This window comes from Methylobacter sp. sgz302048 (assembly GCF_052162025.1).
GTDB lineage: Bacteria > Pseudomonadota > Gammaproteobacteria > Methylococcales > Methylomonadaceae > Methylobacter.
The window spans coordinates 1,192,454-1,423,139 of sequence record NZ_CP197401.1 but is presented as its reverse complement, the minus strand read 5'-3'; the positions used below and the strand labels follow the sequence as shown (position 1 = coordinate 1,423,139).

Below are 230,686 nucleotides of genomic sequence, written 5' to 3'. Positions count from 1 at the left end.
GTTGCATTAACGGAAAATCGGATTCCTATATGCTCGCGGGACGGGGATCCCGTCCCGCGAGGCAATTAAAATTTTATCCCCCGGCTCAAACACGCCCTGACTGCTTTGGCTACCGGTTAAATTTAATTGCAACCCGTCACTGAACAGGAACAAGGTGCCCAACGAGAAGACCGATCAAAGAGGTATGTGCTGCACTATTTTGTTGAAAGATTCGGATGACTGGCACATCTCCAGGCTCGAAATAGAATGTTACCGGTAAAGAAATATTCGTTCCCGGGCCTGTTCTAATGAGGAAAAGCGTTTCGTCTGCACCTTCCAAAACGGGCGAACTCGTCGCATCCAACTGGGCAGAAACATAAGTAATGACTAACCGTTGCCCGGCAGGCACTGCAGGGAAAGTCAATCGGCACTGTGGCGCACAGGTTGATGAATCTCCGATACTCGCCTGGTGCTGGTACGGACGCACACCGACACCCGTTACATCCCGAACCTGCACGGGGTTCGTCACTCCATTGGTAATAATTGCCTCCGTAGGCGCAGCCAGAGCGCTTTCCCATGTCAGCCCAAGAATATAGAACACGACGGCACTTAACACGACACGCGCATTTTTTGAACATACCGGTAAAATTTTCATAGGGGAAAACTCCTGATAATCAACCGCCTATGCCGGATTTCCGCTTAAAAATGCGGTAGACTGGTTTTATCAACCCAGCCTGCCTATGCTTTAAGTCATTACAACGCTGAGTTTTATAAACTTGCTAATTTCCTTCAAGAACTTACACATCTCTTCAAGCAATTGTTCTTTCGAGCTGGCGGCGCTTTGTTGAACCCATCTCAACCTGACTAAATATACCCCCAACTAATTATTTTTCGCCAAGTTAAGTTCTATTACCTTCGCAACCATTATTCATTTTTTATGCTTGATTTCTATTCGTACCATTACTGTCTAACTTAGCAGGTATTGGCCCGGTTATTCGAAATTTCCAAGAAGCCCAGTAGAAAAGGTACGCGATGCGTACCCTTATATCTCGATTTTACCCAATTAGGGATAAAATCCCCGGCTGATCACCGGGCGGGAAGCGGAGAAGCCGGGCGTACCCTGAGGCTTCGAGCCTGCTGCGTAGATTTCGCTCTCCGTTTCCCTCATCCGCCTCATAAGTTCGTACGGTATGCGTAGGCTCCCGTTTCGCCGGGAGAGCCTGTATGATCCAAGGCTGAACCAGGCGTATGCCTTAAAATTGATCTTATTGATTTTATATAGTTTTTTGGAGTGTTTAAAGATGTCCCAAGTGACGGTTGGTGTGGATATTGCCAAGCATAAATTCGATGTTGCCCGCCTGGAGAACGGCAAATACAAGCATAAAAAATTCGACAACACGCCGGAAGGTTTTGCCGCTTTGATCGTCTGGCTGACGACGTTCGGCGGCGTCAAGCCCTCGGTTTGCATGGAAGCGACTGGCGCCTACAGCATCCCTCTGGCCGAATGCCTGGCCCAATCAGGCTATCCGGTGGCTGTCGTCAATCCTGCCAGAATCAAGGGATTCGCCAAGAGCGAATTGAGCCGAATCAAGACCGACAAGGCTGACGCCAAGCTGATCGCCCGGTATGCCCAGGAAAAGAAACCGCCTTTGTGGACGCCGCCACCTGCCAATATCCGCGAACTGCAAGCCTTATTACGCCGGATCGAAGACCTGCTGGAAATGCAGCAAATGGAGAAAAACAGACTGGATACGGCTGACCCCACGATTGCCGAATCCATCAGAGCCGTCTTGGCACATCTGGAGCAGGCGCTTAAAACCACACGCGAACGCGTTCAACGTCTTATCGATCAAGACCCTGATCTCAGGCACCGGCGCGCTTTGCTGGAAACGATTCCTGGCATCGGCGAAGCCTCCTCTGCCCACCTCATGGTCGCTTTGAGCGATCACTACGGCTTCACCACCGCCAAGCAAGCTGTCGCCTTTGCTGGACTCAATCCCGCCTTGAACGAATCCGGCAAGTGGAAAGGCAAAACCCGCATTTCCAAGATGGGTGATCCGATGTTGCGCGCGAAGCTATACATGCCCGCCGTGGTCGCGGGAAGACACAATCCCGTCATCCGCCTTTTCCGCGAACGCTTGGCTGCACGCGGCAAGAATGGCATGGCCATCGCCTGTGCTTCAATGCGCAAACTCGTCCATATCGCCTTTGCCATCCTGAAATCGAATAAACCTTTCGACCCCAATTTTGCGCTTGCATAATGGGCAACAAGACGGTATCTACAAACTGGCAAGTTTTGGCTCAACTGTCATTCGCGATAGATCGAATTTCCCCGGAAACGCGACGAATATTTTTTGACGGCAACTATGGCATCGTTTATTTACTCGCCGTCCTGATCAATAGCCAGCCGATAACCAACGCCAACCTCAGTCAGCAAGTAGCGGGGCCTGGCCGGATTGATTTCCAGCTTGTGGCGCAGTTGGCCCATGTAAATCCGAAGATAATGCTGATCATTGATATGCTCACTGCCCCATACTTCCTTGAGCAGTTCATGATGCTTGACGACCAGCCCGGCATGACGGATCAGGATGCTTAATAGCCGAAATTCGATCGGGGTAACGCGCACTTCATTGCCGGAAATGAAGACTTTGCGATTCACCAGATCGACTTTCAATTCGCCGGTTTCAAAGACCTCGCTGCTGACGGTCCGTTTGGCCCGGCGCAGCAGGGCCTGTAAACGCGCATGCAGTTCACCGGTGCCGAACGGTTTGGTCAGATAGTCGTCCGCGCCGGCATCCAGCGCCAGAATCTTGTTTTGCTCCTGGCTGCGGGCCGACAATATCAGCACCGGCAAATCAGACACTTGCCGCAGCTTTTTCATGACCGAAATGCCATCCATGTCAGGCAGGCCCAAATCCAGAATCATCAAATCGGGATTGTCGCTATGGACCAGAGCCAGCCCGGTCTTGCCATTATCGGCTTCAAGGATGCGCCAGCCTCTATGCATGAGGCTGCTTTTTAGAAAGCGCCGGGTTTGCGGATCGTCTTCGATCAACAAAATCAATGGAGGAATTTCGCTCATGCTGTAGCGCTCTCGGCCTTATCCCAGTTTAACGACGGCGGTTCGCGCATCGGCAAATCGATCATGAATGCCGCGCCCTTGCCAGCCAGATTGGTCGCCTTTATGGCACCGCCATGGGCTTCGACGATGGCCCGGCATAATGCCAACCCCAATCCGACGCCGCTGGTCTGGGTTTCAGTCTCATGCCGGTAGAATTTATCGAACAATTTTTCCTCCATGCCTTTCGGTATGCCGTCGCCGTAATCGGATACAGTCAGCCGCACCGTGGCCGGCAACAGCTCGGCGCTTATATCGATAGGACTGCCCGGCGGTGTGTATTTGATGGCGTTTTCGATCAAATTGACCAGTACCTGTTCCAGCAATACGGCATCTATCCACACCAGCGGCAGGCTGCCAGGCAACTGTGTACGTACCGGCCTGCCCTGCAAGTTTTTATCCAGGCGGGTCAATGCGCCGCCGACAATCTCTTCAACCGCGTTCCAATCCTGATGCAGAATGATTTCGCCGCTGCTCAACCTCGCCATATTGAGAATCTTGCTGGTCAGATCCGACATGCGCTGAGCTTCCTCCAGAATGACCTTGCCCAAATCCTGCTTTTCTTCCTCCGAACACTCGCTGCCGCTTTCTATCAGTGTGCTTGCGGCGCCGCTGATGCGGGTCAAAGGCGTACGCAAGTCATGCGATATGGCGCTTAGCAATGCATTGCGTAAGGATTCGGTTTCAGCTTGCAATGTGGCGTCTTTGGCCTGCGCTGCCAAATACAACCGTTCCAGGGTCTGGGTAATCAGGCTGCAGAATGTGTCGAAAAATGCGCTGAGCTGCGGGTCGGAATCGATCGAGCTTGCCTTAAAACTTATGGCCAGAACCGCCAATACGGTTTGTGATCGCATTAATGGGTAATAAAACGGGGCGCAGCCATTACGCCGCTGCTGAACCTTAGCGAGCTTAAATGCCCGCTGCGCATCAGCCAAATCGGTAGCGCGCAACGAAAAAGGAAGCGGTTCGGCCTCAGGATAAACCAGACGGCCTTGTTCATCAGCAAACAACAATACGGACATTGCGCCGAATTGATCGTGAATATGCTGCACGGCAACGACGGCAACATTTTCCTGATTGCCGGTTTCCGCTAACGCCTGGCTTAACCGGTACAAGGCTTTGGTGCGACTCTCCCGCTGCCGGGCCAGTTCGGCTTGCAGGCGTGCTTTATCCTGCAAATTGCTGGTCAGGTTGGCGACGACTATCATCACCCCCAAGCCGACGATGTTCTCAAGGTCGGAGATCGCGAGCGAAAAAATCGGCCTGGCAAAATAAAAAGCGAATAAAGGCGCACTTAACAGCGAAGCCAAAATAGACGCGCCACGGCCGAAATGGTTTGCCACGAGAAACACGCCCAGTAGATAGATCATCAGAATGCTGGCTTCACCCAGAACATTCTGCAATGGCCAGTTAATCAGCGTACAGACAAACGGCGCAGCCATGCCCCAAGCATAACCTCGCAATTCACCGCCGCGCGGCAGTTTGCCGAGAAATGTCAGACGTTTTTTTAGAGTTGGCGGATTTTGCATGGCTTTACGGCTCAAAACTTAAAGGCATTTCATTTAAGATCGCTCGGATGAACAATGCCTTTTTCTTTAAAGTTCAATACGAATGCCCAATTCGATGACTAGCCCGACTGGAATTTTAAAAAACTCTATCGCGCTGGATGAGTTATGAAATAAAAAGCTGAACAAAGGCCGGCGCCATCGCGGCATTGGGCTTTTACGCCGGAAAGAAACCCGCTCGCTGCCGATGAAAAACGAAGTCTGTTCGGGATCGATGGCCAAGCCGTGCTGCCTGCATAATTCCAGAGCGCGGCGCACGTCGGGCGTTTGCTGAAAGCCGAAGTAAAGCTTTACGCGATGGTAATTATGGTTTTGCCCGAAGGTCCGGATTTTGACGCGATGCGCTTCGTCCACATAAGGCTCTTCCTTGGTCACGACCGTCAGCACCATGACTTGCTCGTGCAAGACATGATTGTGCTCAAGGTTATGCGCCATCACCTGCGGCACGCCATGCAGGTTCTTGGCCAGATACATGGCCGAGCCCGGCACCGTCACCAGGGACTTATCCAATATTTTTTCTTCCAGTTCCTCGAACAGTACCCGTTTTTCATCCAGATAAGCCGCCAACAGTTCGCGGCCCTTGATCCAGGTGGTCATGGTCAGAAACAGCACCGTACCGATGAGCAGCGGCAACCAGCCGCCAGTCGGAATTTTCAGACTGTTCGATGACAGAAACAGAAAATCAATAGTGAGGAAAACCGACAAAAAAGTGATGCTGGTGATTTTGTTCCACTTCCAGAGTTCCTTGATGACGATGAATGCCAGCACGGTGTCGACGATCATGGTGCCTGTCACGGCAATGCCATAGGCCGAAGCCAGCGCCGACGAGGACTGAAAGCTCAGCACCAGCACAAATACTGAAACCATCAGCAGCCAGTTGACCACCGAGATATAGACCTGCCCCATCTCCTCGCCTGAGGTATGCAGTATCTGCATGCGCGGACAATAACCCAACTGTATGGCCTGCCGCGTCACGGAAAAGGCGCCGGAAATGACCGCTTGCGAAGCGATGACGGTAGCCAGTGTCGCCAGCAGCAACAACGGGTAGAGCGCCCAAGTCGGGGCGAGCAGATAGAATGGGTTCTGTATCGCTTCGGGATGCTTGAGCAGCAGCGCGCCCTGGCCAAAATAATTGAGCAGCAGGGCCGGAAATACAAAGCTGAACCAGGCATAGCGTATCGGTTTCAGGCCGAAATGCCCCATATCGGCATACAGCGCTTCGGCGCCCGTAATGGTCAATACGATGGCGCCCATGATCAGAAAGCCGTGCCACCCCAGTTCGATCAGCAAATGCACGGCAAAATAAGGATTAATCGCAACCAGCACGCTGGGTGCGTGAGTAATATTGATAACGCCCAGGACAGCCAGTGTCCCGAACCAGAAACACATGATCGGCGCAAACAGTTTGCCAACATGGCCTGTACCTTTGGCCTGCAACACAAACAATCCGCCCAGCACGGCAATGGTAATCGGCACCACATGATGAGCTAACGGCGGGGCGACAATGCCCAAGCCTTCAACCGCGCTGAGTACGGAAATGGCCGGCGTGATCATGCTGTCTCCGTAGAATAACGCCGCACCGAGCAGGCCGATGGTGACGATAAAGCGCATCCTGCCCGGCTTATCCCGGGAACCGTGCAACGCCAGCGCCATCAGCGCCATAATGCCGCCCTCGCCTTTGTTGTCGGCGCGCATGATGAAGATCGCGTATTTGGTCGTAACCACCAGCGTCAACGACCAGAAAACCAGCGACAGCACACCGAGCACATGGGTGTGATCGATCGGCACGCCGCCGTGGAAAACTTCCTTGAGCGCATATAAAGGACTCGTGCCAATGTCGCCGAACACCACGCCTATTGCACTCAATGCCAAGCCGGCCAGTTGTTGCTTGGAATGACTTGGCTGAGTAGACACAGTTGCGTGTTGAATAGACATGGCTAAGCGTTCCAAATTTCAAGTCAGGATTAAAAGGAACCGGCGTTAACCAGAAAATGCACGCCGATGGCCGCAAAGTAACCTAGTAAAATCGCCGGAAGCCATTTCATATGGCTGCTGAAAGTATATTGGCCTTTGGCTTGTCCCAGCAAGCCTATTCCCGGCGCCGAGCCGATTGCCAGCAGACTGCCGCCGACACCCAGCGTCAAGGTCAACAGCAGCCATTGTCCTTGAGGAATATCAGGCTGCATAGTAATCACCGCAAACATCAGCGTGCCGTTATCGACAAATGCCGAAGACAGGCCGATCAAGATATTCGCCAGCGTGGGACTCAACTGACCGTACAGCATATGCGAAATGGCGTCCAGATAGCCAATATAGCCCAGGCCGCCGATGCCCATCATCGCGCCATAGAAAAACAGCAGCGTATCCCATTCCAGACGGCCGACTTTTTCGAACACGTCGAGCTTCTTGGCGCGGGCATCGGCAATCTCGAGATCACTGACATCGGCGCCCGAAAATAAATCGTACTCTAATTGCCTTAAGCCCCGCGAATTTGAGGTTTTGTGCAGATAGAAAAAGAAAAATTGCAGCAATGACAAACCGGCCATCATGCCTGCCGCCGCCGGCAAACGGAGTTTCATATCAAAAGAGACAGCCAGGGCGATAGTGACCCCAAACAGAAAAATGATGCGCTTTGCGCCGCGCGGCAAAACCACCCTCTCGGTCTCGACAGCCGGCTTGTCTTTGGGCAACGCAAAATGCATTGCCAAAGCCGGAACTAAAAAATTCACCAGGCAAGGCACGAACAGCTTAAAAAACTGAAGAAATCCCAATATGCCGTGTTGCCAGACGAACAAAGTCGATATACCGCCCAGAGGACTGAAAGAACCGCCGGCATTGGTGGCTATTACAATATTGATGCAGGCTAACGAAACAAACTTCGGACTGTCTCTACCGACGGCGACCACTACAGCTCCCATCAACAACCCTGCCGTCAAGCCATTGACGACGCTGGAGATAAAAAACACCATGAAGCCGGTAATCCAGAACAGTCGCCGATAACTCCAGTGTTTGCTGACCAACCAGAATTTTATCGCTTCGAATATCCGCATGTCTTCCATAGCATTCAAGTATGTCATGGAGACCATGATAAACAGCAGCAATTCCATGTAAGTCTGCAAATTGCCCCTAAAGGCCGCGATGGCAAGCTGGTTTTGACCTTGCTGTTGATAGACTGTCACGATGACAGCCCAAATCAGCGCCGAAGCCAGCAACATCGGCTTGGATTTGCGCAGTTCGGTGACATCTTCGAGCATGGCTGCGATATAGGCGACGACCATCACAGCCAATGAAAAATAGCCTGCCCAGTGATGAGTCAGATCAAGCTGCTGCACCGCCGGCGTTACCGCTTCGTCTTCGGCATATCCCAAGCCCGGCACTAGCAATCCAACCGTTCCAAGCAGATAAAACAAATACCGCACTTCACTCTCCTGTGCCGATCAGGCCAAGAAACCGATCGACAAGCCTTGATTATTAACAGATACCAAACGGCAGTCAGAAACTGCAGTTCACAAGGCCGGGCATTGTAATGAGCCGAGTGTAAAAAATGCGTAAAGAACCCAAATTCTTTCGTAGGAAGTGCTGATCTGCAATTGCAGTTTAGATGAAGTGACAGGGAATCTTCGGCCAGCGCGGAATCTAGTCAACTTTCAATCTGAAACCGCTGAGAAGCGAGGAGTAGGCTGGGTTGGCGCTTTAGCGGAAACCCAGCATGGGCGGCGTTGAATGCTGGGTTTGGCAGCCAACATGCGGCGCAATACGCTCACGCTATTGCGCCCTACGAATGCATCTTACCGCATTGACCTTCGACACGCCGGCGACTTCGCGGCCATCCCATTTCACCCGGAACTTGAAGTTCTTGTAGGGATCGAAGCGGTTCGGGTTGACGGTGAATTGCGGCATGAGTTGCCCCCTTTCGCCTTTGGCAGGCAAGAAGGCGGCAGCGGAGGCCAGGATTCAATTGGACAGCGCTACCGAGCGGGAGCAGGCGTTCCTGCATGCCTGGGCATGCAGGAACGCCTGCTCATTCACTCCGCGTCGGCAACCGCGTCTAGAACAGCGTGACGTACGCCACGGTGACTGGGCCGGTGGTGCCGGCCGGCCGGCGCATGTTGACCTGTATGTAATAGAAGAACCGGCGGTGATCGAAGGTCAGCGTCCCGTTGGTCGGGAGAACATTCTTTTGGTGGTCCCTGTACCCCTGCGGAGAGATGACTGGAGGGACGAAAGCATTGCTATCTGCCTCGGCAATCGTCGAGGGAGCGGAGTCCACGCCCTCACTAATCCCGTTGAAAACATATCTCTTTTGCCTCAGCGCGGTCACGACTTGCGAACCCGCACCGGGGACCCCGTCATCCTTGTACCTGACCGTCATCTTGGTGATCCGGCTGAGCGTGTTCGGGATGGCGCAGGTCAGGATGATCTCGCCGAAACCCCCGTCGCGGAACGACGCGTCGCCGCCCGAATTGAACAGGACCGACCGGGCGGACGTCTGGCCCGTCGGAACGCAGGCCACCATGTTCACGCCATAGAAATTGTCGAGTCCGGCCGCCGACAAAGTGGTCGGCAGAGCAAGCACAGCCGTGAGTGCGAATATGGTCTTGAGGCGCATCGCGCATACTCCCTTTTGCTGAGGGGATGAGCGATGCGTGGAGTTCTGCCACGCGCGGCCGCAAAATAGCGGTCGCGGCGACGACATGCTTTTGAACTCGGGATCCGTGTAGGTTTTGCTCGGGTCTGTTTCCGGAAAACATTCCGGCCACAACTCACCCCCGACTCTCCGAAATAGAAAACATATACCGACGAGCGTAGTACAGATGGTAGACTTCATTGTGTAACCCCTCTTTCAGTAATTAGGTTGTTGCATTTAGCTGCTTTTCATTGCCGCAACCTATCAGCAATGCAGCCTAACGTCAGAGCTCAACCTCGCGAGGTGCGAGTGTCGGTTAAAGTGCCTTGTTGGGCTTCGTTGCTTAAGCGTTCCGCAATTTCCCCAAAGGCACTTGCCAATACCTTCCCCCAGCGTTCGCCGAACTCCTCCAGAGATGCACCCGTATATCTCACCCTAAGCCCCAGGCTAAAATTGGGCAAATCGACCAATTCAACCCCTTTCTCCGCCCGAGCCGCATTCAGTTTCATAACCACTTTCAGGAACGAATCGTAAACAGCCGCCACTTCCTTGTTGAGGGTGTCGTCGTTTCCAAGAATGTCGCGAGTTATTGGATCATCTGATACGAACGACAGTTCACAGTAGTTCGAAGGGTTTACAAGCTTGTTGCCTAGTGCACTGCCAACGCTAAGAATATGGGCTACCTAAAACTGTCTAATAGGCTTCTTTCCCAAACCGGAGACGAGACATGCCCAAGAAATACATTGTCCGCCTGAGCGATACGGAACGTCATCATCTTCAAAAGGTGATCAAAAAACTTCAAGGCAGCTCACAAAAAGTCCGGCGTGCGCAGATTCTGTTCAAGGCCGATGCGAATGGCCCGGGTTGGACAGACCAGCGGATTGCGGAGGCCTACGCATGCCGGATCAACACGGTCGAAAAGATCCGCCAGCGCTTTGTCGAAGAGGGCTTTGAACGGGCGTTGGAAGGCCGAAAACGCGAGTATCCGCCGACCCCGAGGTTATTGGACGGGGCACAGGAAGCGCGCATTATCGCCACGCGCTTGGGATCGCCGCCGGCAGGCTATGCGCGCTGGAGCCTGCGGCTGTTGGCCGGGCGCGTCGTGGAACTGGGGATTGTAGACGCCATCAGCCATGAGACCGTCCGCAAGCTGATTAAAAAAACGGCATGACGCAGCGGGCGATTGCCTATGGGGTGATTCCGCCCGAGCAGGACGCCGAATTTGTGGCTGCAATGGAAGAGGTGCTGGACGTGTATGCGCGACCGTATGAGGCCGCGCATCCGGTCCTTTGCATGGACGAACAACCGATACAGTTGATCAAAGAGACCCGTACGCCACGACCGGGGACGCTGACGCAGCCGCCACGGGTCGATTACGAATACGAGCGTGCCGGCACCGCCAGCTTGTTCCTGTTTACCGAGCCGTTAGTCGGATGGCGCGAGGTGACGGCCCGCCCTCAGCGCACCAAAGCAGATTGGGCCAAAGAAGTGGCCCGCTTGCTGGAAGGGCGTTATGCCCAGTGTCCCGTGGTGACGCTGGTGAGCGACAATCTCAACACCCATACCAAAGGAGCCTTTTATGAGGTCTTCGAACCCGAACGTGCCCGCAACCTCGTACGGCGGATCAAGTTTTGCCAGACGCCCAAGCATGGCAGTTGGTTGAATATCGCTGAAAATGAGTTGAGTACCCTGACCCGACAGTGCCTGGCGCATCGAAGGTTCGGTGACATGGAAACCTTACGGACTGAAATTAGCGCCTGGTCGAGCTCTGTTAATAGCAAACAACGCGGTGTCGATTGGCAGATGAAAGTGGACGATGCACGAACGAAACTGAAATCCATTTACCCTAAAATTAAGCTGTGACAATGCACTAGCCTTGAACCATAACCGCTTTCCCCCGCGACTTCGGCTGCTGTCTGATACTTCTCGTGTATCCGATCTATTGCCTCTTGATAAGCCTGAAAGCGGTTACCGAAAAGTTCCTTATGGAGCTTTTCCTCTAAGAAGCTGTTTGGAAATTTCGTTTTTCTGATTTAGGGTAATGAAATTTTGCTATCAGTAGATATATTCATGAATAAAAAAGCGGAAGCAGCGTTATCCAAGTAACCTGAGCGATGGCGCATGGCGCTACCTGAACAAAAGCCAGGGACTGTGGCAAATACTGAGATAAAGATAAAGGAAAAAGTGGCTCAAAATTGTTGGCCAATTCTGGCTCAGTTTAGTTGTCCATTAACAGGAGGCCGCGGGTAGTGAGTCTGCGGCAGGTGATCAATGCCATTCTCTATGTTTTAAAGACCGGTTGCCAATGGCGGCAACTGCCGCGCGAGTTTCCAGTCTGGACGGCCGTTTATTACTATTTTAGCCGTTGGTCCTGCAATGGCACTTGGAAGCGTTTGCATCACCTGTTGCGTGCAAGACTGCGGGAGAAAGGCGGACGCCATAAACACCCGACGGCCGGTTGTCTGGACAGCCAAAGCGTCAAGTGTACAGCGGTTTCCGGAGTACGAGGTGAGTCTAGTCGACCTCAATCTGAAACCGCTGAGAAGCGAGGAGTAGGCTGGGTTGGAGCTTTAGCGGAAACCCGGCATGGGCGGCGTTGAATGCTGGGTTTGGCAGCCAACATGCGGCGCAATACGCTCACGCTATTGCGCCCTACGAATGCACCTTACCGCGTTAAGTTCAGCAGAATTCTCGGATCTCATCTTGTTCCACTTCTTGAATCTTGTAGATTGGATCAAAGCCTTCTCCGGGATAGTTCTTGCAAAGCTCGGCAAAATGCCTACTAGCGAGAAATATCGCTAGTAATCGATGCAGATCAACAATCGTGTTTCCTGTGTTTGGGAAGTGTCCTTCGTTTTGCTCCTGGAAAGGTATGAATTCAGGCATAATGAAGGTTTCTAACGTGGAATAGAGAGGCGCGCGCCCGATAGACGGAGCGTCCCCTCGAACGAAAGGTTAGGACTTTGCATAGGTATCGGCATGGCGTTCAATTTGTTCTTGCAAATTATCTCGCGCCGCAAGATGTGCGTTTCGCGCCTCAATGTAAGTCGGCTTATCGAAAACTTGCATTCCAAGAGGGCGCTTGTCGTCTGGGTTATGCAATGAAGCGGCAGCCAAACAAAGAGATGAATACGATTCAATATACTGTCCAGTTGACTCTCGAAGTTTTGGGAAGTAGATCATGGCGAGCAGATGAGCATGATTCCCTGGTGCTTGATGCGTTAAAGCGAGGATATCTTCGGTACTCTCCGCCGTCATTAAAGCATGGGGCAGTTTCAGCGACTCCAAAAAATGCGCTCCAAGTTCCTCGTACTTTGTGCGTAAGAGCACTTCGCGCTTGTGCTGCCGTTCTAGCCGCGCCTGTAGCATGGCTACGAGTTGCGAAACTAAGACGCCAAGCAGCGCGAGTAGTGCGCCTACGATTAAATCTGGGAGAGGCTGCATTGCAGAGTCCTAACGTAAAGCTAACCAGCCCGCCGCTGGAAGCTTCGGAAGCAGAACCGCCCCGCTTCGGCGGGTCTGGTTGAGCGGTATGTTAGGGGTGATTCTGGCTTGGCTGTGCATTGCTACCTTCTGGTTATGGGTTTGTGGCTGTAGGTTTCGGCTCGACATCAGCGACTGGGAGTTTAATATTTTTGTATTGTTGCACAGTGTTGCTTGGGGCTACCTGTCGCGTGGGTGGGGATTCCTTTAGCCAAGCGCCAAGGAAAACGCCAACCAAGCCGATGCAGGCACCGAGAATAATATTACCGCGATTGATTTTTGCTTGGTCTTTTGCGATGTGTTTTTTAATTTCTCGTTCAAAGACGATGAACTTTGGGGAATCTTTTTTAGAAGAAGCCAGCTCAATAGCAAGTTCAACGAATGACATTTTGCTTAATTCATAATCATGAGGAATATTATGAACAACCTTGTTTACACCAGTTTTAAAAGCATCATCGGAAGATTGTTTTTCTGTTTGCATATAGACCCTAACGTGATATACACGACATCGACTGTCTTATAAAAAATCTGATTTGTCGTATATTTCTCATAGACTCGTTTAATTAATTGTTTTGATTGGCCAAAGTGTACCTCAACAGGACACAGCGGGTAAACAAACGCGACACTTCTACTTCCCAAATAAATTTGCTAAAAATCTTCTGTAACATGGCAACGTCTGATCAATCTGGCCGACTATGCTTATTTGGATTTTCAGCCTGTTTTAATTGAAGGCAGTCAGCCTATTTAGCTCATCCCATGTTAGAGGGCAAAAAGACACCAACGATATCAAGCAGCCCCATCCTGATTAACCAGACTTTCCAGCTCCCTGTTCAAAGCAATATACGGCAATAAACTGGCCGGCAAGGTCATGTCAATTTCCTTGTAAATGCGCCGGTAGCGGTTGACTTTTTGCCTTTCGCGGAACTGCTCGAAATAAGCGGCGCAGGTTTCGGCATTTTTGAGCGCCATCGTCTTGACCAGCTTGCCGACTGTCCGCTGCATGCCTTCCTCCAGGTCATTGGCGACCCTTCTTTCCCAATGGTCATGGCGCGGCATGGCTGCCAGGCGGTCATAGATGGTGTAAAGCCCCAGATAAGCGGTGGTGTCGTTGAACAGTTTCAGGATAGCGATAAAATCCTTCGCGGTTTCGGCAGACAGCGCCACGATCAGCGGGAAATTCTCAAGGCTGTTGATAAATAGGATCCTGCGGGCCAGCGCATCGGGTATGCCCTGCTGCCGGTAGACGTCAAAGCGCGTCTGAAACAGCGCGGTTCCGATGAGGCCGGCTTGGTCAAAGTACATTTCGTAAGCCGTCAGATAGAGGCGATAGCGGCGGATGGTCTGCTCGTCCGGACGGATTTTCCGGCCATGAATCAAGGCCCAGCGGCAGAAGCCGGCCAGGATGCTTTCCAGTTCAAGCAACAGCGAGTATTGCCTGTCGGCGGCCAGCTGATTGTCCAGCGCGTAAACAGCCTGCCTGAAGGCATCGCCGTCCAGCACCTGGTCAAAGGCCAGGTAGCAGGTGACGTTATCCATGGTGTTGACGTTTTGCCTGTCGATGTCGAGGCTCAGAAAGCTGCAGCCGGCCTGATTGATGATCTTGTTGCTGACATAGGTGGCCCTGATTTCGCCGGACAGCGCATGGCTGGGCAGATAATCACTGTAGCGCTCATTGACCTGTTCCGGAAAATAGGCCTGCAGATAACATTCGCTGCAGGCCTCTTCGAGTAAAGAGACCTGCTCTTGTATCTGTTGCGTCAGCTGCATCTTGGCGGCCGCCATCAATACGGCCAGCTCCGGCCGGGTCAGGGTTTGCCCCGGCCGAGCCAGCACCTGCTTGGTCTGGGGAAACGATTCGACTACCCGGTCGAAAACGCCGGCGGCTTCCAGGCGCTCGGCCAGATGCAGGAAAACCTCCGGGTTGTCGGCGCAGCGCCGGACATCGAGTGACAGGCAAAGGCTCTGGGCATAATTATCGGCCAGCACCAGCTGGCAGACTTCATCGGTCATGCTGACGAACAACTGTTGGTAATCACTGATGACGTTCTTTTTTTGCAGGCCGGTCAGCAGGATCTTCAGATTGACTTCATGGTCGGAGGTGTCGACGCCGGCCGAATTGTCGACCGCATCGGTGTTGATGCGGCCGCCCTTCAGGCCGTATTCGATGCGCGCCTTCTGCGTGAAGCCCAGATTGGCGCCCTCGCCGACCACGCGCGCACCGAGCTCGGCCGCATTGACGCGCACGTTGTCATTGCTGCGGTCGCCGACCTCTTCGTGCTTTTCTACGGCCGCTTTCACGTAGGTGCCGATGCCGCCCAGCCACAACAGCTCGACCGGCGCGGTCAGCAGATAGCGGATCAGCGATTCGCCGTCCAGGATTTGGTAGCGCACGCCCAGCCATTTTCTGAGCTCGGCCGAAATCGGGATGTCCTTGGCCGATCGCAGATAGACGCCGCCGCCTTCGGAAATGAGGCTGCGGTCGTAATCGTCCCAGCTCGATCCGGGCAGTTCAAACAGGCGCTTGCGCTCGTTGAACGGCGCATCGCCCGGCATCGGATCGGGATCGATAAAGATATGCTGGCCGCTGAAGGCCGCCAGCAGGCGGATGCACGGCGACAGCAGCATGCCGTTGCCGAACACGTCGCCATCCATGCTGCCGATACCGACCACCGTAAACGGCTCTTGCTGGATATCCTTGCCCAGCTCGCGAAAATGGCGTTTTACGCACTCCCAGGCGCCGCGGGCGGTAATGCCCAACGCTTTGTGGTTGTAGCCCCTGGAGCCGCCGCTCGCGAACGCATCGCCCAGCCAGAACCGGTAGTCTTCCGAAATCCCGTTGGCGATATCCGAAAACCCGGCCGTGCCCTTGTCGGCGGCCACGACCAGATACGGGTCGACATCATCGTAAGTCACCAGGCCTTCGGGCTTGACGACCTGATCGCCGTCATAGTTGTCGGTCAAGTCGAGCAGCCCCTTTATCAACGTGACATAGGCTTTTTTGCCGGCCGTTTTCAGATCGGGAAGCACGCCGTTTTTCTTGATGACGAAGCCGCCTTTCGCGCCGGTCGGGATGATCAGCGCGTTTTTGCTGATCTGGGTCTGCATGAGTCCGAGAATCTCGGTCCTGAAATCGTCGGGGCGGTCGGACCAGCGTATGCCGCCGCGCGAAATCCGGCCGGCGCGCAGATGGATGCCTTCCATGTCGAACGCATGCACGTAAATCTCATGCTGCGGCCTGGGAGGCTGCATATCGATGACGCCGAGGCTGTTGATCTTGAAGGCGACAAAATACTCGGACTGGCTGCGGCGCCGATGAAAATTGCAGCGCATGGTGGCATCGATCAGATTGAACAGCGTGCGCAAAATCCGGTCGTCATTGATGTCGGACACTGAGGCAAAGCTTTCGAGCAGTTGCAGGCGCAGCGGGAATAATATCTGGTCTTCCCTGACCATGAGATCCTGCCAGGCCGGGTCCGGCCTGAAGCGGGCTTCAAAATATTTGAACAGAAAATGCGCGACGGCCGGATTGTTCAACAAAGCGCGATGCAGACTGGCCAGTGTGGTGTTATGGCCCAGTTGCAAGTAATAATTGCGGTAAGCCCTGAGCACGTCGATGTCCTGCCAGTTCATGCCGGTCATGACCAGCAGGCTGTTGAGCGCGTCATTTTCGGCCTTGCCGTCCAGCATGGACTGGATCATTTCCAGCATGCGGCATTTCAGGCTGTTGAAACTGGCGCACTGGCTTTTGGCCGCCTTGACAGTGAAGCTTTTGATAAACAGCGCAGTGCCGTCGAGCGTGAGGCAAAACTGCATCTGGTCGATGACTCTCAGGCCCATGTTTTCCAGCATCGGAATGTATTCATCGAGGAAACGCTCCTGCCGGCTGAAAAAATGCAGCCGGTAATGCTCGATGTCCCGATAAGGGCTCAGCAGGTTGACGCGCTGGGCGCCTGATGCCAGCACCTGCTTCAAGTGCACGATATCCTTGATCGCGTAACGCGGCGACACCCGGGTTTTATATTCCACCGAGAACAATGACGGGTATTTCTGCCACAACCGGACGTTAATGTCCCGGCCGAAAGCCCTCTCCGCCAGTTGCATGAACGATACGGACCAGGGCCGGGCCAGCCGGTTCAGCTGGCTGTCCAGCCTGTCGACATTGATCGTGGTCAGTTCCCGTTCAGGGATCAGCGCCAGTTGCAGGCCGATGTAACTGCCGCCCGGGATAACTTTGCGGCTGTTTTCCACGCGACAGGCCAGCTCCCGGCACAGCAAATCGAACAGAACCGCCTCTATGCCGTCCCTGTAAAGCGCGATCGGCACGATGATCAGGGCTGATAGCCTGTTCGGGCTGGCGCTGGCCAGTATCAGCAACTTGATGACTTCGGGCCGGTAAAGATAGCGTTTCAGCGACTGCGCGATCAGGTGCAGCTGAATGTCATCGGACAGAAACACTTCGACTTTTGGAAACAGATTGAAGATTTCCTTGAGCTGAAAATATTCATGGCTGTTGCAGTAGACTTTGATGGCATGCAGCGTACGGTCTATTTTTTCACTCAGCGCCGGAATCGTATTGAGGGTTTCGTTCATCTCCACTTCATCGAACAGACCGAAGAACGCGTGCTCTATCCACGCGCCATCCGCCCCGGTCTGCCTGAAGCCCAGATAGACCAACGGACGCGCCTGGGCAATCGGGCTGATGACCGGAATGGCTTCAACGATGACTTCGGTTTGCCGGGCCAGTATGTTTTTCAGGCTGCATGGGAAATCCGCATCATAACAGGTATAAGGCGCAATATCGGTTAACGCGTCCTCTGCCAGACTGATCATTTGCTGCACCGGCAAATCGGAGGAAAACCGCTGCCAGGCGACAAAAACGAATGCGTCATCCTTAAGCCAGTCGATAAAGGCGGCGTATTTTTCCAGCGCGGCGATTTGCTTCAGCCCGTTCAGTTTGCCGTGCATCTCGGCGCGGCTGCGGTCGACCTTTAATGCGGCGGCAATGACCCGGGCAATGCCTTGCAGCAGCAACGCATCATATGTTTCGTCGACGAACCCCAGACGGATCACAATCAGCAGTTCGGTACCGCCCGATAGCGCGTCGTTTTCCAGATAAACCACATGCCCGTCGCGGCGCCTGACGCTTAGAACCGGGTGCGCCAGCAATTCGATAGCGATGTCCAGCTTGGTCTGCAAAGCCATGATCGAATCCACGATATGCGGGACATTCTGGCAATTGACCAGCAATAACCGGTTGTCGCCTTCGTCCAGCGGGACAATTTTCATCGCGGCGGCTTCGGGCTTTGTTTCGATAAAGTCCAGTATCTGATCGATCAGCCCGGCCAGCAGCGGAGCCGGAAAAGCAATCAAATAACTGTCGGGGAACAGCAGATAATCGGCCAGTTTTCTTAAAAACCGGCGCCTTTGGTGGTCTTGGTGGGAGTCAAGAAGGCACTGAACGGCCACCAATTGCTGGCGTTGCCGCGTCCCTTTGACGGCATGTTCATCACTGATCAGCAAGATATCCAACGGCACTCCCTCATTTCAGGTATTTGACAATCTCCAGCACATTGTAGTCTTCTTGCCGCGTATACGTCACCGAATCCATCAGGGTCTTGATAAAAAAAAGGCCCATGCCGCTTTCCTTGGGATTTTCAAAGTCCGGTACCGGCACGGCTTCGAGATCGAACCCCTGGCCGTGATCGTAAACCTTGATTTTGACGGCATCCTCCTGAATTTGAATCGTTATTCTGACCGTCTCTTCGGGGTTGTTGTAATTGGCGTGCTTGATGGCGTTGATGGTCGCTTCGGTCAGCACCAGGTTTAAATGATAGGCCAATGCCTCGCGATCGCCGGCAAAATTTTCCAGGTATTTGCCTAAGCCTTCTCCGACACTGCCAATCAAATCCAGATATTTCGTCTGTGTCGGAATGACGACATCAACCTGGATGTCCGAACTGTACATACACCCCTCTACGATTCACTTTCAAATGCCTCATCCAAATCAGCATAAATTTCAAAAACCCGGTTCAAGCGGGTCAGTTCAAACATCGACAGCACCTGCGGCTGCAAGTTGGACAAGGCCAGCTTGCCTGACCTGGCCGCCGTGTTTTTATAGCCGGACAGCAAGGCGCCTAAACCTGAGCTGTCGATAAAGCGCACGCGCTCCAGCTGAACGATGATATTCGTCTCGCCCTGCTCGATCATACCCAGAATATATTCCTTCAATTCCCCGGAGTTGTGGGCATCTATCCTTTCAACTTGAATGAACAGCACGTTATAGCCATCTAGTTTTTCCTGATTCAATTTCATCTTGTTTTTCTTCTGTTCCAGTTCAATCAGCTGGTCTGCCGGCTCGCAAGCCCGGCACCCTATAAAAATGTCATCTCTTTTTGCATGTTATCAGGATAATTAATTCATGTCGTCATCCAACAAATTTTTGAGATATCCCTTGTTTCATTAGTCTAAAATTCAGCAAAAAGTTCACGATTTTATGGGCGGAACCCGTATGGCAGACACATCGACAACAACCTTGCGCACGGCGATCAGCCAGGCTTATCTGGCCGATGAGAAGGACATCATCGCGGCGCTGACGGCAAGCCTGAATACGTACGATGCGTCTGCCGTCGGCGCATCTGCCGAAGCGCTGGTGAACGCGGTCAGAGCCCGAAAGCGGCACACCGCGATTGAAGCGTTCCTGCACGAATACCAGCTCAACTCCCAGGAAGGCATTGTCTTGATGAGCATTGCCGAAGCCCTGCTCCGCATTCCCGACCGCCGGACGCAGGACCAGTTTTTGCAGGAAAAGCTGACTGTCGCCGACTGGCAGCGCCACGTCCAGCAAAGCGACTCCTTCTGGGTCAATCTGTCGACGCGCGCCTTGGTGTTTACGCGGCAATTCGAAGAACTGACGGCGCTATCGGAACAGCACTGGTTTCCGGTCTTCGAGCAACTGCTGTCCCGAATGGGCGCGCCGCTCATCCGCAACGCCCTGAATCAGGCCATGCAGCATATGGCCCTGCAATTTGTCATCGCCGAAACGATCGAGCAGGCCATCGCCCATAGCGAACAGCAGCTAACCTACCGTTATTCATTCGATATGCTGGGCGAGGCCGCGTTGACGGCGTCCGATGCCGAGCGTTATTTCCAGTCCTACGCCAGGGCCATCACTGCACTGGCCGGGCATGCCGGCAACGACGACATTTATGCCAATCCGGGCATTTCGGTCAAATTATCGGCGCTGTGCCCGCGCTATGAGCCATTGCAACGGGCGCGCGCCGTTAGCGAACTGACGGACAGGCTGCTGCATCTGGCCAATCATGCGCGCGCGGCCAACATTTCCCTGACCGTCGATGCGGAAGAATCCGAGCGCCTGGACATGTCCCTGACGATCTTTGCCGCCGTGCTGGCGCAACTGGACGGCTGGCCGGGCCTCGGGCTGGCTGTGCAGGCCTACCAGAAACGCGCCCTGCCGGTCATCCGCTGGCTGACTGCGCTGGCAGAATCCCGGCATTGCAGGATTCCGTTGCGGTTGGTGAAAGGTGCCTATTGGGACAGCGAAATCAAGCGGGCCCAGGAAAACGGCCTCAGCGATTATCCGGTGTTCACGCACAAATCGGCGACCGACGTCTCCTATCTGGCCTGCGCGCAGTTCATCCTGTCGCGGCCCGATGCGTTTTATCCGCAATTTGCCAGCCATAACGCGCACACGCTTGCCGCCATCCATCAGATGGGCAAGCAGCATCCGGGCTATGAATTCCAGCGCCTGCACGGCATGGGCGAAGCGCTTTATGACGAAATCATCGAACATCAGGGCTGGCAGGTTCCCTGCCGCGTCTACGCGCCGGTCGGGCATTATCACGAACTGCTGCCTTATCTGGTCCGGCGCCTGCTGGAGAACGGCGCCAACACGTCCTTCGTCAATCAGATCGACCATCCCGACATCAGCGTGGCGGAACTGACCGGCGATCCGGTGGCAACGGCAGAGGCGGCAGGACTGAAATCGCCGATAGTCCTGCCGCGCGATATTTATGGCGAAAAGCGGCTTAATTCGAGCGGCGTCAATCTGGCCGATCCCGAGGTGTTGAATCAATTGCAGCAGGATCTGAACGCCCTGGCCGACCGGCACTGGACGGCCGCGCCGCTGATCGACGGCCAGCTCTGCTCGGGCGAGGAACAGGTCATCGTCAATCCGTGGGACAACCGGCTGACGGTCGGCACGGTCAGTCATGCCGGACAGGACACTATTGAACGCGCCTTGGCAAGCGCCGCCAGTGCTTTTGAAGACTGGCGGCATTGCTCTGTCGAGGCGCGCGCGGCCTGCCTGAAGCGGGCCGCAGACCTTTTCGAACAGCATCGCCTGGAGCTGGTCTCGCTATGTGTTCGCGAAGGCGGCCGCACGATCAGGGACGCCCTGTCCGAAGTCAGGGAAGCGGTCGATTTCTGCCGTTATTATGCGCAATCCGCGCTTGAATTATTCAGCGAGCCCATCCGACTGCCCGGCCCGGTCGGCGAAGACAACCGGCTGTATCATTATGGCCGCGGCGTCTATGTCTGCATCAGCCCGTGGAATTTTCCGATCGCGATCTTTACCGGCCAAGTGGCTGCCGCGCTCGCGGCCGGCAATGCCGTCATCGCCAAGCCGGCCAGCCAGACCTCGTTGACGGCCATGCACTGCGTGCGCTTGCTGCACAGGGCCGGCATACCCGAATCCGTGCTGCAATTCGTACCGGCAGACGGCCGTACGACCGGCCAGTATGTCCTGCCTAATCCGCAGGTGGCCGGCATCGCCTTCACGGGCTCGACGGCCACGGCTAGGTTTATCAACAGGCAATTGGCCGAGCACCATCAGGCCATCGTGCCGATCATTGCCGAAACCGGCGGCCAAAATGCCCTGATCGCCGACAGTTCGGCCCTGCCGGAGCAACTGGTGCAGGATGCCTTGCTGTCTGCATTCAATAGCGCCGGCCAGCGCTGTTCGGCCTTGCGCGTGCTGTTTGTGCAGGAGGAAATCGCCGATAAAACCATCGCCATGCTGACCGGTGCCATACAGGAGTTATCAATCGGCGATCCCGGCCTGACCTCGACCGACATCGGCCCCGTGATCGATCATGCCGCGCTGGGGCCGCTGACGGCGCATCTTGAAATAATGAAGCAGCAGGCCAGGCTGTTCTATCAACTGCCGTTGGATGATGCCTTGCAGCATGGCAGCTTTATCGCGCCGACCCTGATCGAGATCGACTCGCTGTCGCAACTGACCCAGGAAGTCTTCGGGCCGATCCTGCACCTGGTCCGTTACCGCGCAGCCGATCTCGACCAGGTCATTGCCGCCGTCAACGCCACCGGCTACGGCCTGACGCTGGGCATACACAGCCGTATTGCAGCGACGGCCGAAAAAATCCGGCAAGGCGCCAAAGTCGGCAATGTTTATGTCAACCGCAATATGATCGGCGCGGTTGTCGGCGTGCAACCTTTCGGCGGCATGCGGCTTTCAGGCACCGGACCTAAGGCCGGCGGCCCCGATTATCTGCGCCGCTTCGTTGTCGAACAGACCGTGACGACCAATACCGCCGCAGTCGGCGGCAATGCGGCGTTACTGACTCAGGATTTGCGGTAGGCTGAGTTGGAGCTTCAGCGTAAACCCGGCATCAGACTTCGAAATGCTGGGTTTACCAAGCCAGCCTACCCAACTCAGGGTTTGCGTTAGGATTTACCAGCTCGATCTGCCATGCTACAGGCAAAGCCGCCCCGCAAGTTAATGAATCGCAAAAATATGCTTTGTGTTTCAAATGAGAATTGTTATCATTTGTAAAAATACTACTTTACCGGAGATTCCCATGTACGTATGTGTTTGCAAAGCAGTCACAGATTCCCAGATTAAAAACGCGATTAATAATGGCGTTAGCACGCGCAAACAGATATTCGATTGCCTTGGCGTCGGCAGAAATTGCGGGAAGTGCAATAAACAGATCAAGGAACTGCTTGACGGAAACCGCCGGCAGCCATCTATAATGCAGGAAGCATCAAATGAACCCATTCTTAACGCGTATTAGCAAACAAGAGGTGTAGCATGCAAGGAGACAGCCAGGTTATCGAGTATCTCAATAGGGCGCTGACTAATGAGCTGACCGCCATTAACCAGTATTTTTTACATGCCCGCATGTACAAAAACTGGGGTTTTCAAAGGCTGAACGAGAAGGTCTATCACGAGTCCATCGATGAAATGAAGCACGCCGATCGCTTGATCGAACGCATCCTGTTTCTGGAAGGCCTGCCCAACCTGCAAAGCCTCGACAAGATATTGATCGGCGAAAATCCCCAGGAAATGCTCGAATGCGATTTAAAACTGGAACACAACGCCATCCCGCTGCTCCGGGAAGCGATCGCCTACTGCGAAAGCGTTAAGGACTATATTTCCAGGGAAATCCTCGAACACATCCTCGAAAGCGAGGAAGAACATGTCGACTGGCTGGAGACCCAGCTTGAACTGATCGGCAAGGTCGGGCTGCAGAATTACCTGCAATCGCAAATGTAAAACGGCTCGCCAATGCGCTCCCGATCATCTAATACTGAAGCGTTCTTATACCGCAAGCCCTGGCCGCATCACGTATCTATTTTTTACTCCGGATTTAAGTACGAAGGCGACTGAAGTCGCCTCCACAAACTATTCCGTTTACGAGAGCAAAAATGACCGCACAAATAGGCCAGCCAGCGCCGCTGTTATCGGTTTCCGACTGGGTTCAGGGCGGGCCGGTCAATTTCGATCAGATGACAGGCCGGGTCGTGCTGGTGGAAGTGTTTCAGGTCAACTGTCCGGGCTGTTTTTTATATGCCTTGCCGCAAGCAATCTATCTGCATGAGCGTTATACGGGTCAGGGATTGTCGGTTTTAGGCGTAGCGACGGCGTTTGAGGATTTCGATAAAAACAATCTGAACAATCTGGTCAGGCTGGCCGAAACAGGCCAGGTTGTCGGCGAGACGCTGCTCGCATTGAGCCAGCGCGGCGAACTGATCGACGGATGCCTGCCCTATCGCATCCCTTTTCCGCTGGCCATGGATCGCCTGAACAAGCGCGAAGACAACATGAGCGATGAAGACATCCTGTCTTTCATCAGGGCGCGCGTGCCCGACTTTGACCAGCAATCGGAAGCGCATCAACAGCAAATCGAAAAACAGGTAAAGCGCTATTTTCAATCCCTGACTTACCGGGCAGAAACCTTCGAGCGTTTCGACCTGAAAGGCACGCCTTCGCATATTCTGGTCGACAAACGCGGCGTTTTAAGGGATTGCGCCTTTGGCGCCTGTCCGGAACTGGAAGCGCGCATAAAGGATTTGCTGCAGGAATAATCCCGTCAATCCGGACAATGCCGGCACGTAACCTTGACCCGATTGCGCCCACCTGATTTAGCGCGGTAAAGCGCATGGTCGGCGCGAATCAGAACTGCGTCGGCCTGGGCATCTGCCGCTTCCATAGCCGCAATGCCGATGCTTACCGTCGTGGAGATGGACTGGCCGTCGATCTTCAGTGGCATGTCCGCAATTTTCTGACGCAAACGATCGGCAAAAACAACGGCCGCCGCCAAGTCTGTCCCGGACAGGTAGATAGAAAACTCCTCGCCGCCCAGCCGGCCTATCGTATCGATCCTGCGCAATTCGTGACGCATGAGCGTTGCAATATGCTTGAGTATCTCATCGCCGACCGCGTGGCCGTAAGTATCATTGATGTGCTTGAAATGATCGATGTCCAGCATAAGCACGGATACATGATGGTGTTCGAGGCGCTGCAGGCGCGCCAGCTCCTCGGCCAGCCGGGCCATAAAATGACGGCGGTTGAATAGGCCGGTCAGCGCGTCGGTCGTAGCCATTTCCCAGAGTTCGGCTTCCAGGCGCTTGCGCTCACTGATGTCGAGTTTGACGCCGACAAAATGATTGATAGCGCCATTCTCGTCTCTGACCGGAGCGATCGAGAATTCCTCATAATAAAGGCTTCCATCCTTGCGTCTGTTGATCAGTTCGCCATGCCAGGTGCCGCCTTTCAGAATGGTCTGCCATAAATTCTGATAGAACTCCTCGTCCTGCAGACCCGATTTCACCAGCTCCGTCGGCCGGAAACCGATCGCTTCTTCCTTTGCATAACCCGTCAACGTCTCGAAGGCCGGGTTGACCCATTCGATCCTGGCCTGGGTATCGGTAATGACGACGCCGTGATTAACGGCTTCGAGCGCAGCGACCAACAAGCGGTCGCGTGCCTCGACCAGCTTGCGTTCGGTAATGTCCTGATGAGATACGACAACATAGCGGCTATCGGTTTGAAAGCGCGTCACGCGCGCGACGAACCAGTGCTGTTCATTTTTCGAGTGACAGGCATATTCCATGACGAAAGTATCCTGTTCACCCTCGATGACAGACCGGATGCCGGCCGCCATTGACGCAGCCTGCTCCGAACCGGGACCGACAGCGTTATCGCAGACTGTCAGGTAATTGGTTCCTGACATGGAATCGCTATGTCCGGGGAAGTTTTTCTCGTAGAAATTGCGCCAGGACTGATTGACGATGACTATTTTGCCGTTCCGATCAATCACACAGATATGCGCGCTCAGCGCGTCTATCGTCGAAATGGCGAACTGCTCCGAATCGTGCAGGCGATGTTCCAGCCGGGCCCGGCTGATGGCATAACGGATGGCGCGGATCAGGCCTTCAGTGTCGAAGCTGCCTTTGACCAGATAATCCTGAGCGCCGTAATCGAGAGTACGCAACGCGAAATCCGTATCGTCATGGCCGGTCAGTACAATGATGGGCAGCGGGCCCGCCGCCTGCCGGCAGGCGTGCACGGTTTCAAGCCCGCTGGAATCGGGCAATGACAGATCCAGCAGCAAAACATCGTAAGGCAGACTCTCATGGAGCTGTGCCCGTGCCTCGGCAAGCGTAGCGACCCAGGTGATATAAAAATTCACGGACCGGGCCGCGAGCAAGGTCGAACGAATCAGATGGGCATCGCCCGGTTCATCCTCGACCAGCAATACGCGACAGAGTGTCGTATCGATCATATTTAACTCTTCCTGGGCAAGCGCGTCAGGGTAAACCAGTAGCTATCGATCTGGCGGATAGCGTCGATGAACTGTTCCATATCCACCGGCTTGGTGATGTAGCTGGCTGCGCCCAATTGGTAGGACGCCAGCACATCGCGCTCGGCATCCGAAGTCGTCAATACCACGATCGGAATGCTCGCCAGCGCCTCATCGGACTTGACGGCCGACAGCAACTCGCGGCCATTCATGCGCGGCATATTGAGATCGAGCAGAATCAGGTCAGGGCGCGGCGCCGTGCGGTAAGCGTCCCCCTCGCGGTGCAGAAAGGCCAGAGCCTCAACGCCGTCATTTACATGGTGCAGATTGCAGAAGACTTTGTTCTGCTTCAGCGCCGCACGCACCAGATTGGCGTCGGCCGGCTCGTCTTCGATCAGCAGGATATCGAAAGGTTGGGCATTTTCAAGCATCATTTTTTATTTTTCCATCCGGCAATTCGAACACGACCATGGCGCCGCCCTGTGGCGCGTTTTCTATCCAAATGCTGCCATTGCGGCTCTCGACGATGCGCCGGGCAATCGATAAGCCGATGCCCGAACCTTCCGTACTGCCGGGTTTCAGGCGTTCGAAAATTTCGAAAACGCGCCGGCGGTACTCGACAGGAATGCCGGCGCCATTGTCGCTGATACGGTAACGGCTCAGCGCGCCGTCGCGCTCACCGCTGATGTAAACCTGTGGCCGGCTGCCGGCATCAACAGGCCTACCGTAGCGCAATGCGTTATCCAGTATCTCCGTGAACAAATCCATCAGGCGCGGGCGGTCGAGCATGGCCTGCGGCAGATTTCCGGCCATGACGATGGCCTCCAGATCCGTCCATCGCGAAGACAGGCGCTGTTTGACAGCTGTCAGCGCCGCGTTCGCATCCTCTAACCGCAGAATGCCGTGCGGCTCGCCGGCCGCCAGGTAAAGCTGAATATCGCGCACCAGTCCGCGCAAATGGTCGGCATCTCTCTCGAGCGTATCGAGAGAGATGCCGATCTCCTGATCTTCATGCAGTTCTGTCAGACGCTGCCGGAGACGTTGTGTATAGATTGTGAAACGGCGCACCGGTTCCATCAAATGGTGCGCCGAAATCTCGGCAAAGCGGGTCAGTTCGGCATTGGCGCGCCGCAAGGCTTCTTCGGTCAATTTATGCTCGGTAATGTCCAAGCCCGAGCCGATATAACCGATAAAATTGTGGCTATCATCAAAGCGTGGTATGCCGACATCGGCAATCCATCGGTATTCGCCGTCATGGCGCTTTATACGATATTCCATCCGGAACGGCTCACGGCGGTCAAAATGGCTGACATAACAGTCGATACAGCGTTGCAGATCGTCCGCGTGCACCACCTGCACCCAGCCGTCGCCTATCTCCTGCTCCATGCTCCGGCCGGTGAAATCCAGCCAGCCTTTGTTGAACCAGAAGCAGCGCTTATCCTTGCCTGCCATCCATATCAGCACGGGCGCCGAGTCGGCCATGAGACGAAAGCGCATTTCGCTTTCCTTGAGCTCGCGCGTCATGCCTTCCGCTAAGGCGAGCGCACGCGCCTGACCCGTCGCCAACAGCCAGGCCAGCAGCGACAGCAACAGGCTCAGCGCGATGCCGACAATGGCGATGAGTTTCGGTTTGCCCCTGCTCATACGCGCTTCGAACGCCGGCTGGGAGTGTATCGCCAGCGTCCAGGGATGGTTCGCGATCCGGATGTGCCTGACGGTTTTGAAGCGCGGGGGCTGCGTATGAATATTGCCGGATATGTTGTGGCTATCGAACATTTTTGCCTGCCCGAACACAGCCTCGCCATCATAAATTTCGAGATCAAGTTCGGCGGCGCGCTCACCGCCGATGCCGATCATCAGATCATCCATGCGAAACGGTGCGTACACCCAGCCGACGATATTGGCGCGGCGTTCTGCCGGTGTGTCATGCGGCAAACCGTTCCTGTAGACCGGCAGATACATCAGAAATCCGGCCTGCACCTGCTCATCGGTTTCCTGTACCAGCTTCACCTTGCCTGAAACGCTGGTTCCGCCCAGATCCCGCGCCTGCCTCATGGCCGCCCGCCGCACGGGCTCGGCATACATGTCATAGCCGAAGGCGCGCAGATTGCGGCCGCTGAAAGGTTCCAACTGGACAATGGATGTATAGACTTCGCGCTCACCCTCAGGATGGATCGTATAATCGGCAAAGCCTTGCCGGCGCATGGCGTTGATATGCTCGTCCCTGTCCGCTTTGGGCACGATGAGCGAATAACCGAGCCCCTGGATGCCCGGATAACGCTGTTCAAGCTGCAGCATCGCAACGTAGTTTCGGAATTCGTCGCGCTCGACATTGACGGACGCTGCGAATAACCCGCGCGCGCCGCGCAACACCTGTTCATAAGTGGCCATACGCTGTTCAATGTGTTCCACGGTTTCGCGCACGCGGAAATCGAAATCGGTTTTCAGGTTTTGCTCGGCCTGTTGCCGGGCGTTATGCCAGACCGCATAGGTTGTGCCCAGAGAAACACTCAGCACAAGAAAAAACAGCAACTGCGAACCTATCCCGCCATGCAGGAAATGAGCATTTCCAATAGCCGGTCTCATGAGCGAGCCTCTTCTTCGGGCGGCTTTATGGGCAGTTCGAAAATAAACGTGCTGCCCTGTCCCTCGCCCGCCGATTCCGCCCGGATGCGGCCGCCGTGATGCTCGACTATGCGGCGGCACAACGCCAGCCCCATGCCTGTCCCTTCAAAACGGGCCCGCGACTGCAATCGGCTGAAAAAATGAAACAGACGGTCAATCTGCTGCGGATCGATGCCTATGCCGTTATCGCGCACACTGACGCGCCAGCTGTTCGCCGATACAGCCGATTCCACTTCAATGCGCGGCGACTGCCCGGCCTCATGATACTTGACGGCATTGCCGATCAGGTTCTGGAACAGCCGGGTCATTTCGTCGCGGCTGGCAAAGATGCGCGGCCACTGGCCACCGATATTGAGCTCGGCGCCGGCCTCTTCGATGGCGGGAGCCAGGAAGCCAAGCGCCTCATCCAACGCCTCTTTGCTCGACATCCAGCGTTTGGATTCGGTCTTGCGGCCCACGCGCGAGTAATCGAGCAACGATACGATCATCTCATCCATGCGCCTGGCGCCGTCCAGCGCAAAATTCAGGTTTTCCCTGTCCTCATCGTCCAGCTTGCCGCTCAATCCCCTTTCCAGCAGTTGCAGATGGCCGACCACAGTGCGCAGCGGCTGGCGCATATCGTGCGAGACACTGTAGGCGAACTGTTCGAGATCGACATTCGATTGCAGCAGCGCAGCTTCGGCGGCTATGCGTTTGGTGATGTCCTGATTGACGATGATCGCCCCCATGATCTCGCCATGATAATCCCGAAGCGGAATGGCCGAGTTCAGGATTGTTTTGCGCGTACCATCAAAGCATTGGATATCGACGACCTCATCAAGTGACGTCTCGCCGTTTCTGATGGCGCGGGCAGCCGCCCATTCCTGCGCTTCGATGAGCTTGCCGGTATCATGCCACCAGCCGGTGTATTCGTCGTAGTGTTCCGGCCCGATATACCGGGCGCCGCCCCATATGCGTCGTCCCGTTTCGTTGGCCGTCTGGATTGTGCCTTTGGTGTCGGTCACCCAAACACCTACCGGCAACGAATCCAGGACAGTGCGCAACAGAGCCTCTTTCTGTCTCAGTACCTCCTCCGAACGCTTGCGATCGGTAATGTCTTCGACGATGGACCAGATATAATCCTTGCCGTCTGCGCCCTTTATCAGCACGCCGTTAAGGCACAAGGGCACCAGACTGCCGTCCTTGCGCCGGTATTCCTTTTCATAGGGGCCGTAGCGTCCGGTTTGCGCCAGTGATTCCAGTTGCCGTGCCTCGTCAGCGGCGTATTTTTCCGGCGTCAGCGTCCAGTAATCCAGGGCTCTGAGTTCCTGCTCCGAATAGCCGCAGATCGTCAAAAAAGCGCGATTGAACTCAACAAAATGCCCTTGCATATCGGTCAGGGCGATGCCCAATGGCGCCAATTCATAAAGTCCCCGCAGCTTTTCCTCGCTGGCCCGCAAGGCGGCCTGGGCCTGATGCGCAGCCGTGACGTCACGGTTGCTGGCGCGATGCCCCATCGATTGCCCGCCGTCGCCGGTAATGGCCCGACAGTAATGGGTGATCCAGCGGATTTCGCCGTCGCGCCTGACGATGCGAAAATCGACCGACTCCCTGACTCCGCGGGCTATATCGTGAAAGTGCCGCGTCATGATCGGGCGATCCTCGGGATAAATAATGCGCATGAGCAGGTCGGGGTCGGCGATGAATTCGGCTTGCGTATAACCTGTGGCCCGCTCGCAGGCAGGCGACATGTAAATGATTTCCTGGTCCGCCCCCTGCCAGTATTCCCAGTCGAACATACAATCGGCCACTGTGCGGTATTTGGCTTCCTGTTTCGACAGCGCCTCGATCGCCTCCTGCTGACGCTTCCAGCTCCGATAAGCCAGCCCCATCGAAACCAGCGCCATCAGCATCAACAGCGCCCCCAGTCCGGCTTGTGCCCGGCTTTGCTGATAGCTTTGGTAAATTAACATTGCCGCCAGGGCAAAGGCGAGCAGATCGGCCAGCAGAACGCCCAAAACCAATCGCTCCGGACTGGCAGGCGCCGGCGACATTTTCAAACTCACGCCGTCTCCGCACTATGCAGGCGGGCCCGCCAGGATTCGACCGGCTCAGGTCTGCCATACAGATACCCCTGATGAATGATTGGGCCGCGCGCGTTCAGAAAATCGGCCTGCACCTGAGTTTCAACCCCTTCCGCGACGACTCGCAGGTTCAGATGCTGCGCCACCGACAGAATGACTTCCACCAATGCGGCATCGCTGGGATCGACAGTCGCCTCCTGGATAAAGCTCTTGTCTATTTTAAGTTCATGGATAGGCAGGCGCTTCAGGTAAGCCAGACTGGAATAGCCGGTACCGAAATCATCCATGGAAAAATGCACGCCCAATCCGGTCAATTCCGTCATTTTGGCCACGACATCATTCATGTCGGCGATCATGAGCCCTTCGGTCACTTCCAGTATCAGGTGCGCCGGACTCACGCCATTGACGGCTAACAGGTGCTTGATATTTTCGGCAAAATCGGCCTGCCGAAAATGGCGCGGGCTGATGTTGACCGATATGGACAAGGCAGCGCCCTCGTTTTCCAGATCCGCCAATAACCGGCAGACTGCGGCCAGCACCCAACGGTCCAGGGCGGTAATAAGGCCGGTCGCCTCGGCCAATGGAATGAATTGATCGGGCGGGATCAGACCTCGTTCCGGATGCTGCCAGCGAACCAGCGCTTCTGCGCCGACCTGCCTGCCTGCGGCATTGACCTGCGGCTGCAGATAAAGCCGCAATTGATTGCTGCCGATGGCGGCACGCAACTCGCCTTCCAGCCGGAAGCGTTCCTTGATGCCCTCGCCCATCGCCGTCTCGAAAAACACGGTGTTGCCGCCGCCTTTTGCCTTGGCTTTCGCCATTGCCATGTCGGCCTGGCGCAACACATCCGTGGCGGTTTCCTGCAGCGGCTCGGACAGTAAAGCGATACCGATGCTGACGTCAAAATGCACGGCTTCGCCTTCCAGTTCGATGCTTTCGTGCAGTACGGCCCGCAGCGTTTCGCTCAGGGCAAGCGCTTCGCGGCCGGCGGCTTCAAGACAGGCGGAAAGCTCCGGCAACAGTATCGCGAATTCATCGGAATCCAGCCGCGCCAGCAACTGGCCCGGCTTCAATATCCGGCTCAGGCGTTCAGCCACTTTTTTGAGCAAGGCATCGCCGACGGCAAACCCGCGCGCCTCATTGATATTTTTAAAGCGGTCGATGTTGATCAGCAGCACCTCGGCAAAGCCGCCCTCGCGCCGCACATGAGCCAACAGTTGTTCCAGCTGCTTCAGGAACAGCGCGCGGTTGGCCAGCCCCGTCAGGGTATCATTCCAGGCCAGAAGCTCGACGGTTTCCTGGGCGTAACGGATTTCGCTCAGATCGGCAAATACGGCCATATAATTTGTAACGCTGCCCGCCTCATCCCGGACAACGCTCAGCGTCACCCATTCCGGAAAAATTTGGCCGTTTTTGCGCTTGTTCCAGATCTCGCCGACCCACTCGCCGCTCTGATGCAAAGATTGCCATAGGCTCTGATAGAAGAACGCGTCGTGTCGGCCGGAAGCGAGTATACGGGGATTTTTTCCGGCTATTTCCTGCTCGGTATAGCCGGTAATGCGCATAAAAGCCGGATTGACCGCCACGATATTGGCATCGGCATCCGTGACCATGATGGCCTCGCCTGTGGTTTCGAACACGCGCACGGCAAGGCGCTGGCGCGCCTCGACCTGTTTATGCGCAGTAATGTCGCGGCCGAATACGACCAGTCCCTTGCGGCGGCCGTCTTCATGAAAAAGCGGCACTTTAGTGATATGGAATATCAGTGATGATCCATCCGGGCGCGGAATGGTTTCTTCCGAATGCCTGATGCCGCGAGCCTGCCAGACCGCCTCGTCACTGGCTTCGCATTCTATGAACGCTTCACGGTAGAATTTCTGGTATAAAGCCAGCTCCGAACTTTTCCTGCCGCGATAGTGAATATTGTCGAGCTGGAAAAGCCGAAGCGTGAAGTCATTCGCCTCCAGCCAGCGCCCTTCGCCATCCTTGAAACAGACGATGTCCGGCAATGCATTGGTCAGGGTCTGCAAATGCATGCCGGTCTCGGCCAGACGCTGCTCCAGGCGCCGGCGACTGATGGCGTAACGAATGGCCCGTACAAGACTATCGGTATCGAAACAGCCTTTGACCAGATAGTCCTGGGCTCCCAGCGTCAATGTCTGCAGGGCAAAATCGGTATCGTCGCGGCCGGTCAGCACGATCAACGGCAGCCTATCCGCCGCCTGCCGGCCGGCATGTACCGTATCGAGGCCGCTGGAATCGGGCAACGACAGATCCAGCAGCAAAACATCGTGAGGCGGGCTGTCATGTAACTGTGCCCGTGCCTCGGCAAGCGTCGTGACCCAGGTGATATCGAAATTCACGGACCGGGCCATGCACAGGATGGAACGGATCAAATGGGCATCGCCCGGCTCATCCTCTACCAGCAAGATGCGGCAGGATTCAATTTCATCCCTGGCAGGTTCTTTTTTGCCAGATAGTGAAATGGCGTCTGCAGAGGCATAAACGGTAGAATCTTTTACAATCAATTTAACTTCCTTACAGCGTATAACAGCACGCTTTATCGTCGAATAACCATAACTATACGTTAATATAGTTAATCAGAAAACAAGGAAGAAGCTGAGCGTTATCCGCTTTAAGGCGGTCATTCTCAACTTCGGCCGTTTGCAGAACAGAAAGCGGAATAGTGAATCCGGCATTTATCCCTTGATCGGCACAACCGACTTCTGACGTTGTATTGCCCCACTTTATTAAGGGATAATAGGTTAATTGTCATCTCGCCCTTACTTCTCATCTGCTCAATAAAAATCATGAAAAAATCTAGCCTTATTATGCTCGTCGCATTGACGGTGGTACTGAACGGATTGTTCGGCTGGCTCAACAACCGGCCGGTCGACGTCGGTCCCGATGTACCGGACGGCAAACTGACCAGTCTGTCCTTTGCGCCGTACCGTTACGGGCAAAGCCCCATAGAAAAAATACTACCGACGCCCGAGCAAATCGAGGAAGACATCAGCCTGTTGGCCGACAAGACCCATTCGATACGCACCTATACGAGCCTGGAAGGCTTCGAGATAGTGCCGGCTCTGGCGCGCAAGTACGGGTTGAGCATGATTCAGGGCGCCTGGCTGACCTATGAACAGCCTTTCGACCCCGCCCAGTTCAGCCCCGAAGAAGTGCAGAAAATGAACGAAGCCAAGGAACATAACCACCTGGAAATCCAGGAACTGATCCGCTCGGCAAACGCCAATCCGGACGTCGTCAAGCGCGTTATGGTCGGGAATGAAGTGTTGCTGCGCGGCGAGATGGCACCGGAAAAGCTGATCGAATACATCCGCGAAGTCAAAAAAGCCGTCAAACAGCCTGTTTCCTATGCCGATGTCTGGTCCTTTTATATGAAATACCCCGAAATCGGCAAGGAAGTCGATTTCATTACCATCCATATTCTGCCCTATTGGGAAGACGAGCCGCTGGAAGTCAATGACGCCATCGCGCATATCGAGAAAACTTACAAGCAGGTTTATGACCAAGTGCAGGCGCTGTACCCTGGCAAACCGATCCTGATCGGCGAATCCGGCTGGCCCAGCAATGGCCGCCAGCGCGGCTGGGCCATACCGAGCGTCGCGAACGAGGCGAAATTCATTCGCGGCCTGATCCAGGTATCCAAGAAAAACGGCTTCGACCTGAACATCGTCGAAGCCTTCAACCAGCCCTGGAAAAGTGCGCTGGAAGGCGTCGTGGGCGCGAATTGGGGGCTGTTATCCGCCGATCGGACGCCGGTCTTCCCATTGACCGGCAAAGTGGTTGAAGATCCGAACTGGGTAAACAAGCTGATGGTATCGACCGTGATCCTGCTGCTGGCCGTCGCCTATTACTTCAAGCCCTTGTCGCAGCTGCCGCTGCCGCGTTTGGCTCTGTTTCTGGCTTTTGCGCAACTGCTGGCGTCACTGCTGGTCATGCATGCCGATGAATTATGGGCCGCCAGCTTCAACCCGCTGCAAAGCGCCGGCACTGTCGCGATCGTTATCATCAACACGCTGTTGGCCGTTTGCCTGGTGCAGCGCGCCATGGCCGTGCTGAACAATGGATCAGCCAATGAAAAACTTGGCGCCTGGCTGCAGGGTGTCTATCTGATCCTGATCGCGCTGGCTGTCTATAAAACCTATACGCTGGCGCTGGACGGGCGCTATATCAGCTTCCCTTATGACATGACCTCTATCGCCGTGACCGGCATGCTGGGCCTGATCGCCATGCGTTATCTTGATGAGAGGACGTTGTCTGCAGGAATGCTGGACTTCGACAGACTGATCGGCTACAGCCAGGCCAGTCCGAAACGCAACAGGATTATCGCCTATGTCCTCGTTGTCATGGGTCTGGCGCTGATTGCCGGCGAGACACGCGCTTTCCTGATCAGTCGCGACTTTATCGAGGCCCATCCCGACCTGGCCGAACGCTTCAAACTGGCTTTCATTTATACAGTCACCAACAGCCAATTGCTGGTCTGGCTGGCCAGCCTGGGCGCGCTGGCGTTACCGCTTTGGGCCGGCGGCTATGAAAGCGCTGAAACCGCCTTGCTGACGCCACAGAGCGTTGAGGCTGCAGAGCAGGAATAACAGCTTGTGAATGTGGGGGCGACTTTAGTCGCCTTCATGCGCATCGTTTAAGGCATGGAACCACGAAGAAAATCCAGGCAAGAATTCCGCGCTGTTCGTGGCTTATTATTGACTGAAGTTACGCATAGGCGATTTCATCCCGTTTGCCGCGCCGAGCACCGCAGTTTTTTAGCGGCGGTAGGCTGGGTTGCTAAACCCAGCATTTCGGCCGTCCATGCCGGGTTTCCGCTAAAGCTCCAACCCAGCCTACACAGGCTGTTAAAAGAAAATAACTCGCCTTCGGGTGCGATAAATCGGGATAGCCGATCTGAATTCAACTTACTGCATAACATCAGTTAATGATATGTTGAGTGTCGCCTCACCGGCACAGAATATTCTTAACGCATCTCCAGCATGATTTTCTTGATTTTGCCGAGCACTTCCTGCTGCTGCGCTGAAGAAAGCTTTTTGAAATCCTGCTCGAATTCGGCCCAGCTATAGGCCGCCCCATCCTCGGTTTTATCCGGTACGCCAATGCCGCAATCGGCGAACACCTGCTGAATCGGCTGGCCCGCACCTTCCAGCGTAATCGCCGCCGTCAGAACCTGCTTGATCATCGTATTGACGCGAATAAAAATGGATTGCCCGGACAGAATGTCGTCGATAATTTCCCTGGCATGCTCATCCGTGTAGCCGCGGCGCTTGGAATCCGCAAACGTTTTCATCGAAATCGTGACCGGCGGTTTTTTGTCAACTTGATACTCGACATCAAAAGACCGGCCTTGTGACGCAATCAGGCTATTGGAATCGACCACAAATTGCAGCTTGTTTTCCTTACAGGCAACCTCGAGCCTGATCAGTTCATACTGGGCACTGCTCGGCAACGGCGATCTGGCATAACTGTAAGACTGGTTGGTCAAGCGGTCCCGATCCTGCTGGTAGCTCCAACCGCCGGCAGCCAATACATTGATGGGTAAAGCAATCAGAAGCGCCAATATGATCCTGGAGGTGGATTTGCCGAAAAAAATGCGGTGCTTCATTTCGAGTCCTGAAATTTGGAAAGCTATTAACTTAATAAGATTGAAGTCGAAAGTCACGACTAAATTAAATAAATCTTAAAGCCGCTGGATTTCTGATTCTGCCGCGCTAGCATAGGAAGATACGCTTACGGTAACTAAACAACCACCCGCTTGAGCAGGTGGTTGTTTAGTTTGAACAGTTGTCTTTGCCGTAGATGCGGGTAAGCATATCATTGTGTTTGTATGCCCCACTTTGCTTGAAGATAGTCGTGGCGAGTATCGAAGATGCGTTTCAATTTATCGCCGATTAACAGGACATGCAACAATTCGCCCAGCCCTCTGTAAGGCATGGCGTAAAACACAATATCTTCCAATATGACGCCATCAGAGCATTCGCTTAATTTCACCTCATGGCTCCAGAATTTGAATGGGCCAATGCGCTGCTGGTAAATGAAACGCAGCGGTTTCTGGCAATGGCTGACTTCCGACAACCAAGCCATTCGTATAGCCCCTGCCGCTTTCATTCGATAGCTGATCATCAAGCCGGCATAAATTTCGTCGGGCACTGGCGAAATAATGTCGACATGAAAAAAGTCGGGGGTGATGTCATTGAGATAATGCGGCGAAGAAAAGAAGCCCCAGGCCTGCTGACGGCTCATGCTTAGCCTTTGCTTCCGGTAGAGCTGATAAATTTTCATGATGTCGGGTTTGGTCTATTTGAGGATCGCTTTAACGCTTCGATCGTCAGTATCTATCAAACAGATAACTGCCGCTTTGCCAGCCTGATTTCTTTTGGCTCTATCGCAAAATTTGCCAAGGAAAGCAGCGTCAAAGGTCGGTCCCGTACGAGTTGTCAATCAGGCAGCGCCATTTACCGTCTGAGGACTTTTTGAATATGTAGGTAGGGCGTCTGGACATGGAGACCTTGGATTCCGTGAACCGCTCTGCCAAAAGTTCAAGCTTGCAGATGACCAGTGCGACGCCGCCGCCCTCGATGACTTGAAAGTCGCTCTGACGCACCAAAAGGCTGTCGTTGAAGTATGCAAATATGGCCCGGAATGCTTCAGCGATTTGAGCTTTGCCATGTGCATATCTTCCAGGCTCGACGACCAGCGTAGCATCTTCTTCGTAGAAGTCCATCAATGCGTCAATATCGCGCTGATCAATCGCTTTGTCCGCTCTCCGAATCGCTTCAATTACTTCGTGTTCTACCATTGCCTTCGCTCCTTATTGAGACTTGTTTGACGAACTTGTTAGCGTGCACTCACAGATTGCGGGCTTTCTCCCATAACAGATCCTGTCCCACTTGCTTATACCAGTGTTCGAATTGAGAACGGTAGTGTTCAAAGGGCTCAGACAGCTTTGGACGGGGATCTTCGCTCAGGGCGTATGCCATGCCCTCGGTAAACCATTCAGGCGCTCGCCACATCTTGATCATGCCCAGTTTTTCATTTTGAAGGTGATGAATCATTTCATGGCGCACATAGTAAGGTTTCCAGGCGCGAGGGCTGATAACGATGCCAAAAGTCCCTATAGTAGCGGCAGAACGTTTTCCTAACCCGAAGGCTTGAAAACAGTTCTCGGAGCTGCAGAAAATGACCCTCGGCTTTTTTTCGATTGCACCGACCGACGAGCCGACAAAATGCAAAGCCTCATCGTATAGATGGGCCGCTTCCTGATGGCGTGACATGTCGTCTATGCACAAGGTGTCATTGGCGCAGTACAATCCCGTCAGTTCAGGCGCCGCAACCCGAACGGGCTTAAAGAATGCCCAGGCAACGATAGGGAGGCAAAGCATGCTGGTAAACAATAAACATTTAAACATATGAATCTCTCAAGATGCACATCGTTTGAGTTAAGCCGCGAAGCTGTGCCGCGGCTTGCATGAATTGTCATGCATTTTTCACCTCGATAAACCATTTTGGCTGCATGCCATCAAAATCCGTTCGAATGTTTGATGGCAGATAGCTGGCGGAGTCTAGAACAATGGCAAGGCCCCCTGCTCTTTTAAACACGACCCAATGCCAGAAATTTTTACCGTTTTCCTGATGATGCTTGATGGATAGCAGCGCCAGATCAGGCAAAGTGTCCCATGATTCAAAAGGCAATTCATCGGCGGAGGTTTCAATACCTGCTGCGGAAAGCATGCGCCTTACATATTGGGCATCAGACCAGAGAGATTTATCTGAGGCATAGATCCCCATTGCGTTAGCTATTTCTTTCATCTCTGCGTAAGTCTTGCCCAAGATATTGGCTACCGATGCGATTCCGCAACCGGTTTTTTCTTCCTGTATCACTGGAATCACGGCTTGTGACGCCCCATGCATAACAAGTAATTAGACGATTTCAGCCTATCTCCCCGCTCTTCTGCCAGCGCTCGAACCATTCGGTCAATTCGCGCGTATCGCCCAGGCTGCGGAGCTGGCGGTCGATGGCGTCCTGATTGCCCCACACCGTCTCGGCCCAGGCGCCGTCGGCTACGCGCGATTCGATGTCCTTGCAGTAGAGCCCTTTGTCGCGCTGGACGTAGAATCCGTATGTGCGGCAAGCCACCGGCCGATGGGCATAGACCCGGCAGGCCCCCGCAGCCTGATCCAACAGCGGGCAGACAATGGGCCGCGATGACTGTCCGGCCAACGCGGCAATGCCCTGACCGATTTCCCGAAGCTGCTCCGGGGGCAACGCGGCCAGTTCTTCCCGCAACAGCTCCCACTCAGCCTCAGTGAGTCTCGGTATTTCGGCGAGCCGCCGGCAACAGCTGTCGCAGCCCAGGCCGCATAGCCAATCGGGATTGGCGCTCCGGATGGCTTGTACGCGTGCTTCAATATCGGCATGAAGTTGGGCGAGTGTTTTCATCTTGGTAATCTGACCTTGTTATTTCTAATGGTGCTTTGAAAAAGCCTTTACGGGAGTTGAATAATTGTGGAGCACTGAATGTGTCTAGGCATTTCAGCCTGACGGCGGACTGGCCCGCCGGCTATGTGATTTTTTCTGCTTCAACCTCAATCAACACCATGGCTACATGCGCTTTACCATCTGCTCCCAGCGGCACTTTATCCAGATAACTCGAAGCAACCGCTTCGATAAAGGCCTCCCTCTTTTCTTTGGGAATGCGTTCCGTGTAGGGTAACCATGTTGTTCGAATCCACCCTTCCAGCCCTGATTTTCCGTCATGCGTCATATCTTTAGGAATGAGTTCGACACGATTTATGGAAAATCCGGATTCTTTCAACAGCACTTGAGTTTCATCGATGCCAACAAAGTTATAGGGAAATTCAAACTCAGTAAAGTACTGCGCCCATTGCTTTGAAGCTTTAACGTCGCTAATAGCTGAAATTATACCTTCAGCATCGCCTTGTCCTCCCATGCGCAGGAGGATTTTTCCTCCAGCCCTGAGGCTCTTATATAAGCCTTGAATAACAGGCTTATGATCCTTGACCCAATGCAGCACTGCGTTTGAAAAAACCACGTCAAAACAGCCTTCAAATGATAAGTCGCCAGCGTCCATCGCCTGAAACGAAAGATTGGAATAGCTGTCTTGCGGGTATTTTTCCTTTGCCAGATCTATCATCTGACTCGAGTTATCAATGCCGACAACCGATCCATCACCGACTGATCGAGCGATTTCCGCCGTTACTTTGCCGTCACCGCAGCCTAAATCGAGAACGTCTTCCCTTCCCTTTAAGCTCAGATTTGCAATAAGCTCTCTTGCCCATTCTTGCTGAGCTTGTGAATTTCTCTCATAATCTTTAGCATTCCAATTGTATGTATTCATATTTTCCTTTTCACATAACGTTTGACTTGAGCAGTCTGCTTCAGTATTGAGTCTCCAGACAGGGAGCAATGGCGTGAACATTCGCTTGATTCGAACGCTTGCAGCAAAGCTCATAATAGCGCGCAAAGCCTGGCAAGACAAAGGCGAAGCGAACATTGCCAATGGATTCGACGCGGAAAATCGAGGTCTGGGGCACATGAACGGCCAGTTCGACGGATAGCCGTGTAACCCCTGTGCACGGAGGCAAGAGTGGACATCAGCGAAAGCATCGAAATACTATATCCCGAAAAAACGATATTCATTTCTTCTCTGTGATTTAAACAATGCAAGCCACAAAAAAACAAGAAAATCCGGAAAAAAGCAAACGCTTTGAGACACCATGGCATCTTCTTGAGCCATGGCAGGCGGCGGCGTGGCTAAAGGTCGACCCTGAAAAAGGCTTGGATCACGAAGAATCGCAGCGCCGGCTGGACGCTTTCGGGCCGAACATGATCATGGAGCAGCGCCGGCGCGGTCCGATGCGCATGTTTATCGGGCAGTTCACCGATTTTATGATTATCGTGCTGATCTTGGCCGGCATCGTGTCCGGCTTGATCGGAGAATCGAGCGATACGATCGCGATCGCCGTCATCGTGGTGTTGAATGGGGTTATCGGCTTCATACAGGAATTCCGCGCCGAACGGGCCGTGGCGGCGCTCAAGCGGCTCGCCAGCCCGACGGCGCAAGTGCTGCGCGGCGGCAGTATTCAGACCGTGGCGGCACGGGATCTGGTTCCGGGCGATTTGGTGCTGCTGGAAGCGGGCAACGTCGTACCCGCTGACCTCAAGCTACTGGACGTTGCGCGGCTCAAGGTGGAAGAAGCGGCATTGACCGGCGAATCTCTGCCGGTAGAGAAAAGCCGCGCCGTATTGCGAGAGTTGGAGTCGCCACTCGGTGACCGCCGCAATATGGCTTACAAAGGCACCATCGCGACCTATGGCCGTGGCCTGGGCATGATCGTCGCAACCGGAATGGAAACAGAACTGGGCAAAATCGCGAGGCTTCTGAGTCAGGATAAGGAAAGCAAAACACCGCTGCAGCAACGCTTGGCCGTATTCGGCAAGCGCCTGGCATTGTTGGTGCTGACCATCTGCGCGATCATTTTCGCCGTGGGCCTGTTGCGTGGCGAGCCGCCGGTGCTGATGTTTCTGACTGCCGTCAGTTTGGCCGTGGCCGCCATTCCAGAGGCCTTGCCTGCCGTGTCTACCGTATCTCTGGCCCTGGGCGCCCGAAGGATGGTACAGAAAAACGCGCTGATCCGGCGCCTGCCTGCGGTGGAAACGCTGGGCTCGGTTACCTTCATCTGCTCGGACAAGACCGGCACCCTGACCCAAAACCGCATGCAAGCCGAAGCCTTTTACGTGGAAGAAAGCATGCGGGAAGGCATCGCTCAGGATTTTCCGCCGCCCTTGCTCCACGCCCTGGCTCTGAACAACGACGCCCGCCGCGACGAGCAAGGCATCGTGGTGGGCGATCCTACCGAAACGGCCTTGTATGAAGCCGCCGTCCGCGCAGGCTATGACGGCGCTGAGCTGGTCAAAACGATGCCGCGGCTGGACGAGGTCCCCTTTGACTCCGAACGCAAACTGATGTCCACCCTGCACCAGGATGACAGCGGCTTTGTCGTTTATACCAAAGGCGCCCCGGAAAATCTGCTGCCTCTCTGCGTCGAACAATGGCATGCCAGCGGCCCGCAGCCTTTGGCTGTGGAAAACGTCATGGCAACGGCGGAACAAATGGCCGCGCAGGGGCTCAGGGTCCTTGCACTGGCGTGGAAGCGGCTGGCCGAAAGACCTTCCCCTCAGAGCGGCGATGCGCTGGAAAGCGGACTGTGCTTTCTGGGCCTGGTGGGCTTGATGGACCCGCCGCGTCCGGAAGCGAAGCAGGCGGTGGATTTATGCCGCAGCGCGGGCATCGTGCCGGTCATGATTACCGGCGACCATCCCGCCACTGCGAAAGCCATTGCCCTTCGGCTCGGCATTGCGGATGAAAACTCCGAGGTACTGACCGGGCAGGACCTGGCCAATATGAGCCTCGAAGAATTCGAGCAGCGGGTAAACTCTGTGCGCGTCTACGCGCGCGTGGCGCCGGAACAAAAGATCAAAATCGTGCAGGCGCTTCAGGATAAGGGCGAATTCGTCGCGATGACCGGCGACGGCGTCAACGACGCCCCGGCGCTCGGCATTGCCAATATCGGGGTATCGATGGGTAAGATCGGCACCGATGTGGCGCGGGAAGCTTCGCACATGGTGCTGCTGGACGACAATTTCGCGACCATCGTAACAGCGGTGCGCGAGGGACGGCGCATTTTCGACAATATCCGCAAATTCATCAAATATGCCTTAACCGGCAATTCGGCGGAAATCTGGACACTGTTCCTGGCGCCTTTTATCGGTCTGCCGATCCCTTTGCTGCCGATTCACATCCTCTGGATCAACCTGGTGACGGACGGATTGCCGGGATTGGCCCTGGCAGTAGAACCGGAGGAACGGGGCATTATGCAACGCCCGCCGCGCCCACCCCAGCAAAGTATTTTCGCCGAAGGGATGTGGCAACACATTCTGTGGGTCGGTCTGTTGATGGCCGGCGTGTCCCTGTTTGCCCAAGGCTGGGCCTACGTAACCGATTCCCCGCGCTGGCAGAGCATGGTCTTCACGGTGCTGACGCTGTCGCAGATGGGCCATGTGCTGGCGATTCGCTCGGATCGGGTCTCGCTGTTTCGGCAAGGGCTGTTTTCCAACCTGCCTCTCCTTGGCGCAGTAATACTGACTTTCGGCTTGCAAATGGCAGTGTTGTATGTACCCGTCTTGCAGCCGATATTCAAAACCCAGGCCTTGAGCCTGAATGAATTACTGTTCTGCCTGGGGCTGTCGTCGGTGGTATTCGTGACCGTAGAAATCGAAAAATGGGTACGCCGCCGGCGGACCTAGCCTTGACAGCTCAGACATACCGGGAAAAGCCGATGCATACGGCATCGGCGAGCAAACCAGAGGCGATGCTCACGCCCCATTACATCGGCCGGGCAACGGAAGCCTCTGGGATATCGGTGTTCACCATTACGCTGCACACTATTCCCGAAGGCGCCGCAACGCCCATGCCCATGCCCTTGCATCGCATGGGCTGGTCTTGAACAGTAAGAACCTTCGAGCCTGACGCCCATCCTCTCTCCGACCGAAAACCGGCCCGGTCGCCTGGCCACTGACACATGCGCTCGCATCAGCGCTGAATGCATGAACTTTATTTTCCCTTTCCTGCTCGAAAAATGGTCGGTAAATGCTTCGGGATTCTTCGATAAACCGGAGATCGCTCAAACCTCTTGGGAGAAAACGATCATGGGTAACAAGACTGCGAACGCCGCGAAAGACATTGTTTTGATTACCGGCATCAGTGGCTTCCTCGGCCAGGCACTGAGCAAGGCGCTGGCGCAACATTACTGCATTGTCGGTCTGGATAGGGGCGCCGATCCATCGAAGCTTCCGGACTTGATCGATCTGGACCTGACCTCTGACAGCGCCGTTGAAAAAGCCCTGGATGACGTGCGCCAGCACTACGGCGCGCACATCGCATCGGTTGTGCATCTAGCCGGCTATTACGATTTCACCGGCGAGCCGCACCCGTTGTACGAGAGCGTCAACGTCAAGGGAACCCGGCGCCTGCTGCGGGCATTGCATGGCTTTGACGTCGAGCAATTCATTTATGCCAGCACGATGCTCGTGCATGCGCCCACCGAGCCCGGCATACCTATTACGGAAGACTCGCCGCTACAGCCAAAATGGGCTTATCCGCAGTCGAAACTGGAAACCGAGGAAGTTGTTATCAACGAGCACGGCGCTATCCCTTATGTGTTGGTCCGCATTGCCGGCGTCTATACCGATAACGTATTGCCGCCAACGCTCGCGAATCAGATACAGCGGATCTATGAGCGCCAGTTCACGAGCCGGTTTTTTGCAGGTGACATCTCGCACGGCCAGTCGTTCATTCACATTGAGGACCTGATCGAGGCTATCGTGCGTATGGTCCGGCAACGCAGGCAACTGCCCGCTGAACTCAAACTGCTCGTAGGCGAGCCGCTGACAATGGGCTACGAGGCGCTGCAAAACGAAATCGGCTATCTGATTCACGGGGAAATATGGCCGACCGAAACGCTGCCGAAAATGCTGGCCAAGGTCGGCGCCGGGCTGCAGGCGCAGATGGAAATCGCGATACCGGATTCGATCGACAAAGGCGAAAAGCCTTTCATCAAGCCGTTCATGGTAGACCTGGCCGACGATCATTATGAACTGGATATCTCCAGGGCCAGAAACCTGTTAAATTGGGAGCCCCGGCATTCATTGCGCGATACGCTGCCGGCGATTGTGGCTGCGCTCAAGGCCGATCCGTTGAGCTGGTACAAACGCAACAAACTGACTGCGCCGGAATGGGTCGAGACCATGACCGCCGAGCCCGAACCGGCCGAACACCTGCTGCATGAATATAATCGGTCTTGGCGCAACGCGCACCGCGAAAACCTTTGGGCGCATTTTCTGAACATGGCTTTGGGCACCTGGCTCATGAGCAGCCCACCTATCCTGGGTTACCGGGACGCTACCATGGCCGTCAACGACCTGGCCGCCGGCGCGCTGGTGCTGGTGTTCGGAGCGCTGTCGCTGTCGCGGCGCATGGCCTGGGCGCGCATCGCCAACGCGGCCGTAGGACTGTGGCTGCTGTTCGCGCCGCTGGTGTTCTGGACGCCGAGCGCTTCGGCTTATCTGAACGATACGCTGGTAGGCTCTCTCGTGATCGGCTTTTCAATGCTGGTTCGCCCCATGCCGGGCATCGGCCTCATTGCCAGCCTGAAAGGCCCCGACATTCCGCCCGGCTGGGATTACAACCCGTCGTCATGGATGCAGCGCGTGCCGATCATTCTCCTGGCCTTTATCGGGCTCTACATCTCGCGCTATCTGGCCGCCTACCAATTGGGCCATATACCGGACGCCTGGGACCCTTATTTCGGCGATGGCACCGAGCGCGTCATCACGTCCGAGGTCTCCAAAGCCTGGCCCATACCCGACGCGGGGCTAGGCGCGGTAACCTATCTGCTGGAGATACTGACCGGCATCATCGGCGGGCGCGACCGCTGGCGCACGATGCCCTGGCTGGTCATTCTGTTCGGCGTCATGATCGTGCCGCTGGGCGCCGTCAGCATTTTCTTCATCATCATCCAGCCCATTCTGATCGGCACCTGGTGCACGCTGTGCCTGATAGCGGCCGCGGCCATGCTGATCCAGATTCCCTATTCCGTCGATGAACTGATCGCCACAGGCCAGTTTCTGGCCGAGCGCCGCCGCAAGGGCAAATCGGTCATTCTGGCGTTCCTGCGCGGCGATACGATGGAAGGCGGCCGCAAGACCGAACCCGATAGTTTCGAAGGCTCGCCCTGGACGATCATCAAGGACATGGCCGGCGGCGGCGTCAATCTGCCCTGGTCGCTGGTGCTGAGCACGGCCATCGGCATCTGGCTGATGTGCACGCGGCTGATTTTCGGAACGCAAGGCGAACAAGCCAACAGCGACCATCTGATCGGCGCTCTCGTCGTGACAATTTCCATCACGGCGTTGGCCGAATCGGCACGCCCGGTACGCTTTGTCAATGTGCTGCTGGCCTTCGCCCTGATGGCTACGCCGTTGATGCTGGAGGGCGGCAGCACCCTTGCCGACTGGTCAGGGGTTGCGGCAGCGCTGTTGTTGATAGCGGCGAGCGTGCCGCGCGGCAAGATCGAGAACAGGTATGGCAGTTGGAGCCGGTATTTGGTTTAGCGGTTGGATTTTTAAAGGCGTAGGGTATGCACTGCATACCTTCTGGTGGTCGAAGTGAGCGGCGCGGCAGGCTGGGTCGCTAAACCCAGCCTTTCGAAGCCGCCTATGCCGGGTTTCCGCTAAAGCTGCAACCCGGCCTACACGTGCTATTCAAAATAATCCCAAGGATACTCGGGCTGTAAAATAGGCCGGAAACCTGCCGGCGCCGCGAAAGGCGCGGAAATAAACTCATAAACGCCGACCAGTTCGCGAGCCACAAACATGCCCAATCCCTTTGCCAAGCCGATGGGTACGCCAACGGCGCCTTGGGTCCGCGTTTCCTGCACAATATTGCCCGGTATCTCAAGAAAACCGCAGGTCATGCCCGCCAGACCCCGGCCGAATTTCTGCGAGGATGATTGTGCATGCGCTTCAGGCAATGACAACATAGTCAGCGCTGTAAATATCACCATCAGATAAACGCGTAACTTTTTCATATATCTACCTTCCTTCGTGTTTGTTGTATTCTTGTTGTGTGGAAAGGATATCTTACTGTATAGATTAGACATTAAAAATTGAAGTCGTTCCGTTTAACCATCAATCCACGCTCGACCCACCAAGCCTCAAAGAATCCCATCAGCACATAGCTGGCCAGCGCCACAGCCAGAGATATCAAGTAAGGCGTGCCGATATTCATGAAGTGGTGGCCGATTATCCACGTCGACATGCCGGCCAGCAGCGTGACGGCGGCGCTCAAACTGCCGCCGAAGCGCGTGAACAGGCCGAAAACGACGACGATGAAAATGCCGGCGCTGCCGAACGCCGACGCCTCTTCCACCAGCGTATAAACACGCTCGGCATGCAGCGCCAGCACAAAGGCGATAATGCCGCACACCATGACCAGAATCCGCGCGGCTTTGACCTTGTCCTGATCGCTGATCGTCTTGACGGCAGGCACGATCAGATTATGGGACACCAGGGCCGAGGCCGCCAACAAGGCGCTGTCGACCGTCGACAGAATAGCCGAGATCAGCGCGCCGGCGAAAACGATGTATAAAAACGTATTGAGATGCTCGCGGGCCAGGTGCGGCAGTATCTGCTCAGGCTGCGCCAATCCCGGCACCAGTTGAAAGCCGAGCAGACCGATGAAAACCGGAATCAGCCCTACTGCCAGGTACAACAGGCCGCCATGGATGCAGGCTTTTTGCGCCACTTCGGGCGAGCGGCTGGCCAGCACGCGCGCCACAAGCTCCTGCGACAAAACCGATCCGCAGATCGGAATGGCCCACTGCTCGATTTTATCAACCCATGCGTTCTCCCCCGCACCGAACAGGCTAAGCCGCTCCGGCTGAATATGCGCTATGGATGCCTCGAGCCCGCCGCCGGCCTTCAGCACAAAAAACAACAGCAGCAATAAACCGATAATCAACGCGATGCCCTGCACGGCGTCGGTCACGACGTCGGCCAATAGCCCCCCGTACATGGTATAGATGACCACAACCAGCGCCGCGGCGGCAATCGCCCATTCCACTTCAAATCCCGACGCGGACGACAACACCTGCCCAAAAGCTCTAATCTGCGCCGCTGCCCACATAACCGAAGTCGGCGCGATCAGCAACACGGCCAGACTTTGGATTTTAGCCGAATAGCGCTGCTCGAAAAGATCGGCCAGCGTGGTCAGGTTGCGCCGCCACAAATGCACGGCGAACACCATGCCCATCAGCACCAGACAGACGGTATAGCCGAACGGATCGACGGTCGCGCCCGACAGACCGCTTTCGTAGACTGAGCCGGCCGCGCCTATGCAGGTTTCGGCGCCGAACCAGGTCGCAAATACGCTCAGGCTGGCCATGCCCGGACCGAGGCTGCGTCCGGCCAGCAGATAATCGCTTTCGCTGACGATGCGGCGCGAAAAATACACGCCTATCAACAATTGCAGCAGGATATAGGCAATAATCCCGTAGATGACTGTAGGCATTTTCTTTAAATGGGCTCAAAAAAGGCGCCATTTTAACGTACCTTGCTGAAACGCGAGAGGTGGAATTTTGTGAGGAATGAAAACGCGAGGACAGAGGTCACGAAGATCAAGCCAAGGATAATAATGGATGTTACACATGGACGTTTTTATCCCGGCCGCGCCGAGCACCACATTTTTTAACAGCGGCAGGCTGGGTTGATAAACCCAGCATTTCGGAGTCGTCCATGCCGGGTTTCCGCTAAAGCTCCAACCAAGCGGGACAGGGTTTGTAACCCTGTCCCTAACGTTTCTGCAATAGCTGGGCTTAGAGGTTCCGCTTAGCAATGCTGAAAGTTTTGGGCGAGGCAACATGCCCCGCCCAGCCTACAGTTGGATTGATAAACCCAGCATTTTTGGGCCGCCCATGCCGGGTTTCCGCTAAAGCTCCAACCCAGCCTACACGTGCTATATTTCAGAGTGGCTCAGCTTCAATAAGGCCTCGGTCTGCCGCTCTATGGTCCTGCTGACAGCCGGCTCCAGCCGATCCAGCCAACGCCGGGGAATGGCATCAATCCCATAATGGGCACCGGCCAGCATGCCGGCCAGTGCGCCCGTGGTATCGGCGTCTTCGCCCCGGTTGACCGTATCGGTCAGACACGCTTCGAAAGAATCGGTATGAAAAAAATGGTAAAGCACGGTTTGCACTGTCGCGACGATATATCCGCCGGCACGGCCCGGATAGGGATCGAATTGGAATTCGGGGTGCGCTTTTATCAAGGCGGCCGCCTGCTGCCGGCAGGGTTCGATGCCTTCGCCGGCAACCAACGCTTGCAGCATCCGCCCCAGGCACAATGCAGCCGCATCGGACAACGGATGATGATGCGTCAGGTGGCATTGCTCCAGGGTTTGCCGCTCGAAGGCCGGTGCGTTCCCCAACGTTGCAATTGCGACCGGCAAATTGCGCATGCAGGCGCCGTTTCCTGCTTCGGCTTCGTTAACCGGGCCTGCCAGCGCTCCGGTTTTAATATAGCGCCGGATGCCTCGGCGGCAGGTGTTGCCGATATCGACCGGCTGCGACCGTAGCCAGGCCGCGAATGAATCGGCCACGCGCGTCAGATCCCAGCCGCCGCAGTCAATCATGGCCTGCGCCAGCGCGATCGACATTTCAGTGTCGTCGGTAATCTGGCCGGGCCTTAATTTTAACCAGCCGCCGCCGGTAATGTCGCGGTGCAGGCCGTATTCGGTACGAATTTGTTCGGGCGTCATAAATTCTACGGTAGCGCCTAACGCGTCGCCGCAGGCAAAGCCCAGATAAGCGCCAAGAGCGCGGTCTTTTAGCGTCAAGTTCATTTTGTATATTCCCATTGTTAGGGGTCCCGCACTCTGCGTGAGAACGATAGATTTCGTGAAATATTCAAGCTAATAAGATATTTGCACCTGATAACTGCCGCCTATCACGAGATATTCGGACTCTCCTCGCAAGGTGTGCCGGGGCAGCAGATCATTGAAAAACAACAACTTCACCTTCGGCACTTTCGCTTCGATAATATAGTCGCCGAATTCACTGGCCTGGCTGTACCGATCGGTAAATGAAACGATGTTATTCAAGCGCAGGATCATCCGGTGGCCGTCGTTTTTTTCCTGCACGCAATCTGTAAGTTTGTTGACGCCCCGGTACAGCGTCAAATGGCTGCCAGCCGGCGTGTTGAAGCGCATCGCGACCCATTGGCAAAATTCGTAAAGCAGGTCGAGCTGCAGATAGATGCAGTTGTTGTGATAGCGGCTGTTCATTTTGTCCTGGATGTACTCCATCCAGGCCCTGGTCGTAAAACCGCTGATCGGCGCCTTGTGATAAGTCGGCAACAAACCGAAGCGGCTTTCCACCCAGCCTTTCAATACGGCGCTTTGCGCATTGTTGGAATCGAAGCCCCAATCCTGCAGCAGGCTCAGATAACTGCTGCGAAACCGCCGCCGGCCTTGTGCATCGACCTTAAGCCGCTGCTCGTCCTCAAAGCCGAAAACCAGGCTCATGTAATCCTGAAACAGAGCGCCTGCCTGCGCCACGGTCTGTGCCTCCGCCAGTTTATCGAACAGGCCGGCATTGGTTTCGCGGGTGCCGTGTATGTGCAATTCGCAAGGGTGTTCGTTAAAATCGGTGCTGGCCAGAAAAGCTGTCGAAATGCCCAGCAGATTGGTGCTGTGGCCGGTCAATGCGATATTGCGGCCGCATTGCGGTATTGCGTCATTCAAAATCAACCACCTGCTCTCCTTTATTTCTTATTGATCCAATGGTACAGGCAAAACACCCTAGGAAAAACAAAAACCGTTAATGATAAATTGACGAATTTGCTTTATATTGCGACGCAGCTTAGCCGCTAAAAGCGATATTCAGGCCAAAGATGCCCGTCAGATACAGACTTGAATTTGCAAGCAATACCTTGATTTTCAGGAAAAAATCATCATGCTGACCCTCTATCAATTCCCTATCTCCCATTACTGCGAAAAAGTGCGCTGGGCGCTCGATTACAAGAGGCTGGACTACCGGACCGTCAATCTCCTGCCCGGCCTGCACATGGCCAAGGCCACGAAGCTGAGCGGTACATCATCACTCCCTGTTCTGGTCCATGACGGCAAGATAATCAAGAATTCCAGCGATATTGTCGATTATCTGGATGCGCATTTTCCCGAATCGCCGCTGACGCCTGACAATCAGGCATTAAGGCAGGAAGCCATGGAATGGGAGAAATTTGCCGATGAACAGATAGGCATTATGGTCAGGGCAGTCTGTTATCATGTCTTGCTGGACCATCCGGACATGCTGATCCCGATATTTACCAACGGCGGCCCCTGGTATGGGCGCTTTGTCATGCCCTTCATATACCCGAAACTGAGCAGCGCCATGCGCAACAAGATGAAGCTCAATCAAAGCACTTCGCAGACAGCGCTTGAACAGCTCGATCGAGCGATCGACAAACTCGATGCGCACCTGCAGAACCGGAAATTCCTGGTCGGCGATTGCTTCACGCGGGCTGATCTGGCTGTCGCTTCATTGCTGGCGCCTTTGTGCAAAGCGGAAAAATACGGCGTCGATTGGCCGCAACCATTCCCCGAGCCGCTGGAGAAGATCAGCGAGAGCTATTCCGGGAAAACGGCCTGGGTCAAGCGCTTATATGCAGACTATCGGTGATTGGCAAGTGTCATGCCTCAACGGTCAATTTGAGGTAGAATTGCATCTTTCCAAGGCTATCTTGTCCATCGCTGCATCAACAATAAACTTATGAACAACTCCATCATCTATGCGCTTGATTTTGACGGCGTGATCTGCGACAGCGCGGTCGAAACCGCGATAACAGGCTGGAAATGCGCCGGCCAGATCTGGGATGACATGCCCGGCCCTGTACCGCCGCAATCCTTGATCGACCAGTTTCGCCGGGTACGGCCGATCATCGAAACCGGCTATGAAGCAATACTGGCCATGCGCCTTTTGCATCTGGGCGAAACGACGGATGCAATCTACAGCGATTACGCCGGCAAAACCCAGGCGCTGATGCAAGATGCGCAAGTGACTGTCGATGACCTGAAAAAACTGTTCGGCGAAACACGCGACGCCTGGATAGACTCGGCGCTGGCCGAGTGGGTCGACATGAATCCGCTATTCTCCGGCATCGGCGACAAACTGCGGCGGCTGGGGCAGCAGGGCCTCTGGTATATCATCACGACCAAGCAGGAGCGCTTCGTCAGACAGATACTGAAAGCCAATCAAGTTGATCTGCCCGACGCGCATATTTTCGGTCTCGACCGCAATATGAGCAAACAGGAGGTTTTGAAAGGATTACTGGAAAAACATCCGCAGCAACCGATTCATTTTGTCGAGGACAGGCTGCCAACCCTGTTGAATGTGCAAAAAAACGATGAACTGGCCAGCGTCAAACTCATCTTCGCCTTGTGGGGCTACAACACCGATGAAGACAAGACGGTGGCCGCGCAAAATCCGTTTGACAGCCGGTTGCTGGAAGATTTTCTGATATAGTCCAATGACTATGCCGCAGCCTATCGGGTCCGGCATTAATTGACAGACATTTAATTCAACCGCATTTTTTTATAAAACTGTGTTATTTAAACTGCCCTGCCAGAGCAAATTCCGCAACAGTATATTATTAAAATATTAATTTATAATAATTTCAAATACTTAAAAAATGGCACAGATTCTGCTGTATAGCCGGTAACCAAACGGCTGTTTGGCAGTATTGACTCCATTTATGAGGTATTGAATGAAAACCAGAATAATGACCGGCTGCGCATTGACTTTAATGCTGGCCCAGCCAGCAGCATGGGCCGCCGATATCAATTGCGCCGATCCCTCCGCCGCCCGTGCCGGAAACATCCCTATGTGCAACGGCATCCCGGCCACCTGCGTCGGCACTGGTGAGAGCGATCACATCGCCGGCACGAGCGCCGGCGGTGTGATCTATGCCGGCAACGGCAGCGATGAAGTCTACGCAGGCGACGGCAACGATATCGTCTGCGGCGGCAACGGCGACGACACGTTGCACGCGCATCCGGGCGACGACACGCTGTCCGGCGACCGCGGCGATGATTTCCTCGGCGCGGGTCCTGGCAACGACACGGCATCGGGCGGTCAGGGCGATGACTTTCTCGGCGGGGGTCCCGGCTCCGACAGCCTGAACGGCGGCACCGGCACAGATTCCTGCATGACTGGCCCGGCCAGGGATGCCGATACCGTAATCAACTGCGAATAATTCCGCATCATGGCCTTCGGCGCAAGCCGAAGGCCATCTTCTCCGCCACGCCCTATACGCGTATTGTCGTCCCGCCGTTAATGTGCTTTCGGCAGCGGCTAAACTCAAGCCTTCCCAATGCTTGCGCCCGTCTTGCAACCATTATTCAGAAAATTCGATGTCGTTTTCGTTGCACCATTCCCGAACGGCTGCCGTTTTCGATTCATCTTCATAACGATGCCACTCGTCCAGCAGCCCTTCCCGATCGGCCCAATCCTTAAACCTTGCATAGGCGCCACGCCGCCTGAACATGGCATATACGTCGTCACTTGCGGACGGGCGGTATTCATCAATGAAGGCATGGACCAGCCTCACGCCAAGTCCCAGATCATGTTTGTGCGGGAGCGGGAGGTATTCGGTCGAATCATCAACATCATCCGGACAATTCTCCAGCTCTTCCTCAAAATCAGGGGAACGGATAAATATTTCTCCACTGTTCAGCGACAAAAACGCCTCGCTTTCGAGAGCCGGATCAGCGCTGATGAATTCAATGGCGTTGATGATATCGGAAAGTTTTGCAGCCACGGCTATTCCTCATTTGTATTGACGTAAAACTGGCCGGTTATCCTATCACGCCCGAATTTCGCCTGATAGCCATGAAGATCCTGCTTTCGGATGAAAAAATTACAGGATATAGAATTTGCCGGGCGCTACAGCCTGGGGAATGTCCTTTTCGAGCAGCAGTTGCCTTAGATTGATTTCCACCGTCCGTGCGATGGCGGTAACCGCTATGTCGGTCGGACGGTTGGAAAACGGGTCCTGCAAGTGTCTTGCCGATTTTTCAATAAGGAAAAAAGTGGACGCGATCACCACAAGCAGGGGTATTTCATAAATGCCGACGCTCTCTACCAGAGCGATAGAGAGCGAAATCAAAAAAATATAAATGAAAAAGTGCAAATACTTCCTGTAAGTGGCGGGAAACACCGTGTTCGCGATTCTTTCCGCCTTTCCCATTGAATCGCAAAGCCGGCTGATCGTGCCTTGCACCTGTATTTGCTGAAAATCGTTGAGCACATCGAGCTTATGCAGTTCTCTCAAATCGGCCATGTGGCGCAAAAGCAGGTAAAGCGGCTTGTTGCTTTGTTCTTCGAGCGCTTTCAGTTCATGAGCGGCAACCAGGCTGTCCAGATTCGCCATAGGGTCCTGCTTTCTCAATGACTGGCCCAGACTATAGCACCAGCCGATCTGCCGGTATGCCATTTGTCTCACAAGCGAACCGACCTTCTGTTCCTCCAGCTTTTCAGCGACTATGAAGCCGAGCAGTTGCAGCATCAGCGTACGTGAATCATTTACGATCGCCCCCCAGACTTTGCGCGCCTCCCACCAGCGGTCGTACGACTGGTTGAGCTTGAAGGCCAGCAGCAGGGCGATACTCGTGCCCAGGACCGTAACTAGGGACAAAGGGATGACGGGCAAATGCCTGACGAAAACGATTTTCAGCGTGTGAAACACGCCGGATATGACCAGCACCACTAACAGATCATATTTAATCTTGTCGAATAAATAACTTAGCGGAATCCTGGTTTCTAGCAGCATATCATCGGTCCGGATGCGTTGTGATGGCCTTATTTTTCCATAAATCGCCGACGCGGCCTACTTTTCTCTAACGCCGAAGGAAAAAGGCGAGTCGGATCACAAGCAGCGGAAGATGCTGCGCCACGCTGTACGATTTATCCGGCGGCACGAACTGTTTTTTTCAAATGCCGTCCCTGATTTGGATTGATGCAGGTTTCCGGTTGCAGTTGCCGCTATTTGCCGGTTTGATGATAAATTACCAGCAGAGCCAATGGTGTAGCGCCGGTACGCGATAAAGTGCCGTCTGAATTTTTGCTTAAAGTGATGGGCACTGTCGTGGTATCGCCGGTTTCAAAACAGGTAATCGTGTAATCCTCCACTTGTAAGGATTGCTCTGCGGGACTTCCCTCATGCCTTAAGCAATCCCTCGTCCGCCATTGCACGTGGCGAAGTATGTATCGTGAACGAGCAACTTGACTGAGCCCTCGCCATTGCCGGTAATGGAAAGGACTAGATGAGACCTGTCCTGGGGGTCGACCGCCTCCCACAGGCCAACGAAACCGTTGCCGTTTCCCGACGCTGAACCGGCGGCACCTTCCTAACCAGCCCGATTGGTCATGGAGGCTGTGAGCATGAGCAAAGTCACTGTCATGATGAATAGGTTTTTCATGGACTGTTCTTCTGATTGAGACTGATGATTGACCGGCGCTGACAGCGCCGAATGCGCTCAAGAACAGAAACAACCCTGTAGGTCACAAACAGTTAAAAAACAACTTTCCATCTGAAAAATGCTGGCATTTTTTTGAGGCGATTGCTATTGGTATGACGACTTAGAGCGGTTATTGTATAGATATAAACATCCTATAAACTAACCTTGTGTTAAACGAGATGAGCCATTTTCATCATGCCCAAACCTTATCCAGAAGATATACATAGCCGGGTAGAAGCCGTTGCCGCAGGCAACACCGTGCGGGTCGTGGCTTTGCAATACAAGGTCAGCCTGGCCTTTGTCTGCCGAATGCACGCTTTGTGGCTTGAAACCGGAGCCGTTCAAGGCAAGCCTTTTGGCGGCTACAGACGCTCGCGGCTGGAACCGTATGAAGCCGCCATCAAGGCCCAACTGGCGAACAGCCCGTCGATGACCTTGAAGAAACTGCAGAACTGGCTGGAAGACGAACACAGCCTAAGTGTTTCGATCTCGGCGATCGATAAGTTTATCCGGCACAAATTGGGCTATCGCTATAAAAAAAACGCTGGTCACCAGTGAACAGCAACGCGAGGATGTCGTTATGGCCCGATAGCAATGGCAAGCCTGGCAGCAAACCTGCGATCTTTCCCGACTGGTGTTTCTGGATGAAACGGGGATAACTACGAACATGACGCGCCGCTATGAACGAGCCTTGGGCGGTGCCCTGTGTTGGGGTGCGGCACCGGCGGGTCATTGGCAAACCCTGACCTTTATTGCCGGCTTGCGCATCGATGAACTCACGGCCCCGTGGTGCCTGGACCAGACCAAGACAGGCGAAGCCTTCAAGGAATATCTGCGTTCGCAACTGGGACGACCTTGAAGCCCGGCGATAGCGTTATCTGTGACAGCCTGTCGGCGCATAAGGTGGCGAAAGTCCAGGCCATAGTTGCAGCGCACGGTGCGACGATCAAATACCTGTCACCCTACAGTCCTGATCTGAATCCGATCGAGCAGGTCTTTGCCAAGCTGAAGGCGCTCCTGCGCAAGGCGGCGGAACGTACTTACGATAAGCTCTGGCAACTCATAGGTAAACTATTGGGTAAGTTTCAGGCTGATGAGTGCCTCAATCTCTTCAGGCATTCAGGCTATGTTTCTACGTAATAGATAAATACTCTAAATCAAATCCAGCAATTTCTACTGCCAAATGAACACAAGATTTTTGAATTTTTTTATTAATCGTTTATCAAAGTGATCATTAATCCTTTATGCAAAAGACTGTTGATTTTCTCTGTACACCTATCGAATCTCTGCGCATGAGTTGTTCATAGTGGTACATGCGCGCTAAACGACGAGCGCAAATGGCTGAAATTTGGGAATTGATCTGTCATCATACTTACACGGGAATTCCCGGGGTAGTCCTCGATCTATCTCCCACCGGTGCAAGTCACGGCAAAGCGTCTAATATTCCGGACTCCGCTTTCCTCGTAGATGGTGCAACAGCATCTTCAGGGGCAGTGAACATCGCTAATGCTCAAGGAGCGATCGACATTCCGACCGATGCGCCAGCTTGGAGATCGATTGTCGGAATTCGCGGCGAAGTAACTCTATTGTTAGATATCGATAGCGAGGCTTTCCTGATCGACAGCAATTCTTTCAATCTCTTCGTACGCTCGGGCTCACTGAACGGATGGTTCCGTAGCACGCCCAACCAATATGCACAGGTCAATTCCCATTGGGATGCCGTTACAACACCCTATTCGGTACCAACCGGACGCTGGCTCACGCTCGGCTTTATGCACGATGGCTTGGGCACGATGGAGCTCTATGCCGATGGCGATCTGGTCGCGAGGCGCACTGGGACCTATCATCCTGTCAATCCGCCCGGGCCTCCTGGCGTCTGCATCGGCAATTCGCTTTCAGGCGGCACGCCTGCCGCCGGGCGGATTGACGAAGTCAAGATCTGGCGGCGCAATCCGCGCTTTATGATGGAAGAATTCTTCGAGCGGCCAATGGACGACCAGACTGCCGACTGCTGGAGACGCTTTACCTCTGAGGTTGAGGATGCGTTGCGTCGGCATCCGGAATGCCAAGTGCCTTTGACTGAACTTATCCAGGAAACCGTTACCGGCGTCCTGCATAGTGCCGCCAACCGTGGTTCGGAGACCTGGAAGAGGCTTCAGACCGCGGCGCAGCAGTACCGCGAACTATGGCACAGCGGTGATATCGATGGCGATGCGATGGTGTCGGTTTTCGTCAAGCTTTTTGGTTGGCTTGAGGCAGTCGGCATTAATCCCTCCACTGATCCCAACGTGCTCCGCATTACTCGGTCGGATTGCTTGCGTATCATTCTTGCCGAAGTCAAGCCGCCCGATTGTGACCGACAAATGATTGCGATGTACCGAAAGATTGCCGACGCGCTCGGACTTTACGATGACGCAAGCCTCAACACACACGGAGCAAATCCATGATGCGTTACCTCCTGGCCCAGGGAAACAGAGCCGCTAATCGCACGCTATACTCAACAGCCTCGATAAGCCCTGGTGCAGACCGGCTGGTACTCGCTTTTGTGATGAACAGCAGCTTGATAGGACAGACAGCGGAAACTCCCACTGTGCAGGGCAACGGTCTTACATGGACTCTCGTCGGTAATGTGCTCATTACAGCAGAGCCACGCCGAGGGGTGAGCGTATTCAGGGCCATGGGCGCAACACCGGCATCTGGACCTGTCACGTTCGATTTCAGCGGCGCTCAGCAGCTGGGGTGCGCATGGACTATTGTCGAATACGATGACATTGACGGCGAAAATGCTGTAGCCACTACCAACCGCCTCGCCATCGCTGGCGCCACGGACATTTCGCTGGTTTTTCCCGGCACAGCGCCGAACCCCAACCTTAACACGCTTATCGGCGCAGTTATCATAGGCGGGGCTGGAAAATCAGTAGAACCAGGCCCTCCCGCGATCGAAATCAGCGACCAAGTACTCTCTGTCTTTTCCGGAAGCTTACAAGTGCAGGATCAAGCCGGCGGCAGTGGCACACTGAGTTGGAAATGGACCGGTGCTGCAAACGCGGCCGCCATCGGGCTCGAAATCAAGGCCAAGTCGGCAAGTGTGCCGCACTCGCTTGCCGAAACACTGGCGCGGCAGTTCGAGCCCGTGCTGTTTTTTCACGAGGCCGAACGTTTTTTTCCATCGGACGCAAAGCGTTATCTTGAAGCGACAGCATTATGGAAATCCGAGCAGCCTGCGGATCACAAGGATTCCTGGGGTGGTAAGGGCGCAGCATTTCCCCGACAGCCGCTCATTCCGAAGGGCAAAATTGCTGCACTATCCGGCGAACCTGGCGTCTTCATCGCTGATCACCAGGTGCTTAGCAGATCCGGGGAGTTCTTTCTCGAGCTTGCAAGCTGGACCGATGCGACGGGTACGGAGCAGCCCAAGGTGGACTCATCCAGTAAGAATACGTATCCGAATCTCGCCGGCATCGCGGCGCGGTACGCTGATGGCACGGGGGATCCGAAACTCAACGAGAGCAAGTTCTGGTACCACGCGCACCTGATCGAAAATGCCGCATTGCGCGAGTTGCTCGCGACCGACCGCCGCCCGCCCGATCTCGTGAAAGTCCTCGACACACTGAAAGATGCGGCGCTCCTTTGTTACTATTTCTTTTTCCCTGCCCACGAAGAATCGCTCGAACCCGGCTGCACGAACGTCGAGGCCACAGAGTACGGATCATTTGGTGGGGAATGGGGCTGCTATGCCGTATTGCTGGAACGCGATGGGACAAACTTGCCTTACCGGCCGAGCTTTGTTGGTCGGACGACGCGTTGGCAAGAAACTGCAATGCCACAAACCGCCGATAATAATGATCCGGCGCGGCGCGTCGTCATGAATGTGAATCGATTTGCGGACGTCGTGCTCGAAGGCAATCCGCCTAATCACTCGCATGCCAGGCTGTTCGTAGCCAAAGGCACCCATAGCTTGTATCTCACACCGGGCCCACACAACACGGCTTACCCAAGCGATGTTAATGTTAACTTCTGCGGGACAGGAGTCGACCCGCTCTCGCCAGAAAGTTCGCCAGAAAGTTATAATTCCCCCGAAAGCGCGCTCGCAGATCTTTTAATTGCGATCTTGAAACTGGCCAATGCGGGGGCGCTTTTCGGTCCGCTCGGGTTGCCAGTCGGCATTATTGCCACTGCACTGGAAAAACCGGATGTAATACCACACCAGCCTTTTGGGGCGGCCCCTGACAACACTGGCCGTCCGGACGAAACCGGACAGCTCGGTGACTCCGGACTCGTCATTAAACCGCCATCGGTCGCCATTGCCGGCGCACCAAATGTCCAAGATTGGCGCTCGCAACAAAACCTGGAACTCGACGGACGGCGCTACGATTTCCTTGTTGATCATCAAACGCAGCATTGGTGGCCATTCCAGTTAGGCTCGTCTGATACGGCTCCTCCGCGTGCCTTCGCCCTTGGGGGCCGATGGGGACCTCTTGTTGAAATTGACCCGTCCGGCCGCAGAGCAGGCATGACCTTTCCGCCATTCCACAGGATGTTCTTTCTCGCTTTTGCCCAAGCAAAGGCGGCAGGCAAGATATAAAACGCCACACGTTCATGCACATCGGTCCCACGCTGCTCGTGGAATTTATACGCACCTCAAACTGAGTTGATTAAATCCAAGGAAAATGAGTCAGCTGAGTAAGCTGATCAGTATTCGGAATCAGCCAAGCGGTTGCAACCGCCTCATCAAGTGCCTCGATGTTGGCATAGACGCGGTTGCTCAAGTGCCACTGCCGCAGTTCCCCCAAAGCTGTTCAGTCGAGTTCAATTCGGGCGAGTAGGCTGGAAAGTGCAGTAAGGTCAGATTGCCCGCCAGCTGAAAATTGGTGAGACAAAGTGTCTATCGAATCGTTGCGGCCAACAAAAAGAATGGTGCATAGGACTACTGATCGGCGTGAGGTCAGTAGCCCTATGCCCATAGTCGATACAAGCCAATCAAATGGTGCAATCGTCGTCTGAAAAGGACATTAGGATTTGGCATTGAATTATGGCCTTGTTTTAAATTCGGTGGGAACGATGCCTTCATAGCGATTTGAACTCGCCCAGCAGTCGCTATGAAGGCATCGCTCCCACGGATACGGCCATTGGCCGGAAAAAGGGTTAACCAGGGATATCGGAGTAATTTTAGCTGAATCCTTAATGAGCCGCTTCCAGCTCCGGTTTCACACTTGCTGCACGCTCAACCGGTCCCTTCAACGAAAACCCGGCTCTTCCCCCCGCCCTGCCTTTCAACCACAACCTTGGCGCCTATTCTTTCGACCAGTATCGGCACATGCGAGATGACGCCGACTTTCCGGCCCAGGGCTTGCAGCGTGTCCAGGCTGGCGATGGCGACGTCGAGAGTTTCGGGGTCCAGGCTGCCGAAGCCTTCGTCGATGAACAGCGATTCGACCTGGGTCTTGTTCGAGGACAACGAGGCCAGGCCCAGCGCCAACGCCAGCGAGACCAGGAAGCTTTCGCCGCCGGACAGGCTGTGTACGCTACGCACGTCGTCAGCCATGTCGCGGTCTATAATCTGCAGTTCCAGTTCGCTGCCCGGCACGCGCTGCAGCCGGTAGCGCCTGGCGAAGTCTTCCAGATGACGGTTGCTGTGCGCCAGCAGGGCTTCCAGAGTCAGGCTCTGGGCGAAGCTGCGGAATTTGGCGCCGGATTTCGAGCCGATCAGTTCGTTCAGGCTTTCCCACTGCTGCCAGCGCGCCTGCTGCTTGTCCAGCTCCGCTTTCAGCTGGCTGCCAGCGCTGGTTTTCTTGTCGTCCTCGCGCAGCAGTATCAGTTTTTCTTCCTTCTGCGAATGCAATAGTTGCCGCTGTTGCCGCAATTCCTGGGCGATCTGCCTGGCGAGCTCCTCGGTCTCCAGCGGCGCATGGATCTCGTGCCGCTGTCTCTCGTCCGCTTTGTCTTTCAACAGCGCGGCCGATTCGTGTAGCGCCTTTTCCAGTGCCGCTCGGCTGGCTTTCTGCTCATTAAGCCAGGACTCGTCCTTTTCGAGCAGTTGTTTCAGGCCGTCCAGATCGATGCCCTGCCTTGCCAACGCCTGGTTCAGCGCGGCCTGAGCCTTTTCCAGATTGCCGGCGCGCCGTTCGGTCTCAGTCTGCCAGTGCCTCTGGTTTTGCCGCTGCGTTGCCAGATCGGTTTCGGCCTGAACGGCGTCATGGCCGGCCTGCTCGCAAGCGGTTCTGGCTGCCTGCACCTTGCGGTTCAGCATCTGCTCGTAGCTGTCGACCGTCTCGCCATTGGCATCCGGGAGCAAGGCATTACGCTCTTCCGACAGTTTCTGTTTTTCTTCTGTCTTCAGTGCGATCTCGGCCTGCTTGGCCTGGCAGAGTTGCCGGCTCTGCTGCAGCGTCTGGGCAGCGAGTTCTTCTTCGCGATCGGTATCAGCCAGGGCCCGAGCGACTGTCTGTACATCCTGCTCCGCCTGCTGCCATTGACCGATCTGGGCAGCCAGACTTTGCCTGAACCGGTCGGCATCGCGCATCAGCTCGGACTGCCAGCCGTCGATCCGGGCGAACGGCGTCTGCAACAACCCGGTCAGTGCGCTCAGTTGCGTTTCCGTTTCCTGAAGCTGGCCCGAAAAATGGTTCAGATTGGCTTTGCCTTCGGCCAGCCGGCTATCGAGCGCTGCCTGCCGTTCCATCAAGCTTTCCAGCTTCTGCTTGCTGGCGTCGAACAGAGCCTGAACCGTTTTGATCTGCTTTTGCAGTGCTATGGCTTGTTTTTCCTGCTGCTTGACCTGCTCCCACTCGGCCGTTAAATGTTCGGCCTGCTGTTCCAGCAGCGGTAAAAGCCCGGCATCGGCAAGGGCCAGTCCGGTTCTGTCAGGCAGGGACAAAGCGCGCCACTCGTTATGGCAGTCCGCCAGTTTCTCCTGGGCCTGAGCCATTTGCTGTGCCAGCGCTAGCTTTTGTTCCTGTTTCTGGTCGATCAATTTTTGCAGCCCGGCGACCGATTCGATCAGTGCCACTTTTTCGCTTTCCAGTTCCCTGACTCTGGCCTGCTGCGCGTTCTCCAGCGGCGTATCGACACGGTCATGATTGCGCCAGGGATGCTCGAGCGCTCCGCAGACGGGACAGGGTTGGCCGGGCTGGAGCAGATCGCGGAATTCCTGGGCGTTTTTATGCGTGATGGCCTGGATCAAGGCCAGAGATTTTCTGGCCTCTTCGAGCGCGATAACGTTGGCTGACTGTTGCCGGGCTGCCGTTTGCAGTTGCTCGGCCGCATCGGTCAACGTCTGCTCGATGGCGGTCAGTTTATCACTGTCCTGCGCCAGCGCCTGCTGCAACGCCAGCGCTTCATGAGCCAGTTTCAGGCCAACATTGACTTGTCCGCGTTTGATTTCCAGCTCGTCTTTGGTCCGGTTCAGGTCCTCAAGCGAATATTGGCCGGCCTGCTGTTTCAGCGGCTCCAGTGTTGTCTGTTGCTTGTCCTGTTCCTGCCGATTTTCGATGATGGCTTTTTTGATTTCGGCCATCAGGCGTTCGTCGCCATCAGCCGTGTCTTTGCAGGCTTTGAGTTTGAACTTGATCTCCGCCTTGCGTGCCGTCAGCATCTGATAGCGTTCCAGCTCGCCCTGCCAGCGGTTCCATTCGGCCGCGACGGGTTTCAGCGCCTGATTTTCCTCCAGCCAGTTGTTGAGCTGCTGCAGCTGGCCGTTTCTTTCGGCTTGTTGCGCCAGCAAGCTCTGGTGGTGCGCTTGCGCGTTTGCCAATTGCTCCTGCTGCCGGTCCTGTTCGGCACTCAAGGCATTGATATCGGCCTGCATGATCCCGATGCGCGTATCCAGTTCACGGGCTTTGAGCAATAACGGTTGGGCATCCTGCCGTTTTTTCTCGGCGGCCAGTAAGGCCTCGGAGGCAGCCGCTACCTGTCTTTTGGCCGCATTCAGCCTGAGTTCTGCGGCTTCCTGCAATTCGCCGCCGATTTTCAGTTTTTGCTGCGCGTCCAGGACTTCGGCCATTGCCGCTTCATAGTTCGCCAGCAGGGGTTTAAGCGGCTGCGCGGCTTCGACTTTTTCGATCAGCAGGCGTTCGGATTCGGCGTCATTCCAGGCTTGCCGGCTGCTTTCGAAGGCAATGCCGGCCGCCTGCTCGGCCGCTTTCAGGCTGTTCAGCGCCGTATACCAGTCGAGGATTTGCTGATTGGCATTGATCGCTTTTTCCAGATCATCCAATAACGCGATGCATTGGTCGCGTTCCTGTTCCAGCGCTTGACGGTCCGGCTCGGCCAGCGGCATCTGGCCCTGCAGCTGTTCTTCGATGCGCTTGAGCGCCTCTTTTTCCTGCTTGGCACGTTCGAAGGCTTCGATCGACAGTATGGAATAGATATCGGTGCCGGTGATGCGCTCGAGCAGATTGGAGCGGTCGTCCTTTCTGGCTTTCAGGAAGGCGGCGAAATCGCCCTGCGCCAGCAGGACCGAGCGCCGGAATTGGTCGAAATTGAGGTCGATCTTTTCGCTGATCGCTTCCAGCGTGCTCTTTTTGCCCTGCCCTATGTGCTGGCCGCTGGCGATATGGATCAGCGTGATATCCTGCGCCTGCAGCCGGCCGGTCACCTTGCCGCGCGCCTTGCTGACTTCCCAGCGCGCCCGGTAGGCTTGTTTGTCCTTGCCGATGAAATCGACTTCGGCAAACCCCGAGGCCGTACCGCGCCGCAGGATCGAGCGCACGTCATTGCTGGTCACGCGCAGGGTTTCATCCTCGTCCCTGTGTCCGACTGCAAAGCCATGCCCGTCGGGCAGGCGCGGTATCTTGTCGTACAGCGCCAGGCACAAGGCGTCCAGTATCGTGCTCTTGCCGGCGCCGGTCTGACCGGTGATGGCGAACAGGCCGGCCTGCGCGAGCGGGCCGTCGTCCAGTGAAATCTCGAACGCGTCGGCCAGGCTGGCCAGGTTTTTGCCGCGGATCGCCAGAATACGCATCAGTCGCCTCCCTGCACGCTTTCGACCAGTTCGCTGAACAGCGCCGTCAAGGCTTCCGGCGCGTCCTGGCCGTAGCGGTTCTGGTAGCAGCGCTGGAAAACGTCCAGCGGTTGCAGTTCTTCCAGCCGCTGCTCGATGTCGATATCGGCCAGACTTTGCTGACTGCCGCGGTAGGCCGTCGATATTTTCAGCAGGCGCAGCGGCAGTCCGGCGATGGCTTCCTCGATCTGCTGGCGCAGGCCCGGTTCCGGCTTGTCGAGCCGGATTCTCAGTTCCACGAACGGGGTTCGTTCAATAGGCAGGTTGCGGTCGAGATCCAGGCTTTTCAGTTGCGCGATCACGTCGGACAGCACCGCAAAATCTTTGCCGTCGGGAATCCGTATCATCCCGACGCTGCGCGGAATTTGAACGGCAGCCGTTTCCACTTGGCCATCCTCGATATCGACCTGCAGCACCTGATGCCGATAGCCGGCCTCATCAAATGACAGCGGGATCGGCGAACCACTGTAGCGGATATGCTCGTGGGGGCCGACTTTTTGCGCCAGATGCAGATGGCCCAGGGCCACGTAGGCGATGTCGCCGGGGAAAATATCGGCCGGCAGCGCATGCTGGTTGCCGCCCAGGATCTTGCGCTCGCTCAGTTCAGACACGCAGCCGTTCACCATGTAGCAATGGCCGGTCAGGATCAGACGTTCGCCGTTACCGGCCTTTTGCTGAAGGGCTTCGAATAATTGCCCATACAGGTCTTTAACACCGGCAATCAAGGGATCTTCAGCCTCGCCATCGCCGGGCAGATCCGCGTTGCGCAAAAACGGCATGGCGCCGCACCAGACTTTGACAGCGCCCTGGGCATCGGTCAGCGGCACAATCAGGCGCTCCCAATCGATTTTGCCATCAGATTTGCGCGCCAGGCCGCCGACGACATGCACGCCCAGCGCTTTCAGTATCGGGGACGGCGCATCGAGCCGGCTGGCCGAGTCGTGATTGCCGCCGATCAGCACGATATCCAGATGGGGCTGCTGCGTTCTGGCCTTGACCAAAAACTCATAAAGCTGCGCCTGGGCTGCGGCCGAAGGATTGGCCGTATCGAAGATGTCGCCGGCGATAATCAGCGCATCGGCCTGCCTGTCCTGCAGGGTCTGCAGCAGCCAGGTCAGGAACTGCTGGTGTTCGAAATGGCGCGAAACGCCATGCAGATGATGGCCGAGATGCCAGTCCGCCGTATGGAAAATTCTTAGCATGTCTGTCCTTGATGTTGCCGGCTCAATAGGTTTTCATGAGACCGTCCAGCGTCAGGCCGCAACTGGGCACGAACGCCTGCATGAAAAATATGACTTCGGGCTGATCGGATTCTGCGATGGTTTTGGCCAGCTGCTCGGCGGCCATCTCGAATTCCGCATTGCCGGCTTTCAGCTCGGCCTGACATTTGAGATAGGCCGAGATCTTGTCGGCGGCCTTGATGATGCGCACATGCTCCTCCGGCATTTGGTCATGATGAATCAACGCCTGAAAGTCGGCCTGCAATTCTGCCGGCAGCAGGTTCAGCAGTTCCTTCTCGGCCTGTCTTTCAATCTGCTTGTAGGCCGCGCTGATTTCCTCGGAATGGTATTTGATCGGCGTCGGCAGATCGCCCGTGATCACTTCGGTGATATCGTGATACAAAGCCGCGGCAGCGATGGCATTGGCATCGACATTACCGCCGTAATAGCGGTTTTTGATCAGGGCCAGCGTATGCGCGATGACAGAAACTTCCCAGCTGTGCTCCATGACGTTCTCGTCATGGGCGTTGCGCTTGAGCCCCCAGCGCTTGATCCAGCGCAGCCTTGACAAGTAGGCGTAAAAACTGCTCGTTATCGTTGTTTCTTTCTTCGTTTTCATACGGATAGCCATAGCAATCGGTTTTTGCCGCACATGATACTGAATATGAGCCTTTTTTGCTGCATTGTCATCGCGGCGGCGCGATTCGATAGTTGTTATAATGCCGCCCAGCTCTCAACTATTTGAAAAACATCATGCTTATTCAGTGGTATCCCGGCCATATGCACAAGGCCAGCAAAGAGATCAAGCACATCCTGCCGCAGGTTGACCTGATCATTGAAATTCTGGACGCGCGCATTCCGTTCAGCAGCGAGAACCCGATGCTGAAAGCGCTGCGGGGCGACAAGCCCTGCATCAAGGTGCTCAGCAAAAGCGATCTTGCCGACCCGGACATGACTCAGGAATGGCAGACCTATCTGGAGCAGGAAAAAGGCGTCAAGACTCTGGCATTGACCATCGAGCAGCCCGAGAGAATGCGCCAGATCGCCGACCTGTGCCACAAGATGCTGCCCGGCAAGGACAGCGGCGGCCGGCTGATACAGGCCCTGATCGTAGGCATACCGAATGTCGGCAAGTCCACGCTGATCAACATACTGGCCGGCAGGATCATCGCCAAGACCGGCAATGAACCGGCCATCACCAAAACCCAGCAGCGCATCGATATCGGCAACGGCATCGTCCTGTGGGACACGCCCGGCGTGCTCTGGCCCAATGTCGAGAACCGGAACAGCGGCTATCGGCTGGCGACCACGGGCGCGATCAAGGATACGGCCATCAACCATGAGCATATCGCCTTTTTCGCGGCCGAGTATCTGTTAAAGCATTATCCCGATTTGCTGAAGGCCCGTTTTCAGATCGAGCAACTGCCGGACGGCGAACAGGAACTTATGGAGACTATCGGCAGAAATCGCGGCTGCCTGCGTGCGGGCGGACGCGTAGACATGGATAAGGTCGCCAAGCTGCTATTGTCCGAACTGCGCGCCGGCACGATCGGCCGCATCAGCCTGGAAACGCCGGCCATGATGGAACAGGAACTGGCCGAACTGGCTGTCATCCGCGAACAGAAAGCGGCAAAGAAACTGGCCAGGAAGCAGAAGTGGAAGGATTCGAAGTAAGCTGTGCCTCGATGATTTATCAATGAACCGAGGAGCGCCCTTGTAAGCGACGCTCCAGCCAACGTCCTCGCAGCCCCTGCCGCGCCGTCCGGGCATTTTAGCCCGCATAGGCATGGGTGACCTTAAAAGCGCCAGTGCCCGGCGCGACAAATGTATAACAACCATTAATAAAATTCCGACAAGCCAGACGCCAGGCGAATAACCCGCAGAGCCATGATAACCGCATGGCCTTCCAGTCCGAATGTTAGACCACCAATAAATTGATTTTTGATGACTATTTTATGGTTATTAAAGGTTTGGATATGGTAGATATACGAAAACTTTATAATCTTGTTAGGCGTTGCAAGTGGTCGGCAGCACTCCTGGCGCGGGACGGACGATAAAGGAGCACCCTATGCACATCAAGACCTGGCACGCAGTCCTTTTTCTGGCCTTAATGAGCTGCGCCCTGGTGATCGTGGAACTGCCCCAGGCCACCTGGCTGACTTCGGCCGCGTTCAGCCTGGCCTTCGGGGGTGCGGCGGTGGCGTTGATGGGCGCCGCGGCCCTGTTGGGTGGTCGCTGGAAAAGCGTCGAATCACTGTTCGGCGGACTCGACCGCGTTTATCTGACGCACAAATGGCTGGGCATCTGGGCGCTAGTTTTTGCGTCGTTTCATTTCGTGTTCAAGGCCAATCTGGAAGCCTGGCAGACCGCCTCGATCCTCTCGCTGCCCCCCTACTACACCCGCCTGGTGCGGCAGCTGAGCTTCATCGCTCTGATGCTGATCGTCATGCTGGCATTGAACCGGAAGATTCCTTACAGCGTCTGGCGCTGGTGGCACAAGCTGTCCGGGCCGCTATTCCTAATCGTCATCCTGCACTGGCTGAGCTTCAAATCGCCCATCGCCATCGACAGTCCGGCCGGCATATGGCTGGCCGCGCTATCGGCGCTGGGCGTTGCCGCCGCCGGCTACAAGCTGCTGCTCTATCCGTTTCTGGCTAACCACGCCGAGTACCGCATCGTCGAGGCGAACGCCGGCGCCAACGCGCTGCACCTGGAGCTTGCGCCGGTGAAGCGAGCTCTTTCGTTCGAGCCAGGACAGTTCGGCTTCATCAGGATGAAGGAAGACGGCCTGCGCGAACCGCACCCCTTTACAATCGCAAGCCGCAGCGAGCCGGACGGTCATGTGCATTTCGTGATCCGCGCCCTCGGCGACTATACCCACAGGCTGGTAAAGGAAGCGCGCGCAGATATGTATGCGGACATCTACGCGCCGTACGGGCGTTTCAGGCGTCCGCCGGCCGCGAAACGTGAAGTCTGGATCGGGGGCGGCGTCGGCATCTCGCCGTTCATTGCCTGGCTGACGGATGAATCGGCGAAAAATTTAGACAAGGTCACCCTGTTCTATTTCTTCACGCCGGGGCGCGAGTTTCCCAGCGCCGAGGTGCTGGACGATCTGGCCCGGCAGTACGGCGCGGAATTCATACCCATATCGACCGGTCCGTCTAGCCCGGAATTCGTCAAACGGTTTGGCGAAATCGCCCGAAATGCGGGTCCCGTGGCGGTGGATATCAGCTTTTGCGGCCCCAAAGGCCTTTTGAAGCGCATCCAGGCGCTGATGCGCGAAAACAAAATACCGGACGCGAACCTCCGGTATGAGTACTTTGAATTCCGATGACAGGCCGCACCCCAGATCAACCCGGCATATTCAAAGCTATCAGCCGTGCCCTGCTTCGCCTGGCGTATGGCGCTGCCGCGGCGCTGTCCGGCGGCTGCACGGGGGTCCAGTCCGCTTTTTCGGCTTTCGGCATCGAGGCGGAATCAACCCGCGCCTTCACCTGGGGGATGACCGCCGCCGCCACCGTGATCACGATCGGCGTGTTGTGGCTCGCGTGGCATGCCGCGCGCGCACCGGCCGGCCGGCTCGACCATCAGGGCGGAATGCGTGTGATCCTCTGGCTGGGCGCTATCGGCCCGACTGTGCTCCTTACGGCGCTGCTGGTGTCCTCGCTGACGAAAATGCGGACCCTGCCGACGGGTGCCGATGATCTCAAAATCGCCGTCGACGGTGAACAGTTCTGGTGGCGCGTGCGCTATCTGCCGGCCGGCGGCCAACCCGTGGAAACGGCCAACGAAATCCGGGTGCCCGTGGGACGCACCGTAGCCTTCGCCCTGTCGAGTCCGGACGTTATCCACAGTTTCTGGATACCGGGTCTGGCCGGCAAGGTGGACATGATTCCGGGCCGCACCAACGATCTGGTTGTGCGCGCCACCCAGGCAGGCGTCTATCGCGGCGCCTGCGCGGAATTTTGCGGGCTGAGCCATGCCCGCATGGCGTTCGACGTGGTGGCGATGGAGCCTGCTGATTTCGACCGCTGGCTGGCCGACGCGGCACGTCCGGCGGCCGGTATCGACAGTCCGGGCCGGCACTTGTTCGAGGAATACGGCTGCGGCGGCTGCCATACCATCCGCGGCCATGCCGAAGACAGCACGATCGGGCCCGATCTCACTCACGTCGGCTCACGCCGCTCACTGGGCGCCGGTACGTTGCCGATGACCCGCGACGCCTTCAGCCGCTTCATCCGCGACCCGGCCTCAGTGAAACCCGGCGCCCTGATGCCGAGCTTCAAGGACATGCCCGGCAAGGACGCGGAAGCGATTTCCAATTATCTTGCGGAGCTTCGTTAAATGCCTGTCGCAGCGAACACTCAACCCGATCAGAACGACCCGGCCGTCCGCGCCGCGCAGGAAGAGCGGCTGCGCGCCGTCTGGAGCCCTCCCAAGGGCTTGTTCCTGCGCTGGACCGATACCAACAACAATGCGGTCGGCATCTGGTACACCCTCACCGCCTTCGGGATGCTGCTGTTCGCGGGCGTGCTGGCGCTGATCATGCGTGCCCAGCTCGCCGTGCCCGAAAACAATCTCGTTTCCGCGTCGACGTTCAATCAGCTGTTCACGCTGCACGGCTCGATGATGATGTTCCTGTTCGCTGTGCCGATGTTCGAAGCGGTCTCGGTGCTGATCCTGCCGCAGCTGCTGGGCGCGCGCGATCTGCCTTTTCCGCGCCTGTCCGCTTTCGGCTACTGGAGCTTCCTGATCGGCGGCGTATTCGTGGCCGGCTCGATTTTCTTCGACGCGGCCCCGGACGGCGGTTGGTTCATGTACCCGCCGCTGTCCACCGAGCCTTCGACTGCGGGCATCGGCGCGGACATCTGGATGCTGGGCCTGTCCTTCATCGAGGTGTCGTCGATCGCCGCCGCGGTCGAGCTGATCGTGGGCGTGCTGAAATGCCGGCCGCCGGGCATGCGGCTGAACCTGATGCCGCTCTATGCCTGGTACATTCTCGTGGTGGCGGTGATGATCCTGTTCGCCTTCCCACCGCTGATCGCCGGCGACATCCTGTTCGAAATGGAGCGCCTGCTCGACTGGCCTTTCTTCGATGCGAAGCGCGGCGGCGATCCGTTGCTCTGGCAGCATTTGTTCTGGATTTTCGGCCATCCGGAGGTCTATATCATCTTCCTGCCCTCGATCGCGATTTTCGCGATGGTGATCCCGACCTTCGCGCAGCGCCATCTGCTCGGCTATCCCTGGATCGTGCTGGCGGCGGTCGGCACCGGTTTCCTGAGCTTCGGCCTGTGGGTGCACCACATGTTCGCCACCGGCATGCCGAACATCAGCCTCGGCTTCTTCTCGGCCGCGTCGGAGGCCGTGGCGATTCCGACCGCTGTGCAAATCTTCGTGTTCATCGCCACTATATGGGCGGGCCGCGTCGTCTGGTCGACGCCGATGCTCTACGGAGCGGGCTCGCTGGCGATCTTCGTGATCGGCGGGCTGACCGGCGTGATGGTGGCGGCAGCGCCGTTCGACTGGCAGGCGCACGACACCTATTTCATCGTCGCCCACCTCCACTACGTTCTGATCGGCGGCTCGGTGCTGCCGCTGTTCGCCGGTCTGTATTATTACTGGCCATTGGTGACCGCCAAGAAACTGTCCGACCGGCTCGGCCGCATCGCCTTCTGGATGATGTTCGTCGGCTTCAATCTCGGCTTCTTTCCGATGCACATTTCCGGGCTGATGGGCATGCCGCGCCGGGTCTACACTTATTCGGAGGCACTCGGCGTCGGTACGCTCAACCTCCTGTCCACGCTCGGCGCCTTTCTGTTCGCGGCGGGCGTTGCCGTGGTGGTGGTCGATCTTTGCCTCTCGCCCCGGCGGCCGCGCGTCCCGCGCAACCCCTGGAATGCGGGCACGCTCGAATGGCTGGAGTTTTCGCAGCAGGAAAACTGGGGCGTTCGCTCGGTGCCGCTGATCGAGAGCCGCTATCCGCTCTGGGACCAGCCCGGTTTTCTCAGGCAGGTCGATGAGGGCCGCTACTTCCTGCCCGATGCGGAGGAAGGCTACCGCGAGCTAATGATCACCTCGGTTCTCGATGGGCGCCCGCTCCAGGTCGCGCGGATCGGCGGGCCCACGCCCATTCCCATGCTGGCCGCGATCGCGCTCGGCGGCGTCTTCATCCTGACCACCTATCACTTCTATTGGAGCGCGCTGGCGAGCGGGCTGGCCGCCCTGGCCGTGATCCTGTGGTGGCTTTGGACGGGAACCGGGCTTATCCCCGAAAAGGCCGAAAAGCACGCCGGCCTCGGCGTCGTGCTGCCGCTCTATGCGTCCGGCCCCGCTTCATCGGGCTGGTGGGCCATGTTCATTACCATGGTCGGCGATGCGACGGCCTTCGCCGGCCTGATTTTCGGCTATTTCTTCTTCTGGACGGTGCATGCCGATTTCCCGCCTGAACCGCTGCCCGGCCAGGCCGGGCCCGGGGCGTATTGGCCGATGGTTGCGCTTGCCTTGATTCTGGCCGGGTGGGTGCTAACCATCGCCGCGCGCGAAACCAATGCACGCGGCCGGGTCGGGCTTGCCCGCGCCGCACTGGCCGTAGCGGCCGCAGCGACCGGCACCGGCGGACTGGCGGGGCTGGCCGGACCATGGCGCGCCGGACTCGATCCCGCGCTGCATGTCTATCCGGCGATCGTCTGGGTGCTGGTCATCTGGATCGCGGTCCATGCGGCGTTTGGCGTCGTCATGCAACTTTTCGCGCTGACTCGCAGTCTCGCGGGACGTATGACCCCGGTTTATGACGGCGATGTGCGCAATATCACCGTCTACGGGCATTTCCTGGCGTTGAGCGCGCTCATCACGTTTCTGGTGATCGGTTTTTTCCCGAGGTTGGCATGATTCGCAAACTCCACAAACTCGCGCAACGATTGAAATCGTCTTTATGGATGCTGGTCGTACCGCCCACGGTCTGGGCGCTGCATTTTCTGTTCTCCTACGTTTACGCCGCCGTCCGCTGCGCCAAGAGCGGATCGGCCGAGGTCATCGTCGACATCCGCACCGGCATCGCCGCCGCGACCGTTGTGGCGCTGCTGCTGGTCGTGGCTTTTGGCTATATCGCCTGGGCCCAGTCGCGAATTCAGGGCGATCTGCCGCCGTATCAAGACAGCACCGACGAGGACCGGTTGCGTTTCCTCGCCGTATCGACGCTGCTGCTGGCGGGCTTAAGCTTTGTCGCCATCCTGTTCACGGCCCTGTCGGCTTTCGTCTTTGAGGATTGCAGATGAAACGCCCGGCTTTCGTCGCCGGCGTTGCCGTGCTTGCGGCGGCTTGGGCCACCGCCGCGTCGGGCCATGGCATGACCGCGCATATGGCGGCGCACATGGCGGCCGTGGCGGTCGCGGCCCCGCTCATGGCGTTGGGGCTAGCCGGTACGCGGGCCGATCCTGCTTCGCGCTGGCCGCTGGTTGTCGCGCCTTTGCCGATGTCGCTGCTCGAACTGCTTGTCGTCTGGGGCTGGCATTGGCCGGCCGCGCGCGCCTTTGCCGCGGGCGGCGCGATCGGTCTGGCGCTGGAACAGACGATGTTTCTGGCCGCCGGCCTGCTGCTGTGGAGTGCCTGCCTGGAAACGCGCGCCGCCGGCATTGTCGCGCTGCTGCTGACCACGATGCACATGACGCTGCTGGGGACGCTCATTACCCTGGCCCCGCGCACGCTGTTCGGCACGGCCGGCTTTACCGGCTTCGGCGTCACGCTGTCCCTGGTCGCCGATCAGCAGCTGGGCGGCGTCATCATGCTGCTGGTAGGCGGCGGCAGCTATCTGGCCGGCGGACTGGCGCTGCTTTTCGGTCTGCTGCGGAGCAATCGCCCGGCGGGGGCGCGGCAATGGTCCTGAAGATTACCTGGAAGCGGGCGTTTGCCGCGGCGGCGGCGCTGTTCATGCTCGCCCTGGCGATCGCCTGGTCGGGCGTTCTCAACATCGGCGCCTCGACTGGCCATTGGGCGATCACCGACTGGTTTCTCCACTGGTCGATGCGCAACACGGTTCGCACCTATGCCGCGCTGACGGTGGACGAACCCGCGGCCGATGCCGGCGGCCTGACCTCCGCCGCCGGCCACTACGCCGCCAATTGCGCCTTCTGTCACGGCGCGCCGGGCGAACAGCCGGCCCGCGTCATGAAGGGCGCGACACCGGCGGCGCCCGATTTGGCCGCGACCGCTCATTCCTGGACTGACCGGCAGCTTTTCTGGATCGTGAAGCATGGCGTGAAATTTACTGCCATGCCCGCCTGGCCCGCGCTGGACCGGGATGACGAAATCCGCCGCATGACCGCCTTCGTGCGGCGGCTGCCGGGCATGACGCCGGCCGAATATCGCACGCTCGCCTATGGACCCGACGGGCGCGTCGCCGGTGGCAAGCCGATACGGTTGGAAGATGCATTGCCCGACTGCGAGCGCTGCCATGCCGACGACGGGCGCGGCCAGCCCGACATTCCGATATTAGCCGGACAACAACCGGCCTACCTGTCGGCTGCGCTCCGCGCCTACGCGGCGGGCAGGCGATCCAGCGGCGTGATGGGAGCGGCCGCCGCCCGGCTGGACCTCGATCTCATGCAGGCGCTGGCGAAGCATTACGCCGGGCTTCCTGGAGGGCTGGCCAAAGCCAGGACTGCCGCTGCCGCCGACCCGACGGCGGATGACCGGCTGGCCGAACGCATCTTCGCAAACGGTTTGAGGGAAGCCAATCTGCCGCCCTGCTCCAGATGCCACGCACCGGGCAAACGCCCGGACTATCCGACGCTGGCCGGCCAGAAGCCGGAGTATCTCGCCGCCCGGCTCCGCCGATGGCGCGGGGACGGAACCATCGTCGATGCGCGCAAGCCGAATTTGCTCATGCCGGTGATCGCGCGCCGCATTCCCGAACGCATGATCGAACCCCTGGCTCGCTTTTTCGCGCGGCAGAGCGCCGTGCCCAATTCCGCAGCAACAGAACGATGAACACGTCATGGGAGTTATTATGAATTGGCAGACACAACCACCACGCAACAGCGACGCGGCACCCGACGACCGAAACCGGCCTGAAGACGGCCAGCCGGAGAAACCGAAGGGCATTGGACAAATGAACATTCCGCCGCGCAAGACCTGGATGACATTCCTGGCCATCCTGCTCATCAACTACCTGCTGATGAGGATTATCTTTCCGGAAGCCGGCGAGTCCGTCACCATCCCTTATACCACCTTCAAGGAAGAGGTCGCGAGGGGCAACGTCAAGGCGATTTACAGCCACGGGACGAGCATCGAAGGCCGCTTTGTTGCGCCGGTTACCTGGCCGCCGGAAGGCGAAGACGGGACGGCCTCCGGCTCAGGGCGCCCTCGACAACCCGAGCCCGGAACGGCGGACACCTTCACGACCGAACTGCCCGCGTTCGTGGACCCCGGACTGGAGGCGTTCCTGATCGACCGCAAGGTCGAGATCAGCGCGGTGCCTATCCGGGAGGGCGGCTTCTGGGCCACGCTCCTGTTCGGCTTCGGCCCTGCGCTGCTGATCATCCTGTTTTATGTATGGCTCTACCGTCGAGCCTCGCAGCAGGGTGGCATGGGCGGCATGGGCGGGCTCATGGGCATCGGCAGGAGCAAGGCGCGCCTCTACGACCAGACGGCGGGCACAAAAGTCACCTTCGACGATGTGGCCGGCATCGACGAAGCCGAGAACGAGCTGGTCGAGATCGTGGATTTCCTGAAGTCCCCGGATAAATACACCCGTCTGGGCGGGAGCGCGCCGAAAGGCGTGCTGCTGGTCGGCGCGCCGGGAACCGGCAAGACCCTGCTGGCGAAGGCCGTCGCCGGGGAAGCCGGCGTGCCGTTCTTCTCGATGAGCGCCGCCGAGTTCGTGGAGATGATCGTCGGCGTGGGCGCGGCGCGCGTGCGGGATCTGTTCAAACAGGCGCGCGAACATGCGCCGGCGATCATCTTCATCGACGAGATCGACGCCATAGGCCGCGCGCGGGGACAGGTGGCAATCGGCGGCGCCAGCGAACACGAGCAGACGCTGCAGCAGATCCTCACCGAGATGGACGGTTTCTCAGGCCGCGAGGGCATCATCGTGCTGTCCGCGACCAACCAGCCCGAGGTACTGGACCGGGCGCTGCTCAGGCCCGGCCGCTTCGACCGGCGCGTGGTGGTGAACCTGCCGGACAAGACCGGCCGCGAGGCGATTTTGAAGGTCCACACCCGCCAGGTGCCGCTCGCCGGCGACGTCAGCCTGAGCGAGCTGGCCGCGACGACGCCCGGCCTCTCGGGCGCCGACCTGAAAAACCTGGTCAACGAGGCGGCACTGCTGGCGGCGCGCCGCGAGCGGAACGAGGTTTTTCAGCAGGACTTCCTGGACGCGCTGGAAAAGATCGTGCTCGGCCCCGAGCGCCCGCTGCTCCTGAGCCGCGCGGACAAGGAGCGCATCGCCTATCACGAGAGCGGACACGCCATCCTCGGCCTGGTCGTGCCCGACGCCGATCCGGTGCACCGGGTCTCGATCGTGCCGCGCGGGCAGGCGCTCGGAGTGACCTACCAGCGTCCCCAGGCGGACCGTTACAACTATCCCGAAGCTTACCTGCGCGCAAAAATTGTCGGCATGCTGGGCGGGCGCGCGGCCGAGGAAATCGTGTACGGCACCCGGACCACCGGCGCCGAGAACGACATCGAGCAGGCCACCCAGATGGCCCGCAACATGGTCACGCGCTGGGGCATGAGCGACGAGCTCGGGATGGTGCAGCTCGCGCCCCGCGAAAATCCCTACCTGAGCCCCCTCGGCGGATACGGCGGCGCCAGGCCTTTCAGCGATGAGACCGCCCGCGTCATCGACGCCGAGGTGCAAAAAATCATCGACGAGAGCCACGCGCAAGCGACAAGTCTCTTGAAGGCGCATCGTCGGGAACTCGACGCGCTGGTCGAAGCCCTGCTCGCGCGTGAGACACTTAATGAGCAGGAAATCCTGGAAGTCACCGGACTGCCTCCAGCGCCCTCCGTGGAAAACCGGCCCTTACCGGTTGCCGATGAAAACAAATGAGTGCCCGCCTTTTCCGGAGCCTGGGGCCGCGCCGACAACGCAGTTTTGCAGGAGCGCGATGGGCCGGCACGATGCGCTATACGCGGCCGCTGCGGCCAAAAAGCGCTAGAGCGAAACTATTGCGCTGGTTGGGTTTCTTGGACAGGCACGAGAAGGCCGAAAAAGGTTGTGTGCGAATAAATTTGCACCTACAAAGTGCGCGTACCAGGAATGAAGACGACGCGCTGCGGTTCGCGAATGCGACCGATTACGGGCTCTCAAGCGCTGTTTACTGCGGCGACCTAGAGCGTGGCGTGCGCTTTGCGCAAGCGGTCGAGGCCGGCATGACCTGCGCCAACGACACGTCGTTGGGCGACGAGGCTCATGCGGCGTTTGGCGGCGAAAAAACTCCGGCATCGGACGGTTTGGCAGCGAGTGGATTATCGATGAATTCACTTCCACGCACTGGATTTCGGTGCAGCATACGCCGCGTGCCTATCCGTTCTGAGTGCTGGCGAAGGACAACCTGTGTCTTTCCGTTAACCTTCCACTATCCATAAGGAGCACGACATGCCCTCATCGATGACCCGTCAAGGCGTGCAGCGGACTTTCAAAGCCTGCGCCGTTCTTTCTCTCGCTTTGCTCTCGGCTTCTGCCTTCGCCAAAGACGGCGGCACCTGGGAAAGCGGGGAAGATGTCTACGCCAAGGTCTGCGGTTATTGTCATGACGTCGGGGTCGGCCCGGCAATCAAGGGCCGACACTTGACGCCCGGGTATATCAGCGCCTGGGTCCGCCATGGCTGGGGGGCGATGCCGTCCTTTTCGGCCGCTTTTATTGATGATAAGGCTTTGCAGGACGTCGCCGATTATCTGTCCAAGTCCGCAGCGCCGCAGAAATGAGGAGTCTGCCATGAATGTCTCGCGCCGCTTCATTCTCAAAGGTATCGCCCTGGGCGGTCTCGCCGGCATGACCCTGGGGCGCTGGAGCCTGTCCCTGGCCAATAACGCGGTCAGTGCCCAGGCCCAATCGACACTCCCCCTCCTGGTGCTGGTCAGCGGCGAAGCCGAACAGTCGGCTTTCCTTCTGGGCATCGCCGCGGCATTGCCGGATAAACGCCCTTGGATGCAACGCACGGATCTCGGCATGGGCTTCGTGCAGGATTTCACCCGGCTGCTGCGCTCCGGACGGCCGATCCGGATCATCGGCCTGGTCGATGACGCCAGTGCCACGCTGATCGTCGAGCTGGCGCGCGCCTCGGACGCCCGTTTACCGTGGCTGGGGTATCATTCGGCCAGTCCTGGACAATCCCGTCATCGCCTGCTAGGCGACCAGGCGTCTTCAGAACTGGCGGCCCGGCTCGACTCGCGGCAGTGGACCGCGATCCTCGGTCTCGCCCTTGCCTCGCGGGGTTCCGCGCCAACGGGTCTGGCACCGCCGGCCGATGCCGCGCAGTCACCTTTGACCGGGCATTTCGTTTCTTTCGCGATCGAGACTTGAAGGAGTCCCCCCCATGACCGAACCAAACCAGGCCATACTCCCGCGCGGAGTTGTGCAGCAAGAGTTTCAAAAAGCCATCGAGAAGTTCCGTAAACTGCTCGGTGCCGGGAACGTCCTGGACCAGGACGAGCAGCTCGTGCCCTACATGAAGATCATGATGCCGGTGGAGGAAGCCAAGCATGCGCCTTCCGCCGCGCTGATCGCCACTAACGTGGAACAGGTGCAGGGCGTCGTGGCGATCTGCAACGAGCACAAGATCCCAGTGTGGACTGTGTCCACCGGCCACAACCTGGGCTACGGCTCGTCCGCGCCCCACCACCGGGGGCAGGTGATATTGGATCTGAAGAAGATGAACAAGATCATCGATGTCGATCCGGAGCTGTGCACTGCCCTGGTCGAGCCGGGCGTGACCTACCAGCAACTGGTCGATTACATCAAGGAAAAAGGCTACAAGCTGTGGGTCGACCCGCCGGCGCCGTCGGCCATCGTAGGTCCTGTCGGCAATACCCTGGACCGCGGCGTAGGCTACACGCCCTATGCCGAGCACTTCCTGTTCCAGTGCGGCATGGAAGTGGTGCTGGCCAATGGCAAAGTGCTGCGCACGGCCATGGGTGGCGTCAAGGGCTCCAATACCTGGCAGGTGTTCAAATGGGGCTACGGCCCGTATCTGGACGGCATCTTCACGCAGTCCAATTTCGGCATCGTGACCAAGATGGGCCTCTGGCTGATGCCGCAGCCGGATGTCTTCAAGCCGTTCGCGGTCAAGTATCAGAAGGACGAGGACATAGCGGACCTGGTGGAGCTGTTCCGCCCGTTGAGCATCAACGGCATCATTCCCAACGGCGTGGTGTTCGTCGGCACGCTCTACGAGGCCAGCGCCATTGTGCGCCGCTCCGACTACACCACGGACAAAGGTGCGACCTCAAAAGAGATCATCCAACGCATCCGCGACGAGCGCAAGATCGGGGCCTGGACCGTCTATGGCGCCCTGTACGGCACGCAGGCGCATGTCGACATCAACTGGAAGATCGTCACCGAACTGGTTCAGGAATCCGGCAAGGGCGAGATCGTCACCGAGGAGCAGGCCGGCAGCGACCCGGCGTTCAAGTATCGGGCGGACCTCATGCGCGGCAACATGACCCTGACCGAATTCGGTCTGTACAACTGGCGTGGCGGCGGCGGTTCCATGTGGTTTGCGCCGGTGAGCCAGGCCAGGGGCTCGGAGACGCTCAAGCAGGTCGAGCTGGCGACCCAAATCCTCAACAAGCACGGTCTGGATTATGTCGGGGAATTCATCGTCACCCAGCGCGCCATGCACCATATCATCGATGTGCTGTTCAATCGTACCGATGAGGAGGAGATGAAGCGCGCCCACGACTGCTTCGCCGAACTGCTGGACGAGTTCGAAAAAAACGGCTACGGCGTCTATCGGGTAAACACCGCGTTCATGAACCGCGTCGCCGACAGCTATGGTCCGGTGCAGCGCGAGATCAACAAGACCCTCAAGCGCGCGCTCGATCCGAACAATATCCTGGCGCCGGGCAAATCGGGTATCGACCTGGACACGTAAGCGGAAAATCATGATGACGGTTCTGTCGCATTAGCCGAAAAAATGTGGATTTCTGGTCCAGTAAGCAGCTTCGAGCCAAGTAGGCTGCGTTTCAGGTAGGCATCCAAGCCCTCTTGTTTTTTGGCCGTTGCCAGTTGCAGCATTAAATCGGCTGCGATGATGAATCGAACCTTGACGCCACGCCTAACAGCTTAGGCAGACTAATCGCCAAGTTGTTCTAAAAATTCAGCCAAGACAGCCTGTTGAGCGGCGGCATGATCAGCAATGGCTATCGATTACGGCGGAATTTATTCAGCGAAGTCATCGGCGCCTTTACGCCTTCAATGGCGCATTTGAATTCACAATTTCAATCAGGCGTCGATGAGTAGCTCCAGCTGATTAAACTAACCACTATTTTATAGCCAGCATATCGTCCAGCGCTTTTTTAGCCAGCTTGGCGATATTGGCCGGCACGGAGATCTGGTTGACGACATGGCCGGCCGCCAGATTTTCCAGCACCCAGGCCAGATGCTGAGGATCGGTTCTGAACATGGTCGAACACATGCACAGCATGGGCGACATGAAATGCACGTTTTTGCCCTGCGCTTTGCATTCCTCGCTCAGGCGATTGACCAGGTTCAATTCCGTTCCGACCAGCCAGCGGGTGTTCGGCTCGGCTTCACGCACAGTCTTGAGAATGTATTCCGTAGAACCGATGTAATCGGATTTCTGGCAGACTTCAAAACAGGCTTCGGGATGCGAAATCACCTTCGTTTCAGGATAACGCTTCAGGAAATTATCGATATGTTCCGGCTGAAATGCCTGGTGCACGGAGCAATAACCGTTCCACAGGATCATTTTGGCATTGCGGATCTGCTCGACTGTCAGCCCGCCCATCGGCTTGGTGAAATCCCAGACGACCATTTCCTCCAGCGGAATGCCCATCCGGTAGCCGGTGTTGCGGCCTAAATGCTGGTCCGGGAAAAACAGGATTTTCTCCCGGCGCGCAAAGCTCCATTCCAGAATTTTCTGCGCGTTCGAAGAGGTGCAAACAATGCCGCCATGCTCGCCGCAGAAGGCTTTCAGATCGGCTGCCGAGTTAATGTAAGTTACGGGTGTAACCTGAGATTCCACATCCAGCACTTCCGCCAGCTCGTTCCAACATTTCTGCACCTTGATCAGGTTAGCCATATCGGCCATGGAACAGCCCGCCGCCATATCCGGCAAAATGGCGATCTGTTCGGGCCTGGACAGGATATCGGCAACTTCGGCCATGAAATGCACGCCGCAGAATACGATGTATTCGGCATCAGACTGGGCTGCTTCCCTGGACAGCTTCAATGAGTCGCCGGTCAGATCGGCATGTTTGAAGACTTCATCGCGCTGATAATGGTGGCCGAGAATAACACAGCGTTTGCCTAACTTTTCCTTGGCCGCGACAATGCGCGCATCGCATTCCTCGTCGCTGAGCAATGCGTAATCTTGAATCGGTAATGCAGTATCGGTCATTTGAAGACAACCCTTAACAGAGAATAACTTGGTAATTCACCACGGACACGAGGGAACGAAGTGCTTAACTTTATAAGACACTTCGTTCTGGGTATAAGTTTTGTCTCCGCCGCATTATTTTGGGCGGAGGCAAAATAGTGGACAAGGCGGTTAAGACGCCTTGGCGGCAGTTGGTTTCAACAAGCGGATGCCCAGCTCGCGCAGCTGCGTATCATCGACGGGAGCCGGTGCGTTGACTAATGGACAGGCCGCTGACTGCGTTTTAGGGAAGGCAATCACGTCGCGGATCGAATGCGAGCCGGTCATCAGCATGACCAGACGATCCAGCCCGAACGCCAGTCCGCCATGCGGCGGCGCGCCGTATTTCAAAGCATCGAGCAGGAAGCCGAATTTTTCTCTGGCTTCGTTATCGTCGATACCTAATATTTTAAATACGGTCTGCTGCATGGCCGGGCGGTTGATACGGATCGAACCGCCGCCGACTTCGGTGCCGTTCAATACCAGGTCATAAGCGCGCGACAGCGCCGTGCCGGGATTGGCCAGCAATTCTTCAGCCGCGCAGCTTGGCGCCGTGAACGGATGGTGAATCGCGGCCCAGCGCTGGTTCTTGTCGTCCCATTCGAACATCGGGAAATCGACCACCCAGACCGGTTTCCACTCGCCTTCCAGCATGTTCAGGTCGTGGCCAAGCTTGACGCGCAACGCGCCCATCGCTTCGTTGACGACGCTGGCCTTGTCGGCGCCGAAGAAAATCAGGTCGCCGGTTTGCGCGCCGGTTTTGGTCAGCACTTTTTCCCAGACTTCGGCCGGCGCGAATTTGACGATCGGCGACTGCAAGCCGTCAATGCCGCCATTGCGGTCGTTAACTTTAATATAAGCCAGACCTTTGGCACCGTAGATGCCGACGAATTTGGTCAGGTCTTCGATGTCCTTGCGGCTCAAGTCGCCGCCGTTAGGCAGGCGCATGGCCACGACGCGGCCTTTCGGATCGTTGGCCGGGCCCGAGAAGACTTTGAAATCGACATCTTTCATTTCTTCAGCGATGTCGACCAGTTCCAGCGGAATACGCAAATCAGGGCGGTCCACGCCGAACCGGGACATGGCTTCCTGATAAGTCATGCGCGGGAAAGTCGCATCGAGTTGCACGCCGCTAACCTTGGCGAACAGCTGACGGATCATCTCTTCCATGATTTCCATGATCTCGTTTTCGTCCATGAAAGAGGTCTCGATATCGAGCTGGGTAAATTCAGGTTGCCTGTCTGCACGCAGGTCCTCGTCGCGGAAGCAGCGCACGACCTGATAATAGCGGTCCATGCCGGAAACCATCAGTATCTGCTTGTAAAGCTGCGGCGACTGAGGCAAGGCAAAAAAGGCGTTTTCATGCGTACGGCTGGGCACGATGTAATCGCGCGCACCTTCGGGCGTGGCTTTGGTCAGGTAAGGCGTTTCGATCTCGAAGAACTCGTGGTCATCGAGGAAATTGCGCAACGTGCGCGTGACATCGCGGCGCACGCGCATTTTTTCCTGCATGGACGTGCGGCGCAGATCGATGTAGCGGTAGCGCAGACGCATTTCCTCGTTGACTTCGATGTCGCTCTCGATCGGGAAAGGCGGCGTTTCGGATTCGTTCAGCACTTCCACGCCGGTAGCCAGCACCTCTATTTCACCGGTGCTCATGTTCGGATTAATCGTGCCCTCGGGACGATCGCGCACGATCCCGTTGACTTTTAAAACATATTCGCTGCGTACACTTTCGGCGACCGCGAAAGTTTCGGGAGAATCAGGATCAAATACGACTTGCACCAGACCGGCGCGGTCTCTCAGATCGATAAAAATAACCCCGCCATGGTCCCGGCGGCGGTGAACCCAGCCGCATAATTCAACCGTTTCGGCTAAATGTTTTTTGTTTAATTCTCCACATTTGTGGGTACGCATAAGTTTTCTCTGTTAATCCAAAAAATTTGTCGATATTACGTGCTTAGACTGGCAGATGCAAGCCGGTTTCTAATGACTGGTCTTGCAGCCTCCGCCGCAGCAACTGGCGACACTGGGCGCGCTGGCGCTGGAACTGCCGCTCTCGCCTGCTACGTTTTTCTTGTTGCCGCTTTTAAAATCGGTTTCATACCAGCCGCCGCCTTTCAGTCGGAATCCGGCCGCTGAAATCTTTTTCATGAGCTCCGGTTGACTGCAGGCCGGGCAGTTGATTAATGGCGCGTCGCTGAGTTTTTGCAAAGCTTCATGTTCATGACCGCACGCTTGACATTGATATTCGTAAATTGGCATTAGCCCCTCCGATAACAAAAAATAATACCCAAAATAGGGGACAGTCTTAGTTTTTCAAGGTCCTTCCTATAAAATAATTGCCTATTTTACAGAAAGATGACATCCAGAATGAAAAAATTAACCATCACACAACCCGACGATTGGCATTTGCATGTCAGAACCGGCGCGATTTTAAAAACTGTCATGCCGCATACCGCACGGCGATTCGCCCGCGCCATCATCATGCCCAATCTGAAACCGCCCGTGATGACCGTGGTGCAGGCCCTGGCCTATCGGGAGGAAATCCTGCAGGCTGTACCGGCGGACCTGGATTTTACGCCGCTGATGACGCTATACCTGACTGGCGCGACGACGGCGGATGAAATCAGGAAGGCCGCCGAATGCGAACACGTCCAGGCGTTCAAACTGTATCCGGCCGGTGCCACGACGCACTCCGATGCCGGCATCAGCGATATCAAAGCCGCCTACCCGCTGCTGGAAGCCATGGAAAAACACGATGTGCCTTTGCTGATCCATGGCGAAGTCACCGATGAGGCTTGCGATATCTTTGACCGGGAGCGGGTGTTCGTCGATACTGCTCTGGCCGACATCGTCAAAAACTTCCCGGAACTGCGCGTTGTGGTCGAGCATGTGACAACGGCGGAAGCCGTGCAATTTGTACAATCGACCGGCGCGCGCATTGGCGCCACCATTACGCCGCAACACCTGATGTTCAACCGCAACGCCCTTCTGGCCGGCGGCATACGGCCGCATCATTACTGCCTGCCCATCATCAAACGCGAACACCATCGCCAGGCTTTGGTCGCCGCCGCCACCAGCGGCAATCCGAAATTTTTCCTGGGCACGGACAGCGCCCCGCATCTGACTTCGTTGAAGGAAGCCGCTTGCGGCTGCGCGGGCTGTTACAGCGCCCATGCCGCGCTGGAACTGTACGCGGAAGTCTTCGAGCGGGCCGATGCGCTGGACAAGCTGGAAGGTTTTGCGAGCTTTCATGGCGCCGATTTCTACCGTTTGCCGAGAAATTCAGGCACGATCACCCTGAGAAAAACCACCTGGAAAGTGCCGGCCGCTTACGGCGATGATTCGGTATCGATCACGCCGCTGAAAGCCGATGAAGAACTGACTTGGCAGATAGCACAGTAAACTCATTCAGACCGCAAACAGGCGGGATCTGTCGTCTGTTTGCGGTCTGAGCGCAGGTTAATGAAGGATCAATCGGCTATGGATTATTTTCGTCCAGTTCCAGTTCATCCTTCTCCTCCTCCGGCACATTGCCGTCGTGGACCAAATAATTGCGCCGCTGCAAATAGGCGTTTTTGAAAAACTCATACCTGTCCAAAGCCGCTTCATCCGCTGCTTTTTCAGTCCCCAAATTGTCTGCGCGAAAATCAGTCCAATTCGCCGCGAACAATGAGCCGCTGATAATGCCGCTATCAAGATAGCTGATGGGATTCATGGCCGTATCGCCGATCAGGCCGCCTATGCCGCGCGGAGAACTGGGCCCTAAGAGGGGCAAGACCAGATAAGGCCCTGTCGGCAAGCCCCAAACACCCAGCGTCTGGTCAAAATCCTCTTCGTGTTTGGGCAGATCAATCATCTCCGCAACATCGATGAATCCGCCGATACCGGCCACCGTATTGACAATAAAGCGCGATCCATCCATGCCGGCCTGCGATAACTTGAACTGTAAAAGATCATTTATTGTGACGCCAATATCATTAATATTACTAAAGAAATTAGTCACGCCGCGATCGGCGAATGACGGCATAATCCACTGATAGCCATTGGCAATAGGCTTTCCTACATACTCATCAAGGTTATCATTGAACAACTGCACATCCCTGTTCCAGTTTTCCAGCGGATCTCTGGTATCTCGTGTACTGGTTGCGCATCCCGCCATCATGCCCAATAATATAAAGTTTGCCAATCGTGTTATTGATCTGTTCTTGTGCATGGCTTTGCCTTTAATTTAGCTATTATTTTTATTCTGACTTAAATTTCGCGTAACATAGCATAAACGGCTTCAGCTATCGATATTCGCCATTATGTTACTTAATTCTTCCCATACCCCTGATTCCGCTCAAATTTAATGGATATACCCAAAATTCCTTTAGACAAACGCTTTAGAGGCTATCTGCCTGTCATTGTCGACATAGAGACAGCCGGTTTTAACCCTAAAAAGCATGCATTGCTGGAAATCGCCGCCGTAATTGTCGAACTTAACAGCCAGCACGATCTGGAAATCACTGAGCGCTACTCGACGCATGTGATTCCGTTCAAAAACGCCGAGTTCGATGAATCCGCCCTCAAATTCAATGGCATTGACCCGCATCACCCTTTCCGTATGGCTATTGATGAGAAAGAGGCGCTTGACATGCTGTTCAAGCCCATCAAGGAGGCGGTAAAGCGCAACAATTGCACACGGGCGATTTTGGTAGGCCATAATCCGGCTTTCGACATCAATTTCCTGAATGCGGCCATCCATCGCACGCAAATAAAAAGAAGCCCGTTTCATCCGTTCAGTACATTTGACACGGCTACGTTGGGAGGATTGGCGTATCAGCAAACCGTGCTGGCAAAAATTGCCAAATCAGCCGGCCTGGAATGGGATAATGAAAAAGCGCATTCTGCGCTATACGATGCGGAGAAGACGGCCGAGTTATTCTGCAAGATAGTCAACCGCTGGAAACGGCTCGAATCACTCGCCCTCTAGGACAAAGACTATCATACCCGCGTCCCGGGTATGATAGTCTCTACAAATCATTCTGTAATGGCGCCGACTGCTGCTAGCATTTTGCTCAACTCGCCCTTGTTGTACAGATCAATCATGATGTCGCAGCCGCCTACGAGTTCGCCGCCGATGTAAAGCTGCGGATAGGTCGGCCAGTTTGAATATTCCTTCAGCGCCTCGCGAATCTCAAGATCTTCGAAGATATTGACGTACATGTATTTCGCATGACAGGCATCCAGCACCTGAACAGCCTGGCCGGAAAAGCCGCATTGTGGAAAATCAGGCGTGCCTTTCATGTATAAAACAACCGGATTATTTTCAATCTGGTCTTTGATTCTTTCAATTACGTTCATAGTAGCAGTTACTCACTCGACAAATAAAACTGACTGATTTTATCAACAATTATGGCGTTAAAAAAGCAAATCTTGCAAGCCTGCGCTTGCCTGAGAGCTGTTTGAAAACTATAATCGAACATTTTTCCAGCGGGCGACCGACTTTCCACTATTTTTGTTTATAGGCAGAATCAATGACTAGCCATATTATGCCAACTTATGGACGCTTACCCGTGACTTTTGAACGCGGCGCCGGCGCATGGTTGTGGGACACTAACAATAAACGTTATCTGGATGCCTTATCCGGCGTAGCCGTATGCAATCTGGGCCATGCGCACCCGGCAGTGCACAGGGCTATCTGCAAGCAAAGCGAAACCTTGCTGCATACGTCAAACGTATATGTTATCGCTGCCCAGGAGCGCCTGGCCGATAAATTGATCGCAAAAAGCGGCATGGATAACGTTTTTTTCTGCAATTCCGGCGCTGAAGCCAACGAAGCCGCCATCAAACTGGCTCGCCTATATGGACATCAACAAAATATAGAAAACCCGGCCATCATCGTCATGGAAAAAAGCTTTCACGGCCGCACGCTCGCCACATTGAGCGCCACCGGCAACGCGAAAGTACAGCAAGGCTTTGCGCCACTGGTCGAGGGTTTTGTGCGCGTACCTTATAACGACATCAACGCCATCGAACAAGCGATTAAACAAAATGCCGATATCGTTGCCGTATTGGTTGAGCCCGTTCAAGGTGAAGGCGGCGTCAACGTTCCCGCTGCCGATTACCTTAACCAAATTCGCAATCTGTGCGATCAGCACGGACTGCTGATGATGCTGGATGAAATCCAGACCGGCATAGGCCGCACCGGAAAATTTCTTGCCTATCAGCATAATGAAATCTTGCCTGACGTTTGCACACTGGCCAAAGCATTGGGCAATGGCGTACCGATCGGTGCCTGCCTTGCTCATGGCAAAGCGGCTCAATTGTTTACCACAGGCGCCCACGGTTCGACATTCGGCGGCAATCCTCTGGCCTGCAGCGCAGCATTAGCCGTGTTGGAAACACTGGAGAATGAAGACCTGATCGGACAAGCCGAACAAAAAGGCGCCGCTATCAGCGCCGGATTCAGCAAGCAATTGGCTGATAACCCGCATGTTGTCGACGTTCGCCATAAAGGCCTCATGATCGGCATCGAACTCGACGCGCCTTGCGCAGACCTTGTCAAATCAGCCTTGGAGCAAGGTTTACTGATCAATGTCACCAGCGAGAAAACCATCCGCCTGCTGCCGCCATTGATCATTGATGACCAGCAAATCAATCAACTCGTAGAAACTTTATCCGCTCTCATTCAAGCGCACACAAAACCATGCCTATGAAACCCAGACACTTCATCAGCCTGTTAGACTTATCAAGCGACGAATTTCGCGGCTTGATCAGCAGAGCCATAGCGCTGAAAAATCACCGAGATCCTGATTATCAGCCTTTAAAAGGCCAAGTTCTGGCGATGATCTTTGAAAAATCATCGACGCGTACCCGTATTTCATTTGAAGCCGGCATGATCCATTTTGGCGGCAGCGCATTGTTTCTGTCGCCTAGGGACACCCAATTGGGACGCGGAGAACCGCTGCAGGACAGCGCCAAAGTTATTTCCAGCATGGTCGATTGCATCATGCTCAGAACCAACAAGCATGAAACGGTAACTACATTCGCCGAGCATTCGCGGGTACCCGTGATCAACGGATTAACCGATTTGCAGCACCCGTGCCAATTACTGGCAGACATACAGACTTATTTTGAGCATCGCGGCGACATTCAGGGCAAAACCGTCGCCTGGATCGGTGATGGCAATAATATGTGCCATTCCTATATCGACGCCGCAACCGTATTGGATTTTAAATTGAACATTGCCTGCCCGTCCGGTTATGAACCCGTAAAATCCATTGTTGACGCGGCGGGCGAACGCGTCCGTTTTTTCTCCACGCCGCTGGAAGCAGCCAAAGGCGCGGATTTGCTCGTCACTGACGTCTGGGCCAGCATGGGGCAGGAGGAAGAACAAAAACAACGTGAAATAGCCTTTCAAGATTATCAGATCAACGCAGACATTATGAAAGCAGCAAATCATGATGCCCTGTTTATGCATTGTCTGCCGGCACACCGCGGTGAAGAAGTCTCTGCCGATGTTATCGACGGTCCGCAGAGCGTTATCTTCGATGAGGCCGAAAATCGCCTGCACGCACAGAAAGCGCTGCTGGAATTTCTAATGTGCCGTAAATAACGCTAAAATTCATTTTTTCAGACGATCAAGAACAGAGATTCAAGTGAAAAAAATATTAAGTTCGTTTTTTATTTTAATGCTGGCTTTCGGTTCAGCGCAGGCCGATACTGTCTATGTAACCGACAATCTGGATCTGGCATTTAGAAGCGAAGAAAACACGCGTGGTAAAGTTATAAAAATGCTCCATCCGGGCACGTCTCTGACAGTGCTCAGTCAAAACAAGGAAACCGGTTTCATCTATGCACGCCTTGATGACGGCACAGAAGGCTATATTCTGGCCCGCCATACCAAAAAGGAACCCCCCAGCCGTTCTCAACTGGATGCCGCCAATAAAAAACTGGCGTCATTGGAAAAAGAAAACACGACACTTAAAACTGAATTTGAATCGCTGAAAAGTTCATTGACACCGGGAACAACTCTCGAACAGTCTCTCGCAACGGAACGCGACCATTTGGCCAGAGAACTCAGCGAGCTGAAGCAAACCGCTTCCAACGCCGTGGAGTTAAAAAATCAACGCGATGAACTTCAAGAGCGCGTGGTCAATGTTGAACGGGAACTGGAACAGCTTAAACTGGAAAACAAGGCGCTGGCGGACAGCAGCAAACAAGACTGGTTTTTATACGGCGGCATTCTGTCCCTGGTCGGCGTCATCTTGGGATTCATCCTGCCCAAATTGGGCTGGCGCCGCAGAAGCAGCAGTTGGGATACTTACTGAGATCGGGCAGCCCCTAGCCTTTCGTGTCCGACATTTTAAACCCATAACTTTCGGGAATTGCTTACATGGCTAATTCAGGTGACAAAAAAGTCCGCCCCTACTCTTCTTCTCAAGGTGTTGACGGCATGGAGCGTGCACATCAACAGACTGGCCGAAGATGCCACTTGCGGCGCACTGGCGAAATATGCCAAATCAGTCAGTTCAGCTTCCCTGGGCGCCGTTACCGATAATCTGAATTAACTCCAATCCCAATGCTGGGTGTTCCGACACCCAGGCTTCCCGCTCTTTCAAAAATTCTATAAGTGCTATTATGGAATCGCATCACTCATTTGTCAGCTGGTTCAGAAACTCATCACCTTATATACATGCGCATCGCAACAAGACGTTTGTGATTTCGTTCGGCGGCGAGGCAGTTCTTGATGATGACTTCGCCAATCATGTTCACGATTTTGCGTTAATGAACAGTCTTGGCATACGCCTGGTGCTGGTCCATGGCATACGCCCGCAGGTAGATCAACGTCTTAATAACACCACTCCGCCGCCCCGTTTTCATAACCATTTACGCATTACCGATGATCTGGCTCTTCAGTGCGTAAAAGAGGCGGCCGGACTGGTGCGCGTGGAAATTGAAGCCCTCCTGTCGATGGGCCTTGCCAATTCGCCGATGGCGGGCGCTAAAATCAAGGTGGCTTCCGGCAATTTCGTTACCGCCAAACCGATAGGCGTCATCGACGGCATCGATTACTGCCATACGGGCGAAGTCCGGCGCATCGACAGCGCGGCAATTCATCAGCAATTGGACCAGAACAATGTCGTGCTGATTTCGCCTATCGGCTATTCACCCAGCGGAGAAATTTTCAATTTGTCCGCCGAGCAAGTCGCGACGGCCGTCTCGATTGCGTTAAAAGCCGAAAAGCTCATTCTATTGACCGAGCAAAGCTGCTGCCATCCAGATAGCGGTGCGCAAATTCAGCAAATGACCACCGCTGAAGCCAGCGCTTTTCTGGAGCAGCATCCTGACCTTGCCGACACGGTCAGCCTGCCTCTGAAAGCGGCTATCCAGAGCTGCCAATCAGGCATCGACCGAGTGCATCTGATCAACCGCAACCATAACGGCGCCCTGCTGCTTGAACTTTTTACCCGGGACGGCATCGGTACTTTGATCAGTTCCATGCCGTTCGAAGAATTGCGCCCCGCCTCTCTGAACGACATAGGCGGCATACTGGAACTGATTAAGCCGCTGGAACAACAAGGTAAATTGACCAAGCGTTCCAGGGAAAAAATCGAGATGGAAATCGCCGATTACATCGTGATTGAAAGAGACGGTTTGATCATAGGCTGCACCGCACTGCATCCGAATGAGCAGGAAAAGTCCGGCGTCATTGCCTGCATGGCTGTTCATGCGGATTATCAAGGCTCCGCCAGAGGTAATCGCATGCTGGAATATGCCTACCACAGAGCGAGCGGACTGGGCTTGAAAAAATTATTCGTGCTGTCGACACAAACCATGCACTGGTTTATCGAACGGGGTTTCTCGCCGTCGGATATCAACAGCCTTCCCGACCCGCTCAAGGCGTTATACAATCCGCAGAGAAATTCCAAGATTCTCTGTAAAAACATTGAATAGGATTTTGCCATGACTCATGCCCCTGATTGCCTGTCGATACTGCAAATATCTGATTCGCACATTCTGCCTAATCCCGGCGAGACACTCTTGGGGATCGATACGGACTATTATTTCCGGGCTGTTCTTGAGCAGGCTTTTGCATCGGAGCACCGGTTTGATTTGATTCTGTTCACGGGCGACCTGGCCCAGCACCCCGGCCGGTCAAACTATCAGCACATCCTGAACACGCTTGAAGCATATAAAACGCCTTGCGTCTGCCTGCCCGGCAATCACGATGATTATGAGTTGATGCAAGAAATACTGAACACGGAGCTAGTCAATTGCCGCAAGCAGGTCTTTCTAGGCAATTGGCAAATCGTCAGTCTGAACAGTCAGGTGCCTGGCACGCCCGACGGCTACTTGTCAAACCAGGAACTGACATTTCTTGAACAATGCCTTGACGCCCATCCGGGTCGCTATGCATTGATTGCCATGCATCATCATTGCCTGTCCATCAACAGTCCCTGGATGGATACCATGATGATAGGAAACGCGCAGGCGCTATTTGCGATAATCGACAAGCATCCGAATGTCAAAGCCGTCACGTTCGGCCATATCCATCAAGCTATAGAGCTTGAAGCAGACTCCATTCGCGCATGGGGGTCGCCCTCTACCTGCTTCCAGTTTCAGCCTGCAAGCACACAGCTCGTGGTCGCCGATACGCCACCGGGTTACCGGTTGATCCAACTGTCTGCTGACGGCCGGCTCGAATCAGAGGTTCATCATTTACCCGAGCCGTTAACCGGGCTGCAAACAGATGCACAGGGCTATTGATGGTTAGTCCCGTTGTATCTTTTTTCTTTCGATAAATACCCTTCCGCGTTAACCGGCACGGAATCGACAGTCAGCAGCGCGCCCAGTTCGGTCATCGCCTTCTGATACACTTTGCGTTTGAAATAGACAACATCCTTCAGCGGTTCCCAATAATCCACCCAGCGCCAGCCATCAAATTCCGGCTTGGCGCAGCGGTCGAAGCGCACATTGGATTCCTGCGTTATCAGCCGCAAGATAAACCAGATCTGCTTTTGCCCGATACAGACTGGCAGTGAATTCTTGCGTATATAACGCTCAGGCAATTGATACCTCAGCCAGTAACGGGTACGCCCAAGCACCTGTACATGTTGTTCCTGTAGCCCCGTTTCTTCCCACAATTCTCGATACATCGCTGTTTCAGGATCTTCATTCTGATGAATTCCGCCTTGCGGGAACTGCCATGAGTTCACGCCCATCCGTTTTGCCCAAAACACGCGACCCTCGTCATTGCAAAGGATGATGCCGACATTGGGCCGATATCCTTTAGAGTCGATCATGTTTAAAAACCTATGTCTTGTCCTTTCCTATGTTTAATCTTGCGTGTGGTAGAATTGCAAACTATAGGTCAGGTAATAAATTAATTGCCTCCATTGTTCCATAAAAAATGTACAGACGCCATAGGGCAATATTTTTTTAATTATTTCAGACAGGTTTACCCGTGAGTTTAGCGATTTTCGATTTAGATAATACTTTGATTGCCGATGACAGTGATTATTTGTGGGGGCAGTTTCTTGTCGAACAAGGCATTGTCGATAAAGATCAATACGCAAGCGCTAACGCTAAATTCTATGATGATTATAAACAAGGCACGCTGGATATAAGGGCATTCCTGTGCTTTTCTCTGCGGCCTTTGGCCGACAATCATCCCGAACAGCTTTACCGGTGGCGGGCGCAGTTTATCGAAGAAATCATCAGACCCTTGTTGTTGAAATCCGCACAAGAGCTGATCGCCAAGCACAGGGACCGGGGCGATACCTTGCTGGTCATTACCGCTACTAACCGTTTCGTTACCGAACCGATAGTCAAACTGTATGGCATTGATAACTTGCTGGCGACTACACCGTCATTCACAGAGGGCCGATATACTGGAGATTTTGATGGCATTCCCTGTTTCCAGGAAGGCAAAGTGAAGCTGCTGGAAGCGTGGTTAAAAAACTCGACGGAAACCATGCAGGACAGCTGGTTCTACAGCGATTCACACAACGATCTGCCATTGCTTAAGCTGGTCGATAATCCCGTCGCGGTCGACCCGGATGAAAAGCTGCGCCAGTTCGCGGCAGCGGCCAAATGGCCGATCATTAGCCTAAGAAACGATCAATGCCCGACGCATCACTTCCATAAATAGCCTGACTGAATAGGCCAAGGTGTCAGCTGATAGCACTTAAGAAGTTATCCCGCAATGCGCCTTGGTTCTTCCCGGCCTAAAGCGCATACAATCTGACGAAGTTGAAAGCGGGCTGAGCCCAAAGCATTTAACCGCAGATTTCCTAATCAAACACATCCAGGTAGCGAGCCCCACTATCTGGACTTACATATTTCACTCTTCTGCTACCGGCCATTTTAAAAGTGTGGTGGCGATTAAAATCGCCCCACAGGCTTGCGTAAGTCCTGACTGTTAGTCAGAAATCACGGATAGAAAAGTATCCGTTAACTGTCGGAATCTCATTCCCAGATCAGTAGCATGTATAACGTTTGAGCCTGCTTTCTGCTGCTTGCTGGCACTCTCACGGCACCAGTTCGGCAATCCGTATTGTTGATGCTGACAATACCCAACGCTTGTGATAACTTTAAAGTCAACTCATAAATTTTGTTAGAGTCATAAAAAATGACATTATCGCAGATAATGAGTTATTCAACTGCTGAAACTGTTGAACTTTCATCATATTTAACAATCAGAGCCCCATACTCATCAAATATTAGATAAGAGGGAAAATATGAACTTCACGTCAATAAAGGATTTTAAAATATTTATCATCATGCTCGTTGTTTTAGCCTTGCCGGCTACATTAACGATGTTGACTGTCAAAAAAGCTCAAGAAGTCATTGCTCCTGTTGCCGGCATTTCTCCATTGGGATATACCTGGAGCTTACTGCTTTTCATTGTCCCGGCATTAACGATCATCACTTGGCTTCATGTCAGCCACAACGAAAAATTAATCCGTAAGTCTTTCTGGCTGGCCTTAATCATGCTTGTACCTCTGGGCTTTATCCTGGATATTTTTTTTGGTCTTAGCTTTTTTACTTTTGCAAACCATGAAGCCACACTTCAGGTATATCTGCCTGGCTTTGACTTCGATCGGATGATGTGGCGCCTGGCATTGCCGATCGAGGAATTTGTTTTTTACCTCTCCGGATTTGTCACGGTTCTACTGGTTTATATCTGGTGCGATGAATACTGGCTTGCCGCTTACAATGTGCCTGATTATTCTGCGGAGACTAAAGAGATAGAAAAAATCGTATTTTTTCATCCGAAATCCCTTGCTTGGGGGCTGATATTGATCCTCTGCGGCTTTATTTATAAGAATTTTTTTACTCATCACTATCAAGGCGGATTTCCGGGCTATTTTACCTTTCTTACAGTCGCCAGCTTTATCCCTTCCGCAGCTTTCTTTAAGACGACTTACCGATTTATCAATTGGCGCGCTTTCAGTTCTACATTCTTTTTTATTTTATTGATCAGCCTGATATGGGAAGCGACTCTCGCCTCGCCATATCAATGGTGGGGATACAACCATGATCAAATGCTGGGCTTAACAGTCAGTGCCTGGGCCTCGCTACCCGTTGAAGCCGTATTGGTATGGATGGCCGTTACATTTACGACGGTCATTGTCTATGAAGCTATTAAAATCTGGCTGTCTTCCGGCAAACGCCTTAAGAAAGCTTTCTTGGGAACAGATTGACATTCACTTACATCGCGGCCAATAAGGCGGGCAACAACAATCTTGAACTAAGACAGATAAGCCTGACTTTCAAAAGTCCAGGCTTATCTGTCCAAATATGCTGCGCTGTACTTCTATAACAGGCATATTCCTTATCAAGGCTTTGAATTCGGCATGACTGCTGTCCAACAGATTTCTGCCGGAAATGGATAATTCGATATTTTTCACAGGCTTCCATCCCAAGCGCACATCCATTTCCAGATAGCTGGCGATTCCCCGCTCAGGGTAATAGTCTCTATAGCGCAACTTGTCCACATACCGTAAAAAGGCATCCAATTGTACATTGTGCGGCAGGTCCATCGAGGATCTGAAATTGAATTGATGATGGGGTGATTGTCCTTCCTCGACATCATTGAACAGCGAAGCGGAATCAGTATGAAGCTGAATTTGCAGATAAGAGTAGTTTGCCTGCAGACGCCACCACTTTAACGCCTGCCATTGCGCTGCCGTCTCCAAACCGTAAGTTTCGCTACGGGCATTATTTCCATAAGTAACAGGATAAACTTTATGGGATATACCATTAGTCGTGTCATCAAAAGGCATTCCGGCTTCAACACTCCTCAGTTTGTCATACACATTGTAAAAAGCCGTGATGTCGATGGATATATTCTCTTTGGGTGCTATTCGATAGCCTAATTCGTAAGCAATCAGTTCTTCCGAATCAAAATTCCGATTACCTCGAAAGGCACTAAAGTCATTAGCACTTAACTGGCTGAAATAGAGCAAGTTTGTATCCTGATCTAAACGATTGGGCGTCCGCACTGCACGAGACACCGCCGCCCATAATGCCTGTTTGTTATCGGGCGTATAGATGAAGCGGGCATTGGGCTGAATTTGAAAGCCGCTAAAATCATTATGTTCAAATTTTGAGCCAAACAGGAACTTTAGTTTATCTGGGACCAGCGTCACCTGATCCTGTATAAATGCGCTATATAGCAGATAATCGCGGCTTGCAGGTGCAAATGAAAAATTGACGGCATTGTCCTGATCGTCCTCTATATACCGGAATCCCAGCCCCCAGGTCACTTCCTGCCAACTACCAAGCTGGAAATAATGCTGCAGATCGGCGTCGTATGTGCTTATAACGGCTTCCGATGCATCGTTAAATGCGGAATAAGTAGTCCTATCCTGGGTCCGGTCAAAGTAGAACTGCAGCGACAAATCCGATGTGTCAGAAAACCGGTGCCGCCATCGGCTCAAAATATTGCCGCCGGAAAAATCTTCACCTACATTGCTCCGAGAAGTAAAAGGAGCTACCGGTGCTGTAGCGTCCCTCAAGCTGCCGCCATTGCCTTTGTACAGATCGCCTTGCAAGGTCAGTGAATCATGCGGTGTCAAATCGCCATCGATTCTGAAGCCGCCCTGAAACTTTTCCCAATTGTCATTAGGGTTGCCGCCGCCTTCAAATTTTAAATTATCCCTATCGTTATATTTCATATAAGTCCGGTAATGCAGATTATCCGCCAGTTTTCCGCTGTAACGGACAGAACCCAGACCTTTATCCTCACTGCCTCCTCCGGCTGTTACCGATAAGCCCTGATAAGTATTGGCTGCATTTCTGGTGATCACATTGATAACGCCGTTTACGGCATTGGCGCCCCACATGGCTGCACCCGGCCCCCTGATGACTTCAATCCTTTCTACATCTTCAAGCAACACATCTTTTGTCCGCCAAAGCGTTCCCGAAAAGGTAGGATGATAAACCGTTCTGCCGTCGATCATCACCAGCAACTTGTTTGCATTCTCTCCGTTAAATCCCCGCGCTGTAATTGCCCAGGTATTCGCATTCACTTGGGCGACCTGAAGCCCTGGAGCCATGCGCAAAGCGTCGGGAATTGAAGTAACGCCGGAGCGGCGTATATCGTCATTGCTGATAACGAATACAGCGGCGGATGTTTGCAAAACTTTTTGTTCTCGCCGGGATGCGGAAAAGATGACCGATTCCTCCTGAAGCCAGCCTAACTCTTCATCTAACGAAGCTTCTATGTTTTCTTTTGACATCATCGGAGGAGCGGCGGCAGATGCGAGGGATATGTGAAACATTGAAACCACGCACACGAACAGAATAAGAAATTCTTTTCTCATAGCCATGCGAATTACGAATGCTTCATTAAAGGGAAATATCGCCGTTGCTCCGGTTCAGGAATAAGGAGCAGAGGTTTATTGCACATCTCATAGCGCATCTTTAATTCCAGTCAATTTTGCACCAACCTGATTCCGGCCGTTTTCTTTCGCCATATAAAGCGCAGCATCGGCGGTCTTTATCAGGTCTTCGGGCAATATGTCTGCAACAGGTATTACACTGCTCACGCCAAGACTCAACGTTATCCGATCGGCTACTTCGGAATAGGCATGAGGAATATTGGAACTGGCGACATTTTTACGCATGCTTTCAGCCATCTCCACCGCTTCGTCCAGATTCATCTCCGGTAATACAGCGACAAACTCCTCACCGCCATAACGCGCCACAAAATCAGTAACCCGCTTAAGCGTATGCTTCAGTATGGCGGCAATATTCTCCAGGCAGCGATCCCCTTCCGCATGGCCGTAGTTATCGTTGTAAGCTTTGAAGAAGTCTACATCCATGAAGATGAGAGAGATGGGCGATGCCGAACGCATGGAGCGGCGCCATTCTCTGGCGAAATACTCATCGAACATGCGGCGATTGGGAATGCCTGTCAATGCGTCCACGCTTGCCAGCTGTTCTAACAAGTCGCGTTGCTTTTTAAGCGCCAGATGAGTCTGAACCCTGGCCTGAACGACTGATATATTGAACGGTTTGCTGATGTAATCGACGGCTCCCGACTCAAAGCCCGCCATCACTTCGGAAACTTCGTCGTGGCCCGTAATAAAGATGACCGGAATATTGCGTGTTTTTTCAGTTGTTTTCAGATGTCTGCAAACCTGCCACCCATCCATGTCGGGCATTTCAATATCCAGTAAAATCAGATCGGGAGGCTGATCTGACTGAGCTATAGATAAGGCTTTTCTTCCATTTACGGCCGCAACAATATCGTAACGAGACCTCAGGACTTCTCCTAATGTCAGGATATTTACAGGCATATCATCGACAATCAATATCTTTTGTCTGTTATCAGTTTCTGAGGATACAGTCGATTGCATTAATTTCTTATCAAATAAAACCAGCACAATATCCTGTAAAACAGATTGGGCAGCAGCAAAATCAAATTGATTGATCGCCTTCTCAAGTAATCTGAGATTATTACTATGCCGTGAATTTTGGATAATCTTTTTCAGTTCTTTAAAATGATAGTCTGCATCCAGACGGCTTCCATTCAAGGCGTCAAATAAATCGTTCAATAAAGATTCAACCAGCGATAAATCGGGCTCGACAGCATTGTTATTGTAATCCGGCAACTCTGTAGACTCATAAGTTTTCAACCGGGCAACTGACTCAAGCACTCTATGTTGAGCCTTGGAAAATTCAATCAATAACCCGGGAACCAATGCTTGCTGCTTTGCGATAGCCGTTTCCAGTGCGTTTGCTCTATCTCTCAATTCAGGCATGGCAAGATTGCCCGCAACGCCTTTCAATGAATGCAGTAATGCCAAAGCCGATTCGTTATCGCCTGTTTGCAGAAATGCCTCCAGTCGAGTTGCCGCATCGCCAAAATCTTCATGAAATTTCAGCAGCAGCTCATGAAATAATTGAGCATTGCCTGCAACGCTCTTCAATCCCAACCGCCAATCGATACTGGGCAAGTAGGCCGGTAGTAATGTCTTTGCTTGCGTATCGGCTATCTCCAAAGTGGAATCCAGCATTTCCCGCATTTCCGGTTTGATTGAATCAAGCAGGTTTGCCACTAACTCATCGACATCTATTGGCTTAGCTATATATCCATTCATGCCGATGCTCAAGCATTTCTCCTTGACATCGGTCATGGCATGAGCCGTCATGGCAATAATCGGCAGATCGTCAAACTGTGGCTCGGAACGTATAATGCGTGTCGCCTCATAACCGTCCATCATCGGCATTTGCAAATCCATCAATACCGCATCAAAGCGTTTGGCTCGTATTTTTTGCACGGCTTCCAGTCCATCTGCAGCAATGTCGATGTCAAAACCTTCCTTTTCCAGTATTTCTTTCGCAACCTGTTGATTAATTTCGTTATCTTCTACCAGCAGCAGTTTTTTTCCTTCAGTTTTATATAATTTTTTATCATTCATTGCCGCATCAAGAACGTGCTGGACAGGATTTTCGTCAAAACGATTTTGAACGAATACATCAATAACTGCATTAAGCAGCACCGACGGATGCACCGGCTTGATAAGAAACCCGTCCAGGTTGGCGTCATTTGATTGCTGAATGATATCCTCTCTGCTATAAGCCGTTATCATGATAATGTAGGGAGTATGAATAATCTTGGGATCATTCTTAATATGGCGCGCCGCTGAAATACCGTCTATTTTGGGCAGTTTCCAGTCCATGATGACAAGGCGATAAGGATCTTCAACGGGGGCATTTTCCAGCATCTGAATCGCCTGCTCGCCGGTATTGGCTTGATCCACTTGAAAAGAAAATGACTCCAGGTAAGAACGTAGAACATTCCGGGATGTCGCATTATCATCCACGACTAATGCCTTCATGCCCTGAAAATCCTCAAGCGAGGCAATACATCCTTGATCAACGCCCTGGTACTGCTCGAAGGCGGCGGTAAAGGAAAAAATACTGCCTTTTCCCACTTCGCTGGTAACGTTGATGCGCCCTCCCATCATGTCCACCATCCGCTTGCAGATTGCCAACCCCAGGCCTGTCCCGCCATATTTGCGGGTAGTTGATTTATCGGCTTGGCTGAAAGATTCAAATAAACCGCTTATTTGTTCTTTCGTTAAGCCTATGCCGGTATCTTTGACAGAGAACTCAAGCACTACCTGACCATTTCTTTTGACTTGCCGGCCATCGTCTTCAGCCAATGCAACATTAACGACGATTTCGCCATATTGGGTAAATTTTACTGCATTATTGACCAAGTTAAGCAATACTTGGCCTAGTCTGAGCGGATCACCTATCAGATACAAAGGCACATCACGGCCAGTGGTAAAATGTATCTGAAGACCTTTTTCTTCGGCTTTAACACTCATCAAATTGGCAAGATTATTCAGCACGTCATCCAGATTAAACGCGATGGCCTCCAGTTCCAGTTTCCCGGCTTCGATTTTCGAAAAATCCAGGATATCGTTAATGATGCCGAGCAGCGTATGAGAGGAGGTTTGAACTTTAGTCAGATAATCGCGCTGTTTGGCTGTAACTTCCGTCTGCAGCGCCAACCGGGTCATGCCGATAATGGCATTCATCGGCGTGCGAATCTCATGACTCATGATTGACAGAAACTCCGATTTGCTTTTGTTGGCAGCAATCGCTTGATCCCGCGCTTCAGCCAGTTCGGAGGTGCGCTCAAAGACTTTCTGCTCTAACGTCCGGCTGTATTCTTCAAGCTTGTCGTAAGAAACCCTTAGGTTCCTGGCCATTTGTACAAACGCTGTCGTTAAAGCGCCGATTTCACCTTCCGGAGTTCCTTTGATATAGTCGCTGACCTCAAAATCGCCCCGGGCCAATTGGTTTGCCAAATGAGTCAATTGCAACAGCGGCCTGGACAGGCGTTCGGATATGAATAACACGATACCGGCACCTATCAGAATGAAAGCAATCGTAATCATTAATAGCCGCGTTATCATTACACGAATCTGCTCGGCGCTTTCCTTTCGCGAGTTAGCGATTTCCTGATTAAGAAGATCCAATGAAAACCCCAGCCTGAGAACACCCCAAGGTTCCGCACTCACCTGAATCGGCATGATGAATTCCATAACAGATTTACCGTTGCTGACATATTCATTAACCGTTGCGGTATTTTGGCTGGCTGCAAACACGTCTTCTTTCTCGGCAAGGATCTCCATTTCAAGCTGCGGTTTTAAAGTATGAATGTACGCCATGCCGGAGGACTGCATCAGGATTATGTAATAAAGCTCTCCATTCTCCTGCACTGCATTCCTTAACAGATCTGAAACGTGTGAAAGATTAACCGAAGCGATGCCGTCTTTAACCTGGCCGGATAAGCTGTCGGATAGAATTTGTCCTCTATCTATCAATTTTCCTTTCATCAACGCAATGCGTTTATCCAGTTCCTTTTCAAACATATCTTTTTGAAACTTGATTTGAACAAAGGTCAACATGGTCAACAAGGCGATAATTAAACCCACCATCGTCACAAGCAGCTTTTTGTAAATACTCCGTTTAACCATTTGTTCTATTCTCAGATTGATCTATCAAAGATTATTCGATAATTTGATTAACCGAACCCAAGGCTTCGTTATTCAAATCTAATCCATATTCCTTCACTTTCTTCATGTTAAGCATAATATAAGAACCGGCGGGATCAACCACGGGTCGCAAAACCTCTTTATGCTCCAGCAAATCTCTCGTCAGAGTTGCCGCCTGCAGGCCCATCGTGGAAATATCAGCCGATATCACCAGCGTTGCGCCCAAGGTAGAAAATATTTCAGCATAAGCGATGACCGGCTTTTTCGCCGTCGCGCTCCGGTTAAAGATTTCAAGCGCAGATTCTTGATCAGCAAGAACGACTGGATCGGAAATAAGCCATAGCACATCCACTGACGGCAAAAGTTTTTCCAGGGTAGAAGCCAGCTCTGCCGGTTCGACAATGGGTATGCTAACGATTTCCATGCCCACATCTGTTGCGGTTTCAGCTGCTACCGACAACCATTCCTTATTAAATTTCTCACTATAAATGATCCCGATCTTTTTCAGCTTCGGGAAAAGATAACGGTAAGTCATCAACTGCATGCCCGACGATAACTCATTGGAAACACCATAAGAATGCTTACTCATCGGCAAGCGCTGCCAATTCAGTACGGATGAAAAAATTATTTTTCTATCTTCCGCAATATCATGTGCCAGCAAGTAAGCTTTTGAACCAATTGCATAAATTGCATCAGGATTGACTTGCCGAATCCGTTCTCTGACTGTATCGATATCGTTTGAACTATCCCCAAGATTTATTTTGGCCTTTATTTCTGCCGAATTTGCTGCAAACGCCGCTTGGGCCAATTCATAGTTTTTTACCGCGGAGTTCGAATTAAGAATCAATATGCCTCTGCTTTCTTCCGCCCTCGCTTCACCTGCATGAAATAATGCCAGCACTGACATAGACAATAGCACGCATATTCTCCTGGCGAATGCTGCTCGCAAGATTAAAAAACAGTCTGCAATAGTGCTTGCCATATTTATCATCATACTAGGGCTCAAGCTCCTTGAGCTCAGACTGAGTGAGCTTTCGCCAACCATCAAGACCAAGCATTCTCAACTTACTTTCTCCCTCAGGGGCTTTGCTCATGCCCTCTAAAATTTCAAGCAAGGCAGCGCTATTCATAGCCGTCTTTTTCGGCACCACAGCCAATGTGAGAAATTGTTTCTCGCTTGCTCCCAAACGATTCAGCATGCTGTACTGCTTCTGATTAATTTTCGCGAGATTTTCAAGACTGTCTTCTGTGGTTAAAGCTGCATCGGCCATGCCAAAGCCCACTGCCATTAAGGCATCAATATCTTTCGGCACCAGAATCAACTCTATCTGTGCAAGAATCTCTGCACTTTTCGCGCCCAGAATCTGGCTAAGAATGGTTCGGGTATAGGCTTCATTAGCTGCCGAAGCAATTTTTCCGCCCTTTAATAACTCAACTTTATCAATCTGATTTCTTGCAGACAGAACCTTGCGCTGAGTCGATTTACCGTGCGACACTCCCACCAAAACCGGCGTCATCGGTATTTTTTTTTGTAAAATGCGGTAATGCCAGCTGGAAAGTAAAAATCCCCCGTCTTGCTTCTCTATGAGAGTTTTCTCAAAAATATCCTTGTCGCTGAACGGCTGAAAATGGAAAGCCCCAAATTTTGCAAAATAGGTATCAAATGCAATTTTCAATGAAACATAATTATTTATATTGGTCTCCGAATTATAAAAATACAGTGTATTGCCGTCTAAGTGGGCATTAGTTTCAGGCTCGGAGTACCCTATAGGGCTGATGATAACCAGCAATAATGCAAAAATGGCAAGCGCTAAAAATCTGATGACGGAAGGCATCTTGACAATTGCGGATAGTCCGAATTTCTCATAGCGCATAGGATATGCAGAATCGGCTAAATAGATGATGAATCAAGCCATGAAATCATATGAATTCGCCTGATAACATTGAGCAGATGTCTACATTCTAGGTTATGGATACATGCAATTGAGCACTAAAAACCGGCGATGCAGAGGCTCACCTGGAAGAAATCTGATTTTCACTATGTCCATCTTTATTGCAGCTCCCCATTTTATTATTTGTTATACCTACGGTTCGGGATCAGTCGGATACCCCGCCCTATCTGCCGCCAAGCTGATCATTTCTTCTTGATGTAAAAAATCTGTCTTTCCGATTCTCTTATAAATTTAACGATTTGATTGCCTGTCTGGTCAGAATAAACGCCAAAATCCAAATGCGCAGCAGGATCTGTCGCAATTACCTTGACAACATCTCCACTGGTCATTTCCGTCAATGTTTTTTTCAGGCGCAACAAAGGCAGGGGACAATTTAAGCCGCTGGCATCTAATTCGAGGTTAAATTCAATCATTGCTTGGTTATAAAGGTTCTTAACTTACTTCAGAATGCTTATAATACCATTCTCTACTTAATCCGCGAATCATAGTAATACAATGGATTATTTTCCAATTTTCATACAACTTAAAGATCAGAATTGTCTCGTTGTCGGTGCTGGCGAAGTCGCCGCTCGCAAAATTGATTTATTGGCTCGAGCCGATGCAAAAATCACTGTCATCGCCAGTGAAATAAGCACCGCCGTTGCCAATCTGAGAGAGTCTCACAATCTGAACATACTGAAGAAAACTTTTTCCTCGTCCGACCTGCATGGATTCAGACTGGTCGTATCGGCTACCGACAATGCCGATACGAATAAATTAGTTGCCAAAACAGCCTCTGAACAAAATATCCCCGTGAACGTGGTCGATAGTCCCGAACTTTGCAGTTTCATCTTTCCTGCCATTATAGATCGTTCGCCTGTCGTTGCTGCTGTATCATCCGGCGGCGCTTCGCCGGTTTTAGCTAGGCTGCTTCGAGCTAAAATAGAGAGCCTGATTCCGCCGTCTTATGGACGACTGGCTCATATTGCCGAAAAATTCAGATCACGCGTTAAAGAAGTCATTAAAGAACCGGCTCAGCGCAGGATTTTCTGGGAGAATGCATTACAAGGCTCCATTGCCGAATTGATTTTTTCAGGCAAAGAACAGGAAGCTGAACAAAAGCTCGAGCAGACGCTCATTAATCAGAAAGAAAACATTAATGTTGGCGAAGTCTATCTGGTCGGAGCCGGCCCCGGCGCAGCCGACTTGTTGACTTTTCGCGCTCTGCGGCTGATGCAACAGGCTGACGTAGTCGTCTACGACCGGCTGGTCTCGCCCGAGATCCTCGATTTAGCCCGTCGAGATTCGGAAAAAATCTATGTCGGCAAACAACGCTATAACCATGCGCTCCCGCAGGAATCCATCAACATCCTGCTGGCGGATCTGGCAAAAGCCGGAAAACGCGTGGTCAGGCTAAAAGGCGGCGACCCTTTTATTTTCGGCCGTGGCGGCGAGGAAATAGAAACCCTTATGCAACAGGGAATCAATTTTCAGGTTGTGCCAGGCATTACCGCCGCTTCAGGCTGCGCCACATATGCCGGCATTCCGCTGACACATAGAGATCATGCCCAGTCCTGCACCTTCGTGACTGGCCATCTAAAAGACAATTCCATCAATCTGAACTGGAAACAATTGGCGGCTCCCAATCAAACCATTGTCATCTATATGGGGCTGGTCGGACTGGAAAAAATCTGCCAATCTTTAATTGAGCACGGCAGTCCTAAAGATTTGCCAGTTGCCTTGGTGCAACAAGGCACCACAGCCAACCAACGGGTTATTACCGGCACATTGGAATCCTTGCCCGGTTTGGTAGCTGGCCAAGACATCAAACCTCCAACATTGATCATTATTGGCACTGTTGTGACCTTACACGACAAACTGGACTGGTTTCATACGGAGCATTTTTCTTAAGAATTACTATCCGGTTACTGGCGATGGCTGAATAAAAACCTAGACGAAACAAATTTCAGGAAATAATTTTGGCCCATTGAAATAGCTCAAAAACCTCACACGATTACGGCGCGCTAAATTATCAGCTAATGGTTTTCTGCGCTTACAGAATGAAACAATCTGAACAATTCAGTTATTATTCACATAACTTAATGATAATGGATTCCAAGTAAATAATAACTATATAAATTAAATAAAAGGATTGAATTTTACTGCCAAATTCCCTATCCTTTGCGGCTTTAACTTTTTAATTGGGCTGTATTTGTTAAATAAATGATTACAGTCTTTTTTAATCACCAAGAGAGGTCAATATGAAAAAATCATTAGGTTCATTAGCGGGCGTTGCCTTAATCGCTTTAAGTTCGCAAGCATTTGCTTCAGAAGATGTCGAAATCGGTCAAAAAATCTATGAGCGCGCTTTCGGTCGTGGTTGCGGCACTTGCCATGACATCGCATCAAACCCACAACTGTTCGACTTGGTTAAATCCGGCAAACTGGACAGAGCAAAATTCGAACAAGTTATTAAAGAAGGCAAAGGCGGCATGCCAAAAGCTATGGAAGCCATCATGGCTGTTGGCCCTGTCAAAAAAGCCGGTTACGGCGAAGATCAAGCGCTTGACGCTTTATACAAATACCTGGGCAGCAAATAAGTTTTTACTAGCTAAACCGGTATAAAAAAGCCGCCCTAATCACAGATTAGGGCGGCTTCTTAGTATGTATAAGATTGGAAAAATATTTAATTTCTGCCTAAATAACTTCTTTTGATTTCTTTATAAGGCAATCGATTACGATTTTTGATCCAGATTCCAGCCAATGCGGCCAACATTAACCCACAAGAGGCGAGAGTGAGATAAATAAGATTTTTTAACTGCGACATTTCCAGCATGATCTGCTCACTATCGACAGCCGATTGCTCTTTTTGAGCAGGGTCTGAATAGGAGCGCAGCACTTTAACGTCATTCTTTAAATCTTCTATCGTACCTAGAGAACTGGAAACAGCGCCTAAGCGTATACTCTCTTCCAAAGTTCTTAATTTGCTTTCAATTGAACCACTGATTAAACCAATAAGCTGACCTTTGAGCGTATTAACTTCGGCAGATAATACTGAATTCATTTCAGCGGCATAAATCTCAGATGGAGTAGCTTTTCTATAATTGGGCACAACATCATGCGTTGGAAATAACAAAAAGCCCAATATCAAGACGACAGTCATCAAGAAAAACACTACAGTCAGCAACAACTTGTTGGTTTTTATTAATCCCTGATGCGACGGTATTGTTTGCAGAATCACAGAGCGCCCTCTCTGGTCATCAACAATCTCTGAATTTATCTCTCGCATATCGCTCATTATCCACTTCCCCTCAACCAGAAATTCATAAATAGCGACATTCCGGCTGAAAAAATATTATTTTTATAATTGGCAGCGCCACTACCTGATCAGGCAATTATACAAGTTTAATGAAATTTGTCGTGCGTTTTATAAGATAAACTTGCCGTCTCAAACTGCAAAACACAGCCGCACGATTCTAAAGATCGTGCGGCTGTGTTTAATGATTAGCGGTTTCTTTTAGCTGCTATTCTCATTCTCAATGCATTCAGTTTGATGAAACCTTCGGCATCTTTCTGATTATAAGCACCGCCATCTTCTTCGAACGTGGCAATACTTTCATCGAACAGACTGTCTGTTTCAGACTGACGGCCGACTACGATTACATTACCCTTGTAGAGCTTCAGTCTGACTTTGCCGTTGACATGTTCTTGAGACGCATCGATCATTTGTTGCAACATTTTGCGCTCCGGACTCCACCAGTAACCGTTATAAATCAGCGAAGCATAACGCGGCATCAACTCATCCTTTAAATGCGCCACTTCGCGATCCAGTGTTATTGATTCAATCGCACGATGCGCTCTCAGCATGACCGTACCGGCCGGCGTTTCATAGCAACCGCGCGACTTCATGCCGACATAGCGGTTCTCAACGATGTCGAGACGACCAATGCCGTTCTCGCCGGCTATTTTGTTTAATTTCTGCAGAACTTCGGCAGGCGTATGCGGAACATCGTCAATCGCGACAATATCCCCCTGACGGTAAGTCAATTCGATGTAAGTCGGCTGATCAGGGGCTGCCTCAGGGGATACGGTCCAGCGCCACATATCTTCCTCAGGTTCTGTCCAAGGGTTTTCCAGAATACGGCCTTCATAAGAAATATGCAGCAGATTGGCATCCATTGAATAAGGCGATGCCTTGCCTTTTTTCATTTCAACGGGAATGCCATGCTTTTCAGCATAGTCCAGCAGCTTTTGCCGGGAAGTTAAATCCCATTCGCGCCAAGGCGCTATGACCCGGATATCTGGACGCAGCGCATAAGCGCCTAACTCGAAGCGCACCTGATCATTACCTTTGCCGGTTGCGCCGTGAGCAATCGCGCTAGCGCCCGATTCATTGGCGATTTCGATGAGGCGTTTGGCAATTAAAGGACGGGCAATTGATGTACCGAGCAGATATTCGCCTTCGTAAATCGTATTGGCCCTGAACATCGGAAAAACATAATCGCGCGCGAAATCCTCACGCAGATCTTCAATATAAATTTCCTTAATGCCCAGCGCTTGCGCTTTGGCCCGGGCCGGCTCAACCTCTTCGCCCTGACCTAAATCGGCGGTGAAAGTGACAACTTCGCAAGAATAGACATCCTGCAACCATTTGAGAATGACGGAGGTATCCAAACCTCCGGAATAAGCCAGTACTACTTTATTGATTTCCGACATAACGCCTTAACCTTGAGTTAAAAAATAGGCAAATTATACCGGAAAATAAAGTTTGCGGCAGAAACGTAACAGGCGATTTTCTAAACGCTGTTACGTTTCTGCAAAGCAATGCTTAAAAAGCACAGCCAGGCTTGACGCCCAGCTTTTTCAATATCATGGCTAATGGACAAAAGCCAGTAAAAGCAGATTGAAATAAATTTGCCCCGACAAACGCTGTAAACCACAGCCAGTTTTCAGAATGCAAATGCGCCAGCAGCAAACTGATCAGAATAAAACTGCCTGCCACGGCAAATACCACACGATCAATAGTCATCTACTCTCCTCTATTTCAAGCGTACGACACCCATCAGTTTAAGCATCATTCTTTCATACAATGGCTCACTGATGCCTTTTCTGATCTTACGCATAAAATACTTTTCGAAACCGATTTTCGCCAGATGCACCCACTTGCCTTCTGCTGACCAGGTCACATTGCGAGGCGGAATTTGCGGCTTGGCCATAAATGCGACACCGGAATCACCGAAGTCAGCCAGACATAGCGCATTCCAGGTAGCCTCATAACTAGGCTCCTTACCTTCCAGTTCACTGGCGATGTTATGCGCCGTAGCCGTTACCATAGACTCAATCATATAGCCGGTTTTGGGCGCGCCTACTGGCACTGGTGTTGGCTCTACCGGCGGAATCGCGATGCAGACGCCGACCGAGTAAATATTTTTGAAAGTCGGATTGCGCTGATACTTATCCACCAGAACAAAACCGCGCGGATTAACCAATCCCGCCGCATCGACTTTTCGCACAGCATCAACACCGGTAAAGGCGGGCAACATCATCGAGTGCTTAAACGGCAGCTCATGTTTTTTCTTGTCTTTGCCTTCATCATCGACTTCCGTGACATACATCATGCCATCTTCAATCTTGTCGACTTTGGCATTGGTTATCCATTTAATACTCTTGTCACGCAATGCGCTTTCCAATAAACCTTTGGTATCGCCTACGCCGCCCAAGCCTAGATGACCGATGTATGGCTCTGCCGTCACAAAAGTCATTGGCACCTTGTCGCGAATCTTGCGTTTACGCAATTCCGTTTCAATAATCATTAAATATTCATACGCAGGACCATAGCAGGATGCTCCCTGAACCGCACCGATAACGATAGGCCCCGGATTTTCCATGAATTTATCCCAGTCCCGAGCCGCAACTTCGGCATGATCCACATGGCAGACAGATGATGTATAGCCCTCGGGACCTAAACCGGGCACTTCATCGAATGCCAAGCGAGGACCGGTCGCAATGACCAGGAAATCATAAGGCACTGCAGAGCCATCTGCCAACTGCACCTGATTGTTTACAGGATCTACTTTTGACGCCGCTTTTTGAATGAATTCAATACCTTTCTTTTTCATAATCGGCGCTAATTCAATCTTCAGCTCTTCCGGCTTACGCCACCGCGGTGGAACCCAAGGATTTGACGGCACAAAATGAAACGTAGGCGTATCGGAAATCACAATCACATCATGTTTTTTCCCTACCGTTTCTTTCATTTCATAAGCCATTGGTACACCGCCAATGCCGGCGCCTAAAATTACTATACGAGCCATGTTACACCCTCATTATTAGTTGCTTTGCATTTTGCCTAAATGATCACCATCACTTAAGGATATATTGTGCGTGTTACACTACAAGAACAATATTTGAAAAGAATATTAGCATATTCTAATTTTAATTACAATTTTGTATCGAGTCCCTACCTCTTTTTATCTAAATATCTGATGGAATTTCACTTGACTTCCATCTCTGTGAACCATGGAGCCTGATATAGGCATTATCAACAACTAACAGATACTAACTGTTTTGTAAATGACAGAAAAATTTAGTCATCCGAAAATAGTCATGTGGACCATTCGCTATTTAATTTTGGTACTAAAAATGCTATTTTATTCCGCTTAACAGCTGACGTGCCGCTCCTTTTAGCCATCGCCAGCGTATTTTGGCCTAGTTTACAGTCATGTCATTTTTGATTTGTAGTTTTAAGTCTGTTAAATCGCGCCGAAGCCACTGAATACATTTTCAATAATAATTTTAATAAGCATGCATACCCGCTCCAATTAGGAACAGACATGAACAAAACTTCAATTACAGAGATTACCGGGCAGGATGATGTCGATCCGGCAGAAACCAAAGAATGGCTTGAAGCTCTGCAAGCAGTATTAGAGCGGGAAGGCGGTGCTCGTGCACATTTTCTTATTGAGCAATTAGTAGCCGCAACCCGTCATGCAGGCCTGGATATCCCATTCAGCGCCAACACTGCCTACATCAACACCATTCCCGTCGAACGGCAGCCACCGTTCCCTGGCAATACTACAATAGAATATAAAATCCGTTCCTATGTACGCTGGAATGCGATGATGATGGTGCTGAGAGCCAATAAACATACTAATGTTGGCGGCCACATCGCCAGTTTCGCCTCGGCATCGACTTTATACGATATCGGTTACAACCATTTTTGGCACGCGCCTTCCGATAAGCACGACGGCGACTTGATTTTTACTCAAGGACACTCGGCTCCGGGCGATTATTCCCGTGCATTCCTGATGGGGCGATTCACTGAAGAGCAGCTGGATAATTATCGCCAGGAAGTCAACGGAAACGGTTTATCTTCGTATCCGCATCCCTGGCTGATGTCCGACTTCTGGCAATTCCCGACCGTATCTATGGGCTTAGGCCCCATTATGGCCATTTATCAGGCCCGTTTCATGCGGTATCTGCAAGATCGCGGTTTGACTAATACGGAAGGGCGCAAAGTTTGGGCTTTCCTCGGCGATGGCGAAACGGACGAACCGGAATCACTGGGCGAGATCGGCATGGCCGGCCGTGAAAAACTGGATAACCTTATTTTCGTCATCAACTGCAACCTGCAGCGGCTAGATGGCCCGGTACGCGGCAATGGCAAAATCATTCAGGAATTGGAAAGTGAATTCCGCGGCGCCGGCTGGAATGTAATCAAACTGATCTGGGGCCACCGTTGGGATGCACTGCTGGCGCGCGATAAAGACGGCCTGCTGGTAGCGCGCATGATGGAATGCGTCGACGGCGATTATCAGACGTTTAAAGCCAAAGACGGCGCTTATGTGCGCGAGCATTTCTTTAACACGCCTGAGCTGAAAGCTATGGTCGCCGACTGGTCTGATCGTGACATCTGGGAATTAAATCGCGGCGGTCATGATCCAATCAAGATCTTTGCGGCTTTCAATGCCGCAGTCAGTCATAAAGGACAGCCAACCGTCATTCTGGCTAAGACCATTAAAGGCTATGGTATGGGCGAGTCCGGACAGGCACAGAACATCACCCATCAGCAGAAGAAAATGAGCGTAAGTTCACTGAGCCGTTTCCGTGATCGTTATGACCTTCCTGTTACTGATGAACAGCTGAATGACCTGCCTTACCTGACTTTCCCCGAAGGCTCGAAAGAGCTGGAATACATGAAGCAGCGCCGTGCTGACTTAGGCGGGTATTTACCGTCCAGAAGAACCAAATCCCATGCCCTGGATGTGCCGGTGCTGGCAGATTTCAAACCATTGCTGGAAGCCAGCAGTGAAGGACGCGAATTCTCGACAACCATGGCTTTCGTGCGCCTGCTCAACATACTGATCAAGGACAAGAACATCGGCAAGCGCATCGTGCCTATCGTACCTGATGAATCGCGCACCTTCGGTATGGAAGGCATGTTCAGACAGCTGGGCATCTGGTCGCAGGTTGGCCAGCTATATACGCCGCAGGATGCCGACCAGCTCATGTTCTACAAAGAAGACAAGCATGGCCAAGTACTGCAGGAAGGCATCAATGAAGCGGGTGGCCTCTGCGACTGGATTGCCGCAGGCACCTCCTATTCAACCCATGGCGTGCCGATGATTCCGTTTTTCATCTACTACTCCATGTTCGGCTTCCAACGTGTCGGCGACCTGATCTGGGCCGGTGCAGACCAATGCACCCGAGGGTTCCTGATGGGTGGCACGGCCGGAAGAACGACATTGAATGGCGAAGGCCTGCAGCATGAAGACGGACACAGCCATCTGATTTCAGCGACTGTACCCAACTGTGTCTCTTATGATCCAACCTACGCCTATGAAGTGGCCGTCATCATTCAGGACGGTTTGCGCCGCATGTATGTCGAACAGGAAAATGTGTTCTATTACATTACCGTGATGAATGAAAACTATGCCCATCCAGCCATGCCCAAAGGCATAGAACAGGATATTATCAAAGGCATGTACTGCTTCCGCCGTGGCGCCGATCAAAAGAAAAAGACCCCACGGGTACAGCTACTGGGCTCAGGGGTCATTTTCCGTGAAGTTGAATTTGCCGCTGAATTACTACGCAATGATTGGGGCGTTGAATCCGACCTGTGGAGTTGCCCAAGCTTTACGGAGCTAGCAAGAGATGGGCGAGCCTGTGAGCGCTGGAACCGCCTGCATCCAACTGAAACTCCAAAGCAATCGCATGTAGATCACTGCCTCGGCAATGCGCAAGGACCGGTCATTGCTGCAAGTGATTATAACCGTGCCTTTGCCGATCAAATTCGGGCTTATATTAAAGCGCCTTATACCGTACTTGGCACCGATGGCTTCGGCCGTTCCGACACGCGCGAGCAATTGCGCCGCTTCTTTGAAGTCGATCGCTACCATGTTGCCGTCGCGGCCCTAAAGAGCTTGGCGGATTTGGGACAATTTGACCCGGCAAAAGTAGAGGTGGCCATTGCCAAGTATGGCATAGCCTCTGACATTACACCTCCCTGGTTATCTTGAGAAAAGGAATTAAAATGGCTTCTCTAATCGAATTAAAAGTGCCAGATATTGGCAATTTCACTGATGTCGATGTCATTGATGTCTTAGTTAAACCAGGTGACGTTATAGCAGTTGATCAGACTCTGGCAGTACTGGAAACCGACAAGGCCAGTATGGACCTGCCTGCCAGCGCAGCGGGCACTGTACAAGAAGTCTTTATCAAGGTCGGCGATAAAGTCTCTGAAGGCTCATTGATCGCTACCGTATCGGCAGAGGCCGAGCAGGCTGGCGCGGCAAAACCGGAGGAAAAGCCTGAGCCAAAAGAGGCTGCCCCGGAAGAAAAGGCGCCTGAACAGCCAGCTCAAGCCGCTCCGCAACCTGCGCCAGCGCCAAAACCTGCATCAGCTCCTGAGCCAGCTGCACAGCCGGCCTCTGGCAAAGCCGCGCATGCCACTCCGGCTGTCCGGCTTTTTGCGCGCGAACTGGGCGTCGATATCAGCAAGATCACTGCCGGCAGCGGCCGGAAAGGCCGCATCTTAAAAGAAGATGTAAAAAACCACGTCAAGCAGATAATGACGGAAGGCTTTGCCCAAGGTGGCGCGGGGATTCCTCCAATACCGGCAGTCGATTTTTCTCAGTTCGGCGCCATTGAAGAGCAAAAACTCAATAAGATCAAGCGCTTGACCGGACAGAATCTGAGCCGCGCCTGGTTGAATCTGCCGATGGTCACCTATCACGAAGAAGTCGACATTACCGAAATGGAAGCATTCCGAAATGCGCTCAATGCCGAAAAAGCCGCAGGGGATACCAAAATTACCGGACTGGTATTCATTATCAAGGCCCTTATTGCTGCCATGCAGCAATTCCCTCAGTTCAACTCGTCTTTATCGACCGATGGTGAAAAGCTGATCTATAAGAAATATTTCAATGTCGGCATTGCAGTCGACACGCCAAACGGCCTGGTCGTACCCGTAATCCGTGATGCCGACAAAAAAGGCATCAATGAACTGACAGCAGAACTGGCGGATAAAAGCGCAAAAGCACGTCAAGGCAAACTCATGCCGGCCGACATGCAAGGCGGCTGTATCACCATTTCCAGCCTGGGTGGCATAGGCGGCACGGCTTTCACGCCTATCGTCAACGCTCCTGAAGTAGCCATCCTTGGTATCACCCGATCCAAAATGCAACCGATATGGGACGGACGTGAGTTTGTACCGCGCCTGATGCTGCCTTTGGATCTGACCTATGATCACCGCGTGATCGACGGCGCGGAAGGCGCACGCTTCATGGCTGTCATCAAACAATATCTGGGCGATATTCGCCGCTTGCTACTCTAATCAGGGGAAATAATATGGATGCTAATCCGGCGATTAATGAATCGACTCTGCATGCAGAAGTTCTGGTGCTGGGCGGCGGACCGGGCGGCTATACAGCCGCTTTCCGTGCGGCTGATTTAGGCAAACAGGTGGTACTGGTCGAGCGGCATGCTGTTTTAGGCGGTGTTTGTCTGAATGTTGGCTGCATACCCTCCAAAGCCCTGCTGCACATTGCCCAAATCGTCCATGAAGCGGAAGAATTCGAGCATCATGGCGTCCACTTCGGCAAACCAACGTTCGATCTCGACAAGATCCGCGCATGGAAAGAGAGCGTATCAGGCGCTTTGAACAATGGTCTGGCTCAACTGGCAAAACAGCGAAAAATCAACGTGATACAAGGCGTGGGCAAGTTCACCTCACCCAATACGCTTGAGGTACAAGCCGAATCCGGCACACAGACTATCCGCTTTGATCAGGCCATCATAGCCGCAGGATCACATGCAACCAAAATACCAACCTTCCCTAACGATGATCCGCGTTTATGGGATTCGACCGCCGCCTTGGCGTTAAAAGAAATTCCGAAAAAACTGCTGATTGTCGGCGGAGGCATCATCGGACTGGAGATGGCTACGGTTTATCACGCCTTGGGGTCGGAAATCAGCGTGGTTGAACTGATGAATCAAATCATACCCGGCTGCGATAACGATCTGGTTACACCTTTATACCGGCGCATTAAGAAGCAATACAAAAACATCTGGCTGGAGACGCGTGTAACTTCAATTGAAGCGCTTGATGAAGGTCTGAAAGTCTCCTTTGAAGGCAAAGGCGCACCGGATTCAGACATATTCGATGCGGTTCTGGTTGCAGTAGGGCGCAGACCAAACGGCAAATCAATCGGCGCCGAACAAGCCGGCGTCAATGTCGACGACATGGGGTTTATCGCTGTCGATAAACAGCAGCGCACCAATGTCCCGCATATCTTTGCCATCGGCGATATAGTCGGCAACCCTATGCTGGCCCATAAAGCAAGCCATGAAGGCAAAGTTGCAGCAGAAGTGGCGGCAGGCCATAAAGCCGGTTTTGATGCCTTAACCATACCGGCCGTTGCCTATACAGATCCTGAAGTGGCCTGGATGGGACTGACTGAAAACCAGGCTAAGCAGCAAGGCATTGCCTATGACAAGGCGGCCTTCCCATGGGCGGCCAGTGGCCGTTCCTTAAGCCTGGGACGCAAGGAAGGCTTGACCAAAATAATTTGTGATAAAGAAACTGGCAGAATTCTCGGCGCAGGCATAGTCGGCACCAATGCCGGTGAATTACTGGCCGAAGCGGTATTGGCTTTGGAAATGGGCGCCGATGTGGAAGACATCAGCTTAACTGTACATTCTCATCCGACGCTATCTGAAACTTTTGCTTTTGCGGCTGAAATGATTGCCGGCACGATTACTGACCTTTATATAAAGAAGGATTAAGATTCAGAAAAGGTGTTATTCATCTTGTATTCATCTTGCCTGCTGAAAATATGCTTCCTGAATTAGCTCATGTAGTTATTGTCGGTTTATTGATAGTCCTGCCGGTTGGCCTGATCTATAAAAAAGCGGGTTTTCATCCGGCATGGGCATCACTGGTATTCTTGCCAGGCTTCGGTCTATTGTTGATATTTTTACAGCTTGCCTTTGTGCCCTGGCCTAACCAACAAGATAATAAAACGGATCTATAATGGAAGCTTTTCTGATAGCCGTATTTGTCGTTTTTGTTTTATGGCTGGGGTCTAGAATACTAGACAAAGCGGGCCTTCATAAAACCTGGGTTTTCTGTCTGTTGATCCCGGTCGTCAACATTATCATGATCTGGATTTTCGCCTTCAGCCGCTGGCCTAATTTAAAACCCGATGTGAAGCAGGACTTATAGCCGTCGGTAAAAAGGGATTCTTTCCAGTTTTAGAGCAGCATAAAGCAGTGCTTAAACCGACTTCGAGCTATTTAATGGATTAAAAACCATAGACGATAATCGTCTTCATTTTATAATGAAAATGGTTGTATTTTTTCGGCTTATGGTTAAGCTTGCGTAAACAATAGTCCTATACCCTACACGGCCCTCAAACCAAAAAATTTTTTCGCTTTAGCGTTAATTTTCGAGCAACTTAATGAAAAAAATAATTACTGTAATTGCACTCGCCTTGCTGGTCGTCATAAATTTCAGTATTTGGAGCTACACCAATAACCCGCTGCAGCTAAAGTCATGGAACAAGCCCATGATGGGGGTGACTTTTGATCCCAGACGGAAAAACCATTCACCGGAAAACAACCAATTCCCCACTGCAGAACAGATTGAGGAAGACTTGGCTCTGCTTTCCGGAAAAGTGCACGCCGTCCGTACTTATAGCGTGCTGAGAGGCCAGGATAAAGTCCCCGAACTCGCCGCCAAACACAAACTGAATGTATCGGTCGGCGCCTGGATTGATGATGATCTGGAAGCGAACCGGCAGGAAATCGAAACGCTCATTCAAGTCAGCCGCCAGGATAATCCGAAAATCGTCAGACTCTTGGTCGGCAACGAGTTTCTGCTCCGTCACCAGAAGAATGAAGAGCAGCATTTACAAGCCAAGCAACAATTAATTGAGTATTTGCGCGAAGTGCGCAAACGCACCTGGCGACCGGTCAGTACTGCTGAAACCTGGGATATATGGCTTAAACATCCGGACTTGGTTAACGAGGTGGACTACATCGCGGTCCATATCCTGCCTTATTGGGAAGGAATCGATATCGATGAAGCGGTTGATTATGTTTTCTATCGCTATCACGAACTGCAACAGCACTATCCTAACAAGCCTATCGTCATTACTGAGGTAGGCTGGCCTTCCAATGGCCAGCCATTCAAACATGCAACAGCGTCGTTGTCTAACCAGGCAAAATTCCTGCGCGAATTCCTTAACCGTGCCACAGAGGAAAAACTTGCTTACTATATCGTTGAAGCCTTTGACCAGCCATGGAAAATGGCTATAGAAGGTTCAGCGGGTGCCTATTGGGGTGTTTTTGACGCCGACCGCAAACCGAAATTTCCGTTAGATGGCGATGTATTAGCCTTACCTGCATGGAAACACTGGGCCACAGGCGCTGCTGTTTTCAGCGCTGTGTTAATGGCCATCTTCCTGTTTACACGTCGTAGTATAAAACTGCCCGGCATGGTGTTTTTCGGCGTCATGGCCAATCTTGCCGCATCGGCAATTTTCTGGTCCGCATCAATCGGCGCCCAACAATATCATTCGCCTCTCACCATCGCCTTCTGGGTCATACTGATATTGATGCAGATATTGGCTGTGATTATCCTGATGATCGAAAGCCTCGAAATTGCAGAAGTAATATGGCACAGAAAAACCGCCAGAACTTTTGAGCCACTGACACCGGGACCTGATTTCAGATACCCGAAAGTATCGCTGCACCTGCCTATTCACAATGAGCCTCCTGCCATGGTGCGCAAGACACTTGAAGCCCTGGCTGCGGTTGATTATCCCAATCTGGAAGTGCTGGTCATGGACAATAACACCAAAGACCCAGCCGTTTGGGAACCGGTGCGCGATGACTGCGAACGTTTAGGGCCGAAATTCCGTTTCTTCCATCTGGAAAACTGGCCCGGTTTTAAAGCTGGCGCGATCAATCACGCTCTTGAACAAACAGCGCCGGATGCGGAAATTATCGCCGTTATCGACAGCGATTATATTCTTTCGCCTGACTGGCTCAAGTGCATGGTGCCTTATTTCGATAATGAAAATGTCGGATTCGTCCAGTCGCCCCAAGACTACCGCGACCTGCATGTGAGTACATTTAAAGCGTTCTGTTACTGGGAATATGCCGGCTTCTTCAATATCGGCATGGTACAAAGAAATGAATACAACGCCATTATCCAGCACGGCACGATGACCATGATCCGGAAGTCGGCTCTAGAGAAAGTCGGCAACTGGGCTGAGTGGTGTATTTGCGAAGACAGCGAGCTCGGCCTGCGCCTTTATGAGGCGGGCTATGATTCGGTCTATGTGAAAGATTCTTTCGGTCGCGGATTGATGCCCGACACCATGTCCGGCTATATGACGCAGCGCTACCGCTGGGTATATGGCGCTATGCAGATTATTAAGGCCCATTGGCGCAGCTTCCTGCCTACCCAAAAATCGCCGCTCACATCCGCGCAACGGTATTATTTTGTGGCCGGCTGGTTGCCCTGGTTTTCAGATGCATTGGCTTTATTGTTTACAACAGCAAGTTTGATACTGACCGGCTTTATTGCGCTGGATCCGACGCATAGCGAGCTGCCAGTCAATGCCTTCCTGTTGCCGACTATCGGTATATTCAGCTTTAAAGTCCTGCGCGGCTTATGGCTATATCAGGCGCGTGTCCCGTGCTCGGTTTGGCATTCGCTTGGTGCGGCTTTATCTGGATTGGCCCTGACGCATACGGTCGCCAAGGGCACAATCCAGGGGTTGTTCACATCCAATAAACCGTTTATGCGTACGCCTAAGTACGAAAAACAAGGCCCTCTATTCGAAGGCTTAATGACGATACGTCATGAATTGATATTGCTGATTTTACTAGGTGCAGCTATTACCTTGATGTTGTCTTTAGATCATTTCGATAATCTAAGCGGCAGACTGTGGACAGCTGTATTATCGGTACAGGCGGTTCCCTATGCGGCCACTTTAGTGACGCTATTGATCAGCATAGCCCCAAGCTACAGATCGAAAAAAGCCCTACAGACTGCCGAGGAACTTGACGACGCAGTTTAGTCCTATCCGCAGTAACCCCAGCCATGCCTCTTGAAATATCTGAGGCATGGCTGTCTCTCTTCAGCTCAGATTTATCGAACGATATTTTCCATTGAGCAACTATCCTATAAAATGAACCGACACATTGGTCCACAGCAAGGGATAGATTCCAAGTTACAATACGCTTATGAATACTGATCTCGCACCGTTTTCGGCACTGACTCCCGATATAATTTTAAATGCACTCGATTGTGTCGGTCTACAGACTGACGGCCGCCTGCTCGCGCTCAACAGTTATGAAAATCGTGTTTACCAGGTTGGCATAGAAGGCGGCCCAGCTGTTGTCGCGAAATTTTACAGACCCGACCGCTGGAGCGATACAGCTATTCTCGAAGAACACGCTTTCGTAAAAGAACTGGCACAACATGAAATCCCCGTTGTACCGACAATGACGTTCAATGAAAACAAATCATTACACCAAATAGAAGGCTTTCGTTTTTCAGTGTTTGCCCGCCAGGGCGGCCGGGTTCCTGAACTGGAGGATCCTGGAAAACTTGAATGGATGGGGCGGTTTATCGGCCGCATACATGCAATCGGTGCTTTAAAGCCTTTTAAGAAACGCCCTACTCTAAACATCGACAGCTTCGGTCATGAATCGAGGGCCTATCTGTTGGCCAATGATTTTATCCCGCTAGATCTGATCGATGCTTATAGTACTGTCACAGCCCATGCGCTTGATGCCGTGGGGCGCTGCTTCGAACGCGCAGGCAAACTGAATACCCTGCGGTTGCATGGCGATTGTTATCCGGGCAATATTCTATGGACAGAAGACGGTCCGCACTTTGTTGATTTTGATGACAGCCGGATGGGCCCCGCTGTTCAGGACTTGTGGATGCTATTGGCAGGAAATCGTGCCGATATGACTGTGCAATTAAAGCACCTGCTCACCGGTTACAGAACTTTTTATGATTTTAACGTCGCGGAGTTACACCTCATTGAAGCACTGCGCACGTTACGTTTGATTCATTATTCCGCCTGGATTGCACGACGCTGGGACGACCCGGCGTTTCCCTTGGCGTTTCCCTGGTTCAATACGCCCCGTTATTGGCAGGATCGTATCATTGAGCTGCGCGAACAGATAGCACTGATGAATGAGGAGCCTCTAGAAGCGGTTTAACCCCAAAACGGCCGGGTTAAAATCTATTTCATCCCATTGGCTATCATGGATTTTACCGGATTAAATGATCTTCTATGCACGCTTAAATAACCAAATTGCTCGATTTCGGCCAGATGTTGCTTGGTACCGTAAGCCTTGTGCAGATGAAAGGAAAAATCAGGATATTTCTTGTGGTAGTCATACATGATCTTATCCCGCTCGACTTTCGCCAAGATAGAAGCTGCACTGATGGCTTTCACTTTGCTGTCGCCTTTGACAATGGCCTGAGCGGGCACGGACAAATCCGGGAGCTGGTTGCCGTCTACCAGAACCTCATGCGGCCTCACAGACAAGCCATTTACAGCCCGCTGCATGGCCAGCAGTGTAGCCTGAAGAATATTCAGTTCATCAATCTCTTCAACACTGGCTTCAGCCACTGCCCAACTTAAAGAGACTTCCTTGATAATCCTGCACAGGCTGTCCCGCTTGCTTTCACTCAGCTTTTTTGAATCGTCCAATCCGTCGATGGGCCGCGACGGATCCAAAATGACAGCTGCCGCCACAACAGGCCCCGCCAGAGGTCCCCGGCCGGCCTCATCAACGCCTGCGATCTTGAAATTGAAGGGACGCTTTAATAGATAGTGGTCATCCATAACGAATAGCCCAGTTGAAATTAAAAAGTCATGGCTTAATTCGCATTTGCGTCGATAGTTAGCGCAAAATGCCTCTGGTCACATTGCGCAGAAAACTAACCATATCGGATAACTGTTTGCTGTCGCCGGCCATGTCTTCCATTTGTTCAATTGCATCTTCCAGGCGCAAGTTCATTTTATAAATGATTTTATAAGCCTTTCTGATCAATCGAATGTCTTCCGGAGAAATACCGTTGCGTTCCATGCCGACAGAGTTTATGCCATGCGGCCGGGTTGGCTTGCCGCCGACCATAACAAATGGAGGGATATCCTGTGTAATTGCACTGCCCATGGCGGCAAAACTGTATTGCCCTATTTGGGTAAACTGATGCACCAACGTAAATCCGCCCAGGATAGCGTGACTGTTTAAATGCACGTGGCCGGCTAACGATGCGCCATTTGCCATAATGACATGGTCGCCAATAATACAATCATGCGCTACGTGCGTATAAGCCATGAACAGATTGTCACTGCCAATCTGAGTCACTCCCTTATCCTGCTTGGTGCCCCTGTGCATGGTGGCGAACTCCCGAATCGTGTTCCTATCGCCGATCTGAAGCCGGGTCACCTCGGATGCATATTTCTTATCCTGAGGATCTTCACCTATTGATGTGAACTGGTAAATGCGGTTCTGCTTGCCTATTGATGTAGGCCCTTTGATAACCACATGAGGGCCGATGACTGTTCCGGAATCAATCTTGACATCAGGCCCTATAACGGAGAAAGGGCCTACAGTTACATCTTCAGCTAGCTCAGCTTTAGCATCAATAATAGCTGTTGGATCAATCAAGGTTATTCTACCACTGCCGCACATCTGATTTCAGCACTCGCGACAAACTCGCCGTCTACCTCGGCGCGACAATCGAAAGCCCAAATATTACGTTTGCTTTTAAGGAATTTAACTTCCAGCATCAATTGGTCACCTGGTACAACCGGGCGTTTAAATTTTGCCTTATCAATACTGGCCAGATAATAGATCATGCCTACCAATTCATCGGGGGCTGTTTCCGATGCCAGTAATCCGGTAGCCTGAGCTAAAGCCTCCAGAATCAGCACGCCGGGCATAATGGGTTTTTGCGGAAAATGGCCTTGAAAAAACGGTTCATTATAAGTAACGTTTTTGACGCCGACTAATCTTACTCCGGGTTCACACTCAATGACTTTGTCAACCAATAAAAAAGGGTAACGATGCGGTAAGAATTCTTGTATTTGTAAAATATCTAGCTTAACAGACATAGCAGAGAGTGCTTCATTAAAGAGTTATAATTATATGCATGAAAAATTTAATGAATTATTCTGGCGATCTTGACAGTTTTTCTTGAACTTGACTGGTGACATCAATCTGTTCACTCGCGTAGATCACGCCATCTGTCAGCAATAAATCGAAATTTTGATCTTTGGCTATTTCACGAATAACTTCAACTATACGGCGTTGCAACTTACCTAACTCATCATTGCGGCGAAGATTGAAGTCTTCACTGAATTCCTGCTGAGCTCTTTTTGCATCTCTCTTTTTGTTTAAAATATCTTTTTCCAGATTTCTTCTTTCTGATTCGCCCATAACGGAAGAATCTCTAGCCATTTTTTCTTCCAGATTTTGAATTTCTTTTTGTTGGGCGACCAATTGCTTATCACGAGGCGAAAATTCCTGCTCCAGACGTTTTTTAGCTTTTTCGGCCTGAGGCGCTTTTTCAAGAACGGCAGGAATGTTAACAAAACCTATCTTTAAGTCGGCAAAGCTTACATTCGCAGTCAGTAACAGTCCTAAAAATAAAGCAATTTTCATTTTCATTGTCAAACCTATCTCCGGTTATAGTTAAAATTAAATAATTGATAAAAATTGTTAATGTATTAGTTAAATTATAGGTGATAAGCTAACTAAACCAAAAACTTCTTCTAAAAGTTTTGTCCAAAGTTGAATTGGAAATACTTTTTGTCATCTCTCTGTTCCTGATTGTTGCCCTCATTGTCTTGATAGGTAGTCGTACCCGCGTTTAATGGCATTGCAACGCTGACAGACAATGCACCGAATGGTGACAGCCACTCGCCGGAGAGACCGGCCGCATATCTTAAGTTATCAAATTTAAAGCCGTCGTTAACGGTACCGGCGTCAAAGAAAGTCCCCAGCCGGACCGATTTTGTTTCCGGCATAAAAGGTACAGGGAAAAACAGCTCGGCATTACCGATTATTTTACTTGATCCTCCAAAAGGCCGCGCCCGGGAATCTCGCGGACCCAATGTATTGGTATCGTAACCACGCACAGACCCCCAACCGCCGGCAAAATAATTTTCGAAGAAAGGCAGTTCATCAGTCTTGCCATAGCCATCGCCATACGCAACTTCGCCATGCAGGCGTAGCGTAAGATCCTTGGCCAAAGGAAAATAATGCTGTTGCTTGTAGCTGACCTTGTAATATTCAAGATCGCTGCCGGGAACGGTCCCCAAGGCGGAGAACCGTTGCTGACCGCCTCTGTCAGGGAATATCGCCCGGTTAAGCGTATCGTGCGTCCACCCCAGTGATGGCGCCAAGGTTAGATACTTATCACCTTCCTTATCCAGAAAATTTGTGATCTCTCTGGATGTGAAATCTGTAGTTTTTAATTTTGTATGCCGTAAATCCGCATTAAATTGCAGCCGGTCAAATTCATTTATCGGAATGCCGAAATTGACCCCGGTATTAATAACGTCAGTCGAATAGTTGGCAAGGTTAACTTGCGTCGCATCTCGGGTCGTATAGCCAAGATCATAACCAAAGCTTATGCCATCTAATGTAAAATATGGATTAAAAAAGCCGAACTGATATTGAGTAAGATAGTCACTGTTGTTAAAGGCCAGATTCACTCGTTTACCGGAACCGAAAACGTTATCCTGGGAAATATTGGCATTCAAAACGATGCCTTGCGTTTGAGAAAAACCTATACCGGCCATCAGGTTACCGTTGGGTTTTTCCACCACTGAATAATTCACGTCGATCTGATCGGAAGTTCCGGCAACAGGCGGTGTTTCAACATTAACCTCTTCAAAGTAGCCTAAACGCTCCAGGCGCGTTTTCGACCGTTCAATTTTTGAGCTTGATGCCCAGCTTGACTCCATTTGCCGCATTTCCCGCCGCAAGACTTCATCACGGGTTTTAGTATTACCCTTCATATTGATGCGCCTTACATAAACGCGCTTGCCCGGATCAACAAAGAAAGTCATATCAACGGTTTTATTGGCCTCGTTGATTTCCGGCACCATGTTAACGTTGGCAAAGGCATAGCCTTCATCGCCTAAGCGGTCGGAAATCGCTTTCGAGGTTTCCGTGGCGTTTTTTCTGGAAAATACTTCCTTCGGCCCGACTTTGACGAGCTTTATAAGCTCTTCAGGCTTGACGACCAGATTACCGGCCAATTTTACTTTTTCAAGCGTATAAACGTCGCCTTCTTTGACATTGATCGTCACATAGATATCTTTCTTATCCGGCGTAATCGCTACCTGCGTGGATTCTACCGAAAAATTGATATAACCGCGGTCAAGGTAATAAGAACGCAATTTTTCCAGGTCCGCGGATAATTTCTGCTTGGAATACTGGTCATTTTTTGTATAAAAAGACAAAAGATTTGAGGTGCTTAATTCAAACTTGCTCAACAGCGTTTCATCATCGAATACAGTATTGCCGACAATATTGATCTGTTTGATTTTGGCAACTCGGCCTTCTGAGATCTTAATATGAATGCCGACCCTGTTCCGGGTCAAATCGGTTACTTCCGTGTCGATTTTTAAACCGTACTTGCCGTGACTGTAATATTGGCGGCTCAATTCCTGCTCAACTTTATCGAGCACCTGCGGATCGAAAACCTTGCCTTCGGATAAACCGATCTTATTTAGAGCTTTTGTCAAATCATCCTTGCTCAGGTCCTTGTTGCCTTCAAAGATGATTTTTGCTATCGATGGACGTTCCACGACATTAACAATCAGCGTTGAGCCATCCCTTTCCAGTGAAATATCCTTAAAAAACCCGGTTTTGAACAAGGCCTTGATTGCCGGACCGGCATTATCCAGAGAAAATCTTTCGCCTACATTGACGGGCAGATAGTTATAGACCGTGCCTACCGAAATACGCTGAAGACCTTTGACCTGGATGTTATCAACAACAAATTCTTCGTCACCTTTAACCGCTTGGGAAACGAGTAGTAATAGCAACAGCAAGCGTGAAAAAGTATTTGATCTCATGTAAACGTCTAATAAAACATAATGTCCGGTATTAAAACTCGCAGGATTATAGCACAGTAACAGCTTTAAACGAGTTAAGCCCTATTGACAGGAAAGCCAAGCACATCTTCAATCGATGCGCTATCCGACAATAGCATCAGTAAGCGGTCCAAACCTATGGCCATGCCCGAACACTCCGGCAGGCCGGCCTGCAATGCAGCAATAAGACGTTCATCCTTGACCGAAGCAGGCAGATTTCTTTGCCGCCTGATATCCAGTTCCTTGTCAAAACGTTCACTCTGTTCCTTGGCATCGGTCAACTCAAAATAACCGTTGCCCAATTCAACGCCATCAATAAACAGCTCGACCCGATCTGTAATCAGCGGATCATGTTCATTGATTCTCGCTAATGATGACTGGCAAACAGGAAAGCCGTACACCATGCATAAAGCATTGCGGCCTAAATGGGGTTGAACCTTATGGCTGAAAATAAAATCCAGCCAGATAGCATGATCATTCCCGCAGATACTGACGGCTTCCGGTAATTGATTATCCAGCGCATAAGCGCAATACTGCGGATATGAAAACTCGAGCGGATCCAGCCCGGTATAACGTTGAAATATGGCCTGGTAAGTGAATCTTTCTGTTTCCATCAGCGGCTTGCGGTGATCGAACAACCTGGCTATCAGGTCGGCGCACTCATCCATTAATTCCGCCAATTTGAAACCGACGTGATACCATTCAAGCATCGTGAATTCAGGATTGTGAAATCGTCCGGATTCGCCGTTCCTGAAGGCTTTGGCTATTTGATAGATGGAACCGCTGCCGGCCGCAAGCAGCCGTTTCATGGCGAACTCGGGCGAAGTTTGCAGAAACAGCGTCTGTTTCTGAGGAACCAAAGAATATTCGGTAGTAAAAAACGCCAGCTGCGGGTCAGTTCCGATCCCCTGGCTCAACAGAGGCGTCTCCACCTCGAGCACAGACCTTTCAGCAAAAAATTTACGTATATCGGCGAGCACTTGCGCCCTCAGGCGCAAGTGCTCTACGGAACACGTCGGCCGCCAATCACCCAGCACTAGTCTTTGACGCGTGAAACATATTCACCGGTACGCGTGTCGACTTTGACGACTTCACCGATTTGCACAAATAAAGGCACTCTGACCACGGCGCCTGTTTCCAGCGTAGCCGGTTTGCCGCCGCCGCCGGAAGTATCGCCGCGTACGCCGGGATCGGTTTCGGTAATGGCCAATTCGACAAAGTTGGCTGGTGCCACAGACAGAGGCACGTCATTCCATAAGGTTACGGTGCAAAGATCCTGATCTTTGAGCCAGTTCTTAGCTTCGCCGACAGCTTTTTCATCGGCTTGGTACTGTTCAAACGTATCGGGCACCATGAAATGGCGGTATTCGCCATCGTTGTACAGGTATTGCATTTCCACATCGACAACGTCAGCGCCTTCCAGAGACTCGCCAGATTTGAATGTTCTTTCGATCACGCGGCCAGTTTTGAGGTTTCTGATTTTAACCCGGTTGAAGGCCTGGCCTTTTCCCGGTTTGACGAATTCATTTTCAATAATCGCGCAGGGATCATTATCCAGCATGACTTTCAACCCGGCTTTAAATTCATTGGTACTATAACTAGCCATTTTATCCTCGAGACTACAAACAATAATTAAAATTTAACCATTATAATAGATGGCCCCAACTGATAGAAACTCTAAATAACCCATTTCATGTTAGAACGACGAACCGAGACAGAGCACTTTAATCTAAATTGGCAGCAACAACTTGCTGAAGCCTTTAATAGCATTGAAGAATTATGCCGTTATCTGCATATATCGCCGGATGATTTACCGGTCTCATCAGCGGCTGGCAAGCGTTTTCCTTTGCGTGTTCCGCTCAATTTCGCCGCCAGCATGGAAAAAGGCAATCCTCACGACCCTTTGCTCAGGCAGGTATTGCCGGTCAATGATGAGCTGCTTGCTTACCCGGGCTTCAGCAATGATCCTGTCGGCGATCTCCGGGCGGCAACCGGAGCCAGCGTACTGCACAAGTATCAAGGCCGCATTTTGCTCATCAACACAGGCAGCTGCGCCATCAATTGCAGGTATTGTTTCCGCAGAAACTTTCCTTATGCCGACCTGCAACTCAGCAAACAGAAGGAAGATGCCGCTATCCGGTATATAGAGGAAGACCCCGCCATCTCGGAAGTCATTTTAAGCGGCGGTGATCCATTAATACTCAATGACGCCCGCTTGACCGGACTCATCCAACAACTGAGCCGCATCCGGCATTTAAAACGCATCCGAATACACAGCCGACTACCCATCGTTCTGCCCGCCCGCATAACGAACGAATTGCTCGACGCGCTGACACAAAGTCCCGCGCAGATTGTTCTGGTCGTGCATTGCAATCATGCCAACGAAATCAATGAGCGCGTCATTGCCGCCTGTACGGCGCTCAGAAACAGCGGCATTACCCTATTTAATCAGTCGGTATTGCTGAAAGGCGTCAATGATACGGCAAAACAGCTATGCGAACTGAGTGAGCGCTTATTCAGCCACGGCATCATTCCTTACTACCTGCACCTGCTCGATAAAGCGAACGGAACGGGGCACTTTGAAGTCTCCGAACAGGATGCGCTGGCGCTGATGCGGCAAGTCCAGGCCGCCCTCCCCGGCTATCTTGTGCCTAAACTGGTCAAGGAAGTAGCCGGCATGACGTCCAAGCAATACGTATTTGATGACGCCAGCGGCTGCTAACGGCCCGGTCTTTATTGCAGCGCCGGCAAGCTGGCGCTAATCCGCCAGCGTTTGATTGACAATGCCATGCGGCACATGCGCCGCGGCCACATGCTGGGCAGCAGATTCGCAATGTTTTTTCTGATCGTCGAAGAAAATATCGGCCCCAAAGGCTTTCAGGAAAGGCCCTTTGGCCATGCCGCCCAAAAACAGCGCTTCGTCAATACGGATGCCCCAGAGTCTTAAAGTTCTGACCACGCGCTCATGAGCCGGGGCCGAGCGTGCAGTCACCAATGCCGTCCTGATCGGCGACGATTGCGGGTCAAACTGCGACTGAATGTAATGCAAAGCGGCAAGAAACTCTTTAAAAGGCCCGCCCGGCAAAGGCGTTTTAGCTGCTTTGCGCTCGTTCTCGGCAAATACCTGCAGCCCCTGCTGTTGATAAATACGCTCCGATTCATCGGAAAATAAAACGGAATCGCCGTCAAACGCAATACGCAGCTGACCAGACGAAGTAATCGAGGACGGGCCGCAGAGTATTGTAGCGGCAGCAAAGCCGGCTTCGAGCGCCTTGGCGACATCGTCGGAATTGGCTGACAAAAACAAATGCGCACCGAATGCTGAAATATAGTTGTAAGGCGAAATGCCGCTGGTAAATGCAGCGCGGGTGATATTCAACCCGTAATGGGCGATTGAATTGAAGATTCTCAATCCCGTATCGGCGCTGTTTTGCGATACCAGGATGATTTCAACGAGCGGTTCATCAAGACAACGTTCATTAATAGACAGGAATTTCTGAACCAGAGAAAATCCATAGCCGGGAGCCAATACTTCATCTTCATGCTCGACCTGATAACGGCAGAAAGCTTCCTTTCCCTGCGTCTGGAATATCGCATGGGAATCATCCAGGTTAAATAAGGCTCTGGATGAAATAGCGACAACAAGTTTTTGCCTGCTCATGCGCTTCTAGGCCAGTATTTTGAACTTTAACCCTGAATATTGCCTACCCAGACCGAACTCAGCTTAAGGATCTTCTTGACTTTCGCAGCGTACAAGGCCGCCTCATTCCTATTCTTAAAACCCCCTACACATAGCCTGTACCAGGTATCCCTGCCCACTTTGACATCAACTACGTCAACAGGAACGCCTTTTTTGCCAAATTCAGCCGCTTTGCTTTTGGCGTACCCTTCTTGCCTATAAGCGATCAGATTGACGGACCAGTCGGCTGTTGCATTATCTTTTCTTGATGCGCCTTTTTGAGGTTTGGTTTTTTTCGTCTTTGCAGAAGCGGACACTGGCTTGCTGATTTCTTCAACAGCCGGTTTTATGGTTTCAGTTCTCATAGCTTTCGGTTTGGCGGCTTGCACCGCCAGCGCTTTGCTTTCCATAACGGCCAGCCTGGCTTGCAAGTCTTTAAGCAGATCTTGCGCTTTCTCTTTTTCCGCTACATCTTCAGTAAGCTCATTTATCTCTGTTTCCGCTGATAATGGCGCCTTGCTCGACAACTGCGCCATGATGTCATCGACTCTCTGGTTCAACTGTTCAATAGCGGCCTTGATATCGTTCAGCTCATTATCGGAACTTTGTACAGAAGCCGTTCCAAGCGTACTAACGAGTTCGTTTAGCCTTGATGCCTCCTTTTTCGCATCATGGGCTATTAAGCCGAACCCAATTGCAGCCATCAATGCAGCACCGCCCAAAACCATGGCGATATAAGCGTAAACTCTTATGCTTTGAATTTTGCTTTCTAATTCAGCCTTCAGCATCTTCTGAAGCAGGCTAATGGAATCCTGATCGGAATTGGATGCACTCGATGCTGTCATGTCAGCATTATCAGATTCAAACCGGCCATCGTCACCGCGCCTCGGCCTTATTCCAGCCAAGACTTCATCCTGAGCGGCAGTGCGGATTTTATCAACATCAGGCCGATTTTTTAGACCGAAAAGTTCCGCATCCTCCAAAACGTCCCGGCCGGAAGGCGCATTAAAATTATTAAAAAGAATATTGTTATCCCTGTAGTCTTCAAATAATGCTTCCTCATACCCACTTTGATCCCCAGTCTTAACCGCCTGATGATCGGAAGCCTCAAACGCCTGTTCTTCAGAGTCATTAATCTCGAAAAAACTCTCGATTTCATCCGGCATTTCTTCATCTGAAGCGCTTGTTTCATCATCGATGATGATATCGACAAATGAGGCGTATTCTTCCTGTTCTTCAGCAAGCAAATCATCGCCAAACTCGTCAGCTTCATCCGACAAATCGATATCGTCAATCTGAGGATCGTCATTGTCGTCTGCCTGATACAACGCCTCTGAATCGAAATCCTCTGCCAGAAGCAATCTGTCAATGGCATCCTCTTCGTCTTCCCGGTCATTTGATGAAACCTGAGAAGACTTTACTTTATCCAGCATGGCATCTAACTCATCATAAAAGTCATTAAGGCTGTTTTTGCGGTTATTATTTGCTGGATCTGCCATATTCACGTCCTTTGGTGGGGATAAAGATAACCATAAAATCTGAATCAGTATCGATGCTTGCCGATTTGAAAAAAAATTTCTTTATTTTAAGGTCAATAAAACTTAATGTTCATAAAGTTTCGCTCATTTGATGTTAAACTTTCAAATAAAACTTTATAAGAACAATATGCAACTAGCTATCACTGCTTTAGGCGACAACCAGATTAATTTTATTGCAGAAATATTACCCGCCATACGCGACTGTAAATGCAATATTCTCGAGATAAGATCTTCCCGCCTGGCCCAGTCTACAGCCGCCTATATGCTTGTTCAAGGAAACTGGAACTACATTGCCAAACTCGAAAGTTCATTAGACGCCATCCAGAAGCGTCTTGAGATTCAAATTCATAAATTACGCCTGGAAAACAAAGAAAAAAGCTGTGATTACGTACCTTATTCGTTAGAAACCATATCGCTTGACCGCGACAATGTAATGGAATCCATTACGACTTTCCTTTTTGACCGCGATATCAGCATTGAGGAAATATCCGGCAGTTGCTATCAGGCGCCCTATATTCAAACCTCCGTATTCTCCACCAAATTTGTCATACTGATCCCGCCGCATCTGCACCTGCTGTCGCTGCGCGAGGAATTCCTGGACTTCTGCGATCAGTTAAACATTGATTCAATCCTTGAACCCATAAAACGATAGGCCCTGAAATGACGACACTCAGCATAGGCCATCCTGTGCCTGATTTTGAGGTTCCGTCTACCGGCGGAAAAACTTTCAAATTATCGGACTATCGCGGCAACTATGTTGTCCTTTATTTTTACCCCAAAGACAACACGCCGGGCTGCACACAGGAAGGCCAGCATTTCCGCGACAATATCCAAAAATTCAATGCCTTCAATGCGGTCGTAGTAGGCGTATCGCGCGACACCCTCCGCGTCCACGAGGGTTTTAAATGTAAGCAGGCATTCCCTTTTGACCTGCTATCGGATCAAGATGAAGCACTTTGCCGATTGTTTGATGTCATAAAAATGAAAACCCTTTACGGCAAGGAGGTCCGCGGCATCGAACGCAGTACTTTCCTTATCGATCCGCAAGGACTGCTTGCCCGTGAATGGCGCAAAGTAAAAGTCAAAACACACATAGAAGAAGTGTTGCAAGCATTGATGGAACTCACAGGAAATCAGCAATGAACATTCAAACATCGCCGGACAAAAAGTTATTTGTTTTAGATACCAATGTGCTGATGCACGATCCGACCGCTATCTTTCGCTTTCAGGAACACGACATTTTTATCCCGATGATTGTACTGGAAGAACTGGATCATTCCAAAAAAGGCCTGACCGAAGTTGCCCGCAACGTCAGACAGGTCAGCCGCTTCCTGGATGAACTGATCCGCGATGCCAGCCCGCAAACTATCAATGACGGCCTGCCCTTATCGCGCATAGAACATGGCTTGGCGGAAGGCGTTGAAAGCCAAGGACGCCTGTATTTCCAAACCAGCGCCATGACGGCACTGTTGCCGGACAGCATGCCCGGCAATATCGCCGATAACTCTATCCTGCGTATTGTTTTGGCGCTCAAAAGAGAATTGCCCGACACCAAAGTCATTCTGGTCTCCAAAGACATCAATATGCGCATCAAGGCAGCGACTTTGGAACTGCCCGCCGAGGATTACCATAACGACCAAACGCTGGAAGACATCGACCTGTTATACAGCGGCGTCAAAGCACTGGACAGCAATTTCTGGGAAAAGCATGGCGCGAAAATGGAATCCTGGCAGGAAAAAGACCGCACTTTTTATAAACTGGAAAATCCGCTGGTCGCCGAATGGTACCCCAATCAGTACTTATATATAGAAGATGAATCCAATTTTGAAGCCATCGTCAGATCCGTGGAAGGTCAGGTGGCCGTATTGGAACTGGCGAGAGACTATCGCTCCAAACACAATAATGTCTGGGGCATTACGGCAAGAAACCGCGAACAGAACTTCGCCCTTAATGTATTGCTGGACCCGGACATCGATTTTGTCACCTTGTTGGGCACGGCAGGCACCGGTAAAACCTTACTGGCTTTAGCCGCGGGCCTGACCATGACCATAGAGCACAAAGCCTATCATGAAATCGTTATGACGCGCGAAACCATTCCGGTCGGCGAAGATATCGGCTTCCTGCCCGGCACCGAAGAAGAAAAAATGGCGCCGTGGATGGGGGCATTGATCGATAACCTTGAACTGCTCGGCAGCCGCTCCGGGCAAACCGAATGGGAACAAGGCGCATCCACGAATATGATCATGAACCGGGTCAAGATCAGATCGCTAAACTTCATGCGCGGCCGAACATTCCTGAACCGCTTCCTGATTATAGACGAGGCGCAGAACCTGACCTCCAAGCAGATGAAAACCCTTATAACGCGCGCAGGCCCCGGCACAAAAATTGTCTGTGTCGGCAATCTTGGACAAATAGATACGCCCTACTTAACCGCGACCACGTCCGGATTAACTTATGTGGTGGACCGCTTCAAAACCTGGCCGCATGGTGCGCACATCACCCTGCGCCGGGGCGAACGCTCGCGCCTGGCCGATTACGCATCGGATATATTGTAAAGCCGGCAGAAGGGATCAAGGCGAATGAATAAATTCGCCTTGATCCTGAATTTTAGTAAACGTTATTGTCGCTGTTATCGCCAAGGCGCGGCCAGGCCGTCAGCACGGCTTTAACGACTGTGGCCAGCGGAATTGCGAAAAATACGCCCCAAAACCCCCATAAGCCGCCAAAAAACAGGATCGCCACGATAATCGCTATCGGATGTAAATTAACCGCTTCGGAAAATAAGAACGGCACAAGAAACACGCCATCCAATGCCTGAATGACTGAATAGACTACCACGACATACATAAAGTCATCGCCAGCCAGTCCCCATTGAAAGTAAGCCACGCCCAAGACCGGAAAAGTCACCAGCGTAGCGCCTACATACGGAATAATGACCGACAAGCCCATCAGCACAGCCAGCAACATGGCGTAATTCAGGCCCATCGTAGAAAACGTAACATAACTGGCCGACCACAGAATAAAAACTTCGGCAAATTTTCCACGTATATAATTGCCTATCTGTATGTCGACCTCCTGCCATACGCTCTCGGTTAAATGCCGATCCCTGGGCATGAACTGCAATAGCCAGTCCACCAGCACTTTTTTATCCTTTAAAAAGAAAAAAACCATTAGCGGCACCAGAAACAGATAAACCATGGCACTGACCAGACTCATCACAGACGCGGCCGACATCGACAGCATATTCTGACCATACGTCAACAGTTCCCGCTGAACGACAAGCATCATTTCCCTGACTCTATGTTCCGAAATGAATTGCGGATACCTTTCAGGCAGGCGCATGATGCCATCCTGCACCTGGTTGATGATCAGTGGAATATGCTGAACAAGCTCTACGGCCTGCTGTGACACTATCGGCATCAAATAGAACAGCAAAAATCCCAAACATGCCATGAATCCGGAAAACACCAGATAGACCGCCGGCAGCCGCGGCACATGCATACTCTCAGCCTTACTGACCAGTCCTTCAAGCAAGTAAGCCAATACAATGGAAGCGAAAACCGGCATCAACAAACCGGATAATGAATAAATCAGCACAAAGCTGACGATTAAAATAACTGCCAACGCAATTGCTTGAGAATTGGGCAGAAAACGCTTGAAACCGTCTCGAAAGAAACTTGAATTCACAAATGGGGGTTGGGTTGTCATAAATAACGACGCATTTTTATAATAGTTATTAGCTTTATTCTACATCCAATAAACCATTAGACCTATGATGATTTTGGGGATGAGATGCTTAAAAGGATACCTATCGCCCAACCCGATGTATGCTCGGCCGCCATCAAGGCGGCAGAATGTTATTTACCTCATCAAATAGCTGATCCAGCGCATTACTCATCTCGGTATCCACGGTTATCGTGCAATTCAGTTCATCGGCAGACAGCGGCTGCGCCGACACAAGCTGCTTTTTCAGCACGTCCAAAGTCGCTTCGGACGCGTCATTCATCAATTGCCGCCGCTGTTCTATGCGCCTGTATAATTCCTGCTCGGAGGCTTTAAAATCAATAATCAGAAATGGTACGCCGCAATCACTTGCCAGATTTCGAAATTGCTCACGCAGTGAAGCTTGGATAAAGGTCGCGTCGACAATCACCGTAAAGCCCGCTTCGATCACGGCTTTAGCCAGTTCGGACAGACGCTGGAAAGTCCGGCGCCCCGCCTCTTGCGTATAAAGGCCCTGATCGACGCCGCTATCAGTCGCCTCCAGCATCCGGTAACCGAACAGCCTCTTGCGCTCGATATCGGAACGGATCTGTATCGCGCCCAGCCGCTCAACCAACTGGCTGGCCAGCGTGGACTTTCCCGATCCGGAATAGCCATGGGTAATGATCAATGCGGCCTTGCCCTCTTTAGTAAAGCGCTCGGCCAGATCCGCATAAACGGCATACTCGGCGCGTGCCTGCAGGCAAACGGCCTCATCATTGCGCTGCTGCGCCATCCGCAGCATCGTCACTTTAGCGCGCACCATGGCGCGATAGACCAGATAGTAACGCAACAGCGCCAGGCCGGAATAATCGCCCGTGTAATGCAGATAATGATTGAGAAAACGATAAGCCAGACGTTCATGCCCGGCATGCAGCAGATCAATGAACAAAAAGGCTATCTCGCTCATGACGTCGATCCAGCGCAGTGTCGGATTGAACTCAATGCAATCGAACGGCGTGACCTTGCCGTCGATCAGGGTAATATTGTTCAGGTGCAGATCGCCGTGGCATTCGCGCACATAACCCTGCCGCTTGCGCACTTGCATCAGGCTGGCCTTGCAGCGCCATTGCGCATCGCCCCATGCCAGGATCAATTCAAGCTGGCGCAATTGTCGCTCATCGGTCAGCAACGGCTTGACCGTGTCGAGGTTCTCCAGAAACCATTTTTGAATCACCTCACTGTCGCCATAAGCGGAGTCTTCATCTGCCCGTTCAACGGATTCATGAAACTCGGCAATCAGCCGGGCTGTCTGATCGATCTCATCGGCCTTGAGCCTCCCGTCCGCAGCCCGCTCGCTCAGCAGTTGCCCGGCAGGAAACTGCACCATCCTGACGGCATATTCGAAGGCCTGGCCTGTGCCGGCCAGCTGCGGATGCTCCGGCGTTCCTGTTATAGCAACAACATCGAGATACAGTTCCGGCGCCAGGCGGCGATTAAGCCTTATCTCCTCCTCACAGCAAAATCGCCGCCGCTCCAGTGTTGAAAAATCCAGAAAACCGAAATCAACCGGTTTTTTGACTTTGTACACATAGTCTCCTGTCAGCAATAACCAGGAAATATGCGTTTCAACCAGCCTGACCGAAGCAACTGCATGCGGATAGGCATCGGCCTTGCATAATGACTGGATCAGCGGCGGATGAAGGGCATCTCCTTCCCTGGTTGGCTCATGACGCTTTTCGTCTGATTCATTGTTCATGCTATACCTCTGCCGTTTTAGTATGGCAAAAAATTTGTAGATGACCTTAAGAGTACCAGATCTTCCTAGAGTTGCCGCCAACCTGAAATGGCGAGTTTATTGATTCGTCTCATGGCGGCATTTGAACAGCGCCGCCGATACTATGCCATCAACAGAAAACGAGGTGACCCATGAAGGCGATCAATAGAGCCGTCTCTATAAGCTCGATTTTTTTGGCTTGCTGTTTTTATACCATTCCGGCCTTTCCGGCTGAAGGAGGACAGTCCATGACCATGACGCTGAAGTCTCCCGATTTTAACCATCAGGGCGAAATCCCCAAGCAATCTACATGCGATGGCGCTGATGTTTCACCGGCACTGGCCTGGTCGGACATTCCGCCAAACACAAAGTCGCTAGCATTAATCATCGACGACCCCGATGCGCCCGACCCGGCCGCGCCTAAAATGACCTGGGTTCACTGGGTGCTTTACAACATCCCGCCGACAGCTTCCGAATTGCCGCAAGGTGTCGCTCCAAGCGCCTTGCCGACCGGCACGCTGCAAGGCAAGAACGACTGGAAACGCACCGGTTACGGCGGACCTTGCCCGCCCAAAGGCCGGCACCGTTATTTTCATAAGCTGTATGCCCTGGATATAGAACTGCCGGATATGCATTGGCCTGACAAAGCCCAGCTTGAGAAGGCGATGGCCAGTCATATCATCGGCCAGACGGAATTGATCGGTACTTATCAGCGTTAATAAACTGATGCGCAGATACATTCTTAAGGCGGCTATATCAACTGTAGGCGGGGTTGGTAAACCCAGCATTCGAGGCTCCCCATGCTGGGTTTGCCAACCCAACCTACAAGCCCTTTTTTGTCTCTCAATATGCCTGTTGTTGTGCGCCTGCTCGCGCCAGCAGACAGTCACGGCGCCTTATCCTTTCTGGGGGCAACCAGTCTACCTGAAGGTGGAGGGAAATGATGCCTGGCGGAGCATGCAGATCCTGAGACCGGCCGCGCCGGATGCCGCTCAAGGCTGCCTGCTGATCGTGCACGGCATGAATGAACATATCGGCCGCTATGGGCGTATAGCCGAACACTTCGCCGACCGTTTTATAGTAGTTGGCCTGGACCTGACGGCTCACGGGCTGAGCAATCCGGTATTATCACAAGCCCATGAAAGTATCACTGCCGGTGCGGCGGCTTATGATGCCAGTCATGCCTATCTCGAGCAGGCCCAATTCCGGGACCTGCAACCCATGCGCAACGATCTGGCATCTGCTCTGCATTACCTGTCCGATCAATGCCATAGCCGCGCCAGTTCCCGACTGACCTGCGGCATACACACCATCCCTGGCGATTGCCGCGCCAGTTCCCGGCTGGCTTGCGGCATACACGCCATCCCTGGCGATCGCCGCGCCAGTTCCCGACTGGCCTGCGGCATACACACCGTCCCTGGTGATAAACCGCTGCCCATATTTATTTTGTCCCACAGCATGAGCTCGCTGGTTGTCTCATCCTATCTGCTGCAAGCTGAAAACAAGGCATTAAGGGATCGAGTGAAAGGCGTTGTGCTCAGCGCCCCGGCCTTTTCTGTAACCGAAGTACCCGGCTGGCGCGGCTGGTTCCAAAACCCGATAGTCCGGTTTACTTTTCATACGCATGAACATTTTCTGAATCCGCAGGATGAGGCGTTGCCTCTCATGCTGTTCAACCAGCTGCTGGCCTTGATCAGCGTGCCGCTGCAAGATGGCATAATTGAATTATTTTCACTGCCGGGCATGCGCAACCTGTTTTCACCGACCGCGCCGGATTGGGTAAGGGATTATCTGACTGATTCTGAAGAGGAAAAACAAAAACTGAAGAATGATAAATACATAATACGGCAGTCCGTGCTCCGTTATGTGCTGGCGATTGAAAAGGAAATTATCCAGTTCAGGCACCAAATGGATCGATTCGACGCCCCTTACCTGCTTATTTATTCCGAAAACGATCCCATTACGCCGGCTTGGGGGAGCATTGATTTCGCAGCCGCTGCACGATCGAATCATCCTGACAACCGGCTCGTCCTGCTAGCCGGCATCAGCCACCACGAGCAGCTTTTTTCGTCCCCGCCGTTGCGCGAGCATATCCTGTCCGTTATCGATGACTGGCTGCAAAAACGCCTGACACGAAAATAATAGTTATGGTCTGAGATTTTTTTCACAAAGCAATTCTTTTCTGATCAAGCCGGCCAGATCCCTCAATTGCTCGGCAAACAGATCGATAAGATCGTCCATGGCCAAAATACCGATCAGGGCGCCCCCCGCATCAACCACAGGCAGACGCCGAATGCCTTTGCTGCACATTTTTTTGACAGTGTCGATCAGATCGTCATTCTCTCTGGCCACGACAAGATCTTCAGCCATAATGATGCCGACATCAACGGCATCGATATCGATATCCTTGGCGATGAGCTTAATCACGATATCCCTGTCGGTTACCATGCCTATCGGATAATTCAAGCCGTTACGGTTTTCGGCGACGATCACATTACCGACATGATACTCGCGCATAAGCTTTGCGGCCTCCGAGACAGAGGACTCCTTTTCAGTGATGACCACTTCACGATTACAAATTGTTCCTACTGACATAGCGCCTCCTAAATTTAAAGAAGCCTGAGCGACAGGGCATGAATCGTAATAATGACGGACTGGATAAAATTTATAATGATTTTGATCAACTCATTAAAAATACCCTTCATTTTGACAACAGGCCAACAATCGACACCGGAAGCCATAGTTCTCAGCCGGCAACTGCCGCATAGTTTGGTGCATCGGGCCCACATCATCTTGAATGCAGCCGCTGGCTATCACAATAAGATCACCGCCAAGGACCTCCATGGTCGCTATCGCCATACCGGTCACTTATCAGCGAGTTCCAGCAAGCGATCATCCCGGCAGAGTTCCGGCTTTCCCTGCAGATAGGATGAACTGGGGTCGATAACAAAGCGCCTGTTCATCGCGGTACGCCCGAGCAGCATGCGAAAGCGCATACTGTCGCGATTGGTCAGCGTCATTTCGGCCCTGATCAGCGAACACCCCAGCACAAGCTCGGTCTCTATGACGTAGCGCAGCTGCTTATGCCCGCCCGAGTCCGAAACCAGGCGACGGTCTTTGACCGGCGCATGACATTCAATCACCACGTCGGTCCTGAGCTGACTGGGATGAATGGCGAACATGACCCAGCGCTGCCCGCCTTTTCGATAAGGGTCTATAGTGAAAGCATGCAGGGCCGATGAACGGGCGCCGGTGTCGATTTTAGCCTTGATCTGTCCGATATTCAGTTCTGGCAGCGCCACCCATTCGCGCCAGCCCAGCATCGGTAAGTGTGTCGATAAATCTGTCATTATTTATCTTTGCCTGGAGATCTATTATCGGTTTAGAGTTATGCTTGTAGCCTGTCGAATCCTTCGATTCGCTCCGATTGCCGGAAAACATTATGCTTGAATATACGGATTATATAAAAATATTTGTCGCCTTATTTGCCGTGGTCGATCCGATAGGCATGATTCCTATTATCGCCGCGTTAACCTCTAACACGAAGGAAACCGAACTCAGAACCATCGAAAAAACCGTCGTGATAACGGTCACGACGATTCTGCTGCTGGCGCTCTTTCTGGGCGAAGGCCTGCTTCGATTTTTCGGCATCAGCCTCAATTCATTCCGGGTCAGCGGCGGCATTTTGCTGATGCTGATGGCGCTTTCCATGCTGCAGGCTAAAATCAGCGAAACCGTGCACACCAAAAAGGAAGCCAAAGAAGGCGAAGCCAAACAATCCATTGCCGTGGTGCCTTTGTCGATGCCGCTTCTGGCCGGGCCGGGCGCCATCAGCACGGTCATCCTGTATTCGCACCGGGGCACCGATATCAATCATTACTTGTTCATGAGCCTGGATATCATTGCCGTCATGATAATTTTATGGATCGTGCTGAGAACGACTCCCTGGCTGGTCCGGCATATCAGCCAAACCGGCATCAACATATTCATACGGCTAATGGGGCTGATTCTTTCGGCGCTGGCTGTTGAATTTATCGCCAGCGGCCTGAAAGGCTTGTTCCCGGCATTGGCTGGCTGAAACCTGCAATACTGCTCACCTGATTATTTTTTATCATGTCTGAATCATTAAGTTATTCGTCTGAAAAATCCGGCCTGCCGTCTGGATCGCTTGTGCATGTCGGCGAAGTGCACATGGTTGAAAACCGAATCACGGTTGTGGATTACAATAAATCCATGCTCGAAAAGCGCATCGTCAAATCGATCGACGACATTCTGCCGTATAAAGATACCGATACGGTAACCTGGGTTAATATCGAAGGTCTGACAGACGTTTCGGCCATCGAGGCTATCGGCAGACATTTCGGTATTCATGCACTGGTGCTTGAAGATATCCTCAATACCCATCAACGGCCCAAATTCGAGGATTATGAGGACTATCTGTATATCGTCCTGAAAGCCCTGTCCCTCAGTGACGACGTATTTGACGTGGCCTATGAACAGGTCAGCTTATTGGTCCTCGACAAATTCGTTTTTTCTTTCAAGGAAAAACCCGACGCTATATTCGATCCGATTCTGGCCCAGCTCAACAATGAGAAAGGCCGCTTGCGCAATTTCGGCACGGATTACCTGGCTTACGTGATCATGGATACTGTCGTTGATGAGTATTTCACCCTGCAGGATAAGCTCGATGAGCTGATTGAAACCGTCGAGGATGAATTGCTGTCATCGCCCTCGGCAAAAACGCTGGCGACCATACAGATCATCAAGCGCGAATTGATTTTCTTGCGCAGAAGCGTCTCGCCGCTGCGGGAATTATTGGCCGGCATACAACGTAGCGAGTCGGATTTGCTGCATGACCGCACCAAGCGCTATTTCGGCGATGTCTATGACCATGCTATACGCGTCATCGAAGCCATGGAATCCTGCCGCGATCTGATCGCCGGCATGATGGACATTTACTTGTCCAGCGTCAGCAACAAAATGAACGAGACCATGAAAGTCCTGACCGTGTTCGCCACGATATTCATTCCATTGACTTTCATTGCCGGCGTCTACGGCATGAACTTCGAGTATATGCCGGAACTGAAATGGAAGTGGGCTTATCCGGCCCTTTGGGGCGTCTTTATCGCCATCTCGGTCTTTCTGCTCGGCTACTTTAAGAAGAAAAACTGGCTTTAGCCAAACCGGTTCCGCTGATGCCGGAACCGGTATCTCTAATAAATTAGTGATGGCAACCGGCGCCGTGCACATGCCCGTGCGCGAGTTCGTCCTGTGTTGCGGGCCTGACCGCTACGACTTCAACGTCGAAATTCAACGCTTCGCCGGCCAGCGGGTGGTTGCCGTCGATGGTAATGTCATCGCCATCGACATCGACCACTGTGACAATGCCCGGACCTGAGCTGACATCGGCATGAAACTGCATGCCGACTTCAACCGTGTCTATGCCTTCGAACATCGCCCGAGGGAGAACCTGGACCATATCGTCTTCATGCTCGCCGTAAGCATCCGCCGGTTCGATGTGGACATTGAATTTGTCCCCTGCCGATTTACCCGTCAAGGCTTTTTCCAAGCCAGGAATAATGTTCCCCATGCCATGCAGGTAAACCAACGGCTCATCCCCAACTGAACTGTCCAACTCCTCGCCGGCATCATTGGTCAAAGTGTAGTGAATAGAAACAGCCATATTGTCTGCTACTTGCATGTTGAAACCTTTTTCGTGAATTAAAAGGTGGCTATCATATCGATTTATCGAGCATTTGTCTGGAAAAATAAGCGACAAAGCCAAAATCCTATGATTGAAATCAGCCATGAGGAATTCTTACATATCACGCTGGCGGCCGCCTCAATCACAGGCAAAATGCGTAAATCCTGCACCATTTTCCTTCGATGGCAAATCTTGAGCTTGCGGACAGGTTAAGGGTTACCTAAACTATGCCGGCCGCCACTTCATTTCCAGCGTCTATAATGAAATCAACTGCCAAAATCATCGTCGGCTTGGCCGCGACAGGATTCCTCTTCGCCTGCTCCGGGCACAAGCCTGCCTCTCCTACGGCCAGCGCCACGGTCGTCAAACCGCAGACTCAAGCTGCGAGGAAAACTCATGACATCCCGCTCAGCAAGCTGCCCGGCCAACGGACCGTGCAGGATGTTCTGCAAACTTATGGCGCTTATGCAACGAGCAAACTCAAACCCTATTTCGACAAGGCGAAGGTGGCCTATCCGCCCCGGGAAGTGACGTTCATCGCCTTGAAACAGGAAATGAAGCTGGAGCTCTGGGCCAGAGACAGCGGCGAGTTCCGCCTCATCCGCAATTATCGCATCCGCGCCGCCAGCGGTGTGCCCGGCCCCAAGCTACGTCAAGGCGACATGCAGGTGCCGGAGGGCGTTTACCGGATCGCCGGACTGAACCCGAACAGCCATTTCCACTTGTCGATGAAATTAAATTACCCCAACGAATTCGACCTCTTCCATGCATGGCAAGAAGGACGCTCTGATCCGGGGTCGGATATTTTTATCCATGGCAAAGCCAATTCCCTCGGCTGCCTGGCCATGGAAGATGAAACGATAGAGGAACTTTTCGTCCTGACCGCACACACGGGCGCCGAAAATGTGAAAGTTGTGATTGCCCCGCATGACCCCAGAATTTTCCCTCTGAAGGCTGACATCGAAGGCCTCCCGGCCTGGACTCCGGAGCTCTATTCGCGGATCTCCCGCGAAATTAGAGCCCTGTCGCCTGGATCGAAGCCGGTGGCTGCCGCCAGACTGTGATCATCCAGTCTGGCTTGTTGGAATCGAAAAAAACCGACCCGGGAGTCGCTCGCCAATTTCCAATTAGCGGCTGGTTATTTTGATTTGAGATAATCAATCAAGACTTACGCAAGCCTGTGGGCGCTCTAGGCGAAGCCGCCCTCACAAGTTTTAAAATCGCTTGTTTCGGCGGTTGAACAGGCGAACTGCGTAAGTCCTGATAAAGCTATTTCCGGCCAACAGCCTCAATCAAAAGGTTTATATTGAATTGCATTGATAATCCACTCCTTTCTCCCTTCAGGGGTAATAACCACTATCTCATCATCAACTGATTTTCCAATAAGGGCTCTGGCCATAGGCGAATTTATGCTAATCGCCTTTTTATGTGGATCAAATTCATCTGAGCCAACTATTCGATAATGAACGATTTCCCCCGCCTCATTTTCAAGCTCCACCCAGGCTCCAAAAAATACTTTACCTTCTTGCTGGGGTGAGTAATCAACAACTTTTAAAACGTCCAACCGCTTGGTAAGAAAACGGATTCGACGATCTATTTCTCTTAACCGTCGCTTCCCTTCCTTGTATTCGGCATTTTCTGATCGATCGCCATGTGCTGCAGCTTCTGTGACGGATTGCGTTACCGCTCTGCGCTCTATCCGCCAAAGATAATCCAGCTCGTTTTCCAACTGAGTTCTTCCTTCACGAGTTATCAGATTATTTCTAGAAGTCATTGTTTTTTATGATTGATTTACTTCAATAATTTATATGAATATTAATTTTTAGGCCGTGATTATCGAAACCTGGTGGCGCAAGCGCCTGCCGTCGCTGTACGCAATAGCTTGTCAGCCTTGAGTGCATTTTTATGTGATGCTGCAAGTGTCAAACTGTTTCGATCTCAGCCTCACTCTGAAATTCCTGCACAGTACAGGCCGCCTCGAAGTTGCGGACCTCGAACAGCGCCTCGCTCAGGCTCATCTCGTTGGCTTCCAGGAGCTTGCCGACCAGATGCTCGGTCAGCGGCTTGAGCTTAGCCAGCACGGCCTTGGTTTCGCCATACATGCGCTCGCTCTGCGCTTCCATGATGCTGCGCGTTTCCTCGTCCACTTCGCGGCTCTCGCGGGAAAGCGCGCCGAAGTTCAGGCGGGTCTTGCGGTACATGCCCATTTCGCCCACGGCGTGGTGCAGCAACTGCGTCACGCGGGTGATGTCGTTGTGCGCGCCGTTGGTCGTGCCATCTTCGCCAAAGAACAGTTCCTCATTGGCCATACCCCCCAGCAGCACGCGCACATCATGCTCGATGTCGCCCTTGGTCTTGAGCAGGTTGGTCCCCTGCTTGTGGAAGACAAAGCCCAAGGCGTTGGTGCGCGGGTTGGCCTTGAGCGAAATCTTGATGGTCTTCATGTCGGCCAGGATCTGCTCCCAGTTGTCGTTGGTCAGCTGGCGTTCGCGCTCGAGGTCCACCAGGAAGTGGCCCCATTCGTGCACGGCGATGATGCGGCGGTCGCGTTCGCGCTCTTTCGTGGTGTTGGTGTTAACGTTGCCCACCAGTACGCGCTCGGCGGCCTGCATCAGGGTATCGGCGCCGATCATGCAGCCCGTCTTCACGGCCGTGATGCCCGCCTGGTTAACGATGGTCTCCAGGTCCGCCGGGCTGCGGCCTTCTGTCACTTCCACCAGATGGCGCAGGTCCAGGTCGGGCAGCACCTTGTCGGCCCGCTGGTCCAGGTAGTGGCCGAAGATGGCCAGCCGTTCCGCCCGGTTGGGCATGCGGAAATCCACCTTCATCTGGAAGCGACGCAGCATGGCCTCGTCCATCTCCATGGTTTCGCTGTTGAAATTGCTGGCCACGATCCAGATGATCTCGGCTTCGTTCTTGCTGCGCACGCCATCCAGCACGGACAGAAACGTGTTCGCGGTGTCGTCGTCAAACTTGCGGCGGCCGCCGCGTTTCATGAACAGATCCTGCGCCTCGTCCAGGAAGACGATGCAGCGCTTGCGCCGCTTGGCCATGGCTACGATGCGGCTGAGCGTGTTCGAGCCGCCGGATACGAACCCCGTTTCCAGGTTGGCTGCGGAGTGGAACAGGATGGGCAGCTGCAGCTCCTTGGCCAGATAACTGGCCAGCTTGGTCTTGCCGGTACCGGCCGGGCCGCTGAACATCACATTGAAGGGCTTGAATATGCCGTATTCGGCATATTCCGCGCGGCGTTCATACTGATCCTTGATCTGCGCCACTTCGGCCTTGATGTCATCCATACCCACCAGATCGTCGATGGAGCCGTCCACCTGTGCCGGTTCGATGAACTTGAGCGACTTGTGCTGGCTCTTGAGCTGGAAGTACAGGAAGCCCAGCACGCCGAGCGTCAGCACGACCGACAGCATACCGGTGACGCCGGCCTTCAAGTCGTCATTCTGGGACTGCGGGCGGGCACTGGCAAAACGCTGGTCCAGGAGCTCGAACAATTCAAGACTGCTGGGATCGAGCTCTGCACGCGGTATGAAGGCAAGCTTGCCGCCCCACGGCGCAGTGACAGCCTTGTCGGCGAAGATCTTGGCCTCCATGTCGCTGGGGTAATACGCATGCAGTTTGCCCTGCGATTCAACCAGGATGATGCGCTCCGATACGTTCCACAGCAATGGCTCGTAAACCACGGTGATGCGCTCGACCGGGTTCGCTTCCAAAAAACTCAATACTGAACCGGTACCGAACACTACGGGCAGCTTGTCGTTGAGCGTCCACGCCGCCTCGTCCGTCGTCATGCTCTTGACCTGCTCGGCCACGACGGCCTGTTTCTGGATGAGCGTGAACGAATAGATGCCGGTGACGGGGATCAGGAGGGCAACGGCCAGCACCGTCAGCTTGACGGCCGCCGATTGGATTACAAACCAGTCCTGCAGCCGGCCGGCAGCCTTCTTGATGGCGAGCCTAAGACGCGTTGCGGCCGGAGCCGCATCGCTGGATTTCGACAAATCTGACATGAAAGTACCTCAAAGCGGGCGCTAGTCATGTTCCGGGGCCGGAGCATGAGTGCGCTGAACAAAAGCCTGTTAGACCCTGATTCAAGCCTGAGGTTCCGCTGCCTTTGTACAAATACACAGAAACCGGGCCAGAAAGGGTCGAAGAAGAGTTGATGTGCAGTGAATTGCCTCAGACACACATTTCGATACCTGATTTAAGAGCGCTGCTTAAGAAAACGATTGATGATGTAGTCATTAATCTGAATATTTCACCACGAACGACTGCATGGATGCAGAAGGTAGAATTACGTCTGGAACAGCAATCGAGTACACGAAGGTTTTTCAATTCAGATGCTTGCCAATATTTTCAGATAAATTCATGAAGTGATCAGTGAAGAGAATGACAACGGCTTGCTTTTCTTCGTGTTCTCTGGGTTTTATGAAATATCCAGACTAGAGCTCCCACCGTTTATCTCTCTTGTTCTTTAAATGCCTCGCGAACACATAACCCGCCAGAGCCCCCCATAGCAGCATATAAGCGCCGTGCAGCTCGGCTTCGAACTGAAAGCTGTTGATATTTCTAAAATAATCCCAGATATCATCGGCGAATGCCACGGCTAAAATGACATATAACACGTTCATGAATCTGATTTTATGCTTTAAAAAAAACCAGATTCCGATAGCGATAAAGCCGGTAAAGAATCGGATAGCACTGTGGATCAGAATCTCCTGGTGCCATATATCCACTTTAAAGGCTGCATTTACGAAATAAAGCAGGATAAATCCCACCACCATGACAATGCCGACTGATTTCATCTTTAGTTTGCTAAGTTTTAATTATTATTGATTAATTTTAGCCCCGGCGGCAGTGCCTCGCCAAAAATTTGTTTCTCCTCTTTTTCATCGAGCTCGCGGATCTGCTCGACCATATCTACCCAGGACGAAGGCGCCTTGCTCAGCCTCAATTTGTCGATGATTTGCCTGCGCACGGCCTCGTCGATGTCGCGCGCGCGGTCGCCGCTCATGCGCGCGATCAGCGTTGCGGCAAAACCGGCCTGAGGATTTTTCTTCCAGTCTTCCGACATCATCTGCTTCAGCCACAGACAGACCGTATCGGCGGGGATTACATTATGGCTGCTGCCGTGAAACGGCATGCGCGAACCGATGCGGCCAATGGCCCACCAGGTCTGGCTGGACTCGCCGGCTTTCTGCAAGCGTTTCAGCAGCCATTCGCCCAGTTGTATTTTCTTATCGACCGGCAGGCGCTCCAGCACTGCCGCCAGACGCACGATGTCGTCATAGCTGCGCGTCTTCAGCTGTTTGACGACAGCGGGCTGCCTGGCGGCAGTCGGATCGATATATTTGGCGATATCGTTGAAGATCTGCTCCTGCGCCTCGCTGCCGAGGCCGCCGGCAATACGGCGCCACAGCGTCCACCATTCGCTCCAGTTCTGGGCTTCGTTGACAAACTGGATGCCCTGCGGATAGGTTTTCCAGAGCTGTTCCACGCGCCAGTCGTCGAGCGGATAACCGAATCCCGGACGCAGACAGAAGCCGGTCAGGCTAAGCCAGACCCTTTCATGGTTATCGGAACGACGGCGATACTTCAATCCATCCAGCAACGCCGCGAACATGGCCCGAAGCAGCGGCGTTTCCCATTCATTGCGCGAGCTGCCCAGCAGCTTTTCCAGATCGGCGCGCAGATTCTTGACTGCTTTGGGATCGACCTGCTTGGATTTTGAACCAAAGACCGTCTGTATCTTTTCGACTGCGGCATTAAACTGGGCCGGCAGGGCCCTATCGGCTTGCAGACCCACCATGCCTTTCTTTCTGATCTGGAATTCCACATCCCAGCGTTGCATGCTGTCGGCAACGGACACGCACTGAATTTTCAGCGTGCCGATTTCGGTCTGGGTCACTGCCAGCTGCACGATGACTTCGCGGTTGCCCTGTTCCTCGTCAGCCCCGAAGGCCACGGCCAGAGGCGGCAGCGAATGGAACTGGTCGGTAATGTCGGTCAGATCGCCGGGCTTGAATGGCGCATCGCCGGACAGCGAAGCCAGATGGAAACGCACGGGCTGTCCCAGACGCAGAGCAAATTGCCGGTCTTTCAGGATCACCTCGTCGCCCTCCTCGCTGCCGCGCGGCAGGATGCAGACGCCCTGCTGCACGGCTTTGTCGGTATCGACCAGCAGAAAATAACTGCGCGCCGCGCCGCCGCCGATTTTCAGCTTCTTTTCGCGGCGCGCGATGGCGTAACTGACCGCGCCCAAAGCCACCGACAATTCAGGGTGCTTGTTTTCCAGCAGCACCGGCGGCTTGGAGGCCCATGAATTGATCAGCTCGATCGTGCGCTGCGTGAGCGGCCGGCTGCGGAACACGCCGCCGTTGAGCAGCAACGCATCGGGCACCACACCCTCGCCTTTCAACGCTTCACGGCAGGCTTCGCGGTGCAGTTTCAAAAACGCGGCGATATGCTTGCTGACCGCCGGCTCGGCCGCATAAGGCAGGCCAAACTCCACCACGCCGCTGCGCTTTCTGTCCGGCAATTCATCCAGCCCCGACAGCGGAAAGAAGCCGTCCAGGGCAATGGCCCTGACCTCATCGCGGCTCAGTGAAGCGGAACGCGAGCTGCCGATCAGTTTGGAGCCGCCGCCCAGCAAGGTGACATTAACCCGCTCCGGCGCATCCTCGGCCAGCAGCCGCTCTTTGGCGATACGGCATTGCTCGATCAGCTGCGACAGATCGGCCGCCGACAGGCGCCTGTCGTCGCTGACCAGCCGGCTCTCGGCCAAGTGAGCCAGGGCCAGATCGATATTATCGCCGCCCAGCATCAAATGCTCGCCGACGCCGATACGGGTCAATTTAGGCTCCTGTTCGCCGTGTTCGACCTTGATCAGCGTCAGATCGGTCGTGCCGCCGCCGACATCGCAGACCAGCAGCAGATGGACATCGGCCAGCGCCTGCCCGATCGTACCGGCATGGCGCCTCAGCCAGTCGTAGCACACTGCCTGTGGCTCTTCGAGCAGGCGGACATTGGGGAAGCCTGCGATTCTGGCCGCTTCCAGCGTCAACGAGCGCGCCGCCTCATCGAATGAGGCCGGCACGGTAATGACGATGTCCTGCTTATCCAGGGGCGCATCGGGAAACCGGTGACCCCAGACCGTACGGATGTGCGCCAGATAACTGGCGCTGGCATCGATCGGCGACACTTTGTCAATGTCGTCGCTGCTGCCCCAGGGCAGAATCTCGGCGCTGTGATCGACCGACGGATGCGACAGCCAGCTTTTGGCGCTGGTCACGAACCGGCCTTTGGTCTTGGCGCCCAACAGGCGCGCAGCCTCGCCGATCACGGCGGTCTCGCCGGCCGGCGAAAAAGCGACATCGGCCTCGGACAGCTCGCCCGCGGCCGGATGGTAACGCACGGACGGCAGCAAAGGCCGCGCCGCGACCTGACCGGGAGCGACCAGCTGCTCGACCTGAAAAATTTCGATTTCGAAATTGGGTTTATCGGCTCTGGCAAAGGCAACAACGGTATGCGTTGTGCCCAGGTCGATGCCGACTAAATACTTGGCGGATTGATTTTGCACGGTGTTATATGATTTCAAGAGTCCAATTGATCCAGGCTATTTAAATTAGCCTCTTCCATGAGCCATTGGGATGATATTTGCCGGATTCGGCCGATATCATCAGGGCGGCCAACCGGCCGCCCTGCTGTCCGGGGAACCTGCTATTCTTCCCCGGCCCTGACATCAAACTCGATCTTCCAGCGGCCATTGTCTTTTTGCGATACGGCCTGCAATTCCAGCGTACCGACTTCGGTCACGGCCGCACACAGATGCACCGGCACGATTTCACCGGGCCGGCGGCCTTCTTCCGGCAGCGTAACCTCGATTTCATCCAGCTCTTCAAGCTCGTCAGGCGCCCAATAATCCAGGCGCGTGCCTACCTGATCATCGCGGCGCGTATTGGACGCGAAGAAGCGAAAACGCACCGGCTCACCGATAACAAGACCGAATTCATCATGAGGCAGTTCCTCTTGCGTGCCTTCTTCCATGCCGAACGGCGCGATGCACAGGGCCTCGATTTCCGGCGCCATGCCCGGAACGGCCGGCATGGCGCTTTCGACGCCAACATAATAAGAAGCGGCCGTACCGCCTTTGATGCGCACGCCTTTGCCTTTGCGCACATAACCGTAATAAGCGGCGCCGCGCGCAACGGCCAGATCCAGATCAACGCCCGGCAACAGTCTGGCTTCCGGCGCCTGCTCGGCCTTCAGCCAGGAATTCAGGACTTCCACCAACCGGTCAGCAAGCACCTGAGCCTTCAACACGCCGCCATTGAACAGCACAGCCGTCGGATGCAGGAATGAAGCATGCTCGGGCAAATTGACGTCTTTCAGATCCACTGCCGCGCCTTGCTGTTTGGCAAGAAACGCCGCCAGATGCCGCGTAATGCCCGCATCCTGCGCATAAGGCAGGCCCGCAGTTCTTAAGCCGGTACGCGTGCGGATAATGGGCCGGTCGCTGGCTGTAACCTTGGGCATGAAGCCTTCGACCAATACGCGGTTGACTTCATCGCGCGTCAGCTCGGTGCGCAGCGTGCCGCCGATCAGCGACGAGCCGCGGCTGGCGACGACGAGCGGAATCGTATCGATCTCGGCGTTGTTGAAGATTTTTTCCTTCGCATCGCGGCAACTATGCGTCAACGCCTGTATCTGCCAGGGCTCAAGGCGCTTGCCGTCCTTTTCCAGCTTGGCTTTGACCGTGTAAGCCAGCGCCAGGTCCATGTTGTCGCCGCCGAGCAGGATATGGTCGCCGACCGCAACGCGGGTCAGTTCCAGATTGCCGTCCTGTTCGGTGACAGCGATCAATGACAAGTCGGTCGTACCGCCGCCGATATCGATGACCAGGATGATATCGCCGCAAGTGGCGTAATTACGCCAGTCGCCGTGGCTTTTCTCGATCCAGCTGTACAAAGCCGCTTGCGGCTCTTCCAGCAGAATCGCCTGATTCAGGCCCACAGACCGGGCCGCTTCAACGGTCAGCTCGCGCGCCGCCGGATCAAACGAGGCAGGCACGGTAATGACCAGATCCTGCTCATCCAGCGGCGCATGGGGATGCAGACTTTCCCAGGCATCGCGCATGTGTTGCAGATAAGCCGTAGTGGCCTCGAAAGGCGAGACACGCTCGATTTCATCGGGCGCCTCGGCCGGCAGGATGGGCGATTTGCAGTCGACGCCGGCATGGCATAGCCAGCTCTTGGCGCTGGAGACCAGGCGGATCGGAGTCTTGCTGCCCAGGTTACGGGCGATTTCACCGACCAGGTAATCCGGCTTGGGCGCCCATGGCAGCGAAGTCGAACCTTCCGCCAGTTCGGCTTCGTGCGCCTGATACAGAAACGACGGCAACTGCTCTTTTTCCTCAACCTCACCGGGCGAAGTTAATTGCGGGATGGCCATGACCTGCTGGTGAAATTCATCCTCTATTCTGGTGAGATCGGCATAGGACAGGACGCAATGCGTCGTGCCCAAGTCGATGCCGACGGAAAACCTTGGCCCGTCGTGAGCGGTCATTTCAGCAACTTCATCACTTTCTTGCGGCTCATCCCTTGCTTGCAGGCTCTCATCCACTGGCGAAGTATCGCTAGCCTGCTGATCTACAGCTTCAACCTTTTCAGGTTCCGGCATTGCGCTCGCTGCAGGCGCTGAATCCGCTGCGGCAGGAGCGGCATTTTCCTGCTCTGGCGCAGGCGCAGAAGTGTCGGGTTTCTCATCCTTTTTTTTCAACGCATCCGGCTTTATATGACTAAACAGCCCTTTCATAGCTCGACCTCCGCAGGTGCAACGATATGGGCATTATGGCCCTGAGTCAGTTTCGGCAGGCGAACGTCCGTCACCTTCCAGCCTTTATGGACCAGAGTGCCGGTAAACGGCGCCGTACCGACAATATTGCCGGTCAAGCGCACACTGGCGGCATCGAAGCCTTGCAGCAGGGTCAGCTTCGAACCTTCCTGCTCACTGCGTACGGACGCCAGGCTGAAGTGCTCGTTGATAGCCCGGTTACAGCCTTCGTGTACGACGCGCGCGGCAATGCCCACATCGGCATCGCCATAGGCGGAAATATCTTCCTTGATGAAATCGATAAAACGCGCCTCTTTTTGCAGCAGTCCCAGTAATTGCAGGGCGGCATCGGGCGTTGCTTCTTTCAATATCACCGGTTCCGGCGCCGGGGCATGAACGATTTTTTCGACTTCGACGATTTTCTCGATGACTCTGGGTTCAGGCGCAGGTGCAGGTGCGGCTGGCACGACAACCGGCGCTACCGCTTTTTTGCGGCCGCGGGCCAGACTGATCACCATGGCCAGCAGCAAAATGATCAGGATCAGTGACAACAGCACCACGGCGCCGGCCAAGTATACATGCCACAAGTCGAACGTGGTCGGCACCAGCGTCAAATCAATTGCGTAGTTAGTATTCATTCAATTAGGAGCTCTTTCGATTATTATTGTTGACCCGCTTTACGGGCTGCTTCGGCAAACATCAGTTCCTGAAGCACGGTACGAGTGGTTTGGATGCGCATCTGTTTCAGATGGCGGTCGGCGATTACGCCGGGCACGTTTTCTTCCGTGTATACTTCACGCATTTTCGCTAAAGCCGGCTCACACTGTTTGATAAGGTCTTCCGTGGCCCTGCGGCTTTCCATTTGTTGATAAGCCGGTTTTCTCATTTCGTCCACGACGCATTTTTTATAGTCGTATTTGGCTTCCTGAATTTTTTTCATTGTGGCTTCAGTCAGTACGGTGTTGTGCCATTCGTTTTTCGCATCGTCAGCGAAAGCGGTTACTGCTGAGAGCAAGATAGTCAGGAAAAAAAGCTTTTTCATGATAGTCCTCAATATTAAACGTTTAATTTTACGCGAACTGGTTAAAAAATAAGTAATCAACATCTAAATCGGGGCAGATGTCATTTTTTCAATGCTGTCCATGATAAATAACATAGTATGACGGAATGGCTATTTATCCAAAAATACCGGCCGGCCGTCATTCCTCTGTATAATATTCGGTTACCATTAAACACCAGCAATCTTTATGTACAAATATGATGGCCGACTGATCCACCAAAGCCACGACGATGACGGCATTATAGAGGTGGTCGAACTCAACGGCATCAGATCCCTGCATTTCGGCTCCCATCCCAGACAAAGCAGCATGCGTCTGGCCGCCCCGCACATACTGCAATTGACTTACGTGCGCGCCATGACCGGCTGGCTTTTATTCAAGCAAACGTTGGCCGACGATGCTCTGATTATCGGTTTAGGCGGGGGTTCACTCACCAAGCATTTATTGCACTATTTTCCCGAATGCAAATTGAAAGCGGTGGAATACAGGAAAAGCGTGGTCAGAATCGCGCGCAGCCATTTTGGCCTGCCTCTGGACCCGCGCCTGAAAATTATTATCGATGACGGCGGACGCTACGTTTGCAAGCGGACCGAGACCGAACGGGAACATTACAGCCTGCTTTTTGTCGATGCTTTCGATCATGAAGGCATGGCCGAATCCATCTGTAATGAAGCTTTTTTCGAGGCCTGCAAGCGGCTGCTGAAAAAAGACGGCATGCTGGTCATTAATCTTTGGGGCACCGAAAATTCCCAGTTTAGGCAAATTTCCCAATGGCTGGGCCGTATTTTCCAGTGGAAACTTTTATTTCTGCCGGTACGCTGCAAAGGCAATATTATCGCCCTCGCCTTTAATGATCATTCCGCCTTTTATTCCATGAGAGATTTAAGAGCAAGAGCTTTGGCCCTTGAAGAGCAGTATCAAATCGAATTTCCAGTCTTCCTGAGAGACCTGAACACGCACAATCCTCACACGCTTACCAATCTGATAAAACCATGACGCCTTCCGCTTTGCCTTCCGTACCCAACATTTTCAGTTACCGCAAATACTGGGCGCAGCGCTTCGGCGTCGCGCCGGTGTTGCCGATGAGCCGGGAAGAAATGGATGATCTGGGCTGGGACTCGTGCGATGTCATCCTCGTGACCGGCGATGCCTACATCGACCATCCCAGCTTCGGCATGGCGCTGATCGGCCGGGTGCTGGAAGCGCAGGGGTTTCGGGTCGGCATCATCTCGCAGCCGGACTGGACCAGCGCCCGCGATTTCCAGAAGCTCGGCCGCCCTAACCTGTTCTTCGGCGTAACCGGCGGCAACATGGACTCGATGGTCAACCGCTACACGTCGGACAAGAAAATCCGCTCGAACGACGCCTATACGCCGGACGGCGCTGCCGGCAAGCGCCCCGATCGCGCCGTCAACGTCTACTCACACCGCTGCCGCGAAGCCTACAAGGATGTCCCGATCATCATCGGCGGCATCGAGGCCAGCCTGCGGCGCATCGCGCATTATGACTACTGGTCCGACAAGGTCCGTAAATCGGTCCTGCTCGATTCCAAAGCCGACCTGCTCGTGTACGGCAACGCCGAACGGCAAATCGTCGAGATCGCGCACCGGCTGGCGAACGGTGAAGCCATTTCCGACCTGAAAGGCATCCGCGGCACTGCGCATTTCGTCAAACAGATTCCCGAAGGCTGGATCGTCAAGGATTCCACGCATCTTGACATACCAGGCCCTGTGGCGCCGCCGCAGAATCCGTACCAGGAACAGCCTGCCTGCGACATCAAAAACCCGGCCGAGCCGAGCGATGAAAAAGTCATCCAGTTCGACAAGCACCTGATCAGAAGCCGGCGCGCGCAGACCGTGATCCGCCTGCCCGATTATGAAGACCTCAAGGACGACCCGATCCTGTATGCCCATGCCTCGCGCGTCATGCATGGCGAGACCAATCCCGGCAATGCCCGGCCGCTGGTGCAGAAACACGGCTCGCGGCTGCTCTGGGTCAATCCGCCGCCGATCCCGCTGACCACGAAGGAAATGGACGGTGTCTTCGACCTGCCCTATTCGCGCCTGCCACATAAGACCTACGGCAATGCCAACGTGCCCGCTTTCGAGATGATCCAGCATTCGGTCAACATCATGCGCGGCTGTTTCGGCGGCTGCTCCTTCTGCTCCATCACCGAGCATGAAGGCCGCATCATTCAAAGCCGCTCGGAAGACTCGATCATTCGCGAAATCGAAGCGATACGCGACATTTCGCCCAACTTTACCGGCCATATCTCCGATCTGGGCGGGCCAACCGCCAATATGTACCGGCTGGCCTGTAAGGATAAGAAGATCGAGGCCGCCTGCCGCAAACCGTCGTGTGTCTATCCGGGCATCTGCCCCAATCTGAACACGGACCATGCGCCGCTGATCAAGCTGTACCGGCGTGCGCGCGCCCTGCCCGGCATCAAGAAAATCTTCATCGCCTCGGGCCTGCGCTACGATCTGGCCGTGGAATCGCCCGAATACGTCAGGGAACTGGTCAAACACCATGTCGGCGGCTATCTGAAAATCGCCCCGGAACATACCGAAAAAGGCCCACTGTCGAAAATGATGAAACCGGGCATGGGTACGTATGACCGCTTCAAAGCCATGTTCGACAAATTTTCCAAGGAAGCCGGCAAGGAGCAATACCTGATCCCCTACTTCATCGCCGCGCATCCCGGCACGACCGATCAGGACATGCTGAACCTGGCCTTATGGCTGAAGCGCAACGGCTTCAGGGCCGATCAGGTGCAGGCCTTCCTGCCCTCGCCGATGTCCATCGCCACGGCCATGTACCACTCGGGCAAGGATACCTTGCATAAAGTCAGCCGTACGATCGCCGACATCCCGATCCCCAAAAGCGTCAAACAGCGCCGCCTGCACAAAGCCTTTCTGCGCTATCACGACCCGAAAAACTGGCCGCTGCTGCGCGAAGCCTTGAGAGACATGGGCCGCAGCGATCTGATCGGCAACGGCAAGCATCATCTGGTGCCTTCATTCCAGCCCAAAGGCACCGTCGAGCCTGCCGACAAGAAGACCCTGCCATTTAAAACCAAACACACTGGTCTGGACAACAAACGCAGCGGGACCCGCCCGGCCGGCAACAAAAATAAAACAGGAAATAAACAAAAGTTAAAAAAACACTTGGCAAAATAAAAAAACACTGTATAATGACACTCATTCGCTGGTGTAGCTCAGTCGGTAGAGCAGCTGATTTGTAATCAGCCGGTCGCGGGTTCGATTCCCATCGCCAGCTCCATATTCCAAAGGCCTTTAGGTGCAAACCAAAGGCCTTTTTTATTGCCTGTCGATTCAGATTCGACTTTTTTGGTAGCTGTCATCAAATTGCTTAAATTGAGCAGTTCTTGCTGTACTCTCTTTAAGCTCATTGTGTTCTAATATTCCTCACAGCCTAGAGCATTTATTTTTTAGTCAGAAACATAGCCTGAATGCCTGAAGAAGTTCAGGCATTCGTCGGGATGAAACCGCTCCATTAATTGGCCGACAGTGCGCCAGAGATTGTCATAAGTTCGTGCCGCTGCCTTGCGCAAAAGCGCCTTCAGCTTGGCGAAAACCTGCTCGATCGGATTCAGATCAGGGCTGTAAGGCGGCAGGTATTTGATCGTCGCCCCGTGTGCTTCAACAATATCCCGGACTTCCGCCACCTTATGCGCAGGCAGGTTGTCACAAATAACAATATCACCGGGTTTCAAAGTTGGCGCCAGCTGCGAACGCAGGTATTCCTTGAAGGCTTCGCCCGTCATGGCTTGATCCACACACCAGGGTGCCGTGAGTTTGTCGGCACGCAAGCCGGCAATAAAAGTCAGCGTTTGCCAGTGACCAGCTGGGGCAGCATCCCGGCAGCGAGCACCACCCAAGGCCCGTCCATAACGACGGATCATGTTGGTAGATAGCCCTGTTTCGTCCAGAAACACCAACTTCGACAGATCGCAGGTTTGCTGCCAGGCTTGCCATTGCTCGCGAGCCCTGGCGACATCCTCGCGCTGCTGTTCACTGGCAACGACCGTTTTTTTTATAGCGATAGCCCAGTTTGTGCCGGATAAACTTATCAATGGCCGAAATCGATACACTCAGGGCTTGTTCAGTTTCCAGCCAATCCTGCAGTTCCTTCAAGGTCATCGATGGGCTGTTCGCCAACTGTTCCTTGATGGCGGCTGCATAGGGTTCCAACAGGGCCCGTCTGTAACCACCGATCGGCTTGCTCTGAACGCCGCCGGTGTTTTTCCAGAGTTGATGCACTCTGGAGACAAAGGAGGGGCTGACTTGATAGTGCGCGCTGACTTCGCGTGTCGTTTTGCCGCTGTCAACAGCCTTCGCGACACGCAAGCGCAAGTCTTCTGAGTAAGGTTTGGGCATCTTCGGTCATTCTCATTCAATGAAGCCCCATTTTAGCAATACGGCTTGATCTTAGGTAACAGATAAATGCTCTAGACCCGCGGCCAAAAGCATACATAACGCATTTAAAGCTCATCTCGAATGATGCGGTTCGTGCCTCGCCGCATCCTACCGCGCTAAAATTAGTAGAAAAATCAATAATAAACTATTTGATTACAAATACGTATTAGTACTTCAAAATGAGCAAGACATGAAATCGCCCCAAACAAATTATAACCTGTATCAACACCAAAATTTTAATCAATACTTAACTAATAAAGTATTTGTATTAATGGGATCAATAAGTGGATTAATTGCTGTTTTATCATTTTTATCTGATAGTTTTATGATCACTTTAGATAAGCTATTTGGATTTAGTGTTAATTTTGCTCCATTTTTATTTTTATCTATTTCGATTATTTTATTTTCTTTTATTTATCTTCAATCTGGCGGTTCAGAAAAAATTAATAGCTCTAATAACGTATTAGATAAGATATTAAAAGATAAATATTACGAATATAATAAAAGATTTTCTAATCTTGAAAATCAGATAACTAACTTAAGGGAAGTGCTAGAAAATGAATATTCTAATAGCAATTTAAGCAATGACGAAAAAGAAAAAATTATAAAAGAAGTAATTATTAATACTGGTGAAGCCACGCTAAGATCTATATTCGATGAAGAAGCTTCAAAGCTTCATGAAAGAATAACTCAAAGCCTTAGTTTTGAAAGATTTTCATCTTCATCAAAAGGCATAATTGAAAGATTGCAGAGGGAAATTTCGGATTTGCGGTTGAGATCGAATATTAATCTTTTAATTGGCATGACAATTACAGCATGTGGCTTGTATTTGCTCTGGTCTACAGTATCAATGGTCGACGCATCGCAGTTGTTAAAGCAATTAGCATCAGAAGGTGATGAGTCAAATGGAAAGTTCCTTAAAAACCTTATACTGCCAATTTTGCCACGCATCCTATTAATAATATTTGTTGAAGTATTTGCGTACTTTTTTCTTAGCCTTTACAAAAATGGTCTTTCTGAAATTAAATACTTTCAAAATGAGCTTACTAATGTTGAATCTAAATTAGTATCTGTAGAGTTTTCTTACATAACTGGATGTCAAGAATCTTTGAAATCTTCACTCAATGCCCTTTCTCATACAGAAAGAAACTTCGTGCTTGAAAAAGGGCAGACAACTGTTGAGTTAGAAAAAGCTCGATCCGAATCCGAGCTGACTAGAAACATCATAAAAACAATTCCTAACCTCTTCAGACAAAAAAATAAATAAATATTCTTATTTAACTAAATCCTTTTCGATAATGCATATGTTGTTTTCTACTCATAAATTTTTTTACATTATTCGAAAATAGGCTCTTTCAACGCTAGTCAATCAAAGGGGGGCAAATTCGATTGGTTTTTTACCCCCAATTAATCCGCAATCAATCGAGCCTACCTCTCTGGTAACCCCCGATTCAGAAGCAGCACCCAAGAGATGCACATCGGAAGCTCGATAAATTCCGAGTGAAAGGATTATCGATCAAAAATGGAGCGCGAACGGTTGACGCTATTGCTCGGGAACCCGCTGCACACTATGATGTTCATCCTGTCGAAGTGGGCAACTTTCATTTGCCTGTATAGCGCGCCAGAAGACTTTAGTGATCGTGTTGCCCAGTCTCGTAATCGGCAAAATGCTGTCGATCTCGAAGACTTTGCGGCATTCTATGAGCGACAAATAATGTTGTAACGCGAGTGGGGGCACGACGATTACAGCATGAATGTGGCAGACCTGCCAACGGCTGAACCGGCGCCTGAACCCTCAAAACCAAACGTGCTTAACCCAGGACATTGGATATGTTCGGAGAAGAACTATGAATCGAGATCAGGCATTGGCGCTGCTCGCGCAAAGCAAGCCGGCGCTGAGCGAGCGCTTTGGCGTTACCCGCTTGGCGCTTTTCGGCTCCACGGTGCGGAACGCGGCGCGAGACGATAGCGATGTCGACGTATTGGTCGATTTCGACGGCCCGGCCACCTCCGCCCGTTATTTCGGCGTGCAGTTTTATTTGGAGGATTTGCTGGGCTGTCCGGTCGATTTGGTCACCGAAAAGGCGTTACGGGCCGAACTGCGCCCGTTTATCGAACAGGAGGCCAGATATGTCTGATGTCTTCAATCCTTTCGAGCAAGCACAATCACCGTCACGTTATCCTTACCCCCGGCTTCCAGAGCGACTGCAATGAGACGATCTACTCTGGCTTGAGCGCCAGCGGTTTCGGCCAGAATGGCGGCGATATCATCGTCAGCAACTTCACCGCTCAGCCCGTCGGAACAAAGCAGCAAAGCATCACCCTCGCCTAATTCGCCCGATACCAGATCGACCTTGATATTGTCCGCGCCTGATCCTCCTACGCCTAGCGCCTGGGAAATAACATGGCGATAAGGGTGATCCGGAATCTCGCTTTCGGTAATCAGGCCGGCGTTCAGGAGCTGCTGTACATAGGAATGGTCAGTAGTGAGCCGGTGCAATGCGCCATTCCACCAATACGCGCGGCTGTCGCCCACCCAGGCGATTTCATAGTGCAGCCCATCCAATTTTGCAGCGACCACGGTCGAACCCATGCCTGCAGCGCCCTCTCCGCGCCGGGCAGCGGCTTGTATCGCGCGATGGGCTGCTTCGATAGCCTCAACCAGCGGCAGACCCTGCTCGATACTGTGCGTTATTTCCTGAACTGCTATCCTGCTTGCCACTTCGCCCGCTTCATGCCCGCCCATGCCATCCGCCACTATCCATAAGCCAAGCCCTGGTGATGCAAGACAGCTGTCTTCGTTTACTTTCCGCAGCAATCCGGTATGCGAGCCTTGCGCGAAGTCGATGTTGCTCATGTGATTCTCCTGTCTGCCAATACCCGGATGCCCACTTTCCGAAATCACTTAGCCGGACTAAGCATTTTAATTGCTTGGTTTGGATACAATATCTTCCGTGACATAAAAATTATTCAGCACTCCAACCGCCCGCATATGTTTATCGCCAACAGTCGTGTCATAAGTGCTGAAAAAAACATAATCCTTCCGCACCGTCTGTTTGGTCATCAGATTGGCGGCGAAACCGCCGAACAAAGAATTAATCGCGCCAATGACAGGGTCCTTTTCTTTTCTCGCGTCTTCGGTGATACGCTGGCTGTTGAATTGATCGTAGTTGTCAAGGGTTGGATTGGTATACGCCAAAAGACCTAATAAAGCGATCAGGACAAGGGTAATCAAAAATTGTTTCATGGAACCTCGATAGTTATGTGTTTTTCTGAAAAAGCTAAAAAATCAGGGATAAAGTTTATTAGAACTTGGTCATTTTTTACGTTGTTAATTATAGAATGAAGTCAGATGGCACCAATTTTTCTCATTTGGCCTCGCCCAGCCTCCAGCGAGCGCTTAATTGTCTAAAAGTCTTTGGACTTCCTTTGATAGTCAAAATAGTCATATTCTAACGAAGGCATAAGAAACTTTATCCAAACCGAAACGATCTTAGGGTTTATAGCATAACCCACGGTTAGCACTAAGCGCATTACGGTGTCCTTAGGGTTATTTCCAAAAATTAAGATGACTCAAAAGCGAATCTGGCAAAGACCTATTCATCGCTGAGTTTGTGTCTTATAGCAAAGAGAGCGGGATGTCATCTTCTGCAGGGAGACCGCAAATATGCAAGAAGTATTCGTATCGACCGGGTTCGAATTCGGTTTTCTATTTTGCATGAGAACAGAACACGCCATAGATCCGGAGGTATTTAAACCGTTTTTTAATGATCTTCCAGTTGATCCCAATATTAAGGGGCATTACCGTTATCGACGATTGTCGCGGTTCAGGGTTACCGAAGAAGGGGTAACGAAGCTTCCCCATGGTTACCTATTCCAAAGCAAGGAATATAATCCATTGGTGGGCGACATTAAAAGGGAATTTGAAGAGCTCAACGATGAACTTGCCAATTTAGAGATGTTCAAAGCCTTTTTACTGGTGTTTCGGGATTTTTGCGCGCTCCGCCCTGGCGCTGAAATAGGCGTTCATCAGATACGGACGACTTGTTCACCGCATAGTTATGGCGATCCAGCGCCGGAAGGTATACATCGGGATGGCACCAATTTTGTCTGCATTTATTCAGTCGATCGAAACAATGTCGAGGGAGCGAAAACCCACTTGTACACAAGTAGAACTGAAGAACCGGTATTCAACAAAACGCTGTATCCCGGAGAACTGGTGCTGGTCAACGATCGGAAGTTCCTCCATTATACGACGCCAGTGCATCCGGCTGGCGAAGGCAGTGGCACCCGTGACGTATTCGTATTGACCAGTCCAAGCTTGATAGTGGATTTTTGATAAGTGCAGTAGTAACTCACCACATGCGTCCCAAAGAGAAGCAATCAAAAAATAACGCCGCTTCGGGTTCTCTATTCTGAAGCGGCAATTTTCTCTAATGCCTGCAATAATTGTTCAATCTCTTCCCGAGTGTTGTAGGCCAACAGTCCGATGCGCAGAAAGCCGCCTTCAGTCTCGACCTTCAATTTTTCGGCGATGCCCAACGCATAAAAGTTTCCATGCCAGGTATAAATACCGCAATCGCCTAATTCCTTGGCGACAGTATATGGCGATTTCCCGACTAGCCGAATCGCGACCGTAGGCGTACGCCAATCGAAACGCGCAGGATCGGCAATACCGTATAGAATCAGCCCAGGTATCTTTAGCAGCCCAGTAATCAACTGCTCACATAATTCCCTCTCATACCGTCGGCTCGCTTCCAAAGCCGCGACCAACGCTTCGCGGCGATTTGCGGCGGATGGCGAGACGTATCGCCCCAATTCGGCCAGGCAATCAATGGTCGCCACTAGCCCCGCCAAGCCCTCGTGATTCAGCGTCCCCGTCTCCCAGCGCGACGGCACTTCTTCAGGAGCGGGCTGTACCTTATACGGACGAAGCTGAGCGAGATGTTTTCGTTTGCCGTACAGGATGCCGACATGCGGTCCGTAGAATTTGTAAGCGGAACAGGCAAGAAAATCGCAGTCGAGTGCACGCACATCGATGGGGCCATGGGGACTATAATGGACTGCATCCACAAAGACCCACGCGCCGACTGCACGGGCCAGACGTACCACAGCCGCTACATCATTGATTGTGCCTACGGCATTGCTCGCATACGCTATTGCCACAATACGCGTTTTTTCAGTAATCTGGCGCTTCAGATCTTCCATATCGAGCGTACAGTCTTCGGTACGGAAATCCACGACGCGGACAATCGTACCGGTCTCTTCTTCCAGCGCCCGCCAGGGAGAGACATTGGCGTAATGGTCGAGCCGGGTAACCACAATCTCATCGCCCCGGCGCAGCTCGCGACCGATGGCTCGACTGAATGCGAAGGTGAGCGTGGTCATATTAGCCCCGAAAACCACCTCGTCAGAGTCACACCCGAGGAGATCGGCGACCGCTGCCCGTGCCGAAGCAATCCATTCGTCCGTTCGGCGACTCGTCGCAAAAGCCCCGTGGGCGTTAGCATTGGCCGTTATAAGGCAGCGGGACATAGCATCAATCACAGAGCCAGGTACCTGAGAACCGCCGGGGCCATCGAAAAAAATGGGAATACGTCCATCGATCTCTTGAGAAAGCGCCGGAAACCGGGAACGCACCCAAACCGGGTCAAAGGGCAGCATATGGAACTCCTGTATCTATAAGTTGAATCTCAACCCTTTGACAAGATGACAGACATTTTTGTTTATAGCTTTACAGCAAAAAGCTCATTCCTGGTTGATCCGCCTATCAACCGCCTATTAGAAATATAAGTTTAATTTTAGTCAGCCTGATTCGATACAGTTAAAATTCTCGAAAACGCCTGAAGTACGACTAAAATCGGCGCAAGCCAATCTTATTGAAAAATCAATTGTTGTTGGTGAGTCGCTATTCTCTTTCTGCTGATGGCTGACTGGTTACGTTCTAATTGATATTGACAGTCAGAGAAATAGAAAATGGTCCTGACGAGAGCTTTCAAGTTGATGCTGTGATGTGTCACGCCCACTCTTTGCACAACACTGCTTACCATAAAGTTAAGTTTCATAGAGCCTTGACGGAAGACAGTCTGACTTATCAACTGAACTTTACACTCATTAGTTTCAGAACAGCTTCGATTGAAATACCGGCACGATAAATTTTCACGGCTGATTTCAACGGTTCCCTGATAAGTTTTTGCATATTGATCAGCAACAGTTCGATATTGCCATCCGCTCCAGCCCGTGGGCGATCTCTGACGCTTCCTCGTAAAGTTTCTGTTTCATCATCCAGGAACCGATTAACGGCGGAAACCATTGGTTCGGCGTCAGATCGGCATCGAAGATCACCCGGGTGCCGCCGCCGTTGGCAAGCAGGCGCCAGCGGCTGTTTCCCTTCCGGAAATCGCCCCGGTTCGGCACGATGGTCGCAGCAATATCTCCGCCGGGCAGAAGCCGGACATCCTGAACCCAGTCAAAATGCAGGCAGACGGCTGAAATGCAAAAGCCCAAACTGACCTCCATTCGTGTCCCGCCATCATCAAGGCGTTTCATAAATTCTACCCGCTTGATATCCGGATTAAGTCGAAGAAAGTTTTCATAATCCATGAGCAGAGCGCGGACTTTCGAAACAGGCGCTTGAACAACGGTTTCCGTGTGCATCATATACCGCCCGTGCTGCTGTTTGACCGAACTGTCCAGTACCTCTGCGCTTTGGGATGCCAAAGGAAGGCCGAATGCGGCCAGCAACAGCCAGGCCGATATCCGGGCAGGACAAATTTTGCGCATTACTGAAAAAGCCGAAAACCTCATTTTCCGCCTACTCCAGAAAGCACAGATCGCGTCGAAATGCCGCTTGTCGAGGAAGGCAATGGTATGACTTTCCCATTGCTACATGATGTGAAGTTTGGGAAGCGGCATGACGTAATCACCGAGCCCCGGCGGTTGCAAGACGGCCGAGCATCGGATGCATCAGCGTTCGAAATCAATCGTGAGGAATGGATCACAAGAAAACCAAAGCCCATCATAAAAACATGCCTGAAAAAAATGCTCTTCAGGAAGCATAGCAAACCTCCCCATGCAAGCAGCCGCGGTTTCCAGCTACGGTCACTAGAAAAAATACAGAAACTGACCGGTCGTATTACAACACGACGCTATCTTCGATTCCCGGCATCGGGCAAGGTTCAAAGGCCAAATCCGGCGGATCAATCGAAGATTCAATTCCCACATTAAAATCTGAGAGGTGGCGATGGGATCATTTCAAATATTTCCGAGAATCAAAGCTTGCCGCGAAATTGATCCCTGCCGCAGCAATGCGTTGAAGGCGATGACGATTAACCGACTGAACATTTCCGCAGTTATCGGGTCACTGATCTACGCTCGACAATACAATGCCATGACCTAAGCCGACTGCCGCCTCTGCGGCAGCCTCCCTGCTGCAAAGAGGACATCGCTATGGATCTGAATGAACATCCTACCGTCAAGCAGTTGCGCGCCCGGAAAACCGGTGAAGATGACATCGAGAAAGTCAGGCCCAGGCTGCAGGCCGATTGGCTGCGGCAGCTGGCTATGAATTGCGGTGCGAACGATGCCGGCCTGATAGACCTCGACCTGCCGGCGCTGGACCCGCAGCGCAACGAGATTCTGAAGCACTATCCCTGGACCAAGACATTGCTCAGCTTCGTGGTCCGCATGTCGCGCGAACCGGTGCGCAGTCCCGCGCGCTCCGTCGCGAATCTCGAGTTCCATAACACCGGCGATCTGGTGGATGAAGTGAGCCGCCGCATCGTCCTGCGTCTGGAGGAATCCGGCATCCGGGCGGTTAATCCCGCGATGGGCTTCCCGATGGAAATGTACCAGTTTCCCCACGGCGGCGCCTGGGTGGTATCGCACAAGCCGGTTGCCGTCGCGGCGGGGCTGGGCCATATGGGCATCCATCGCAACGTCATCCATCCCCGATTCGGCAATTTTATCCTGCTCGGAACCGTATTGATCGATGCCGAGGCCACGGCGCACGATGCGCCGCTCGATTATAACCCCTGTCTGGAATGCAGGCTCTGCGTGGCGACTTGCCCGGTAGGCGCCATTGCGCCAGACGGCGGATTCAACTTCTCGGCCTGCTTCACACACAACTACCGGGAGTTCATGGGCGGGTTCACCGATTGGGTCGAGCAAGTGGCGGACAGCAAGGATGCGATGGACTACCGCAGGCGCATCAGCGGACCAGAAAACGCCGCCATGTGGCAAAGCCTCTCGCATCGCGCCAATTACAAATCCGCCTATTGCATGGCGGTCTGTCCGGCCGGAGAAGAGGTAATCGGCCCTTATCTTGCCGATCGCAAGGCCCACCTGCAGGATGTCGTCAAGCCGCTGCAGGACAAACCGGAACCCGTTTATGTCATCAAAGGCTCCGACGCCGATACGTTCGCCCGCAAGAAATGGCCAAACAAAACCGTCAAGCACGTCGGCAATGCGCTTCGCCCACGCACCATCCCTGGACTGCTGGCCACCATGCCCCTGATTTTCCAGCCCAATCAATCGCGGGGCTTGAATGCCACTTACCATTTCAGTTTCACCGGCAAGGAAAATCACGAAGCGACAATCATCATTCGGGACCGTACGCTCCACATACAGGAAGGTCTGGCTGGTTCCGCGGATCTGCACGTGAAGGCGGATACACGCGCCTGGCTCGGCTTCCTGGCCAAGGAGCGCAACCTGGCCTGGGCATTTGCCAGCGGAAAAATCCGCATAAAAGGTTCACCCAGGCTGCTTATCGCTTTCGGCAAATGCTTTCCGGGCGCCGGTGTTCGGCACCAGCCAGCGGAAATCGTGCCGCAAACATCCACGCTGCAGCGTGAGCCTGTCTTTTACCGGCAGAACGATGCCGCCACCGGCAAAATCAAATGGTACGGCGCGTTGACTGTCGCCGAGATCATCGATGTCGCGCACCAGGTCAAGACCTTCCGGCTGGTCAACCCGGCCGGGGACGAGATTCCGTTCCAGTATCTGCCCGGACAGTTTCTGACGCTGGACATCCAGCCCCGCGGCATTCCCACCCGGCGCTCGTACACCATCGCCTCGACGCCGACCTGGAGGGACCGCATCGAGCTCACCGTCAAACGCGAAGAACACGGACTCGTTTCCGGCTGGCTGCACGATGAGCTCAAGCCGGGCGATTCCCTTAACCTGCTGGCGCCGAACGGCACCTTTGTCTTCACGGGCGACAACGCGTCGTCCATCGTCCTGATCGGCGGAGGCGTCGGCATGACGCCATTGATGAGCGTGGCCCGCTACCTGACCGACAGCCAATGGCCGGGAAACATACACATGCTGCTGAGCTTTCGCGGGCTCGGCGACTATCTGTTCCGGGAGGAAATCGAATCGCTCCAGTCCCGCAACCCGAACCTGAAGGTCACGGTCACGCTGAGCAATCCGGGCGATGCCCCTTGGTCCGGGCCGATCGGCCGCATCGACAAGGCGTTTCTGGAACGCACCATTCCCAATCCCGCCGCTCAGCGGTTCCATCTCTGCGGCCCGCCGCCGATGATGGAGACCGTGAAGGCCGCGCTGAAAGCGCTTGGCGTACCGAAGGCCCAGATCAAAACGGAAGCCTTTGGAACCATCAAGCGCGACCCGACCGCCGCCGGCGCCCGTACGGGAACGGTGGCCGGGCGCGTACAATTCCAGCGCTCCGGCGTCAGCGCTACGGCCCTGAAAGGCGCCACGATCCTCGATACGGCGGACGAGGCGGACGTCTACATCGACAGCGCGTGCCGCTCCGGCACCTGCGGCCTGTGCCGCGTAAAACTGCTGTCCGGCAAGGTGCGCATGGCGGTCGAGGATTCGCTGACGGAAAGCGAAAAAACGGACGGCTACATTCTGGCCTGCCAGGCCGAAGCCGAATCCAATGTGGAAATCGATGCCTGATGGGGGTGATTGATCATGAGCAATGTGCTTTCCATACTCATAGCCGCAGGCCTGGGCTTGCCGGCGCTTTCCCTGGCTGCCGAGGCGTTGCGCCGCAGCCCCTCCCCTCCGGCGCAATTGCGATGGGCACCTGATATCCCGATCCAATATGTTGAAGTAAATGGCATCCGGCTTCGCTACATCAAGACAGGCCAAGGCCCCGTTCTGGTTCTTCTGCATACGCTGAGAACTCAGCTCGACCTCTTCGAGAAGATCGTGCCGGAGCTGGCCGGGGATTTTACCGTCTATGCGCCCGACCTGCCGGGACATGGCTATTCGGATATTCCCGATGCGAAATACGACGCCGCGTTTTTTGCCGATGCGGTTGAAGGCTTCCTCGAAGCGCTTCATTTAAACGGCGTCACACTCGCCGGCGTATCCATCGGCGGAGCCATTCCATTGATCGTCGCCGCCCGCCACAATCCGCGCGTTGCCCGCGTCGTAGCGATCAATCCTTATGACTATGTGCAGGGCCGGGGCATGGCGCGCAGCTCATTATTGGCCCGGCTGGTGGTAATGGCGGCCGGCATGCCCGTCCTCGGCGAAACGGTAATGCGCCTTCGGAATTTTTTTATCATGAAGAACATACTCGAAGGCGGCGTGTCCGATCCGCACAGCATCCCGCCGCAACTGCTGAAAGAGATGTATTTGACGGGCAACCGGAAAGGCCATTACCGGGCGTTCATCAACCTGCTTCGAAACGCCGGAAGCTGGCAGACAGCGACCAATGATTATGCCCGCATCAGGGTTCCGGCGCTCTTGCTCTGGGGCAGCCAGGACTGGGCAAGACCCGATGAGCGGGAACAGGATCGCCGGCTTGTGCCGGAGACCGAGATGGCGACAATCGAGCGCGGCGGGCATTTCCTGCCGCTGGACAGACCCGATGAAGTCGTCAGACATCTGCGCGAATTTTATCGACGCCATAGCCCCCGCTTGGCGAGCTAACAGACGTCCTATTTGCCTTTCCCTTTCAGCGGCGCTTTGCCGGGCCTGCTTTGCTGTATTTTCCGTGCTGTCTCGGCGCTCTCCGCTTTAGCCTCGTCAATCATGGCATGGCAGGCGCTGTCTTTGCCTAATCCCAAATCGATCCATGGAATAATAGCAGCAGCCGGCGTCAGCAGCGCGCCTAAAGCGACCGAAGCCGCGCCCTTGGCAGCCAGAACGGTTGTATCCGGCTTCACTGACGGCGATTTGAGCGACCCTTTGACATTCAATGGCGCATTTGCGCTTAAACTAACATCTTTGGGATGGGCATTGATTTGCAAGTCGGCGGTCTCTTTGCCCAGATCGACCTGGCCTGCGATAGTGATATTCGCATCGGCAGTATCAATCACAAACGGCGAAGTCTTCATGATGCCTTGATTAACATTGAAGCTGCCGATGATGCAGCGTACGCGGGTGCTTTTATCATTGGTCAGCAACAGGCCCAGCGACTTCGCCACATCAAGACCAAGCAATTCTACCAATAGCCTGCTGACGCGACCTTGCTCCATCAGCAGCAGAACATCGCCGTTTCCGTGGCCGAGCATATCGGCCACCGAGTTGCCGGTCGTATCCAGGTTGATCTGGCCGAAGAACATGCCGTCGCTTTCTTCTTTAAATTGCGTATCGGCCAACAGGCGTTTGAGCGGCACCTTTCGGATATTGACGTCGGCCTTCGTGGCGATAAGGTCCTTGCTCGCATCGAGCTGGATGGTGGAGGCAATCTGGCCGATATCGATGCGAAAATTCAAAGGGTCCACCGTTAACATGCCGTGGTCCATTTTCAGATGCGTCTTAAATTCGTCAACCGGCAGATTGGGCGTGATGATGTTGTCGCTATAGAAATTCACATCCGCATCGGCGGAACGCATGGCTTTCGGATTGTAGGGTTTATCGGGGAAAATGCGTGGATTCTTCTTGCCTTCTTCCGGCGTCGGGTCAGCGCCTATGAAACCGACAAGATCCTTGAAGTCGAGCCGCTTGGACTTGATGTCGGCCTTCAGAAAAGGGCGATCTTCAGGCGAGCTGTATTCAACATCGCCGGCCATATCGCTGCTGCCCATGTTTCCTTTCAGATCGTGTATGACCCAGCGCTCGCCGGAGCGCGTCACATGGCCGCTGAATTTATAAGGCGGCGTCTCGGCCAGAGGCACGCCGATAAAAGGCGCCAGCTTGGCAAGGCTGTCGCCCCGCAGGTCAAGTGTCAGCTTGGGCTCCTGCAATTGTACCGGATCGGCGAACGTACCTTCGACCGCCACCCAGGTATCGCCGGCAGCCATTTTCAGATCGACGGGATAAGGTTTGGTCTTTTCCCATAACTCCAGCAGGGAGCCGCCTTGTACCTTCAACGTGAAGCGCTCGCCCTGGAAACGCCCCTTGCCCTGCAAGTTGACGCCCTGCTCTTTCGCCGCCCCGGCGGCCGAAGCGGTCAAATTCAGTTCTGTGTCCGTAGTTGGATCGCGATAGACAAGCTTGCTGTCCTTGAGCGTCAGCTGGTCAATTTTGGGAATCTCGGTGCGGTCGGTTTTGTCCTTCTTGTCGGTTTTAAACTCCCAGTTGCCTTTGCCTTTGGCGCTCTTTTCCAACTGGGCATTTAGCTTGGATAGATGAATTTCCGGCAGCACGACATCGCCTTTCAACAAGTCCCACAGCCTGACGCTGAATTGGAGGCGGTCCAGTGTCAGCATTTCCGGCTTGCTGCCCCAATTTGTATTGGCCAATTCCATTTCGTTGACCGTAATGCGTGGTGTCCAGGTTGTAATATGGGGTGTCCAGGCCATATCGACATCAAGATCGCCCTTGATCTCAAAGCGCCGGTCCAGCTTACTGCTGATCTGTGATGAAATCGGACCGCGCAGCTTGTTCCAGTCGAAGAAAGCCAGGAACAGCGCGACAGCCACAATCAGCACGAGCAAAATGATTCCGACCCATTTCAAGATATGCTGCATAGAAATACCCTCTCTGATCCAAGGCTTAACCTGAAGCTTGAGATACCCGATTTTTATGCACGGATTAGACTTTAAAGACTCAATGAAATCATCAGAGTTCATGGATTACGGAACTACATGGCTTTAATAAGGCACGAATCATATGTAACGAATGAAATCCGAACTTGCTTTATCTCATCAATGCAATGTATAAATAGTATCGAATCAATACTTTTTTTGATGGAGACCGACTATGAAATTCATTAGCAAAAAATCGTTACTTGCATCGGCTATTGGCCTGACACTGACCAGCGGCATGGTTCTGGCCCAGGCGGCCGACTATCTGACGCTCAAGGAAGTGGAAGTGGAATGGGAAGGCAAAGCCGACAAGAAAACGCTGGAAGTAGAAATCAAAACCAATCAGGACATTCCCACTGACGGTAAATCCGGCGCCTTCGGCTATGCGGTATTGACCGACGGCGGCAACAACGTGCTGGTGCTGGTCACTCACCTGCCTATCGATGACAGTTCCCATGAAGCCATGCCTTCCGGATTTCATGCCCATGTTCTGGATCTGAAAAAACCGACCGGCGCCTGTTCCGGTGCCAATTTTGAAGTAGACCTGGAAAATTCCGGCAAGAACACGGCTTTCGACGCTGATTACAAATGGAAAACCGAAGACAATAAGATCTCTGTCGAAAAAGTGCCCGCCAGCGATCTGGGCGATGCAGGCGTGGAATCGGTCGTCTCATTCACGCTGAAACCGATACTGGACACCAATAAAAAACCGACCAATCTTTGCGTGACAGTGGTGGATAAAGTCTAGGCTCGGCCCTATACGGCGCAGTGCCGATAAAGTATTGCGCCGTATAATTGAAGCCTCCGCAGAAACCGCCCACTCTGATATTACGCCGCTGTAGGATCGAATTCACTTGTGCCCTTTAGGGTATTCGACCTGAAGCGTTATAAAGCAGCAGGTCAGTGCGAATGAATTCGCACCTACACTCGCATTTGAAATGTTCCGCGGATCATGTTAGCAATCAAGATCCGCTTCTTCTTCCCCGGTCAGCAATCTCGATCGGGTGATAAACCGCACGCCTTCGGGGGCTTCCAGCGAGAAACCGCTGCCCCTGCCGGGTACCACGTCGATGATCAGCTGGGTATGCCGCCAGTACTCGAATTGATCGGCGCCCATGTAGAAAGGACAGCCTTCAATCTCGCCCAGCTTCACGTCAGAATCGCCGACCTGGAATTCGTCCTGCGGATAACACATGGGCGCGCTGCCGTCGCAGCAGCCGCCCGACTGGTGGAACAATAGTTCGCAGCCGTGCAGGCGCTTAAGTTTGTCGATCAGTTCGGCGGCGGCCGGGGTGCAGGAAACGCGGGTCACGCTCATCGGTTAACCTCAGAAAAATCCCAGCGCTTTCGGACTATAGCTCACCAGCAGGTTCTTGGTGTGCTGGTAATGCTCGAGCATCATTTTGTGGTTCTCCCGCCCGATGCCCGACTGCTTGTAACCGCCGAAAGTCGCATGGGCCGGATAAAGGTGATAACAATTGGTCCATACTCGTCCAGCCTGGATGCCGCGCCCCATGTGATAGGCAGTGTTGATATCCCGGCTCCAGACGCCTGCGCCGAGGCCGTACAAGGTTTCGTTGGCGATTACCAGCGCTTCGGCCAGGTCCTTGAACGAGGTCACCGAAACGACAGGGCCGAAGATTTCTTCCTGGAAAATCCGCATCCGGTTGTTGCCGGCGAAGATGGTCGGCTCGACATAATAGCCGCCGGCCAGCTCGCCTTCCAGTTCGCAGCGCTTGCCTCCGGCGAGCAGTTTGGCGCCCTCCTGCTGGCCGATGTCGATGTAGGCGAGGATTTTTTCCAGCTGGTCATTGGAAGCCTGGGCGCCGACCATGGTATCGGTATCCAGAGGATGGCCGCGCCGAATATGCTGCAGGCGCGCGACGGCCCGCGCCATAAAGTCGTCATAGATCGATGCCTGTATCAGTGCCCGGGACGGACAGGTGCAGACCTCGCCCTGATTGAGCGCGAACATCGCGAAACCTTCCAGCGCCTTATCGGCGAAATCGTCATCGTGGGCCAGCACGTCCTCGAAGAAGATGTTGGGCGATTTGCCGCCCAGCTCCAGCGTTACCGGAATAAGGTTTTCCGATGCATACTGCATGATCAGGCGGCCGGTCGTGGTCTCGCCGGTGAAGGCAATCTTGGCGATGCGCTTATTTTTGGCCAAAGGCTTGCCGGCTTCCACGCCGAAACCGTTCACCACATTCAACACGCCGGGCGGCAGCAAATCGCCGATCAGCTCCATCAGCACCATGATGCTGGCGGGTGTCTGCTCAGCCGGCTTAAGCACGACGCAATTGCCCGCAGCCAGCGCCGGCGCAAGTTTCCAGGCGGCCATCAGGATGGGGAAGTTCCACGGGATGATCTGCCCGACCACGCCCAGAGGCTCGTGGAAATGGTAGGCAATGGTGTCATGGTCTATTTCGCTCAACGCACCTTCCTGGGCGCGGATGCAGGAGGCGAAATAGCGAAAATGGTCGACCGCCAGCGGGATGTCTGCGGCCAGGGTTTCGCGGACCGGCTTGCCGTTGTCCCAGGTCTCCGCCACAGCCAGCATTTCCAGGTTGGCTTCCATGCGGTCGGCGATTTTCAGCAGGATGTTTGAGCGGTCTGCGGGAGCCGTGCGGCCCCAGGCGTCTCTCGCGGCATGGGCGGCATCCAGGGCCTTTTCGATATCCTCAGCCGATGAGCGGGCAACCTCGCAGAACGTCTTTCCGTTAATCGGGCTTGGGTTCTCGAAATAAAGTCCGTTGACGGGCGCTACCCAGGCGCCGCCGATGTAGTTGTCGTAGCGGGATTTGAAATGGACTTTGCTGTCGGCCTGATTGGGATCAATGTAACGCATGCGGTTCTCCGAATGTAGATAGATGTGCCCCATCTACAATGCCGTCAATAAAGCGCCGCCGTCATCACCATGAATAAGTCGAATCTGGTAATCCGGATGTCATTGTGAAGGGAGTCAAAAACTGCTGCCTTACAATATCATCGAAGATTCGGTTATACAACTTTGCCTAATTTCTATCCCGGATATTTCATGAAACTACAGAGAACGCTAAGAAAAGCAAGGTGCTGTCATTTTCTTCCCGTCACTTTATGAATTCATCCGGAAATAGTTGCCAGCATTTGCATTGAAATGCCTTCGTGTACTGCGTATCCTCGGCACACCGCTACGCTGCTCCTGCATCGCCTAAAGCGTCTACTGTTGGTGCTCTACCTCCTGCATAAACCACACGGATGTAGTGAATGCAGATATTGCATAACGCCATGGATGGCGTGTAGTAGAGCAAAGCAGGAGCTGTTGCCGACGACTGCAAGGATGCAGGAGATAGAGCAACGCAGGAGCAGTTGCCGAGGAGCAAATATCTGCCCATGCAGTCGTTCGTGGTGAAATATTCAGGCTATGCTTACATTCTTGATAGTATACAGATCTGTCTACATCTATCGCTAACTGCTACCGGAGACCCGATATGGAAAACAAACCGCCGCTTCCCCCTTTTACGCCTGAAACCGCCGCCCAAAAGGTACGCATGGCTGAGGATGCGTGGAACACCCGCGATCCAGATCGTGTAGTACTTGTCTACACGGAAGACTCCCATTGGCGCAATCGCGCCGAATTTCCGGTCGGGCATGAGGAAATTCACCAGTTCCTGTCGCGCAAATGGGCCAGGGAACTGGATTACCGGTTGATCAAAGAATTATGGGCTTGCACCGGCAACCGCATCGCCGTGCGTTTTGCCTACGAATGGCATGATGACTCCGGGCAGTGGTTCCGCAGCTACGGCAATGAAAACTGGGAATTCAACGAGCACGGCTTCATGATGCGCCGCTACGCCAGCATTAACGATCTGCCCATCAAGGAGTCCGAGCGCAAGTTCTTCTGGCCGCTGGGCAGACGTCCCGATGATCATCCGGGGCTGAGCGATCTGGGCCTGTAAAAACAGGCTGGCGGGGATATCATCACTGGGCCATCTCTAACGGATTTTTTACCGCTCGGGCCGAAGATGGCGCAATCATCTGAAACTGCCGCCCTCTGTCAGCGGCTTCTCAGTTTCTGTTCAATGCGGCTGCGGCATCCTGTTCTTGCCCTGCCAAACGCGCATCACGGGGCGGCAACACATCAGCCACAGCCTCCAGACGCTTCCAGGCCGGCACGGGCGTTTCACACTGGGCCTTGGGCACAAAAGCCGATTCCTCGATCAATTCCTTTGTGGATATAACGCGGACAGTTCGGGAATATTTCACGCACTTTGACCCGCAGCACCAGTTCGGCTTCCGGCCAGTGCTTGAGCAAGGGATCATCTTCCTGGATGAAAGCGTTGCCGTTCAGGCGAAGACGGGCCTGTCTCTGAAAATCGACGAACAACAGGCCGACATGCGGATTAACCAATACATTGCCAGCCGAAATATACATGTCGCTGTCGCAAAGTTTCTCAGGCTGGGCAGAAGGCCCAGCCAGTCAATTTTGATGAGCTGCAGCACGCTCTGATCCTAGTCAGGATGTGTTCTAAAACGGGCCATCATCTGAAATTAACTGGAAACTTGGGCCGCTTTACCAAGCTATCACTTTAACTCGGGCGCTCTATCCCCTCTCCAGATTTTGCACCCGTTCCTCTGAGCCTATTTCGACACTGGGTTTTTAAGTTGCAGGTTATTTTTTACGGATTTAACGCCTTCGACTCGCTGGGCAACCTCAGTCGCTGTAGTGATATCCTCTTCAGAGTCTACGGAGCCACTTAATTGCACTACACCGTCGCGTGTTTCCACATCGATGCCGAAGACGCTGAGTTTGGGGGTATTGACTATGGCGGCTTTTACCTTGGTCGTAATCATGGCGTCATCCACATATTCACCGGTGGCTTGGCCGCCTCCGGCTGCCAGCTCCATCCTTTCGCCCGCTATCGCAGTCCCGTAACCGGGCATTGATGTTAGTATCAGAGCGTAAAGAAATGCTGAGCGATAGTTGATTGATTTCATAATGAATTCTCCAGATGAATAATTAAATGATAACGGCCGGCTCGTCTCGTTATTTAGGCTTGCTTGCCCGTCATAGCGGATAGCTCTAGCCACCTTTTTACTTCGGAATCAATAAAGGCAAGACGCCCATCCTAATCAATGAATATCACCTGCCGATTCCCTCCCCCTGCCGTCCCCCTTAAACATCAGCGCATCGCCATGTTTGCCATTTGCTTGCAACTGTCGGAGCATTCACGGCAGGCAGATGCACAGGCACTCATGTTCCCGATACTGGTGCAGGCCTCGCAGATTTCAACACAGACTTCACAGGTGCAAAGGTAGAAATGGAATTGCTTAGCATGAAGTTGGCTGACGCTGAGCAGTAGGCATGGTCGGGATTCTCCAACATTAGAAAGACAAACGTGGCCTGATGGGCACGCGGCTTGTTATAGAAAACCAGGCTTCGCCATGTACTTTAGGTCAAAACCTAACCAATAATTTAACCCGGCCAGTGATTGCGCATCGGTGCGATACCATACATAAAATATTTTTTGTGATAGACAAGGCGAATTTCTCGATAGACTTTCAGCCCGCCTTTTACGTACCATCACCTAGTGCAAGCTGTTGTAGCGGCGTCCATCAAGAATCATGCACATCATGAGTTGGTCGTTGCGGCGAAGACGGCATCAAGCCGTGGCCCGTGCCTGTCATTACCGACGACGGGAGAAAAATAATCGACAACTGTAATACTAGGATTAATAACGTATTAGGTCATCGACCATGAGCAGGAAATTGAACCTCTCCCGAGACCTTCGAACCTGTTTTCAGTTTTCTAATAATGTCAGGTTACTGACATTTAGCATGAGTCTTAGAGAAATTGCGCCATTTTTTAACAATGGCGAACCTGCTATTGGTGATAGGAATATAGAGCCGCATGAAGTCCTCCGCCTCAAAGTGACTCGATCAATGTGTGGAAGCGCACTGACTTCAACAAACCTTATAGTTAATCTTTAATTAAATCATGGCATTTTGCAGAATGCCTACCCATTCAAATCTCAGTAGGAGGGCTAATAAAGCCCCAACAACTGAAGAAGTGCTTTTAAATCACCTTAAAAAACTAAACCAGTCTCAGTAGAGGAATCGATCATGAAAGCTATAGAAAAAGTATCGAATACAGTTGGATTTTCTACAAAAAAGTTCTGGCTGCCGTTGGTCTTCGGAGCCAGCCTGATCTACATGGGCAATCCTCTGCAGGCAGGAGAACAGCAAGGAGCGAGCGGTGAGCCTACGCAGTCCAAAGGCAGCGAAGGAGAGCCTGGCAAATGGGGAAGAGCGTTTCGTATTGAAGGCCAAGGTAGCGGCAAGAAGGACCTGCCGAAAGTGAACATGGGTAACAGGCCTGGAGGTAGTCCGGAAGGCAACAAACCGGGCGGTAGCCAGGAAAGCACCGGTACAACTTCAGGCAGCGAGGGAAGCGCCGACAAGCCGGATGTCAACATGGGCAATAGGCCCGGCGGGTGATCCGACACGCAGAGAAGAATAGCCCGGATGCCCAATAACTGAGCACAAACCCTGCTCTTGGCAGTGAGCATGTCAATAAAGATACCAGGTTCTGAAGGACAGCAATTCTGATCGATTTATTCAATCACGCCCAATACCTATCAGGACGGTATTCTCTATGGTTCGTAAACTGCCGTGATCCGGTTAAACATCCAGCTGCGCTTTCATAAACAGGACTTACGCAAGCCTGTGGGGCGGCTTTAGTCGCCTATTTTCGCCCCAGGAGGCGACTAAAGTCGCCCCCACAGATTTTAATCATGAAATCCTTCTAGTTAGCCAAGGGTGAACTCCTCAAGCCAAACACTAGACATTGATGTCTTTCGGCCTCTTCGACAGAGGCTTTTTTTTGCGCCCAAGCATACTTAATCGTGTGCATCAGCTCGATGCCTTGCAGAATGATGCTGGCCGAACGAAAGGATTTGAATCCGGGCATCGGTCGAATAATGCGTTTGATGGCCCGATGGTCTTGTTCGATGCAATTGTTCGGGTATTTGCTCTGGCGTATCTCGACCGCGTGACCGGTCTCCTCCTGGTACGTCCCGATAGCCGCGGCATTGGCTCCGCTCTGGTCGATTGTGACCTTGTCCGGTAGACCGTGCCGATGGATGGCTTTCTTGAAAAAACAATGACGCTTTTTCAAATCGGTGGCCTTTGAAGTCGATCATACAGATAGTTTAAGCGGTGTTGATCGAGCGCATAGCCTACCGGAATCAATGCTCCCTCTGCTAACGCGACAGAACCGGCTCTTCTGGCATCAATCCCATCACTATGAGCTAAGCGTACGTTAATCTAGCTGAGGTATTCTAATGATGCCGACTGTATCCTTTTAATCAGCATTTCAGCCTTGTGCCTCATGACTGGCAAGACGATCGCGCCAATTTGGCCGACAAGCTGAAGCTACAGCAGTACGGCTTTGTCATTTTTAAAATCCTCGCAAAGAAGTTTGTTGTCTCCTTATGCAAAATCCTCATTCGAAAGTTAAACTGCTGCCCAGCAAGCCGCTGGCCTTTCTCTGGCACTATATCAGCGCGCGGCCCTGGCATTTCGGCGGCCTGATGGTCATCATTTTCGGCGCTGCAAGCAGCGCGATTGCCGTACAGTACGGCATGAAGCTGCTGGTCGATGCCATGTCCAGCGGCGTCCGAACCCATACCACTGTCTGGTTCGCCTTGGGGCTATTAATCAGCCTGATCGTCATCGAGAACACCCTTTTGCGCCTTAGCGGCTGGCTCGGCTCCCGTACGATACTGGCCAGCTGCGTAGACATGCGCATTGACTTGTTCAAATATCTGACCGGCCACTCGATGCGCTACTTCCAGCAGCTGCCGACCGGTTCGCTGGGTAACCGAATCACCGCGGTCTCTGGTGCGGTCGAATCGATCTATGGCGGGCTGATCTGGCGGATTATGCCGCCTGTCGTCGATTTCTTCGGCGCGATGGTGGTGCTGTTGAGCGTGGATCAACGCATGGCGTTGACGCTGGTCGGCTTCGCGATCGCGGTTTCCGCGTTGATCACGGGTCTCGGCATCCGTGGCCGAACCAAACACCAGCACTTTGCCACTCAGGTCTCAAAGGTCGGTGGTGAAGTGGTGGATGCCGTATCCAACGTCTGGACCATCAAAGCCTTTTCGGCGCGCAACCGTGAAAGCGAACGCCTGGCTCAGCTTTTTGGCGAAGAAGCGCGCGCCCATCAGCGCAGCTGGATGCATGTGGAGCTGACCCGGGTGATCCATGATGTCTGCCTGTCGCTGATGGCCGGCGGTATGTTGGTGTGGGCCATCAATCTGTGGCTGGCTGGCGCCGTTACGACCGGCGATGTAGTCATGGTCAGCACGCTGACGTTTCGCATCCTGCATGGCTCGCGGGATCTGGCTTTGGCACTGGTGGACAGCACGCAGAAGATCGGCGCGATCGCCGATACCCTGCGTATCATTAGCCCGCCTCATGATCTGGACGATCCCGAGCCTCAGCTGGTCCTGACCCAAGGCAGCATCGACTTTGAGAATATCCGCTTCGTCTATCAGGGCCGTCGCGAGGTGTTTAAAGACTTCAACCTGCATATCCCGGCCGGACAAAAGATTGGCATCGTCGGCTCATCCGGTGCCGGCAAGTCCACCCTGATCAGCCTGGTCCAGCGTCTTGACGATGTGCAGGGCGGGCGTGTTCTGATCGATGGACAGGATATCCGTAGCGTCAGCCAGGACAGTCTGCGCGAGCAAATCGCCGTGGTGCCGCAGGAGACTGCGCTGTTTAACCGCAGCATCCTCGAGAACATCCGCTATGGCCGTCCCGATGCGAGCGATGAAGAAGTCTATGAAGCGGCGCGGCACGCCTTCTGTGATGAGTTCATCCGCGAGCTGCCGCACGGCTACCAGACCGTGGTCGGCGAGCGCGGTGTGATGCTCTCCGGAGGCCAGCGCCAGCGCTTGGGGATCGCACGGGCGTTCCTGAAGGATGCGCCGATCCTGATTCTCGACGAGGCCACTTCGGCGCTTGATACCCATTCCGAGGCGGAGATCCAGGCCGCCCTGAGCGAGCTGATGCACGGCCGCACGGTACTGGCCGTGGCGCACCGGCTGTCGACGCTGTCCGGCTTCGACCGCATCATCGTGCTGCATCAAGGGCACATCGTCGAAAGCGGGTCTCCTCATGAGCTGCGCCAGGGCGGCGGCGTGTTCGAGACACTTTGGCGCCTGCAAGCGGAAGGCTTCGATACCGAGCCAAGCGCGCGCCCGAAACGGAAAAAGCAGGCATCCGACAATGTCTGCTCGCCGGATTTCGACACCGAGTAGCATGGTGAGAGAGTCCGCGTTTACAGCCTGATAATGACGGGTGGCGGGATCGCCGCCGCCCGTCATTAGCTGACAACCGGAATATCCCGCGTGCGGCTTAAGCCTGTTTCACCCTGGCCGTTTCAGCCCATGACAGTCCGCTGCCAATCACTGGCAAACCGCTGCAGCATTTATCCGTATGGACTTGCATTTCATGAATATGCGCTCGGATTAAATGCACTCAAAATTCTCGGCTTCAGAGCCTTTGTAATCGACAAAGCCAGACCTGTAAGACCTCTTACTTGGTAGCCACTGCGTAAATGACGTTAGTGGCTATAGCCTTCACCTGATGTGCATCCAGATGTGCCAGATTTTTTTCGTGCACATAAGTTAAAGCTTCCACATCGAGTTGCGCCAGCGTGCCTCGATAGCCGCTGCCCATGGCAATCAGCCACCAATCCTCCGGCGTATTCAACGGATGCGTGCCGGTTTCTGCCACAATGTTATCAGTACATACGCCGGCTTCGGCGAGCATTTCGCGCAGTCCGGACGGCTCTGAAATGCGCTCCCAGGGATTGAAGCTTCGCTGCAGGTCCGGGCGCACATCGGCAATGGCGTCCCAAAAGGCGCTGTTGGCCGGCTCGAACAGGTCGGGCCCCCAGGTCGTGATGGCCAGACGGCCGCCGGGCTTCACCATGCGCCATAACTCTTTGACCGCCGCCGCCATATCCGGCACGAAGAAGATGCCGAACACGCACACGACCGCATCGAAACTGGCATCCGGATAGCCCAGATCCAGCATATCGGCAACCCTGAACTCGATGTTTTCCAGGCCTCTGGCTTGCGCCTTAGCCTCAGCCAGAGCAATCAAACGCTCAGCAAGATCAGACGCCACCACCTGGCCGCCGGGTCCAACCAGCTCGGCCGCAGGCAGTGCGGAGCCGCCGCTGCCTGAGCAGACATCCAGCACCTGCTCTCCCGGACACAAACCGATACGTTCAATCGTCTGCCGGCCAAAGCCGTGCCAGAAGGAACTGACCGGGTGGTCAAAATAGTCGGCTGCTGCGTTGTAGGTCATGGCCGCTTTGGCTTTGGCGGCTTCAAGGTCATTCATGGCTGTCTCGCTGTTAAATAGTCGATGGTGTAATTATTGAGGTAGCGCTTAGGGATAAGTTTACCCTATCCCGGGCCTGCGGTTTCCCCGTAGCCTGTCTGTACGGTCATTACCGGACAGGCATGAAGTACTTTTTCCTGAAGTAAAGGGCCACGTTGACCAGCCCGATCAGCACCGGCACTTCCACCAGCGGCCCTATCACCGCCGCGAAGGCTTCGCCCGACTGCAGCCCGAACACCGCCACCGCCACGGCGATCGCCAGCTCGAAGTTATTGCTGGCCGCCGTGAACGACAGCGTGGCGCTGATGCGATAACCGGCGCCGGCCTTGGCGGACATATAAAACGTGACCAGAAACATGATGATGAAATAGATCACCAGCGGAACGGCGATGCGCAGCACATCCAGCGGCAACTGCACGATGTATTCGCCTTTCAGGGAAAACATGACCAGAATCGTGAACAACAAGGCAATCAAGGTAATCGGGCTGATTTTCGGGATAAACTTTTCCTCATACCACGCCCGGCCTTTTTGCCCCACCAGGATAAACCGGGTCAGCATGCCGCCGAAGAAGGGAATGCCCAAATAAATGAGCACGCTTTCGGCCACCTCCAGCATGGTGATTTTCACTTCCAGCCCGGACGCGATGCCCAGCCAGTCGGGCAGCAGGGTCACGAAAAGATAGGCATAGACGGAAAAGAACAGCATCTGGAAAATGGAGTTGAAGGCCACCAGACCGGCGCAATATTCCGTATCGCCCTCAGCCAGATCGTTCCAGACCAGCACCATGGCAATGCAGCGGGCCAGGCCGATGATGATCAGTCCCACCATATAGCTGGGATAGTCCCGCAGGAAAATGATCGCCAGCACGAACATCAGCAGGGGGCCGATCACCCAGTTCTGGATCAGCGAAAGTGACAGCACCTTCAGGTCTTTGAAGACCAAGGGCAGTTCCTCATAACGGACCTTGGCCAGCGGCGGATACATCATCAGGATGAGGCCGATGGCGATCGGCATGGAGGTTGTTCCGACCTGAAAGCGGGTCAACCAGGTCGTGACCTCGGGGACGAAATTGCCTACAGCCACGCCGGCCGCCATGGCCATGAAAATCCACAGCGTCAGAAACCGGGCCATGAATCCCAAGCGCTTGGGAGCCGCATGGGGTGGGCTGCTAGGACGATTACCGGATCGTCTTGAGCTAGGGATCTCTTGTGTGTTCATGAAAGTACTCCTTCGTTGATATGAGCAGAGCGATAGCCGTTTGACAAGCTGCCGGGTTCTAGTTGCCGCCGGCCAATGCCAGCAGGCGGCTGACGCCCACAGGCTCTTGTTGAAGCAATGGAACCACGGCATAACGCCGGACGTAGTGTTTGGTCACGGCATCGATTTCCCGCCACTCGTTGGCCGCCCGCTGGCGCAGCAGGGGTGATGTGACCGTCGCCGCGGCTAGGCTGTTATTGATCACCCAGGCCCACGGCTCGATGCCGGCCCGGCGCAGGTCCTCTTGCAGATTGGCCGCTTCCAGTATCGGCGTGGTTTCCGCCAGCGTGACGATCAGTACTTTGGTCAGTTTCTGGTCCTGCAAGCGCATCAACGGCGTGGTGTAGTGCATTCCCGAGGCCCCCATCTGCCGGCTGATCTCACGGTGATAGGCGCCGGTCGCATCCAGCAACAGCAGGGTATGACCGGTCGGGGCCGTATCCATGACCACGAATTGCTTGCCCGCCTCGCGGATGATGCGCGAAAAGGCCTGAAACACGGCAATCTCTTCGGTGCACGGGGAGCGCAGGTCTTCTTCGAGCATGGCAAGGCCCTGCGCATCGAGCTTGGCGCCCTTGGTCTGCAAAACATGCTGGCGGTAGCGTTCGGTTTCCTCGTGCGGATCAATCCGGCTGACCGTCAGGTTGTCCAACGTGCCGTTCAGCGTTTCGCTCAAATGCGCGGCCGGGTCCGAAGTGGTCAGGTGCACCGGCAAGCCGCGACGGGCCAGCTCCACAGCGACCGCAGCAGCCAGCGTGGTTTTGCCGACGCCGCCTTTGCCCATCAGCATCACAAGGCCATGGCCGTCTTGAGCCATGGCCTCGACCAGTTCGGCAAGGCGAGGCTTTTCCAGTCCGGCGGAGATACCCACCTGGACTTCTTCTAGCTCGGGTGTGTCCTCCAGCAGCTGGCGCAGGGGGTCTATACCGACCAGATTGAATGGTTTGAGCATGACTTCATCGCGCGGCAGGGCTCTCAAGGCGTCCGGCATCTCAGCCAGCGCGGCGCTCTCTCTTTCATGAATGGCAGCGGCTAACGGATCTCTGTCGGCTTCGGCAGACGGCAGGATGCCGTTGATCACCAAGTATTGCTGCGATAGGCCAATCGCCGCCAGTTCTTCATGCGTGCGGGCCACTTCGCGCAGGGTCGCCTGTTGGGCACGGGCCACCAGTATCAGCCGGGTACGAGCCGCATCGGCCAGTGCTTCCACGGCCGCCTTGTATTGCGCCCGCTGCTTTTCAAGGCCGGCCAGAGGCCCCAGACAGGAGGCATCGCCCTTGCCGGCCTCCAGAAAGCCGCTCCAGGCGCCGGGCAGTTGCAGCAGGCGAATGGTATGGCCAGTCGGAGCCGTGTCGAAAATGATGTGATCATAGCCGGCCGTCAGGTCCGACTCGATCAGCAAGGCGGTGAATTCATCAAAGGCCGCAATCTCGGTCGTGCAGGCGCCGGACAGTTGCTCCTCAATGCCTTTCACCACCCCATCCGGCAAAATGCCGCGTACCGGATCGACAATGCGGTCTCTGTAAGCCTGGGCGGCGGCTTGCGGATCGATCTCCAGGGCGGCCAGATTGGGCACTGCGGCAATCGCGGTGATCCGATTGCCGATATTGACGCCGAACACCTGGCCGACATTGGAAGCAGGGTCAGTGCTGACCAGCAGCACGCGCCGGCCGGCATCCGCCAGCTGTATCGCCGTGGCACAGGCAATCGAGGTCTTGCCGACGCCGCCCTTGCCGGTGAAAAACAGGAAGCGCGGCGGTTGGTCGAGAAATTTCAGTGCAGCCATGGCGATACCTTCAAGTTGTTTTTTAACAGCAGCTACTGCCGCCGCAGCAGCCGCCCGCCGGCTTGATTTCAATGACCGGTTTGCTGATCCCGGCCCAGCGCGCCAACTCGGCACGGTTAGGGTAACGGCCGGCCAACGCCACTTCGCCGTCGACCAGAATCAACGGCAAAGCCTCGGCGCCGGAGCGCTCCAGGAAACTTTTCACGACCGCATTTTCGGCAAAAGCCATCGGTTGCTGGGCGAGATTGAAGCGCTCGATTTGGGCGCCCTGTTGTTTGGCCCAATCGATATCGGCGGCAAAGCTGACCAATTGCTGGTCGACATCAACGCCACAGACGCCGGTACTGCAGCACAGCGCCGGGTCAAACACTTGGATGGTTTTCATGAGGAATCTCCACTTAATAATCAATAACAGTTGCGGCCAAGCCTTCTACTAGATAGCCGCCTGATTAACCCGCCGGGACAGTGCTTCGGCGCTCTCCTTGCGCTCGCTGTAACGGTCTACCAGATAAGGCGCCACATCCCGGGTCAGCAGCGTGAACTTGAACAATTCCTCCATCACGTCCACTACCCGGTCATAATAAGCCGACGGTTTCATGCGGTCGTTGTCGTCAAATTCCATAAAGGCTTTGGCAACGGACGACTGATTGGGGATGGTCAGCATGCGCATCCAGCGTCCCAGGACGCGCATCTGGTTGACGGCATTGAAGGACTGCGAGCCGCCGCACACTTGCATCAGTGCCAAGGTCTTGCCCTGGGTGGGACGAATGGCGCCTATAGACAGCGGAATCCAGTCGATCTGCGTCTTCATGATGCCGGTCATGGCGCCATGGCGTTCCGGCGAGCACCAGACCATGCCTTCGGCCCATTGGGTCAGTTCCCGCAGTTCAACCACCTTCGGATGCGTTTCGGGCGCATCATCAGGCAGCGGCAGGCCGCTGGGGTTGAAGATCTTCACCTCGCCGCCCATGGCCCGAAGCAGTCGGGCGGCTTCCTCGACCAGCAGACGGCTGAAAGAGCGTTCGCGCAGAGAGCCGTACAACAGCAGGAAACGCGGGGCGTGCGCGGAAGGAGCCGCAGGCCGGAGCTGGCTCAGATCCGGAGTATGGAACAGTTCACGCTCGATATTCGGTAAATCATTCAATAAGTCAGACACGTTGGCCCTCTTAAAGCTCAAGGTAACAGGTTGCCGATACGATCCAGCTCTGCCTTCAGGCGTGCCGGGTCGTTTTCCAGCTCTGCCAATGGCAAAGCCAGCAAGGTTTCAATGCGATGGCGCAGGATGCGATAGGCGGTCATAAAAGCTGCATCGACTTCCTCGTCGCTGCCGGTCGCATGGGCCGGGTCTTCGACACCCCAATGCGTGCGCAGTACCGGTCCCAGATAAGCCGGGCAGGTTTCGCCTGCCGCGCCCGCGCATACGGTGATGACAATATCCGGCGTCTGCGGCAGGTTGTCCCACGACTTGCTGTGCAGGCCTTCGGTCGAAATGCCTTCGCGGTTCAACAGCGCCAGTGAGCGCAGATGCACCTGCCCGGTGGGCTTGCTGCCGGCGCTCATGCCCCGCCAGCTTGCCGGGGCCAAGTGGTTGAAGGTGGCTTCGCCGAGAATGGAACGGCAGGAATTGCCGGTGCAAAGAAACAACACATTCATGGAATGGATTCCGTCTGGGTTAATGAAATCGGTGAGCTTGAATCACAGCAACCGGATGCCGGCGCTTGATCGAAGCACTGTTCGGGATGCCCGGCGCAGCACTCCTCGGTCAAATAGGCGATCAGATCCTGCATCAGCGCCAGGTTGGCCCGGTAACGCTGAAAGCGGCCTTCCTGGGTCACATGCAGCAATTGAGCATGGGTCATGGCCTTTAAATGAAAGGACAGATTGGTGGGCGGCAGATTCAGTGCCGTGGCGATTTCACCCGCCACCAAACCATTGGGGCCGTGTTTTACCAATAACCGGTACACATCCAGGCGCACGCCGGATGAGAGGGATTCGAAAATTGAAGTGGCAGTAGTTTTATCCATAAATTAATATTACAACAATTATTGAAATATTGAAACGTTTTAAATGATCACTGTTCCGTATCGGCATAATCAAACTGAACAGCCCTAATGAAACACTTTAAATGCCTCATTAGGGCTGTTTTGGACTCTTTGGAGGCTATTGTCCCAGAGCTAAACTCTATCGAGGCAAATCAGGACTCATGGCTAATTTATGATTACGGCTGCAGTAATATTAAAAAAGCTCATAGATCGATTCGCGCATAACACCAGACAATAAACCAAGAGCCTGGTGAGCCAGGGTAGTTTGATCCGTTTGATCTTCTTGTTGACTCGCATCCAGAAAATTCACAACCGGCCGCGAAAAATTTGAGAAATTTTGGTTGCCATCACCCATATGGGTGATGACTGACCTTTTCTAAGAAATTGATAATGAATTTCCTTGATTGATCAAGGAACAAAACATAGGGGCTGTATTCTTCCTTATTTTATCAACAATCTTTTGCATCAATATGGAAGTGAATTTTATGAAACTTTTATCGACTATATTAGTTTTGGCTGCCTTATCATTGGATTTAACAAGCGCAGCTTTTGCATCCACCCAAACCCTGGACTTCTTCAACCCTGGTCCTGGCACAACCTACTGGACTCCAGACGAAGCCAGCAAAGAAAGCAGCCCGTATTACAGATGGCAAGGGGAAGACTGGAGCTGGCAGTTCAGACCGGTTGCCGATGCCATCAACAGCGCCTCGGTATCTGTCAGCGCCTTTGATGCCGATACAGATGCTGGAGAAATAGACAATATTTACGGTTGGAGTAACGACAGCTCGTCGTGGGAGTTGCTGGGCAACTTGGCCGGCGCAGGCGACATATGGTCTCTCACCACATTCGATCTGGCTTCCTCCTGGTTTGATGAAATCAATGCCGGTTTACAATTAAAGATAGCGATAGACGCTTTGGGCGACAACTGGGCCGTTTCACTCGCTAAATCATCCCTGATTATCAACGGCGGCACCCTGCCTCCTCTCAATCCGAGCGTAGTACCTGCACCGGCCGCAGTATGGTTGTTTGGTTCTGCATTGGCAGGGTTAGGATTCTTTAGCAAACGTCGTAAAACTTTGGTACTTAATAGTTGGCTGTCATAAATAGAATAAAGGCCGGGTATACCGGCCTTTTTTGTGAACTCTGTCGCGTTGATTGCCATCAAGCGCAGCTTGCCTGTTCCTGCCTGGCTTTAGGCGGCCATAAGAGTAAGCTAGCGAATCATCGACGCCTTTCCACGGATTTGCCTCTCGCCATAAGATCTGTTACGCCAGGAAGGACCTGTTTTGGCGCAATTCAAGGCTTCATCGAGCGTATCAAAGACTCCCCAGCATCTGAGGCTTCCGCCCATCAGGCAATGCACTGACATCACATGGTCTGTACGAAGAATGAAAGATTCTGTCGGAGTAGATCCTCGCAGCAAAAGCGGATTAATTAAATGTCCGTCAATAAAATCTTCCGCCAGATACTCAGTGCCATCATCAAGTTTAAACTTAGCCATAATCATAGTTCCCCCTAATCAATTTTTACATTGTCATCAGAGGGTAGCATTCGCTAGCTTAAGCTTGCTTTAAATCGTCGCCCTACCTGTTCAGCGCTCTACGGCATAAAGGTTAATCACTGATGTTACACACAAATCGCTCTCTGTGCTGTTTTAGTTTTACCGCGATGCCATGTAGGCGCGAATTCATTTATGCCCTTTGAGTACTTGTGCCCCTCGCGGGTATTCACACTGCCTGTCTATCTCGGGTTGTCCCGAGTCGAATAAATTCGACTCTAAACGTCAGTTAATTACCGCAATCGTCCGCTTGAATTGCTCTTTCGCGCGATGCACTGCTTTTCACTTTACGACGCACTCGTTTTCGTTGATGTTCTTCCAAGCCTGGCGGGTCTGCATGCCGCCGGAAAGCACTTTTACCTGCAGGCCGTTCTGCTGCAAAAGACGATACGCATAATAAGCCCGCTGCCCGACACCGCAAATCAGCCAGATCTCCCGCGCCCTGGGCAGTTCGTTCACCCGGTCGCGCAAGGATTCGAGGGGAATGTTCTGTGAATTCGGAATGTGATCTTTGCTGTACTCCGCCTCGCTACGAACATCCACCAGTAGGGCCGCAGTGGATGCCAGCTCATCCCAGTTCGCCAGTTGCAGATCGCCGCGCAGATGATTGGCAGCCACCATGCCGGCCATGTTAACCGGATCTTTGGCGGCGCCGAACTGGGGCGCGTAGCAAAGCTCCAGGTCTTCCAGATCGAATACCGACACCTCCTGCATCATGGCCGTGGCAATGACATCGATGACTCTTGCCACGTCGAGCTCGCCCACGGCTTGCGCGCCGAGAATCCTGCCGTCCGCTTTGGAGAACAGCAATTTGATGTGGATCGGCCTGGCGCCCGGAAAATAACTGGCATGGTGGCCCGGATGCAGGTAGACCTTTTCGAAATCCATAACAGCTCGTTTGAGCTGCTTTTCATTGACGCCGGTGCAGGCGACGGTAAGGCCGAAAGCTTCACAGACAGCCGTTCCGAGCACACCCTCAAAAGCCAAGGGAGGCCGCGTTTCAGCATCGCTGCACGAAAAATGGTGGAGAATGGCGGTGGCCGCCACTCGTCCCTGCCGGTTGGCCGGTCCTGCCAGCGGAACGAGCTGCCACTGCCGAGTGATCCTGTTTTTCACTTCGACCACGTCGCCCACCGCCCAGATGGCGGCATCGCTGGTGCGCTGGTAAGAATCGACGCGAATGCCGCCGAGCTCGCCCAGTTCCAGCCCGGCATCGCGGGCCAACGTGGACTCTGGCCGCACGCCGATCCCCAGAATGACCAGGTCGGCAGTTAGCGCCGCGCCTTTTGAAGTACGCACGCTCAAGCCGCGCTCAGGGAGCGGTTCGAAGGCTTCGACAGCTTCGCCCAACCTCAGATGCACGCCATTGGCTTTCAGGCGTTCGGCGGCGTAGCCGGCCATTTCAGGGTCCAGCGGCGGCATGACCTGGTTGGCCAATTCCAGCAGGGTGACGTCAAGTCCAAGCCTGACCAGATTCTCAGCCATTTCCAGGCCGATAAAACCGCCGCCCACGATCAGCGCGCGCGAGGCATCGGCGACCGCGGCCTTGATCTTCCGGCTGTCAGGGATATTGCGCAGCACGTAAATGCCCGGCAGGTCGATGCCCGGCAGAGGCGGACGCACCGGCTGGGCGCCGGTTGCCAGCACCAGGGCGTCATAAGGTTCTTTTCGCATGGCGCCGGTTTTGAGATCGCGCACTTCGATCAATCGGGCTTGCCGGTCGATGCGCGTGACCTCCGTTTCGGTATGGATTTCGATGTTAAAGCGGTGCTTGAACATTTCCGGGCTGGCCACCAGCAGTTTGGCTTCCGATTCGATAACATCGCCCACGAAATAAGGCAGGCCGCAATTGGCAAAGGATACATGCGGGCCTCGTTCGAACACGACGATCTCACAGGTCTCGCAGAGCCTGCGCATACGCGCCGCGCAAGTGGCTCCGCCGGCCACGCCGCCGACGATAAGGATACGTTTGTTTGCTGCATTCATGAGCTTAAATCTCCCGGCTCGGTTGTAGGTTAAAGTCGCTTTCTGAAATTGATCTGCCATTCTGACAGCATCATAGATGACCATGCGCTATAGTGTTATGGATTTGAAACGTTTCCTCGGCAATCAGTGAAGTACAGATTGTCTGGTATCCTCTCAAGCTGGTATGGCCTTTGAGTCTTTGTTCTCCACGCAACGATGACGCCCTGAATCAACCGCTTCATTGGAACAGCAAACCCGACATCGGTTATTGGATCGCCTCAAGTTCCCTTCGGGACGGTATCGAGTCGGCAGCGCCATGCCGCGTGACGCATAGTGCTGCCGCGCGGGTAGCCCATTGCAGGGCGGCCGCTGGATTGTTGGTTTCGATGAGCTCAGCCAAAAAGAAGCCAATAAACGTATCGCCGGCTCCTGTTGTATCTACGGCATGGACTTTTTTCGCCGGCTGATAGAATCGGGCTTGCGGACTGAAATAGGCGGCACCCTTGTCGCCTAAAGTGAGTACAACCGCCGTTTGGGGAAACCGCCGGTTGAGAGTCTCGCCGATGCTATCCGGCTCGCTTTCTCCGGTGAGGGCCTGCGCCTCAGTCTCGTTCACTATGAGAATGTCCACCAGTTCAAGCGGATAATTGAGCACTTGGGCATTCATGGGAGCGGGGTTAAATGCGATCGTCAGCCCTTTGGCTTTTGCGGACTGGATTATCTGCGGCACGGCATTTACCTCGTTTTGCACGAGAAGATAATCATCCGGCCCGAAATCAGCAACGATGCCCTGCACTTCTGCTTCGCTTATGAGCTGATTGGCGCCGCCGACGATTATGATAGCGTTTTCACCCTCCGCATTCACCTGAATGATGGCGTGCCCGCTGGGACCGTCGATTGTCTGTACAAATCCCGTGTCCACGCCCTTGTCTTCCATCAACGTTTTCAGCCAGGCGTCTGCGGCGCCTACTTTACCGGCGTGATACACGCACGCCCCAGCCTGGGCAAGCGCAATGGACTGGTTCAAGCCCTTGCCTCCGGCAAATCGACGGTATTTCCGGCAACCGATGGTTTCACCGGGACGCACGAAATGCTCGACAGTATAAACATGATCAACATTGATCGACCCAAAGTTCAGCACTCTTTTCATCGCTGCAAACATAAAAAGTAATAATCACTCTCTTGTGCTTTTACAGCATTCATAAAAACTTGACAACAAGGGATTTAATATCTTTTGAAGACAAATAGAATGAACAAATTTATAGCCATAACCTGTTATTTTTTCTTGCAATACTGAATAAATACGGAAATGGAGCAGTTGCAGGATGCTGGGAAGATGCGATTTGAAGCGGCGTATGATAGACGCAAGAGCGCCAACCACAACTTGCAAATTCTTAGTTTTTTAAAAAGATCGACCGCTCAAGCAAAAGTCAATTCTTAAGCTGAAAGCACTCGAGGCGAACCGTGCAAAGAGAAACTGATAAATAAGCCAAACCCTGTTTCACCTTAATGACTGATGTTGCGCACAAATCGTTTCAGACATCTCGGGAACGAAGGCCAACGGCAAGCGCTTCAGGAGCATTCGGATCGGCCGTGTCGGTGCGAATTCATTCGCACTAAACTGTCGCTTTATAACGTTTCGGGTCGAATTAATTCGACCCTATAGCTGCGCAACATCAGTTATATTTTCAGTTTTTCGACCACAATGCCTCCAGAATGCCTTACTTTGCGCTCAGTGTAATGACACCGTCCCATGGCTGTGGCGGATCTTCCCGGTAAATTAAGGCCAGATTCAAATAAAAGTTTGTCGGGCCATCTTGTCCATGACTGTCCAGCAATGCTTGAAAGCTGACTACGGCATCTTGCCACAAGCCTTGCCGGAATGCGCTTAATCCCGAAGCGAATTGCTCATATTTGGCGTAATCAGCCACATCGGTCTCCGTCGCCTTCCCCACAATCTCCACAAGCTCTATGGGTTCATGTCGTCCGACCAGACGAAAACCGCCTACCGGCCTGTAGATTATATTGCCTAGGCCGGCAACACTGGCCGCGGAAGCTAAAATATGAGTTCCCAGAAATTTATTTACGCCCTGAATGCGTGAAGCAATATTCACCGTATCGCCAATTGCGCGGAAATGACTGCCTTCCCCGGCATCCAGCCTGCCAAGCGTCATGTCGCCTTCGTGCAGACCGATACGCGTGGGAAGCTGGCAGGTACTGGATGTCGCATTGAATTGTTCAACCGCCAGCTTCATTTCCAGCGCCGCCAGACAGGCTGCCAGCCGCAGGTCGGCGGCAGGCAAATCAATCCATACCGCTATCATTGAATCGCCGGCCACATCCTGAATGATCCCCTCATGCGAACTCACCGTACGGCCCAGCACCTGGTAATACGTATTCAATAATTTCCACATTTCATGAGCGGTATGATTCGCCGCAACAGTCGTATAGCCTTCAATATCCGTGGCAAGGCATACCCCGCCGACATCCCGTCGAGAGGTTGATTCCGCCGCGCCTTGTTCCGGACGCCATTGCCCCGGCGATTCCGCAACAAACGGCAGCCATTTTGGAAACACGCGGCTGACAAAAGCCAGAATCCGCTTTCTTTCATTCAACAGATCCCGGCGCGCCCATAGCGATGAAATAAACCAGGCCAAAGGCAATTGGATCAATAACGGCACGGCCACCGGCAGCCATACGCCGCTTCGGCTGAAGCACCAAACAGCCAGACCCGCATAAGCGCCGGCCGCCAGTAAACTTGCCGCTATGCCGAAAAGCCCGGCGAGCCTGATCAGCAGCAAACCGACAACCAGCCCGAACGTCATCAGCAGTAATCCTGGCGGCATCGGTGATGCAATACTGCGGTCTTCGAGTAAATTGGCGAATTGCGTAGCCATAATCTCTACGCCGGCCACCTTGCCGCTTTGCGTGTCGCTGAAAGGGGTTTGAAAGTAGTCGATGTGGCCCGGTGAAAACTTGCGGTTAGCCTTCCCTACAAATACCACTTTGCCTGACAAGTCGGTGACTTTGCCTTCATAAACATCGCTGTACGACTCCATGCGCAAGGTCTGAGCCGGGCCGTAGAAATCAAGGTATCGCCTGTCTTCCAGGCAAATCACCTCATCAATAAGATGCGCCAGAGCGGATTTTCCCGGCAGGCTCATCGGGGATTCGTTTGCGGCAGACAGGCATTGTCTGCGCCGTTCCGTCAGCCAGACAGAAAAAGGATACTCAGGATGGATCATGCCCTGCAACGCGCCTGTACGCTGAAGGTAATACATCCATGTCAGTACCGGTAAGGTCGGGGTTTCCGCAAGCCCATCAAGAAATGTCCAGCCTTCCCGAATGATAGGCTCCTCCGCGTCATTAGCCAGATAAAACGGCGCATGATCCAATGCAGACTTGGTCAGCAGCGGCGTAGAGCCGATTGTGCGCATGGCGACTAGTCGTTCGGAAAGCGGCTGCCGCTGCGTCCCATCCTTCTGTACGAAGGGCTTCTTGTTACTTTCCGAACACTCCTCACGCCCGTAAAAGTCCTCGTCCCCGCGCCGCAATTCCTGCACGCATTCCGTCACCAGCACGTTGCCTGCCGCCTGCATGGCCGCGGCAAAGTCCGGATCATGATCAGGATGGGGGACGATAAACTGAAGGTCAAAAACGATCAACGCCGCCCCTTGGCACTGCAATTCCTGTATTAACCGGGAATGAAAGCCGCGCCAGCGGGTTAAATCTTGGCCTACGCCTAAAACGGCTTCGGAAGTTTCATCCATCGCCACGACGACAACTTCATCAGGCGGCATGCGCTGGCCCCGGATTCGGAATAAAGAATCCAGACCCAGTGATGCTTCCAGGCCGGTCAGATAATCAATGCCGCTCCCTGACAATAATGTTATTAAGGCAATAGTGATTGCCCGCAGGAAATGGCGCATTGTGCCTGGACCTTTTTGTTTGATTCGCGATTATTATGGAAATCAATTGATTGACAAAGTTAAATGTAATAGCTGTTTAAGTTAAAAATCAGCCGGTGATGGTTCTGGACTGTCAACCACATGGGGTCAAGCCCGGTATGAAAGTAGTTCCAACTCTGGGTGCGGATTTACAGCAAGAGCCATCGGGTATGTTAACGTTGTATACTCTATAAATTCCCATAACAGGATTATCTAATTTCAATGGACTATTAGGATTTGTTGCATCGCATGCGCTATTTGCTTCCCCTCTCCAGTTTTTTGTCCCATTAATGTTGGCGCAAAAACAGGCAAATCCAAGCTGGCTTGCTCCAGATGTGCCGAGGATTTGATAGATATAATCTGATCCTACTGCAAATTTGCGGTATTTCACGTCATAACCTGAGATATTGCCTACACTAACCCACCCGTCATACAACAACGCCCTTGGCTCATTCTTCGGCTTAACCGGGGATAATTTATCTTTCGGCACGACTCGATGAGGCGGAACTTTGAGTTTTTCGCTAGGGTGAATTCTATGTACATCAGCGACCTCTCGACCTGGAACATCCTTGTCAATAACAGCCGCGCCTGTGAGAAAACCAACACTTATAAAACTTAAAACTATTTTTTTATTTTTCTGAAAATAATTGATATTTCCCCTGCCTTTTAACATTACCGCCCCTTATTATTGTTAGAAATTAAGAACTACGCGACCAAAAACCGCCCTTTGTGGAATAAACTCGCTGGCATTAAAAAATATATTGCTATTATCCATCCGACTCGTATCGTCAAACCGGTATTTTTTATTCAACAGATTCTTCCCTTCAATACTCACAATGCCCAGCCGTTTTGGCAATCGATAACCGAGCGCCGCATCAAGAAGAAAAAAACTGCTTGACTCTTTATTATCACCCTCCAGTTTTTCTATACACACTTGATCTGTACACGTTCCTGTTTCCTGGTTTACATAAGTTCCTGTGAGTTTGCTGAAAAACCCGGAAGGATCGAAATACCGGAACTCTAGCGGCACACTATGAGTAAAAAGCTTCCTATCGTAAAGGTTTGGCTCTTCAGGATATTTATTGTATAGGTACCTATAGCGCGTGGATATCGAAAACCGATCCAGCGGCGCCCAGTTCAGATAAATTGCAGCTGAATCCTTTTTCGAAGATAAAGTACCCACTGACGAGTAAAAGGCATCTCTTTGGGAAAATTCGACTCCCGCAAACACATTAGATCGTATAACAAAATCCAACGCCGCTCCGTAAAATGAAAAAGAGTAATCTGAAAAATCGTCAAAAAATTGATTAAATCCTGCTATCTGAGTCGGTTCAATGGATTGCACCGCGACTAGTGGTCTTTTTTTGCCGCTGAAGTAGGCCAGTCTGAGCTTGGCCTTATTGCTCATATCCCACATCAGACCAACTTTTGGATATATCCTCAGCTTATCTTTTTGATCTTTTTCATGGGAATAATCATTTGATAATCCAAATGTTCCGGTTATGCTATAGGGTAATTTCAAGTTCAGATAGACGTACTCGTTATGCCCATTACGACCATTGTTAGGCCCATCGTCTTTCTCTCTGCTATTAACCTGTGTTTTTTCTTTTATTGAATAGAAACTGGCCCCGGTTACAAAGTTATAGAACTCACTATGACGAAGATACTGCCCTTCAATAAAATCACTGCTGCTGTTAGTATCCCTTGCATATCGCCCGGAAACTTCTGGTAAAGCCTCGAATGGATCTATATGCGTAAAGGAATCTGCATGAACATACGAAGCCAGCAAATGATCATCAGTAAATACTCTTAAGTTAAGTCCTGCACGATAAATATTCTCTCTCAATCTAGCTCGTTCCGAATATAAATTACCAGGAATAAGATCTTGCCGAAAATCTCCCTGTTCGGTGTCCCTGTACACATATTCAAACTGGGCATTCAAGCGATCATTAACCGCTGCCTGAAAAAATGCATCGTAAATATCATGGCGTTGGTCGGTATTAGTCAGATTTTCATCCGGATTATAGGAATCAGAGGCTCTGGTAAACCCATCCGTCCGATAATGGTACTGCCCCAGGCTATAAGAAAACTTATCAAGAAGCCCGCTCAAAGTAACTTCATCGCTATAAGTCCCCATGTTGCCCACCACTCCGGAAGCAATCAGCTGAGGGCGATTGCGTTCGAAATTGCGGGTAAAGTCCTGGAACGATGAGTTGGCCATGTCCGAAGCACTCAGCAGGCCTCTTTGCGACACCGATAAATGCGGCTGCACCGGATTGATATTGATCGGCTGCAGCAGTTTGGCCTGCAGCAGTTCGCTAAGCTGCGCGGTTTCCCGGCTGGATTGATTGACATAGGTATCCGACAGGAAACGATGGGCGGAATAATTGGTGGGATCGGTTTGCAGCGAAGTAATGGCCTCAACCACGCCCCGCTGTTCAAAGCCCAGATCATCGTAAACACGCGCCAGACTGGCCCCGCGTGCGGCCCGGTCGGAATCCAGCAACTCCCTGGAGCGATACACCGCGCGATTGTCATTCAAGGCCATCGCCTGCTGCAGATCCTGCAAGGCCTCAACCGGCCGGTTCTCGGTCTGTTTTTTCATCGCGTCGTAAAAATACGGCGTGGGATCGTTGGGATCGCGCTCCTTCGCCAAGCTGAATTGATCTTCGGCCAGCGCATTGCGTTTTTCTTCGAAGTAGCCCTTGCCCAGATAACTGCGCAGCAAGGAATTGTCAGGGTCGAGCATGGCGGCGATTTCCAGATCCTGGCGCCCTTCTTTCAAATCGCTTTTGCGAATTTTCGCCAGGCCCAGGCCCAATCGCGCCAAAGGCGAGGTGGAATCCAGCTGGACGGCTTTAGTAAAAGTTTGTAACGCTTTATCCGTATCCATGCGCCGCAAATAGGCAAATCCGGCTACGGTTTGTGTTCTTTCCAGGCCGGCATCCAGATCTAACGCTTTTTCTGCGCTTTTCTCGCTTTCGGCAAGCAAGCCCAAGGCGAGCTCCAGCTCTGATTTCCGCGCCCAAACCATCGCGTCGTGCGGCGCGAGTTTCACCGCCTGCCCGGCGGCTTTCAAGGCTTTCTCCAGTTCAAAGCGGCCTTGCTCGGCATAGGATAAAGCTGCGTAAGCCGTTGCCGAGTTGGGGTCGTAGGCAACGGCCCGGCTTGCCAGGCCATAAGCTTCATCTTTGCGGTTTTGCGTCAGCGCCAGTACGGATTGCAGTGCCAATGCTTCGGCATCGTTAGGATTATCGGCCAGCAAGGCCTGGATATCCTGCAAGGCCAGTTCAACCCGTCCGACGGCGAGTCTTATGGCGCCGCGTATTTTGTAAAAATAAGGCGTCCGCTGCTCAGGCGATAAGGCATCCAGCCGGGACAAAGCCGCATCAACCCGCCCCTGACGAAAATCCCCTATCGCTGTGCGAATGCCGGCGTCAACTGCCATTTTGTCATCGGGATAAGGCAGCAAAGGCGGGTAATAGAGCGCCCACGCCACGGCATCCTGAGGCTTGATGTCAATCTTAGCTTGCGGCGCCTGTCCCCGGTAGACCTGAGCGCCCTGCCCCGGGTTGATGCGAATGCTGCCCTGCTCATTGAAAAATCTTACCTTGCCTTCGTAAACCCATAGCGAGGCCTTGGTGTCATCGGCGCTCAGGGCGAATTCGGTGCCTTCGGGTCCGGCGTTGGCGATCGGCGTATTGACTTGCAAACGCCTTGGCGTGCGGCTGATAAAATTGACGAAGCCTTTCAGCAGGTCCAGCAAGGTAGGCTTGCCGGGATTAATGCCGTTCAGGCTAAGCACAGTGCCTTCGTCAAGGCGCAAGACGATGCTGTCTGGCAGCATTAATGAGGCTCGACTGAAAGGCGCTACCCGCACCCGGCTGCCTTCGCAGATTGCTTCATTGAGCTGTGCTCGTTGCCAGTGTCCCTTGTTGTCAGGATCGAAAAATACATTGCCTTGCAAGGAGACCAGTTTTGCGGAGGGCTTGCCAATACAGTTATTATCGGAAACAGTTTCTTCCGACCAACTTACAGGCGCAAATAAAAACAGTGATAGAGCAAGTAGGTAATGCATTTTTTATTTTTTCCAGAGAGGAAATTTCTATGCTTTTCTAAATAATATTTGAGTAATAATATCTAAGTATTTATACTTAAATAATCATACTAATATTTATTTGCGTGAAATCAAGAAATTTAATTTTGCAAGCTGAATAAAAGCCGGACGGTCACCCGGCTGCTCACTATATAGATATCGGCATGCAAGATATCGCATTAAGTTTTTCAAAACGCTGGCCCTGCATCTGGCATTTATATGATGATTTTTAGAGGATATGAAATATAGGCGGCTTGGCTTTGGAAAGGGTCAACTAAATAAATTAAGCGCCTTTCTCTGCAAAACTCCCGCCAAAAGCAAACAGAGATTATCACCTGATTTTGAACCCCAAATAATCAGCAATAATCAGCTTTACCGCCTCTTTTTGTTCTGAATTTCCTGTAATGCAGTTACTTATGCTTCAGGCGGCAGAAAAAAAACGTTAGGGCAATTATTCCAAGCCGTCGGTGTCACTTATGCCCTGCCGCATCCAAGAAACCGGAGCGTTAGCTTATTTATAATTTATTCAACAGCGCGCCGTTGCTATAATGCCTCTCCAATTGGTTTCACTGTATAAATAACAAAAATTCACTATGCAACAAGAAATCCTCCCGGCGCTAAAAAAAATCGATTTTCTTGCCAATCTGTCCGATGAAAGACTCGAGTCATTGGCAGCAAAGGCAAAATCGATCAAATTTCCCAAAAAGGCAGTCATTATCACGGAAAAGGATGAAACCGGCTCGCTTTATATTATTCTTTCCGGCAAAGTGCGCGTTTTTAGCAGTGATGAAAAAGGCAAGGAAGTTACCTTGCTTATACAGGAGACTGGTACTTATTTTGGTGAATTGGCATTGCTCAGCGATCAAACCCGATCGGCTTCCGTGGCAACCCTGGAAAAAACCGCATGCTGCGTTATTTCCAAAGAGGATTTTATCCATTGGCTTACCCTGCATCCGGATGTGGCGATTAATATGTTAGGTACCTTATCGGAGAAAATCAGATACCTGACCGAAAAAGTCAAACAATTGGCCTTGTCGAATGTTTATGAAAGAACCGTTAAACTGCTCTATGAAATGGCTCAAAAAGAAGGCGATGTTTATGTTATCCATAACAAGCCCAGCCAGCAGGAATTAGCCAATATGGTGGGTTCATCCAGAGAAATGATCAATAAAATCATGCATGACTTAACTAAAGGCTCCTATATTGCAATTGAAGACAAAATGCTCAAAATTCAACGCACACTACCGGCATCCTGGTAATGATTCCACATAAGTCATAAGATTTTAGTCGGGGTTTATCGGATTCGCCATCGAGCAGCAAAAATCACACAATTAGCTCATCTGCGGCAATCTAACCGTTCTGCTCCACTTCGCCTTGTACGCGCGTTGAATTCTCCCGGGTCAGGCGCGCTCAGAAATCATTGCATCAGCCACTCAAGGTATACGCTAACAAGTGAAGCATGAGCATAAAACAAAGAAGATTTTGTCTTTTTTCGGGAAAAATCTGACTATCAAGGAAAATAAAATCTGATATCTCAACGTTGCTGCGGCCAGTTCATGAATATTTCCAGGCTGAATACATTCACAGTTTCTTTCCTGTAACCACATCAATGCATCAATTTCAAAACAGAATACCTGTGCAATATTTCACTGTGCACATGTGAATTTGTTCATTGGTACGCATCCTGGCTGCACTTACCATAGCAAGCATTACTCCGGTTCCGGATACTCCAAACGACGGTTTATACGATCATCGCGAGACACGGGCTGCAAGGTCAGATGCGTTCGTTTGATTTCAGTTTTCCGTGCGTCATTATCGAAACCGACATACCAGTATTCGCAAATCACGTTGGCATTCTCCGTGATCCATTCCTTTCCTTGGGATGTTTCATCGATGACATATTCGCCGGGCTTGACAAAACGTCCCCGTAAACGGCGGGCATTATAGGTGTAGTTTTCCGCCGCCGGTTCCGATGCCAACCAGATGACCAATGCTATTTGATCGGGTGACACTCCATGAAAGGTCCCCTTTACCAATTCAATATATTGGATGCGCGGACATTCATCCGGAAGGTCTTTTTGATTCTGGCATACTCGGCTCGTCACACGGTATAGACCCGGACGCAAGCTTTCGGCGTTGACGCTGGGGGGTGCTAAGAAGCTTATGGTAAACACTAAAGCCGAAATGAACACGCGAGGTCTTACGAGGGCGGTAAAATTGATAGTGTCCATAGGTCACCAAGGATAGTTTATGAGCAAACGGGTCGGCCGATCTACCCATGCATATACGAGATGCGCATTACCCCGATCAACATGGATACAGCCGTGAGTCGGACCTCCATTGCCTGCGTACGTAGCCGGTGTGGGCCATTCGTGAATGTACACTCCTTGTTGTCCTCAAATAAGAATCGAGTAAGGCATGATGCATTGGCCCAAGGCATTGTTATTAGGCGGGCAGCTGTATTGTCTGCTATAGTGAGGGGACTCTTTGGTGCCAGAGATTGACGGGGCGACGGTTATGTCGGTCGGGTATCTGAGTCCCTTCTGGCCTAGGCAACGAAAGGTGTTGAATCCAACACATTCAAGCGAGCCTTCGCCCAAGTCGTTGAATTGAATCTTTATAAGTTTTTTAGCCATAGTTTTTTTCCATTAACGGGTGAGTTTAAACAGACGACACCAAAGTTCCATAGGATTTTGAGCTGTAAAAAATGGAATTATAGGAGCAAACATCGCATTAACCTAGCCTCTATTGCCCATTTCCGCATGAATTCTCACGAACCTAATATCAGATAACAGCTCTCCCGATCTGGTTGGGGCGCAGCCCCATTTAAATCCAAATCTTAAAACCAATACTTCGAACATTTTTAATGGAGTAGAGCCATGAGCTAAGGATGTCGTCATAAATAACTTCCCGAAATCAGCAGGCTTGAGGGAGGGCTCGACAATTCCAGCGCGGGAGATGTTTATCGAAAACAATCCGCATACTGGCAATGAAATCTATGGCACACTTTTCCCTGTTTTATAAACGCCCGCCAAAATAGCTACAGTTACTTTCAATCCGACGGTGGTTTTCGCCCCCCAGCTTTTTTTTCGGCCCCGATCCGATACCAGGTCATCGGCCAAGTCTAATTCCTGCAATCCGCGCCGGATCGTTTAAGGGTCGATATCAAATAGTCTCGCAATATAGTCAACACCGCCATGCCCCAGTTTCGTTACTTCTATGCCGGCATAACGACGCTTATCCTTTTCGGACAGGCTGGTAAAAAGTCGCTACATTTTGACTTCAATGGCTTGTTTGTAACCGATCACTCGCTTTTCAATCTTTCGCTGGTTAAAGCGTTTTGTTATCGTCGATTTCTGGATCAGTTCAGAGAAGTTGTTTTTGGCGGTATCCTTAGTGCGGTTTTTTGTATATTTTCGATCAAGGTTGTGATTTGTTCGTCCAGCATAAATCGCAATTCCCATTCCAAAGCCCAATCGGCCGGCAGGTCTGCAACCTGATGGTGCTCGATATAGCTTTGCTTGAGTTGGGACTGGAATTCCGAGACTTGTTTTGCGCTGTCCCGGCGTCCACCTTGCAAAATCTCCGCAGACTGTTCCAGCGCCAGCGACAGCGCCGCGTCGAAGGCCCGGCTATGTTGTTGCAGTGCAGCGGGAAAATGGTCAAATTGCTGCCCGCTCAGCAGGCGGTAGCGTTTTCTGACCTGCAGCAGAGTCGATAGCGTATCGGCATCGCGGATAATTTCTCGCAGCGACTTTCTTTCGTGGGTCTTGGCCGGCAAGCGTGCGTCCGGTTCCAATACGGCATGGGCCAAAAGGTCATGCGCGGCCGCCAAATCTTTTTCCGTCGTCAGGCGTAAGGGCAGAGTATAACTCAGCAGATGGCCAGAATCCGGTAAACGCACCGTGAGTTTTGCCAAGGTGAGTAAGGCCGCGATGCAATGGTGGCGCGCCAGTACGGAGGAACGTCTGGGCCACAGGGCATAGTCGAGCACACCCATGATGATCAGGCCGAGCAAAATGCCGATGACCCGGTCGCGGGGCAAGTATAAATCCGTGACTGCGCCGAAATCGTGCAACACGAAGAGGGCAAAAGTGAAGCCGAGTTGCCGGCCCAGATAGGCGATGCGATCGCTGCCGGCGGTAATCCAGGCCGACAAGGCCCAGAACGGTGCAGTGGCCAGCGTGAAGCCGATGATGGTGTCGAATTGCGGTTGCAGCACCAGGACATAAAGGTAGGCGCATAGACCACCGATGGCGGCACCCGATATACGCAGTAGCGACAGACGATAGTCGGCGCCGAGGCTGGTTTGCGCAGCCACCAGACAGGTTGGGATCGCGGTGTTGATGTCCGGCCAGTTCAGGCCTTGCACGATCAGCATGCACAAGATCGCGCCCAAGGAAAATTTGATGCCAAATTGCAAGCTGTCGGCATGCGAGGCCCAAAATTCGTAGTCCAGCCAGGCCGGCCGCCAGCTTGCCGTGTCGTTAGCGCCGTCGTTCTGTTCGGCAGGTTTATCACCTCTCACGGCGGGATGATGCAATTGGCTGTTCAAGGCGGCAATGGCTTGCAGGGCTCGCCAAAAGGCGGTCAGTATGGAAGGATGACTTAACCGCGAATAATCGTGCAGTATTTCGTTGTTCAGCAAACTCTCGATGGGTTGGATAACGTCGAGATTTTCTTTCACGCCTTGCCGCAGTAACGAGCAGGCCTCTTGCAGAGCCTGATAGACGCGCAGTTTTTCCGGGTTCATCGGTTGCGCGCGATAGTCCGCCGCCAGGCTTTGATCCAGCCAGGCGGCCAGTTGGCGTAGACCGTCGATTTCCTGCAACAAGGCCAGGTAAGTGCCGTGGTGCCGGCGCATGGACGGATGCAACAGTTCGGCATGGCTGAGTAAGGCTTGCAGTTTACCGAACTGGCCTGCCCCCGCCGCCTTGTGGATGGCTTTATGCTGCCCTGCAACACCGCTGTCGGCCAAACGGCGGCTGAAAATGGCTTCTGCTGCCGCGAGTTGCTCCGCCATGCCGGCAGCCAGTAACTGGCGCGGGTCCTGCGGCCTGATACTCAAATGCACGAGCGTCCAGGTGCCTAAACCCAGCCCGCCAATGATGGGGATATTCCACAAGGCATGGTAAATGTTCTCTTGCGGTGTGCTGGGACTATACAACACTGCAATCGCATACCAAAGCGCAATGCCGGTAGGCCAGGCAATCAGCCGGGCGTGGAACAAGGCTAAAGCCATGATGACGAAGGACAGGCTCAGCATCAGCCATGCGTCGTTGCCGGCCACCATCAACGCCAATACCGAAATCAGCACAGTGATGAACAGGAAAAACAACTGGCGCAGACCGAAGACCAGCGATTGGCCGGCATTGGCGTAGGCATCGTAACTCAGGGAAACCAAAATCGACAGCGCCCCGAGCGGCGGCACGTATAAGGTTTGGCTGACCAGGGCGATGATCAGCGTGACGGCGAACAGGCGGATGGCGGCGACTCGCCGGCCGGGAAAGTCTCTCAGCTCCGTCGCCAGAAACTGCGTCAGACCGGTGCCGAACCAGAATCGGCTTTGACCATGCGCCGAGCTATGCCGCTCGTCTAGTTCACTCATTCAGGGGACCGCGGACGCTGTTCTGGTTCATCGGCGCGGCTGGCGCTGCCGATTGGTCGAGCACGGTCACGAAGGCGGTCATGCCCATACGCAGCGGGTGTTCGGGATCACGGTCGAGAATTTCGACCCGGACCGGAAAGCGGGATGCCAGAACCACCCAGTTCAAGGTGCGTTCGACTTCGGGAAGCACGCCTTGTTGTTTGATATTATCGGGCGAATTGGCCCAGCCGATGCCGGTGACCACGCCGCGAAAGCGTTTACCGGGATAACCCACCAAGAACACTTCGGCTTCCTGGCCGGTTTGTATCGATTGCAGGTAGGTTTCCTTGAAGTTGGCGATGGCGTACCAGTGGCGATCGTCGACCAGTGCGAACAATTGGCTGCCGACCTTGGCATATTCGCCTTCACGGGTATTCAGATTCGTGACGTAAGCATCGAACGGTGCCCGCACAAAGCAATATTCCAGATCCAGTTCGGCGGCGGTGACTTGCGCTCTGGCCGCTTCGATGCGGGCGTTGACTTCGCCGACTTGGGCGATCAGGGATTGTGCACGGCTGCTTTCGCTTTGGGCTTCCTCGATCGCGCTGGCCATCGAGCGTTCCTTGGCTCGCGCGTTCGCCAATTCGGCCCGTGACGCATCCAGGCGCGAACGGGCCTCTCTGAGCTGATCGCTGGTCACGTATTGCTTTTCGGCCAAGGGCTCGAGTTCTTGCAAACGATGGTGCAAATACGCGTCTTCGGCCTCGATGCGTTTGATCTCGGCGGCGGCTGCGGTGCGCTGATGTTGCAGGCGGCCGATGGCGCTTTCCGCCGAACTGCTGGAGGCACGCCGCGATTCGACCTCTTTTTCCGCCAACATCAATTCCGCTTTTGCTCGATTCAGTTTGGCCTGGTAGGGGCGGGAATCTATGACATACAAGAGTTCGCCCTTGCGCACGAACCGGTTGTCCTCGACATGTAATTCGACGATACGGCCGCTGACCTCGGCGGTGATGCCGACGATGTTGGCCCTGACCATGGCATCGTTGGTACGGGGGTGTTGGTAATTGATGCGCCAGACAATCGTGCCGGTGACGATCGCGCCCAACACGATCAGGATGCCGAGTGTGCGGCCGATCAGGATACGGCGTTGAAGATCAGGATTTTGCTGCATTTCCATGCGAGGGGCCCAAGCGATTAGTGGGAGTAAAACAACAGCCAGATGACAAAACTGCATAAGGCCCACAAACTCGGCGCGATTAACAGCGGCGGTCCCAGATGCGGCGCCAGGTGCAGGCGTATGAATTGCCACATCAGCAGCATACTGGTTGCCAGCCCAGCGAGAATGCAGATAATCCAAGCCGGCCAGAACGAACCTTCCAGGCTCACCATCGGATCGCAGGCAGTCAGTAGCAAGGATGAAACCAACGCCATTGCCGTTTGGGTCAGCGTTGCAATCGGCTTCATGGCGATCCTCCAAAACAGAAAAAAAGACAAATCTAATGGTTTAGCCGTTGGCCACAAACTTTCGGCCTCGGTATACCTGGATATTGGTGCAGATGCAGCATCTATCCAAGACAGGAAAACAAATCGGGGCTATTCTAATGCGATTTGGCGCTTAACGGGCAGGAATATTTGTCAATGATTGTTGTCAATTGATTGCATCAATTTGGTTAGGCAGTTCCATTACCATATAGTCAGCATTTTCTTCTGGAATAGGCAACCATTGATGACACTATTTCTCCGCTTTCCCTGCGGCGAGCGATTCATGAATGATCGGTGGATTAACATGTCGCCGGTTTACTTCATACGTTTACGGCCGATTATTCAGGCTTTAACCATGGTTTCCTTATTGGCGGCTTGTTCGCCACCCTCGTTAATCGTCGCCCCCCTACCTAGCACACAGCCAGTAGCGCATACCGTGCGCTGGTCGGCATACCGGACGAGCGGCGCGGCGGTGCCTGTATCCAAGCCCGAGGCAGAACCGGTACTGCCGGACCAGCGGCAGACCTACGATTTGCCGGCTCTGGTCGATTTGGCCTTACAAATCCATCCTGAAACCCGGCAAAGCTGGGAAGAAGTCAAAGCCGCCGCCGCGCGAGTCGACAAACAACGCAGTGCTTGGTATCCGACGCTGACTGCGCTGGCATTCGGACAGTACTTCAAAACCAGCATTCCCATTGTGGAAAGCGCACTGATCAGCCACGGTTATGGAGCGTTCGGCGGCCTGGAATTGGCCTGGACGCTGTTCGATTTCGGCCGGCGTGAAGCCTTGGTTGACGCTAGTCTGGAACGCCTGGGCGTAGCGCGATTCGCGTTGACGCGCAAACATCAGCAAATTGCCTATCAGGTCGCTACCCGCTTTTTTAGCTATCAAGCGGCCTTGGCTAAAGTGACGGCGGCGCAGCAGACTTTCGAGTCGGCCAAGACCAATGCCGAGGCGATCATGGCCAAGCTCGCACGAGGCTTTGCTACCCGTCCCGAGTTATTGTTGGCGCTACAGGAAAAGGCGAAAGCCAATTACGACTTACAGGATACGCGAGGTTCAGTGACGCAGGCCCGAGCCGAATTGACGGCCAATGTCGGCGTTTCGCCTTCCCATGCTTTGCAATTGGTGGATATCAGCCAAATGCCCCTACCGGACACGTTGGAACCGTCGGTCGAGCACATCGTTGACGAAGCCCTGGCGCAACGCCCGGATCTGATGGCTCAGCTTTCAGAATTACGCGCTCGCGAGGCGGAAGTGAAAAAGGCACGAGCGGAATTTTGGCCCAAGCTGTCGTTGAAAGGCAATGTCGGCAACCAATACTGGGGCGACGTACATACTAATCCGCCGAGTCGGCAAAATTATTCAAGCGACGATCTGGTTGGCGCCGCGATGTTAAATCTGGAATGGAAGTTGTTCGACGGCTTCGAGCGCAGCAGTGCCGTCAGAGAAGCCGAAGCCAGGCAGCAGGCCGGCCAGGCCCAGGTTGAAGCCTTGCGCCTGGAAATCATGCGCGATATCTGGCAGGCCTACGCCGATACCAAAACCGCGCTGGAAAAACGCGAATTCGCCCAGGCCTTGTTGCGCGCTGCCGAAGAGTCTTATGCCGCGACGCAGGAATCTTACAACCACGGCTTTTCTACTGTGATCGAGCTGTTGTCGGCACAAAAGGATCTGGCCCGCGCCCGCTATACCGAAATCGATAGCCGCGCCGGATTGCTGAAGTCCGCTACCGCGTTGGTTTATGCAGCGGGGGGAAAGGCTGAGGAAGATTAAACTGCTGCCCAAAGTAATATTGTTTGGAGTCTGAATGCCTGTTTCGGATGAATAAACTGACTTCGAAATCATATTAGCGAGAGGCCGATAAGTGTTACAGCCTGCAAACATCGCTCAGGCCCCACATTGTGTGCCAATAAGAAATCAGAGAGGAATCCCAATCGCCAACAGGCTGTTCTGCAATTTCTGTGTCCGGGCTGGAGTCAGGTTGCCCTGCAAGAATGAGCATATTTCAGCAGGCTTGGTATCGAGCAGTTCAGCCAGTGTCTTGGCATTGTAGCCGTGCCGGGTTAAGCGCTGCCCTAACCTGTTGCTGTCTTTGGCCAAAGATGCTTTTCAACCCTGGTTTGATTATGATTGATGCCAAAAACTTTCTGTTTTTGGCATCAATTACGGAAAACTCTACTGAGAAATAATCGGAAATTGGCTTCACGGAATTTTCTGGGGTTTGGCCTTATATCCCCTATCTGGCACTCACCTGGCAAGCGATGATATCAGCCCTCACTTGCACAGCCTGGTCCTTGATGGAAAATCAGCTCGGCCACCGGTTCACCGCCGATCAGATGTTGATGAATGATGCGATCGAGGTTGGTATCGTTGACATTGTAATACCAGACCCCATCCGGTTGTACGCAGACGATCGGTCCCGCTTTGCAGGTGGCGAAACATGACACCCGGGTACGCTTGACGCGCAATGCGCCCTGATCCAACCCGGCAGCCTTGAATTTAGCGCCCAGGCTGTCGAACAGCGCCTGCGATTCACCGTTCAGCGTGCAGCGCGGTCCGGTGCACACCAGCAGATGGCGTCTGTAGTCGCCCATTTTGGGTTTTTCCGGCATTACCGTCTCAGTCATCGCTGGTCACCTCTTCAGTTTCTGTATCTTCGGCAGCGACAATGGCTTGTCCATATTGCTCGCAGGCGCTACGGTAAGCCTTGAGCGCGACGGCATCAAATGCCTCGCCAGCCTTCACCAGCAACAGCGAGAAAACCACCGAACCGCGCGCATCTATGCAATAGATGCCGTGTTGCCTATCGCCTTGACTGAGAAACCAGGCGCTGGCGATGCGCTGCCGGTCGACATGCAGATGACAATAGTCGTTGGTCATATTCAGCCAGTCCCCGCGGCGGGTGAAGTCCTTGGCATCCAACAGCAGTTCGGCCACTGCGCCGGTCTCGCTGCGGATCACGGCACGTAGCCGCCCCCAGTCTTTGGCGGCGTTCAGCACCGCATCGACTTGGTCACTAGACGTCCATCGCGCTTGCCGATCGCCCGCTTCATCATCAGGCTGCGCCGCGGCAATGGCGGCTAGAATCTCGCCTAACGGCACGTCAAAGTGCGCGGCCGTTTCACGCAGCGTAACGGTCGGATTTTCGCGCAGATACCTGCGCACGCAGGCATGCCAACCAGTCAGTCCCATGCTCAATGAACGACCTGCCTGTTCGCCGGTTTTCGCGTCGCCGGTCAGGTTGTCGTATTTATTGGCATAACCGCGCGGGGTGATCATCAGACCGTCGCGGGCAAACGTGCTGCTATTGCCGATCAGTACCGTGCAAAGCATGCCGATCTCGCAATCGGCCATCTGCGCCAGCGTGGCCATCTGGATCGCCTGACGCTGACGATAGCCGGATTTGACGATGGCGACCGGCGTGTCAGGGCTGCGATGTTGCAGCAGGATGCGTTGCGCCTCGACAATCTGGCCGGTGCGCCGGCCGCTTTTGGGGTTATACAGTGCCACGACGAAATCTCCGCGTGCCGCGGCTTCCAGCCGTCGGGCGATAGTCGGCCACGGGGTGAGCAGATCCGACAACGAAATCGAACAAAAGTCATGCGTCAGCGGTGCGCCGACCAGCGCGGCACAGGCATTCAGCGCCGTGGCGCCGGGTATCACTTCCACCGTGATGTCGCTCTCCGGCGTCCAGCCGGCCTGCAACAGCACTTCGTAAGTCGGCCCGGCCATGCCATAAACGCCGATGTCGCCGGATGAAATCAACGCTACGGTTTTACCCAGCAAGGCTTGATCATAGGCTTCGATACAGCGGTCGATTTCTTCGGTCATACCCTTGCGCACCACTTCCTTGCCTTCCAACAGTTCCTGCACCAGTTTGATGTAGGTGGAATAGCCGATCACCACATCGGCCTCGGCGATAGCGGCTCGGGCCCGGTAAGTCATATGTTCCGGCGCTCCAGGGCCGAAGCCCACCAGCAGAATTTTGCCTTTCTTCATGCGTTGTTCTCTTTCATGCTTGCGATTGATACCGTGGCGTTCTTGCCATCCTCGCCGCGGTATTTGTGTTTTTCCAGCAGCAGTGCGCGCATATCGGCGTCTGCCGCCAGCAATGCGGCCGCCTCAGCGACGGCAGGCGTACCCATGTACTTGCGCACGGTTTCGGAAGGATTCGGCACCGGCACCTGAGCCAATTGCTGCGCGGTAAAAAAATACAGCGGCCAGTCATGCTCGTCAGCCAGTTGCAGAATGGCCATCTCGTCGTTTTTCTTGTCGATACTGGCTGCGCCCGCGACGGCGGATTGATCCAGTCCGGCCACAACCAGTGCCTGTTCGACGGCCGTGCGCAGAGTGGCTAAAGATGTGTTGCGGTCGCAGCCCAACCCCAGTATGACTTTCATCAGTCCTGCCCCAGTGGTGGCCGGTAGACTACCAAACGTTCGGCGAGCTGCGTCCACAGTTCCGGGGCAATATCACGGCGGGTCACCCAGAGCACCGCCTTGAACCGCGACAAATCGACTGCCTCGAAACGTTCGAACAGATGAATATTGGCAGGCAGCGGCGTGGGCCGTGTCCACCAGTTTTTTGCGCCCGCTTCCTGCACGAAAGCAATAGGCTCCTCGTTGACGACATGCGCCGAGACGCGGGTAATGTTGAGCTTCGGCGCCTCGACCTGCCAGCCCAGCTCACGGCCGAGAATATCCACCGGGATGGTCTTGCCGACATCTGAGGCCGTAGTCAGCACGGGCTCGGCGCCCAGTAAAGCAGCTATATGTTCGGCAAAAGCATTGGCGCCCCCCACGTGTCCGGACAATACCGGGATCACATAGTGCGCTGCATCATCCACGACCACGACGCCCGGGTCTTCGTCCTTGGATTTGAGATGCGGGGCGATCAGCCGTACCACGGCGCCGAGCGAGATAAACAGCACCAGCTGGTCATAGCGAGTAAACAACCAGCCCATATTGGCGCTCAGTGCGCCGGGCAATACTTCAACAGGATTGCTGATGGCAGGCAGTTCGGCGGCGAATTTTTCCGATACGGTCAGACACGCTTCGGGCAATTGTGCGGCCAGGCGCAGGGCTTGGGATAAGCCGTGCTTGGTAATCGCGACCAGCGCGACACGGGGCTGTGAGGGAGTGATCATAAAGTCTCTTCAGTGGATTCAGATGTTTTTTTGCGGCAGCCGCGGATCATTTCGCCACGCTGACGATCAGGATTGCGCACCAGCAGCAGTGACAAATAATTGACCTTCTGCCCGCGCAATTGCAGCACATCGCGCTCAATACGCTCTTGCGGCGCGCCGGCCTTTTCGACGAAAGCGGCATTGGCTGACAATGCACGCCGTTCCAGCAAATCGAGAATATCATCCAACAAAGGTTTCACCTTCAGCAGCACCAACGTATCGAAGTCATTGAGCAGGCGTTCGATCATGGCGATGCCGTAACTGGCCGGGATAATCGCCACGGTTTCGTCGGTATCGGCCAGCGGCATTGCTACGCGGGCCGCAGCGGCATTAAACGACGGCACGCCGGGAATCGTTTCGATGACGATGCTTTCGTCCAGCGCGCGCACAGTGCGGGCCAAATGGCCGAAGGTCGAGTAGGTGGAGGCATCGCCCTCGACCAGGAACAGCACGTCCTGACCGGCGTGCAATCGAGTCAGCACCGTTTCGGCGGCACGCAGCCAGTAGCCGGCCAGGATGTCGGCGTCATGGGTCATCGGGAAAATCAGCGGCGAGTGCGCTTCAGGCAATGTCAGACCCGCACGTAACGCGATTTGCAGTGCATGGCTTTCGGCATCCTTGCGCCGTACCGGATAAGCCCAGTGGGCATCTGTGCGCTGCAATAATTCCCAGACATGTCGGGTAATCAGTCCCGGATCGCCGGGGCCGAGTGAGGCGCCGATTAGCCGGCCGCTTTGTGGTTTAGTCATGGCTTTGTTCCAAGTTTTGCTCACTGCAATCCGGATCGCGCTGGTGGGCGCAGACAATCCAGATCGGGTTTTCTGCCTGCATGCGGTGCATATTCAGGATAGGCTGACTGCGTGCGGCTTGCAGTTGAGTCACATCCCATTGCGCCCCCGCTGTTTTCAACGCGTCGATCGCGGTGGCCATATTTTCGAAGGTGGCGAAATTCATCACCAGATTGCCGCCCGGACGGAGCCGCTGCAGGCAAAGCGTGATCAGTTCGTTTAACTCGCCGCCGGAACCGCCGATAAACACCGCATCCGGGTCGGGCCAGTTTTCCAGTCCGGCCGGTGCACGGCCATGCCACAATGTATAGTTGCTGACTCGCAGGCTGGCCCGATTGCTAAGAGCAATCGCGGCATCGGCTTCGTTTTTTTCTATGGCATAGACATGGCCTTGCGGGCACAATCTTGCCGCTTCCAGCCCGACCGAGCCGGAACCTGCGCCGATGTCCCACACCACGCTGTCCGGCGATAAAGCCATTCGTGCCAGCGATACCGCCCGGACTTCCCGTTTGGTAATCAGCCCTTTATCAGGCTTGCGCTGATTAAAGCGATCATCGGGCAGCCCAAACAGGGCTTCGCGAGCGGCGGGCTGACGGCGGCGCAGCAGGACAATATTGGGGTCGGCAAAGCGGCGCTCAGCGGCCGCATTGACAGTCAGCCAGGCAGAAACCTGCTCCTGATCCTGCAGCAAGCATGCCGCTACAGCCATCTCGAATTCGTCCTCTAAAGCCTCGATTTGCAGCATCCGGGCGATGCGGGCTGGAGTGTTTTCCGGGCTGGTGAAGACAGCCGTTAAATCGGACTGACGCAGTACGGACAGCAAACGGTACAAGCCATGTTCCGGCGTGGCGCCGATAGTCCATTCGCCGGCATCGTGATTGTGCACCGAGCTGATGCGAACGTCCTGCCAGGCCAATCCCAGCTTTGCGCAGGCCAGTTGCAATGTAGAAAGATTGGGCAGTATATCCACGCCTGCACGGCCGAGCTTGTTGATAAGAAAACTGGCGATGCCATGGCATAAAGGATCGCCGGTCGCCAGCACCACGACTTGCTTGCCGGCCTCGCGGGCCGCGCTTATCCAGACAGGAACTTGCGGCAAATTGCCGGTCAGATCACGACGTTCGGCATCGACGCGTATTGCATCGGCAAATAATGCCAAGGTGCGGTGGCCGCCAATCACCAGATCGGCAGATCGTAGCTGCGCCAGTGCTTCCGGCGTTAATCCCGCGGTGCCATTGTCCAGTACGCCGATAATCCGGCAATGATGGGTCATCTCAAACATCTCCTTCAACTTCCGCCAGTTTGTTGCCGTCAAAATCGCACATCAGCACCTGCAAGTGGAATTTGCCGGTGTAGCGCTGGCTCAAGGTGGCGATGACCCGCCGACCCAGGGCCGTGTAAAATTCGCTTATCAAGCCCAGCTCTTCCATACGCTCACTGGCGTAGCGGGCCATTTCCGATTGCCTGATGTCGTCGCAGACGGCAGCCGGCGCCCCGATTTCGGAGGCAAGTTCCGCCAACAACTCGGTATCTACCGCGCTGCGGTTGGCGTGCGTGATGGTTTCGCCCTGGGCGATCTTGGTCAGCTTGCCGACCATGCCGCCGATCACGACCTTGCGAATGCCGCATTCGACCACAGTATCCAGTGCGTACTTGAGAAAGTCGCCCATCTGCACGAAACAGGCTGGCGCCAGTTCGGGAAGCTCCTGCATGGTGAATTTCTCCGTGCGCCCGCCGGTAGTCAGCACCACGGTATCCTGGCCTTGATTGGCGGCCACTTCAATGCCCTGAATCACGCTGGCCCGAAACGCCGCCGTGGAATAGGGGTGAACGATACCAGTAGTGCCGAGGATGGAAATGCCGCCGATAATGCCGAGGCGATAATTGAGCGTTTTTTTCGCCATCTCTTCGCCGCCCGGCACGGAAATGGTCACTTCAATTCCTGAGCGCTCCAGCAAGGCGCCTGCCGCACTGCGCACATTGGCTTCGATGTTGCGTCGCGGCACCGGATTGATGGCCGGACCGCCTACTTCAAGTCCCAGGCCCTGCATAGTGATGGTACCGACGCCTTCGCCGCCTTTCAGCACTACCGACCCGGGCGCCTCCGGCAACAGCCGCACATCGGCGGTCAATGGCGCCTTGTCAGTGACATCAGGATCATCGCCGGCATCCTTGATGACGACGGCATGCGCGGCATCGCAATCACAATATCCGTCACAGACGGCAAAGCGTACTTGCTGGCCGTTGGGCAGGTCACAATCGACCGTCTCGGGCACGGCACCGTCTACCAGGCCTAATACCGCCGCCCGTGCGGCTGCCGAGGAACAGGCGCCGGTGGTGTAGCCTTTGCGGGTGCCTTTGGCTTTCTTTTCCATGCGCCAGATCAGCCGGCCGCTTTCTGTTGCGCTTCGGCCAGCGCCAGCAAGGCGTGGATCGCCGCCACAACTAGAGTAGAGCCGCCCTTGCGGCCGTCAATGACGATCCAGGGAATGCTGCTGATTTCACTGAGTACCGCTTTGGATTCGGCGGCCGAGACAAAGCCCACCGGCATGCCGATCACTAAGGCAGGTTTGATCAGCCCGTGGTTGATCATGCGCACCACTTCCAGTAGTGCAGTCGGCGCATTGCCGATCGCGATGATGCCGCCATCCAGCAAATTCAGCCGCTGCGCCTTGCGCATGGCCTGCACGGCACGGGTGCTGTTTTCGGTTTTGGCCTGAGCAATCACATCCTCATCGGCGATGAACTGATGCGTGACGACGCCAAAATGATCCAGGCGTGGTTTGGACAAGCCCACACAAATCATTTCCACATCGGCGACGATAGGCGCACCTTGGCTGATGGCCTGTAGACCGGCGGCCACCGCATCCGGATGAAAACGGGTCAGGCCATTGAATTCAAAATCCGCCGAGGCGTGGATCATGCGTCGCACCACCTGCCATTGCTGCTTGCTATAGCGGTGCGGCCCGGCTTCGTGGTCGACGATCGCAAACGAATCGTGCTCGATCTGGCGGCCTGCGTCGGTAAGTTGTTCGGTAACGATATTATTCATAAGATAACCTGCTTAGGCGTGATGATGGCTATGGCCATGATCAGCGGCGAATTCGCGGTATTTACAGCCGTCGCATTCCATCATGGCAGGAGATTGCATATGGCTGGCTTCCTTGATGCGCTGTTCCAGCACAGCGAAAATTTCGTCCTCAAACCCCAGATAATCGGCCTGGGCAAAGTGGATATGCGGATACTGGGTTTGCAAGCGCGCTATCTGTCGATGGATGCGCTCGATCAGGGTGCCGGTGAACAGGTAGTACGGCAGCACCACAATCTGCCGCATGTCCAGCTTGACCTGGCGTTGCACCATCGATTCCAGACGTGGATGGGTGATGCCGGTAAAGGCGATGTCCACCATCGGATGCTCGCCGTCCTCGTACAGCCAGCGAGCCATTTTAGCCACTTCACCGTTGGCGACCCGGTCGGACGAGCCGCGGCCCAGCAGAATAACGCCGGTGTTGCGTGGGTCGGGCATGTCCAGGCTCGCCAGGGCTTTACGCAGATTGCGCTTGAGAATAGCCAGAATGTCCTCGCTGGCGCCCAGATGGCGGCAATAAATAAACTCAACCTCTGGATGCCGCAGGCGGGCATGCTCGATATGCTCGGGTATTTCCATCTTGACGTGGCCGGCAGCATTGAGGATCAGCGGTACCACAACCACTCGGCCACCGTGCTGAGCCGCGCGATCCAGTCCTGCGTCAATCAGCACGTCCGCAAACTCGATAAAGCAGACTTCTACGCGTCGTTGCGGTTGGCGGGCACGCCATTGTTCGGCGAAGGCTTCGACTTCGCGATTGCCGGACGCTTCGCGCGATCCATGTCCGATCAATAAAATGGTTTGCTTATTCATAGATATTCTGTCTCATGATTTGACGGCTTTACGGAAACGGTGTGAAAACCCGGCATCGTAGAGTTTTGAATGGCGAATTTCGGGCCAATGGCGAGCGCCCAATGCCGGGCTGGCGATAATCATCGCCTGGCTGTTGATTTTCTCGGCGCGGCACTTTTCGCGAATATCTTTAAGCGTTCCTCGAACGATCTTTTCTTCGTTTGGCCAGCTGGCTTTTTGCACCACCAGAATCGGCGCCTCTTCAGCCCAGCCTGCGGCAAGCAAAGCCTGTTGCACGTCCGACAGCAGCGTTATGGATAGAAAAATGCACAAAGTGGTGTGATGCGAGGCCAGAGACTCCAGCTCCTCGCCTGCCGGCATGGGCGTGCGCCCGGCCACGCGGGTGAAGATCACGGTTTGCGTTATCTCGGGCAGCGTCAGCGTTTCGCCGGCCGCGGCAGCCGATGCCATGGCCGAAGACACGCCCGGCACTACGGCCCAGGGTATGCTCGCTGCATCGAGAGGTCGCACCATTTCGACCAGTGCGCCATAAAGCCCGGGGTCACCAGTCTGCAGCCGCACCACGGTTTTATGCTGCCCCGCCTGTTCTATCAACCAGCCGGTAATCTCTTCCAGAGTCATATCCTTCGAGTCGCGGATCAGGCAGGAGGCAGGAGCGTATAAAGTAGCGGCCTCGTTGACCAGGGAGCCGGCATAGAGTATGGCACCGGCCTGCTGCAGTAAGCGCTGGCCTTTTACGGTGATCAGTTCCGGGTCGCCGGGACCTGCGCCGACGAACCAGATTTGGCCGTTAATGGCTTCGGTTTTATTAGAAAGAGTCATTCGCTTTTGTCTTGCAAACGGTTAAATATCAGTGCCGACAGCATGCCCAATGCCATCCAGAACACAGCATTACTGAGCGCACTGGCCCAGCGGAACTGGTTTTGTAACAACGCCGGCGCCAGGCTTTCAGCCATTTCAGGCTGCGGTGCGCCAAGCAGATGCGGTATCAGCAACAGCAGCAGGCCGGTCATCCGTAGCGGCCAGCGGCCTTGTAGAAAAATCAGCCCAAGCCCGCCCGCCGTAGCCAGCGCCGTGCCCAGCCACCAGTATTGCCTGAGCATCAGCGCTGCCGCTGTCGTGCCCGGCAAATCCGGCGGCAGGCCTATGGCCGGCGCGGCGAAAAATACCGCATAGCCGGCCAGCCCCCAGGCCAGGCCCTGCCATATGCCTGTTGGCTTGCGCAAAGCGTACAGCCCAGTCAGCATAAGCGCAAAACCGACGGCCATTACGACATTACTGCTTGCCGTCGAGAGTGTTCTCTGCCAGCCATCCTCCGGTTGCCAGGCCGTTTCATCGTGTACATGGATGGCGGTAGGCTCATGAAAAACCGCTTCAGCAGCTGTTTCATAAGTTTCCGCCTGCAGAATCAACGGCGTCACCCAAAAAATCTGTAGCAGGGATAGCAACAGTGCGGCCACGCTACCGGCCAGCGTAGCAGAGAATACGGTATGCTTGAACATGCCGACGCTAGTGGCAAGGAAAGCCGGTTGCGTGGCGGGTGTCGTGCGTGGCGTTATGTACTTCGGCCATTGAGGCAAAGCCGACGATCAGTAGCAGTGCAAAGCCTAGCATAATAGCGGACAAGGCAGGAATCAGGCGTGCAGCGGTTAAGCCGGAAGCGTGTCTGGAATGGGTTTCAACGAGCATGTCGGGTCTCCTGATTAAAGTAAGGGATTGGAGCGACCGCCATAAGGAAATACGAATGCGCAAATACAGCCATAGCTGCAGACTGGCATACGGCTCCCCTCCGGAGTCGGTATCCTTCATATGACCAGGCCGGTCTTCTGGCTTGCCGTCATCTGAATCATTCGCCTTCCCACACTGACCGCGCAGTGGCATATGAACGATTCATCAGGCTTACAGCAGCGGGGGCTGCGCCGGCTTTGACTGAGGCTAAACGCTCAACGCACCGGACTTCCCGTTTCACCCTGACGCACAAACCGCGCGCCAGGGCACCTAATCATTGAAGTCCAGTATAAACTAATTGGAGCGTTAATTGAATGTACTCCTTGCTTTTACTGTTGAAGCTGGGCTGCATTTATTACCTCGAAACGCTTAAGCCCATGCCGACAACTTATTAAGCCCAAATGAAATTCTGGTCTCAGATCACTTCCTGATAGCCGCAGTGCATATAAACTAACGTATTATCAAGCTCTTGAATAAAAGTAAAAGTTATAGGGTACGTGAAAAATGACAGAGTTGAATGCTTTGCCCAGTTTCTGCATAGGCAAAGCGGACACTGCTATGAGCTAATACGGGGATTATTGAATAGCTATTCCCAACCTAATAAGAGACATTCCCGTGAGTGTTGTTATGTCAAACGTTTGACTGGTCATTTTGACTGGTCATTAAGCTTTTATTAGAAAGGGATCGTGACAGTTGCCCGAGCCATGCGCGGTTCAACGGGATGTTTCAGAATACCCGTCTGCGGCGAAGCACCAGCAGGATAGGCATATTGATAAGCGTAAGCAATATCGTTGGCGGTCGAATCGAAAATATTGAAGATATCGACTTCCAGTTTATATCTTTTTTGCTGGTAGCCCGCCCCTAAATTGACGATGCTGGTCGAATCGGACCAGAATGCACCGGAAGGGTCCAGCGGCATGTCATCAAAGTGGCGCAACCGTACCGTACCGAACAGGCCGTTAGGGGCAACCACTGTAGCACCCGCTGAGATAACTGTGCCGACGGAGTTTGGGATATAGTTGTTGGTTTCACCCTCTGGCATCGCCACATACCGTGCCGAACTAAAGGCAAAGTCCGCATCCAGCGTCAGCCAATCGGTCGGCTTATAGTCATTGGTCCATTCAACGCCGTATCGACGGGATTTCCCTTTGACTTCAGTGGTACCGGCATCGCCCGCAAACACCAGTTCCTGATCGCTCTCCAGCCACCAGAATGCCAGGGTGCTGTTCAAGCCTTTGATAAAGTTGCTGCGAATGCCTGTTTCAGCACCGCGGGACTGCGCTAGAGGCGAGATCCTGGCGGCACTGCTATCTAGTGCTGTACCAGTATTGGGATCGAATTGTAGCGTCGTGCCCCGCGCATCGTTGGAATGATAGCCGAAACCGCCATTGATAAAGTATTCAGTCTTGTACCAGGGGCCGATGACCAGGCTTAGCTTCGGGCTGACTAGCGCTTGCCCTCGACTGCCCGAATTTGCCGCCTTAACATGAGGATCATGCGTAGCCGTGTCGAGCACCGTGACATCGTCATGGATAAAATCTCCTCTTAAACCAGCAATAGTACGCACTTTTTCATGCCAATAGGTCTGGTTCTTGAGATAAACCCCGGCAGTGGTCTCACTGACCTTGCTGTGACTGACTGTGCTGAGATAGTGCCGACCGACAGTGTGATCCAAGCCTATGCCCATAATTTCATCATGGCGAAGCTGAAGCCCCACGGTGTTGTCCATGTCAAAACCGGACAGCTGGCTGTAACGGGTATGTTCGATATTGCCACCCGCCTGTACCCGATGTTCAAACTGGTGTATCTGATCACCGTTGACCGGGTTGTCTAAATAGCCAGTGAGATTGGAGAATAAATCCACATCGTAGTACAGCGCATAGATATTGGCGTCATTTTTCCAGTTATCGCCTTTGTTCCAGAGATTGGTTGAAAAACTGTAGCGGTTGGTTTTGCCGCCATCCGTGGGATCCATAGTGCCGTAAAGGTCGAGCGTGCCGTTATCAATTAAGGCTTGAGGGATCTGGTTGGTTGCCGTCCAGCTGTTGGTATAACCCTTACCGTTAACCGATAATCCCCAGTTGCCTTTATCAAGCGAGTAACGCAGCATGCCGTTAAATTTTTTTGTATCCTCCGGTTGCTGCCAGACGCCGTTATAGAAATTGAACTCGCCAGCATAAAGTAGATCGCCGCTGCCGACTTGGTTGGAATTAGCGACTAAAGCACGGTAATAACCGAACTCGCCGCCAGTAAACTTCAACAGGCCTGTAGGCAATTGGTCCATCGAGAATATTTTCGAATAACCGGCTGAGGAAAAATCGCCGATTTCCGCATAATACGGGCCTTTGCCGTATTCAATCTTCTTTACCAATTCCGGGATGACGCTATTGATGTCCATATAACCCTGCCCATGGGCATGGGTAGGCATGTTCATGGGAATGCCGTCGACGTAGGTCGTAAAATCCGTACCGTGATCGAGATTGAAGCCGCGCAGGAAATACTGATTGGCTTTGCCGGAACCACTGTGCTGGTTAGCTAACGCCCCAGGTACTACTTCCATGAGCTCGCCGTTACGGGACATCGGGCGGTATTCGAGTTGTGCCTGGCGGACTTCGCCCTGCGACGCTGAGCCAGTCGTGCCAATAAGATCATTTTCTCGCCCGGCTTCGACGACCATTTCCTTTAGTTCCACAGGTTGAGGATCGGCGTTAACCATGGCGCAGCTCAGGCCCAACAATCCACCTATAGCCAGGCAGATTTTAGAGTTTTGTTTTTTAATACACATGACAACTCATGTCCTGACTTTCAAACTGGACATGACAACCATCCTATCGGGAGGATTTTTGGGTGTTTTCTGCGTATGTAACCGGGTAGTAATACCGGTAAGTAATAAGCTACCGAAGATAAGTTCTTGCATGTTGGTCCCCTGCGCCGCCCGCGCATAAAGGTTGTAGTACACAACAGAGGACTAAAGAAAATGAGAGAGGACGCAAACGCGAAGCTGCACTGCCATTTTCGCTGACAGCCCTCCGCTGCATCGAATCAAACTTTCGGGCCGGTCTCCGGGCTTATAAGTGGCGGAAGCCTGAATCGTCACCTTCCCATGCATAGCACAGTGGCATTTTGACGATTCTTTTACTTATCTACCGTTGCGGGGGCAGCGTCGGCTTTGGTTTGACCTGACCGACTTCCCGTTTAATCGTCAGATAAAAAACCTGACAGAACCTGAAAGCAGGCGGCAATTATAAGAGGTAATAGAGATAAAGCAAATTTCCGGCGTAGTGCTTGATGTCAAAAGCAATGACAATTCTCGACAACTTGTCCATGTCATGGCGTTGTCCATGTAACGTCTCAGTAGTCACAGGTTGCCACTGCATGAATCAGAGCAGATAACTGTGGAGTTTTTTGATCATCCAGTGGCACAACTTAAATGTGAATTAAGAGCTAATTTGTAAAAAATTCCAGAAAAACAGAGCCGCCGCAAGTTTGCCGAAGACATGCACCATCAGTCCATTGTAAGAACGCACTTTACTGGCACATTCAATGCCTGTTTTTGCTTCAATCCAGGCAAATAAGGCTTCAATCCGTTGCCGAACGCGAGAAACCGCGGTGGGCAGCCATTGATCCAGGGGTTCCAGATAGCGTTGCCTTTGTTGTTTTTTTAACCGATATCAGGACAGCCAGGTTCTGGGCTTGCCTGACGGCTTCGGCATCGGGCCGTTGATAAGCTTTATCGCCATACAGTTCATTGTTGTGCAAGTACGGACGAATCTGATCAAATATCTTGCCCTCATGGTCGCTGGCGCCCGTCACACCGATATATCCAGGTATTGGCAATGAGCCCGACTGACGGCGCCCTATGACATGCACCCGAACGCCATAATAGTACAGCTTCTTTGTTGAGCAGTAGCCTGAGTCAGCCAACGCTTTCGCCACACAAGCTTCAAACCGGCGACATTGCTTGGCCAAGGCCACAGGGAAGGAGTCAATCAGCCAGACTTGCCTGGATTCTTGGCCTCTTGTTCTTGCTGAATCAGTGCCAATAAGGGCGCAAACACATCGGACACCCGATTCAAGCGCTGCACATACGCCACATAACTGGGTAATCTGGGAAATCAGGCGCGTAAATGCCGATCCGCATAAGCATAGTTGATAATGCTTGCAGACATAGAGATAAATCGTTATTAATCGCTCCTGCCAGTTCATGCGTTACTTTAATTTGTTGAGAGTGAGTGATGTCTTCCTCAATAGTTTAACGGTATGAACTGGCTTCTATTCGGCTCTTAATTCGCATTTAAGGTCATGCCTCTCCAGCAAACGCTGGATGGGCTTATGTATGTTGGCGCCGATAACATAAGAAATATCCTTGTCCAGATAGAACGACAACATGCCGTTCACCAGGTTATAGCGCAGCGCGTCTATGTTCTCGGTAATGGTTTCCGACTCAAAATCGACGATCATGGGACCGTTTGCGCCTGAATATTCATCAGCCGATGAAATCAACAGCGCGGCCGAACCGTCGCCGAACAGGGAAGTCACGACCGCTGTTTCCATGCTGCTGCCCACATAGTAAGCGGATGAGCAGACTTCTATGGCCAACAGCAAGGCCTTCTTGCCAGGGTTCATCCGGACATAGTCGGTGACCACCTGCAGACCGTTGATACCGGCGTTGCATCCCATTCCCAGAATGTCGGTTCTTCTTACGTCCGGTCTGAAGTTAAGTGCCTTTGCAATATGGGCAGAAACCCCGGGGCAAAGGAATCCGGTACTGGTAACACAGGCCAGATAGTCAATGTCACGGGCATCAGATTTTGCTCACGCAAACATTTGTTAATGGCCGCCGCTCCCATTTTCAAACTGCCGCTCAAATGCTTCTTCTGCAAAGTAGCGCTGTCTTCCTGCTATATCAAACCATTTTTGCCCGGTTCAGGGAAATAAAGGAAGCGTTTCCGGATATGAGAGTTTTCGAAAAGTTTTTAATCCTTGCCTGTTTGTGGCCAAACATGTCCGCTATGATCGTTTGGTCATAGCGCGTGTTTGGATTTGCTGTCCCCAAGCCAATGACTCGCGGATATGGTGCTGAATTTACTGACATACTGAACATCCTTCATTCAATCAACAATAGTATTTGTCTTACTCGCCCTTAGTTCGTGCAGGAACGCCCGTCCAAACAAATTAAGCACTGATTTCCGTGTTGACGTCGCCTCATTAATGGAAATTTTGGCTATTTGTAATGCCCAGGCCGGTTTGGCCATAATTATTTTCAGTAATGCCGTCACTTCGTCTTCAAGCTGGGCAGCAACCACTGTTTTTGTCACCAACCCCAGACGATGCGCCTCACTGGCGTCCAGCCTGCGTCCACAGATGACGATTTCTTTAGTGAGGTTTTGCCCGACGCGCTGGACCAGCCTCTCGATGCCGCCGGCAGCCGGAATAAGCCCGATATCAACCTCAGGCAACCAGAATCTTGCATTATCGGCGGCCACGATAAAATCGCACGCCAGCGCCAGTTCAAACCCGCCGGCGATGGCATACCCTTTAACCGCTGCAATGGAGATGATCGGCGCATGGTAGAGCTCTTCAAAAATTCTTCGGCTTTTTAAATTGATAACGTCCCGATAACTCCTGTGCGCTATTTCCTTTAGATCGGCCCCTGTACAAAAACTGTCGGACGAGGAACCGATCACAACCGCCTTCAGCGTCTGGTTTGTCAATACTGTCTTAATCGCAGATTCCAGCTCATCAAGCATCTCGCTGTTATAAGCATTAAGCCTATCGGGCCGATTAAGGGTGATATAAGCTATAGATTCATTGATCGTTAATTTGACAAACATGTCGCCGCCCTCGCCCTAATCGTTTTACGCTATCTTGCGTTTTTTGTACTGCGATTCAACCAGCTCAACCACTAACTCGGCCTTAAGCTCAAGCGCCGATTTTTGATCCATTCGTCTACCGGCCAGAACAGACTTCATGATGTAGTTGATCGCCTTGACGGATTTATTGCCCAGCATCTGATGCAAAACATCAAAAGCCTTGTCTAACACTTCCAGTCTGGAGAAGACATAATGCGCCAGTCCTATTTCAACGGCCTTGTCCGCTGTAATGTATTCCGATGACGGCAGCATGGCGCTTTGCCCGAGCCCCCATATATGACAGGCCAAAGCCAGTTCGAGCCCGCCGCCGAAACAAGCGCCGTTGATGGCCGCAACAACCGGGACCGGGCTTTCCTCAATTCTTTTTACTTCAATGTCTTCATTGACAGTTTCGATAATGATGCCGGCATGGCTTATCGATTCCATCTTCGAACTGGCGAAATAGCTATTCTCCAGGTCAGCACTCTGGTCTTCGGTGGCCGCGCCGTATTTAAGCTGGCGGCTGACTGTTTTTTTCCATTTTCCGTTCAAATTCTCGGCTTGCTCGGGCGTGCGGGTGATTGCAGTAACCTTGAATCCCTTGCTTAGCAGGAAATCGATAATGGAGATCCCCATGCGTCCAGCGCCAATGACTGCAATATGATTGTCCATAATATCTGCCTTTAATTTGAATAACCTTCAGCCCTGAGCAAATAACCGGCCTGCATGAATTTGCTGACCTCGGTGACGAAACTCAGGATTTTTTCGTTGTTCTTTAAGTTTTCGTGACGCATGATCTGGTCGATGCACATGAACGCCATCGGAGGCCCGCAGTATCCAAGCTTGTTCAGCTTGGTGTATAACGCCGAACGCGAGATGCCTATCTCCAGAATTTCCTCCAGCAAAATCTCCGTAATCTGCTTGCTTGGCAGGTTGATCTGCATGAACCTTATGTCGCCAAGCGTTAAGCCAAGCTTTGCTATCATGCGTTTCATCCCTGCAAACATGACTGATTTCCCGCTTGCGTCCTGAAATGTGCCGGAATGCAGCGCATTCCTGAAGCTTTGCTGGACATGATGCGCCGCAGTCTCATATTCCACTAGCGGGGACATCGGCCTTGCAGGGCGGTTATCGTGCATGATGGATTCGCGTCTGCATCCTATGGATTCAAGATAGTTGCCTTCAACCACCAGGCCGGGCTTATCGGCGTCATATCCCGAAACCACTATTGCCGCCGCACCGTCGCACAGGAACCAGCGCATAAAGACCGTTTCCCGGTTCAGTTTGGGTTGGTTGTAGTATTCCGGCATCATGGCCGGCGAGATCATATTCGATGAAATGACCAGCGCTCTCTTGGCATACCCCGTCTTGATCAGCTCAGATGCGATAAAAAGGGATTTGTAGGCGGACGTGCAGTTGGAACAAATAGAAAATTCCGCACAATCCTCAATGCCCAGCGCCTCCTGGATCCGCACCGATGCCGGCGGCATTTGGTTTTGCTGGGCAGACCCATAACAGATCAGATCGATATCCGACGGCTTCAGCCCCGCCGCATCAAGCGCCCTCTTTGCCGCTTTTACCGACATCGTCACATTGTCGTCGGTAAATTCCCGGGTCTTGCTGTCAAAAGCGTAATAGTAATTCTCCATCGCCAGCATATCTTTCATGACCGAGGTCATGTCGTCGATCCATTGACGCACCCGCTTGGGCGCTTCGGGGATATCGCCCAGATAGCGCTGGATTTCGTCGAAAGGCACCGGATCGCCGGGCAGATAGGCGCCCGTCCCTATTATCTTTGCTGCTCTCATGCTATGTTGTCTCCACGCTGGCCATTTCCTGTCAATCAGGAATTGACATCAACCTCGCACTCGTCGGCAAAGAATTCTTTTACAAGAGTTGATACTTCTTGTTTTATTTCGGTCATTTTTTATTTCCTCACTTGTTTATAAATCTTCAACTGCGTCTGTCTATTTGAACTTCACCAGCGGCACTACCGCGTTATGTCCGCCAAACGCGAATGAATTCGAAAGGAAATGGATCTGGAGGCATAAAGTGCACCGAATATACCCATGCTATATCCACTGATATAATCGGCTAAGCCTCTTCTTTTAATATAAGTGTCGTAGACAGCGCATGAGGCGGTATACTCTATAACTTGCCTATCGAAATCATTCAGTTTGTGATGACTCTTGTTTAAAATACGGTCCAGCACATCTTTCGATAGTAATTCTGACAGGTTATAGTTATAGGATTTAATCCATTGTGTTAATACCTCATGCACGGAATCTATCATATTTTATATATTAGTTATTCCTGGAAATATGCATGCTGATTTTGTTTTATACATAACAATACAATATAGGTTTTTAGGATTTAAAAAATACCTATCAATTAACCACAATAAATACCGAAATAACACCCATAAAATAATATTAAACTTAGAAAGCTATTTTAGTGATTTGAAAAGTAATATCACGGTAATATTCCACAAAAAATGTGTGAAAATTACATAAGCTGTAATTGCTCAGCGCTCGGTACAGGTTATAAGGAATTCCCCCGGATGCTCTCCTGCATAGCCTCATTCTGGATATGCTTTCCTGGGGCTCTCTAAGTTCTGTTAGCGGCAAATAGAAATGTGGAGAGGACAGCCGATGAACTGTCCGTTTTTTACCGGAGCACAGCGCTGATTTCTTGGCTATACGTTTCTTGTAGGTCGCCCAAATGCCGGGGCCTTTATTCCGGGCAGAGCCGGTGCTGGAATTGACAATTTATTCGAATTTATCGGATAGCTGATGATCGTCCACCACTCTGGCGGGATGCGTTATGGCTTGTGGTTTTAGGCGGAATGCAGAGTCCCGCTCTGCTGAATCGCTTCATTCGCCAAATTGCGAATCGCCGGCAAATTAACTTATTTTTAATATGGTTTCTGCTATGTTTATTGCTGACTGATAAGGTCGACATAACAACAAGGAGCTAACTTTGAAAAACAAAAAAATCTTATTCTCTGGAGCGGCCGCGTTTGCGGGCATGGCGGCGTTAGCTGCGCCGGTTTGCGCAGCTACTACCATACAAGTCGGCGCAAGCGGCAAGACATACGCATCCGGCGGGGTGCAATGCGCTGCCGATCCAGCTACCGGCGCGCAATCACCGGCAATAGAAGCCGGTCTATTCAACCCCAAACAAGGGGTGAGCGCCGCTGTGTCGCTGAACGGTGCTTCTGTGGCAACTGTCACACCCGATAACCCGGCCGCTAATGTCTGGCTGGCCGATGGCAGCAACAGTGTAGTGGTGGCGCTCAGCAAAAGAACCGCCGATAGCTATACGTTTAATGTACAACCCGGCATGTGTGCACTCCCGGACACCACTGGCAATACCTTCAGCGCCGACGGCACACTGGAATATGCCGCCAGCAACAAATCTTACGCGACGGTAACGCCCGGTTGCGCATGGAACGCCAGAACCGGCATGGCGCAACCGTATGTAAACCTGTTCGATAATGGCTCTTACCTGCTCAATGTTTCCGTCAATGGCGCACCGCTGACACAGCTAAGCTCAACCCGTCCTCATACTCCCGTCTTTCTGAGCGCTGGCCAGAATGTTATCTCAGCCGCCAACGGCTATCTCTCTACAGACTATTATGTTCGCGATGGTGGTGACGGTACCTGCACACTGCCGTAGCAGCGCAATACACCATGCAGTAGCATGACATCGGCCTATCTGGTATGCATGCGGCGGCAAAACAAAACCCAGAGGCGCGGAATTACCGCGCCTCGTTCAGGTCATTTTATAACTCTCCGGTTCCTGGTATTTTGCTCAACTTGTCTATTGCCGTCTTTTATACAATCTCATAATGTCTAGATAACTGGCAACCGCGCGAGACGGACCGTTCGGAAAGAAGCGCCCTGCTTTCGGTTGTCCGATTGACTGGAGTGTTAGGGCAAGGCGCGCAAGCATCATCGTTGCGGTGGCTGCCATTGCTGGTAGCCAGACCCATAAGAACTCTGACTTCAAGACCACTAGGCCGCGTTCCGACAGGAACCTGGACATACCGAGAGGAGACACTTCGATTGGATGAAGGGGCATAAAGTATCGATGCTCCGACCAGGGCCAAAGGAGGGCGATTCCCAGACCGCCGTTTGTCAGTGTGTCCAGCACTCCGTGCGAACTCACAGCGATAAACAGAAATAAGAGCGCGCGGAGAAAATTTGTTTGGAGGAAGCGATAGAAACAAGCGAATAGCAACGCAACGACAAATGCAAACAGCAGCGAATGGGAAAACCCTCGATGACCGAACTCCGCTGCATATGGAATGCCGATGCGAAACGCGATTACGTCGAGATCAGGCAGGATTGAGCCAATAACACCGCACGCTAACAAAGGAGCGGGGACTAGCTTGCGGCCTAGCCCTAGACCAATAGCTAACGGTACAGCTGGATGCGTAAAGACGGTTGGCATATGCAATCCCTAACGTTTGGCATAAGGGATTCGCTTTAGCGCGTCCCGCTTGATGGAAGGGCTAGGGCTAGTTTTTAATGCGTGTTTCATACTTGACTCCTGCTTTTTATAGGGAACGGCAAAACCTTACAACGGGAATACCAGAAAAGGAAAGATGCAAAGGCCCTCTGAAAATTTCCGCTTGATATCCTTGTTTTTGACACTGCTGTACTAAATATATTTCTGCCCATTAGCTTTTGCGGCTTGCTTATTCTCGACCGCCTTGATTTGAAGATTATTTCGCCAATCTTGGATGGTATTTAGCAACTTGAATCTCTTTATTCGTTATACATCGTACTTTACGGCTTACACGCATCCATCGGCTAAGATTAACTTGCTAGTCGTAGATTGATGCCGGATTGCGAATAACGATTGAGCATCGGGATCCCTTAAAAACTCTTTCGCGTTTTCTTTTGAGGGAAATTCAAGTACTACAATTCGATTTGGGCGCCAGTCGCCCTCCATGACTTCAGGTTCTACGCCTTGCACGATATACCTACCTCCATGTTTTTTTATAAAAAACGGTATTTTCTCGATGTATTCCCGAAAGTTCTCAAAATTGTTAATTGCCAAATCCAATATCAGGTATGCATTCATTCAAGGGTTTCCTTTGAATTCAAGTTTCAATTTGTATTGATGAATAACGTAGAGCTAAGGGGCGTGCCGCTCACGGACGTTAAGCGAAACCCCAAAGCTTGATAAATGACAAAACTTTAAAACCGCCCTGGGGCGGCACGTCCCTTTGAGCGCCATGTTAGGCCAAGAAGCACGATGAAAGCCAACCGACCTTGGACAAAAAACCAAAACAACGCACCGGACGCTAGCCCAATACAGGACTCGCGGCTTGCCCCGCGCATGACGCAAACGCATGGCTGCTAATGGCAGAGCGTTCACAAACGCAACCTTACCGTAACCACCGAGGCTGATGAAAGCAAGCCAAAGCCAACGCATTCATTCCATAATGCCTAACGTCGCGCTCACCGGCTTGTCCGGTGCAGCGCATGGTTAGGTGATACACTCTCTCAGCCTTGCGATATCCTTTGAAAGTGCGTGCACAACCCGCATATATGAACTTGCCTCAAAACCAAATGCTCCTTCCCACTCAGCGCTTCCTGTTTTTGTAGGATATCTGTATAAAACGCTCGGGGCAGGCGGCCTTTGCTCCTTTTTGAATATTTCGACCTCGGCCTCAGACATGCCTTGGCACTCAGTCTTGAAAGGCATATCGAAGTGATATTTGGATTCCGGGAATTCGCGCTGGTACATGCCGTAAAGTTTTTCAAGATCATGGGTGTTGTTGATCTTGAAATTTTGGTCTTTATGAAAAAGCATACCCTTCAGTAACAGTTCAGCAGAATGCGCAGATAGCATTAGCACTACGGCGGCTTTAGCCCAAGCCGCCTTTTCTGGATCAGATGCCATCTGGCTTGTTAACGCAATTGCTGCACTACAGTATGCATCAGAATAGGCTAGGAATTTCTCGGGAATACTGAGCCCAACAAGCTCAGAATCTACGACCATGTTGTACGTCATGATTTCACCTAACGTAGAGCTAACCGGGCGCGGCCCGGAAAGCTGAAAAAATAAAACCGCCTTATAACCGCGCTCCGGTTGAGCGCCATGTTATGTTTTTTATGACGTAAATTAACCATCACTTTTGTCACTGCTCCGCTTGATAAAACGTTTAGCATCTGGGTGATGAATCTCCGGGACTAAATGATTACTTGACAAGTGTGGCTTAAGGCTTTCCTGATGATTTTGGCAGAATTGCAGAGCCGCCTTGGTTAGCTCTGTATACTTACTAAGTGTATTATCATTTATGGTGAGAAGTTGCAGATCAAAAACATAGTCATTATGAGGGCCATCTTTTACAAACACATTCGGCATAAGCTTCCCCAGATCAATATGAGCAGCTAAAGCATTACGGCCCGTCCCTACAAGATAATCATGTTTTTTCTTGTGACTCGGGCTGAGATCTTTTAACCATTTTGTTGATATGGAACCCATACGCATACCATGATATTCGTTATTTGAGCTACTAAAGGGTCGTGCATAGGTAACCACAAATGCTGTTGAAACCATAACTTCGAATGACAGATTAAATTGCACATAGTTATGGAGCTGTCTATGCAAATCCAGAAAGTTCAAACACTCTTGGAAGCTATATTTAGCGAACTCATACTTCTTAAATTCTATGTCGAATCGATTATTCATAATCTGTGACTTTCGTAAACATAACGTAGAGCTAAGGGGCGTGCCGCTCACGGACGCTAAACGAAACCCCAAAGCTTGATAAATTACAAAACTTTAAAACCGCCATGATGCGGCACGTCCCTTTGAGCGTCATGTTATGCGTGACCTTATTGACCATTTGAAATTGCCTGTTTGATTATTGGGGACACTGAAGCTGAAGTAATACCACGCTCTTTACAGTATTTAGATTGCAACCAAACAGAGAGCTGCTTTTGTCCCTTGCTGGCATTGCACCCGCAACAACAAAGAACGATATTTTCTCTGGTGATAATTGTTGCATCGTTAATGATGTGCTCCCAGCTGGCTGCGGACTTTCTGGAGACCTTGGCAGGCGCAAATTCAACACCGCAATAAACACAAGCCTTATCTCTTTTCCTGACTTCCGTTTCTAGCCAAGCTGGAATGTTCCAATTATTCGCCATGACTTAATCCGCCATTTACACATAACGTAGTATATATACGACATTGAATGTCCAATAATCCAAGGCATTTGTCGCATAACTCCAGTTGTTTATGTTTAAGCAATTGATTTGATAACCGTCCCTGTATTCAACGCCCCAGGTCGCGTGGATAAATCCCACATTCAGCCGAAAACCCAAAAGTGACTATATCTTCCACGAAGACCCGATTTTAGGCAATAAACTCAGGAATGTTCACGGTTTATATCAGCCTCTCTTTAATTGCTCTGAATTCGGCTCTCTTGAATCGCTTCTGCATAGTCGGCCTGACAGGATGTGACGGGAGCAATGAAGCACATCAATCGCGTCCGGTGCGTCCAGACAGTTCGCATGTTTCGAAAAACCAAATTTCTGACGATACGTTGTGCAATATTTCACATCGTAGATGTGAGTTTGTTCATTGAGGCTTGTACTGAGCGGCCGTACCATAGTAAGCAATTACTGTGATGATCTGTTGAATGAAGTACCAACAAGGACACAGCGACAGCCAAAGGTCGGCAGTCAAATTGATTTTTTATTTATTAAATTATCAATCATTGGAACGGCAGATATACCGTTAACAAACCTGACTAACTTCGTAGTTTTGTTGCCGGCTGCTAAGAGTATGAAAGATACCTAAAAACTTTATTATTACTATTAGAAGTTAACTTACTATGCAACACGCTCACGATTTTTCACTAAACGGCAATTTAAAAGCTTTGCTTGGCAAACTTGACCGCAGCCCTGCACCACATCATCTCGCCCAATTAAGGCAATTGATCGAATACAACGCAGAACGCGCTGCAGATGAACCACAAGCTTTCCTGGACATGCTGTTCCTCAACGCTATCCAGAACCGGTTCAACCTTCATGACGGGGAGCGCGAGCATATTTATCTGAAACGCTTCGAAATTCCACAAATTGAGCTTTTTGACATCCTTATCAACAAGTTTCCGCTGGTCAGCATGAGCCATGGCATTGTTAACGATGCCATCAAGCATGTCATTGCCGATGGTCCGCATGCGGTACTGATTGATATTGGCATAGGCCGGGGCATTCAAACCGCCAAACTTATCCAGTCCATGTCCGGGAATACCTCCTTGAAAACATTGACAGTGATCGGTGTCGAGCCATTTCATGAGGCTTTAACTCATGCCGGCCAAATGATTGCCAAAGCGGCGGCGAAAGTACCGTTCAAAGTCATTTTTTTCCCGCTGGATTGCTTGGTCGAAAAGCTGATGCCGGAACAATTGTTTTCTGCCTTCCCCAAACAATTCAATAAACTCGCTGTTAATGCTTCACTGATCGCCCATCACATCCCCAGCACAGCCGAGCGCATCGCATTTTTTGATATGATTCGCCAATTGCATCCCGATGCCCTCCTGTTGACCGAGCCGGACAGCAACCATATGGAGAGCGACTGGTGCCAGCGGGTAGAGAATGCCTATGCGCATTATGGCAGTGTATTCAGCATTATCGATCAGCTCGATATCAGCGAATCCGAAAAAAATGGCCTGAAGGCGTTTTTTGCCAGAGAAATCGATGATGTGGTTTCTCACCCCGAAGAGCAGCGCTTTGAACGTCACGAATGCACCTCCCGCTGGCTTGAGTATCTTGCCAAAACCGGCTTTCGCATGGGCAGACAAGTCAGTGTGGCTGAAACCTGGAAGGCGAAGGAAATTAGTTGCCGACAAGACTCCCCTGGTCGTCTTAGTATAGGCCATAAAGGCATCAATATGATGTCCATCCTGCATGCAACCCTTTAGGCTCAAGTACAAAAAATGCTTCTGTTGCGTTAATTCTCTTAGAAGCAATTCCGTTGTTCTGATTTGGGTTAAAGAGTTAGGTGGATGATGACTACCCTGTTCGGTTAATGGCTTGGCCAGCAGAACGTTTCAAGTTCTGCCTGGCAGTGGTGCTACGCCCCAAGCAAGCCAGCTTGTGCTCTTTCCCCATCATTGGCCGATCGAACGTACCTTCAATTGACTGAATCACTCACGCCGCCTCAGCAAAAGTTACGAGCGTATCACTCGCACCGATGAAACGGGGGTATATCGTCATGCGCCGCATTATGTTGATGCGTCTGGCCTGAAGCGGGCGTTTCCAAACGTCTTCTTAGACGTTCACTTTTTATGCGTTGCCTCTTGGAGTGCGAGGACTAACGGCGCTGTCGCAAAGGACTGCGAGTTTGAACCGTAACAAAGGTTTATTTTCTAATAATCAGGCAAGGCTGGTTTCTAACCATAAATCCTGTCATTTTTCTCATTGACTTTAAAGAGCGAATATTATGGAAACTCACAAAATAGAAATCAAAGATCTGGAAAGAAACGAAGTTGTAAGCACGGGCTATATAGACAATGAAGATATGCCGCTCATGGTTCATGATTTGAGCCATTACGATTTGAACCCTGATCATCACTATAAAGTCGGCCCCATCCACGGCGATTATTTAGAGCTGCTTTGCAAACATGTGGATGGATATACCAAGCATGTCTGGTTCGATCGCCATTAGGTCCTGCTGACATTTCGCCGCAGCCGGATCAAAGCAGAGGATAAGTTTCCTCATGGCAATCCGTCAGGGACTGGATAATCGATACCGGCGAAAAGATGTAATATTGTCTGTAAAAATCCGCACGCAATTTTAAAGACGGTGAGCCTCAGTCTCCTGCAACATCTGTTTGAGCCACTGCATATAGGGAGTGCCGCCGGTTCCCCTCGGATCATCCGTCCAGCGGTTGATATATTCCTGCGCCCAGCCGTAATGGACGCGCCGGAAGGCCGCCATGGCATCCAGAATGGCGTTATAAGGCTCCTTATATTCAGGACTTCTGATATCCGGCATGGCCTCGACTTCCTTGATCAGCACCCGGTGCCTGAGCGGCATGTACTTGCGCATATCGGCCAGATGGTCCGTCAGGGCGGATCGCTGATGTGGAATTTTCATGAAGGCGATCAGGGTCGGCATGATACTGCTCTGGGCGCCTGTCTCTCCACGAAACTGGATGGGCGCTTGCTCCACGCCTTCATAGGTTATATTTTCGAAAAAGCGGATATAAGGCCTGAAAGTCTTGTAATAGAGACTGGAATCCATGTACTCCGGAATGCGCTTGAT

General features: G+C 52.9%; 206 protein-coding genes, 1 tRNA gene, 1 pseudogene and 2 riboswitches (2 of these 210 cut by a window edge). Of the genes and pseudogenes, 81 read left to right on the top strand and 127 right to left on the bottom strand.

Going from position 1 to position 230,686, the window contains the following annotated elements:
* Positions 1-10 carry the 3' portion of an anion permease gene (locus ACTNE6_RS06775; RefSeq protein WP_442499088.1) on the top strand. 1,103 nt of this gene lie to the left of the window's left edge, so the window shows 10 of its 1,113 coding nt (coding positions 1,104-1,113); its start codon lies beyond the left edge, outside the window; it ends in the stop codon at positions 8-10.
* Positions 11-136: 126 nt separating this feature from the next.
* Here ACTNE6_RS06775 and ACTNE6_RS06770 read toward each other — a convergent pair whose 3' ends face one another.
* The gene (locus ACTNE6_RS06770; protein WP_434483003.1) at positions 137-634 is read right to left on the bottom strand and encodes a hypothetical protein; all 498 of its coding nucleotides are present in this window, start codon (positions 632-634) and stop codon (positions 137-139) included.
* Between the two features lie 646 nt (positions 635-1,280).
* On the opposite strand from ACTNE6_RS06770, the gene ACTNE6_RS06765 reads away from it, so the two are divergent.
* Complete coding sequence (locus ACTNE6_RS06765) at positions 1,281-2,240, top strand: IS110 family transposase (protein WP_194971213.1); 960 nt, start codon at positions 1,281-1,283, stop codon at positions 2,238-2,240.
* A gap of 119 nt (positions 2,241-2,359) precedes the next feature.
* On the opposite strand, the gene ACTNE6_RS06760 is transcribed toward ACTNE6_RS06765, so the two are convergent.
* From ACTNE6_RS06760 to nhaD, 4 genes are all read right to left on the bottom strand, one after another.
* On the bottom strand, positions 2,360-3,061 hold the full coding sequence (locus ACTNE6_RS06760; RefSeq protein WP_442499087.1) for a response regulator: 702 nt from the start codon (positions 3,059-3,061) through the stop codon (positions 2,360-2,362).
* The gene (locus ACTNE6_RS06755; RefSeq protein ID WP_442499086.1) at positions 3,058-4,626 is read right to left on the bottom strand and encodes a DUF4118 domain-containing protein; all 1,569 of its coding nucleotides are present in this window, start codon (positions 4,624-4,626) and stop codon (positions 3,058-3,060) included. Before ACTNE6_RS06755 ends, ACTNE6_RS06760 begins: the two co-directional genes overlap by 4 nt.
* A gap of 66 nt (positions 4,627-4,692) precedes the next feature.
* Positions 4,693-6,597 (bottom strand): potassium transporter Kup, encoded by a 1,905-nt coding sequence (locus ACTNE6_RS06750; RefSeq protein WP_442499085.1) that lies wholly within the window; start codon positions 6,595-6,597, stop codon positions 4,693-4,695.
* A 29-nt stretch (positions 6,598-6,626) separates the two neighbouring features.
* Positions 6,627-7,940 carry a sodium:proton antiporter NhaD gene (nhaD, locus tag ACTNE6_RS06745; protein ID WP_442499679.1) on the bottom strand — a complete coding sequence of 438 codons (1,314 nt, stop codon included), beginning with the start codon at positions 7,938-7,940 and terminating at the stop codon, positions 6,627-6,629.
* A 445-nt stretch (positions 7,941-8,385) separates the two neighbouring features.
* Between nhaD and ACTNE6_RS06740 the strand changes: the two genes are divergently transcribed.
* A complete protein-coding gene (locus ACTNE6_RS06740) occupies positions 8,386-8,724 on the top strand; it encodes a hypothetical protein (protein ID WP_442499084.1) in 339 nt (112 codons plus the stop codon).
* Here ACTNE6_RS06740 and ACTNE6_RS06735 read toward each other — a convergent pair.
* Together ACTNE6_RS06735 and ACTNE6_RS06730 are read right to left on the bottom strand one after the other, a co-directional pair.
* Positions 8,711-9,271, bottom strand: coding sequence for a hypothetical protein (locus ACTNE6_RS06735; RefSeq protein WP_442499083.1), 561 nt, complete (start codon positions 9,269-9,271; stop codon positions 8,711-8,713). The genes ACTNE6_RS06740 and ACTNE6_RS06735 overlap by 14 nt on opposite strands.
* Before the next feature lie 308 nt (positions 9,272-9,579).
* Complete coding sequence (locus ACTNE6_RS06730; protein ID WP_442499082.1) at positions 9,580-9,798, bottom strand: hypothetical protein; 219 nt, start codon at positions 9,796-9,798, stop codon at positions 9,580-9,582.
* A gap of 218 nt (positions 9,799-10,016) precedes the next feature.
* On the opposite strand from ACTNE6_RS06730, the gene ACTNE6_RS06725 reads away from it, so the two are divergent.
* From ACTNE6_RS06725 to ACTNE6_RS06715, 3 genes are all read left to right on the top strand, one after another.
* Complete coding sequence (locus ACTNE6_RS06725) at positions 10,017-10,460, top strand: helix-turn-helix domain-containing protein (RefSeq protein WP_442498071.1); 444 nt, start codon at positions 10,017-10,019, stop codon at positions 10,458-10,460.
* Entirely contained in the window at positions 10,457-11,152 is a 696-nt protein-coding gene (locus tag ACTNE6_RS06720; protein ID WP_442497301.1) for an IS630 family transposase, read from the top strand. The genes ACTNE6_RS06725 and ACTNE6_RS06720 overlap by 4 nt, the downstream gene beginning before the upstream one ends.
* A gap of 386 nt (positions 11,153-11,538) precedes the next feature.
* Positions 11,539-11,889, top strand: coding sequence for a transposase (locus ACTNE6_RS06715; RefSeq protein WP_442499081.1), 351 nt, complete (start codon positions 11,539-11,541; stop codon positions 11,887-11,889).
* Between the two features lie 79 nt (positions 11,890-11,968).
* Here the strand turns inward: ACTNE6_RS06715 and ACTNE6_RS06710 are convergent, their stop codons facing one another.
* From ACTNE6_RS06710 to ACTNE6_RS06685, 6 genes are all read right to left on the bottom strand, one after another.
* Positions 11,969-12,175 (bottom strand): hypothetical protein, encoded by a 207-nt coding sequence (locus tag ACTNE6_RS06710; protein ID WP_442499080.1) that lies wholly within the window; start codon positions 12,173-12,175, stop codon positions 11,969-11,971.
* Positions 12,176-12,244: 69 nt separating this feature from the next.
* Positions 12,245-12,733 (bottom strand): hypothetical protein, encoded by a 489-nt coding sequence (locus ACTNE6_RS06705; RefSeq protein WP_442499079.1) that lies wholly within the window; start codon positions 12,731-12,733, stop codon positions 12,245-12,247.
* Positions 12,734-12,866: 133 nt separating this feature from the next.
* A complete protein-coding gene (locus ACTNE6_RS06700; RefSeq protein ID WP_442499078.1) occupies positions 12,867-13,253 on the bottom strand; it encodes a hypothetical protein in 387 nt (128 codons plus the stop codon).
* A 305-nt stretch (positions 13,254-13,558) separates the two neighbouring features.
* Positions 13,559-18,301 (bottom strand): NAD-glutamate dehydrogenase domain-containing protein, encoded by a 4,743-nt coding sequence (locus ACTNE6_RS06695; RefSeq protein ID WP_442499077.1) that lies wholly within the window; start codon positions 18,299-18,301, stop codon positions 13,559-13,561.
* 10 nt (positions 18,302-18,311) lie between these two features.
* A complete protein-coding gene (locus ACTNE6_RS06690) occupies positions 18,312-18,737 on the bottom strand; it encodes an ATP-binding protein (RefSeq protein WP_194968626.1) in 426 nt (141 codons plus the stop codon).
* An 8-nt stretch (positions 18,738-18,745) separates the two neighbouring features.
* Positions 18,746-19,084 carry an STAS domain-containing protein gene (locus ACTNE6_RS06685; RefSeq protein WP_442499076.1) on the bottom strand — a complete coding sequence of 113 codons (339 nt, stop codon included), beginning with the start codon at positions 19,082-19,084 and terminating at the stop codon, positions 18,746-18,748.
* A gap of 196 nt (positions 19,085-19,280) precedes the next feature.
* Here ACTNE6_RS06685 and putA point away from each other — a divergent pair, with 196 nt between their 5' ends.
* From putA to ACTNE6_RS06665, 4 genes are all read left to right on the top strand, one after another.
* Complete coding sequence (gene putA / locus ACTNE6_RS06680; RefSeq protein WP_442499075.1) at positions 19,281-22,388, top strand: bifunctional proline dehydrogenase/L-glutamate gamma-semialdehyde dehydrogenase PutA; 3,108 nt, start codon at positions 19,281-19,283, stop codon at positions 22,386-22,388.
* Positions 22,389-22,560: 172 nt separating this feature from the next.
* Positions 22,561-22,824 carry a (2Fe-2S)-binding protein gene (locus ACTNE6_RS06675; protein WP_442499074.1) on the top strand — a complete coding sequence of 88 codons (264 nt, stop codon included), beginning with the start codon at positions 22,561-22,563 and terminating at the stop codon, positions 22,822-22,824.
* 17 nt (positions 22,825-22,841) lie between these two features.
* A complete protein-coding gene (gene bfr, locus ACTNE6_RS06670) occupies positions 22,842-23,306 on the top strand; it encodes a bacterioferritin (protein ID WP_194968629.1) in 465 nt (154 codons plus the stop codon).
* Positions 23,307-23,458: 152 nt separating this feature from the next.
* Complete coding sequence (locus ACTNE6_RS06665; protein WP_442499073.1) at positions 23,459-24,118, top strand: TlpA family protein disulfide reductase; 660 nt, start codon at positions 23,459-23,461, stop codon at positions 24,116-24,118.
* Positions 24,119-24,123: 5 nt separating this feature from the next.
* On the opposite strand, the gene ACTNE6_RS06660 is transcribed toward ACTNE6_RS06665, so the two are convergent.
* From ACTNE6_RS06660 to ACTNE6_RS06640, 5 genes are read right to left on the bottom strand one after another with little or no spacing between them, the layout of a single operon-like run.
* Positions 24,124-25,818: a diguanylate cyclase gene (locus ACTNE6_RS06660; protein WP_194968631.1), complete on the bottom strand. Its 1,695-nt coding sequence runs from the start codon at positions 25,816-25,818 to the stop codon at positions 24,124-24,126.
* Between the two features lie 2 nt (positions 25,819-25,820).
* Positions 25,821-26,270 (bottom strand): response regulator, encoded by a 450-nt coding sequence (locus ACTNE6_RS06655; RefSeq protein ID WP_442499072.1) that lies wholly within the window; start codon positions 26,268-26,270, stop codon positions 25,821-25,823.
* On the bottom strand, positions 26,260-28,422 hold the full coding sequence (locus tag ACTNE6_RS06650; protein WP_442499071.1) for a CHASE domain-containing protein: 2,163 nt from the start codon (positions 28,420-28,422) through the stop codon (positions 26,260-26,262). The genes ACTNE6_RS06655 and ACTNE6_RS06650 overlap by 11 nt, the downstream gene beginning before the upstream one ends.
* Positions 28,419-30,506 carry a PAS domain-containing sensor histidine kinase gene (locus ACTNE6_RS06645; RefSeq protein ID WP_442499070.1) on the bottom strand — a complete coding sequence of 696 codons (2,088 nt, stop codon included), beginning with the start codon at positions 30,504-30,506 and terminating at the stop codon, positions 28,419-28,421. The genes ACTNE6_RS06650 and ACTNE6_RS06645 overlap by 4 nt, the downstream gene beginning before the upstream one ends.
* Positions 30,503-33,052 carry an EAL domain-containing protein gene (locus ACTNE6_RS06640; RefSeq protein ID WP_442499069.1) on the bottom strand — a complete coding sequence of 850 codons (2,550 nt, stop codon included), beginning with the start codon at positions 33,050-33,052 and terminating at the stop codon, positions 30,503-30,505. The genes ACTNE6_RS06645 and ACTNE6_RS06640 overlap by 4 nt, the downstream gene beginning before the upstream one ends.
* A 282-nt stretch (positions 33,053-33,334) precedes the next feature.
* On the opposite strand from ACTNE6_RS06640, the gene ACTNE6_RS06635 reads away from it, so the two are divergent.
* Entirely contained in the window at positions 33,335-35,137 is a 1,803-nt protein-coding gene (locus ACTNE6_RS06635) for a glycoside hydrolase family 17 protein (protein WP_442499068.1), read from the top strand.
* Between the two features lie 377 nt (positions 35,138-35,514).
* On the opposite strand, the gene ACTNE6_RS06630 is transcribed toward ACTNE6_RS06635, so the two are convergent.
* The 7 genes from ACTNE6_RS06630 to ACTNE6_RS06600 all read right to left on the bottom strand — a co-directional run bounded on the left by ACTNE6_RS06630 (position 35,515) and on the right by ACTNE6_RS06600 (position 39,910).
* The gene (locus ACTNE6_RS06630; protein WP_442499067.1) at positions 35,515-36,156 is read right to left on the bottom strand and encodes a hypothetical protein; all 642 of its coding nucleotides are present in this window, start codon (positions 36,154-36,156) and stop codon (positions 35,515-35,517) included.
* A 209-nt stretch (positions 36,157-36,365) separates the two neighbouring features.
* A complete protein-coding gene (locus ACTNE6_RS06625) occupies positions 36,366-36,833 on the bottom strand; it encodes an SRPBCC family protein (protein ID WP_442499066.1) in 468 nt (155 codons plus the stop codon).
* 130 nt (positions 36,834-36,963) lie between these two features.
* A complete protein-coding gene (locus ACTNE6_RS06620; RefSeq protein WP_442499065.1) occupies positions 36,964-37,350 on the bottom strand; it encodes a YybH family protein in 387 nt (128 codons plus the stop codon).
* 49 nt (positions 37,351-37,399) lie between these two features.
* Positions 37,400-37,960: a hypothetical protein gene (locus ACTNE6_RS06615; protein WP_442499064.1), complete on the bottom strand. Its 561-nt coding sequence runs from the start codon at positions 37,958-37,960 to the stop codon at positions 37,400-37,402.
* A gap of 67 nt (positions 37,961-38,027) precedes the next feature.
* A complete protein-coding gene (locus ACTNE6_RS06610) occupies positions 38,028-38,441 on the bottom strand; it encodes a hypothetical protein (RefSeq protein WP_442499063.1) in 414 nt (137 codons plus the stop codon).
* Between the two features lie 40 nt (positions 38,442-38,481).
* A complete protein-coding gene (locus tag ACTNE6_RS06605; protein ID WP_442499062.1) occupies positions 38,482-38,991 on the bottom strand; it encodes a YkgJ family cysteine cluster protein in 510 nt (169 codons plus the stop codon).
* Between the two features lie 121 nt (positions 38,992-39,112).
* Positions 39,113-39,910: a class I SAM-dependent methyltransferase gene (locus ACTNE6_RS06600; protein ID WP_442499061.1), complete on the bottom strand. Its 798-nt coding sequence runs from the start codon at positions 39,908-39,910 to the stop codon at positions 39,113-39,115.
* A gap of 323 nt (positions 39,911-40,233) precedes the next feature.
* Here ACTNE6_RS06600 and ACTNE6_RS06595 point away from each other — a divergent pair, with 323 nt between their 5' ends.
* The 3 genes from ACTNE6_RS06595 (at position 40,234) to ACTNE6_RS06585 (ending at position 45,744) form a co-directional block, all read left to right on the top strand.
* On the top strand, positions 40,234-42,879 hold the full coding sequence (locus ACTNE6_RS06595; protein ID WP_442499060.1) for a cation-translocating P-type ATPase: 2,646 nt from the start codon (positions 40,234-40,236) through the stop codon (positions 42,877-42,879).
* Positions 42,880-42,881: 2 nt separating this feature from the next.
* A complete protein-coding gene (locus ACTNE6_RS06590) occupies positions 42,882-43,079 on the top strand; it encodes a hypothetical protein (RefSeq protein WP_442499059.1) in 198 nt (65 codons plus the stop codon).
* Between the two features lie 100 nt (positions 43,080-43,179).
* On the top strand, positions 43,180-45,744 hold the full coding sequence (locus ACTNE6_RS06585; protein WP_442499058.1) for an NAD-dependent epimerase/dehydratase family protein: 2,565 nt from the start codon (positions 43,180-43,182) through the stop codon (positions 45,742-45,744).
* 146 nt (positions 45,745-45,890) lie between these two features.
* Here the strand turns inward: ACTNE6_RS06585 and ACTNE6_RS06580 are convergent, their stop codons facing one another.
* The 4 genes from ACTNE6_RS06580 to ACTNE6_RS06565 form a co-directional block, all read right to left on the bottom strand.
* Positions 45,891-46,220 carry an exosortase system-associated protein, TIGR04073 family gene (locus tag ACTNE6_RS06580; RefSeq protein ID WP_331818656.1) on the bottom strand — a complete coding sequence of 110 codons (330 nt, stop codon included), beginning with the start codon at positions 46,218-46,220 and terminating at the stop codon, positions 45,891-45,893.
* 71 nt (positions 46,221-46,291) lie between these two features.
* Positions 46,292-47,701: a sodium:solute symporter family protein gene (locus tag ACTNE6_RS06575; protein WP_442499057.1), complete on the bottom strand. Its 1,410-nt coding sequence runs from the start codon at positions 47,699-47,701 to the stop codon at positions 46,292-46,294.
* 444 nt (positions 47,702-48,145) lie between these two features.
* Positions 48,146-49,030 carry an ADP-ribosyl-[dinitrogen reductase] hydrolase gene (gene draG / locus ACTNE6_RS06570; RefSeq protein ID WP_442499056.1) on the bottom strand — a complete coding sequence of 295 codons (885 nt, stop codon included), beginning with the start codon at positions 49,028-49,030 and terminating at the stop codon, positions 48,146-48,148.
* A gap of 69 nt (positions 49,031-49,099) precedes the next feature.
* On the bottom strand, positions 49,100-49,930 hold the full coding sequence (locus ACTNE6_RS06565) for an NAD(+)--dinitrogen-reductase ADP-D-ribosyltransferase (RefSeq protein ID WP_442499055.1): 831 nt from the start codon (positions 49,928-49,930) through the stop codon (positions 49,100-49,102).
* 211 nt (positions 49,931-50,141) lie between these two features.
* Here ACTNE6_RS06565 and ACTNE6_RS06560 point away from each other — a divergent pair, with 211 nt between their 5' ends.
* From ACTNE6_RS06560 to ACTNE6_RS06550, 3 genes are all read left to right on the top strand, one after another.
* Positions 50,142-50,867, top strand: coding sequence for a glutathione S-transferase family protein (locus ACTNE6_RS06560; RefSeq protein ID WP_442499054.1), 726 nt, complete (start codon positions 50,142-50,144; stop codon positions 50,865-50,867).
* Positions 50,868-50,957: 90 nt separating this feature from the next.
* A complete protein-coding gene (locus ACTNE6_RS06555; protein ID WP_442499053.1) occupies positions 50,958-51,710 on the top strand; it encodes an HAD family hydrolase in 753 nt (250 codons plus the stop codon).
* 241 nt (positions 51,711-51,951) lie between these two features.
* A complete protein-coding gene (locus ACTNE6_RS06550; protein WP_442499052.1) occupies positions 51,952-52,440 on the top strand; it encodes a calcium-binding protein in 489 nt (162 codons plus the stop codon).
* Positions 52,441-52,581: 141 nt separating this feature from the next.
* Here the strand turns inward: ACTNE6_RS06550 and ACTNE6_RS06545 are convergent, their stop codons facing one another.
* The 3 genes from ACTNE6_RS06545 to ACTNE6_RS06535 all read right to left on the bottom strand — a co-directional run bounded on the left by ACTNE6_RS06545 (position 52,582) and on the right by ACTNE6_RS06535 (position 54,374).
* Positions 52,582-53,004 (bottom strand): UPF0158 family protein, encoded by a 423-nt coding sequence (locus ACTNE6_RS06545; protein WP_442499051.1) that lies wholly within the window; start codon positions 53,002-53,004, stop codon positions 52,582-52,584.
* A 99-nt stretch (positions 53,005-53,103) separates the two neighbouring features.
* On the bottom strand, positions 53,104-54,015 hold the full coding sequence (locus ACTNE6_RS06540) for a bestrophin family protein (protein ID WP_442499050.1): 912 nt from the start codon (positions 54,013-54,015) through the stop codon (positions 53,104-53,106).
* Between the two features lie 212 nt (positions 54,016-54,227).
* On the bottom strand, positions 54,228-54,374 hold the full coding sequence (locus tag ACTNE6_RS06535) for a hypothetical protein (protein WP_442499049.1): 147 nt from the start codon (positions 54,372-54,374) through the stop codon (positions 54,228-54,230).
* Between the two features lie 524 nt (positions 54,375-54,898).
* Between ACTNE6_RS06535 and ACTNE6_RS06530 the strand changes: the two genes are divergently transcribed.
* From ACTNE6_RS06530 to ACTNE6_RS06510, 5 genes are all read left to right on the top strand, one after another.
* Entirely contained in the window at positions 54,899-55,261 is a 363-nt protein-coding gene (locus ACTNE6_RS06530; protein ID WP_442499048.1) for a helix-turn-helix domain-containing protein, read from the top strand.
* Between the two features lie 109 nt (positions 55,262-55,370).
* Positions 55,371-55,562 (top strand): hypothetical protein, encoded by a 192-nt coding sequence (locus ACTNE6_RS06525; protein ID WP_442499047.1) that lies wholly within the window; start codon positions 55,371-55,373, stop codon positions 55,560-55,562.
* Positions 55,559-55,843, top strand: a complete 285-nt coding sequence (locus ACTNE6_RS06520) for a transposase (RefSeq protein WP_442499046.1) — start codon at positions 55,559-55,561, stop codon at positions 55,841-55,843. Before ACTNE6_RS06525 ends, ACTNE6_RS06520 begins: the two co-directional genes overlap by 4 nt.
* Before the next feature lie 353 nt (positions 55,844-56,196).
* Positions 56,197-57,150 (top strand): LamG-like jellyroll fold domain-containing protein, encoded by a 954-nt coding sequence (locus ACTNE6_RS06515; protein ID WP_442499045.1) that lies wholly within the window; start codon positions 56,197-56,199, stop codon positions 57,148-57,150.
* Positions 57,151-57,380: 230 nt separating this feature from the next.
* The gene (locus ACTNE6_RS06510; RefSeq protein ID WP_442499044.1) at positions 57,381-59,288 is read left to right on the top strand and encodes a hypothetical protein; all 1,908 of its coding nucleotides are present in this window, start codon (positions 57,381-57,383) and stop codon (positions 59,286-59,288) included.
* Between the two features lie 639 nt (positions 59,289-59,927).
* Here the strand turns inward: ACTNE6_RS06510 and ACTNE6_RS06505 are convergent.
* Genes ACTNE6_RS06505 through yfbR form a run of 3 tightly spaced genes read right to left on the bottom strand, consistent with a single transcriptional unit; the run spans position 59,928 to position 65,543 of the window.
* Positions 59,928-63,665, bottom strand: a complete 3,738-nt coding sequence (locus ACTNE6_RS06505; protein ID WP_442499043.1) for an AAA family ATPase — start codon at positions 63,663-63,665, stop codon at positions 59,928-59,930.
* Complete coding sequence (locus ACTNE6_RS06500) at positions 63,665-64,906, bottom strand: exonuclease SbcCD subunit D C-terminal domain-containing protein (protein ID WP_442499042.1); 1,242 nt, start codon at positions 64,904-64,906, stop codon at positions 63,665-63,667. The genes ACTNE6_RS06505 and ACTNE6_RS06500 overlap by 1 nt, the downstream gene beginning before the upstream one ends.
* A gap of 22 nt (positions 64,907-64,928) precedes the next feature.
* Positions 64,929-65,543, bottom strand: a complete 615-nt coding sequence (gene yfbR, locus ACTNE6_RS06495; RefSeq protein WP_442499041.1) for a 5'-deoxynucleotidase — start codon at positions 65,541-65,543, stop codon at positions 64,929-64,931.
* Between the two features lie 134 nt (positions 65,544-65,677).
* On the opposite strand from yfbR, the gene ylqF reads away from it, so the two are divergent.
* The 12 genes from ylqF (at position 65,678) to ACTNE6_RS06435 (ending at position 79,021) form a co-directional block, all read left to right on the top strand.
* Positions 65,678-66,598 carry a ribosome biogenesis GTPase YlqF gene (ylqF, locus tag ACTNE6_RS06490; RefSeq protein WP_442499040.1) on the top strand — a complete coding sequence of 307 codons (921 nt, stop codon included), beginning with the start codon at positions 65,678-65,680 and terminating at the stop codon, positions 66,596-66,598.
* Between the two features lie 394 nt (positions 66,599-66,992).
* A complete protein-coding gene (locus tag ACTNE6_RS06485; RefSeq protein ID WP_442499039.1) occupies positions 66,993-68,258 on the top strand; it encodes a ferredoxin reductase family protein in 1,266 nt (421 codons plus the stop codon).
* Positions 68,255-69,268: a cytochrome c oxidase subunit II gene (coxB, locus tag ACTNE6_RS06480; RefSeq protein WP_442499038.1), complete on the top strand. Its 1,014-nt coding sequence runs from the start codon at positions 68,255-68,257 to the stop codon at positions 69,266-69,268. Before ACTNE6_RS06485 ends, coxB begins: the two co-directional genes overlap by 4 nt.
* Positions 69,269-71,812, top strand: a complete 2,544-nt coding sequence (gene ctaD / locus ACTNE6_RS06475) for a cytochrome c oxidase subunit I (protein ID WP_442499037.1) — start codon at positions 69,269-69,271, stop codon at positions 71,810-71,812. It begins immediately after the preceding gene.
* Complete coding sequence (locus ACTNE6_RS06470) at positions 71,809-72,198, top strand: hypothetical protein (protein WP_194968657.1); 390 nt, start codon at positions 71,809-71,811, stop codon at positions 72,196-72,198. Before ctaD ends, ACTNE6_RS06470 begins: the two co-directional genes overlap by 4 nt.
* The gene (locus tag ACTNE6_RS06465; protein ID WP_442499036.1) at positions 72,195-72,806 is read left to right on the top strand and encodes a cytochrome c oxidase assembly protein; all 612 of its coding nucleotides are present in this window, start codon (positions 72,195-72,197) and stop codon (positions 72,804-72,806) included. Before ACTNE6_RS06470 ends, ACTNE6_RS06465 begins: the two co-directional genes overlap by 4 nt.
* Positions 72,797-73,909, top strand: a complete 1,113-nt coding sequence (locus ACTNE6_RS06460) for a c-type cytochrome (RefSeq protein ID WP_442499035.1) — start codon at positions 72,797-72,799, stop codon at positions 73,907-73,909. The genes ACTNE6_RS06465 and ACTNE6_RS06460 overlap by 10 nt, the downstream gene beginning before the upstream one ends.
* A 19-nt stretch (positions 73,910-73,928) precedes the next feature.
* Positions 73,929-75,974, top strand: coding sequence for an ATP-dependent zinc metalloprotease FtsH (gene ftsH / locus ACTNE6_RS06455; RefSeq protein ID WP_442499034.1), 2,046 nt, complete (start codon positions 73,929-73,931; stop codon positions 75,972-75,974).
* A complete protein-coding gene (locus tag ACTNE6_RS06450) occupies positions 75,971-76,513 on the top strand; it encodes an aldehyde dehydrogenase family protein (RefSeq protein WP_442499033.1) in 543 nt (180 codons plus the stop codon). Before ftsH ends, ACTNE6_RS06450 begins: the two co-directional genes overlap by 4 nt.
* Before the next feature lie 10 nt (positions 76,514-76,523).
* Positions 76,524-76,853, top strand: coding sequence for a c-type cytochrome (locus ACTNE6_RS06445; RefSeq protein ID WP_442499032.1), 330 nt, complete (start codon positions 76,524-76,526; stop codon positions 76,851-76,853).
* A gap of 10 nt (positions 76,854-76,863) precedes the next feature.
* Complete coding sequence (locus ACTNE6_RS06440; protein ID WP_442499031.1) at positions 76,864-77,451, top strand: hypothetical protein; 588 nt, start codon at positions 76,864-76,866, stop codon at positions 77,449-77,451.
* 13 nt (positions 77,452-77,464) lie between these two features.
* On the top strand, positions 77,465-79,021 hold the full coding sequence (locus tag ACTNE6_RS06435) for an FAD-binding oxidoreductase (RefSeq protein WP_442499030.1): 1,557 nt from the start codon (positions 77,465-77,467) through the stop codon (positions 79,019-79,021).
* A gap of 390 nt (positions 79,022-79,411) precedes the next feature.
* On the opposite strand, the gene nadA is transcribed toward ACTNE6_RS06435, so the two are convergent.
* From nadA to ACTNE6_RS06420, 3 genes are all read right to left on the bottom strand, one after another.
* Positions 79,412-80,509 (bottom strand): quinolinate synthase NadA, encoded by a 1,098-nt coding sequence (gene nadA / locus ACTNE6_RS06430; protein WP_442499029.1) that lies wholly within the window; start codon positions 80,507-80,509, stop codon positions 79,412-79,414.
* A gap of 150 nt (positions 80,510-80,659) precedes the next feature.
* A complete protein-coding gene (gene aspS / locus ACTNE6_RS06425) occupies positions 80,660-82,444 on the bottom strand; it encodes an aspartate--tRNA ligase (protein ID WP_442499028.1) in 1,785 nt (594 codons plus the stop codon).
* 69 nt (positions 82,445-82,513) lie between these two features.
* Positions 82,514-82,792 carry an FmdB family zinc ribbon protein gene (locus ACTNE6_RS06420; protein ID WP_442499027.1) on the bottom strand — a complete coding sequence of 93 codons (279 nt, stop codon included), beginning with the start codon at positions 82,790-82,792 and terminating at the stop codon, positions 82,514-82,516.
* 108 nt (positions 82,793-82,900) lie between these two features.
* Here ACTNE6_RS06420 and pyrC point away from each other — a divergent pair, with 108 nt between their 5' ends.
* On the top strand, positions 82,901-83,935 hold the full coding sequence (gene pyrC, locus ACTNE6_RS06415; protein WP_442499026.1) for a dihydroorotase: 1,035 nt from the start codon (positions 82,901-82,903) through the stop codon (positions 83,933-83,935).
* Between the two features lie 76 nt (positions 83,936-84,011).
* Here pyrC and ACTNE6_RS06410 read toward each other — a convergent pair whose 3' ends face one another.
* A complete protein-coding gene (locus tag ACTNE6_RS06410) occupies positions 84,012-84,746 on the bottom strand; it encodes an MlaA family lipoprotein (protein WP_194968668.1) in 735 nt (244 codons plus the stop codon).
* 135 nt (positions 84,747-84,881) lie between these two features.
* Between ACTNE6_RS06410 and rnt the strand changes: the two genes are divergently transcribed.
* Positions 84,882-85,505 (top strand): ribonuclease T, encoded by a 624-nt coding sequence (rnt, locus tag ACTNE6_RS06405; RefSeq protein ID WP_194968669.1) that lies wholly within the window; start codon positions 84,882-84,884, stop codon positions 85,503-85,505.
* 47 nt (positions 85,506-85,552) lie between these two features.
* On the opposite strand, the gene grxD is transcribed toward rnt, so the two are convergent.
* A complete protein-coding gene (grxD, locus tag ACTNE6_RS06400; protein ID WP_442499025.1) occupies positions 85,553-85,876 on the bottom strand; it encodes a Grx4 family monothiol glutaredoxin in 324 nt (107 codons plus the stop codon).
* A 173-nt stretch (positions 85,877-86,049) separates the two neighbouring features.
* On the opposite strand from grxD, the gene ACTNE6_RS06395 reads away from it, so the two are divergent.
* The 6 genes from ACTNE6_RS06395 to cpdA all read left to right on the top strand — a co-directional run bounded on the left by ACTNE6_RS06395 (position 86,050) and on the right by cpdA (position 91,285).
* Positions 86,050-87,231 (top strand): acetylornithine transaminase, encoded by a 1,182-nt coding sequence (locus tag ACTNE6_RS06395; protein ID WP_442499024.1) that lies wholly within the window; start codon positions 86,050-86,052, stop codon positions 87,229-87,231.
* Entirely contained in the window at positions 87,228-88,130 is a 903-nt protein-coding gene (argF, locus tag ACTNE6_RS06390; RefSeq protein WP_442499678.1) for an ornithine carbamoyltransferase, read from the top strand. Before ACTNE6_RS06395 ends, argF begins: the two co-directional genes overlap by 4 nt.
* A gap of 43 nt (positions 88,131-88,173) precedes the next feature.
* The gene (locus ACTNE6_RS06385; protein ID WP_442499023.1) at positions 88,174-88,845 is read left to right on the top strand and encodes a TIGR04211 family SH3 domain-containing protein; all 672 of its coding nucleotides are present in this window, start codon (positions 88,174-88,176) and stop codon (positions 88,843-88,845) included.
* 78 nt (positions 88,846-88,923) lie between these two features.
* On the top strand, positions 88,924-89,085 hold the full coding sequence (locus tag ACTNE6_RS06380) for a hypothetical protein (RefSeq protein ID WP_442499022.1): 162 nt from the start codon (positions 88,924-88,926) through the stop codon (positions 89,083-89,085).
* A 70-nt stretch (positions 89,086-89,155) separates the two neighbouring features.
* Positions 89,156-90,472 (top strand): amino-acid N-acetyltransferase, encoded by a 1,317-nt coding sequence (argA, locus tag ACTNE6_RS06375; protein ID WP_442499021.1) that lies wholly within the window; start codon positions 89,156-89,158, stop codon positions 90,470-90,472.
* A gap of 9 nt (positions 90,473-90,481) precedes the next feature.
* Positions 90,482-91,285, top strand: coding sequence for a 3',5'-cyclic-AMP phosphodiesterase (cpdA, locus tag ACTNE6_RS06370; RefSeq protein ID WP_442499020.1), 804 nt, complete (start codon positions 90,482-90,484; stop codon positions 91,283-91,285).
* Here the strand turns inward: cpdA and ACTNE6_RS06365 are convergent.
* Positions 91,279-91,821 carry an RNA pyrophosphohydrolase gene (locus ACTNE6_RS06365; protein ID WP_268120073.1) on the bottom strand — a complete coding sequence of 181 codons (543 nt, stop codon included), beginning with the start codon at positions 91,819-91,821 and terminating at the stop codon, positions 91,279-91,281. The genes cpdA and ACTNE6_RS06365 overlap by 7 nt on opposite strands.
* Before the next feature lie 161 nt (positions 91,822-91,982).
* Here ACTNE6_RS06365 and ACTNE6_RS06360 point away from each other — a divergent pair, with 161 nt between their 5' ends.
* Positions 91,983-92,669: an HAD family hydrolase gene (locus ACTNE6_RS06360; protein WP_442499019.1), complete on the top strand. Its 687-nt coding sequence runs from the start codon at positions 91,983-91,985 to the stop codon at positions 92,667-92,669.
* A gap of 589 nt (positions 92,670-93,258) precedes the next feature.
* A complete protein-coding gene (locus ACTNE6_RS06355) occupies positions 93,259-94,224 on the top strand; it encodes a hypothetical protein (protein ID WP_194968677.1) in 966 nt (321 codons plus the stop codon).
* A 69-nt stretch (positions 94,225-94,293) separates the two neighbouring features.
* On the opposite strand, the gene ACTNE6_RS06350 is transcribed toward ACTNE6_RS06355, so the two are convergent.
* The 5 genes from ACTNE6_RS06350 to ACTNE6_RS06330 all read right to left on the bottom strand — a co-directional run bounded on the left by ACTNE6_RS06350 (position 94,294) and on the right by ACTNE6_RS06330 (position 102,907).
* Positions 94,294-96,267, bottom strand: coding sequence for a TonB-dependent receptor plug domain-containing protein (locus ACTNE6_RS06350; protein WP_442499018.1), 1,974 nt, complete (start codon positions 96,265-96,267; stop codon positions 94,294-94,296).
* 168 nt (positions 96,268-96,435) lie between these two features.
* The gene (locus tag ACTNE6_RS06345) at positions 96,436-100,524 is read right to left on the bottom strand and encodes a response regulator (protein WP_442499017.1); all 4,089 of its coding nucleotides are present in this window, start codon (positions 100,522-100,524) and stop codon (positions 96,436-96,438) included.
* 31 nt (positions 100,525-100,555) lie between these two features.
* The gene (locus ACTNE6_RS06340; RefSeq protein WP_442499016.1) at positions 100,556-101,524 is read right to left on the bottom strand and encodes an ABC transporter substrate-binding protein; all 969 of its coding nucleotides are present in this window, start codon (positions 101,522-101,524) and stop codon (positions 100,556-100,558) included.
* Positions 101,525-101,537: 13 nt separating this feature from the next.
* Entirely contained in the window at positions 101,538-102,416 is an 879-nt protein-coding gene (locus tag ACTNE6_RS06335; protein WP_442499015.1) for a PhnD/SsuA/transferrin family substrate-binding protein, read from the bottom strand.
* 260 nt (positions 102,417-102,676) lie between these two features.
* Complete coding sequence (locus ACTNE6_RS06330; RefSeq protein ID WP_194968682.1) at positions 102,677-102,907, bottom strand: sulfurtransferase TusA family protein; 231 nt, start codon at positions 102,905-102,907, stop codon at positions 102,677-102,679.
* A gap of 82 nt (positions 102,908-102,989) precedes the next feature.
* On the opposite strand from ACTNE6_RS06330, the gene cysG reads away from it, so the two are divergent.
* Both cysG and ACTNE6_RS06320 read left to right on the top strand, forming a co-directional pair.
* Positions 102,990-104,384 carry a siroheme synthase CysG gene (gene cysG, locus ACTNE6_RS06325; protein WP_442499014.1) on the top strand — a complete coding sequence of 465 codons (1,395 nt, stop codon included), beginning with the start codon at positions 102,990-102,992 and terminating at the stop codon, positions 104,382-104,384.
* Positions 104,385-104,734: 350 nt separating this feature from the next.
* Positions 104,735-105,073 carry a c-type cytochrome gene (locus ACTNE6_RS06320; protein WP_194968684.1) on the top strand — a complete coding sequence of 113 codons (339 nt, stop codon included), beginning with the start codon at positions 104,735-104,737 and terminating at the stop codon, positions 105,071-105,073.
* A gap of 86 nt (positions 105,074-105,159) precedes the next feature.
* Here the strand turns inward: ACTNE6_RS06320 and ACTNE6_RS06315 are convergent, their stop codons facing one another.
* From ACTNE6_RS06315 to ACTNE6_RS06300, 4 genes are all read right to left on the bottom strand, one after another.
* Positions 105,160-105,771 carry a hypothetical protein gene (locus tag ACTNE6_RS06315; protein WP_442499013.1) on the bottom strand — a complete coding sequence of 204 codons (612 nt, stop codon included), beginning with the start codon at positions 105,769-105,771 and terminating at the stop codon, positions 105,160-105,162.
* 206 nt (positions 105,772-105,977) lie between these two features.
* Positions 105,978-107,189 carry an argininosuccinate synthase gene (locus ACTNE6_RS06310; RefSeq protein WP_194968686.1) on the bottom strand — a complete coding sequence of 404 codons (1,212 nt, stop codon included), beginning with the start codon at positions 107,187-107,189 and terminating at the stop codon, positions 105,978-105,980.
* A 112-nt stretch (positions 107,190-107,301) separates the two neighbouring features.
* On the bottom strand, positions 107,302-107,502 hold the full coding sequence (locus tag ACTNE6_RS06305; protein ID WP_194968687.1) for a YgaP family membrane protein: 201 nt from the start codon (positions 107,500-107,502) through the stop codon (positions 107,302-107,304).
* 10 nt (positions 107,503-107,512) lie between these two features.
* Complete coding sequence (locus ACTNE6_RS06300) at positions 107,513-108,787, bottom strand: NAD(P)/FAD-dependent oxidoreductase (protein ID WP_442499012.1); 1,275 nt, start codon at positions 108,785-108,787, stop codon at positions 107,513-107,515.
* A 519-nt stretch (positions 108,788-109,306) separates the two neighbouring features.
* Here ACTNE6_RS06300 and aceE point away from each other — a divergent pair.
* The 7 genes from aceE to ACTNE6_RS06265 all read left to right on the top strand — a co-directional run bounded on the left by aceE (position 109,307) and on the right by ACTNE6_RS06265 (position 119,219).
* Positions 109,307-111,991, top strand: a complete 2,685-nt coding sequence (gene aceE, locus ACTNE6_RS06295) for a pyruvate dehydrogenase (acetyl-transferring), homodimeric type (protein WP_194968689.1) — start codon at positions 109,307-109,309, stop codon at positions 111,989-111,991.
* 14 nt (positions 111,992-112,005) lie between these two features.
* On the top strand, positions 112,006-113,307 hold the full coding sequence (gene aceF / locus ACTNE6_RS06290; RefSeq protein ID WP_194968690.1) for a dihydrolipoyllysine-residue acetyltransferase: 1,302 nt from the start codon (positions 112,006-112,008) through the stop codon (positions 113,305-113,307).
* A gap of 14 nt (positions 113,308-113,321) precedes the next feature.
* Positions 113,322-114,758, top strand: coding sequence for a dihydrolipoyl dehydrogenase (lpdA, locus tag ACTNE6_RS06285; RefSeq protein WP_442499011.1), 1,437 nt, complete (start codon positions 113,322-113,324; stop codon positions 114,756-114,758).
* Positions 114,759-114,793: 35 nt separating this feature from the next.
* Complete coding sequence (locus tag ACTNE6_RS06280; protein ID WP_442499010.1) at positions 114,794-115,006, top strand: hypothetical protein; 213 nt, start codon at positions 114,794-114,796, stop codon at positions 115,004-115,006.
* Complete coding sequence (locus ACTNE6_RS06275; protein WP_194968693.1) at positions 115,006-115,197, top strand: hypothetical protein; 192 nt, start codon at positions 115,006-115,008, stop codon at positions 115,195-115,197. The genes ACTNE6_RS06280 and ACTNE6_RS06275 overlap by 1 nt, the downstream gene beginning before the upstream one ends.
* 235 nt (positions 115,198-115,432) lie before the next feature.
* Complete coding sequence (locus ACTNE6_RS06270) at positions 115,433-118,063, top strand: glycosyltransferase (protein ID WP_442499009.1); 2,631 nt, start codon at positions 115,433-115,435, stop codon at positions 118,061-118,063.
* A 166-nt stretch (positions 118,064-118,229) separates the two neighbouring features.
* Positions 118,230-119,219, top strand: coding sequence for a serine/threonine protein kinase (locus ACTNE6_RS06265; protein WP_442499008.1), 990 nt, complete (start codon positions 118,230-118,232; stop codon positions 119,217-119,219).
* Positions 119,220-119,242: 23 nt separating this feature from the next.
* Here the strand turns inward: ACTNE6_RS06265 and rnhB are convergent, their stop codons facing one another.
* The 7 genes from rnhB to efp all read right to left on the bottom strand — a co-directional run bounded on the left by rnhB (position 119,243) and on the right by efp (position 125,726).
* The gene (gene rnhB / locus ACTNE6_RS06260; RefSeq protein ID WP_442499007.1) at positions 119,243-119,851 is read right to left on the bottom strand and encodes a ribonuclease HII; all 609 of its coding nucleotides are present in this window, start codon (positions 119,849-119,851) and stop codon (positions 119,243-119,245) included.
* Positions 119,852-119,909: 58 nt separating this feature from the next.
* Positions 119,910-120,704, bottom strand: a complete 795-nt coding sequence (gene lpxA, locus ACTNE6_RS06255; RefSeq protein WP_305076245.1) for an acyl-ACP--UDP-N-acetylglucosamine O-acyltransferase — start codon at positions 120,702-120,704, stop codon at positions 119,910-119,912.
* Complete coding sequence (gene fabZ / locus ACTNE6_RS06250) at positions 120,683-121,126, bottom strand: 3-hydroxyacyl-ACP dehydratase FabZ (protein ID WP_194968698.1); 444 nt, start codon at positions 121,124-121,126, stop codon at positions 120,683-120,685. Before fabZ ends, lpxA begins: the two co-directional genes overlap by 22 nt.
* Positions 121,127-121,181: 55 nt before the next feature.
* Positions 121,182-121,682, bottom strand: a complete 501-nt coding sequence (locus ACTNE6_RS06245; protein ID WP_442499006.1) for an OmpH family outer membrane protein — start codon at positions 121,680-121,682, stop codon at positions 121,182-121,184.
* A gap of 104 nt (positions 121,683-121,786) precedes the next feature.
* Entirely contained in the window at positions 121,787-124,102 is a 2,316-nt protein-coding gene (bamA, locus tag ACTNE6_RS06240) for an outer membrane protein assembly factor BamA (protein WP_442499005.1), read from the bottom strand.
* Between the two features lie 74 nt (positions 124,103-124,176).
* The gene (epmA, locus tag ACTNE6_RS06235; protein ID WP_442499677.1) at positions 124,177-125,154 is read right to left on the bottom strand and encodes an EF-P lysine aminoacylase EpmA; all 978 of its coding nucleotides are present in this window, start codon (positions 125,152-125,154) and stop codon (positions 124,177-124,179) included.
* A gap of 2 nt (positions 125,155-125,156) precedes the next feature.
* Entirely contained in the window at positions 125,157-125,726 is a 570-nt protein-coding gene (gene efp, locus ACTNE6_RS06230; RefSeq protein WP_194968702.1) for an elongation factor P, read from the bottom strand.
* Positions 125,727-125,813: 87 nt separating this feature from the next.
* Here efp and epmB point away from each other — a divergent pair, with 87 nt between their 5' ends.
* Positions 125,814-126,842: an EF-P beta-lysylation protein EpmB gene (gene epmB, locus ACTNE6_RS06225; protein ID WP_442499004.1), complete on the top strand. Its 1,029-nt coding sequence runs from the start codon at positions 125,814-125,816 to the stop codon at positions 126,840-126,842.
* Between the two features lie 36 nt (positions 126,843-126,878).
* Here epmB and ACTNE6_RS06220 read toward each other — a convergent pair whose 3' ends face one another.
* Positions 126,879-127,781, bottom strand: a complete 903-nt coding sequence (locus ACTNE6_RS06220) for a 5'-nucleotidase (RefSeq protein ID WP_434483180.1) — start codon at positions 127,779-127,781, stop codon at positions 126,879-126,881.
* A 26-nt stretch (positions 127,782-127,807) separates the two neighbouring features.
* On the bottom strand, positions 127,808-129,298 hold the full coding sequence (locus ACTNE6_RS06215; RefSeq protein ID WP_442499003.1) for an SPOR domain-containing protein: 1,491 nt from the start codon (positions 129,296-129,298) through the stop codon (positions 127,808-127,810).
* Positions 129,299-129,428: 130 nt separating this feature from the next.
* On the opposite strand from ACTNE6_RS06215, the gene ACTNE6_RS06210 reads away from it, so the two are divergent.
* The 3 genes from ACTNE6_RS06210 to ACTNE6_RS06200 are packed head-to-tail and all read left to right on the top strand — an operon-like array spanning position 129,429 to position 131,892.
* Positions 129,429-129,989, top strand: coding sequence for a glycine cleavage system protein R (locus ACTNE6_RS06210; RefSeq protein WP_434483178.1), 561 nt, complete (start codon positions 129,429-129,431; stop codon positions 129,987-129,989).
* An 8-nt stretch (positions 129,990-129,997) separates the two neighbouring features.
* Positions 129,998-130,480 carry a peroxiredoxin gene (locus ACTNE6_RS06205; protein ID WP_434483177.1) on the top strand — a complete coding sequence of 161 codons (483 nt, stop codon included), beginning with the start codon at positions 129,998-130,000 and terminating at the stop codon, positions 130,478-130,480.
* Positions 130,477-131,892: a PhoH family protein gene (locus ACTNE6_RS06200; RefSeq protein WP_442499002.1), complete on the top strand. Its 1,416-nt coding sequence runs from the start codon at positions 130,477-130,479 to the stop codon at positions 131,890-131,892. Before ACTNE6_RS06205 ends, ACTNE6_RS06200 begins: the two co-directional genes overlap by 4 nt.
* A gap of 52 nt (positions 131,893-131,944) precedes the next feature.
* Here the strand turns inward: ACTNE6_RS06200 and ACTNE6_RS06195 are convergent, their stop codons facing one another.
* Complete coding sequence (locus ACTNE6_RS06195; RefSeq protein ID WP_194968708.1) at positions 131,945-133,045, bottom strand: AI-2E family transporter; 1,101 nt, start codon at positions 133,043-133,045, stop codon at positions 131,945-131,947.
* Between the two features lie 133 nt (positions 133,046-133,178).
* On the bottom strand, positions 133,179-134,798 hold the full coding sequence (locus ACTNE6_RS06190; protein WP_442499001.1) for an AAA family ATPase: 1,620 nt from the start codon (positions 134,796-134,798) through the stop codon (positions 133,179-133,181).
* Positions 134,799-134,968: 170 nt separating this feature from the next.
* Between ACTNE6_RS06190 and ACTNE6_RS06185 the strand changes: the two genes are divergently transcribed.
* Positions 134,969-135,535: a YbhB/YbcL family Raf kinase inhibitor-like protein gene (locus tag ACTNE6_RS06185; protein WP_442499000.1), complete on the top strand. Its 567-nt coding sequence runs from the start codon at positions 134,969-134,971 to the stop codon at positions 135,533-135,535.
* A gap of 238 nt (positions 135,536-135,773) precedes the next feature.
* A complete protein-coding gene (locus ACTNE6_RS06180; protein WP_442498999.1) occupies positions 135,774-136,958 on the top strand; it encodes a serine aminopeptidase domain-containing protein in 1,185 nt (394 codons plus the stop codon).
* Between the two features lie 3 nt (positions 136,959-136,961).
* Here the strand turns inward: ACTNE6_RS06180 and ACTNE6_RS06175 are convergent, their stop codons facing one another.
* On the bottom strand, positions 136,962-137,411 hold the full coding sequence (locus tag ACTNE6_RS06175; protein WP_442498998.1) for a CBS domain-containing protein: 450 nt from the start codon (positions 137,409-137,411) through the stop codon (positions 136,962-136,964).
* A 269-nt stretch (positions 137,412-137,680) separates the two neighbouring features.
* Positions 137,681-138,166 (bottom strand): ATP-dependent zinc protease family protein, encoded by a 486-nt coding sequence (locus tag ACTNE6_RS06170; protein ID WP_442498997.1) that lies wholly within the window; start codon positions 138,164-138,166, stop codon positions 137,681-137,683.
* Between the two features lie 92 nt (positions 138,167-138,258).
* Between ACTNE6_RS06170 and ACTNE6_RS06165 the strand changes: the two genes are divergently transcribed.
* A complete protein-coding gene (locus ACTNE6_RS06165; RefSeq protein ID WP_442498996.1) occupies positions 138,259-138,894 on the top strand; it encodes a YchE family NAAT transporter in 636 nt (211 codons plus the stop codon).
* A gap of 35 nt (positions 138,895-138,929) precedes the next feature.
* Positions 138,930-139,994, top strand: coding sequence for a magnesium/cobalt transporter CorA (gene corA, locus ACTNE6_RS06160; protein ID WP_442498995.1), 1,065 nt, complete (start codon positions 138,930-138,932; stop codon positions 139,992-139,994).
* A 43-nt stretch (positions 139,995-140,037) separates the two neighbouring features.
* Here corA and ACTNE6_RS06155 read toward each other — a convergent pair whose 3' ends face one another.
* Positions 140,038-140,517: an FKBP-type peptidyl-prolyl cis-trans isomerase gene (locus ACTNE6_RS06155; RefSeq protein WP_442498994.1), complete on the bottom strand. Its 480-nt coding sequence runs from the start codon at positions 140,515-140,517 to the stop codon at positions 140,038-140,040.
* 263 nt (positions 140,518-140,780) lie between these two features.
* Here ACTNE6_RS06155 and ACTNE6_RS06150 point away from each other — a divergent pair, with 263 nt between their 5' ends.
* A complete protein-coding gene (locus tag ACTNE6_RS06150; RefSeq protein ID WP_442498993.1) occupies positions 140,781-141,584 on the top strand; it encodes a L,D-transpeptidase family protein in 804 nt (267 codons plus the stop codon).
* Positions 141,585-141,808: 224 nt separating this feature from the next.
* On the opposite strand, the gene greB is transcribed toward ACTNE6_RS06150, so the two are convergent.
* The 7 genes from greB to ACTNE6_RS06115 form a co-directional block, all read right to left on the bottom strand.
* Positions 141,809-142,294: a transcription elongation factor GreB gene (gene greB / locus ACTNE6_RS06145; protein ID WP_442498992.1), complete on the bottom strand. Its 486-nt coding sequence runs from the start codon at positions 142,292-142,294 to the stop codon at positions 141,809-141,811.
* Positions 142,295-142,442: 148 nt separating this feature from the next.
* Positions 142,443-144,542 (bottom strand): AAA family ATPase, encoded by a 2,100-nt coding sequence (locus ACTNE6_RS06140; protein WP_442498991.1) that lies wholly within the window; start codon positions 144,540-144,542, stop codon positions 142,443-142,445.
* A gap of 432 nt (positions 144,543-144,974) precedes the next feature.
* Positions 144,975-145,337: a hypothetical protein gene (locus tag ACTNE6_RS06135; protein ID WP_331819736.1), complete on the bottom strand. Its 363-nt coding sequence runs from the start codon at positions 145,335-145,337 to the stop codon at positions 144,975-144,977.
* A gap of 17 nt (positions 145,338-145,354) precedes the next feature.
* Positions 145,355-148,111 carry an Hsp70 family protein gene (locus ACTNE6_RS06130; RefSeq protein ID WP_442499676.1) on the bottom strand — a complete coding sequence of 919 codons (2,757 nt, stop codon included), beginning with the start codon at positions 148,109-148,111 and terminating at the stop codon, positions 145,355-145,357.
* 140 nt (positions 148,112-148,251) lie between these two features.
* Positions 148,252-150,345: an Hsp70 family protein gene (locus ACTNE6_RS06125; protein WP_442498990.1), complete on the bottom strand. Its 2,094-nt coding sequence runs from the start codon at positions 150,343-150,345 to the stop codon at positions 148,252-148,254.
* Positions 150,342-151,001 carry a DUF2760 domain-containing protein gene (locus ACTNE6_RS06120; protein ID WP_442498989.1) on the bottom strand — a complete coding sequence of 220 codons (660 nt, stop codon included), beginning with the start codon at positions 150,999-151,001 and terminating at the stop codon, positions 150,342-150,344. Before ACTNE6_RS06120 ends, ACTNE6_RS06125 begins: the two co-directional genes overlap by 4 nt.
* Before the next feature lie 23 nt (positions 151,002-151,024).
* Positions 151,025-151,405: a hypothetical protein gene (locus ACTNE6_RS06115; RefSeq protein WP_194969110.1), complete on the bottom strand. Its 381-nt coding sequence runs from the start codon at positions 151,403-151,405 to the stop codon at positions 151,025-151,027.
* A gap of 205 nt (positions 151,406-151,610) precedes the next feature.
* Here ACTNE6_RS06115 and ACTNE6_RS06110 point away from each other — a divergent pair, with 205 nt between their 5' ends.
* The 3 genes from ACTNE6_RS06110 (at position 151,611) to ACTNE6_RS06100 (ending at position 154,703) form a co-directional block, all read left to right on the top strand.
* Positions 151,611-152,417, top strand: coding sequence for a spermine synthase (locus ACTNE6_RS06110; protein ID WP_442498988.1), 807 nt, complete (start codon positions 151,611-151,613; stop codon positions 152,415-152,417).
* Positions 152,414-154,600 carry a YgiQ family radical SAM protein gene (locus ACTNE6_RS06105; protein WP_442498987.1) on the top strand — a complete coding sequence of 729 codons (2,187 nt, stop codon included), beginning with the start codon at positions 152,414-152,416 and terminating at the stop codon, positions 154,598-154,600. The genes ACTNE6_RS06110 and ACTNE6_RS06105 overlap by 4 nt, the downstream gene beginning before the upstream one ends.
* 27 nt (positions 154,601-154,627) lie before the next feature.
* Positions 154,628-154,703, top strand: a tRNA-Thr gene (locus ACTNE6_RS06100).
* 169 nt (positions 154,704-154,872) lie between these two features.
* Here ACTNE6_RS06100 and ACTNE6_RS06095 read toward each other — a convergent pair.
* Positions 154,873-155,517 carry an IS630 family transposase gene (locus tag ACTNE6_RS06095; RefSeq protein WP_442496982.1) on the bottom strand — a complete coding sequence of 215 codons (645 nt, stop codon included), beginning with the start codon at positions 155,515-155,517 and terminating at the stop codon, positions 154,873-154,875.
* Entirely contained in the window at positions 155,456-155,821 is a 366-nt protein-coding gene (locus tag ACTNE6_RS06090; RefSeq protein ID WP_442496983.1) for a helix-turn-helix domain-containing protein, read from the bottom strand. Before ACTNE6_RS06090 ends, ACTNE6_RS06095 begins: the two co-directional genes overlap by 62 nt.
* 229 nt (positions 155,822-156,050) lie before the next feature.
* Here ACTNE6_RS06090 and ACTNE6_RS06085 point away from each other — a divergent pair, with 229 nt between their 5' ends.
* Entirely contained in the window at positions 156,051-157,127 is a 1,077-nt protein-coding gene (locus ACTNE6_RS06085; RefSeq protein WP_442498986.1) for a hypothetical protein, read from the top strand.
* Between the two features lie 580 nt (positions 157,128-157,707).
* The gene (locus tag ACTNE6_RS06080; RefSeq protein ID WP_442498985.1) at positions 157,708-157,998 is read left to right on the top strand and encodes a nucleotidyltransferase family protein; all 291 of its coding nucleotides are present in this window, start codon (positions 157,708-157,710) and stop codon (positions 157,996-157,998) included.
* Between the two features lie 5 nt (positions 157,999-158,003).
* Here the strand turns inward: ACTNE6_RS06080 and ACTNE6_RS06075 are convergent, their stop codons facing one another.
* Together ACTNE6_RS06075 and ACTNE6_RS06070 are read right to left on the bottom strand one after the other, a co-directional pair.
* On the bottom strand, positions 158,004-158,717 hold the full coding sequence (locus ACTNE6_RS06075; protein ID WP_442498984.1) for a PP2C family protein-serine/threonine phosphatase: 714 nt from the start codon (positions 158,715-158,717) through the stop codon (positions 158,004-158,006).
* Positions 158,718-158,783: 66 nt separating this feature from the next.
* Complete coding sequence (locus ACTNE6_RS06070; RefSeq protein ID WP_442498983.1) at positions 158,784-159,107, bottom strand: DUF4359 domain-containing protein; 324 nt, start codon at positions 159,105-159,107, stop codon at positions 158,784-158,786.
* A gap of 420 nt (positions 159,108-159,527) precedes the next feature.
* Between ACTNE6_RS06070 and ACTNE6_RS06065 the strand changes: the two genes are divergently transcribed.
* Positions 159,528-160,199 (top strand): 2OG-Fe dioxygenase family protein, encoded by a 672-nt coding sequence (locus ACTNE6_RS06065; RefSeq protein WP_442498982.1) that lies wholly within the window; start codon positions 159,528-159,530, stop codon positions 160,197-160,199.
* A 71-nt stretch (positions 160,200-160,270) separates the two neighbouring features.
* Here the strand turns inward: ACTNE6_RS06065 and ACTNE6_RS06060 are convergent, their stop codons facing one another.
* Entirely contained in the window at positions 160,271-161,524 is a 1,254-nt protein-coding gene (locus ACTNE6_RS06060) for a cysteine desulfurase-like protein (RefSeq protein ID WP_442498981.1), read from the bottom strand.
* A 540-nt stretch (positions 161,525-162,064) separates the two neighbouring features.
* Positions 162,065-162,643, bottom strand: coding sequence for an SRPBCC family protein (locus ACTNE6_RS06055; RefSeq protein ID WP_442498980.1), 579 nt, complete (start codon positions 162,641-162,643; stop codon positions 162,065-162,067).
* An 87-nt stretch (positions 162,644-162,730) separates the two neighbouring features.
* On the opposite strand from ACTNE6_RS06055, the gene ACTNE6_RS06050 reads away from it, so the two are divergent.
* The 3 genes from ACTNE6_RS06050 to ACTNE6_RS06040 all read left to right on the top strand — a co-directional run bounded on the left by ACTNE6_RS06050 (position 162,731) and on the right by ACTNE6_RS06040 (position 166,765).
* Positions 162,731-163,087: a hypothetical protein gene (locus ACTNE6_RS06050; RefSeq protein ID WP_442498979.1), complete on the top strand. Its 357-nt coding sequence runs from the start codon at positions 162,731-162,733 to the stop codon at positions 163,085-163,087.
* Positions 163,088-163,309: 222 nt separating this feature from the next.
* The gene (locus tag ACTNE6_RS06045; protein WP_442498978.1) at positions 163,310-165,781 is read left to right on the top strand and encodes an FAD-binding oxidoreductase; all 2,472 of its coding nucleotides are present in this window, start codon (positions 163,310-163,312) and stop codon (positions 165,779-165,781) included.
* Between the two features lie 15 nt (positions 165,782-165,796).
* Positions 165,797-166,765: an alpha/beta fold hydrolase gene (locus ACTNE6_RS06040; protein ID WP_442498977.1), complete on the top strand. Its 969-nt coding sequence runs from the start codon at positions 165,797-165,799 to the stop codon at positions 166,763-166,765.
* Between the two features lie 8 nt (positions 166,766-166,773).
* Here ACTNE6_RS06040 and ACTNE6_RS06035 read toward each other — a convergent pair whose 3' ends face one another.
* Positions 166,774-168,750 carry an AsmA family protein gene (locus ACTNE6_RS06035; RefSeq protein ID WP_442498976.1) on the bottom strand — a complete coding sequence of 659 codons (1,977 nt, stop codon included), beginning with the start codon at positions 168,748-168,750 and terminating at the stop codon, positions 166,774-166,776.
* Between the two features lie 232 nt (positions 168,751-168,982).
* On the opposite strand from ACTNE6_RS06035, the gene ACTNE6_RS06030 reads away from it, so the two are divergent.
* A complete protein-coding gene (locus ACTNE6_RS06030) occupies positions 168,983-169,555 on the top strand; it encodes a hypothetical protein (RefSeq protein ID WP_442498975.1) in 573 nt (190 codons plus the stop codon).
* A 207-nt stretch (positions 169,556-169,762) separates the two neighbouring features.
* On the opposite strand, the gene ACTNE6_RS06025 is transcribed toward ACTNE6_RS06030, so the two are convergent.
* Positions 169,763-170,125, bottom strand: a complete 363-nt coding sequence (locus ACTNE6_RS06025) for a DUF779 domain-containing protein (protein WP_442498974.1) — start codon at positions 170,123-170,125, stop codon at positions 169,763-169,765.
* Positions 170,126-170,134: 9 nt separating this feature from the next.
* On the bottom strand, positions 170,135-171,655 hold the full coding sequence (adh, locus tag ACTNE6_RS06020) for an aldehyde dehydrogenase (protein ID WP_442498973.1): 1,521 nt from the start codon (positions 171,653-171,655) through the stop codon (positions 170,135-170,137).
* Positions 171,656-172,277: 622 nt separating this feature from the next.
* On the opposite strand from adh, the gene ACTNE6_RS06015 reads away from it, so the two are divergent.
* Positions 172,278-172,745, top strand: coding sequence for a nuclear transport factor 2 family protein (locus tag ACTNE6_RS06015; RefSeq protein ID WP_194969127.1), 468 nt, complete (start codon positions 172,278-172,280; stop codon positions 172,743-172,745).
* Between the two features lie 109 nt (positions 172,746-172,854).
* On the opposite strand, the gene ACTNE6_RS06010 is transcribed toward ACTNE6_RS06015, so the two are convergent.
* From ACTNE6_RS06010 to ACTNE6_RS06000, 3 genes are all read right to left on the bottom strand, one after another.
* On the bottom strand, positions 172,855-172,989 hold the full coding sequence (locus ACTNE6_RS06010; RefSeq protein ID WP_442498972.1) for a hypothetical protein: 135 nt from the start codon (positions 172,987-172,989) through the stop codon (positions 172,855-172,857).
* Positions 172,970-173,221, bottom strand: coding sequence for a hypothetical protein (locus ACTNE6_RS06005; RefSeq protein ID WP_442498971.1), 252 nt, complete (start codon positions 173,219-173,221; stop codon positions 172,970-172,972). Before ACTNE6_RS06005 ends, ACTNE6_RS06010 begins: the two co-directional genes overlap by 20 nt.
* Positions 173,222-173,427: 206 nt before the next feature.
* Complete coding sequence (locus ACTNE6_RS06000) at positions 173,428-173,784, bottom strand: BON domain-containing protein (RefSeq protein ID WP_442498970.1); 357 nt, start codon at positions 173,782-173,784, stop codon at positions 173,428-173,430.
* Positions 173,785-174,909: 1,125 nt separating this feature from the next.
* On the opposite strand from ACTNE6_RS06000, the gene ACTNE6_RS05995 reads away from it, so the two are divergent.
* Entirely contained in the window at positions 174,910-175,284 is a 375-nt protein-coding gene (locus ACTNE6_RS05995) for a hypothetical protein (protein WP_442498969.1), read from the top strand.
* A 307-nt stretch (positions 175,285-175,591) separates the two neighbouring features.
* Here the strand turns inward: ACTNE6_RS05995 and ACTNE6_RS05990 are convergent, their stop codons facing one another.
* Positions 175,592-175,963: a DDE-type integrase/transposase/recombinase gene (locus ACTNE6_RS05990; RefSeq protein WP_442498968.1), complete on the bottom strand. Its 372-nt coding sequence runs from the start codon at positions 175,961-175,963 to the stop codon at positions 175,592-175,594.
* A 316-nt stretch (positions 175,964-176,279) separates the two neighbouring features.
* Between ACTNE6_RS05990 and ACTNE6_RS05985 the strand changes: the two genes are divergently transcribed.
* On the top strand, positions 176,280-178,115 hold the full coding sequence (locus tag ACTNE6_RS05985) for an ABC transporter ATP-binding protein (RefSeq protein ID WP_442498967.1): 1,836 nt from the start codon (positions 176,280-176,282) through the stop codon (positions 178,113-178,115).
* 277 nt (positions 178,116-178,392) lie between these two features.
* Here ACTNE6_RS05985 and ACTNE6_RS05980 read toward each other — a convergent pair whose 3' ends face one another.
* The 7 genes from ACTNE6_RS05980 to ACTNE6_RS05950 all read right to left on the bottom strand — a co-directional run bounded on the left by ACTNE6_RS05980 (position 178,393) and on the right by ACTNE6_RS05950 (position 184,276).
* Entirely contained in the window at positions 178,393-179,208 is an 816-nt protein-coding gene (locus ACTNE6_RS05980; protein ID WP_442498966.1) for a class I SAM-dependent methyltransferase, read from the bottom strand.
* A 109-nt stretch (positions 179,209-179,317) separates the two neighbouring features.
* Positions 179,318-180,340, bottom strand: a complete 1,023-nt coding sequence (gene arsB / locus ACTNE6_RS05975; protein WP_442499675.1) for an ACR3 family arsenite efflux transporter — start codon at positions 180,338-180,340, stop codon at positions 179,318-179,320.
* 145 nt (positions 180,341-180,485) lie between these two features.
* The gene (gene arsA, locus ACTNE6_RS05970) at positions 180,486-182,252 is read right to left on the bottom strand and encodes an arsenical pump-driving ATPase (RefSeq protein WP_442498965.1); all 1,767 of its coding nucleotides are present in this window, start codon (positions 182,250-182,252) and stop codon (positions 180,486-180,488) included.
* 22 nt (positions 182,253-182,274) lie between these two features.
* On the bottom strand, positions 182,275-182,637 hold the full coding sequence (gene arsD / locus ACTNE6_RS05965) for an arsenite efflux transporter metallochaperone ArsD (RefSeq protein ID WP_442498964.1): 363 nt from the start codon (positions 182,635-182,637) through the stop codon (positions 182,275-182,277).
* Between the two features lie 48 nt (positions 182,638-182,685).
* Positions 182,686-183,408: an arsenical resistance protein ArsH gene (arsH, locus tag ACTNE6_RS05960; RefSeq protein ID WP_442498963.1), complete on the bottom strand. Its 723-nt coding sequence runs from the start codon at positions 183,406-183,408 to the stop codon at positions 182,686-182,688.
* A 17-nt stretch (positions 183,409-183,425) separates the two neighbouring features.
* A complete protein-coding gene (locus ACTNE6_RS05955; protein ID WP_442498962.1) occupies positions 183,426-183,905 on the bottom strand; it encodes an arsenate reductase ArsC in 480 nt (159 codons plus the stop codon).
* Entirely contained in the window at positions 183,902-184,276 is a 375-nt protein-coding gene (locus ACTNE6_RS05950; protein ID WP_442498961.1) for an ArsR/SmtB family transcription factor, read from the bottom strand. Before ACTNE6_RS05950 ends, ACTNE6_RS05955 begins: the two co-directional genes overlap by 4 nt.
* A gap of 422 nt (positions 184,277-184,698) precedes the next feature.
* On the opposite strand from ACTNE6_RS05950, the gene ACTNE6_RS05945 reads away from it, so the two are divergent.
* On the top strand, positions 184,699-185,397 hold the full coding sequence (locus ACTNE6_RS05945) for a VPLPA-CTERM sorting domain-containing protein (RefSeq protein ID WP_442498960.1): 699 nt from the start codon (positions 184,699-184,701) through the stop codon (positions 185,395-185,397).
* Between the two features lie 110 nt (positions 185,398-185,507).
* Here ACTNE6_RS05945 and ACTNE6_RS05940 read toward each other — a convergent pair whose 3' ends face one another.
* The 6 genes from ACTNE6_RS05940 to ACTNE6_RS05915 form a co-directional block, all read right to left on the bottom strand.
* Complete coding sequence (locus ACTNE6_RS05940) at positions 185,508-185,795, bottom strand: hypothetical protein (protein WP_228778946.1); 288 nt, start codon at positions 185,793-185,795, stop codon at positions 185,508-185,510.
* A 339-nt stretch (positions 185,796-186,134) separates the two neighbouring features.
* Positions 186,135-187,838 (bottom strand): FAD-dependent oxidoreductase, encoded by a 1,704-nt coding sequence (locus ACTNE6_RS05935; RefSeq protein WP_442498959.1) that lies wholly within the window; start codon positions 187,836-187,838, stop codon positions 186,135-186,137.
* Between the two features lie 244 nt (positions 187,839-188,082).
* Positions 188,083-188,958 carry a ribokinase gene (locus ACTNE6_RS05930; protein WP_442498958.1) on the bottom strand — a complete coding sequence of 292 codons (876 nt, stop codon included), beginning with the start codon at positions 188,956-188,958 and terminating at the stop codon, positions 188,083-188,085.
* Between the two features lie 580 nt (positions 188,959-189,538).
* Positions 189,539-191,746, bottom strand: a complete 2,208-nt coding sequence (locus ACTNE6_RS05925) for a CHASE2 domain-containing protein (protein WP_442498957.1) — start codon at positions 191,744-191,746, stop codon at positions 189,539-189,541.
* 112 nt (positions 191,747-191,858) lie between these two features.
* A complete protein-coding gene (locus ACTNE6_RS05920; protein WP_442498956.1) occupies positions 191,859-192,437 on the bottom strand; it encodes a hypothetical protein in 579 nt (192 codons plus the stop codon).
* Positions 192,438-192,455: 18 nt separating this feature from the next.
* Positions 192,456-195,842 carry a FecR domain-containing protein gene (locus tag ACTNE6_RS05915; protein WP_442498955.1) on the bottom strand — a complete coding sequence of 1,129 codons (3,387 nt, stop codon included), beginning with the start codon at positions 195,840-195,842 and terminating at the stop codon, positions 192,456-192,458.
* A gap of 611 nt (positions 195,843-196,453) precedes the next feature.
* Here ACTNE6_RS05915 and ACTNE6_RS05910 point away from each other — a divergent pair.
* A complete protein-coding gene (locus tag ACTNE6_RS05910) occupies positions 196,454-197,119 on the top strand; it encodes a Crp/Fnr family transcriptional regulator (RefSeq protein WP_442498954.1) in 666 nt (221 codons plus the stop codon).
* A 450-nt stretch (positions 197,120-197,569) separates the two neighbouring features.
* On the opposite strand, the gene ACTNE6_RS05905 is transcribed toward ACTNE6_RS05910, so the two are convergent.
* The 5 genes from ACTNE6_RS05905 to ACTNE6_RS05885 all read right to left on the bottom strand — a co-directional run bounded on the left by ACTNE6_RS05905 (position 197,570) and on the right by ACTNE6_RS05885 (position 202,914).
* Positions 197,570-197,872: a hypothetical protein gene (locus ACTNE6_RS05905; protein ID WP_194969144.1), complete on the bottom strand. Its 303-nt coding sequence runs from the start codon at positions 197,870-197,872 to the stop codon at positions 197,570-197,572.
* Positions 197,873-198,094: 222 nt separating this feature from the next.
* Positions 198,095-198,244, bottom strand: coding sequence for a L,D-transpeptidase family protein (locus ACTNE6_RS05900; protein WP_442498953.1), 150 nt, complete (start codon positions 198,242-198,244; stop codon positions 198,095-198,097).
* A gap of 977 nt (positions 198,245-199,221) precedes the next feature.
* Complete coding sequence (locus tag ACTNE6_RS05895) at positions 199,222-201,468, bottom strand: FUSC family protein (protein ID WP_442498952.1); 2,247 nt, start codon at positions 201,466-201,468, stop codon at positions 199,222-199,224.
* The gene (locus ACTNE6_RS05890) at positions 201,461-202,684 is read right to left on the bottom strand and encodes an efflux RND transporter periplasmic adaptor subunit (protein ID WP_442498951.1); all 1,224 of its coding nucleotides are present in this window, start codon (positions 202,682-202,684) and stop codon (positions 201,461-201,463) included. The genes ACTNE6_RS05895 and ACTNE6_RS05890 overlap by 8 nt, the downstream gene beginning before the upstream one ends.
* Positions 202,645-202,914 carry a YtcA family lipoprotein gene (locus ACTNE6_RS05885; RefSeq protein WP_228778947.1) on the bottom strand — a complete coding sequence of 90 codons (270 nt, stop codon included), beginning with the start codon at positions 202,912-202,914 and terminating at the stop codon, positions 202,645-202,647. Before ACTNE6_RS05885 ends, ACTNE6_RS05890 begins: the two co-directional genes overlap by 40 nt.
* Before the next feature lie 262 nt (positions 202,915-203,176).
* Here ACTNE6_RS05885 and ACTNE6_RS05880 point away from each other — a divergent pair, with 262 nt between their 5' ends.
* Entirely contained in the window at positions 203,177-204,709 is a 1,533-nt protein-coding gene (locus tag ACTNE6_RS05880; protein ID WP_442498950.1) for a TolC family protein, read from the top strand.
* A gap of 144 nt (positions 204,710-204,853) precedes the next feature.
* On the opposite strand, the gene ACTNE6_RS05875 is transcribed toward ACTNE6_RS05880, so the two are convergent.
* The 19 genes and pseudogenes from ACTNE6_RS05875 to ACTNE6_RS05785 form a co-directional block, all read right to left on the bottom strand.
* Positions 204,854-205,036, bottom strand: coding sequence for a hypothetical protein (locus ACTNE6_RS05875; RefSeq protein WP_442498949.1), 183 nt, complete (start codon positions 205,034-205,036; stop codon positions 204,854-204,856).
* A gap of 167 nt (positions 205,037-205,203) precedes the next feature.
* A complete protein-coding gene (locus ACTNE6_RS05870) occupies positions 205,204-205,563 on the bottom strand; it encodes a (2Fe-2S) ferredoxin domain-containing protein (RefSeq protein ID WP_194969149.1) in 360 nt (119 codons plus the stop codon).
* Positions 205,556-206,935, bottom strand: a complete 1,380-nt coding sequence (gene cobJ, locus ACTNE6_RS05865; RefSeq protein WP_442498948.1) for a precorrin-3B C(17)-methyltransferase — start codon at positions 206,933-206,935, stop codon at positions 205,556-205,558. The genes ACTNE6_RS05870 and cobJ overlap by 8 nt, the downstream gene beginning before the upstream one ends.
* Positions 206,932-207,336: a cobalamin biosynthesis protein gene (locus tag ACTNE6_RS05860; protein WP_442498947.1), complete on the bottom strand. Its 405-nt coding sequence runs from the start codon at positions 207,334-207,336 to the stop codon at positions 206,932-206,934. Before ACTNE6_RS05860 ends, cobJ begins: the two co-directional genes overlap by 4 nt.
* Complete coding sequence (locus ACTNE6_RS05855; protein ID WP_442498946.1) at positions 207,336-208,082, bottom strand: cobalamin biosynthesis central domain-containing protein; 747 nt, start codon at positions 208,080-208,082, stop codon at positions 207,336-207,338. Before ACTNE6_RS05855 ends, ACTNE6_RS05860 begins: the two co-directional genes overlap by 1 nt.
* A complete protein-coding gene (cobI, locus tag ACTNE6_RS05850; RefSeq protein ID WP_442498945.1) occupies positions 208,079-208,870 on the bottom strand; it encodes a precorrin-2 C(20)-methyltransferase in 792 nt (263 codons plus the stop codon). The genes ACTNE6_RS05855 and cobI overlap by 4 nt, the downstream gene beginning before the upstream one ends.
* Positions 208,863-210,182, bottom strand: a complete 1,320-nt coding sequence (gene cbiE, locus ACTNE6_RS05845; RefSeq protein WP_442498944.1) for a precorrin-6y C5,15-methyltransferase (decarboxylating) subunit CbiE — start codon at positions 210,180-210,182, stop codon at positions 208,863-208,865. The genes cobI and cbiE overlap by 8 nt, the downstream gene beginning before the upstream one ends.
* Position 210,183: 1 nt before the next feature.
* Positions 210,184-211,284 carry a cobalt-precorrin-5B (C(1))-methyltransferase gene (locus ACTNE6_RS05840; RefSeq protein WP_442498943.1) on the bottom strand — a complete coding sequence of 367 codons (1,101 nt, stop codon included), beginning with the start codon at positions 211,282-211,284 and terminating at the stop codon, positions 210,184-210,186.
* A gap of 8 nt (positions 211,285-211,292) precedes the next feature.
* Positions 211,293-211,961 (bottom strand): precorrin-8X methylmutase, encoded by a 669-nt coding sequence (locus ACTNE6_RS05835; RefSeq protein WP_442498942.1) that lies wholly within the window; start codon positions 211,959-211,961, stop codon positions 211,293-211,295.
* A gap of 12 nt (positions 211,962-211,973) precedes the next feature.
* Positions 211,974-212,810 carry a sirohydrochlorin chelatase gene (locus tag ACTNE6_RS05830; protein WP_442498941.1) on the bottom strand — a complete coding sequence of 279 codons (837 nt, stop codon included), beginning with the start codon at positions 212,808-212,810 and terminating at the stop codon, positions 211,974-211,976.
* 12 nt (positions 212,811-212,822) lie between these two features.
* The gene (cobM, locus tag ACTNE6_RS05825; protein ID WP_442498940.1) at positions 212,823-213,632 is read right to left on the bottom strand and encodes a precorrin-4 C(11)-methyltransferase; all 810 of its coding nucleotides are present in this window, start codon (positions 213,630-213,632) and stop codon (positions 212,823-212,825) included.
* Positions 213,629-214,312: a CbtA family protein gene (locus ACTNE6_RS05820; RefSeq protein WP_442498939.1), complete on the bottom strand. Its 684-nt coding sequence runs from the start codon at positions 214,310-214,312 to the stop codon at positions 213,629-213,631. Before ACTNE6_RS05820 ends, cobM begins: the two co-directional genes overlap by 4 nt.
* Positions 214,313-214,319: 7 nt before the next feature.
* A complete protein-coding gene (locus tag ACTNE6_RS05815) occupies positions 214,320-214,499 on the bottom strand; it encodes a CbtB domain-containing protein (protein WP_442498938.1) in 180 nt (59 codons plus the stop codon).
* 110 nt (positions 214,500-214,609) lie between these two features.
* Positions 214,610-214,827, bottom strand: a riboswitch (cobalamin riboswitch).
* A gap of 384 nt (positions 214,828-215,211) precedes the next feature.
* Positions 215,212-217,323, bottom strand: coding sequence for a TonB-dependent receptor (locus ACTNE6_RS05810; protein WP_442498937.1), 2,112 nt, complete (start codon positions 217,321-217,323; stop codon positions 215,212-215,214).
* A 251-nt stretch (positions 217,324-217,574) separates the two neighbouring features.
* Positions 217,575-217,782, bottom strand: a riboswitch (cobalamin riboswitch).
* A 193-nt stretch (positions 217,783-217,975) separates the two neighbouring features.
* Positions 217,976-218,744 (bottom strand): annotated as a pseudogene (locus tag ACTNE6_RS05805) (transposase).
* A 66-nt stretch (positions 218,745-218,810) separates the two neighbouring features.
* Positions 218,811-219,332 carry a hypothetical protein gene (locus ACTNE6_RS05800; protein WP_442499674.1) on the bottom strand — a complete coding sequence of 174 codons (522 nt, stop codon included), beginning with the start codon at positions 219,330-219,332 and terminating at the stop codon, positions 218,811-218,813.
* A 317-nt stretch (positions 219,333-219,649) separates the two neighbouring features.
* The gene (locus tag ACTNE6_RS05795; RefSeq protein ID WP_442498936.1) at positions 219,650-220,372 is read right to left on the bottom strand and encodes an enoyl-CoA hydratase/isomerase family protein; all 723 of its coding nucleotides are present in this window, start codon (positions 220,370-220,372) and stop codon (positions 219,650-219,652) included.
* Positions 220,373-220,396: 24 nt separating this feature from the next.
* Positions 220,397-221,062: a 3-hydroxyacyl-CoA dehydrogenase NAD-binding domain-containing protein gene (locus ACTNE6_RS05790; RefSeq protein WP_442498935.1), complete on the bottom strand. Its 666-nt coding sequence runs from the start codon at positions 221,060-221,062 to the stop codon at positions 220,397-220,399.
* Positions 221,063-221,073: 11 nt separating this feature from the next.
* Positions 221,074-222,198, bottom strand: a complete 1,125-nt coding sequence (locus ACTNE6_RS05785) for a 3-oxoacyl-ACP synthase III family protein (protein ID WP_442498934.1) — start codon at positions 222,196-222,198, stop codon at positions 221,074-221,076.
* Between the two features lie 1,171 nt (positions 222,199-223,369).
* Here ACTNE6_RS05785 and ACTNE6_RS05780 point away from each other — a divergent pair.
* Complete coding sequence (locus ACTNE6_RS05780) at positions 223,370-224,068, top strand: hypothetical protein (RefSeq protein ID WP_442498933.1); 699 nt, start codon at positions 223,370-223,372, stop codon at positions 224,066-224,068.
* Between the two features lie 144 nt (positions 224,069-224,212).
* On the opposite strand, the gene ACTNE6_RS05775 is transcribed toward ACTNE6_RS05780, so the two are convergent.
* The 5 genes from ACTNE6_RS05775 to ACTNE6_RS05755 all read right to left on the bottom strand — a co-directional run bounded on the left by ACTNE6_RS05775 (position 224,213) and on the right by ACTNE6_RS05755 (position 227,559).
* Positions 224,213-224,845, bottom strand: a complete 633-nt coding sequence (locus tag ACTNE6_RS05775) for a metal-dependent hydrolase (RefSeq protein WP_442498932.1) — start codon at positions 224,843-224,845, stop codon at positions 224,213-224,215.
* A gap of 345 nt (positions 224,846-225,190) precedes the next feature.
* Positions 225,191-225,481 carry a DUF1330 domain-containing protein gene (locus ACTNE6_RS05770; RefSeq protein WP_442498931.1) on the bottom strand — a complete coding sequence of 97 codons (291 nt, stop codon included), beginning with the start codon at positions 225,479-225,481 and terminating at the stop codon, positions 225,191-225,193.
* Positions 225,482-225,889: 408 nt separating this feature from the next.
* Positions 225,890-226,417 (bottom strand): hypothetical protein, encoded by a 528-nt coding sequence (locus tag ACTNE6_RS05765; RefSeq protein ID WP_442498930.1) that lies wholly within the window; start codon positions 226,415-226,417, stop codon positions 225,890-225,892.
* 111 nt (positions 226,418-226,528) lie between these two features.
* Entirely contained in the window at positions 226,529-227,098 is a 570-nt protein-coding gene (locus ACTNE6_RS05760; protein WP_442498929.1) for a hypothetical protein, read from the bottom strand.
* 146 nt (positions 227,099-227,244) lie between these two features.
* Positions 227,245-227,559 carry a hypothetical protein gene (locus ACTNE6_RS05755; protein ID WP_442498928.1) on the bottom strand — a complete coding sequence of 105 codons (315 nt, stop codon included), beginning with the start codon at positions 227,557-227,559 and terminating at the stop codon, positions 227,245-227,247.
* Positions 227,560-228,248: 689 nt separating this feature from the next.
* Here ACTNE6_RS05755 and ACTNE6_RS05750 point away from each other — a divergent pair.
* Both ACTNE6_RS05750 and ACTNE6_RS05745 read left to right on the top strand, forming a co-directional pair.
* The gene (locus ACTNE6_RS05750) at positions 228,249-229,340 is read left to right on the top strand and encodes a GRAS family protein (RefSeq protein WP_442498927.1); all 1,092 of its coding nucleotides are present in this window, start codon (positions 228,249-228,251) and stop codon (positions 229,338-229,340) included.
* 521 nt (positions 229,341-229,861) lie between these two features.
* Positions 229,862-230,086 (top strand): hypothetical protein, encoded by a 225-nt coding sequence (locus ACTNE6_RS05745; protein WP_194972235.1) that lies wholly within the window; start codon positions 229,862-229,864, stop codon positions 230,084-230,086.
* A 129-nt stretch (positions 230,087-230,215) separates the two neighbouring features.
* Here ACTNE6_RS05745 and ACTNE6_RS05740 read toward each other — a convergent pair whose 3' ends face one another.
* A protein-coding gene (locus ACTNE6_RS05740) for a hypothetical protein (protein ID WP_442498926.1) crosses the window boundary here: on the bottom strand, positions 230,216-230,686 show its end. The gene runs 696 nt beyond the window's last position; only the last 471 of its 1,167 coding nucleotides appear in the window; the start codon falls outside the window, past its right edge — the gene reads right to left on this strand; it ends in the stop codon at positions 230,216-230,218.

What these genes read in the sequence shown, in the direction of transcription:
- ACTNE6_RS06105 (WP_442498987.1), top strand. Translation starts at nt 152,414, where the DNA reads ATGACGCCTTCCGCTTTGCCTTCCGTACCCAACATTTTCAGTTACCGC.
- ACTNE6_RS06735 (WP_442499083.1), bottom strand. Translation starts at nt 9,271, where the DNA reads ATGCGCCTCAAGACCATATTCGCACTCACGGCTGTGCTTGCTCTGCCG.
- ftsH (WP_442499034.1), top strand. Translation starts at nt 73,929, where the DNA reads ATGAATTGGCAGACACAACCACCACGCAACAGCGACGCGGCACCCGAC.
- ACTNE6_RS06440 (WP_442499031.1), top strand. Translation starts at nt 76,864, where the DNA reads ATGAATGTCTCGCGCCGCTTCATTCTCAAAGGTATCGCCCTGGGCGGT.
- ACTNE6_RS06085 (WP_442498986.1), top strand. Translation starts at nt 156,051, where the DNA reads ATGAAATCGCCCCAAACAAATTATAACCTGTATCAACACCAAAATTTT.
- ctaD (WP_442499037.1), top strand. Translation starts at nt 69,269, where the DNA reads ATGCCTGTCGCAGCGAACACTCAACCCGATCAGAACGACCCGGCCGTC.
- ACTNE6_RS05840 (WP_442498943.1), bottom strand. Translation starts at nt 211,284, where the DNA reads ATGGAAAAGAAAGCCAAAGGCACCCGCAAAGGCTACACCACCGGCGCC.
- ACTNE6_RS06150 (WP_442498993.1), top strand. Translation starts at nt 140,781, where the DNA reads ATGAAATCAACTGCCAAAATCATCGTCGGCTTGGCCGCGACAGGATTC.
- ACTNE6_RS06060 (WP_442498981.1), bottom strand. Translation starts at nt 161,524, where the DNA reads ATGCTGCCCTTTGACCCGGTTTGGGTGCGTTCCCGGTTTCCGGCGCTT.
- ACTNE6_RS05870 (WP_194969149.1), bottom strand. Translation starts at nt 205,563, where the DNA reads ATGACTGAGACGGTAATGCCGGAAAAACCCAAAATGGGCGACTACAGA.
- ACTNE6_RS06195 (WP_194968708.1), bottom strand. Translation starts at nt 133,045, where the DNA reads ATGACAACCCAACCCCCATTTGTGAATTCAAGTTTCTTTCGAGACGGT.
- ACTNE6_RS06550 (WP_442499052.1), top strand. Translation starts at nt 51,952, where the DNA reads ATGAAAACCAGAATAATGACCGGCTGCGCATTGACTTTAATGCTGGCC.
- ACTNE6_RS06300 (WP_442499012.1), bottom strand. Translation starts at nt 108,787, where the DNA reads ATGGCTCGTATAGTAATTTTAGGCGCCGGCATTGGCGGTGTACCAATG.
- ACTNE6_RS06500 (WP_442499042.1), bottom strand. Translation starts at nt 64,906, where the DNA reads ATGCTAAGAATTTTCCATACGGCGGACTGGCATCTCGGCCATCATCTG.
- ACTNE6_RS06395 (WP_442499024.1), top strand. Translation starts at nt 86,050, where the DNA reads ATGACTAGCCATATTATGCCAACTTATGGACGCTTACCCGTGACTTTT.
- ACTNE6_RS06305 (WP_194968687.1), bottom strand. Translation starts at nt 107,502, where the DNA reads ATGACTATTGATCGTGTGGTATTTGCCGTGGCAGGCAGTTTTATTCTG.
- cobM (WP_442498940.1), bottom strand. Translation starts at nt 213,632, where the DNA reads ATGACTCTTTCTAATAAAACCGAAGCCATTAACGGCCAAATCTGGTTC.
- ylqF (WP_442499040.1), top strand. Translation starts at nt 65,678, where the DNA reads ATGCTTATTCAGTGGTATCCCGGCCATATGCACAAGGCCAGCAAAGAG.
- ACTNE6_RS05935 (WP_442498959.1), bottom strand. Translation starts at nt 187,838, where the DNA reads ATGAATGCAGCAAACAAACGTATCCTTATCGTCGGCGGCGTGGCCGGC.
- ACTNE6_RS06665 (WP_442499073.1), top strand. Translation starts at nt 23,459, where the DNA reads ATGACCGCACAAATAGGCCAGCCAGCGCCGCTGTTATCGGTTTCCGAC.
- draG (WP_442499056.1), bottom strand. Translation starts at nt 49,030, where the DNA reads ATGAACTTGACGCTAAAAGACCGCGCTCTTGGCGCTTATCTGGGCTTT.
- cysG (WP_442499014.1), top strand. Translation starts at nt 102,990, where the DNA reads ATGGATTATTTTCCAATTTTCATACAACTTAAAGATCAGAATTGTCTC.
- cpdA (WP_442499020.1), top strand. Translation starts at nt 90,482, where the DNA reads ATGACTCATGCCCCTGATTGCCTGTCGATACTGCAAATATCTGATTCG.
- aceE (WP_194968689.1), top strand. Translation starts at nt 109,307, where the DNA reads ATGAACAAAACTTCAATTACAGAGATTACCGGGCAGGATGATGTCGAT.
- ACTNE6_RS06125 (WP_442498990.1), bottom strand. Translation starts at nt 150,345, where the DNA reads ATGAAAGGGCTGTTTAGTCATATAAAGCCGGATGCGTTGAAAAAAAAG.
- ACTNE6_RS06655 (WP_442499072.1), bottom strand. Translation starts at nt 26,270, where the DNA reads ATGATGCTTGAAAATGCCCAACCTTTCGATATCCTGCTGATCGAAGAC.
- grxD (WP_442499025.1), bottom strand. Translation starts at nt 85,876, where the DNA reads ATGAACGTAATTGAAAGAATCAAAGACCAGATTGAAAATAATCCGGTT.
- ACTNE6_RS06120 (WP_442498989.1), bottom strand. Translation starts at nt 151,001, where the DNA reads ATGAATACTAACTACGCAATTGATTTGACGCTGGTGCCGACCACGTTC.
- ACTNE6_RS05790 (WP_442498935.1), bottom strand. Translation starts at nt 221,062, where the DNA reads ATGGACAATCATATTGCAGTCATTGGCGCTGGACGCATGGGGATCTCC.
- ACTNE6_RS05770 (WP_442498931.1), bottom strand. Translation starts at nt 225,481, where the DNA reads ATGAATGCATACCTGATATTGGATTTGGCAATTAACAATTTTGAGAAC.
- ACTNE6_RS06685 (WP_442499076.1), bottom strand. Translation starts at nt 19,084, where the DNA reads ATGAAATTGAATCAGGAAAAACTAGATGGCTATAACGTGCTGTTCATT.
- ACTNE6_RS06650 (WP_442499071.1), bottom strand. Translation starts at nt 28,422, where the DNA reads ATGAGACCGGCTATTGGAAATGCTCATTTCCTGCATGGCGGGATAGGT.
- ACTNE6_RS06025 (WP_442498974.1), bottom strand. Translation starts at nt 170,125, where the DNA reads ATGAGCGTGACCCGCGTTTCCTGCACCCCGGCCGCCGCCGAACTGATC.
- ACTNE6_RS06315 (WP_442499013.1), bottom strand. Translation starts at nt 105,771, where the DNA reads ATGAGCGATATGCGAGAGATAAATTCAGAGATTGTTGATGACCAGAGA.
- ACTNE6_RS06190 (WP_442499001.1), bottom strand. Translation starts at nt 134,798, where the DNA reads ATGAACAATGAATCAGACGAAAAGCGTCATGAGCCAACCAGGGAAGGA.
- ACTNE6_RS06510 (WP_442499044.1), top strand. Translation starts at nt 57,381, where the DNA reads ATGGGCGCAACACCGGCATCTGGACCTGTCACGTTCGATTTCAGCGGC.
- ACTNE6_RS05890 (WP_442498951.1), bottom strand. Translation starts at nt 202,684, where the DNA reads ATGCAGTTTTGTCATCTGGCTGTTGTTTTACTCCCACTAATCGCTTGG.
- ACTNE6_RS05750 (WP_442498927.1), top strand. Translation starts at nt 228,249, where the DNA reads ATGCAACACGCTCACGATTTTTCACTAAACGGCAATTTAAAAGCTTTG.
- arsA (WP_442498965.1), bottom strand. Translation starts at nt 182,252, where the DNA reads ATGGCTGCACTGAAATTTCTCGACCAACCGCCGCGCTTCCTGTTTTTC.
- ACTNE6_RS06625 (WP_442499066.1), bottom strand. Translation starts at nt 36,833, where the DNA reads ATGAAAATTTATCAGCTCTACCGGAAGCAAAGGCTAAGCATGAGCCGT.
- rnt (WP_194968669.1), top strand. Translation starts at nt 84,882, where the DNA reads ATGGATATACCCAAAATTCCTTTAGACAAACGCTTTAGAGGCTATCTG.
- ACTNE6_RS06725 (WP_442498071.1), top strand. Translation starts at nt 10,017, where the DNA reads ATGCCCAAGAAATACATTGTCCGCCTGAGCGATACGGAACGTCATCAT.
- ACTNE6_RS06270 (WP_442499009.1), top strand. Translation starts at nt 115,433, where the DNA reads ATGAAAAAAATAATTACTGTAATTGCACTCGCCTTGCTGGTCGTCATA.
- ACTNE6_RS06615 (WP_442499064.1), bottom strand. Translation starts at nt 37,960, where the DNA reads ATGTTTAAATGTTTATTGTTTACCAGCATGCTTTGCCTCCCTATCGTT.
- greB (WP_442498992.1), bottom strand. Translation starts at nt 142,294, where the DNA reads ATGACTTCTAGAAATAATCTGATAACTCGTGAAGGAAGAACTCAGTTG.
- ACTNE6_RS06015 (WP_194969127.1), top strand. Translation starts at nt 172,278, where the DNA reads ATGGAAAACAAACCGCCGCTTCCCCCTTTTACGCCTGAAACCGCCGCC.
- ACTNE6_RS05925 (WP_442498957.1), bottom strand. Translation starts at nt 191,746, where the DNA reads ATGCGCCATTTCCTGCGGGCAATCACTATTGCCTTAATAACATTATTG.
- ACTNE6_RS06175 (WP_442498998.1), bottom strand. Translation starts at nt 137,411, where the DNA reads ATGTCAGTAGGAACAATTTGTAATCGTGAAGTGGTCATCACTGAAAAG.
- ACTNE6_RS05755 (WP_442498928.1), bottom strand. Translation starts at nt 227,559, where the DNA reads ATGGCGAATAATTGGAACATTCCAGCTTGGCTAGAAACGGAAGTCAGG.
- ACTNE6_RS06180 (WP_442498999.1), top strand. Translation starts at nt 135,774, where the DNA reads ATGCAGATCCTGAGACCGGCCGCGCCGGATGCCGCTCAAGGCTGCCTG.
- ACTNE6_RS06660 (WP_194968631.1), bottom strand. Translation starts at nt 25,818, where the DNA reads ATGATCGATACGACACTCTGTCGCGTATTGCTGGTCGAGGATGAACCG.
- ACTNE6_RS06090 (WP_442496983.1), bottom strand. Translation starts at nt 155,821, where the DNA reads ATGCCCAAACCTTACTCAGAAGACTTGCGCTTGCGTGTCGCGAAGGCT.
- rnhB (WP_442499007.1), bottom strand. Translation starts at nt 119,851, where the DNA reads ATGGATGACCACTATCTATTAAAGCGTCCCTTCAATTTCAAGATCGCA.
- ACTNE6_RS06155 (WP_442498994.1), bottom strand. Translation starts at nt 140,517, where the DNA reads ATGCAAGTAGCAGACAATATGGCTGTTTCTATTCACTACACTTTGACC.
- corA (WP_442498995.1), top strand. Translation starts at nt 138,930, where the DNA reads ATGTCTGAATCATTAAGTTATTCGTCTGAAAAATCCGGCCTGCCGTCT.
- ACTNE6_RS06000 (WP_442498970.1), bottom strand. Translation starts at nt 173,784, where the DNA reads ATGAAATCAATCAACTATCGCTCAGCATTTCTTTACGCTCTGATACTA.
- lpdA (WP_442499011.1), top strand. Translation starts at nt 113,322, where the DNA reads ATGGATGCTAATCCGGCGATTAATGAATCGACTCTGCATGCAGAAGTT.
- ACTNE6_RS05810 (WP_442498937.1), bottom strand. Translation starts at nt 217,323, where the DNA reads ATGTGTATTAAAAAACAAAACTCTAAAATCTGCCTGGCTATAGGTGGA.
- ACTNE6_RS06220 (WP_434483180.1), bottom strand. Translation starts at nt 127,781, where the DNA reads ATGAGCAGGCAAAAACTTGTTGTCGCTATTTCATCCAGAGCCTTATTT.
- ACTNE6_RS06555 (WP_442499053.1), top strand. Translation starts at nt 50,958, where the DNA reads ATGAACAACTCCATCATCTATGCGCTTGATTTTGACGGCGTGATCTGC.
- ACTNE6_RS06505 (WP_442499043.1), bottom strand. Translation starts at nt 63,665, where the DNA reads ATGCGTATTCTGGCGATCCGCGGCAAAAACCTGGCCAGCCTGGCCGAC.
- ACTNE6_RS06770 (WP_434483003.1), bottom strand. Translation starts at nt 634, where the DNA reads ATGAAAATTTTACCGGTATGTTCAAAAAATGCGCGTGTCGTGTTAAGT.
- ACTNE6_RS06420 (WP_442499027.1), bottom strand. Translation starts at nt 82,792, where the DNA reads ATGCCAATTTACGAATATCAATGTCAAGCGTGCGGTCATGAACATGAA.
- ACTNE6_RS06540 (WP_442499050.1), bottom strand. Translation starts at nt 54,015, where the DNA reads ATGCTGCTAGAAACCAGGATTCCGCTAAGTTATTTATTCGACAAGATT.
- ACTNE6_RS05795 (WP_442498936.1), bottom strand. Translation starts at nt 220,372, where the DNA reads ATGTTTGTCAAATTAACGATCAATGAATCTATAGCTTATATCACCCTT.
- ACTNE6_RS05895 (WP_442498952.1), bottom strand. Translation starts at nt 201,468, where the DNA reads ATGAGTGAACTAGACGAGCGGCATAGCTCGGCGCATGGTCAAAGCCGA.
- ACTNE6_RS06630 (WP_442499067.1), bottom strand. Translation starts at nt 36,156, where the DNA reads ATGAAGCACCGCATTTTTTTCGGCAAATCCACCTCCAGGATCATATTG.
- arsB (WP_442499675.1), bottom strand. Translation starts at nt 180,340, where the DNA reads ATGGCCCGGTTTCTGACGCTGTGGATTTTCATGGCCATGGCGGCCGGC.
- fabZ (WP_194968698.1), bottom strand. Translation starts at nt 121,126, where the DNA reads ATGTCTGTTAAGCTAGATATTTTACAAATACAAGAATTCTTACCGCAT.
- ACTNE6_RS06345 (WP_442499017.1), bottom strand. Translation starts at nt 100,524, where the DNA reads ATGGTTAAACGGAGTATTTACAAAAAGCTGCTTGTGACGATGGTGGGT.
- ACTNE6_RS06075 (WP_442498984.1), bottom strand. Translation starts at nt 158,717, where the DNA reads ATGAGCAACATCGACTTCGCGCAAGGCTCGCATACCGGATTGCTGCGG.
- ACTNE6_RS06350 (WP_442499018.1), bottom strand. Translation starts at nt 96,267, where the DNA reads ATGATGTCAAAAGAAAACATAGAAGCTTCGTTAGATGAAGAGTTAGGC.
- ACTNE6_RS06340 (WP_442499016.1), bottom strand. Translation starts at nt 101,524, where the DNA reads ATGGCAAGCACTATTGCAGACTGTTTTTTAATCTTGCGAGCAGCATTC.
- cbiE (WP_442498944.1), bottom strand. Translation starts at nt 210,182, where the DNA reads ATGACCCATCATTGCCGGATTATCGGCGTACTGGACAATGGCACCGCG.
- ACTNE6_RS06265 (WP_442499008.1), top strand. Translation starts at nt 118,230, where the DNA reads ATGAATACTGATCTCGCACCGTTTTCGGCACTGACTCCCGATATAATT.
- ACTNE6_RS06720 (WP_442497301.1), top strand. Translation starts at nt 10,457, where the DNA reads ATGACGCAGCGGGCGATTGCCTATGGGGTGATTCCGCCCGAGCAGGAC.
- ACTNE6_RS06765 (WP_194971213.1), top strand. Translation starts at nt 1,281, where the DNA reads ATGTCCCAAGTGACGGTTGGTGTGGATATTGCCAAGCATAAATTCGAT.
- ACTNE6_RS06485 (WP_442499039.1), top strand. Translation starts at nt 66,993, where the DNA reads ATGCACATCAAGACCTGGCACGCAGTCCTTTTTCTGGCCTTAATGAGC.
- yfbR (WP_442499041.1), bottom strand. Translation starts at nt 65,543, where the DNA reads ATGAAAACGAAGAAAGAAACAACGATAACGAGCAGTTTTTACGCCTAC.
- ACTNE6_RS06365 (WP_268120073.1), bottom strand. Translation starts at nt 91,821, where the DNA reads ATGATCGACTCTAAAGGATATCGGCCCAATGTCGGCATCATCCTTTGC.
- argF (WP_442499678.1), top strand. Translation starts at nt 87,228, where the DNA reads ATGAAACCCAGACACTTCATCAGCCTGTTAGACTTATCAAGCGACGAA.
- ACTNE6_RS06035 (WP_442498976.1), bottom strand. Translation starts at nt 168,750, where the DNA reads ATGCAGCATATCTTGAAATGGGTCGGAATCATTTTGCTCGTGCTGATT.
- ACTNE6_RS06330 (WP_194968682.1), bottom strand. Translation starts at nt 102,907, where the DNA reads ATGATTGAATTTAACCTCGAATTAGATGCCAGCGGCTTAAATTGTCCC.
- ACTNE6_RS05995 (WP_442498969.1), top strand. Translation starts at nt 174,910, where the DNA reads ATGAAAGCTATAGAAAAAGTATCGAATACAGTTGGATTTTCTACAAAA.
- nhaD (WP_442499679.1), bottom strand. Translation starts at nt 7,940, where the DNA reads ATGGTCGTCGCCTATATCGCAGCCATGCTCGAAGATGTCACCGAACTG.
- ACTNE6_RS06585 (WP_442499058.1), top strand. Translation starts at nt 43,180, where the DNA reads ATGAACTTTATTTTCCCTTTCCTGCTCGAAAAATGGTCGGTAAATGCT.
- ACTNE6_RS06050 (WP_442498979.1), top strand. Translation starts at nt 162,731, where the DNA reads ATGACTTTCCCATTGCTACATGATGTGAAGTTTGGGAAGCGGCATGAC.
- ACTNE6_RS06355 (WP_194968677.1), top strand. Translation starts at nt 93,259, where the DNA reads ATGAACTTCACGTCAATAAAGGATTTTAAAATATTTATCATCATGCTC.
- ACTNE6_RS06755 (WP_442499086.1), bottom strand. Translation starts at nt 4,626, where the DNA reads ATGCAAAATCCGCCAACTCTAAAAAAACGTCTGACATTTCTCGGCAAA.
- ACTNE6_RS05955 (WP_442498962.1), bottom strand. Translation starts at nt 183,905, where the DNA reads ATGAATGTGTTGTTTCTTTGCACCGGCAATTCCTGCCGTTCCATTCTC.
- putA (WP_442499075.1), top strand. Translation starts at nt 19,281, where the DNA reads ATGGCAGACACATCGACAACAACCTTGCGCACGGCGATCAGCCAGGCT.
- ACTNE6_RS06320 (WP_194968684.1), top strand. Translation starts at nt 104,735, where the DNA reads ATGAAAAAATCATTAGGTTCATTAGCGGGCGTTGCCTTAATCGCTTTA.
- ACTNE6_RS06410 (WP_194968668.1), bottom strand. Translation starts at nt 84,746, where the DNA reads ATGCACAAGAACAGATCAATAACACGATTGGCAAACTTTATATTATTG.
- ACTNE6_RS05885 (WP_228778947.1), bottom strand. Translation starts at nt 202,914, where the DNA reads ATGAAGCCGATTGCAACGCTGACCCAAACGGCAATGGCGTTGGTTTCA.
- ACTNE6_RS06335 (WP_442499015.1), bottom strand. Translation starts at nt 102,416, where the DNA reads ATGCGCTATGAGAAATTCGGACTATCCGCAATTGTCAAGATGCCTTCC.
- ACTNE6_RS05940 (WP_228778946.1), bottom strand. Translation starts at nt 185,795, where the DNA reads ATGGCTAAGTTTAAACTTGATGATGGCACTGAGTATCTGGCGGAAGAT.
- ACTNE6_RS06185 (WP_442499000.1), top strand. Translation starts at nt 134,969, where the DNA reads ATGAAGGCGATCAATAGAGCCGTCTCTATAAGCTCGATTTTTTTGGCT.
- ACTNE6_RS05785 (WP_442498934.1), bottom strand. Translation starts at nt 222,198, where the DNA reads ATGAGAGCAGCAAAGATAATAGGGACGGGCGCCTATCTGCCCGGCGAT.
- ACTNE6_RS06525 (WP_442499047.1), top strand. Translation starts at nt 55,371, where the DNA reads ATGACGCGCCGCTATGAACGAGCCTTGGGCGGTGCCCTGTGTTGGGGT.
- ACTNE6_RS06215 (WP_442499003.1), bottom strand. Translation starts at nt 129,298, where the DNA reads ATGGCAGATCCAGCAAATAATAACCGCAAAAACAGCCTTAATGACTTT.
- ACTNE6_RS06140 (WP_442498991.1), bottom strand. Translation starts at nt 144,542, where the DNA reads ATGTCAGATTTGTCGAAATCCAGCGATGCGGCTCCGGCCGCAACGCGT.
- ACTNE6_RS06580 (WP_331818656.1), bottom strand. Translation starts at nt 46,220, where the DNA reads ATGAAAAAGTTACGCGTTTATCTGATGGTGATATTTACAGCGCTGACT.
- ACTNE6_RS06070 (WP_442498983.1), bottom strand. Translation starts at nt 159,107, where the DNA reads ATGAAACAATTTTTGATTACCCTTGTCCTGATCGCTTTATTAGGTCTT.
- ACTNE6_RS06030 (WP_442498975.1), top strand. Translation starts at nt 168,983, where the DNA reads ATGAAATTCATTAGCAAAAAATCGTTACTTGCATCGGCTATTGGCCTG.
- ACTNE6_RS06700 (WP_442499078.1), bottom strand. Translation starts at nt 13,253, where the DNA reads ATGCAAACAGAAAAACAATCTTCCGATGATGCTTTTAAAACTGGTGTA.
- cobI (WP_442498945.1), bottom strand. Translation starts at nt 208,870, where the DNA reads ATGACTAAACCACAAAGCGGCCGGCTAATCGGCGCCTCACTCGGCCCC.
- ACTNE6_RS06200 (WP_442499002.1), top strand. Translation starts at nt 130,477, where the DNA reads ATGAACATTCAAACATCGCCGGACAAAAAGTTATTTGTTTTAGATACC.
- epmB (WP_442499004.1), top strand. Translation starts at nt 125,814, where the DNA reads ATGTTAGAACGACGAACCGAGACAGAGCACTTTAATCTAAATTGGCAG.
- ACTNE6_RS06450 (WP_442499033.1), top strand. Translation starts at nt 75,971, where the DNA reads ATGAGTGCCCGCCTTTTCCGGAGCCTGGGGCCGCGCCGACAACGCAGT.
- ACTNE6_RS05760 (WP_442498929.1), bottom strand. Translation starts at nt 227,098, where the DNA reads ATGAATAATCGATTCGACATAGAATTTAAGAAGTATGAGTTCGCTAAA.
- argA (WP_442499021.1), top strand. Translation starts at nt 89,156, where the DNA reads ATGGAATCGCATCACTCATTTGTCAGCTGGTTCAGAAACTCATCACCT.
- ACTNE6_RS06445 (WP_442499032.1), top strand. Translation starts at nt 76,524, where the DNA reads ATGCCCTCATCGATGACCCGTCAAGGCGTGCAGCGGACTTTCAAAGCC.
- ACTNE6_RS06165 (WP_442498996.1), top strand. Translation starts at nt 138,259, where the DNA reads ATGCTTGAATATACGGATTATATAAAAATATTTGTCGCCTTATTTGCC.
- ACTNE6_RS06470 (WP_194968657.1), top strand. Translation starts at nt 71,809, where the DNA reads ATGATTCGCAAACTCCACAAACTCGCGCAACGATTGAAATCGTCTTTA.
- aceF (WP_194968690.1), top strand. Translation starts at nt 112,006, where the DNA reads ATGGCTTCTCTAATCGAATTAAAAGTGCCAGATATTGGCAATTTCACT.
- nadA (WP_442499029.1), bottom strand. Translation starts at nt 80,509, where the DNA reads ATGACCGATACTGCATTACCGATTCAAGATTACGCATTGCTCAGCGAC.
- ACTNE6_RS06170 (WP_442498997.1), bottom strand. Translation starts at nt 138,166, where the DNA reads ATGACAGATTTATCGACACACTTACCGATGCTGGGCTGGCGCGAATGG.
- ACTNE6_RS06065 (WP_442498982.1), top strand. Translation starts at nt 159,528, where the DNA reads ATGCAAGAAGTATTCGTATCGACCGGGTTCGAATTCGGTTTTCTATTT.
- coxB (WP_442499038.1), top strand. Translation starts at nt 68,255, where the DNA reads ATGACAGGCCGCACCCCAGATCAACCCGGCATATTCAAAGCTATCAGC.
- ACTNE6_RS06710 (WP_442499080.1), bottom strand. Translation starts at nt 12,175, where the DNA reads ATGCCTGAATTCATACCTTTCCAGGAGCAAAACGAAGGACACTTCCCA.
- ACTNE6_RS06750 (WP_442499085.1), bottom strand. Translation starts at nt 6,597, where the DNA reads ATGTCTATTCAACACGCAACTGTGTCTACTCAGCCAAGTCATTCCAAG.
- ACTNE6_RS06205 (WP_434483177.1), top strand. Translation starts at nt 129,998, where the DNA reads ATGACGACACTCAGCATAGGCCATCCTGTGCCTGATTTTGAGGTTCCG.
- ACTNE6_RS06435 (WP_442499030.1), top strand. Translation starts at nt 77,465, where the DNA reads ATGACCGAACCAAACCAGGCCATACTCCCGCGCGGAGTTGTGCAGCAA.
- cobJ (WP_442498948.1), bottom strand. Translation starts at nt 206,935, where the DNA reads ATGAAGAAAGGCAAAATTCTGCTGGTGGGCTTCGGCCCTGGAGCGCCG.
- ACTNE6_RS06675 (WP_442499074.1), top strand. Translation starts at nt 22,561, where the DNA reads ATGAGAATTGTTATCATTTGTAAAAATACTACTTTACCGGAGATTCCC.
- adh (WP_442498973.1), bottom strand. Translation starts at nt 171,655, where the DNA reads ATGCGTTACATTGATCCCAATCAGGCCGACAGCAAAGTCCATTTCAAA.
- ACTNE6_RS06275 (WP_194968693.1), top strand. Translation starts at nt 115,006, where the DNA reads ATGGAAGCTTTTCTGATAGCCGTATTTGTCGTTTTTGTTTTATGGCTG.
- ACTNE6_RS05910 (WP_442498954.1), top strand. Translation starts at nt 196,454, where the DNA reads ATGCAACAAGAAATCCTCCCGGCGCTAAAAAAAATCGATTTTCTTGCC.
- ACTNE6_RS05880 (WP_442498950.1), top strand. Translation starts at nt 203,177, where the DNA reads ATGACACTATTTCTCCGCTTTCCCTGCGGCGAGCGATTCATGAATGAT.
- efp (WP_194968702.1), bottom strand. Translation starts at nt 125,726, where the DNA reads ATGGCTAGTTATAGTACCAATGAATTTAAAGCCGGGTTGAAAGTCATG.
- ACTNE6_RS05950 (WP_442498961.1), bottom strand. Translation starts at nt 184,276, where the DNA reads ATGGATAAAACTACTGCCACTTCAATTTTCGAATCCCTCTCATCCGGC.
- bamA (WP_442499005.1), bottom strand. Translation starts at nt 124,102, where the DNA reads ATGAGATCAAATACTTTTTCACGCTTGCTGTTGCTATTACTACTCGTT.
- ACTNE6_RS05985 (WP_442498967.1), top strand. Translation starts at nt 176,280, where the DNA reads ATGCAAAATCCTCATTCGAAAGTTAAACTGCTGCCCAGCAAGCCGCTG.
- ACTNE6_RS06055 (WP_442498980.1), bottom strand. Translation starts at nt 162,643, where the DNA reads ATGCGCAAAATTTGTCCTGCCCGGATATCGGCCTGGCTGTTGCTGGCC.
- ACTNE6_RS05860 (WP_442498947.1), bottom strand. Translation starts at nt 207,336, where the DNA reads ATGAAAGTCATACTGGGGTTGGGCTGCGACCGCAACACATCTTTAGCC.
- ACTNE6_RS05820 (WP_442498939.1), bottom strand. Translation starts at nt 214,312, where the DNA reads ATGTTCAAGCATACCGTATTCTCTGCTACGCTGGCCGGTAGCGTGGCC.
- ACTNE6_RS06245 (WP_442499006.1), bottom strand. Translation starts at nt 121,682, where the DNA reads ATGAAAATGAAAATTGCTTTATTTTTAGGACTGTTACTGACTGCGAAT.
- ACTNE6_RS06115 (WP_194969110.1), bottom strand. Translation starts at nt 151,405, where the DNA reads ATGAAAAAGCTTTTTTTCCTGACTATCTTGCTCTCAGCAGTAACCGCT.
- ACTNE6_RS05855 (WP_442498946.1), bottom strand. Translation starts at nt 208,082, where the DNA reads ATGATCACTCCCTCACAGCCCCGTGTCGCGCTGGTCGCGATTACCAAG.
- ACTNE6_RS05980 (WP_442498966.1), bottom strand. Translation starts at nt 179,208, where the DNA reads ATGAATGACCTTGAAGCCGCCAAAGCCAAAGCGGCCATGACCTACAAC.
- ACTNE6_RS06600 (WP_442499061.1), bottom strand. Translation starts at nt 39,910, where the DNA reads ATGAATACATACAATTGGAATGCTAAAGATTATGAGAGAAATTCACAA.
- ACTNE6_RS06110 (WP_442498988.1), top strand. Translation starts at nt 151,611, where the DNA reads ATGTACAAATATGATGGCCGACTGATCCACCAAAGCCACGACGATGAC.
- ACTNE6_RS05745 (WP_194972235.1), top strand. Translation starts at nt 229,862, where the DNA reads ATGGAAACTCACAAAATAGAAATCAAAGATCTGGAAAGAAACGAAGTT.
- ACTNE6_RS06310 (WP_194968686.1), bottom strand. Translation starts at nt 107,189, where the DNA reads ATGTCGGAAATCAATAAAGTAGTACTGGCTTATTCCGGAGGTTTGGAT.
- ACTNE6_RS06005 (WP_442498971.1), bottom strand. Translation starts at nt 173,221, where the DNA reads ATGTATATTTCGGCTGGCAATGTATTGGTTAATCCGCATGTCGGCCTG.
- ACTNE6_RS06760 (WP_442499087.1), bottom strand. Translation starts at nt 3,061, where the DNA reads ATGAGCGAAATTCCTCCATTGATTTTGTTGATCGAAGACGATCCGCAA.
- ACTNE6_RS06740 (WP_442499084.1), top strand. Translation starts at nt 8,386, where the DNA reads ATGCTGGGTTTGGCAGCCAACATGCGGCGCAATACGCTCACGCTATTG.
- ACTNE6_RS06605 (WP_442499062.1), bottom strand. Translation starts at nt 38,991, where the DNA reads ATGAAAACACTCGCCCAACTTCATGCCGATATTGAAGCACGCGTACAA.
- ACTNE6_RS06575 (WP_442499057.1), bottom strand. Translation starts at nt 47,701, where the DNA reads ATGCCTACAGTCATCTACGGGATTATTGCCTATATCCTGCTGCAATTG.
- ACTNE6_RS06705 (WP_442499079.1), bottom strand. Translation starts at nt 12,733, where the DNA reads ATGCAGCCTCTCCCAGATTTAATCGTAGGCGCACTACTCGCGCTGCTT.
- ACTNE6_RS05765 (WP_442498930.1), bottom strand. Translation starts at nt 226,417, where the DNA reads ATGACGTACAACATGGTCGTAGATTCTGAGCTTGTTGGGCTCAGTATT.
- ACTNE6_RS06730 (WP_442499082.1), bottom strand. Translation starts at nt 9,798, where the DNA reads ATGAAACTGAATGCGGCTCGGGCGGAGAAAGGGGTTGAATTGGTCGAT.
- ACTNE6_RS06080 (WP_442498985.1), top strand. Translation starts at nt 157,708, where the DNA reads ATGAATCGAGATCAGGCATTGGCGCTGCTCGCGCAAAGCAAGCCGGCG.
- lpxA (WP_305076245.1), bottom strand. Translation starts at nt 120,704, where the DNA reads ATGTGCGGCAGTGGTAGAATAACCTTGATTGATCCAACAGCTATTATT.
- ACTNE6_RS05920 (WP_442498956.1), bottom strand. Translation starts at nt 192,437, where the DNA reads ATGTTAAAAGGCAGGGGAAATATCAATTATTTTCAGAAAAATAAAAAA.
- ACTNE6_RS06635 (WP_442499068.1), top strand. Translation starts at nt 33,335, where the DNA reads ATGAAAAAATCTAGCCTTATTATGCTCGTCGCATTGACGGTGGTACTG.
- ACTNE6_RS06465 (WP_442499036.1), top strand. Translation starts at nt 72,195, where the DNA reads ATGAAACGCCCGGCTTTCGTCGCCGGCGTTGCCGTGCTTGCGGCGGCT.
- ACTNE6_RS06595 (WP_442499060.1), top strand. Translation starts at nt 40,234, where the DNA reads ATGCAAGCCACAAAAAAACAAGAAAATCCGGAAAAAAGCAAACGCTTT.
- ACTNE6_RS05815 (WP_442498938.1), bottom strand. Translation starts at nt 214,499, where the DNA reads ATGCTCGTTGAAACCCATTCCAGACACGCTTCCGGCTTAACCGCTGCA.
- bfr (WP_194968629.1), top strand. Translation starts at nt 22,842, where the DNA reads ATGCAAGGAGACAGCCAGGTTATCGAGTATCTCAATAGGGCGCTGACT.
- ACTNE6_RS06690 (WP_194968626.1), bottom strand. Translation starts at nt 18,737, where the DNA reads ATGTACAGTTCGGACATCCAGGTTGATGTCGTCATTCCGACACAGACG.
- ACTNE6_RS06530 (WP_442499048.1), top strand. Translation starts at nt 54,899, where the DNA reads ATGCCCAAACCTTATCCAGAAGATATACATAGCCGGGTAGAAGCCGTT.
- ACTNE6_RS06135 (WP_331819736.1), bottom strand. Translation starts at nt 145,337, where the DNA reads ATGAAATCAGTCGGCATTGTCATGGTGGTGGGATTTATCCTGCTTTAT.
- ACTNE6_RS05830 (WP_442498941.1), bottom strand. Translation starts at nt 212,810, where the DNA reads ATGAATAAGCAAACCATTTTATTGATCGGACATGGATCGCGCGAAGCG.
- ACTNE6_RS06045 (WP_442498978.1), top strand. Translation starts at nt 163,310, where the DNA reads ATGGATCTGAATGAACATCCTACCGTCAAGCAGTTGCGCGCCCGGAAA.
- ACTNE6_RS05775 (WP_442498932.1), bottom strand. Translation starts at nt 224,845, where the DNA reads ATGCCAACCGTCTTTACGCATCCAGCTGTACCGTTAGCTATTGGTCTA.
- ACTNE6_RS06560 (WP_442499054.1), top strand. Translation starts at nt 50,142, where the DNA reads ATGCTGACCCTCTATCAATTCCCTATCTCCCATTACTGCGAAAAAGTG.
- ACTNE6_RS06460 (WP_442499035.1), top strand. Translation starts at nt 72,797, where the DNA reads ATGGTCCTGAAGATTACCTGGAAGCGGGCGTTTGCCGCGGCGGCGGCG.
- ACTNE6_RS06040 (WP_442498977.1), top strand. Translation starts at nt 165,797, where the DNA reads ATGAGCAATGTGCTTTCCATACTCATAGCCGCAGGCCTGGGCTTGCCG.
- ACTNE6_RS05915 (WP_442498955.1), bottom strand. Translation starts at nt 195,842, where the DNA reads ATGCATTACCTACTTGCTCTATCACTGTTTTTATTTGCGCCTGTAAGT.
- pyrC (WP_442499026.1), top strand. Translation starts at nt 82,901, where the DNA reads ATGAAAAAATTAACCATCACACAACCCGACGATTGGCATTTGCATGTC.
- aspS (WP_442499028.1), bottom strand. Translation starts at nt 82,444, where the DNA reads ATGCGTACCCACAAATGTGGAGAATTAAACAAAAAACATTTAGCCGAA.
- arsD (WP_442498964.1), bottom strand. Translation starts at nt 182,637, where the DNA reads ATGAAAACCATCCAAGTGTTTGACCCGGCGCTGTGCTGCAGTACCGGC.
- ACTNE6_RS05835 (WP_442498942.1), bottom strand. Translation starts at nt 211,961, where the DNA reads ATGAATAATATCGTTACCGAACAACTTACCGACGCAGGCCGCCAGATC.
- ACTNE6_RS06210 (WP_434483178.1), top strand. Translation starts at nt 129,429, where the DNA reads ATGTTAAACTTTCAAATAAAACTTTATAAGAACAATATGCAACTAGCT.
- ACTNE6_RS06620 (WP_442499065.1), bottom strand. Translation starts at nt 37,350, where the DNA reads ATGGTAGAACACGAAGTAATTGAAGCGATTCGGAGAGCGGACAAAGCG.